Annotated in this window: 181 protein-coding genes and 1 riboswitch (1 of these 182 only partly in view); of the genes, 98 read left to right on the top strand and 83 right to left on the bottom strand. The window is 39.3% G+C overall.

Features of this window, described 5'->3' with window-relative positions:
- From tssD to DRW42_RS12595, 11 genes are all read left to right on the top strand, one after another.
- A partial coding sequence (tssD, locus tag DRW42_RS12645; RefSeq protein ID WP_113949181.1) for a type VI secretion system tube protein TssD occupies positions 1-312 on the top strand: 312 nt, incomplete at its 5' end.
- Between the two features lie 87 nt (positions 313-399).
- Positions 400-1,119 carry a hypothetical protein gene (locus DRW42_RS12640; protein ID WP_113949180.1) on the top strand — a complete coding sequence of 240 codons (720 nt, stop codon included), beginning with the start codon at positions 400-402 and terminating at the stop codon, positions 1,117-1,119.
- 1 nt (position 1,120) lies between these two features.
- Positions 1,121-1,966 carry a hypothetical protein gene (locus DRW42_RS12635; protein ID WP_113949179.1) on the top strand — a complete coding sequence of 282 codons (846 nt, stop codon included), beginning with the start codon at positions 1,121-1,123 and terminating at the stop codon, positions 1,964-1,966.
- 21 nt (positions 1,967-1,987) lie between these two features.
- On the top strand, positions 1,988-3,766 hold the full coding sequence (locus DRW42_RS12630) for a type VI secretion system Vgr family protein (protein ID WP_113949178.1): 1,779 nt from the start codon (positions 1,988-1,990) through the stop codon (positions 3,764-3,766).
- A 3-nt stretch (positions 3,767-3,769) separates the two neighbouring features.
- On the top strand, positions 3,770-5,179 hold the full coding sequence (locus tag DRW42_RS12625; RefSeq protein ID WP_113949177.1) for an HNH/ENDO VII family nuclease: 1,410 nt from the start codon (positions 3,770-3,772) through the stop codon (positions 5,177-5,179).
- A 16-nt stretch (positions 5,180-5,195) separates the two neighbouring features.
- Entirely contained in the window at positions 5,196-5,687 is a 492-nt protein-coding gene (locus DRW42_RS12620) for an ankyrin repeat domain-containing protein (protein WP_113949176.1), read from the top strand.
- Between the two features lie 78 nt (positions 5,688-5,765).
- Positions 5,766-6,179, top strand: coding sequence for an immunity 70 family protein (locus tag DRW42_RS12615; RefSeq protein ID WP_113949175.1), 414 nt, complete (start codon positions 5,766-5,768; stop codon positions 6,177-6,179).
- Between the two features lie 34 nt (positions 6,180-6,213).
- Complete coding sequence (locus DRW42_RS12610) at positions 6,214-6,696, top strand: ankyrin repeat domain-containing protein (RefSeq protein ID WP_113949174.1); 483 nt, start codon at positions 6,214-6,216, stop codon at positions 6,694-6,696.
- A 40-nt stretch (positions 6,697-6,736) separates the two neighbouring features.
- On the top strand, positions 6,737-7,096 hold the full coding sequence (locus tag DRW42_RS12605) for a hypothetical protein (RefSeq protein WP_113949173.1): 360 nt from the start codon (positions 6,737-6,739) through the stop codon (positions 7,094-7,096).
- A gap of 17 nt (positions 7,097-7,113) precedes the next feature.
- Positions 7,114-8,055 carry a hypothetical protein gene (locus tag DRW42_RS12600; RefSeq protein ID WP_113949172.1) on the top strand — a complete coding sequence of 314 codons (942 nt, stop codon included), beginning with the start codon at positions 7,114-7,116 and terminating at the stop codon, positions 8,053-8,055.
- Between the two features lie 2 nt (positions 8,056-8,057).
- On the top strand, positions 8,058-8,339 hold the full coding sequence (locus tag DRW42_RS12595) for a hypothetical protein (RefSeq protein WP_113949171.1): 282 nt from the start codon (positions 8,058-8,060) through the stop codon (positions 8,337-8,339).
- Positions 8,340-8,346: 7 nt separating this feature from the next.
- Here the strand turns inward: DRW42_RS12595 and DRW42_RS12590 are convergent, their stop codons facing one another.
- The gene (locus tag DRW42_RS12590) at positions 8,347-9,240 is read right to left on the bottom strand and encodes a LysR family transcriptional regulator (protein ID WP_113949170.1); all 894 of its coding nucleotides are present in this window, start codon (positions 9,238-9,240) and stop codon (positions 8,347-8,349) included.
- A 76-nt stretch (positions 9,241-9,316) separates the two neighbouring features.
- Here DRW42_RS12590 and hutH point away from each other — a divergent pair, with 76 nt between their 5' ends.
- Together hutH and DRW42_RS12580 are read left to right on the top strand one after the other, a co-directional pair.
- A complete protein-coding gene (gene hutH / locus DRW42_RS12585; protein ID WP_113949169.1) occupies positions 9,317-10,852 on the top strand; it encodes a histidine ammonia-lyase in 1,536 nt (511 codons plus the stop codon).
- 19 nt (positions 10,853-10,871) lie between these two features.
- Positions 10,872-12,875 (top strand): urocanate hydratase, encoded by a 2,004-nt coding sequence (locus DRW42_RS12580; RefSeq protein WP_113949168.1) that lies wholly within the window; start codon positions 10,872-10,874, stop codon positions 12,873-12,875.
- A 174-nt stretch (positions 12,876-13,049) separates the two neighbouring features.
- On the opposite strand, the gene DRW42_RS12575 is transcribed toward DRW42_RS12580, so the two are convergent.
- Both DRW42_RS12575 and DRW42_RS12570 read right to left on the bottom strand, forming a co-directional pair.
- Complete coding sequence (locus DRW42_RS12575) at positions 13,050-15,545, bottom strand: PAS domain S-box protein (RefSeq protein WP_113949167.1); 2,496 nt, start codon at positions 15,543-15,545, stop codon at positions 13,050-13,052.
- A gap of 87 nt (positions 15,546-15,632) precedes the next feature.
- Entirely contained in the window at positions 15,633-16,535 is a 903-nt protein-coding gene (locus tag DRW42_RS12570) for a LysR family transcriptional regulator (RefSeq protein ID WP_113949166.1), read from the bottom strand.
- 98 nt (positions 16,536-16,633) lie between these two features.
- On the opposite strand from DRW42_RS12570, the gene DRW42_RS12565 reads away from it, so the two are divergent.
- Together DRW42_RS12565 and DRW42_RS12560 are read left to right on the top strand one after the other, a co-directional pair.
- Positions 16,634-17,263: an NAD(P)H-dependent oxidoreductase gene (locus DRW42_RS12565; RefSeq protein WP_113949165.1), complete on the top strand. Its 630-nt coding sequence runs from the start codon at positions 16,634-16,636 to the stop codon at positions 17,261-17,263.
- Positions 17,235-17,519, top strand: a complete 285-nt coding sequence (locus DRW42_RS12560) for a putative quinol monooxygenase (protein ID WP_113949164.1) — start codon at positions 17,235-17,237, stop codon at positions 17,517-17,519. The genes DRW42_RS12565 and DRW42_RS12560 overlap by 29 nt, the downstream gene beginning before the upstream one ends.
- Here DRW42_RS12560 and DRW42_RS12555 read toward each other — a convergent pair whose 3' ends face one another.
- From DRW42_RS12555 to DRW42_RS12545, 3 genes are all read right to left on the bottom strand, one after another.
- Entirely contained in the window at positions 17,520-18,371 is an 852-nt protein-coding gene (locus tag DRW42_RS12555; RefSeq protein ID WP_113949163.1) for an EamA family transporter, read from the bottom strand.
- Positions 18,372-18,477: 106 nt separating this feature from the next.
- Positions 18,478-19,173 (bottom strand): response regulator transcription factor, encoded by a 696-nt coding sequence (locus DRW42_RS12550; protein WP_113949162.1) that lies wholly within the window; start codon positions 19,171-19,173, stop codon positions 18,478-18,480.
- Entirely contained in the window at positions 19,161-20,615 is a 1,455-nt protein-coding gene (locus tag DRW42_RS12545) for a sensor histidine kinase (RefSeq protein ID WP_158544335.1), read from the bottom strand. Before DRW42_RS12545 ends, DRW42_RS12550 begins: the two co-directional genes overlap by 13 nt.
- Positions 20,616-20,781: 166 nt before the next feature.
- Here DRW42_RS12545 and DRW42_RS12540 point away from each other — a divergent pair, with 166 nt between their 5' ends.
- On the top strand, positions 20,782-21,984 hold the full coding sequence (locus DRW42_RS12540) for a redoxin domain-containing protein (protein WP_158544334.1): 1,203 nt from the start codon (positions 20,782-20,784) through the stop codon (positions 21,982-21,984).
- 41 nt (positions 21,985-22,025) lie between these two features.
- Here the strand turns inward: DRW42_RS12540 and DRW42_RS12535 are convergent, their stop codons facing one another.
- Positions 22,026-22,373 carry a hypothetical protein gene (locus DRW42_RS12535; protein ID WP_113949159.1) on the bottom strand — a complete coding sequence of 116 codons (348 nt, stop codon included), beginning with the start codon at positions 22,371-22,373 and terminating at the stop codon, positions 22,026-22,028.
- Between the two features lie 518 nt (positions 22,374-22,891).
- On the opposite strand from DRW42_RS12535, the gene DRW42_RS12530 reads away from it, so the two are divergent.
- From DRW42_RS12530 to DRW42_RS12515, 4 genes are all read left to right on the top strand, one after another.
- Positions 22,892-23,425: a biopolymer transporter ExbD gene (locus DRW42_RS12530; RefSeq protein ID WP_113949158.1), complete on the top strand. Its 534-nt coding sequence runs from the start codon at positions 22,892-22,894 to the stop codon at positions 23,423-23,425.
- 306 nt (positions 23,426-23,731) lie between these two features.
- Complete coding sequence (locus DRW42_RS12525; RefSeq protein WP_086548660.1) at positions 23,732-23,938, top strand: bacteriocin; 207 nt, start codon at positions 23,732-23,734, stop codon at positions 23,936-23,938.
- Positions 23,939-24,001: 63 nt separating this feature from the next.
- Complete coding sequence (locus tag DRW42_RS12520; RefSeq protein ID WP_113949157.1) at positions 24,002-25,159, top strand: HlyD family secretion protein; 1,158 nt, start codon at positions 24,002-24,004, stop codon at positions 25,157-25,159.
- Positions 25,160-25,165: 6 nt separating this feature from the next.
- A complete protein-coding gene (locus DRW42_RS12515) occupies positions 25,166-27,277 on the top strand; it encodes a peptidase domain-containing ABC transporter (protein WP_113949156.1) in 2,112 nt (703 codons plus the stop codon).
- A 369-nt stretch (positions 27,278-27,646) separates the two neighbouring features.
- Here the strand turns inward: DRW42_RS12515 and metK are convergent, their stop codons facing one another.
- Positions 27,647-28,897: a methionine adenosyltransferase gene (gene metK, locus DRW42_RS12510; RefSeq protein WP_113949155.1), complete on the bottom strand. Its 1,251-nt coding sequence runs from the start codon at positions 28,895-28,897 to the stop codon at positions 27,647-27,649.
- 223 nt (positions 28,898-29,120) lie between these two features.
- Here metK and DRW42_RS29260 point away from each other — a divergent pair, with 223 nt between their 5' ends.
- The 9 genes from DRW42_RS29260 (at position 29,121) to DRW42_RS12470 (ending at position 37,433) form a co-directional block, all read left to right on the top strand.
- Positions 29,121-29,525: a diacylglycerol/lipid kinase family protein gene (locus DRW42_RS29260; protein WP_244215261.1), complete on the top strand. Its 405-nt coding sequence runs from the start codon at positions 29,121-29,123 to the stop codon at positions 29,523-29,525.
- Positions 29,526-29,535: 10 nt separating this feature from the next.
- Positions 29,536-30,003: a diacylglycerol/lipid kinase family protein gene (locus DRW42_RS29255; RefSeq protein ID WP_244215260.1), complete on the top strand. Its 468-nt coding sequence runs from the start codon at positions 29,536-29,538 to the stop codon at positions 30,001-30,003.
- 170 nt (positions 30,004-30,173) lie between these two features.
- Positions 30,174-30,524 carry a translation initiation factor gene (locus DRW42_RS12500; RefSeq protein ID WP_113949154.1) on the top strand — a complete coding sequence of 117 codons (351 nt, stop codon included), beginning with the start codon at positions 30,174-30,176 and terminating at the stop codon, positions 30,522-30,524.
- A 302-nt stretch (positions 30,525-30,826) separates the two neighbouring features.
- Entirely contained in the window at positions 30,827-32,500 is a 1,674-nt protein-coding gene (locus DRW42_RS12495) for a sensor histidine kinase (protein ID WP_113949153.1), read from the top strand.
- 1 nt (position 32,501) lies between these two features.
- Complete coding sequence (locus tag DRW42_RS12490; RefSeq protein ID WP_113949152.1) at positions 32,502-33,245, top strand: LytR/AlgR family response regulator transcription factor; 744 nt, start codon at positions 32,502-32,504, stop codon at positions 33,243-33,245.
- Positions 33,246-33,471: 226 nt separating this feature from the next.
- Complete coding sequence (locus DRW42_RS12485) at positions 33,472-33,666, top strand: hypothetical protein (protein WP_113949151.1); 195 nt, start codon at positions 33,472-33,474, stop codon at positions 33,664-33,666.
- Complete coding sequence (locus DRW42_RS12480) at positions 33,656-34,303, top strand: LytR/AlgR family response regulator transcription factor (protein WP_113949150.1); 648 nt, start codon at positions 33,656-33,658, stop codon at positions 34,301-34,303. Before DRW42_RS12485 ends, DRW42_RS12480 begins: the two co-directional genes overlap by 11 nt.
- A 73-nt stretch (positions 34,304-34,376) precedes the next feature.
- The gene (gene hisS, locus DRW42_RS12475; RefSeq protein ID WP_113949149.1) at positions 34,377-35,768 is read left to right on the top strand and encodes a histidine--tRNA ligase; all 1,392 of its coding nucleotides are present in this window, start codon (positions 34,377-34,379) and stop codon (positions 35,766-35,768) included.
- 369 nt (positions 35,769-36,137) lie between these two features.
- Positions 36,138-37,433, top strand: a complete 1,296-nt coding sequence (locus tag DRW42_RS12470; RefSeq protein ID WP_113949148.1) for an MFS transporter — start codon at positions 36,138-36,140, stop codon at positions 37,431-37,433.
- Positions 37,434-37,539: 106 nt separating this feature from the next.
- Here the strand turns inward: DRW42_RS12470 and DRW42_RS12465 are convergent, their stop codons facing one another.
- Entirely contained in the window at positions 37,540-37,920 is a 381-nt protein-coding gene (locus tag DRW42_RS12465) for a VOC family protein (protein ID WP_113949147.1), read from the bottom strand.
- 118 nt (positions 37,921-38,038) lie between these two features.
- On the opposite strand from DRW42_RS12465, the gene DRW42_RS12460 reads away from it, so the two are divergent.
- The 4 genes from DRW42_RS12460 to DRW42_RS12445 all read left to right on the top strand — a co-directional run bounded on the left by DRW42_RS12460 (position 38,039) and on the right by DRW42_RS12445 (position 42,406).
- A complete protein-coding gene (locus tag DRW42_RS12460) occupies positions 38,039-39,319 on the top strand; it encodes a replication-associated recombination protein A (protein WP_113949146.1) in 1,281 nt (426 codons plus the stop codon).
- A gap of 65 nt (positions 39,320-39,384) precedes the next feature.
- Positions 39,385-40,857, top strand: coding sequence for a DUF5687 family protein (locus tag DRW42_RS12455; RefSeq protein WP_113949145.1), 1,473 nt, complete (start codon positions 39,385-39,387; stop codon positions 40,855-40,857).
- A 2-nt stretch (positions 40,858-40,859) separates the two neighbouring features.
- Positions 40,860-41,552, top strand: a complete 693-nt coding sequence (locus tag DRW42_RS12450; RefSeq protein ID WP_113949144.1) for an ABC transporter ATP-binding protein — start codon at positions 40,860-40,862, stop codon at positions 41,550-41,552.
- A gap of 176 nt (positions 41,553-41,728) precedes the next feature.
- Entirely contained in the window at positions 41,729-42,406 is a 678-nt protein-coding gene (locus tag DRW42_RS12445) for a YiaD family glycine zipper/OmpA-like lipoprotein (protein WP_113949143.1), read from the top strand.
- Positions 42,407-43,003: 597 nt separating this feature from the next.
- Here DRW42_RS12445 and DRW42_RS12440 read toward each other — a convergent pair.
- Positions 43,004-43,348 (bottom strand): hypothetical protein, encoded by a 345-nt coding sequence (locus tag DRW42_RS12440; protein WP_090504033.1) that lies wholly within the window; start codon positions 43,346-43,348, stop codon positions 43,004-43,006.
- Positions 43,349-43,454: 106 nt separating this feature from the next.
- Here DRW42_RS12440 and DRW42_RS12435 point away from each other — a divergent pair, with 106 nt between their 5' ends.
- The 3 genes from DRW42_RS12435 to DRW42_RS12425 all read left to right on the top strand — a co-directional run bounded on the left by DRW42_RS12435 (position 43,455) and on the right by DRW42_RS12425 (position 46,237).
- Positions 43,455-44,480 (top strand): Gfo/Idh/MocA family oxidoreductase, encoded by a 1,026-nt coding sequence (locus DRW42_RS12435; RefSeq protein WP_113949142.1) that lies wholly within the window; start codon positions 43,455-43,457, stop codon positions 44,478-44,480.
- A 115-nt stretch (positions 44,481-44,595) separates the two neighbouring features.
- Positions 44,596-45,330 carry a M90 family metallopeptidase gene (locus DRW42_RS12430; protein ID WP_341866231.1) on the top strand — a complete coding sequence of 245 codons (735 nt, stop codon included), beginning with the start codon at positions 44,596-44,598 and terminating at the stop codon, positions 45,328-45,330.
- A gap of 16 nt (positions 45,331-45,346) precedes the next feature.
- Positions 45,347-46,237, top strand: coding sequence for a DUF6263 family protein (locus tag DRW42_RS12425; RefSeq protein WP_147243732.1), 891 nt, complete (start codon positions 45,347-45,349; stop codon positions 46,235-46,237).
- A gap of 42 nt (positions 46,238-46,279) precedes the next feature.
- On the opposite strand, the gene DRW42_RS12420 is transcribed toward DRW42_RS12425, so the two are convergent.
- The 5 genes from DRW42_RS12420 to DRW42_RS12400 all read right to left on the bottom strand — a co-directional run bounded on the left by DRW42_RS12420 (position 46,280) and on the right by DRW42_RS12400 (position 50,362).
- Complete coding sequence (locus DRW42_RS12420) at positions 46,280-47,266, bottom strand: alpha/beta fold hydrolase (protein ID WP_113949139.1); 987 nt, start codon at positions 47,264-47,266, stop codon at positions 46,280-46,282.
- A 162-nt stretch (positions 47,267-47,428) separates the two neighbouring features.
- Entirely contained in the window at positions 47,429-48,280 is an 852-nt protein-coding gene (locus DRW42_RS12415; RefSeq protein ID WP_113949138.1) for a hypothetical protein, read from the bottom strand.
- A 4-nt stretch (positions 48,281-48,284) separates the two neighbouring features.
- Positions 48,285-48,659 carry a GntR family transcriptional regulator gene (locus DRW42_RS12410; protein WP_113949137.1) on the bottom strand — a complete coding sequence of 125 codons (375 nt, stop codon included), beginning with the start codon at positions 48,657-48,659 and terminating at the stop codon, positions 48,285-48,287.
- Positions 48,660-48,676: 17 nt separating this feature from the next.
- Positions 48,677-49,480 (bottom strand): hypothetical protein, encoded by an 804-nt coding sequence (locus tag DRW42_RS12405; RefSeq protein WP_113949136.1) that lies wholly within the window; start codon positions 49,478-49,480, stop codon positions 48,677-48,679.
- A gap of 3 nt (positions 49,481-49,483) precedes the next feature.
- On the bottom strand, positions 49,484-50,362 hold the full coding sequence (locus tag DRW42_RS12400) for an ABC transporter ATP-binding protein (RefSeq protein ID WP_244215259.1): 879 nt from the start codon (positions 50,360-50,362) through the stop codon (positions 49,484-49,486).
- Positions 50,363-50,563: 201 nt separating this feature from the next.
- Between DRW42_RS12400 and DRW42_RS12395 the strand changes: the two genes are divergently transcribed.
- The 4 genes from DRW42_RS12395 to DRW42_RS12380 all read left to right on the top strand — a co-directional run bounded on the left by DRW42_RS12395 (position 50,564) and on the right by DRW42_RS12380 (position 55,103).
- Complete coding sequence (locus tag DRW42_RS12395) at positions 50,564-50,959, top strand: DoxX family protein (protein WP_113949135.1); 396 nt, start codon at positions 50,564-50,566, stop codon at positions 50,957-50,959.
- A gap of 3 nt (positions 50,960-50,962) precedes the next feature.
- On the top strand, positions 50,963-51,952 hold the full coding sequence (locus DRW42_RS12390; RefSeq protein WP_113949134.1) for an aldo/keto reductase: 990 nt from the start codon (positions 50,963-50,965) through the stop codon (positions 51,950-51,952).
- A gap of 104 nt (positions 51,953-52,056) precedes the next feature.
- Positions 52,057-53,136, top strand: a complete 1,080-nt coding sequence (locus DRW42_RS12385) for an NADH:flavin oxidoreductase/NADH oxidase (RefSeq protein ID WP_113949133.1) — start codon at positions 52,057-52,059, stop codon at positions 53,134-53,136.
- 377 nt (positions 53,137-53,513) lie between these two features.
- Positions 53,514-55,103 carry a hypothetical protein gene (locus DRW42_RS12380; RefSeq protein WP_147243731.1) on the top strand — a complete coding sequence of 530 codons (1,590 nt, stop codon included), beginning with the start codon at positions 53,514-53,516 and terminating at the stop codon, positions 55,101-55,103.
- Between the two features lie 166 nt (positions 55,104-55,269).
- Here DRW42_RS12380 and DRW42_RS12375 read toward each other — a convergent pair whose 3' ends face one another.
- A complete protein-coding gene (locus tag DRW42_RS12375; protein WP_113949131.1) occupies positions 55,270-57,588 on the bottom strand; it encodes a TonB-dependent receptor in 2,319 nt (772 codons plus the stop codon).
- Positions 57,589-58,155: 567 nt separating this feature from the next.
- Between DRW42_RS12375 and DRW42_RS12365 the strand changes: the two genes are divergently transcribed.
- The 4 genes from DRW42_RS12365 (at position 58,156) to DRW42_RS12350 (ending at position 61,031) form a co-directional block, all read left to right on the top strand.
- Positions 58,156-58,728: a TlpA family protein disulfide reductase gene (locus DRW42_RS12365; protein ID WP_113949129.1), complete on the top strand. Its 573-nt coding sequence runs from the start codon at positions 58,156-58,158 to the stop codon at positions 58,726-58,728.
- Positions 58,729-58,846: 118 nt separating this feature from the next.
- Positions 58,847-59,350 (top strand): GNAT family N-acetyltransferase, encoded by a 504-nt coding sequence (locus DRW42_RS12360; protein ID WP_113949128.1) that lies wholly within the window; start codon positions 58,847-58,849, stop codon positions 59,348-59,350.
- The gene (locus DRW42_RS12355; RefSeq protein WP_113949127.1) at positions 59,350-59,838 is read left to right on the top strand and encodes a MarR family winged helix-turn-helix transcriptional regulator; all 489 of its coding nucleotides are present in this window, start codon (positions 59,350-59,352) and stop codon (positions 59,836-59,838) included. Before DRW42_RS12360 ends, DRW42_RS12355 begins: the two co-directional genes overlap by 1 nt.
- A gap of 134 nt (positions 59,839-59,972) precedes the next feature.
- A complete protein-coding gene (locus DRW42_RS12350; protein ID WP_113949126.1) occupies positions 59,973-61,031 on the top strand; it encodes a nucleoid-associated protein in 1,059 nt (352 codons plus the stop codon).
- 101 nt (positions 61,032-61,132) lie between these two features.
- On the opposite strand, the gene DRW42_RS12345 is transcribed toward DRW42_RS12350, so the two are convergent.
- The 6 genes from DRW42_RS12345 to DRW42_RS12320 form a co-directional block, all read right to left on the bottom strand.
- A complete protein-coding gene (locus DRW42_RS12345; RefSeq protein WP_113949125.1) occupies positions 61,133-62,479 on the bottom strand; it encodes a DUF58 domain-containing protein in 1,347 nt (448 codons plus the stop codon).
- Between the two features lie 253 nt (positions 62,480-62,732).
- Positions 62,733-63,710 (bottom strand): AAA family ATPase, encoded by a 978-nt coding sequence (locus tag DRW42_RS12340; protein WP_113949124.1) that lies wholly within the window; start codon positions 63,708-63,710, stop codon positions 62,733-62,735.
- A complete protein-coding gene (locus DRW42_RS12335) occupies positions 63,691-64,881 on the bottom strand; it encodes a DUF4350 domain-containing protein (RefSeq protein WP_113949123.1) in 1,191 nt (396 codons plus the stop codon). The genes DRW42_RS12340 and DRW42_RS12335 overlap by 20 nt, the downstream gene beginning before the upstream one ends.
- Complete coding sequence (locus DRW42_RS12330) at positions 64,878-65,606, bottom strand: DUF4129 domain-containing protein (protein WP_113949122.1); 729 nt, start codon at positions 65,604-65,606, stop codon at positions 64,878-64,880. Before DRW42_RS12330 ends, DRW42_RS12335 begins: the two co-directional genes overlap by 4 nt.
- Before the next feature lies 1 nt (position 65,607).
- Positions 65,608-66,492 (bottom strand): hypothetical protein, encoded by an 885-nt coding sequence (locus DRW42_RS12325; RefSeq protein ID WP_113949121.1) that lies wholly within the window; start codon positions 66,490-66,492, stop codon positions 65,608-65,610.
- Between the two features lies 1 nt (position 66,493).
- The gene (locus tag DRW42_RS12320; protein ID WP_113949120.1) at positions 66,494-67,447 is read right to left on the bottom strand and encodes a stage II sporulation protein M; all 954 of its coding nucleotides are present in this window, start codon (positions 67,445-67,447) and stop codon (positions 66,494-66,496) included.
- Between the two features lie 189 nt (positions 67,448-67,636).
- On the opposite strand from DRW42_RS12320, the gene DRW42_RS12315 reads away from it, so the two are divergent.
- A complete protein-coding gene (locus DRW42_RS12315) occupies positions 67,637-68,380 on the top strand; it encodes an RDD family protein (RefSeq protein ID WP_113949119.1) in 744 nt (247 codons plus the stop codon).
- Between the two features lie 3 nt (positions 68,381-68,383).
- Here DRW42_RS12315 and DRW42_RS12310 read toward each other — a convergent pair whose 3' ends face one another.
- The 5 genes from DRW42_RS12310 to DRW42_RS12290 all read right to left on the bottom strand — a co-directional run bounded on the left by DRW42_RS12310 (position 68,384) and on the right by DRW42_RS12290 (position 71,460).
- Complete coding sequence (locus DRW42_RS12310) at positions 68,384-68,710, bottom strand: DUF2752 domain-containing protein (RefSeq protein WP_113949118.1); 327 nt, start codon at positions 68,708-68,710, stop codon at positions 68,384-68,386.
- A gap of 5 nt (positions 68,711-68,715) precedes the next feature.
- On the bottom strand, positions 68,716-69,213 hold the full coding sequence (locus DRW42_RS12305) for a DUF5684 domain-containing protein (RefSeq protein ID WP_113949117.1): 498 nt from the start codon (positions 69,211-69,213) through the stop codon (positions 68,716-68,718).
- A gap of 88 nt (positions 69,214-69,301) precedes the next feature.
- Positions 69,302-70,027: an SGNH/GDSL hydrolase family protein gene (locus tag DRW42_RS12300; RefSeq protein ID WP_113949116.1), complete on the bottom strand. Its 726-nt coding sequence runs from the start codon at positions 70,025-70,027 to the stop codon at positions 69,302-69,304.
- Between the two features lie 44 nt (positions 70,028-70,071).
- Positions 70,072-70,800: a lipoyl(octanoyl) transferase LipB gene (gene lipB, locus DRW42_RS12295; protein WP_113949115.1), complete on the bottom strand. Its 729-nt coding sequence runs from the start codon at positions 70,798-70,800 to the stop codon at positions 70,072-70,074.
- Between the two features lie 12 nt (positions 70,801-70,812).
- On the bottom strand, positions 70,813-71,460 hold the full coding sequence (locus DRW42_RS12290) for a 4'-phosphopantetheinyl transferase family protein (RefSeq protein WP_113949114.1): 648 nt from the start codon (positions 71,458-71,460) through the stop codon (positions 70,813-70,815).
- A gap of 71 nt (positions 71,461-71,531) precedes the next feature.
- On the opposite strand from DRW42_RS12290, the gene dcd reads away from it, so the two are divergent.
- From dcd to purD, 5 genes are all read left to right on the top strand, one after another.
- On the top strand, positions 71,532-72,068 hold the full coding sequence (gene dcd / locus DRW42_RS12285; protein ID WP_113949113.1) for a dCTP deaminase: 537 nt from the start codon (positions 71,532-71,534) through the stop codon (positions 72,066-72,068).
- A gap of 578 nt (positions 72,069-72,646) precedes the next feature.
- Complete coding sequence (locus tag DRW42_RS12280; RefSeq protein WP_244215258.1) at positions 72,647-75,337, top strand: carboxypeptidase-like regulatory domain-containing protein; 2,691 nt, start codon at positions 72,647-72,649, stop codon at positions 75,335-75,337.
- A gap of 179 nt (positions 75,338-75,516) precedes the next feature.
- Positions 75,517-76,278 (top strand): enoyl-CoA hydratase/isomerase family protein, encoded by a 762-nt coding sequence (locus DRW42_RS12275; protein ID WP_113949112.1) that lies wholly within the window; start codon positions 75,517-75,519, stop codon positions 76,276-76,278.
- 260 nt (positions 76,279-76,538) lie between these two features.
- Entirely contained in the window at positions 76,539-77,414 is an 876-nt protein-coding gene (locus DRW42_RS12270; protein ID WP_113949111.1) for an SDR family oxidoreductase, read from the top strand.
- Positions 77,415-77,557: 143 nt separating this feature from the next.
- Positions 77,558-78,829, top strand: coding sequence for a phosphoribosylamine--glycine ligase (gene purD / locus DRW42_RS12265; protein ID WP_113949110.1), 1,272 nt, complete (start codon positions 77,558-77,560; stop codon positions 78,827-78,829).
- A 77-nt stretch (positions 78,830-78,906) separates the two neighbouring features.
- Here purD and DRW42_RS12260 read toward each other — a convergent pair whose 3' ends face one another.
- Complete coding sequence (locus tag DRW42_RS12260) at positions 78,907-80,052, bottom strand: TlpA disulfide reductase family protein (RefSeq protein WP_113949109.1); 1,146 nt, start codon at positions 80,050-80,052, stop codon at positions 78,907-78,909.
- A 237-nt stretch (positions 80,053-80,289) separates the two neighbouring features.
- Positions 80,290-81,471 carry a formimidoylglutamase gene (locus DRW42_RS12255; RefSeq protein ID WP_113949108.1) on the bottom strand — a complete coding sequence of 394 codons (1,182 nt, stop codon included), beginning with the start codon at positions 81,469-81,471 and terminating at the stop codon, positions 80,290-80,292.
- Between the two features lie 71 nt (positions 81,472-81,542).
- Between DRW42_RS12255 and DRW42_RS12250 the strand changes: the two genes are divergently transcribed.
- The gene (locus DRW42_RS12250; RefSeq protein WP_113949107.1) at positions 81,543-82,505 is read left to right on the top strand and encodes an SDR family NAD(P)-dependent oxidoreductase; all 963 of its coding nucleotides are present in this window, start codon (positions 81,543-81,545) and stop codon (positions 82,503-82,505) included.
- Positions 82,505-83,806: an HAD-IB family phosphatase gene (locus DRW42_RS12245; RefSeq protein WP_113949106.1), complete on the top strand. Its 1,302-nt coding sequence runs from the start codon at positions 82,505-82,507 to the stop codon at positions 83,804-83,806. The genes DRW42_RS12250 and DRW42_RS12245 overlap by 1 nt, the downstream gene beginning before the upstream one ends.
- A gap of 272 nt (positions 83,807-84,078) precedes the next feature.
- On the opposite strand, the gene DRW42_RS12240 is transcribed toward DRW42_RS12245, so the two are convergent.
- Entirely contained in the window at positions 84,079-85,356 is a 1,278-nt protein-coding gene (locus tag DRW42_RS12240; RefSeq protein WP_113949105.1) for a voltage-gated chloride channel family protein, read from the bottom strand.
- Positions 85,357-85,375: 19 nt separating this feature from the next.
- Positions 85,376-85,438: riboswitch (Fluoride riboswitch) on the bottom strand.
- A 64-nt stretch (positions 85,439-85,502) separates the two neighbouring features.
- Here DRW42_RS12240 and DRW42_RS12235 point away from each other — a divergent pair.
- Together DRW42_RS12235 and DRW42_RS12230 are read left to right on the top strand one after the other, a co-directional pair.
- Positions 85,503-86,468, top strand: coding sequence for a tryptophan 2,3-dioxygenase family protein (locus DRW42_RS12235; RefSeq protein ID WP_113949104.1), 966 nt, complete (start codon positions 85,503-85,505; stop codon positions 86,466-86,468).
- Between the two features lie 166 nt (positions 86,469-86,634).
- A complete protein-coding gene (locus DRW42_RS12230; protein WP_113949103.1) occupies positions 86,635-87,699 on the top strand; it encodes a branched-chain amino acid aminotransferase in 1,065 nt (354 codons plus the stop codon).
- A 219-nt stretch (positions 87,700-87,918) separates the two neighbouring features.
- Here the strand turns inward: DRW42_RS12230 and DRW42_RS12225 are convergent, their stop codons facing one another.
- The 5 genes from DRW42_RS12225 to DRW42_RS12205 form a co-directional block, all read right to left on the bottom strand.
- Complete coding sequence (locus DRW42_RS12225) at positions 87,919-88,383, bottom strand: DUF4920 domain-containing protein (protein ID WP_113949102.1); 465 nt, start codon at positions 88,381-88,383, stop codon at positions 87,919-87,921.
- Positions 88,384-88,715: 332 nt separating this feature from the next.
- Positions 88,716-90,092, bottom strand: a complete 1,377-nt coding sequence (gene radA, locus DRW42_RS12220) for a DNA repair protein RadA (RefSeq protein ID WP_113949193.1) — start codon at positions 90,090-90,092, stop codon at positions 88,716-88,718.
- 143 nt (positions 90,093-90,235) lie between these two features.
- The gene (locus DRW42_RS12215) at positions 90,236-91,786 is read right to left on the bottom strand and encodes an Rne/Rng family ribonuclease (protein ID WP_113949101.1); all 1,551 of its coding nucleotides are present in this window, start codon (positions 91,784-91,786) and stop codon (positions 90,236-90,238) included.
- Positions 91,787-92,067: 281 nt separating this feature from the next.
- Positions 92,068-92,946 (bottom strand): tetratricopeptide repeat protein, encoded by an 879-nt coding sequence (locus tag DRW42_RS12210; RefSeq protein WP_113949100.1) that lies wholly within the window; start codon positions 92,944-92,946, stop codon positions 92,068-92,070.
- Between the two features lie 11 nt (positions 92,947-92,957).
- Positions 92,958-93,260, bottom strand: coding sequence for an HU family DNA-binding protein (locus DRW42_RS12205; protein WP_025143406.1), 303 nt, complete (start codon positions 93,258-93,260; stop codon positions 92,958-92,960).
- A gap of 169 nt (positions 93,261-93,429) precedes the next feature.
- Here DRW42_RS12205 and mutY point away from each other — a divergent pair, with 169 nt between their 5' ends.
- Both mutY and DRW42_RS12195 read left to right on the top strand, forming a co-directional pair.
- Positions 93,430-94,491: an A/G-specific adenine glycosylase gene (gene mutY, locus DRW42_RS12200; RefSeq protein WP_113949099.1), complete on the top strand. Its 1,062-nt coding sequence runs from the start codon at positions 93,430-93,432 to the stop codon at positions 94,489-94,491.
- Positions 94,492-94,547: 56 nt separating this feature from the next.
- Positions 94,548-94,985, top strand: coding sequence for a single-stranded DNA-binding protein (locus DRW42_RS12195; protein WP_113949098.1), 438 nt, complete (start codon positions 94,548-94,550; stop codon positions 94,983-94,985).
- A 287-nt stretch (positions 94,986-95,272) separates the two neighbouring features.
- Here the strand turns inward: DRW42_RS12195 and DRW42_RS12190 are convergent, their stop codons facing one another.
- Together DRW42_RS12190 and DRW42_RS12185 are read right to left on the bottom strand one after the other, a co-directional pair.
- Positions 95,273-96,691: a DUF4270 domain-containing protein gene (locus DRW42_RS12190; RefSeq protein ID WP_113949097.1), complete on the bottom strand. Its 1,419-nt coding sequence runs from the start codon at positions 96,689-96,691 to the stop codon at positions 95,273-95,275.
- Between the two features lie 21 nt (positions 96,692-96,712).
- Positions 96,713-97,537, bottom strand: a complete 825-nt coding sequence (locus tag DRW42_RS12185; protein ID WP_244215257.1) for a glycogen/starch synthase — start codon at positions 97,535-97,537, stop codon at positions 96,713-96,715.
- 149 nt (positions 97,538-97,686) lie between these two features.
- Here DRW42_RS12185 and panC point away from each other — a divergent pair, with 149 nt between their 5' ends.
- The 4 genes from panC to DRW42_RS12165 all read left to right on the top strand — a co-directional run bounded on the left by panC (position 97,687) and on the right by DRW42_RS12165 (position 101,579).
- Positions 97,687-98,532, top strand: a complete 846-nt coding sequence (gene panC / locus DRW42_RS12180; RefSeq protein WP_113949095.1) for a pantoate--beta-alanine ligase — start codon at positions 97,687-97,689, stop codon at positions 98,530-98,532.
- A gap of 180 nt (positions 98,533-98,712) precedes the next feature.
- Positions 98,713-99,063: an aspartate 1-decarboxylase gene (gene panD, locus DRW42_RS12175; protein ID WP_055909206.1), complete on the top strand. Its 351-nt coding sequence runs from the start codon at positions 98,713-98,715 to the stop codon at positions 99,061-99,063.
- Between the two features lie 3 nt (positions 99,064-99,066).
- The gene (locus DRW42_RS12170) at positions 99,067-100,050 is read left to right on the top strand and encodes a lysylphosphatidylglycerol synthase transmembrane domain-containing protein (RefSeq protein WP_158544333.1); all 984 of its coding nucleotides are present in this window, start codon (positions 99,067-99,069) and stop codon (positions 100,048-100,050) included.
- 389 nt (positions 100,051-100,439) lie between these two features.
- Complete coding sequence (locus DRW42_RS12165; protein WP_113949093.1) at positions 100,440-101,579, top strand: acyl-CoA dehydrogenase; 1,140 nt, start codon at positions 100,440-100,442, stop codon at positions 101,577-101,579.
- A 115-nt stretch (positions 101,580-101,694) separates the two neighbouring features.
- On the opposite strand, the gene DRW42_RS12160 is transcribed toward DRW42_RS12165, so the two are convergent.
- Positions 101,695-102,039 carry a phage holin family protein gene (locus DRW42_RS12160; protein WP_113949092.1) on the bottom strand — a complete coding sequence of 115 codons (345 nt, stop codon included), beginning with the start codon at positions 102,037-102,039 and terminating at the stop codon, positions 101,695-101,697.
- A gap of 18 nt (positions 102,040-102,057) precedes the next feature.
- Between DRW42_RS12160 and DRW42_RS12155 the strand changes: the two genes are divergently transcribed.
- The 6 genes from DRW42_RS12155 (at position 102,058) to DRW42_RS12130 (ending at position 110,091) form a co-directional block, all read left to right on the top strand.
- Positions 102,058-102,489: a hypothetical protein gene (locus tag DRW42_RS12155; protein WP_113949091.1), complete on the top strand. Its 432-nt coding sequence runs from the start codon at positions 102,058-102,060 to the stop codon at positions 102,487-102,489.
- 121 nt (positions 102,490-102,610) lie between these two features.
- Positions 102,611-103,075, top strand: coding sequence for a ribosome assembly cofactor RimP (rimP, locus tag DRW42_RS12150; protein WP_113949090.1), 465 nt, complete (start codon positions 102,611-102,613; stop codon positions 103,073-103,075).
- Between the two features lie 2 nt (positions 103,076-103,077).
- Positions 103,078-104,322 (top strand): transcription termination factor NusA, encoded by a 1,245-nt coding sequence (gene nusA, locus DRW42_RS12145; RefSeq protein ID WP_113949089.1) that lies wholly within the window; start codon positions 103,078-103,080, stop codon positions 104,320-104,322.
- A 62-nt stretch (positions 104,323-104,384) separates the two neighbouring features.
- Entirely contained in the window at positions 104,385-107,453 is a 3,069-nt protein-coding gene (infB, locus tag DRW42_RS12140; protein ID WP_113949088.1) for a translation initiation factor IF-2, read from the top strand.
- Between the two features lie 171 nt (positions 107,454-107,624).
- Positions 107,625-108,857, top strand: a complete 1,233-nt coding sequence (locus DRW42_RS12135) for an ATP-binding protein (RefSeq protein ID WP_113949087.1) — start codon at positions 107,625-107,627, stop codon at positions 108,855-108,857.
- A 145-nt stretch (positions 108,858-109,002) separates the two neighbouring features.
- Positions 109,003-110,091, top strand: coding sequence for an acyltransferase family protein (locus DRW42_RS12130; RefSeq protein ID WP_113949086.1), 1,089 nt, complete (start codon positions 109,003-109,005; stop codon positions 110,089-110,091).
- On the opposite strand, the gene DRW42_RS12125 is transcribed toward DRW42_RS12130, so the two are convergent.
- Entirely contained in the window at positions 110,092-111,093 is a 1,002-nt protein-coding gene (locus DRW42_RS12125) for a glycosyltransferase family 2 protein (protein ID WP_279634125.1), read from the bottom strand.
- Between the two features lie 117 nt (positions 111,094-111,210).
- Between DRW42_RS12125 and DRW42_RS12120 the strand changes: the two genes are divergently transcribed.
- Complete coding sequence (locus DRW42_RS12120) at positions 111,211-112,320, top strand: glycosyltransferase family 4 protein (protein WP_113949084.1); 1,110 nt, start codon at positions 111,211-111,213, stop codon at positions 112,318-112,320.
- 50 nt (positions 112,321-112,370) lie between these two features.
- Here the strand turns inward: DRW42_RS12120 and DRW42_RS12115 are convergent, their stop codons facing one another.
- The 6 genes from DRW42_RS12115 to DRW42_RS12090 form a co-directional block, all read right to left on the bottom strand.
- Positions 112,371-113,489, bottom strand: a complete 1,119-nt coding sequence (locus tag DRW42_RS12115) for a glycosyltransferase WbsX family protein (protein WP_113949083.1) — start codon at positions 113,487-113,489, stop codon at positions 112,371-112,373.
- Positions 113,490-113,536: 47 nt separating this feature from the next.
- Entirely contained in the window at positions 113,537-114,334 is a 798-nt protein-coding gene (locus tag DRW42_RS12110) for a DUF5672 family protein (protein ID WP_147243730.1), read from the bottom strand.
- A gap of 10 nt (positions 114,335-114,344) precedes the next feature.
- On the bottom strand, positions 114,345-115,511 hold the full coding sequence (locus tag DRW42_RS12105; RefSeq protein WP_113949081.1) for a glycosyltransferase: 1,167 nt from the start codon (positions 115,509-115,511) through the stop codon (positions 114,345-114,347).
- A gap of 9 nt (positions 115,512-115,520) precedes the next feature.
- Positions 115,521-117,338 carry an ABC transporter ATP-binding protein gene (locus DRW42_RS12100; protein ID WP_113949080.1) on the bottom strand — a complete coding sequence of 606 codons (1,818 nt, stop codon included), beginning with the start codon at positions 117,336-117,338 and terminating at the stop codon, positions 115,521-115,523.
- A gap of 243 nt (positions 117,339-117,581) precedes the next feature.
- Positions 117,582-118,652, bottom strand: a complete 1,071-nt coding sequence (locus DRW42_RS12095) for a glycosyltransferase family 4 protein (protein WP_113949079.1) — start codon at positions 118,650-118,652, stop codon at positions 117,582-117,584.
- Between the two features lie 50 nt (positions 118,653-118,702).
- Positions 118,703-119,578, bottom strand: a complete 876-nt coding sequence (locus tag DRW42_RS12090) for a glycosyltransferase family 2 protein (protein WP_113949078.1) — start codon at positions 119,576-119,578, stop codon at positions 118,703-118,705.
- Between the two features lie 59 nt (positions 119,579-119,637).
- On the opposite strand from DRW42_RS12090, the gene meaB reads away from it, so the two are divergent.
- Entirely contained in the window at positions 119,638-120,534 is an 897-nt protein-coding gene (meaB, locus tag DRW42_RS12085) for a methylmalonyl Co-A mutase-associated GTPase MeaB (RefSeq protein ID WP_113949077.1), read from the top strand.
- Between the two features lie 245 nt (positions 120,535-120,779).
- Here meaB and DRW42_RS12080 read toward each other — a convergent pair whose 3' ends face one another.
- On the bottom strand, positions 120,780-122,069 hold the full coding sequence (locus tag DRW42_RS12080) for an aminopeptidase P family protein (protein ID WP_113949076.1): 1,290 nt from the start codon (positions 122,067-122,069) through the stop codon (positions 120,780-120,782).
- A 172-nt stretch (positions 122,070-122,241) separates the two neighbouring features.
- Between DRW42_RS12080 and DRW42_RS12075 the strand changes: the two genes are divergently transcribed.
- The 7 genes from DRW42_RS12075 (at position 122,242) to DRW42_RS12050 (ending at position 133,665) form a co-directional block, all read left to right on the top strand.
- The gene (locus tag DRW42_RS12075) at positions 122,242-123,588 is read left to right on the top strand and encodes an OmpA family protein (protein WP_113949075.1); all 1,347 of its coding nucleotides are present in this window, start codon (positions 122,242-122,244) and stop codon (positions 123,586-123,588) included.
- A gap of 97 nt (positions 123,589-123,685) precedes the next feature.
- Positions 123,686-123,823, top strand: a complete 138-nt coding sequence (locus tag DRW42_RS29460; RefSeq protein WP_341866230.1) for a DUF6728 family protein — start codon at positions 123,686-123,688, stop codon at positions 123,821-123,823.
- A 12-nt stretch (positions 123,824-123,835) separates the two neighbouring features.
- Complete coding sequence (locus DRW42_RS12070) at positions 123,836-124,216, top strand: RidA family protein (RefSeq protein WP_113949074.1); 381 nt, start codon at positions 123,836-123,838, stop codon at positions 124,214-124,216.
- A 247-nt stretch (positions 124,217-124,463) separates the two neighbouring features.
- Entirely contained in the window at positions 124,464-126,569 is a 2,106-nt protein-coding gene (gene recG / locus DRW42_RS12065; RefSeq protein ID WP_113949073.1) for an ATP-dependent DNA helicase RecG, read from the top strand.
- 470 nt (positions 126,570-127,039) lie between these two features.
- Positions 127,040-130,312 (top strand): SusC/RagA family TonB-linked outer membrane protein, encoded by a 3,273-nt coding sequence (locus DRW42_RS12060; RefSeq protein WP_208643550.1) that lies wholly within the window; start codon positions 127,040-127,042, stop codon positions 130,310-130,312.
- Positions 130,313-130,345: 33 nt separating this feature from the next.
- Complete coding sequence (locus DRW42_RS12055; protein WP_113949192.1) at positions 130,346-132,217, top strand: RagB/SusD family nutrient uptake outer membrane protein; 1,872 nt, start codon at positions 130,346-130,348, stop codon at positions 132,215-132,217.
- A 161-nt stretch (positions 132,218-132,378) separates the two neighbouring features.
- Positions 132,379-133,665, top strand: a complete 1,287-nt coding sequence (locus DRW42_RS12050; protein ID WP_113949071.1) for an MFS transporter — start codon at positions 132,379-132,381, stop codon at positions 133,663-133,665.
- A gap of 416 nt (positions 133,666-134,081) precedes the next feature.
- On the opposite strand, the gene DRW42_RS12045 is transcribed toward DRW42_RS12050, so the two are convergent.
- The 4 genes from DRW42_RS12045 to DRW42_RS12030 form a co-directional block, all read right to left on the bottom strand.
- The gene (locus DRW42_RS12045; RefSeq protein WP_113949070.1) at positions 134,082-134,297 is read right to left on the bottom strand and encodes a PLDc N-terminal domain-containing protein; all 216 of its coding nucleotides are present in this window, start codon (positions 134,295-134,297) and stop codon (positions 134,082-134,084) included.
- A gap of 18 nt (positions 134,298-134,315) precedes the next feature.
- Positions 134,316-136,067: an ABC transporter ATP-binding protein gene (locus tag DRW42_RS12040; RefSeq protein WP_113949191.1), complete on the bottom strand. Its 1,752-nt coding sequence runs from the start codon at positions 136,065-136,067 to the stop codon at positions 134,316-134,318.
- 103 nt (positions 136,068-136,170) lie between these two features.
- A complete protein-coding gene (locus tag DRW42_RS12035; RefSeq protein WP_113949069.1) occupies positions 136,171-139,374 on the bottom strand; it encodes a TonB-dependent receptor in 3,204 nt (1,067 codons plus the stop codon).
- Positions 139,375-139,750: 376 nt separating this feature from the next.
- On the bottom strand, positions 139,751-140,152 hold the full coding sequence (locus DRW42_RS12030) for a hypothetical protein (protein ID WP_113949068.1): 402 nt from the start codon (positions 140,150-140,152) through the stop codon (positions 139,751-139,753).
- A gap of 18 nt (positions 140,153-140,170) precedes the next feature.
- Between DRW42_RS12030 and DRW42_RS12025 the strand changes: the two genes are divergently transcribed.
- Positions 140,171-140,851, top strand: coding sequence for a hypothetical protein (locus DRW42_RS12025; RefSeq protein ID WP_113949067.1), 681 nt, complete (start codon positions 140,171-140,173; stop codon positions 140,849-140,851).
- Between the two features lie 619 nt (positions 140,852-141,470).
- Here the strand turns inward: DRW42_RS12025 and DRW42_RS12020 are convergent.
- Positions 141,471-142,448, bottom strand: coding sequence for an App1 family protein (locus tag DRW42_RS12020; protein ID WP_244215256.1), 978 nt, complete (start codon positions 142,446-142,448; stop codon positions 141,471-141,473).
- Between the two features lie 55 nt (positions 142,449-142,503).
- Here DRW42_RS12020 and DRW42_RS12015 point away from each other — a divergent pair, with 55 nt between their 5' ends.
- Positions 142,504-143,367: a diacylglycerol/lipid kinase family protein gene (locus DRW42_RS12015; protein WP_113949066.1), complete on the top strand. Its 864-nt coding sequence runs from the start codon at positions 142,504-142,506 to the stop codon at positions 143,365-143,367.
- Here the strand turns inward: DRW42_RS12015 and DRW42_RS12010 are convergent.
- The 11 genes from DRW42_RS12010 to DRW42_RS11965 all read right to left on the bottom strand — a co-directional run bounded on the left by DRW42_RS12010 (position 143,364) and on the right by DRW42_RS11965 (position 152,425).
- Entirely contained in the window at positions 143,364-143,756 is a 393-nt protein-coding gene (locus tag DRW42_RS12010) for a hypothetical protein (protein WP_113949065.1), read from the bottom strand. The two genes, DRW42_RS12015 and DRW42_RS12010, sit on opposite strands and share 4 nt — an antisense overlap.
- Complete coding sequence (locus DRW42_RS12005) at positions 143,757-144,410, bottom strand: TonB family protein (protein ID WP_113949064.1); 654 nt, start codon at positions 144,408-144,410, stop codon at positions 143,757-143,759.
- Between the two features lie 390 nt (positions 144,411-144,800).
- Entirely contained in the window at positions 144,801-145,055 is a 255-nt protein-coding gene (locus tag DRW42_RS29245) for a hypothetical protein (RefSeq protein ID WP_244215255.1), read from the bottom strand.
- A 32-nt stretch (positions 145,056-145,087) separates the two neighbouring features.
- Positions 145,088-145,486 (bottom strand): hypothetical protein, encoded by a 399-nt coding sequence (locus tag DRW42_RS29240; RefSeq protein ID WP_244215254.1) that lies wholly within the window; start codon positions 145,484-145,486, stop codon positions 145,088-145,090.
- A gap of 5 nt (positions 145,487-145,491) precedes the next feature.
- Positions 145,492-146,121 (bottom strand): PAQR family membrane homeostasis protein TrhA, encoded by a 630-nt coding sequence (trhA, locus tag DRW42_RS11995; RefSeq protein ID WP_113949063.1) that lies wholly within the window; start codon positions 146,119-146,121, stop codon positions 145,492-145,494.
- 6 nt (positions 146,122-146,127) lie between these two features.
- The gene (gene rbfA, locus DRW42_RS11990; protein WP_025143353.1) at positions 146,128-146,505 is read right to left on the bottom strand and encodes a 30S ribosome-binding factor RbfA; all 378 of its coding nucleotides are present in this window, start codon (positions 146,503-146,505) and stop codon (positions 146,128-146,130) included.
- 90 nt (positions 146,506-146,595) lie between these two features.
- Positions 146,596-147,786, bottom strand: coding sequence for a GTPase HflX (gene hflX / locus DRW42_RS11985; RefSeq protein WP_113949062.1), 1,191 nt, complete (start codon positions 147,784-147,786; stop codon positions 146,596-146,598).
- A gap of 81 nt (positions 147,787-147,867) precedes the next feature.
- Positions 147,868-148,650 carry an indole-3-glycerol phosphate synthase TrpC gene (gene trpC, locus DRW42_RS11980; RefSeq protein WP_113949061.1) on the bottom strand — a complete coding sequence of 261 codons (783 nt, stop codon included), beginning with the start codon at positions 148,648-148,650 and terminating at the stop codon, positions 147,868-147,870.
- A gap of 101 nt (positions 148,651-148,751) precedes the next feature.
- Positions 148,752-149,336 (bottom strand): anthranilate synthase component II, encoded by a 585-nt coding sequence (locus DRW42_RS11975; RefSeq protein ID WP_113949060.1) that lies wholly within the window; start codon positions 149,334-149,336, stop codon positions 148,752-148,754.
- 51 nt (positions 149,337-149,387) lie between these two features.
- Positions 149,388-150,785, bottom strand: a complete 1,398-nt coding sequence (locus tag DRW42_RS11970) for an anthranilate synthase component I family protein (protein ID WP_113949059.1) — start codon at positions 150,783-150,785, stop codon at positions 149,388-149,390.
- Positions 150,786-151,981: 1,196 nt separating this feature from the next.
- Positions 151,982-152,425 carry a cytochrome B gene (locus DRW42_RS11965; RefSeq protein WP_113949058.1) on the bottom strand — a complete coding sequence of 148 codons (444 nt, stop codon included), beginning with the start codon at positions 152,423-152,425 and terminating at the stop codon, positions 151,982-151,984.
- Between the two features lie 112 nt (positions 152,426-152,537).
- On the opposite strand from DRW42_RS11965, the gene DRW42_RS11960 reads away from it, so the two are divergent.
- The 3 genes from DRW42_RS11960 to DRW42_RS11955 are packed head-to-tail and all read left to right on the top strand — an operon-like array spanning position 152,538 to position 156,863.
- Positions 152,538-155,390: an amidohydrolase family protein gene (locus DRW42_RS11960; protein WP_244215253.1), complete on the top strand. Its 2,853-nt coding sequence runs from the start codon at positions 152,538-152,540 to the stop codon at positions 155,388-155,390.
- A 41-nt stretch (positions 155,391-155,431) separates the two neighbouring features.
- Positions 155,432-155,557, top strand: a complete 126-nt coding sequence (locus DRW42_RS29380; protein WP_279634124.1) for a hypothetical protein — start codon at positions 155,432-155,434, stop codon at positions 155,555-155,557.
- Entirely contained in the window at positions 155,547-156,863 is a 1,317-nt protein-coding gene (locus DRW42_RS11955) for an amidohydrolase family protein (protein WP_113949057.1), read from the top strand. The genes DRW42_RS29380 and DRW42_RS11955 overlap by 11 nt, the downstream gene beginning before the upstream one ends.
- Positions 156,864-157,145: 282 nt before the next feature.
- Here the strand turns inward: DRW42_RS11955 and DRW42_RS11950 are convergent, their stop codons facing one another.
- Positions 157,146-157,514: a YccF domain-containing protein gene (locus DRW42_RS11950; RefSeq protein WP_113949056.1), complete on the bottom strand. Its 369-nt coding sequence runs from the start codon at positions 157,512-157,514 to the stop codon at positions 157,146-157,148.
- A gap of 108 nt (positions 157,515-157,622) precedes the next feature.
- Here DRW42_RS11950 and DRW42_RS11945 point away from each other — a divergent pair, with 108 nt between their 5' ends.
- Positions 157,623-157,976: a hypothetical protein gene (locus tag DRW42_RS11945; RefSeq protein WP_113949055.1), complete on the top strand. Its 354-nt coding sequence runs from the start codon at positions 157,623-157,625 to the stop codon at positions 157,974-157,976.
- A gap of 60 nt (positions 157,977-158,036) precedes the next feature.
- Here DRW42_RS11945 and DRW42_RS11940 read toward each other — a convergent pair whose 3' ends face one another.
- Both DRW42_RS11940 and DRW42_RS11935 read right to left on the bottom strand, forming a co-directional pair.
- On the bottom strand, positions 158,037-159,236 hold the full coding sequence (locus DRW42_RS11940; protein WP_113949054.1) for a DUF1501 domain-containing protein: 1,200 nt from the start codon (positions 159,234-159,236) through the stop codon (positions 158,037-158,039).
- A 143-nt stretch (positions 159,237-159,379) separates the two neighbouring features.
- Entirely contained in the window at positions 159,380-160,822 is a 1,443-nt protein-coding gene (locus DRW42_RS11935) for a DUF1800 domain-containing protein (RefSeq protein WP_113949053.1), read from the bottom strand.
- 74 nt (positions 160,823-160,896) lie between these two features.
- On the opposite strand from DRW42_RS11935, the gene aat reads away from it, so the two are divergent.
- Positions 160,897-161,529: a leucyl/phenylalanyl-tRNA--protein transferase gene (gene aat / locus DRW42_RS11930; RefSeq protein ID WP_113949052.1), complete on the top strand. Its 633-nt coding sequence runs from the start codon at positions 160,897-160,899 to the stop codon at positions 161,527-161,529.
- Between the two features lie 317 nt (positions 161,530-161,846).
- Here aat and DRW42_RS11925 read toward each other — a convergent pair whose 3' ends face one another.
- The 4 genes from DRW42_RS11925 to DRW42_RS11910 form a co-directional block, all read right to left on the bottom strand.
- A complete protein-coding gene (locus DRW42_RS11925) occupies positions 161,847-162,449 on the bottom strand; it encodes a TMEM175 family protein (RefSeq protein ID WP_113949051.1) in 603 nt (200 codons plus the stop codon).
- A 174-nt stretch (positions 162,450-162,623) separates the two neighbouring features.
- Positions 162,624-163,406, bottom strand: a complete 783-nt coding sequence (locus tag DRW42_RS11920) for a 3-keto-disaccharide hydrolase (RefSeq protein WP_113949050.1) — start codon at positions 163,404-163,406, stop codon at positions 162,624-162,626.
- Between the two features lie 65 nt (positions 163,407-163,471).
- Positions 163,472-163,789, bottom strand: coding sequence for a YgaP family membrane protein (locus DRW42_RS11915; protein ID WP_113949049.1), 318 nt, complete (start codon positions 163,787-163,789; stop codon positions 163,472-163,474).
- Positions 163,790-163,999: 210 nt separating this feature from the next.
- Entirely contained in the window at positions 164,000-166,891 is a 2,892-nt protein-coding gene (locus DRW42_RS11910) for a DEAD/DEAH box helicase (RefSeq protein WP_113949048.1), read from the bottom strand.
- Between the two features lie 295 nt (positions 166,892-167,186).
- Here DRW42_RS11910 and DRW42_RS11905 point away from each other — a divergent pair, with 295 nt between their 5' ends.
- A complete protein-coding gene (locus tag DRW42_RS11905; RefSeq protein ID WP_113949047.1) occupies positions 167,187-168,197 on the top strand; it encodes a PorP/SprF family type IX secretion system membrane protein in 1,011 nt (336 codons plus the stop codon).
- Here DRW42_RS11905 and DRW42_RS11900 read toward each other — a convergent pair.
- The 5 genes from DRW42_RS11900 to dapF form a co-directional block, all read right to left on the bottom strand.
- Positions 168,194-171,727 (bottom strand): T9SS type B sorting domain-containing protein, encoded by a 3,534-nt coding sequence (locus DRW42_RS11900; protein ID WP_113949046.1) that lies wholly within the window; start codon positions 171,725-171,727, stop codon positions 168,194-168,196. The genes DRW42_RS11905 and DRW42_RS11900 overlap by 4 nt on opposite strands.
- A 576-nt stretch (positions 171,728-172,303) precedes the next feature.
- Positions 172,304-173,704: an efflux transporter outer membrane subunit gene (locus DRW42_RS11895; protein WP_113949189.1), complete on the bottom strand. Its 1,401-nt coding sequence runs from the start codon at positions 173,702-173,704 to the stop codon at positions 172,304-172,306.
- Between the two features lie 10 nt (positions 173,705-173,714).
- Positions 173,715-176,897, bottom strand: coding sequence for an efflux RND transporter permease subunit (locus DRW42_RS11890; protein WP_113949045.1), 3,183 nt, complete (start codon positions 176,895-176,897; stop codon positions 173,715-173,717).
- A gap of 48 nt (positions 176,898-176,945) precedes the next feature.
- The gene (locus tag DRW42_RS11885; protein WP_113949044.1) at positions 176,946-178,115 is read right to left on the bottom strand and encodes an efflux RND transporter periplasmic adaptor subunit; all 1,170 of its coding nucleotides are present in this window, start codon (positions 178,113-178,115) and stop codon (positions 176,946-176,948) included.
- 575 nt (positions 178,116-178,690) lie between these two features.
- Complete coding sequence (gene dapF / locus DRW42_RS11880) at positions 178,691-179,473, bottom strand: diaminopimelate epimerase (RefSeq protein ID WP_113949043.1); 783 nt, start codon at positions 179,471-179,473, stop codon at positions 178,691-178,693.
- 387 nt (positions 179,474-179,860) lie between these two features.
- On the opposite strand from dapF, the gene DRW42_RS11875 reads away from it, so the two are divergent.
- The 11 genes from DRW42_RS11875 to DRW42_RS11825 all read left to right on the top strand — a co-directional run bounded on the left by DRW42_RS11875 (position 179,861) and on the right by DRW42_RS11825 (position 191,439).
- Entirely contained in the window at positions 179,861-181,408 is a 1,548-nt protein-coding gene (locus DRW42_RS11875) for a trypsin-like peptidase domain-containing protein (RefSeq protein ID WP_208643549.1), read from the top strand.
- A 471-nt stretch (positions 181,409-181,879) separates the two neighbouring features.
- Entirely contained in the window at positions 181,880-182,383 is a 504-nt protein-coding gene (locus DRW42_RS11870) for a hypothetical protein (protein WP_113949041.1), read from the top strand.
- A 54-nt stretch (positions 182,384-182,437) separates the two neighbouring features.
- The gene (locus tag DRW42_RS11865) at positions 182,438-183,625 is read left to right on the top strand and encodes a sensor histidine kinase (RefSeq protein ID WP_113949040.1); all 1,188 of its coding nucleotides are present in this window, start codon (positions 182,438-182,440) and stop codon (positions 183,623-183,625) included.
- A gap of 14 nt (positions 183,626-183,639) precedes the next feature.
- Positions 183,640-184,341 (top strand): LytR/AlgR family response regulator transcription factor, encoded by a 702-nt coding sequence (locus tag DRW42_RS11860; protein WP_113949039.1) that lies wholly within the window; start codon positions 183,640-183,642, stop codon positions 184,339-184,341.
- Positions 184,338-184,580, top strand: coding sequence for a PqqD family protein (locus DRW42_RS11855; RefSeq protein ID WP_113949038.1), 243 nt, complete (start codon positions 184,338-184,340; stop codon positions 184,578-184,580). The genes DRW42_RS11860 and DRW42_RS11855 overlap by 4 nt, the downstream gene beginning before the upstream one ends.
- 21 nt (positions 184,581-184,601) lie before the next feature.
- Positions 184,602-185,669: an ATP-grasp domain-containing protein gene (locus DRW42_RS11850; RefSeq protein WP_113949037.1), complete on the top strand. Its 1,068-nt coding sequence runs from the start codon at positions 184,602-184,604 to the stop codon at positions 185,667-185,669.
- Between the two features lie 190 nt (positions 185,670-185,859).
- Entirely contained in the window at positions 185,860-187,203 is a 1,344-nt protein-coding gene (locus DRW42_RS11845) for a type III PLP-dependent enzyme domain-containing protein (RefSeq protein WP_113949036.1), read from the top strand.
- A 47-nt stretch (positions 187,204-187,250) separates the two neighbouring features.
- Positions 187,251-189,404 (top strand): urea transporter, encoded by a 2,154-nt coding sequence (locus DRW42_RS11840; RefSeq protein ID WP_113949035.1) that lies wholly within the window; start codon positions 187,251-187,253, stop codon positions 189,402-189,404.
- Positions 189,383-190,525: a hypothetical protein gene (locus DRW42_RS11835; RefSeq protein WP_113949034.1), complete on the top strand. Its 1,143-nt coding sequence runs from the start codon at positions 189,383-189,385 to the stop codon at positions 190,523-190,525. Before DRW42_RS11840 ends, DRW42_RS11835 begins: the two co-directional genes overlap by 22 nt.
- Positions 190,513-191,136, top strand: coding sequence for a tetratricopeptide repeat protein (locus tag DRW42_RS11830; RefSeq protein ID WP_113949033.1), 624 nt, complete (start codon positions 190,513-190,515; stop codon positions 191,134-191,136). The genes DRW42_RS11835 and DRW42_RS11830 overlap by 13 nt, the downstream gene beginning before the upstream one ends.
- A 111-nt stretch (positions 191,137-191,247) precedes the next feature.
- Positions 191,248-191,439 carry a cold-shock protein gene (locus tag DRW42_RS11825; RefSeq protein WP_113949032.1) on the top strand — a complete coding sequence of 64 codons (192 nt, stop codon included), beginning with the start codon at positions 191,248-191,250 and terminating at the stop codon, positions 191,437-191,439.
- Positions 191,440-191,511: 72 nt separating this feature from the next.
- Here DRW42_RS11825 and DRW42_RS11820 read toward each other — a convergent pair whose 3' ends face one another.
- On the bottom strand, positions 191,512-192,636 hold the full coding sequence (locus tag DRW42_RS11820) for a peroxiredoxin family protein (protein ID WP_113949031.1): 1,125 nt from the start codon (positions 192,634-192,636) through the stop codon (positions 191,512-191,514).
- A 344-nt stretch (positions 192,637-192,980) separates the two neighbouring features.
- Between DRW42_RS11820 and DRW42_RS11815 the strand changes: the two genes are divergently transcribed.
- The 3 genes from DRW42_RS11815 to DRW42_RS11805 all read left to right on the top strand — a co-directional run bounded on the left by DRW42_RS11815 (position 192,981) and on the right by DRW42_RS11805 (position 196,507).
- Positions 192,981-193,661 (top strand): succinate dehydrogenase cytochrome b subunit, encoded by a 681-nt coding sequence (locus tag DRW42_RS11815; RefSeq protein WP_113949030.1) that lies wholly within the window; start codon positions 192,981-192,983, stop codon positions 193,659-193,661.
- Between the two features lie 17 nt (positions 193,662-193,678).
- Positions 193,679-195,658, top strand: coding sequence for a fumarate reductase/succinate dehydrogenase flavoprotein subunit (locus DRW42_RS11810; RefSeq protein ID WP_113949029.1), 1,980 nt, complete (start codon positions 193,679-193,681; stop codon positions 195,656-195,658).
- 78 nt (positions 195,659-195,736) lie between these two features.
- Entirely contained in the window at positions 195,737-196,507 is a 771-nt protein-coding gene (locus DRW42_RS11805; RefSeq protein WP_109929539.1) for a succinate dehydrogenase/fumarate reductase iron-sulfur subunit, read from the top strand.
- Between the two features lie 537 nt (positions 196,508-197,044).
- Here DRW42_RS11805 and DRW42_RS11800 read toward each other — a convergent pair.
- From DRW42_RS11800 to DRW42_RS11770, 7 genes are all read right to left on the bottom strand, one after another.
- Positions 197,045-197,443 (bottom strand): energy transducer TonB, encoded by a 399-nt coding sequence (locus tag DRW42_RS11800; protein WP_113949028.1) that lies wholly within the window; start codon positions 197,441-197,443, stop codon positions 197,045-197,047.
- A 26-nt stretch (positions 197,444-197,469) separates the two neighbouring features.
- Positions 197,470-198,114, bottom strand: coding sequence for a TonB-dependent receptor plug domain-containing protein (locus tag DRW42_RS11795; RefSeq protein WP_113949027.1), 645 nt, complete (start codon positions 198,112-198,114; stop codon positions 197,470-197,472).
- Between the two features lie 5 nt (positions 198,115-198,119).
- A complete protein-coding gene (locus DRW42_RS11790; RefSeq protein WP_158544331.1) occupies positions 198,120-199,952 on the bottom strand; it encodes a M56 family metallopeptidase in 1,833 nt (610 codons plus the stop codon).
- A 164-nt stretch (positions 199,953-200,116) separates the two neighbouring features.
- Positions 200,117-200,494 (bottom strand): BlaI/MecI/CopY family transcriptional regulator, encoded by a 378-nt coding sequence (locus tag DRW42_RS11785; RefSeq protein ID WP_113949025.1) that lies wholly within the window; start codon positions 200,492-200,494, stop codon positions 200,117-200,119.
- A gap of 219 nt (positions 200,495-200,713) precedes the next feature.
- Positions 200,714-201,355: a response regulator gene (locus DRW42_RS11780; protein ID WP_113949024.1), complete on the bottom strand. Its 642-nt coding sequence runs from the start codon at positions 201,353-201,355 to the stop codon at positions 200,714-200,716.
- A 3-nt stretch (positions 201,356-201,358) separates the two neighbouring features.
- Positions 201,359-202,150 carry a sensor histidine kinase gene (locus DRW42_RS11775; protein WP_113949023.1) on the bottom strand — a complete coding sequence of 264 codons (792 nt, stop codon included), beginning with the start codon at positions 202,148-202,150 and terminating at the stop codon, positions 201,359-201,361.
- 616 nt (positions 202,151-202,766) lie between these two features.
- The gene (locus DRW42_RS11770; RefSeq protein ID WP_113949022.1) at positions 202,767-203,147 is read right to left on the bottom strand and encodes a hypothetical protein; all 381 of its coding nucleotides are present in this window, start codon (positions 203,145-203,147) and stop codon (positions 202,767-202,769) included.
- Between the two features lie 295 nt (positions 203,148-203,442).
- Between DRW42_RS11770 and DRW42_RS11765 the strand changes: the two genes are divergently transcribed.
- Positions 203,443-203,673 (top strand): response regulator transcription factor, encoded by a 231-nt coding sequence (locus DRW42_RS11765; RefSeq protein ID WP_025143302.1) that lies wholly within the window; start codon positions 203,443-203,445, stop codon positions 203,671-203,673.
- Between the two features lie 94 nt (positions 203,674-203,767).
- Here the strand turns inward: DRW42_RS11765 and DRW42_RS11760 are convergent, their stop codons facing one another.
- Positions 203,768-204,683, bottom strand: the 3' portion of a protein-coding gene (locus DRW42_RS11760; protein WP_244215252.1) for a M28 family metallopeptidase. It continues 653 nt past the right edge of the window; 916 of the gene's 1,569 nt are visible here — the last part of the coding sequence; its start codon lies off the right edge, out of view; its stop codon occupies positions 203,768-203,770.

Raw genomic sequence — 204,683 nt, 5'->3', positions numbered from 1 at the left:
GCAAAAGGCCGTCCATCGTCAGGTGTTTATGGTGGTACCATTAACATCGAAATCGAATCAACCGAAGATACCTCGGTAATCGAATCAATGGTTAACAACCAATACAAGCCACAGGCTGGCAGCATTATCTTTAAAAAAGGCGAAGAAGATGCAAAGATGAAAGAACTTACTTTTGAAGATGCTTACATCATCCAGTATAATGAGGGTATTGCGGTAAACGACAATACACCAATGACTTTAAGTTTCGTAGTATCTGCCCGTAAATTAAAGGTGGGTAATGCAGAACACGAAAACGATTGGCCAAAAGCTTAATCCAATATCAATCGTTATTAGCTACCAGCCAAAACTGGCGCTAATAACGTTTTTTTGTTTTTGGGGTGTGATAAAAAAGGGCTACCTATGGCTACCGACTTAGAATACATTAACCTGTTCAATTCCTGCACAATATCTCCATTAAAATCTGCAGAGATCAATCGTATCATTGATGATAAAATCTTGAATAATAAATCAAGATATCAGGCTGTAAGAAATAAATTGCTCAATTTAACAGAATATACCTATCGAAGTACCTGTTTTGTAGAGGAGCCTGATGCAGATCTTCTTAAAAAGAACCCAAAAATGGCTAACAATTTTTTCAACAGGTCATTTTCTGATATTGGTCTTTTCCCCGATAGCGCGGGTATTCCCTGGTATTTCATTGCATGCGTGCATTACCGCGAAAGCAATTCCGATTTTACAAAACACCTGCATAATGGCGACCCGCTTAGTGGTTTTACCAGGCAGCATCCGGCTAATCGGCCTAAAATCAATCACGGTCCGCCATTTACTTTTGAAGAAAGTGCCGTAGATGCTTTAAAGTTGCGTGGTTTGGATAAAGAAACTGTGTGGTCGTTGCCTAAAGTATTACTCCGTTTAGAGCAATATAATGGCGTGGCAAAAGCCTATCAAAATAATAACATCAACTCGCCTTATTTATGGGGTGGCTCTAATCTGTATACAAAGGGAGGTTTCCCAAGGGATCATGTTTTTAGTCTCGATTATGTAAATAAACAGATCGGAACAGCTGTTATTTTAAAGGCGATGGAAAATAGGGGAATAATCAATATACCAAGGCAATAGTATGAAACTAACGGGCATTTTATTTTTTTCTTTGGTTTTCCTGCTGTTTTCATGTGAAGAAAAACATGATGATAAACAGCAAAACACGGTGCAGGTAATTGATTCTGTTAAACAAAATAATAAACAGACTGTATCTACCGAAAACGATTCGCTCTTAAAACTGGCGGATAAAATGGTGGCTTCAAGAGAAAGTTATCTGAATGATGGAAATACAGAAGCAGAAGAAATTTTTATTAAAGCACTTATAGCCGCATTACAAAAACCCGATGCATTTGAAAATGATTTCGCCGGATTAAAAAAATACGAAATCAATGTAATCACTTCTGATGATCACAAAATCAGGCTGTTTTACTGGCTGTCGCCATATTCTGGGTCCATGTGGCATGTGCAGAACATTATTCAGTATAAGGATGAAAAGAATGTGCTCAATGCAGTTTCATTTAATAGCCTTTACCAAGATAAAAACGACGAGGGAAGTCCGACGCCATTTTTTGACCACATTTACACTTTAAATACCTCGCCACAAAAAACTTATCTGTTTACCGGTTACGGGCAAATGAGCGGAACCGAACCTTATAGTGTAAGCCATGTTATGGTAATCGATCATTCCAAATTCAGTATCGATAAAGCACTATTCAAGGTGGGAAAATCTGTTAAATCGGAATTGTTTGCATCAGCCGATCTTAAAGAAGATCAGGATAAAGAAAAACTCATTGCCCAACTCGCAATAACCTATAACCCCAAAGATAAAACCATCAGCTATCCCGAGGTTAACGAAACAAAAAACGGATCGGTTTTCAATGGAAAAAGAGATGTTTTAACCTTTCGTGACGGCATGTTCAAGTAGTAAAAACTATTATTTTTTGGTATGGAAAAGAAATTAATCACTGAAATTAATATAGAAGATAAGGCCATTACGCATTTTGCTTCCTTTAGCTTAAAGCAGGCCTTTAATACGCATCATTATTTCGAGCTGCGGTTTAATCACGATCAGATGGGCTCGCCGGGAATGATCAATTTAAACGATAGCCGCGATTTTGTAGGTAAAACTCTTACCGCTTCTTTCGGCTATGATCCGGGTAGTTTACAGGAATTTGCCGGTTTGGTAACCAAGGTAGAACTGGCGCAGAGCCATGGTTATCATGGGGTACTGATTGTGAGCGGCTATAGTCCGACCATTTTAATCGATCGAGGACCGGATTTGGGTTCTTATCTGGATAAAGACTTAAATGCAATTGTTAAGCTGGCCACTTCGGAAGTGCCTTCCAACGATATTAAAATTGTGGCCAATGCGGCCAGAAAAGAGCCTATCGATTACCTGATACAATATAGGGAAAGCGATTTTGATTTCCTCAACAGGCTATCGGGCGAATACCACGAATGGTTTTACTATGATGGCAAACAATTAAATTTCGGCAAGCCGGATAAAATGAAAGAAGTTGCCCTTGTTTATGGCCGCGATGTACAGAACCTGCAATACGCAATGGAAATTGCGCCGATAAAAAACAAACGTTTTGCCTACAATCCCAAACAGGATGAAATGTTGCAGAGCGAAAGCAGTGGCGCAAGCGATGGATCGCCTGATCTGGCACACGCCATACAGGTATCAAACACCATGTATAGCAAAACTTTTAATCAACCTTCGTTAATCAGGGTTGATAACAGCAATGATATAAAAACGCATGTGCAAAATGAAGAAAAGGCACATATTAGTAATCTTTTAAAGGTACATGCCAGCGGCGATAATGCTGCTTTGGGTATCGGCACTACAGCCGAAATTACCATGAGCGTAAGGAAAGAGTTATCTTTTGCTACCGAAAGTTTGGGTAAGTTTCTCATCACCAGTATTAACCACGATATAGATGGTACGGGTAAATACTATAACACTTTCGAAGGGGTAGTAGCCACAACCGAGCGTTTACTGGTTAAAAATTATACCAAGCCGAATCCAGATATGCAACTGGCAGATGTAATCGATAATGCCGATCCACAGGGTCAGGGCCGCATTAAGGTAAAATTTAAATGGGAATGTAAAACCAATGATGTAACCGAATGGCTGAGGGTAATTACGCCCGATGCCGGAAGCAGCGAAAAAGTAAGCAAAAACAGGGGCTTCGTGTTCATTCCCGAAATCGGCGATCAGGTAGCATTAACTTTTGAAGAAGGTAATATTGCCCGCCCGATTGTACTGGGCTCCGTATTCCACGGTAAAAGTGGCAGCGGTGGCAGTGCCAGCAACAACAGTAAAAGTTTAACTTCAAAAAGTGGCCATACTGTTCAGCTGAATGATGGAGGTGGTATTACCATCAAAGATAAAACGGGAGGAAATCACATTGTTGTTGATGGCAATAACAAAGTAACCGTAACATCAACACAAACAGTGGTGCTAACCAATGGTTCGTCTTCCATCACGCTCGAGAAAGACCAGATTTTAATCCATGCAGATAAGATCGAAATCGCACAGAAAGATGGAGCAAAATCGAGTAAGATTGATATTAATGGCACGGCAACAAATGTAAATACACAGGATATGAAAATTACTTCCACTACCAATGCCATAACAGGATCTAACAATACCATAACAGGAACCAACCATGTTACAGGAGGGAATACTAAAATAGACGGGGGTGATGTATTTATAAACTAGAAAATGGGACATAAAATCATAACAGAAGAAGATTTTTGGATTTGTTCTGAAGGTGCAATGCCTTCCCCATTTCAAGGTACCAGGGAAAGTCTTCACGATAGTTCAGGACATAAGTATATCACAAAATCCGATACCAGCACCATCAGCTGGATAGATTTCGGATGTAAAAAGTATATGCTGTTAATGGCACTCATTGCTGCAATTGCCGTTGTTGTGGCCGTGGCGGTTGGGGTACTTACTGTTGCTACGGGTGGAGCTGGTTTGATTTTGCTCGGCGCGGTTGCAGGGCTTGTTGGAGGTGCTATCGGTGCCGTTATCGGGGGCTTGCTCTGTGGTCATAAAATGGGGCCGGCCAGATCGTGGGACAGTAAAAAACCGGATATGATTTTGCAAGGTACACCTGTTATTACCGGCGGTAGCACCATGACCTGTAAAGCAGGCGGAACGGTACAATATGCACCAAATATTAAAAGCTGGATGGGCGCCATCGGTTATGCCAGCCTGAGTTATGGCAGCGAACTGGTGAAATGTGCTTTTGTAGGCGCAGCAGTTGGTACGGTAGGTTCGTTATTGGGGATAGGAAGTGTTGCCGTTGGCGGAACGGGCGGAACGGTAGGAACAGGCATTAGCTTATCGAGGGCAAGTATGATTTTGGCAAGGCCCACTGTAACCAGTGTGTTAAGCAATATTGGCGCGAGTTTTGGTATAGGTACAGGTTGGACCGGAGCAGGTATAGCTTTAGGTTCGAGGGGGATTTTCGGGGCAGAATCTGCAGCCAAAACCTATGCTACTGATGCCGTAGATGAAAATGGAGATCCGGTAAGTGTAGGAGATAGTTTTGCCAAAGGTGCGCTACCCGAATATGAATTTGGGAGCCGTATTGCAGATAAAGGGATAAGTGGTTTGCAATGGTCCGATGCCTTATTGGGATTGTATCTGCTAAATATCAAAGTCGATCCGCCGGGTACATTCAGGGATGCAAATGGAACGCTCAGAAACTCGAGAAATAATCCGAATGGGTTAAAACCGGGCACAACGGCAACCGATCCGAGAAAGGTAAAAAGTGGTGGAACGGGTAAGGCTTATGAGGATAACCGCCCATCTTATAAGGATGATGCCATAAATGATACTTGGAACAATAACAAAGATGTTGACGGAAAAGTATATGATCCTGAAACAGGTGAGGAAATTATATGGAGCCCTGGACAGCCAAGGCAGGGTGTTTGGAGCATGGGACATAAACCCCACTATGAATACAGACATCTCCATAAGGCATATATGGAAGGAAGAATTACTAAAGAACAATTTTTGGAATACTTTAATGATCCTAAGTATTATCGTCCTGAAACACCTACAACAAGCAGCAAAGGACTGCATGAAAGTGAAGAATCTTGGTACGATTTTGACAACTAATAGTTATTTTTATTAAATGGAAAACAACCTTATAAAACTCGCGATAGGCGGAAAAACGGAAAAGATAGCGGAGTTATTAGCTACATCATCTATTGATGTCAATATTAAAGATAGCGTAGGTTTTACGGCATTAGCAACCGCTGTAGCGCTCAATCATTACGATGTCGTTAAATTGTTGCTCGAAAATGGGGCTAATCCAAATATACCTAACGATAAGGGTAACACTGCCCTCCATCATGCAGCTGAAAACAATTTTTTGGATATAGCTATTTTACTGCTAAACCACCATGCTGATTTGAATGCAACAAATAGTTTTGGCAACCAACCACTATGGCCGGCTGTTTTTTATGTTCGGGGCGATAAAACAAAACATAGCATAGTAGAACTTTTTTTAGATCACCATGCCGATCCCAATCATAAAAATAATGCAGGCGCCAGCCCGCTTTCTTTTGCAGAGAAAGTAGGAAACACTGACCTTGTAAATCTGTTAAATAAAAAGATTGCATAACTAAATATGATGACCAATAACTTTTCTTTTGTGTGTCAAAAATTCACAAGGAACAACGTTTAAACGATATAGCAATTTATGACAGGATTAAAAGTTGGGCCTATTTTTTATGGAGTTGGTACAGGTAGTTTTTTACATTGTTACTTTTCAAATATAGCTTACTACCTCGAAAATAATAGGTGGGGGAGTATATATCCTCATTTAATGAATAAACTTTATAAGGGGAATCTGCCGATCGAAGACATTCATACGGCAAAAAAGGAGTTGGATGAAATAAAAGAAAGATTTAAAAAGCTAATGCCTAATCAGGTTATTTGGGAGATTGAGAATCCTAAGCAAAGACCTCCTTGGGGAGATAAAATAGCGGCAAGAATAACCAATCTTTCCAATTATTTTTACACTAGTGATGGTAAGGATTTATTTGATGTTTTATTTACCAGTTTCGAAACCGCTTTGAAAGTAAAAAAAGATATATCCATTACGAGTTTATAATTCAATTATTGTAAAGCTTTGGACAGTGCTAAGAATGAAAAACAAAATATTCTCTTTATCGATGGACGGAAAAGTTCAGGAACTAGAAAATGAACTCAAAAAGGACACCAAAGGAATTAATGATAAGGCAGACCTTGATTATTCTCCTTTAGCAATAGCCGTTGCGAGGGGACATAGGGATGTGGTAAAATTATTGCTGCAATATGGTGCTACGACTAACACTCAAGACCAAAAAGGGAATACACCTTTACATTATGCGAGTGAAAACAATAGTTTCGAAATCGCCGAACTATTGTTGGAGTACGGAGCAGATTTAGGTATTCAAAATACTTCAGGTAACCAAGCATTGTGGACAGCAACCTTTAGTGCTGCAGATGGTGATGAGAACAAAATACCACTGGTTAAACTTTTACTGCAAAACGGAGCTAATAAAGAACACCTAAACAACGTGGGGAAAAAGCCTGCAGATATAGCGGTTAAAATAGGTGTTAACGAGTTGATCAAACTATTGAACTAAATAGTTTTTATATGAGTACAGTATTTAATTTTAAAACCTAATGAATACTAAAAAGATTGTTTACAACGATTACGATAATTTAACCGGGGAGTCTTTTTTGGACATGGATCAGGCATTTGATTTATTCGGAACCTTAAATTGGCAAAAGGGTACTTTTTTATATTTTGATATTAACGAATCGGAAACATTTCAGGTTTTTTACCAGAAAGAAGGACTTTATCTTGTAGAAATTGCCAATGATAGCGAGGATATGGTTTATCTTCAGAAATTTGCTGATGCAGATCAGGTACGAAATCTTATTCAGTATTATTTTGAACATCAGGTTGTTTCAACGGATGGTTTTTATGCCGTTCCGATTGAAACCAAAACTTTATCAGATGTGATGAGAGAAACAAATTAGTCAATCCCATTTATCCCATGAGCAGATCAATTATTAATATAAGCGAAAAATTTCAAGCGCAATATACCCTTTCGATAGAAATGGAATCGATGCTGGTGAGTGCTTTAATGAAATCGAAAACCGAAATCAGGTATGATTTTTCGGTGTTGAATATTGATGAAGAGGGGGTCGAATGCAGGCTGGTACAATTGGATATTTTTATCCACGAGGCAAACAGCAACCTGATACATGAAGTGGCCGAAGTTACTGGTGCATTTAACCGCATGTTCAATGAGCTTCATTTAAAATTGGATCATAGCGGAAGAGTGTTGCAGGTTGTGAATATGGAATTGATTTTATCAAAGTGGCAGCAAACAAAGCAGCTCATGCAACAGGCTGCAAATAAGAGCGACGATTTAAAAGACCTGATCGCACTTAGCGATAGTATGTTTGCAAGCCCCGAAAAAATTCAACAGGCCATACAGGCAAATGAATTTTTACAGACCTATTTTGGATATGTTTATGGAACTGAAGTACCATCTTCAAAGTCAGACCCTAACCGCACAAATTTTTTAAATACCGCATACCTTCCTTTTAAAGTAAGCTTAAGCATTGATCAGCAAATGTCGAATGGTATAAATGTCCAGGTAATCTCCAGTTCGGTACCTTATGTTGCCTTAGATATGGCTTTTAAAAAGAATGCATATAAAAGCTTCGAAGACAAAATTGACATGCAATCCATCAAACCCGAAATTACGGAGAAAGCTGTTTATCTGATCGAACTGAAAACAGGAAAATTGCTGAATACAACCACCGTAAAAAAGGAAATGGTAGAGGAGAAAAAATTATATATCATTACTCAATATACGATGACTATCGATGGGGCGGGTAACCAGGTAGATGAACCAAAAGATAAAGTTTCAGAACCTGTAGACGTGACCGGTACACAACCCTCAAAAATCAGGTTTAAATTTTTCTAAAGATGGAACATTCGGAAATAGAAAGATCAGGATATGGAACATTGAAAACGCTGTTTGCAAAAAACATCTCTATTGGCAATTACTCCTTGTCGCTCAATATAGATCGGGCACCGAATAGCAGGGCAAAGCGTTATGTGTTCACTTTTAGTAAATTAGTTAAAAAACTAAACGGTAACCCTGATGTTCAGGGCGTATCATCGCGAGGGATTTTTATCATTCCATATTTAAGGAATATCCGGCTGGGCTTTTTTAACCGGCAGCAGGTTATTGAAAAACTCGATTAACCATAACTTAAGCTTTATCCTGCAGCAATAGCTTAATTACACTTTTTAAAGCCGGATTCCGGTTCGATTCTTTCCAGATCATGTAAAGTTCTGTTCTTTGCGGAATATGTGTAAGTTCTACAAATTTCACGTTTTCCTGATAACCGTATTGCAGGCCGGTAGGTACAATGGCAATGCCCAAACCTTGTTCTACCAGTTTAAAGATTGTTAGTGCATTAACCGATTTGTGATAGGTTTTGGGTTTAAAACCATGATCTTCACAAATGCTCATCATCAGGTCGTAATAAAATGGACTATCATCGCTTGAGAAAAAGATAAAAGGTTCATCCCCCAATTTCTTTACGGCTTCAAAACTTGCCTTTTTCATGGGCTGGCTTTTGGGCAATACCAGCGAGAAAGTATCCTGATGGATCATGTGTTTGGAAATGCCGGGCTTAAACTGTTGCATCCTCACAAAACCCATATCAAGCATATCTTTTTCCAACAATTCGATCTGTAGCTTATTTGGCATTTCGTCCAGATTGGTCCTGATTTCCGGAAAATCTTTATTCAGTTTGAAAATTACTTCGGGTACAATTTTCTGTGCTGCCGATCCCAAAAAACCGATGCGAAGCTCACCCTGTTTGCCCTCAGTAATATTGGTAAGCTGTTTTTTGATATTCTCGATATGGCTGAATAAAAAATCTACCTCTTCCTTAAGGTACAATCCAGCCTCAGTAAGTGCTACTTTCTTTTTGTTACGATCAAAAAGCGGCGCATTAAAAATTTCTTCCATCTGTTTAATCTGCCGGCTCAGTCCGGGTTGCGAAATAAACAGGCGGTCGGCAGCTTTTCTGAATTTCAGTTCCTCTGCCAGAACCTGGAAATATTTTAAATGACGAAGCTCTATCTGATAACTCATGGTTATTACATGATGATGTAATTGGTATTTATAGGTATCAAATATAGGGCTTATTTTTGTTTAAAACCTTTAAGATATGAGTGTGCAACAGATTTTTAATTACGGAACAGATCATTTAACTGCTAAACTGGCTTTGGCCATTAGCAATGGCGAAATTAAAGGGGGATTGAGCGAAAGCACACGAGAAAAAGTGCTTGAGAGCAGTAAGGTGGTTGAGCGGATTGCGGTTTCGGGTAAACCTGTTTATGGCATCAATACGGGTTTCGGACCGCTTTGCACCTCCATGATTTCGGCCGATGATACCCGAAAACTACAGGAAAATATTTTAAAGAGCCATGCCGTAGGTGTAGGTGAACCAATAGATACCGAAATATCAAGATTGATGCTGGTTTTAAAACTACAGGCTTTGGCGCAAGGTTATTCGGGCATCAGGATAGAAACACTCGACCGGATGATCTGGTTTTTGGAGATTGGTGCAACACCTGTGGTGCCAAAACAAGGTTCGGTTGGCGCATCGGGCGATCTTGCCCCTTTATCACATCTGTTTTTACCTTTAATTGGTTTAAGCAAAGTTCACTATAAGGGTGAAATTATGGCTACCGATCAACTACTAAAATTACATCAGCTTCAACCTTTACAACTCGGGCCAAAAGAAGGTTTAGCCCTAATAAATGGTACCCAGTTTATTGCTGCGCATACCGTAAAAGTGGTGCAACGCTTTGAAAATGTGCTTGATTCGGCCAATATTATTGCCGCCATGATGATCGAGGGTTTAAAAGGATCAGAAAAACCTTTTCATGCACAGCTTCATCGGTTAAGGCCATACAAGGCAAATATTGCAGTAGCCGAACAGATACGTAAGCTTTTGCAGCATTCTGAAATCATGACCTCACATGCCGATTGCGAAAAAGTGCAGGATCCTTATTCGTTAAGGTGTATTCCGCAGGTACATGGCGCTTCCCGTACGGCTTGGTTACACTTAAAAGAAGCGTTGGAAATCGAACTTAATTCGGTAACCGATAACCCGGTTATATTTAATGATGATTTAACCATCAGCGGAGGTAATTTCCATGGTCAGCCTTTGGCTTTACCGCTTGATTATGCTTGTTTGGCCGCTTCCGAAATCGGAAATATCAGCGATAGGCGTATCTATCTTTCGTTAGAAGGAAATACGCCAGGTGTACCAAAACTCCTGATGAAAGAAACAGGTTTAAACTCGGGTTTTATGATTGTTCAATATACTTCTGCAGCTTTAGCGAGCGAAAATAAAGGACTTTGTTTCCCTGCAAGTGCCGATAGTATTCCAACCTCTCTGGGGCAGGAAGATCACGTAAGTATGGGTTCAATAGGAGCGCGTAAAGCTTTGCAGGTGATTGAAAATGTGGAAAAAATACTGGGAATCGAACTCTTTTGTGCTGCGCAGGCTATTGATTATCACCACCCATTAAAACCCGGAAAAATATTGGCTGCGGTTCATGATTTTGTGCGCACTGAAATTGATCACTTTGAAGAAGACCAGATTATGTACGACAGGATGGAAAATGCCATCCAAATGGTGAAACAAGGAAAAATTGTTGCTGTAGCAACCAGGGCAGAACAGGAATTAAATTAACAATTTAAAATTGCAGCAAATGGATTTTAAAGCACAATTATTGGCAGGTATCCCCGCGCTTTTACCCGCAAAAAAAGCCAGAAACACAAAATTGAGCCATGCACCCGTAAGGAAAGCGGTTTTAAATACAGAAGAGAAAAAGTTGAGCATTAAAAATGCACTGCGTTATTTTCCCAATGCATGGCACCAGGAACTTGCAAACGAGTTTTTACACGAACTGGAAAGCTACGGACACATTTATATGTACCGTTTTATGCCCGATTATGCCATTTATGCAAGGCCAGTAACCGAATATCCTGCTCAAAGCGCACATGCTGCTGCCATTATGCTGATGATCCAGAATAACCTGGATCCGGCTATAGCGCAGCACCCTGAAGAGTTAATTACCTATGGTGGCAATGGCAGTGTGTTCCAGAATTGGGCGCAGTACCTCATTACCATGCAATACCTTGCAGTAATGACCGACAGGCAAACGCTGAACATTTACAGCGGGCACCCACAGGGTTTATTTCCTTCAAATACAGCTGCTCCGCGAGTGGTGGTAACAAATGGTATGATGGTGCCCAATTATTCTTCACCAGAAGATCTTGAAAAATTTAATGCCTTAGGCGTAACGCAATACGGACAGATGACCGCAGGTTCCTACATGTACATCGGTCCGCAGGGTATTGTGCATGGCACCGCGATTACCTTGATGAATGCTTTTCGTAAAAAAGGTTTTTATGGAAAAGATGTTGCCGGAAAAATTTTTCTTACAGCAGGTTTAGGCGGCATGAGTGGAGCTCAAACCAAAGCTGGCAATATTGTAGGCTGTATTACGGTATGTGCCGAGGTAAATCCAAAAGCAGCAAGTAAAAGGCACGAACAGGGCTGGGTAGATGAATTGATTGACAATTTAGATGGACTGGTAAATAGGGTATTGCTTGCCCAAACAGAAAAGGAAATAGTTTCGCTGGCCTTTATTGGTAATATTGTGGATGTTTGGGAACGTTTCGATCAGGAAAATATCGAAATTACCATCGGTTCTGACCAAACGTCGCTTCATAACCCCTATTCGGGTGGTTATTATCCGGCAGGTTTGAGTTTCGAGGAAGCAAATGAAATGATGGCCAATGCAGCCAGTGAGTTTAAACTTTGCGTTCAGGATTCGTTAAAAAGACAGGCAAACTGTATCAATAAACATACCGCTAAAGGAACCTATTTTTTCGATTATGGAAATGCCTTTTTGCTCGAATGTAGCCGGGCAGGGGCTGATGTAATGTCGGCTGACGGAATCACGTTTAAATACCCATCTTATGTAGAAGATATTTTGGGTCCGCTGTGCTTCGATTATGGTTTTGGGCCGTTTAGGTGGGTTTGTGCCTCGGGTAATGAAAAAGATCTTGATGTAACCGATCGCATTGCAAAGGAAGTGATGGAAGAAATTAAACTTACAGCGCCATCAGAAATACAGCAACAATTACAGGATAACATCAACTGGATTGCCGCTGCTAAAGAAAATAAGTTGGTAGTAGGTTCAAAAGCCCGGATTTTATATGCTGATGCCGAAGGTAGGGCTAAAATAGCCCTGCGCTTTAACGACGCCATTAAAACAGGTGAATTATCCGCTCCGGTAATTCTGGGTAGAGATCATCACGATGTGAGTGGAACAGATTCGCCCTTTAGAGAAACCAGTAATATTTACGATGGAAGCCGTTTTACAGCCGATATGGCAATTCATAATGTAATTGGCGATAGTTTTAGGGGTGCAACCTGGGTATCCATCCATAACGGCGGAGGTGTTGGCTGGGGTGAAGTAATTAATGGCGGTTTCGGGATGGTGATTGACGGAACCGATGAGGCAGCAGAAAAATTAAAGAATATGCTTTTTTACGATGTAAATAATGGAATTGCCAGACGAAGCTGGGCCCGCAATACAGAAGCCCGTTTTGCCATCGAACGCGAAATGCAGCGCACCGTCACCTTAAAAATAACCTTACCAAATCTGGTTGATGATGAGGTATTGGATGGGTTGGGGATATGATAATTATAGTCGTCACGATTACGCTTCGCTAATATCGTCATCTCGACTGGAGCAAAGCGAAATGGAGAGATCTATCTCGAGACAGATTTAGCTTCTCTGAGCACTTACGTGGTTCTCGACTACGTTGCACTTAGCTCGAAATGACGTTGCGAGGGGGGTAAAATACTCAAATACTTACTTCAAAGGCAAGGTAAAATGAAAAACAGAACCTTTACCTTCTTCACTTTCTGCCCATATTTTGCCATGATGCCTTTCGATAATTTCGGCACTTAAATAAAGTCCGATTCCGAAACCCGAAATGGTATGGTTACCCTGTACGCGGTAATAACGTTCAAATAATTTATCAATATCATCAGGTTTGATGCCGATACCTTCATCTTTGATCTGTACTTCAACCTCGGTATCAGATAATTTGCAGCTCACTTCGATTTTGGTACCATTATCCGAATATTTTAACCCGTTACTGATCAGGTTAGAGATTACATTTCCGATTTTATCACGGTCGGCATGGATCGTCACATCGCAGGTTGTATTTAATGTAATCTGATGCGAAGATTGAGAAATATAGGTTTCCTCAATTGTTTCTTTTAACAACTCCTCTAAGTTGAAATCAGTCTTTTCGATCAATAGCTTGCCCGATTCCAACCTCGAAACATTTAAGAAACCGTTAATCATGGTGGTCATTTTCCTGATCTGGCTATGTGCTTTGTCTAAAGCTATAATGGCATAATTGTCTTCGTCTTTTTTGGCTTTACGCTGCAAAACCTGTACAAAACCATTGATGGCTGTTAATGGTGTTTTTAACTCATGACTCACCATGCCTATAAAATCATTTTTGCGGAGTTCATCGAGTTTCTGCTCCGTGATATCAATAAACAATCCCGAATATTCGGTTGCATTTCCATGCTGATCTACAAATACCCTTCCGGTGGCCCTAACCCATTTTTCTTCGCCGGTAAGCAAATTATTGATGGAATATTCGGTATCACTTGATGAATGGTTTTTTAGCGCATTTTCCAAAGCCGAGTTCAGCATATCATGGTATTCGGGGTTGATGGCCTGCATAACGGCTTCCATTGCTGCAGGTTGATCTAAAGGAAGACCCAATAACGCTTTAACAAAACCCGACATGCTTATTTCCAATGTTTTTGGATCTATACTCCAGGTACCCATCCTGCCGGTTTCTATCGCCTGACGCAATTTTTCTTCGCTATCAGACAATCTGTTCACATATTGAATCAGGTCTTCGTGAGTTTGGGCAAGCTCTTCGTTGGTAGTGGCCAGTTCTTCATTTGCTGCGGCCATTTCCATATTGATGGCCTGAAGTTCTTCCTGGTAAATTTTACGTTCTGTAATGTCCGGACTTACAGTAGCCATGGCAATTACCTCATCATTTGCTTCATTTTTAATGGCAAAACCATTCCATTCTATCCAAAAAGGTTTGCCTGTTTCTTCATTCCAGAAACGGATTTCCTCCCTGAAATTCTGGTTGTGCAGAATGCCTGGCAGAAGAAGTTCGGCAGTAGCCCGGTCATCAGGAAAAACACAATCTAAAATGGTTCTATTGGCAATGCTTTTCCATCCCAGTTTTTGTATAGCAGCGGGATTAAGGTATTGGATAGATAAATCTAATTCTACCAGCCCAATAAATTCCGAACTGGCTTCAATCAGTTTGCTCAGGTTTAAGCGTTCCAGTTCAATTAATTTTCTTTCTGTAATATCCACACACGAACTGATGTAACCTGCAAAAGATCCATCTGCATCAAAGCGTGGTGTGGCGCTGGCTAACAACCACTGGTATTGGCTGTGTTTGTTGAGTATCCTTAATTCACCTGTAAATGCCTTTTTTTCTTCAAAGGCAGAGAGGTAAACATTCACATATTTATCGCGGTCTTCCGGATGGACAAGGTTGACCCAACCAAAGCCCAGCAGGGTTTCAATCGATTTACCGGTTAAATCTGTCCAGGATTTGTTGAAATAAACCGCATTTCCGTTTTCATCACCAACGCCGATAAAAATATCGGTTCCCTCAGCCATGGTTTTAAAACGTTTTTCACTTTCCGAAAGCTGGTTGAAGCGTTCCAATACACGCAGTTCCAATTCGTTGTTTAAAACATGGAGCGTTTCCTGTGTTTCCTGTAACTCTTCATTGGTAGCCACAAGCTCTTCGTTGGTAGCAGCCAGTTCTTCTACTGTTGCGGCCAATTCTTCATTTAAAGCCTGTTCGCGTTCAAGTGCCTCTGCTTTTTCCCGTTCCCGTTCTAATGCTTCCTGCCTCAGCACACGCTCGCTTACATCAATCGCGGTATGTAAAATACAGATGGTTTTTCCACCATCATCCTTTACTGCCCGATATTCAAAATCAAAATAAAAGGTCTGTATTTTGCCATCTATTTCGAGATCTGCTGCAGTATCTTTTCCCGAAATGACCAGTCCTTCGAGCCATACCTTTCTGAACATTTCAATAAAAGGCTGGCCTTTCAATTCCGGCAATGCATCTTCCAGCGATTTTCCGATCACACTCCTGTCTTTACCCCAGATCCTCAACATGGCATCATTTGCAGCCTGGATTATAGCCGTTTCTCCCACATGCACTGCCGTGGCAGTATGGGTTAAATTAAAAACTTCTAATAATTGATCGTTGCTTAAAAGATAACTGGATTGGTTCATTATGGGACGTTATGGGATAATCTAAAGTAAATATTTTATCTAAATTTCAAAATAATTTTTGGTGCATACCTAAGCAATGGACATGAACTATATACTAACCATAACCTCCTTAAAAAGGTTTTTAATTACATGAATTTCAGCTGCATATTGCGTATTTTTTCTACAACCAAAATACAGCGTATTTTTTAATGGCGTGGTCCCTTCCCATATTACCTTGATTTTTTCTTCTTCCACTTCTTTTTTGCAAAGAAAATCGGGAATAATGGCCAGGCCTTTTCCACCCGAAAGGCAGCGCACAATGGAATTGAGGTTCGGAACGATGTAGTTTGGCCTGAAATCGGCACGTTTGCCAAAATTAAGCTGCCAGAAACGTAACAAATGCTCCATATCGCCCGCGGTACCGTACCATTTTTGCTGCTTTAACCAGATTTCCATTTCTGTTAAATTATTTTTCTTGGCCAAAGTGTTAAAAACCTCTCCGTCTGTTTCTATTCCGCCTACTAACACTATCGTTTCAGAAGAAAATGCCTCGTGTTCTATATTGGGCGAATTGCCTTTTTGTGGAGTAATAATCAGGTCTAAAATGCCTTTATCCAGTTGATCGAGCATTTCAGGATATTCGCCAAAACGGATAATTACATTAAATGGGAGGGTAGAAATATATTGCTCCAGCGTAATCTGAAAGGTTTCGAAGCACATGCCCACACTAATGGTTGGAGTATGTTTTTCAGTGCTTTTCTGAAAATGTTTTTCGGCATCTTCGAGTTTTGCAAGTGGCTCTAAAATAAAGTTATACAACACTTTTCCTTTTTCCGTTGGGATCATTTTCCGGCCTGTACGTTCGAAGAGTTTATAACCTACATAACTTTCGAGAGAACTTAAATGTAAACTTACCCCGGGCTGCGAGATAAATAAACTTTCGGCTGCACCGGTTAAAGTACCGGTTTTATAAATCGCCTTAAAACTTCTGTACCATTCTAAATTAACCATTTTCTAGCTATTATAATTCTGATACAAAGCTATTAATTAACTTGTTTTAATAATAGATATTGCCTGATTAATTTTGTATCATCAAAATAGAAAACGAAATGACAAAAATATTCATTATCAACGGAGGGCAAAAATTTGGACACTCTGGTGGAAAATTTAACGAAACCATAGCAGATGCAACAGCAGAATTTTTTTCTGGATTAGCAGGCTTCGAAGTTAAAACAACCAACATCAACCACGATTATGATCCTGCTGAAGAAGTAGCCAAATATGTCTGGGCGAATGTGGTAATTTACCATACACCGATCTGGTGGTTCCAGTTGCCGCACGCTTTTAAAAAATATATTGATGTGGTATTTACCGAAGGTCATAAAAAAGGAATTTATGTAAGCGATGGCCGCAAAGCTGAAAACCCAACCAGAAATTACGGTACCGGGGGTATGTTGCACGGTCGTAAATATATGGTTACCACATCGTGGAATGCACCAAAAGAGGCATTTACCTTGCCGGGCGAATTTTTTATGGAAACCAGTGTGGATGATGGTGTGCTATTTGGTTTCCACAGGATGAATGCTTTTACCGGAATGGAAAGAATAGAAGGTATCCATTTTCATGATGTAGAAAAAAATGCCGACATTATAACAGCACTGAAACAGCACCAGGAACATTTAACAGAAAATTTTTTAAATACTGAAGTATATGAGCATTTATCTAACAGCAATAATTAAAAGTAAACCGGATACTGTAGCGCAGTTGAGAGGGGTTTTATTGGATATGGTGGCTAATTCGCGCAAGGAAGAAGCCTGTATTCAATACGATCTGCACAAATCAGCAGAGGACTTTACTTTTGTTTTTCAGGAAAAATGGAAAGATCAGACAGGGCTGGATCAACATAACCAACAGCCTTATATTTTGGCTTTTGTAGCACAGGCCAATTCGATTACGGATGAAATTGTAATTTATAAAACCGCGAAACTGGCCTGATTATAGTTTGGCCCGCCGGGCCGTAAACGAAGAACCCGCAGAGGCAATAACCACAAAAGCTACGGCAAAACATTCTTTAAGCGTAAGATATTCCTGCAGGAAAACCAAAGCGGCTAACGAAGCCATAGCCGGTTCGAGGCTCATCAAAATACTGAAAGTCCGTGCCGGGATCTGTTTTAGGGCTTTCATTTCGAGGGTAAACGGAATGGCGCTTGATAGTAGAGCAAGCGCTGCTCCCAAACCCAATAATTTTGGGCTTAAATTACTTAAACCACCACCAAAAATTCCAAATGGAAGGATTACCAGGGTGGCAAATATCATCCCAACGGCAACGGCTTCGCCGCCCTTCATAATTTTCGAAATCCTGCCGCCCAATATAATATACCCTGCCCAAAAAACACCAGCAAGTAATGCCAGCAATACGCCGGCTAAATTTAGTCCGGTGCCTGTCCACGGGGTGATGAGTATAATCCCCGTAGCGGCCAGTATTACCCAAATAAAATCTATTGCTTTTTTAGAACCAAAAATGGCTAAAACCAGTGGTCCTACAAATTCTAAAGTTACGCCCAAACCAATCGGGATCCGGGCAATGGCCATGTAAAACACCATGTTCATTATACCCAAACAAACCCCATAAAGAATGGCATATTTCCATTGTTTGGCGGTTAATTTAAACAGGTTGGGTCGAAAAGCGATGAGTAAGATTACAGCTGATAAACCAATACGTAGCGATGCAGTAGCTGCTGCCCCAATTTGGGGAAAAAGCCCTTTCGCAATAGCCGCACCGCATTGTACACTGATAATAGACAGTAAAACAGCTGGTATTGGTGGAATATTGATTTTGCTTTTCATCAGGGCGCTCGTAAAATGAGGCGCAAAATTACGGAATTATAATCTCCCAATTTTTTTAAATAAAAAAAGGGAGAATCAGATTACACCGATTCTCCCTTTAGAGCTGCTAATAAATCAATTTGTAGCCTTGGCCTCTGATATTAATAATAAAAACCGACGGATCATGTTTTAAATACTTACGCAATTTTGTGATGAACACATCTAAACTCCTGCCCGAGAAATAATCGTTATTGTTCCACAAGGTGTTCAAAATTAGATTTCGATCAAGTACATTGTTTTTATTTAATAATAACATTTGTAATATTTCTGCCTCCCTATTGGTTAAGGTCTTATGGGTTCCTTCGAAAGTTAATATACCTTCGGGATAATGAAAATGATAGTTCCCGATATGGACTACCTTTTTTTTCTGCTCCTCAATTTTAACAACTAATCTATTTTGGCTCAATAATGCTTTAATCCTGATTACCAGTTCTTCTATACTAAAAGGTTTTTTCAGATAATCGTTGCCACCGCTTTCGAAACCCATCACCACATCTGCTGGAAGTGATTTTGAGGTTAGAAATATAATAGGGGTTTTAGTATCAATTTGCCTAAGCTGTTTTGCGATGGAGAAGCCATCGCCATCAGGCAGCATTACATCTAAAACCAAAATATCCGGCTTAATTTTATGGTATTGTATAATGGTTTCTTTAGCAGTTAAAGTATGTGTTACTTCGAATCCTTTTAAGACTAATGTTTCCTTGACGATTTCGGCAAGTGCAGGCTCGTCTTCTACAAAGAGAATTTTGTTTAAAGTGGCCATCCCAAAGTGATTTTAGTCCCTTTACCTAATTTACTTTCCATTTTATACCAGCCATCGTGCAGGTGCATAATCTGCTTCACATAATTTAACCCTAAACCGTGCCCTTTCACGGGATGACTATTTCCGGTACTTACGCGATAGAATTTCTCGAACACTGCAGAAATGTCTTTTTCAGCTATTCCGATGCCATTGTCTTCAACCAATATAGTTAAAAAATATTCTTTCTTTTGAACAGTTACCTTGATTAAGGCTTCTTCACCCGAATACTTTATTGCATTGTCTATGATGTTGCTTATGGCATGCTGAAACTGAGTGGCATCAACATTTATTTCTTTTAATTGACTGTCGTTTTTGTAATCAATAACCATCCCTTTCCTGGTTTTCATTTCATGCAGCTGTATAATCTCCATTATTTTATTGTCGAAAAGAATTTTTTCTTTTAATACGGGAGATTTACCATCTTCATAAATAGCAATGTTTAATACTTTATCCACCAGGATATTCAATCTTTCAATTTCATTTTTTGCATGGATAAGGTACCGATTATATTTATCGTCATCGCTGCGGATGATAGGATTATTTAAGGCTTCAATGGCAACTGAAACAGTTGATATTGGTGTTTTAAATTCGTGGGTAATATTGCTGATAAAATCATTTTTGATAACGGATAATCTTTTCTCCCAAAAAAGCCTTTTTAATAGGATAATCATACAGCCTGATACGATAACGATCATTGCAAATGACGAGAATAAGAGCAAGGCCATTCTGGAAAGAATGTATGCAGATGGACTTTTGAACATTGCCCTTACATATCGTTGATCATCGGTGTAGCGGTAGGTTTCAAAAGCTCTGGTAACAAAAGCATAACCCATCTTTTTTATGCCCTTGTTATTGGTGCTATCAATCTTTTTAACAATAAAGTTATAAGGTGTTTTAATATTGCGTGCTTTTAAATAAATATTGAATGCAGGCCTCAAACGGGTAGTGTCGAACTGGTATTTATTGGCTTGCTCATTCATGAAAATACCAAGTTTTTGCGTTCGGTAGTAAATAACATGCGATTCCATATCCTCTTCTCTCATTAATAAGGCAAGGTGGCCAGCAACGTGTTTGCGTACGCTGGTATCGCTTTTATTTTTTGGAATGGCCTTGCTATAATCTGATAAGCTAAACGACGATGTGAATTTATCTTTCTCATTACCTTTTGCCCTTACTGTGTAGATATATTTTTTATCTTTTTTATCAAATCTTGCGCTAATCAAAAAAGCATTGGTATCTAAAAGCTTTTTTTCAATAATGTTCTGAATGGTATCGCATCGTAAGCTGAGCTCTTTTTTAACTCCATCTTCGAAGGCAAGGTTTACTTCCTTTTCAAAATCTTTCAAAGTGGCTTTGTAATAGTTAACGATCCAATACACCTGCAACGATAAAAGTGTTACCATTACTGAAAAACAGATTATAATTAAAATATTGGCACTTTTTCGCATCATCAAATTTATATTAAATCTCTAAATCCAAATATTGCATTAACATAATATAACCTAAAATAACATAACTGATAACACAGTTTAAAATGGGTTTTGCTCAGTTTTGGTAAAACAAAAAATGATGAAAGCAATATTTTTTAATCTATTATTATCTATTTATGCCCATAGTGTAATGGCACAAGGTATTCAGGTCAAAGCTGGTGATCAATTCCCTGATATATTGATCAAAAACTTAATCAATTCGCCCGTTAAGTTTATTCAATTTGGACAGAAGCAGGATAATAAGATCTATATCTTAAACCTATGGGGTACCTGGTGTAGTCCGTGTATTCCCGAAATGGATACCTTGGCCAAACTACAAATGCATAATCCGGCAAGCATCCAGGTAATCGGTATTTCTGACGAAAAGCCTTCGAGGCTTATCAATTACCTGGTCAAAAAACCATCAAAGGTTTGGCTCTGTAGTGATACATCCGGATTTTTTTATAAACTGTTTGCGTTTGCATATGTAGGGCAAAGTGCAATTGTAGATGCGAAGGGTAAGGTTGTAGCCTTGGTTAAAAGTGATTTGATTAACCAAAAAATGATTGATCGCTTGGTAAAAGGATTAGCAGTAAAATCTACAGCTGAATTTAAAGAGAAACCCGTAAATAGCAGCGATGATATTTTTGCCGTCGACTCTACTCAAATCCATAGTTTTTCACTGCGTGGTTATATTAAGGGCCAGCATTCAGGAAGTAAGCGGTATACCGATAAAAGTGTTTTTGATGGGCGTAGGATAAGCTTTACCAATGCCACTATAGCTTCCTTATATAAAGATGCCTATGGTGTTGTTTCTGAAAAACAATTGATTTACGAACTTCCGGAAAAAGAAGTGTCTGATTTTGATCATAAAGAAACACTTTATTCTTTAGACCTGCTGGTTAGGCCCGAAGAAAGGGATAGTTTAATGATGATCCTACAGAAGAAACTTTTATTACTACTTCCGGTAAAGGTGAGGGTAGAATACAGGGTAATGCCTGTTTATACGTTGATAAATAAAAACTTTACTCAAAAAGAATCAGTTGATGAAAAACTGAGTTATGGTTTTAGCGGGGAAGGTTATGACGGGCAGGGTGCTACATTAGCTAACTTTGCAAACGATTATCTGAGTAATGAATTTAGTTTGCCAGTTGTAGATGAAACCGGTTTAACAAAACGATACAACATTAAAACAGAGGTTGCGATGAGAAATAAAGAAGGCATTCTTAAATCGATTAATGATATCGGATTAGATATAGTTAAACAGGACAGAAGGATAAAAGTTCTGGTTTTCTACAAATAAAAAATGGCCCGGTTAACCGGGCCATTACAGATAGAATTTCATTAACTAAACAGTTCCTGTTCATCCCTGTTTTCAGTTGGAATCTTTTTCAAAAAATCATCAAACGATGGTCCGTCGTTATCTGAATAGATACCATAGGCATCCAGTATATACCCGATATTTTTATCCTTATCTTCTACAAGATATAATACAGAATTATCTGCCGGATCCGAATCGCCTTCAAAGCGATAGGTTTTAACAATGGTTAAATCTTCAGGTTTATAAATTTTGCCAAGTGATTTACTCTGCATTTTACCGTGATCGGATATTTTTAGTTCGTTATCTTTTCCTTTCAGCCTCAATTTCTCCAGAATTTGACTCAAAGTGTTCATTGCAATTGGCTGTTCCATAGTTTTACGATTTTATACTGATTAAACAAGTGGTACTGGAAATGGTTTTGCAGGCAAGTGGTTTTAATAGAGGTTAAAAATTAATTGATCGGATTTGTTTTTTGTTTCCCACAGATAGCACAGAAAAGGACCCAGATTTAAGCCGGTTTTACCATGCTGTTATTCACGATTTATCATCTGGCGAAGTCAATGGGTCTTCGATTACTGCATTTCATAAAATAGCTACCCTATCATTTAAGCATATCTTTATAAGATGTTACGCTAACTTCCTTTAAATAAAAAACAAGTTTTATCGAAGAACGCACGTAGGGGAAATCAGAAAACAGTTACAAAACAGAACAATTTGGCAACGGCAAACCTAAAACGCAGTGGTTTTGCGGGAAAAATATTTGGACTTATGTCCACTCGCTAAAATAGCTATCGGAATCAAAACATATTGAAGCGGTTTAAAAATTTAACTACTTTTTTTATGCAATTTGATATGGGTTGTCATCATCATTAAAAAAACCTGAACTATTATGGCAACTTTAAACGAATCTCAAAGCGGCAAGGCCGTAAAAGGAAGAACCAAAAAACCAACACCAAAAGTAGATCTTACCGCGATGGTAGACCTCATGTTTTTATTAACTACATTTTTTATGCTCACCACGACGTTGAGCCAATTAAATGCTGCAGATATTGCTAAACCTGTTAAGGAAGACTGTATTGATTTTGCCCCTTTTCCCGAATCGCGCACCATGACCATCGTACTGGGGAAAGATAACAAAGCGGTTTCATACATGGGAACCATTGAAAGCGCAAAAATGAAAGTGATTCCTGTAACGGATCTCCAAAAAGAAATTAGTGCAAATAAACTACTGGTTGCTACTACGCATCAAAACAAGCCTGATAAATACATGGTTGTAATCATCAAGCCTGGCAAGGCGGCTAAGTTCCAGAATTTTGTTGATGTAATTGATGAAATGAAAATCGCGGACATAAAATCTTATAGCATAGACGATGATCATTTCGCAGAAAAAGAGTTGATTTTTATGAAAAATAATCAACTTTAAATACTACTCATTTTTGAGTACTAGGAGTGGCTATTGAGCGAATAAAAAGAATATAAAACGTTTTATGGCTAATGAATAAATTGAATATGAGAACTAATGTGCTAGTTTTTTAATGAATATTGCGTTTTTGATAAGTTTAAGGCGGTTTTATAGGGTGATTAACTAATCGTTAGGTTTGTGTTAGATGCTTAATACTACATCTGTATAGCTAATATGATTACATTAGTCGAAGTGTTTGGCCAAGCATCAGGCGCATCCCGAAAAGCCTTAAAAGAGTAGGGATCTTAAAACTCAAAAAAATCTAGTATGAAAAGTTTAGAATTAAAAAATCTTGGTGTTAAAGAAATGAACACAACTGAAATGTCACAAGTAGAAGGTGGTGGTATTGTTAACAATACTTTAAACGAACTTTTAGCTTCTCTTTCAGGAACTTTAAATGCAGTTGGCGCCGACACTTCAGCATTTTTAAACAAAACAGTAACCAATGTTTTGAAACTTGTTTGGAGTTTATAAGCAAATTTATCGCATCCGCTGTTCGGGTTTTCCGGATAACGGATGCTTTAAAATCTATCCCATATGGCGCTAACCAACTACTCCACTGAAAGAATATCGAATACCGCTCTTGTTTACCGCTCCCGCATCAGCAAATCAAACCAGTTAATATACATTGTTACCGTAGTTGCAATTTTAACGGTTTTAATTGCCCTTCCCTTTATTAAAATTCCCATCAGCATAAATGGTACAGGCATTTTGCAATCTACCATCGAAAAAACAGAACTTATTGTGCCGGTTAATGGCCGTTTGATTGAATACAGGCTTTCGGACAATAAAAGACTTAAACAGGGTGATACCCTTTTGGCCATTGATGCTGGCTTACCCAAACAGCAGGATGCCCTGGTAGAGACCCGTAAAAATCAGGTTACGCAATTTTTACATGATATTAATGCCCTGCTGTCGTTTAATGGCGGTTCCAATTTACAAACCGGTCAGTACGCGGCTTCGTGGCAACAATATGTGCAGGAATTAAAAAATGCCGGAATCACAAAAAGACAGGCAGCCAGCACATTTGCGCGTTATAATAAACTTTATCAGAATAAAGTGCTTACGCAATCAGAATACGAAAAATACAGATACGAACTCGAGCAGGCCGAATCGGCTTATTTGATGGTACGTACCAAATATAAAACCCAATGGCAAACCGAAGCCAACGGGTTCCGCAACGAACTGCGCCAGCTTTCTGGTCAGCAGGCCGAGCTGAACGAACAAAAAAAGCAATACGTTTTACGTGCACCGATTGATGGTTCGGTACAGAACCTGGTTGGTTTACAGCAGGGCGCTTATGTATTTGCCAACCAAAAAGTTGGGGAGGTTTCGCCCGATGCAGGTTTGGCCGCTTATTGTTACATCAATCCTGCAGACATCGGCTTAATTAGAAAAGGACAGGAAGTGCACTTCCAGATCAATGCCTATAACTATAACCAATGGGGTTTGGCCGTGGGTAAGGTAATTGATATTTCGGACGACATTGTTATTCTCAACAATAGCCAACCTGCTTTTAAGGTAAAATGCTTAATGGATAAAAATTTCCTGAAATTAAAAAACGGTTATAAAGGCTACCTTAAAAAAGGCATGAACTTTACCGCCCGTTTTAAAGTAACCAACCGCAGTTTATACCAATTACTTTACGATAAGGTAGACAATTGGGTTAACCCAAACCTCATCCAAAAAACATAGCAGGCAATGAGTACAAAAGTAAAGCAACGGGATATTACAGATTGTGGAGCAGCTTGTTTGGCTTCAATCGCCTCGCATTACAAATTGGATCTGGCAGTTGCCCGTATCAGGCAGTTGGCAGGTACCGATAAAAAAGGAACCACCGTTTTAGGCCTTGTAGAGGCCGCCCAGAAATTAGGCTTTGAGGCAAAAGGTGTAAAAGCACCTTTTGATAGTTTATTTAAAATTCCTACGCCAGCTATTGCCCACATTATTGTAAACGATATCCTGCAGCATTATGTAGTAATTTACAAGGTAAACAGCAAATTTATAGAGGTGATGGACCCTATGGATGGGAAAGTGCGCCGTAAAACACATGAAGAATTTAAAAAGGAATGGACTGGTGCTTTAGTATTATTGTTACCATCAGAAAATTTTCAGATCGGCAATGAAAAAAAATCAATCCAGGGGAGATTTTGGAGTTTGATTAAACCGCACAAAGGCATTCTGACACAGGTTTTATTCGGTGCAATTGTTTATACTGTATTGGGTTTGTCAACCTCTATTTTTGTGCAGAAACTAGTCGATTTTGTGCTGGTAGATGGCAATCATAACCTGCTTAACCTGATGAGTATTGCCATGATGGTGATCTTATTGGTGCAAATGTTTATCGGCTCTGCAAAAACAGTTTTTACTTTAAAAACCGGTCAGTTGATTGATTCGCAGCTGATTTTAGGCTATTACAAACACTTATTGCGTTTGCCCCAGCAGTTTTTCGACACCATGCGGGTTGGCGAAATTATTTCGAGGATAAACGATGCCGTAAAAATCAGGACTTTTTTAAACGATGTATGTGTCAATTTTGTGGTGAACGTTTTTATCGTTTTCTTTTCGTTCATCATGATGTTTACCTATTACTGGAAACTCGCACTCATTACGCTTACCGTTATTCCCCTGTATTTTGTGATTTATGTGATTACAGATCGGTTTAACAAACGTACACAGCGCAGGCTGATGGAAGATGCTGCCGAACTCGAATCGCAACTGGTAGAAAGTTTAAACGCAGTAGGTACCATTAAACGTTTCGGCCTCGAAGATCATGCTAACGAAAAAACCGAAACTCGTTTTATCAAGTTGCTCCAGGCTGGTTTTAAATCCAATATTAATGCCGTGGTATCGGGTACTTCTACCGAATTTATTTCGAGGATGATTACCATTATTCTGCTTTGGGTTGGTGCAGGTTATGTATTGAGCAATTCGATTACGCCGGGAGAGTTATTGTCGTTTTACACGTTGATTGGTTATTTTACTGGTCCGGTTTCTTCATTAATCGGTATGAACAAAACGGTACAGGATGCCGTAATTGCTGCCGACCGTTTATTCGAAATTATGGATCTGGAACGCGAAAGCGACGAAAACCAGATTGAGTTGACTACAGATAAAATTGGCGATATCCATTTCGAAAATGTTTCCTTCCGCTATGGTGCAAGGCTGCCTGTTTTCGAAAATCTGAATTTAACTATACCACAGGGCAAATTTACGGCCATTGTGGGGGAGAGCGGCTCAGGAAAATCGACTTTAATGTCGATTCTGCAGAATATTTATCCAATCCAGGCCGGTAATGTACGCATTGGTAAATACGACCTCAAATACATCACCAATTCCTCGCTCCGCAAAATGGTATCGGTAGTGCCACAGCAAATTGATTTATTTGCCGGTAACGTAATCGAAAATATTGCCATCGGCGAAGAAGAACCGGATATGCAAAGGATTATCGATATCGCCACCAAGCTGGGACTGATTGGTTTTATTGAAGCTTTACCGAAAGGTTTTCAGACTTATCTGGGAGAAAACGGAACATCGTTATCAGGCGGACAGCGGCAGCGGATTGCTATTGCAAGGGCTTTATACCGCGATCCGGAAATTTTAATATTAGACGAAGCCACCTCATCACTCGATTCGGTTTCGGAGCAGCATGTACAGCGGATGATTGAGCTTTTAAAAGCTGATGAAAAAACTGTAATCGTAATTACCCATCGATCGAGCACGCTGAATAATGCCGATAAAATTATTGTGCTTGATAAAGGTGTTGTGGTAGAAGAGGGCAGCCACCGCGAGCTGAAATACCTTTTAGCCTAACAAGGCGTTCCGTAGGAACGCTTCATAGGTAGCCAATTGTAGATTGGCGTTTTCGTTCCATAGGAACGTTTCGTGTTTTTAACATGGCTCAAGCCAATTTCGTAAGTTTAGCGCAGGGTTTTTTAACTCCAAGAACCATATACCTTAGTTAAATAAACCCGACAGTAGCGTACACCGAACGCAGTGAGGTAAAGCGCATGGCGGGACTTTCGGAACCGATGAGCAAAAAAACCTGCTTTTCAAAAAAAGAGCTTATCTCAACTTACGAAGTCTGCCATTGCATTGACCCGTGCACACTTCGTGAGTTTTGCAAAAAAAAAGGCGTTCTGCAACATTGCAAAACGCCTTTTCTATAAATTTATTTAAAAATTAAATACCGAAAGCAGCTTTAACCTGGTCTACGTAATCTAATTTCTCCCAGGTAAACAGATCAACCGAAACCGTTTTTTCTTCACCGTTTGGTGTTCTGAAAGTTTTGGTAACCGTTTCTGGCGTGCGGCCCATGTGTCCGTAAGCAGCAGTTTCGCTATAAATCGGGTTTCTTAATTTTAAACGTTGCTCAATAAAATAAGGGCGCATATCAAAAATCGATTCAACAATTTTAGCAATCTCGCCATCAGTTTTACCCACTTTACCTGTTCCGTAAGTGTTGATGTAAATACCCATTGGTTTTGCAACACCGATAGCATACGATACCTGAACCAGAATTTCGTCGGCAATACCTGCGGCCACTAAATTTTTAGCGATGTGGCGTGTAGCATAAGCAGCACTTCTATCTACTTTACTTGGATCTTTACCCGAGAAAGCACCACCACCGTGGGCACCTTTACCACCGTAAGTATCTACAATGATTTTTCTGCCGGTTAAGCCGGTATCGCCATGCGGGCCGCCAATTACAAATTTACCAGTTGGGTTAATGTGGTATTCGATTTTATCGCTAAACAAATGCGCATATTGCGGATTGCTTTTGATAATTCTTGGGATTAAAATGTTAACCAGGTCGGTTTTGATTTTAGCCAGCATTGCAGTTTCTTCATCAAAATCATCGTGCTGCGTAGAAATTACGATAGCATCAATGCGAACCGGTTTGTTGTTATCATCATACTCTAACGTAACCTGGCTTTTTGCATCAGGACGCAGGTATTTAATTTCGTTGTTCTCGCGACGTAAAACTGCAAGTTCCTGTAATAATTTATGCGAAAGATTTAATGCCAAAGGCATGTAATCTTCGGTTTCGTTAGTAGCGTAACCGAACATCATCCCCTGATCGCCGGCACCCTGATCTTCTTTATTGCTTCTGTCTACACCCTGGTTAATATCCTGCGATTGCTCGTGTATAGCCGATAAAATACCACAAGAGTTAGCCTCAAACATGTATTCGCTTTTGGTGTAACCAATTTTTTTGATCACATCACGTGCAATTTGTTGTACATCTAAATATGTTTTAGACTTTACTTCACCCGCCAAAATAACCTGCCCGGTAGTAACCAAAGTTTCGCAAGCTACCTTTGATTCCGGATCGAAAGCCAAAAAGTTATCAATTAATGCATCCGAAATTTGATCGGCGATTTTATCTGGGTGACCTTCAGAAACAGATTCTGATGTAAATAAATATGACATTTATTAAATAATTAATGATAAATAAACAAATTTATAATTGCCAAACCCCTTGGAAACAGGTGGTTAAATGATTGAAAGGAGGCATTAGCAATTTTTTTAAGTGGTTGCAATCCGGTCCCGAGGTGTCGGGATAGCAAATCAATCCACTTTTTACTGTCGCAAAATTAGCATATTTTCTTTATTTCAAAAATTATAGATTATTTTGTGCATTCATTCTTACACTTTGCACACAAAGATCAATATCCTCTTTATCATTAATCCTATCTCTGGTGGGAGGGGGAAGCTGCGTATCCCCGATTTTATCGATAAATACCTGGATAAGGAAAAGTTTAGTCCGAATTTTGTTTTTAGCGAATATGTTGGTCACGCCAGTGAACTTGCCGACGAAGCCGCAACTAAAAATTTTGATGTAATTGTTGCTGCAGGTGGCGATGGCACCATTAATGAAGTGGCGGGCAAAGTATTAAAGCACAATAAAATTTTGGGTGTTTTGCCGTTGGGATCGGGAAATGGACTGGCCCGGTTTTTAAATATTTCTAAAAATTTAAGGTACGCACTGTCCATCATCAATAATTTTAAAATTGATGAGATTGATACCGCCGAGTTTAACAACAAATGTTTTTTTTAACCTGGCGGGGATGGGATTTGATGCCCATTTAAGTTCTGTTTTTTCGAAAGATAAAAAACGTGGCTTATCGGGCTATGTAAAACTGGGTTTTAAAGAGGTTTTTAACTACAAACCTCAAACCTATCAGCTTAATATTGATGGAACTGAATATAGCCGAAGAGCTTTTGCGATCAGTATTGCCAATTCATCGCAGTATGGTAACGATGTTTACATTGCACCCAATGCCTCGGTAAAAGATGGCTTGCTGGATGTTTGCATCATTAAACCTTTTCCGATAATAAAATTACCTGTTTTGGGTTATATAATGTTGAGGGGCAAGGCCGAAACATCAGATATGATTGAAATTATCAAAGGGAAAAATATTAAAATTATTAGGGAGAAAGAAGGAGCCGTACATGTGGATGGCGAACCTTTACAAATGGGAACTGAGATCCACGCGGTAGTAAATCCACTCTCATTAAAAGTAATTGTTCCCTGAGTGGGGCGCTAAGCGGATGGCGATGAACCAATAAACAGTTTTTAGTTTACAATTTGCAGTTATCAACAAAGGATCGACGAATGACCAATGAACTAATTGCCAGTGAACCATTAGTCAGTTAACCGATTTCAACAATTAACCGATTAACCTTTGAACCCCTTTTACAAAACATGAAACCAAAGAAAAATAGTTTAAGCGATCTTGGCGGAATTATGTATTCTACCAATCCCGAATTCGAATACGAAGAAGAAGTTGATGATACCGTTACCTCGCCCAACAATCAGCAGGATTTAAGGGTAATGCTCGATAAAAAGAACCGTGGTGGTAAAGCAGTAACTTTAATTACAGGTTTTAAAGGAAGATCTGAGGATCTGGAGGTATTAGGTAAAATGCTTAAAACCAAATGTGGCGTAGGTGGCTCGGTTAAAGATGGCGAAATTATGATCCAGGGCGATGTACGCGATAAAGTAATGGGCATATTGCAAAAAGACGGATATAAGGTAAAAAAAGCTGGGGGCTAGTAGAAATATCCTCCTGAAATAGTCGTCATTGCGAGGAGGCTTTCTCAGCCGACAAAGCAATCTTACAACGATCGCTACACTATCATGTGATTTAAGATTGCTTTTCCGTAAAACGGAACAGGCCGTGCCTCGCAATGATGAACCTTTTTATAAATATGAATTGCAGTATATTCAAAAAACCTCATTCCTCCACAATATAAATACTGCTCCAACCCCACCTTTTACTAGTTTATCTAAACCATATCCTGTTTTAATATTTCCTAAGCAGATTTTTTGCAAGATGTTTATGAAAAATTAAACGCATGAAAAAAATAATTCACCTACTTCTTCTTTGTTTATCACTAAAATCATTTGGCCAGGAAAAAAAGGACATTTTCTTGAGTGAAGCGAATGGTAATTCGATGTTATATGGCATTAGCAGTCCATATTCAAACTGTCCGGTATCGCTGCGGATTGATGAAAGAACCAAGTGGATTTCTATTGGCAACCTTGAATCAGGCGATCCATTAAAAAACAATGTTTTTCTGGGGCAGGCAGAAAATATACATCTGGAGATGAGGATTCATAAAGACAGTTTAAAATATTATAGATATTCGATTATTGAGAACGATAGTGTTTTTCTCGTCGATGATGCAGTTCCAAGCAAGATAAATTTTATATGGAATAGCCAAAGTGATTTTCCGGGTTACTACACAATGAGTTTAGGCGATTATAATGTTGTTGGCAAAAACATTACTGTAAAAGTGTACAAACTGCCTCAAAAATTTAAAGTAAACACTATAATCATTCATAATAAACCACTTTTAACTCCTAGAATACTGGATAAAACTATTCTTTCATCATCAGTTAATATACGGGGTTTATCCGCTAGAGAAATGATAGATTTGGTTAGGAATAAAGGCAGAAAAGCGTTTTTTCTTAAACAGTTACCATTTAAAGCTGGCGATAGCATTGTTGTTAACGATAGTATTAAAAGCATGGCTATAAGAATGATGAATACAGGGGTTGATTTTATTTATAAATTAAAAATAACGAGGTATAGCAGTGATTATCCTGAAGAAACCGTTCTAACTGCTGATAATTGGCGCAATTCAAATATGATAATCGACGCCGAGTATTTTAAAAAACCGGGAATATATTTAGTTACGATTGCCCCTGAAATTTATAGATCAATGGATTTGCCAAGAGGTACAAGTTGGACACCGCCCGGTACTTCATTTGGGTTTACAATTATTGAAAAGAAAGCCAGGCTTTTTTCCGAAAAGCAGCTCATTATTTATGGCTTAATATTATGTGCGATAGGCGGCGCAATTTTTGGTGCGACCCTAACCTACATCAAAAAGAAAGAATCTAAAAAACTGGCTTTACAGCACAGAGATAAAGAAATTGCCAAACTGCAATTAGAATCAGTTCGTTCGCAGTTGAATCCACACTTCTTGTTCAATGCACTTGCAGGTATCCAAAACCTGATGAACAAAAACGAAATTGATAATGCCAACCGTTACCTTACCAAATTTGCGCGCTTAACCCGTAATGTACTGGACCATAAGGAACTTATCAGTTTAACATCAGAGAAGACCCTATTGGACGATTATCTGCAAATGGAGCAATTACGCTTCGGATTTCAGTATCATATTACTGCTTCGCCTGATCTGGATGTGGAGAATATCGAAATCCCCGCGATGTTGTTACAGCCCTTTGTAGAAAATGCTGTAAAACACGGTATTGCAGAGAAAGGAAATGATGGCAAAATTGAAATCAGTTTTATAAAAGCGGAGACAGACTTGATATTGAGTGTAAAGGATAATGGCGATGGCTTTGATACAGTAAAAGATTATGCTGGTTTGGGTTTGGCATTGACCAAAAACAGGATATCTTTACTGAATTCGATTTATAAGGAAACTCCTTTTTTATTAGCGATAAAAGCCGATGCAGAAGGAACTTTAATTCAGGTCACAATTAATCAATGGTTGTAAAATGCGGGCAATTTTAGTAGATGATGAAGTAGCCAACTTAGAAAATCTTAAGATTTTACTTCATAAACATTGCCCTGATATTAAAGTAGTGGCAAGTGCAAGCAACGTCGATGAGGCTTTAGTTCAGGTTACCCTACATCATCCCGATTTACTTTTTCTGGATATCCAGATGGGTAAAAGAACGGGTTTCGACCTGTTAAATCTGCTAAATGAGAAAACTTTTGAAGTGGTATTTGTAACCGCTTATGATAATTATGGTATTCAGGCGGTAAAATTTGCGGCATTGGATTATCTGCTCAAACCTGTAGACCCCGAAGAGTTGAAAGCAGCGGTAGAAAAAGCAGAAATCAGGTTCAGGAATAAAATAAATGGTGAACAGCTCAATTTTCTATTGAGCCAGATTAAAAAGAGTGAACCCGGCAGTCCGAAAATTGCTCTGCCCCAGCAGCACGAAATCCGCTACGTATCGGTTAATGATATTGTGCGTTGCGTAGCCGATAATACCTATACTTTTTTCTTTTTAAGCAATGGCGATAAAATCCTGATTTCGAAACCGCTAAAAGAATATTCCGATCTGCTTAAACCCCAGGGCTTTGTTCGTGCGCACCAAAGCCATCTCATAAACCCAAAATTTGTAAAGAGCTGGTTAAAAGAAGATGGCGGAACGCTGCTAATGGATAATGGCGATAAAATTCCGGTTAGTAAACCGAACAGGGAAATGGTAAAAGAAATGTTGGGAAAGTAGTTATTTCAAATCCCATAGGTTTTTAAACGGCGAAGCCATCAATGAGGGCGATAAAAAAATTAATACTCGAATTAAACCTGCGAGGTTTAGTGTAGAAAAACTGGGTTTCAATAACTAATTCTAAAGGCTTAACCTTTAATCCTCATCAAAACCTGCTCGATCCTCAATGTTGGTTTTTAAATGTATAGCGCTTAACTACTTTCGTTAAACATTTAAAACAATCAACATGAAACAGTTATTAATCTTATTCTTTTTTGTTATTTCTTTTGGAATTCAGGTAGCCCACGCCGTCACTATCGGTGCGCCTGAACTGATTATTCTGTTGATTGTAGGCTTTATTGCAATTGCTGGCGTGACCGGTTTTGTTTTATTATGTTTACATTTAATTAAAAAGACGAAGACTACTAAAAATGAGAAATAGAATAATTTTTGGGTTGATTTTTATACTTGTATTTGGCATTCAGATTGCTCGTGCCGCTATGTTGGGCACGGCCGAAATAATTATACTTTTAGTAGTGGGCATTTTGTTTTTAGCTTTCATTTTTGGAGTGATTATGCTGATCTACTATTTGATCAAAAAAAGCCGTTCACAGCCTCAAATAGCACCTAATAACGTTGCTATAAATTTTACTCCGCCCACGGCCTATCAAAATCCGACTGTAGAGGAAAAGGTTGATAAAAAAGAAGATGTTAAGGTAAATGGCCGGATTGCATTGCCACAGCAGAACGAAATCAGGTATGTTAGTCCTGAAGAAATTATAAGGTGCGAAGCCGATAACAACTATACCAATTTCTTTTTTAGCGATGGCGACCAATTGTTGATCTCAAAATCACTGAAAGAGNGCGACCAATTGTTGATCTCAAAATCACTGAAAGAGTATTCCGATCTGCTTAAACCCCAGGGCTTTGTTCGTGCGCACCAAAGCCATCTCGTAAACCCAAAATTTGTTAAGAGCTGGTTAAAAGAAGATGGCGGAACGCTCCTAATGGATAATGGCGATAAAATTCCGGTGAGTAAACCCAATAGGGAACTGGTAAAGGAAATGTTGGGAAAGTAGCCGTAAAAACCTCGCACTTTACGAAAACCTGCGAGGTTTAGGCATTACAGTACATTTTTGTACTTTTGCGGCTATGTCAGTTATTAAACCCTCATTAGCAAAAGGTACCCGCGATTTTTCTCCCGTAGAAATGGTAAAACGCAATTTTATTTATGATACCATCAAAACGGTTTTCAGAAAATATGGTTATGCCGAAATCCAGACCCCAAGTTTCGAAAACCTTTCTACTTTGACAGGGAAATATGGCGATGAAGGTGATAAATTGATTTTTAAAATATTAAATAGCGGCGAGTTTCTTAAAGATCCTAAAAAGAAATCATTCGATTTTGCCAATGAGGACAATAGTAATAAGCTAATCCCTTTAATCTCTGAAAAAGCCCTGCGTTACGATTTAACGGTGCCCTTTGCACGTTATGTGGTGATGCACCAGCACGAAATCACCTTGCCATTTAAGCGTTTCCAGGTGCAGCCGGTTTGGCGTGCAGACCGTCCGCAAAAAGGCAGATACCGTGAGTTTTACCAGTGTGATGTGGATGTAGTAGGTTCGGAAAGTTTATTAAACGAAGCCGAATTTATCTTAATCTATAACGAAGCCTTAAGCAAGCTGGGCTTAAAAGATTTCAGCATTAAAATTAATAACCGGAAGATTTTGTCGGGTATTGCCGAAATTATTGGTAAACCTGATTTAATTATCGATATGACGGTTGCTATCGATAAACTGGATAAAATCGGTTTGGATGGCGTAAGTAAAGAACTCTTAGAGCGAGGTTTTACCGAAGCTGACCTCGAAAAACTCCGTCCGGTAATTTTACTTGAAGGAAGTAACGAAGAAAAACTGGCCAGCCTTAAAGATGTTTTAGCACAATCAGAAACGGGTTTAAAAGGTATTGCCGAAATTGAGCAGGTTTTTGAATATGTAGATAGCCTCATTTCTTATGCTTTGCCATTAACAGCTAAATTGGAACTTGATATTACTTTAGCACGTGGTTTAAATTATTATACCGGCTGTATTTTCGAAGTAAAAACCAACGAAGTTGCCATGGGCAGTATTGGTGGTGGTGGCCGTTATGATGATTTAACCGGAATGTTCGGTTTAAAAGATTTAACAGGCGTAGGTGTTTCTTTCGGTGCCGACCGCATTTACGATGTATTGGAAGAACTGAATCTTTTCCCTGCCTCTGCAGAAGTGGGTACAAAAGTTTTGATCAGTAATTTTGATGCAGAAGCTGAAAAATATGCCCTGCCGATTGTTCAGCAATTTAGAAATGCAGGTATATCGGCAGAGTTGTACCCAAGTTCGGCTAAACTTAAAAAACAGATGGCCTACGCTGATGCCAAAAATATCCCTTATGTAATTTTAATTGGCGGTGATGAAATTGCCAGCGGAGAACTTACCTTAAAAAATATGCAAAGCGGAGAGCAGAAAAAGCTGAATGTTTTGGGTATTTTGGAGTTGTTGAAGTAGGTTTCGGATTTTTACCGCAAAGGTTGTTGCTAAGAAACCCGGAGTGTTAATGGGGGGCAGCCCTTGCGATCTTTGCGTTTTCTTCAGTTATTCATTTCCTATCTGTAAATCGTCATCTCGACTGGAACGCTGTGGAATGCCCACCTGCTTCGGGCAGGGAGAGATCTGCCTTGATAGATCTTTCGACTACGTTACACTCCGCTCGAGATGACGATAGCCTAAAATCTTCCTGTATACAATCTATTCAGTGTCTTTGCCTTTGTATCCAAACATATTGTTTCTTCATAAATTATCATATTTTTGATTAACACTGCTGATTAATTCAATCATTCTATCATTCAGTCATTCAAAATTCACTCCGTCTCAAACATGCAAGAAATACAACAAAAAGAAATCAAAGATGTAGAATACCGGTTGAAATCAATATTTGGTGGCTCTGTTGGTAATCTGGTTGAATGGTACGATTGGTACACCTATTCTGCATTTGCACTTTATTTTTCCCCCGTATTTTTCCCAAACAGCAATCCTACAGCACAATTATTGGATACCGCAGGTATTTTTGCAGTAGGTTTTTTAATGCGGCCCATTGGTGGCTGGTTATTTGGCAGCATTGCTGATAAACTGGGTAGAAAACGCTCCATGACCATTTCTGTATTGATTATGGCCATCGGATCATTGATTATCGGTTTAACGCCGGGTTATAAACAGATTGGTATTGCCGCGCCATTATTACTCGTTTTTGCACGATTGATACAGGGATTAAGTACAGGCGGCGAATATGGTACTTCGGCTACTTACCTTAGCGAAATGGCCACCAAAAAACACCGTGGTTTTTATTCGAGTTTTCAATATGTAACCCTAATTGGCGGACAATTGTTGGCTTTAGGCATTCAACTGATCTTACAGAACTGGTTGCTTAGCCCCGAAGAGTTACACGCCTGGGGCTGGCGGATTCCTTTTTTTATTGGAGCCATCCTTTCTTTTATCGCATTATACCTGCGCAGGCACATTGATGAAACAGCTGCTTTTAAAAGCAAAAGTTCAGCAGATAAAAAAGGGGGCATTGCCGTATTATTGAAATATCCTAAAGAGGTTTTTACAGTAGTGGGTTTAACCTTAGGTGGTACCATTGCCTTTTATACGTTTAGCACTTATATGCAAAAATTTCTGGTCAATACCGTCCATCTGAGTAAAGAAACCTCTACCACTTTATCTTTTATTTCTTTGCTGGTTTTTGCCATTATGCAGCCTTTATTCGGTTTGTTATCTGATAAAATTGGACGCAAACCTTTGTTAATTGGTTTTGGTGTTTTAGGGACGTTATGCACTTATCCAATCTTAACGGGCTTAGCCGGAGAAACCGATAAAACGATTATATTTTTATTGATGATTGGTGCTTTGATTATTGTAAGCGGCTATACCAGCATCAATGCTGTGGTGAAGGCCGAGCTTTTCCCGGCAGAAATCAGGGCTTTGGGTGTGGGTTTACCTTATGCGCTAACTGTTGCCATTTTCGGCGGAACAGCTGAATATTTTGCACTTTGGTTTAAAAATATCGGTCACGAAAGTTATTTCTATTGGTATGTAACCGGTTGTATTTTAATCTCATTGATTTTATATACCACCATGAAAGATACCAAGCATCATTCGAAGATAGAGGATTAATTTGCGAGCAGAATGCGGAGATGTTGTCATGCTGTCCCGAGTCCTCGGGATTAGCATCTATCAAGGGAAAGATAAGACCCTGAAATAAATTCAGGGTGACGTCAAACTACAAATAATTACTCACTTCAATTAAATTCATATCCGGATCGCGTAAATAAACGGAAATAATCTTTCCGTTTGCTCCGGTCCGTTCTACTGGCCCTTCTTCAATTTCGATGCATTTCTCCTTTAGTTCCTGCATCACTTCGCGCAGCGGAAAATCAGTAACAAAACATAAATCGGCAGTGCCAGGCATGGGTTTAAATGCTTTTGGCTCAAACTCTGCCCCATACTGATGGAGATTGATTTTTTGATTCCCGAATTTTAGTGCTTTCCTGTTTTCGCCAAACTCAATAATTTCCATGCCTAAAGCAACACTGTAAAATTTACAGGTGCTTTCTAAATTGGCAACAGTTAATACAAGGTGATCTAGATTTTTGATGTCCATAATAATAAATTAGAACTAAAGCATCCGCCCTTTTGTTTTAGCTAAAGGATTTATGCCTCCGATATTTGGTTAGTAACTATCGACCAACAAAATAATCAATTTTTATATATTTACCGTTATGCAAAACCTGCCTCCTTTAGCCGAACGTATGCGCCCTCAAAACCTCGATGAATATGTTGGTCAACAGCATTTGGTAGGAGCAGGTGCCGTGTTACGTAAAGCCATCGAAAGCGGTCAGCTGCCATCGATGATTTTCTGGGGCCCTCCTGGTGTAGGTAAAACGACTTTGGCCTATATCATTTCGCAGGCTTTAGACAGGCCATTTTTTAACCTGAGTGCCATCAACAGCGGTGTGAAAGATATCCGCGAGGTTATTGATCGTGCAGCGCAACTTAAAGACAGCTTTTTAGGCCTGCCCATCTTGTTTATTGATGAGATTCACCGCTTTAGCAAATCGCAACAGGATAGTTTACTCGGCGCAGTAGAAAGAGGTTTGGTTACCCTGATCGGTGCAACAACCGAAAATCCATCTTTCGAGGTTATTTCCGCTTTGCTTTCCCGGTGTCAGGTTTATATTTTAAAATCTTTAACCGAAGAGGAATTGGCGGGTTTGTTGCAAACAGCCATTAAAAAGGATACCATCCTCTCACAGAAAAAGATCACGATAAAAGAACATGAAGCCTTAATTCGTTTATCTGGTGGCGATGCCCGTAAATTGTTAAATGTGCTCGAAATAGCCATCAACGGTATTGGCGGGAATAAAATGGTGCTCACCAACGAAAACGTATTAGCACATGCCCAGCAGAACCTTGCCTTATACGATAAAGCAGGAGAACAACATTACGATATCATTTCAGCCTTTATTAAATCCATCCGGGGAAGCGATCCAAATGCAGCCGTTTATTGGCTGGCGCGGATGATTGAAGGAGGGGAGGATCCCTTATTTATCGCCCGCAGGTTACTGATTTTGTCTTCAGAAGATATCGGCAATGCCAATCCAAATGCACTTTTACTGGCCAACAATTGTTTTACCGCGGTAAATGTAATCGGTTATCCCGAGGCACGGATTATTTTATCTCAATGTGTAACCTATCTGGCCAGCTCGCCGAAAAGCAATGCTTCTTACGAGGCCATTAACAAAGCACAGGCTTTGGTTAAACAAACCGGAAATCTGCCTGTACCTTTGCATATCCGCAATGCGCCAACCAAATTGATGAAAAACATCGGTTATGGAAAAGATTACCAGTATTCGCACGGATATGAAGGAAATTTTTCGCCACAAGAATATTTTCCGGAAGAATTAAGCGGCACAAAACTTTACGATCCGGGTAAAAATGCAGCAGAAGAGAAACTGCGCGAAAAGCTAAGGCAGAACTGGAAAGATAAATACAATTATTAGTGTAACATTTTTTATCGAATGCATACTAATAAACATATCAACTAAATCAAACACCTAAACTTAATATGCTGAGTACTTTTTTAAGCCATCAAAGAAAATCTTTCTGGCGTTCGCGGAACAGGGGCAGTAGTATTGCCGGCCAGATTGTTCTGGGGTTTTTTCTGCTCTATTTTTTTGTGCTTGCAATCGGAGCGGGCCTGAGCATGGTTCATATATTGACGTACTTTTTCCCAAAGCAAGATGTAGTTAAAAGTTTTAACGGCATTATTCTCTACTATTTCGCATTCGATTTTATCATGCGCCTGCAGTTCCAGGAACTACCAACTTTAAGTATCATTCCGTATCTGCATTTAAAGATATCCAGGAGTAAAATCATCAGGTTTTTAAATGTTAAGGCATTGTTTTCAGCCTTTAACCTTTGGCCTTTTTTCATCTTTCTGCCTTTCTGTTTTATCAAAATTGCACCTGCCTTTGGAGCTGTTACAACCGTAATGTACATCGTTACAATCTTCTCGATTATGGTTTTCAACAACTACCTGGTGCTTTATATTAAACGCAAGTCGATTACCAATACCTTGTATACTTTTGTTGGTATGCTTCTAATCGGAGCTTTTGCAGCCCTTGAATATTACAAGGTGATTTCAATCATGGCCGGGTCCGATTTTGTATTCAGGGCCATTGTTGCTCAACCCTTATACGGTTTTGCCTTTACCCTGGCAGCTGTTGCTATTTTTTACATAAACTCAGGTTTTTTGCGTAAAAACTTATACGTAGAGGAGTTAAGTAAAAAACAGGAGAAAAAAGGCAGCACCGATTATGCTTTCCTTAACCGTTTTGGTAAGGTTGGCGAGCTGGCCGCATTAGAGCTGAAATTAATTCTCCGCCATAAACGTCCCCGTTCGGCGGTGATTATGGGATTCTTTTTCCTTTTGTACGGATTCTTTTTTTACAAAGAAGAGCCGATTAATAAAGATGCTTTTGGGCAGATGATGTTTGCTGCCATATTTATGACGGGAATTTCCATCATCATTTATGGTCAGTTTATGTTTGCCTGGCAAAGTGCCCATTTTGATGGGATATTGGCCAATAAAATAGATTTTAAAGACTTTATTAAAGCTAAATTCCTGCTTTTTACCATTGGCTGTACCATTATCACTTTATTGGCAAGTTTTTATGGCTTTAAAAGCCCGAAACTATTGCTGCTGCATTTAGCTGCTTATTTATACAATATCGGTTTTGGAACAGTGGTAGTGCTTTACCTCGCTACTCTGAATTATAAAAGATTGGATATTAATAAAGCGGCAAGCTTTAACTATCAGGGAACAGGTGCTACACAGTGGCTGTTAATGTTCCCTTACGCACTTACACCTATTTTAATGTATGTGCCATTCGGTATTTTAAATAAACCTTACTGGGGTTTGGCCGTGGTGGGCATATTCGGATTGATGATGCTGCTGCTGCGGGGCTTCTGGGTAAATTACATTGCAAAACGACTTGAAAAACAACGATATAAAATAGCCGAAGGCTTTAGAGAATAATTATGATTTTAGAAGTTAAGAAATTACAAAAAGTTTATGGCGATAAAACCGTTGTAAACATCGAAGATCTACAGATTGCTGCCGGCGAAACCGTGGGGTTGGTAGGGAATAACGGTGCAGGTAAAACCACTTTCTTCCGTATGCTTTTAGATTTGATCCGCCCGACTACAGGCGAGGTTTTATCAAAAGGAGAAAATGTGATGCAGAACGATAACTGGAAAAATTATACGGCATCGTTTTTAGACGAAGGTTTCCTTATCGATTATTTAACCCCCGAAGAGTATTTTATTTTTATCGGCAGTTTACACAACCTGAGTGTGGCCGATGTTTCTGCTTACCTGAACCAATACGGGGAGTTTTTTAACGGCGAAATTCTGAACAGTGGTAAATACATCCGCGATTTTAGCAAGGGTAACCAGGTTAAAGTAGGCATTGCAGCAGCGTTAATGCAAAAGCCGGAAATTTTAATCCTGGACGAACCTTTTGCCAACCTCGATCCAACAACGCAGATCCGTTTAAAAAATTTATTAAAGGAGCAGGCAGGCAATATGACTACTTTTATCTCCAGTCACGATTTAAACCACGTTACCGATGTATGCAGCCGCATTGTTCTGGTAGAAAAAGGACAAGTAATCAAAGATTTTAAAACAGACGAAAATACACTAAAAGAGCTGGAGAATTATTTCTCTGCCTAGTTTTTGTACTAAGAATGATACATTATATCAGAGTCACGACTAATCGTGACTCTTTTTTTGCCTAAAAGATTGCTGTTTGTAGCCAAAATTGATCAAAATGGGCGCAAAATAGGCTTCAGGCTTTTTTTGGCATTGTGTTTGAATATGTCGGGTAGAAATTATAAATCTAGCATATCATGAGTATTTCAAAAGTAAGAATAGCGACATTAAGTATAGGGTTGGCAGTAGGATCGATGGCTTTCCAAAGTTGTGATAGTTTAACTAAAACACAAAAAGGAGCCGGTATCGGAGCTGCAGCAGGTGGTGTAATTGGTGCATTAATCGGTAAAAAGGCCGGTAATACAGCAGTTGGTGCATTAATCGGTGGTGCTATCGGCGGTACAGCAGGTGCATTTATCGGTCGCAGAATGGACAGACAGGCTGCTGAAATCCAAAAAGCTATTCCTAATGCCGAGGTAATTCGTGAAGGCGAAGGTATTATTGTAAAATTTGATAGTGGTATTTTATTCGATTTCGATAAAACTGCTTTAAAAGATGCTGCTAAAGCAAACGTACAGAGTTTAGCTTCATCATTAAACCAATATCCTGATACAGATATCAAAATTATCGGTCATACCGATAGCCGTGGTACCGAACAATATAATATGGGCCTGTCAGAAAGAAGAGCAGCTGCTGTTAAAGCTTATGCGGTATCTCAAGGTGTTCCGGCAAGCAGATTGGTTACCATTGGTAAAGGTTTTGCCGAGCCAATTGCAGATAACGAAACTGATGCAGGCCGTGCAGCTAACCGTCGCGTAGAAATTGTAATCGTTGCTAACGATGCGTTAAAAGCAACTGCGCAAAAACAAGGATAATCTCGCAAATTCCCTCTACCTATGAGGTCATTATATATGCGGCCCCGATGGACACATCGGGGTTTTTTTGTGTTGTCAGATGTTACCATCTGACGCTGAAAAAACTCATACAAAATGGGCTTCAAATATTTGTTCCGTTCGTTTTGTCATCCTGAGCGGAGTCGAAGGATTTACCAGTAGTAGTGTTAGAGCTTAGCTCGCCTCACGCAGCATGTTTAATTCTATACGTTTTTTGAAAAGCAAGGTTCTGTGTATATCGGTTAAGGTAGTCCTGCTATCCGCTCTACTGCGTGCCGCTGCTATCAGGTTTATTTAACTTGGGCATGTGGTACTTGGGGGGAAGCACAACTTACGAAGTTCCCCTTAGGTTAAGCCCGGGCCAACTTCGTAAGTTTTTCCAGGGCACCTGCAACCTCAAATAATAGCACGGAAACAATGACCCTAAACGGGATTGAAGCGGCATCCCCGATTTTTCATCGGGATACAGCGAAAAGCCCGGTTAACATTAAGAAATGCAAATGGCCTTGCTTTCTAAAAAATAAAAAATACAATTTATAAAAACCTGTCGGATGGAAACATCCGACAGCACTACGGGTTTTAAGAATAAATATCTTCGAAATAACTCACTACAAGTGATTTCATCAACATTTCCTGCTCCAGCATGGTGTAAGGAGGTATGGCTTTAATCAATTTCCAGTGCGGCCAGCCGTCCTGGTCTAAACCTTCCAGTTCGTAAAAGCCCATTTCGCTTAATAATCGGCAGGTGGCAATGTGCATCAGCTCTTCTTTCTGGCGTTTGCTGTATTTTTTTGGCCCCTTGCCCAGTTCCTGAACGCCGATAAGAAAAAGCATCACCTTTAAATCAGGAAAATCCGAATCAAATTCTGTTGAAATCCTTTCCTGTAAAACTTTCCATTTGGCATTAATCTCCGACGGTTTCATATCCCGCAAAGATAGTGTAAAAACGTGTAAGCCTTAAGTAAAACGTTTAGGCTTTTTAACATTAAAGCTTGAATGATAATGGTATTTTTGGTTACATTTATAACCTATGGATACGAATACCAATAACACAATTAATGCAGGTTTATTAGCTTACGGCATGTCGGGAAAGGTTTTTCACGCACCTTTTTTAAATGCACACAGTGGTTTCAATTTAAAGGCTATTGTAGAGCGCAGCAATAAAAATGCAGTTAATGATTACCCTGATATTACAAGTTATAACAGTGTTGATGAACTTTTGAATGATGATGAAATAGAGCTGGTGGTAGTTAATACACCCAATAATTTACATTACGAACATTCGAAGGCTGCATTAGCCAAGCATAAACATATTTTAGTGGAGAAACCATTTACGGCTACTACCGCACAGGCAAAAGAACTTTTCGAACTGGCCGATAGCGTTGGTAAACAGATTTTCTTTTACCAGAACCGCCGTTGGGACAGTGATTTTACTTCTGTAAAAAAAGTACTCGAAAGCGGTAAACTCGGTAAATTGAACGAGATGCACCTGCGTTACGATCGTTACCGCAATGTAATCGGACCAAAGGCATTTAAAGAAAACCCCGTAGAAGCCAGCGGACTGCTTTACGATTTAGGTCCACACCTTTTAGATCAGGTGATCAGTTTATTCGGTAAGCCACTTAATTTTAATAAAATTTTGGGCAAAAACAGGGTAGGTACTTTGGTGGATGATTATTTCACCATCCAGTTAAGTTATCCTGACAGCGTAAATGTTTTTGTAACCTCGAGTATGTTGGTGGTAGATCCGCAGGCCGCCTTTGTGTTACATGGCGTGGATGGAAGTTTTATCAAACAGAGGGCCGATATCCAGGAAGAACAGTTGCTGGCGGGTATGAAACTTACAGACGAAGGTTACGGTATTGAGGCAGAAGGTAAAGATGGTTTGTTAACCACCATTGATGCCGAAGGAAATAAAACTGAAGAAATCATCAAATCGGAAGTTGGTAGTTACCTGCCGCTTTTCGAAGCCATTTATCAATCCATTACAAACAATAAAACCTATCCCGTTACGCGTGAAGATGTTTTGGCCCAGCTAGAAATTATCGAAAGCTAACCTATATCTGTACCATCTTTTAAATCGGTATAATCTTTTAAATCGGTGTAATCCCTTAATCTGTGTAATCTCTTTTATGAACTCGCTGCCATTTGCTTATCTCATCCCTATTTTTTTGATAGCCCTTTATCTTATCCTTAAGAAAAAGAAAGTGGCTATTGAGCCTTTAACCGATGTAGATAAGAAAATATTGGATGATTATGTGGGCTATTACCATAATCTTGATTCGACAGACAAGCTTAGGTTTGAACAAAAAGTAGCTGAATTTTTCAGCAGTGTTAAAATTGAGGCTGTTGGTTTGGAAATGACCACTTTGGATGAGCTGTTAATTGCTTCAAGTGCGGTAATACCTATTTTTGGTTTTGATGATTGGCAATACAAAAACTTAACCAGCGTTTTATTGTATCCGGATACATTTAACAAAGATTTTCAGTTTGAGGGCGGAGAAAGAAACATTATGGGCATGGTAGGAACAGGTTATATGAACGGGCAGATGATTTTATCGCGTTCGGCGCTGCGCCATGGTTTTTCTAAAAGTGCAGGTAAAGAAAATACAGCCATACACGAATTTGTTCACCTCTTAGATAAATCGGATGGCGCAACCGATGGTATTCCGGAAAATTTAATGGCACACGAATATACTTTGCCCTGGGTAAAAATGATGCATGAGGAAATTGCTAGGATTGAGGATAATAAATCGGATATTAACCCTTATGCCACAACCAACGAAGCCGAGTTTTTTGCAGTGGTATCAGAATATTTTTTCGAAAAACCTGAGTTGCTGAAAGATAAACACCCCGAATTGTATTTTCAGTTAAGCCGCATTTTTGCGCAACAACCGGCAGGTTAATATGCTCAGTTACCAGATGAAACTATTTGCAACCATAATCTGTGGCCTGATTTCTATCAGTGCATTGGCGCAGAAAACCTATGTGCTGAGGCAGAATTATCCAACCGGTTATAAATACAATTTTTCAATCAATTCCGATCAGATCATCAATCAGAAAATTGGCGGTCAGGATATACATTTAACCCAGAATATAGGCACCGATTATACTTTTGATATTACGGAAGGCCATAATGGCGAAAAGGATGTTAAAGTAACCTATAATAAGATTTTCATGAAATCTGTTGCCATGGGTAATACCATGACCTATAATTCGGATGAGCAGGACAGTACAAAGAAAAACCCGTTTAGTGGTTTAAAAGGTGCTAGTTTTTTTATGACTGTAACACCAAACGGAGGGATTAAAACGGTTGCCGGTATCGATAAAATGCTCGATAATATGGCGGCGAAAATGAGCAATGATACCAGTGAGGTAAGGCAGATTAAAAATGCCCTGAGTAAACAGTTCAGTGCCGAAATAGTAAAAGAAACGATGGAGTCGTCGTTTAAAATTTATCCTGAAAAACAGGTCAAAATCGGCGATAGCTGGACGGTTGACACTAAATTACAAATGAGTATGCCGATTGAGACGATCACCGAATATACTTTAAAAGAAGTGAAAGATGGGATTGCTATACTCAGTGTGAAAGGTACTTTGGTATCAAAAGGAAGTTTTGAAGCCATGGGTAATAAAATGGAAACCGATTTAAAGGGAACCAACTCCGGAGAAACCGTTGTTGATATTAAAACCGGGATTGTGTTGAATAGTCACCTGCGCATAGAGTTATATGGCAAAATGAAATCGATGGGAAAAGATATCGATTTTGAAATGCAGGGGATTAATAAAATTGTTGGAAAAGAGATAAACTAGACCTTATAGGTTTTTAAAACCTATAAGATCTTTTTAACAAAACTACAAACTACCCGTTAAGGCCACCAAAAATTCTGTCGGGATTTCGATATGGGGAATATGTCCGCAGGCATCAAATTCGATAATTTTAGCGCCTATAATTTTGGCCGCGGTTTGCTTCCCTAAAAGTTTGTATTGGCCGTGTAAAGCCTGCTGATCTGGCGTGAGCAAACCTTTACCCACAATGGTTTTATCTTCTTTGCCGATAAATAAAACAGTCGGCACCTTTAAATTCTGAAATTCATACACCACAGGTTGTTCATAAATCATGGTATACGTTAGTGCTGCAACTTTGGCCCAGCGCGGATAATCGGCACTATAAGTTACCCCACCGGCAATATTTACCAGGTATTCATATTCTGGTTTCCAATAGGTAAAATACGAACCCTGATAGTATTTCCTTACGCTTTCTACTGTGGTTTTAAGCTCAGTTTGGTACTGTTGAGCAGTAGTAGTGTAAGGAATAAAAGTTTTATAATCTTCCAGCCCGATCGGATTTTCCAGCAATAATTTTTCTGTTGTTTCCGGATACATTAAAGCAAAGCGGGTAGCGAGCATGCCACCCATGCTATGACCTAAAACTACTGTTTTTTGAACGCCCAGTGTATCCAACAGCTTTTTATTCCAGGCGGCCATCTGGTGGAAACTATAGTGGATAAATGCTTTTGATGATTTACCAAAACCAATCTGGTCAGGAACAATAACCCGGTAACCGATATTGGTTAATGCTTTAATTACGTTGCCCCAATAATAACCGCCAAAATTTTTTCCGTGGAAAAGTATTGCTGTTTTACCATTTGCATTGGCCGTAGGTGCAACATCCATATAGGCCATTTTTATATCCTGACCTTCAGTATTAATCGGAAAATATTTAACCGGATATGGGTATTTCACGTTATCCAGTGTGATAGATAGGGTATCTATTTTTTGTGCCTGTAAGTTACTAAGGGAAAATAAGCTAAGCGCAAGTAAAAGGAAGTATCTTTTCATTGATGGGTATGATGTAAACTAAAAAACTAATCGGCACAAGTTAAACTTTTGCCAATTAGTTAGCTTAAAAATCATGCCCTTTTTACAAAACCTGATAAAAGGTGCTAGTAAATTCATTTTGGAATAAAAAATCCCGGTAAGATGAACTTATCGGGATTAAAATTATTTTTTAAAAAGTTGTTTAAGTAAAGGTGTTGGTATTTGTAAGGTGGTGGCGTCTGAAAAATCAGCAGAAAAGCTTTTTAAATTAACATTTTGCAGTTTAACACTCGATGTATCTGTTGTTTTAATGCTCAGGTTATCAAAAGGGAAAGGTTTTTGTTCGTTCTCATCCATGTTCCCGATTTCTATTTCTGATTTATCTGCAACAATATACAGGTTTTTAAATGCATTGGTGAAACCACTAAACTTGGTTTTATTCAGGTTAAGATAAAGTTTTCCTATTTTAGTTGGGTTAATTACGCTGATTACTTTCCCCTGAGAATCGTTATTGGTGATATCGCCTGATAAAAATAAACTTTCACTGCGGTCAACGTTCAGTTTTATAGAATCAGCATGGGCACTAAATTCGAGAATGTTCGAATTTGAAACGGAAACCTCGTTAATAACCGGACAGTAAATCACAATAACCATTTTTTCAATGCCGTTATCTTCCGTAAAATTTTTAACCGAAAGCTGGAGTATACCATTCGCATCTACCTCATACTTTAAATCATTTTTAAATTTGTCCTGAATTTTAATACCGTATTTGCTATCCTGTTTTACATATAGTTGCACGCTAAAATGTTTGGCGTCTTTGAATTGAATAGCTTTAAAAGCCCTTTGAATAGGAATACTTGTTCTGCCAGTTGATTTCTGCTCGAAAGTTTCATTATTGATTATTTGTGTCCCAAAATAAGAATCTTCAATCCCTCTTTCCTTGTAGTTTACCTTTGCATTTATGGCCACAACTATAATCGGTATAGCGATTAGTAGTATTGCGAGGCTGATTAATAATTTATTACTTGTTTTCATCTTCTTAAGCGTTAAAATTTTCTTTTACAAATGTTTTGTATTTGCCCTCTAATTCATCAAAGCCGATATTCAATAAATAAATATTCCTGAATACCACCGGAAGTTCATCTTCCATAAATAGTACCTTTCTATAACTTTTTACATGCTCAATAGCATCGTCGGTAATAAAAAAACCAATCCCTCTTTTATTATTGATGATATTTTTATTCTGCAGCAATTCATAAGTCCGCATTACAGTATTGGGATTTACCTCAAGCTCAACAGCTAATTCCCTAACCGAGGGTACTTTTTCTTCGGCTTTCCATTTTCCGAGCAAAATATGTTCGCAAACGTATTCTGCAATCTGAAGGTATATCGCCTTATTATCTCTGAATTCCATATCTATACCTTTTAAAATTAAACTTCTTTTTCTTTGAGGCGGATGTAGGTAATCGCCCAGATGATGATGGTGATGATGCTTGTTATCAGTAAAAGTGCCAGCAAAATCCAATCCTTATCATCGTTTCTATAATTATGGTGGTAAGGAACCTTGCCTTCCATTATCCACATCGAAAATTTAACTACCAGGTAAGATGCCAGTCCGATAAAAATCATTAAGGATAATGCTGTTTTAATGTAATGGAAACGGTTAAAATAAATCGAACCTAAAAGGAATATACTGGTAACAAGGAATGGAAAAGCAAAAAAGTAACTGCAATATTTTCTGTAGCCCTCATCATTAAATACTTCTTTGGTAATGGATTCGGCTTGCCTGATACCCGGATGATTAAAAGCATTGAGATGACTGTTGAGATATTTTACAAAAGCCAGATCTGTTAGATAGAAAATCAATAAGTAGCTGAAAAGACTTATTATGGCAGTGTAGGTTACGCCCGCAACAAATTTTTCGAAAGTCGAAGCAGGTGTCATCAGTTCTAAAATGGCCCTCGATTTTTGTCCGAGGATGTTAAAATAGCTGCTGGCTACAATACTGATAAAAACAAATCCCAGGATCAGGAAAAGAGGGTAACGGAAACGCATATCAAGATTACCATCGTAATCAAAATTATTGTCTTTTAGTGGCGAAGGGATATTGTAGCCATAAAAACCCACTACAATTCCTAGCAGTACCACAAGGCTAATTAAATAAATTTTTCCAAAATCTAACCATTGTCTTTTAAGCAATAAGCCAAATCGATTGATATTAAATGTGTTGTTCATCGCTTAACTGAATAGAGGTTTAAATTTGATTTTTTCTGCAAGTATGGCATTGAAAAGGAGTTCCATATCCAGTTTGCTTTCTTCATGGTGGTAATTTGGCATTACGGCATTATAACCCGAAAGTGAAGGCTCTGCGTAAATAATGCTGTCGTCGATCTCCTTTACCTTTTTAAAAGTTAATTTTGCCGTAATTCCTTCTACCGTGGCTTTAAGGGCAATATCATTTTCATCAAGCATGATTACCGTATCGATCAGGTTATCCAGGTCACGCACCTGGTGAGTAGAAATGATAATACAGCGCTCATCTGTCATGGCCGAAGCCATAATTTTCCTGAACTGTGCTTTAGATGGAATATCCAAACCATTGGTAGGTTCATCCATAATTACCAGTTTCGCCTGTGTGGCCAGTCCGAATGCGATGATTACTTTTTTCTTCTGTCCATAACTCATATTGATGAGTTTCTGCTCAACCGGAATATCAAGTTCTTTGATCAGATCGGTGAAATAATTATGGTCGAAGTTTTTATAAAATGGCGCATTGGCTTTTATATAGGCATCTATTTTAACCGACGGTAAGTAAAACTCCTCGGGTATAAAACAAATCTGTTCCAAAAGCGCTGGCTGTCGCTTGGCAGGGTCGTAACCCATTACATCTAAAGTTCCGCTCTGCGCATAAACCAAACCGGCGAGATTTTTTAATAAGGTTGATTTGCCGGCACCGTTTTTCCCGAGCAAACCGTAAATATGGCCGTTGCTTAAGCGCATGCTCATATTTTTGAATAATGGCCTGTGTTTACTATAGCCAAAATTAAGATTGTTAATGTTGATCATATCTACTGTATTAGTTAAATAATACACTAAAGTATGATGTTGTTTGTTCATCTCCAAATTTTTGGTGAAAAAAGTTTTTGCGGGTGGTAGTTAGCGGTTAACGTTTTCACTCCAAACTCCCATCGCCATCCGCCTCACGCCATCCGCTAAGCGCCCGGCTCCGCCACGGAACGGTAAAATATCCGTTTAATAATTGTTGCATTAAAACATCCTTAATACAGAGATTGTATGTTTGTAGTACATCGATAATATATGGATACAAAATGGGCATATTTACTTAGCCGCCTGGCTGTTGGTTTAAGTTTTTTCGGACATGGCCTGGTACGCTTACCAAAGCTTGCAGGTTTTAGCAACTGGATGGCCGGACAATTTTCTAAATCTTTGCTACCTGATGCACTGGTCATCCCGTTTAGCTACATTTTGCCCTTTGCCGAGTTTATAGCAGGCTTAATGATTATTCTGGGTTTGTTTACCAGGCAGGGCTTATTGTTTGCCGGCTTAATTTCCCTGATGTTGATTTTCGGAACAACGTTAATTGAGAATTGGGAGGCGTTACCTTCTCAGCTCATCCATGTAGCATTTTTATCGGTTTTACTTGCTTACCTGCCGCATAACAGTTATGCGGTTGATAAACTCATTAAAAAATAATTTATGGAATACAGAAAAATTGGCAACTCAGATTTAGAACTTTCGGTAATCACTTTTGGTGCCTGGGCAGCCGGCGGCTGGATGTGGGGAAGTACGGATAGAAACGATGCAATAAACGCAATTAAAGCAGGATACGATTTAGGGGTTACTTCAATTGATACAGCACCTATTTATGGTCAGGGTGATAGTGAAGAAATTGTGGGCGATGCCATAAAAGGTATTTCCCGCGATAAGTTACAGTTGGTAACCAAATTTGGCATGCGTTGGGACCTGGCCAAAGGCGATTTTGGCTTTAAGAGTAAAAACAACGATGGAAAGGAAATTGATATTTATAAATATGCCGGAAAAGAGAGTGTAATTTACGAATGCGAGCAATCTTTAAAACGTTTGGGAACCGATTATATTGATCTTTATCAGATCCACTGGCCAGATGTAACCACGCCAATCAGCGAAACTTTCGAAGCAGTAAGCAAATTAATCGAGCAGGGCAAAGTGCGTTATGCCGGAGTTTGCAATTATAATGTAGCGCAATTAAAAGAAGCTGACCAAACTCTGGAAATCATCTCTAATCAGATTTCTTTTAGTATGGTAAACCGTGGAGTAGAAGAAGAAATTGTTCCTTTTTGCATCGAAAAAAATAAATCTGTATTGGCTTACAGCCCGATGGAACGTGGTTTATTAACGGGGAAATTGAAACCTGGTCATCAGTTTGAAGAAGGCGATCACCGCCAGGGAAACAAATTTTTTACTCCTGAAAGTATCGAAAAAACAAATGCATTTTTGGCTAAAATAGAACCATTGGCCAAAGAGAAAAATGCTACTTTATCTCAACTGGTTTTACGCTGGACGGTTGAACGCCCGGGAATTACTATTGCCTTGGCCGGTGCCAGGAATGAAAAACAAGCTGTACAAAATGCAGAAGCCGTAAATGTAAAATTAAGCGCTGAAGAAATTCAGTTGATCAATACCGAATCGAAGAACGCAGGTTTTTAATATATTCAACCGCAAAGAAGGAATGCGCAAAGAGCGCGGAGGTTTATTTCTTGAATTGCTTTGCGAAAAAAACTTACGTCCTTTGCTGTTAAACTAAACAAAATATGTCGAAATTATTTTCTCCTTTTAAGATAAAGGATGTAACACTAAAAAATAGAATAGTTATTTCTCCGATGTGCCAGTATTCTGCTGTTGATGGTTTTGCTTCCGATTGGCATTTGGTGCATTTAGGAAGCCGTGCGGTTGGCGGTGCCGGTTTAATTATCCAGGAAGCTTCGGCAGTTACCGCTGATGGAAGAATTACTTACGCCGATCTGGGCATCTGGAAAGATGAACATGTAGAAAAACTGAAACAGATTGTTTCCTTTATTCATGAAAATGGAGCTATTGCTGGCATCCAGCTGGCGCACGCAGGGCGAAAAGCCAGTTGCGAAGTTCCGTGGAAAGGTGGCGAACAGATTGCCGATGGCGAAAACAGCTGGAAACCCGTTGGACCATCTCCAGTCCCTTTTAAACAAGGACAGGTTGAGCCTCACGAATTAACCATTTCGGAAATACAGGATATTGTTTTTGCCTTTAGGGCAGCTGCAAAACGCGCTTTGGATGCAGGCTATAAAGTGGTAGAAATACATGCTGCACATGGTTATTTATTGCACGAATTTTTTAGTCCGCTGAGTAATAAACGCAACGATGTTTATGGCGGAAGTTTCGAAAACAGGATCCGTTTGGTGATTGATGTGGTAGAAGCCGTGCAATCGGTTTGGCCTGAAAACCTGCCCTTATTTGTGCGCATTTCGGCCACAGACTGGACAGAAGGTGGCTGGAATGAAAATGACTCCTTGCAATTGGCTGCGGTTTTAAAAGATCGTGGGGTAGATTTGATCGATACCTCATCAGGTGGTAATGTGCCTGATGCCTTTATTCCGGCCGGACCGAATTACCAGGTGCCTTTTGCAGATAAAATCAGGAACGAAATCGGTATTTATACAGGTGCTGTAGGTGTAATTGTTGAGGCGCATCAGGCAGAAGAAATTTTGGAGCAGGAAAAAGCCGATTTAATTTTTATTGCCCGCGAATCGTTGCGTGATGCTTATTTCCCTACGCATGCTGCACAGGTATTGGGGGATGATACAGAATGGCCTAATCAATATGTGAGAGCCAAAAGGGAGGTTTTTAAGAAGTAGCTGGGACTGAATAGCAAACTTCAATAAAAAAACTCGTCATCTCGACTGAAGCGCAGCGAAATGGAGAGATCTACCTAGATAGATTTCTCGGCTTCGTTGCACTCCGCTCGAAATGACGGAAAATTAAAAAAAACAAAGCGGAGTGATCTTATTGATCAGCTCCGCTTTTTGCTTTCAAAATATTAATCGTCTTACTTAACCACTGTAAAAGGAATATACAATCCGAAGTTACCCGGTCGTGAGCAATTACGAATGATTTTTTTATGAATATATAAGCAAGTTAGCTTTGTTTAAAACCATAATGAGGTTTTCTAAAATAATATTTGCAACATAGTTGCATTATTTTATCTTTGTCATATACCTTAAAACATATAACTATGCTTAAAACAACATTAGCCATCCGGCATTATCTACTAATGACATTATTTGGAGCTATCCTCTTCGCTTCATGTCAAAAAGAGGATTCTTCAATCCCAGAAAAGTCACCCTCATTAAAGAATAAGTTAAGTGTAATTCCTCCTTTTATTTTTGATTGGGAAAAGACAACCTACATGCCGTCTAATCCTGCCAATGTTATTCCTATGCCATGGATAGGAAGTGTTGGTGGCATTGATGCAAATATTGTTGGTGATTATAAAAAAGCCGATGGTTGGGAATTAGTTTATGACACATTTGATAGTAATACATCTCCGTCACAAATTAAACCGGGAGGATTATACTTTGCACTTTATAATAAATATAGGGGGCTGTTAAGGTTTTATTTATACATTCCCCCAGGAACGATAACGGCCTCTTCGCAAATTCTTCATGGATTAAGTTTATTTGGTAACTCAACTTCACAAATGTTAAATTTTGAAAGTGGAGGGATTACTAATGCAGATGAATCAATTAGTGGATTTGCAAAAACTAATAATCAACAGATAAATTTGATGGGAAATTGGATTGCAATGGATTATGAAATTGCTTATGACCCAAATATTTCGAATACTTCATTCCCCTCATTTGGGATTCAATGGAATACAAAAACGGTTAATATTACAGATTTCAATCTGAATGGAACACAAACTGGTTCTATTAACGGAACGATCACAAGTCCAACAAGTGGTGATATAACCTCGATACTAAATGTTGCGACTAAGGCAGGTTTAACTTTTGCTGGCGCATCTGGAGTACAAGCTCTCTTAGGTAAGGCCGGTACTGAGGCTGAAAAAGGATTTTATAATAGCATTAGTGGAGCAATAACCAATTTGTTATCGGGTAAAATGTCTGGTTTTTTTAGCGCACTAGTAGGTGGAAGTAGTTCAAATTCGCAGCAAGTCCGTTTAAATATGGATACAAAAATTGAATTAAAAGGAACAGCAACGAACAGTTCTGGCCTTAGTAATTCTTTTTTAGTTTTGCCCGGTCAAAGCAATTCGCAGGTAGCTGATGGTCTGATTCCACAGTACAATCAGACTATGGGTATTGTAAATCTTTTAAATGCCCCAGAAATTCTTGCTCAAAACTACCATGTGTTTTCAACATTTAGAGGTGCGCATGCGGCAAAGTGGAAATTTAAATTTAATGAGAATAATCTTCCAAAAAATAACTTAGTATTTAATCCAGAAATTCTAAGAATTGCTGATATAGAAAATATAAATGAGGATTTACTAGTTTTAAATCCCACACTAGGTGCTTTCACAGGAGCAGAAGCTGCAATTTTTACAGTAACAGGTGGAACATTTGAAACAGTTGGAAATGATAAAGTATATGTAAATCCAATTGAATTTCCTGGCAAGGACAGATCATATCAGTATTATCAAGACTTTAGCTATCCTGATAAAAAAACGGCAGACCCCCGGAATTGGCAGCTAGCTGTGAGGATTAGCTTTGACGTAATTCCTAAAGACGGATCAAAAAAGGTGACAATTGTAAAAACTTTTAACTTGAAAAGGACCGATGTGGCAATGCCCAGTATTAATTTTTAAATCGGTTATTTTTTTTAAATTATAAGGTTTATTCAACTAATGTTTCCAGTAAATGCTTATTAATCCTAAGTATGTATTTGATTAGAAAGGCATATACAAAATTGAACAAAATTAATGCACAAGGGCTTGATAAAATAAGCCCTTGTGCATTATGTAAATTATAAAGTTACTTAACCACAGTAAAAGGAATATACAATCCGAAAGTAATGTTTCTACCAGGGTTATAAACACCTAAATTAAGGTTTTCAGAATCTATACGTCCTGGTTTTAATCTGCTCAATGCATCATAATATTTCTGATCTAACAAGTTGTTTGCTGATACAGAAAGTTTAACAGGTTGTTTACCCAGATTGAACGTTGCGCCAATACCGGCATTTAGCAAAGTATAACCGCTTGTTGGTGTTTCAAAAACATCATCAACACGTGATTGCTTAAACGCAGAATTTATACCTACAGAAAGATAAGCATCATTTGTGCCTTTAAGCTTAGGCTCAAAACGCAGTTCGTTTCTCAATGTTCCGGCAGGGATAAATGCAAGCGGTCTGTTTAATGAGTTATTTTGCGCATGAACGTAGCCAAATGTGTTTTCGAAATGGATAAAAGGAACCGGGTGGATGGTTAAACTCGCTTCAGCACCATAAAGGTTTGCATTAACCTGGCCATACCGGTAAACCGGATACTCATCGCCCTCTGCCGTTATTCTTTCCCCATTTGATGATGCATAAATAAAGTTATGGATGTAATTATTGTACACACTCGCACTTGCGCTAATTATTTTGCCTTCATATTCTAAAGCCGCATCTACCTGGTAACTGCGTTCGGGGCTTAAATTAGGGTTACCGATCTCGTAACGGAAAGTACCTTCGTGCACGCCATTTGAAGCTAATTCTGCCGGATTTGGTGCACGGAAAGCTGAACCTGCATTAGCTTTAAAGTTTAACTCATCATTAAACTGGTGTGTAAAACCTAAAGCACCGCTTACATTAGAGAATTTGTTCTGGAACGGTGCAAATCGTTCTTCGTCATCAACAAATAACTGTTTTCCGTTATTCTTTCTGTAATCGTATCGGGCACCAATACTAAAGGTATTGCTTTCCCAATTTTTCTTAGCGTAAGCAAAAACACCTATACCGTAAGTATTGTAATTTGGGATAAGAAATTCGTCGTTTGCTTTGTTCTGGCTATGTCCTGCATCAGCACTTACGCCAAATACAGGCTGCCAGCCATTGGTTTCGTGGATGTAATATTTTAAATCGGCATTGTAAGTTTTAAGATCGAAAAATAAAGAGGGATCAGGTCCTTCTTCCAGTTCGCGGCGTTGATTTTGCTGATAACCTAAATCAACCTTTAAATTACCATTACCGATAATGAAATTGTTGTTTAATGCAATTTTAAAGTGTCTGATGTCCTGACGTGGAAATTCTAACGTACGGTTTTTATAATCATCGTTGGTAAATGCGCTACCATCTTCTTTTACAAAATTTCCGTTATCATCTAAAGTTGGCTCGTAAAAACCAATGTTGTTCCGGAAGCTTGAAACATTTAAGTGGGTATAACCCCAGCTTTTATTTAAGCCCACCATACCGCTTAAATCGGTTTCGTTAAAGCCCGAATTTGGGAAATAACCTGTAGGCGTTTTAAAAGAGTAGGCATTTTTATAAGTTCCGCGGGCCCTCCAAACAAAGCCGTTTTCGTTACCGTTTAACATCAATGAGTTGGCGGTAAGTCCGTTGTTGGTAGAGTAATTACTGATAAATTCGCCTTTTACCTGTCCTTCAGGTGCTGTGCTTGGCTCCAATAGGTTAATTACACCACCTAACGCGTCTGAACCGTACATTAATGATGCTGCACCACGTAAAACCTCGATGCGGTCTGATTTAAACTGGTCGATTTCGATTCCGTGTTCATCACCCCATTGCTGTCCCTGTTGTTTAATTCCGTCATCTAAAGTTACAATCCTGTTATAACCCAAGCCCCTGATTACAGGTTTAGAAATCGATGGTCCGGTGGTAATCTGCGATACCCCGGGGATTTTGGTCAATGCATCAATCAAATTGGTAGATGGCTGCAAAAGCTGATCTTTGCCCACCACTGCCGATGAGGCGCTGTTCCTTTTGCTGGTGCTGCTAATCAAACTTCCGGTAATTACAATTTCCTTTGTTTCTATCGCCGTTGGCTGCAATGCAAACTCCAATCCGGCTGCGTCGGCCAGATTTACTACTTTAGTGGCAGTTTTATAACCTACATAATGTACTTCTACCAGATAACTTCCTTTCGAAGGTAGGTTGTTCAATATAAATTCTCCTTCATTATTGGTTACGGCCGAAACCTTTAAATCCGGAATAAAAATGGTTGCCCCTGGCAACGTTTGTTTGGTGCTGGCATCAATAACCTTACCAGTTATATTTTTCAAAGCGGCAGCAAAAACTGTACTGCTCAATAACGTATATAGAATTACCAAGCCAATAAGCTGTAATTTTTTCATGTGTGGTGTAATAAATAAAAATGAACGGAAAGCCTAAACAATAGCCCCAATTGAAGCCTGTTTTACTTTCTCATATAAATAAATAGGATTTGGCGCTTTTGCGCCTTAAAAGAAAAAATTAAGCCACAGGGGGCCCGCGTAAGCAGGTGCGCTTTATTTCGGTAAAAGCGTTCTTTAACGTAGGTTCGGTACGGTTAAAAATTTTGGCAGATAAAAAGATCCTGTAGATATGATGCGTTTGCACATAGTTTTTTTCAAAACTTGCATTGCAGATCAAACAGGTGTCACCGTGTGCCTGTACATGACTTACATGTTTACAATGTGCCTCTTTTGGTACAACAGGAACGGAATTGTGATGGTGGAGCACGCTCCATGGCGTTAGGGCAATAGCAAAAACCATCAGCATAAATGCTGATAAATATTGATTAATGTTTTGCCTATGCTTTTTCAACACGCCAAAAGTAGTAATTCCTTAGCAATTATATATATTTGAAAAGTAACATTGCTTTTATAAGTGTTTTAGACCGGAGATTTTATTGATGGTTTATTTGCCCAAAAAGATAACGAATGAAGTTTATCCGAAAAAACATATTCAATGCCTTATTCATTATCATATTTCTGGTAATTGCATTTGTGCCCGATGCAAAGGCCTTTTTTATTAAAGGTTTAATGGAGATAGGTTTTTATGCTCCAAAAGTTGAAACGCCAAAAGAAAACATATCAGGGTTGAATGGAATCCAGTTTAAGGATACAAAGGGTAATCTGGTTGATTTAGGTGATTTAAAAGGTAAAATTATTTTTCTGAACTTTTGGGCCACCTGGTGCCCGCCTTGCAGGGCCGAAATGCCTTCTATCAATAAGTTATATTCCCAGTTCAAAGACGATAAGGATATTGTATTCATTTTTGCCGACGCCGATGGTGATTTTGCAAAATCGGCCAAATTTATGGCTGATCGTAAATATTCAATGCCCGTATATAAAGTAGAAAGCGATATCCCCGAAAAACTATTTGCCGGCGCTTTGCCCACAACCGTTATTTTCGACAAACAGGGTCGTTTATCTTTCAGGCACGAAGGTGTAGCCAATTATGCCGACGAAAAGATTATCGATTTTCTTAAAAAATTAAAAAGCAGCAGGTAGCTTTAATCCATTCAGAGCCCTTTTTAAAACCCATTTCAGTCAAATTTGATGTAGAAATGATATTTGTATATGCAATATATGTAGTTAACTACATATATTTGTTTGATAATAATTAGCAATGCAAAATAACTTTAAAATTGAAAGGTTAGATAACCAGTTCTGTGAAGCGGTTATCGGGTTAATCCTGCCCATCCAGCAAATAGAATTTAATGTGGATATCGATCTGGCTGCACAGCCTGATTTGCTGGATATTGAAAAACACTATGATGCCTCAGGTGGTGCATTTTGGGGTGCCAGACAAAATGGCGAGCTCATTGGTACAATTGCCTTAATTGCACAACCCGAACATCATGCAGGGGCAATCAGAAAGATGTTTGTTAAAAAAGAATTCCGGGGCAAAGAATTAGGCGTGGCACAGGTTTTACTGGAAACACTTTTGAACTATTGTAAGGAAAATAACCTGAATGAAGTATATTTGGGTACCAAGGATATATTGCAGGCCGCCTGCCGTTTTTACGAAAGAAATGGGTTTAGGCAGGTAGCCATGCAAGATCTGCCTGTTTATTTCCCCCGAATGGCTGTAGATAATGTGTTTTATAGCCTGGGGTTAAAATCTGTTTAATGGAACAAAATGTAATTGATGCTTCTGGCTTACTGGCCATTTCTACACGTTTACAAAGGCTTAGCGACCAGATCCGTAAAGATGGTTTGCTGATTTATAAAGCATTCGGGATCGATTTCCAACCCAAATGGTTCCCGGTGTTATACACTTTATATAAAAAATCGACCATGAGTGTGGTTTCCCTCTCTGAAGAAATCGGTTATGCGCATCCTTCTACCATCAGTTTGTTAAAAGAACTGGAGAAAGAGAAACTCATCCGGTCTAAAAAAGATAAGGTAGATACCCGAAAACGTTTGGTAGAACTTACCGAAAAAGGTAAAACACTTTTATCCACCATGGAGCCGGTTTGGGAAGTGATTATCAAGGCCACAGCGGAGATTACAAATACCGAAAATAACCTGATGAAAGCCATAAATGAAGTAGAGGCCACGCTGCATGAGAAAAGCTTTTTGCAAAGGGCCGAGGTTTATATGAAGAAAGAATTTTGAGGGATTGAATGACTTATTGATTGAATGAATTGTTGAATGACTGAATGATTGAATGAATGTTGAATGATGAAATCGATGGAGGAATGAATTAATTTTGAACGGGGTTAATCAATCATTTTGCTATTTTTGCCCTTATGATTTCATTTTTCGAGGCTTCGCTTAAACAGCTTTCCATCCACCATACCGGTAATAAACTGGTTGAAGAATATTACAAATTATCTGATGCCCCTTTAAAAATCGAGGATGAACTGTTAGGGAATCTGTTGATGCAGTATTTTTTAAAGCCTTTCGAAAAAATAAATGAGGTATACCGTTTTTTCCATCCGAATGATAACCTCCAGCTGAACGAAGTATTCCATTTTGCCCACGAGATTTTTGAGAACAATGTGCTTTTTCACGAAGATTCGCAGCAGCTGGCTAAATATTTATACGATGTTGCCAATCACCCTAAAATCAAATCGGGCGAATTGTATGTAGCATATTTCGAAAAAGTGCAGATAGAGGGTGAGCAGCTGGATGTGCTGGGGATTTTTAAATCTGAAACAAAGGATACTTATTTAAAGGTTTTTCCTGAACTGGATGGTTTTAACATGAGCTACGAACAGGAGGCCATCAGCATTAACAAACTGGACAAAGGCTGTTTGATTTTTAATGTTGATAAGGAAGAAGGTTATAAAGTAGTGGTGCTGGATCAATCGAAAAGCAGCAACGATTCTGCTGTGTACTGGAAAGATGAGTTTTTAAAATTGAAGATCAGAAACGATAGTTACAATCAAACCAATAATGTTTTGGGGGTTTATAAAAACTTTGTCACGCAGAAACTGGATGATGATTACGAAATCAGTAAAGCGGATAAAATTGATCTCCTAAACCGGTCGATGAAATATTTTAAAGAGAAAGAAACCTTTGATATTGAAGAATTCGGTAATGAGGTAATCGGTAATGCCGAAGGGATCGAATCATTTAAAAACTATAAGAAAAATTACGAAGAGGAGTTCGAAAGTCCGATTGCGGATCATTTTGAGATTGCCGAATCAGCCGTTAAAAAACAGGCCCGTGCTTATAAAAGTGTGTTAAAACTGGATAAAAACTTCCACATCTACATCCACGGCAATAAAGATATGATCGAGAAAGGTTACGATGATGATAAATCGATGAACTTTTACAAGGTATATTTTAGAGAAGAGGAGTAAGGTTAGTCCTAAGTCTTGAGTCCTTAGTCGTGAGTCTCTGGGCGATCGTTGACTTTAGACTTTAGACTTTAGACTTGGGACTAAGGACTCAGGACTGTCAACTAAATCCTTTGTTGTGCCTTTAACGCCAGATACTGATTAATTACATTAATGGTTAGCTTTTGTGGAGGGGTAAGGATGGCCAGAATACCGTGTTTGTTCAACTCTTTAACCATGAGTTTTTTCTCGTAGATAAATTTCTCGGCAATGGTTTTATGGTAAATTCCTTCAACATCTTTGGCCGGATCGGTACTTAATCCTTTGAGTTCGGTATTTTCGAAAAATACAACAACCAGTAAGTGGTATTTGGCAATTCTTTTTAAATAGGGTAACTGGCGCTGCAGTGCCGATAAACTTTCGAAGTTGGTAAAGAAAACCAGAAGTCCGCGTTGTTTTACTACCGAGCGTACAGTAGAATATAATACTTCAAGGTTGCTTTCCAGATACCTGGTTTTTTCCTTGTACAGCACATTCATAATATTGCCCAGCTGCGAAGCTTTACGGTCGGCTGGTACAACTGCACCGATGTTTTCCGACAAGGTAATTAAACCTGCTTTATCTTCTTTAAGCATAGCCACCTTAGAGAGTGCCACACTTGCATTAATGGCATAATCGAGCAGGCTTAATCCATCAAAAGGCATCCGCATCACCCGCGATTTATCGATGATGCAATAAATATTCTGCGATTTTTCGTCCGTATAGGTGTTTACCATCAAGCCGCCTTTTCTGGCCGTGGCTTTCCAGTTAATGGTACGAATATCGTCGCCACCTACATAATTTTTAATCTGGTCGAATTCGCTGCTCTGTCCAACTTTTCTTATTTTTTTAATACCAAATTCAGTTAAATAGCGCGAAACGGCCATCAATTCGTACTGACCAAGATTAATAAAAGAAGGATAAACAGGTAATACTTTTGATCCATCGAAATTGTAACGCCTGTTAATCAGTCCAAGTGGAGAGCTAATATAGGCCCTGATCAATCCAAAATCATATTCGCCACGTTTGGTTGGCCGTAAATTATAATGAATAGATTTTAGTTCTGCAGGTTTTAAGTGTAGTTTAAAATCTTTATCACGAACCTGAAATTGAAAAGGGATTTCGTCGATCACCCTCGCATTTACGCCAAAACCATAACGGTTTGTGATTTCAATCTGGATGGGATTTTCGTCGCCATTACTCAAACGTTTAGCGGTAAAGCGCCTGGCTTTGATCCCTTTGTTATTCCGGTAAAGAATAAAGATATCGATGAAAAATAATAGCACTAAAGTGCCGAATGCAACCTCAGGGATATCGCCCAGCCATGCAAAAAAGAACTTCAACAAAAAAAGTAAAACGCAAAAACCTAAGGCCGCAAACAAGCGGTTGGTTAGGAACAGATTGCTATAATATTGCTGAAAGAATTTTTTCAATTTGGGTTAATCGGTTAATTGTTGAAATTGGTTAATTGTATAGATTGCTTTATTGTTCAATTGCTTCATTGTTGTAAAGGGTTAATCGTATAAATTGGTTAATCGGTTAACTGCGAATTGCAAGCTGATAACTGTATTGTGTAATTGCTACATTGTTGAATTGCTACACTGCTAAACCGATCGCTATATTTTGAACATTATAATTTGATCATTGGTAATTAAGACTTAGGACTACAGACTTAAGACTGTGGACTTACCTCGGTACTTCAATTTTTTTAATAATCTGGCTTACAATATCAGTTGTGGTTAAACCTTCCATTTCTTTTTCAGGCGATAATAATATCCTATGTGCAAGTACCGGAGCTGCAACAGCAATAATATCTTCAGGCGTCACAAAATCGCGGTCTTGGATAGCTGCAAAAGCTTTGGCGCTATGTACAATAGCCAACGATGCCCTTGGCGAAGCACCCAGGTAAAGCGACGGATTGTTACGGGTTTCGGTTACAATTTTGGCAATAAACTCCAATAACTTAGGTTCTACAAATAAATTACGGATAATTGCCCTTGCTTCCTGTATCTGCTGAACAGATAATACTGGTTTTACATCGTTCAGTAAGGTTTTGTTAACCAACGTATGCTGTGCCAGTAAAATGGCTGTTTCTTCTTCTAATGAAGGGTATTTAATCTCAATTTTGAAAAGAAAACGATCCAGTTGTGCTTCGGGTAAACGGTAGGTTCCTTCCTGTTCAATCGGGTTCTGTGTAGCCAAAACCATAAACGGTTCGTCCATAATATAGGTATGTCCATCAATGGTTACCTGGCGTTCTTCCATCACTTCAAAAAGCGCCGACTGGGTTTTTGCTGGTGCACGGTTAATTTCATCAACCAAAATAATGTTGCCAAAAATGGGCCCTTTTCTGAATTCAAAATCACCTGTTTTGGTATTGAAAATAGGTGTTCCCAAAACATCCGAAGGCATTAAATCGGGAGTAAACTGCACCCTCGAAAACTGTGCATCAATTGATTTGGCCAGTAGTTTGGCACTAAGTGTTTTCGCTACGCCGGGCACGCCCTCAATTAAAATATGCCCATCGGCAAGTAACCCAACAATCAGGAAATCAATTACCTGCTTTTGGCCTACTATAATATTTCCAAGTACCGATCTGATCTGATTTACCGCTGCATTTAAAGCGCTTAAATCGGTACGTGTGTTAAACTGTTCTTGTTCCATTGCTTTGCGTAATTTTATAAAACTGTTCTATACTTTCATTTAAACTGATCAATTGTGTATCACTCAAATCGCCCATTTGTGGCGTTTCGATAAAATACCTGGTTAATGTTTTGGCCAGGGTTTCGTTAATGCCGGTTTTTTCTGCCAATAGCTGGGCAAAATTGCTGTCGATATCGTTGGTTTTAAGGTAATACCGGCTCCGCAGGTACTCCATAAAATAATTGATTTTTTTTAAGGCAATATCGAGGTTGTTCCTTTCGTGATAGTAAACACTGCCCACCACATTAACAAAAGCCAGCGATGAGTTGGTAAGCGGATCGGCAATGGGAATAATCCTTTGCCTGCGTTTGATTTCGTAAAGTACAAAAATAATCAGCCCGAAAATACTCAGATAATAGGCAAATTTGAGTTCAGGATGTTTAAAAAATACCCTGAGCATATCGGTTGTGGTGTTTTCCTGACCGGTAAAATAGCCATCAAAAATCACCTGCGTATTTCCCTGCAGATAGCTTAGGGTTTTAGCCGCATACTCTGCCCCATATTTATCCAACAGGTTAAAATTGGTATAAAAACCTGGTTCGGCAATGAGGAAGAGGTTTCCTTTTCCATAACTGTAACGGATAAAATTGGGTTTACCATTACCATTTACCCCCAGAACAGTGACTTTAGCGGTATCCAGTTTGCTATAATACTGACTGCCAATTCCCCTTTCGAAACCATAATTTGCCTCGGTTTTTAAATTTGGATTAGTAAAATTCAGGGTGCTGCTCTCTGCCGACATTGTGCTAACAGATTGTAATTTAAGGTCTTTTTCTATCTTTCCTAAATCATAACTGGCAATAAAGGCATCGTTGCCTGCCTGCATATATTTTACCAGCTGATCAAAATCTGTTTTGCCGATTTCTACCTTTTGCGCAACAATTAAATAGGCGGTTTTATTAAATTTTTTCGCTTTTAAAGTATTGTAAATAGCCGCTTTCGATTGTTTAATTTCCACTTTAGGCAGGATATCTTTTATCCGGTGGTACAGGATATAAGTGCCATAAGGGATTTTATCTTTTACGGCATAAGTTGGTGCCCAGTTTGTTGGCGTAGGTTTATTGTACTGCGCAACCAGGTAGCCGAGGATCAGGATAGAACCTATAATCAGATATATTCTGTAACCTTTCATCTAATCTGGCTGTTAAACTGGTTAAACGACTGGTTAATAGGCTCAAATTTCACTTCATCCACAGGGAAATCGCCGTACCAGATATAATCGAACTGCAGGGTAAGCCTGCCGAAATCATTTCTGAGTTCGGGGGTATTAATTTCCATTAAATAATTGTAATTGGTTTTGTCAGGCTGCCAGTAAATTATTTCGGCATCGCTTAATGTTTTTAGTGTTCTTAAATACAAAAGCCTTACTGCTAAACGGAATTTCTTTTCGGTAATTAATCTTTGCAGTTCCTTTTCGTAATCTATCTCGTGGATGTTCTCGGTAATTACATCATAGGGGAGGATGGTTTCTTTTGATTTCTTCCTGAATATGTTTTCGGTACCGATAGCTTTGATCACGATGTACAAAACAACTGCTACGCCTAACCCGATAAAAATATACCTCGAAAAAGGATTCGATGCAGCACCTGTGAAAAGCCTCCCGATCATATTCCAGAACCACATCCAGAATTTTTCCCACCAGGATAATTGCTCCTCACCAATTCCATCGTACTGAAATTCTTTTTGTTCTTTATAGTTACTTAACGAGTCTTTATCAAATTTAGCTGCAGTAATGTTTGCACTGTCGATACGTATTACCTGAGCTTTCGGCTTAGGTTTGACGGTTTGTGCCTTGCTGATTACCGGAATAAAAAACAAAAAGGAAACAAGAAGATATCGGAAGAGGGCGCGCTGCATTTTAATATTCTTCTGGTCTGGTATCTGTTGGTTTTTCGGTGCTGCCGAAATGAGAAATACGTTCCATTAATCCAACACTTTCTTTCTGCTCAACCAAACTAAAATAGCTGAGTGAGATCGTGATAATCGGTATAATGGTAAATACCTGGCATAGCGACTGCAGTATAGTGGTTATCATGGTTAATGTTAACGACATATGCGGTGTTTTATGGGTAAACATGCCAATCATGTTAAACAAACTTGTTGGCAATACCACCATGCTCATGCTGGCGTAAACGATAATCCATACCACGATTAATATACCAAATGTAACCCAGAAATGGTCTTTAATCAATGCAAAACTCCTGTTAAAAGAATGTCCCAATGAGCCATTTTCGATGATCATGATCGGGAAAAACATACACACGTAAGGAAATAGCCAAAAACCTGGTAATAAGCAGAATACAAAGCCTATGCCCAACATCAGGGCCAGTGCAACAGAACTCCAGAAAACCCTGAAAAAATAGTATTTAAAATAAGCCCAAACCTCGTCAACAGTGGGAATTTGATTCCCCTTTTTAACATAAATGGCAATGTAAGAATGTATGGCCACAGTCATGCTGTTATAAGAAAATAAGGAAAATAAAATAGAAAGAAAGTATTCTATGCCATACAAAGAACTAAAGCCGAATTTGTTTGTATGTCCTTCAACGCCAATGGTATTGATAACGTTAACCATTTTATATTGCTGTAACAGCATGGTTAGCATACTGGCAACAACAAACAGACCGCAAAAAGTAAAATATATTTTAATAAGCGGTTTAAAATTCTGCCGCATAAAGGTGAAAGTATCGTTTATCACCTGTCCAAAATCCCTTATTTTCTTAAATTCTATTTTAGCGATCATGTTAATCCAGTGTAGGTTGTTTGCTGTAAACTTTAGCGGGGTAAATAAATACATACCAAATGATAAAAGCTGCGGATGATAACAATATCAGCAAACTTAGCCAGATAGGCATTTCGGTATGGCGGGTTACAAAACTTTCGAAAAAGGCAGCTACAATAAAAATCGGTATAAGCCCGATTACTATTTTTAATCCATCTTTTGCACCCTTGAGCAATGATGCCATGCGGGTATAGGTTTTAGGAAATAAAAAACTGTTGCCCAAAATTAAACCTGCAGCACCTGCAAGTACAATAGCTGATATTTCTAATGTTCCGTGGATCCAGATAACCAGAACAGATTGAAAACCCAGTCCCCTGCCAAAAAAGAAGTATTGGAAGGAGCCCAGCATAATTCCGTTTCTGAATAATGAAACAATGGATCCGAATGAAAATATGATACCCAAAGCAAAAGTATACAGGGCTACAAAAATATTATTGGAGCCAATCTGCAAAAACATCATAAATGGGTTATCCTGTTTATATACCCCAAACGGATCGCCTTTGGCAATATTCTCATTGGTCATGTTTACATAACCATCGCCCATAATCAAACGTACAAAAGTATCGTCATATTTGGCAGACAATGCTCCAATTGCGCAGGAGATCAGAAAAAAGATGAAAGCATATAATACTTGTTTCCTATGTTCTAAAAAAATTAAGGGCAATTCGGTTTTCCAGAAAGAAATAAACCTGTTCGATTTTTCTTTTTTGTTCTTATAAACCGATTGGTGAAGTTTTGAGGCTAAGCCATTTAAATAGGCGGTGGTTTTAGAGTTGGGATAAAAAGTTTTCGAGTAGGCAAGGTCGTTGGTGATTTCGATAAACTGGTTGGCCACCTCGTCTGGATTGGCCTGTTGCATGGAATCGTAATGTTGCCACTTTTCCGAATTCTGTTTAACAAATAATGCTTCTCTCATTTAAGGGTCTTACCAAATCTTGGGTTAAAATAGTTAATTTTTTATTGAAATGAAATCACAATTAACCACTGCCCCAAAACAAATATACACAGATGTACAATCTAAACTGAAAAATATAAGAAAACTTTAGTTCGAAAAAAATCCAGCTCGATTTATAGCGATTATCTCTAAAAAAAATTATGTTTGAATATGGATAACATCAGGATTAGCACTGCTCAAAATATTGATATTGATTATGAAATTGCCGGATTAGGAGAGCGTATAGCTGCGAGGTGTATCGATCTTGCCATATTTTTAGTTATTGCCATCATTACGCTGGTAATAATGGGAGCTGTGTCTGCAGCTACGTCGGGAACAGGTGCTATGGTGGTGCTCTTTATTTTTATTGCAATATTTGCTTTTTACGACCTCATTTGCGAAATCACCATGGATGGACAAACACTTGGCAAAAAAGTGCTTAAAATAAAGGTGATCAGCATTGATGGTACACAACCCACTTTCGGACAGTATATTTTCAGGTGGTTATTCAGGGTAATCGATTTTGGTTTTCCTTTCGGTTGGGGGGTGGTTGCCCTGGTTTCTGTTGTAGTAACCGAAAAACACCAGCGTGTGGGCGATATATTGGCTAAAACTACATTGATTAAAACGAAACCCCGTACAGCATTTGCTAATGTACCTTTCAGTTTCAATATGCCGGAAGAGTATGAGCCTAAATTTAAAGAGGTTTTACATTTAAACGATCGCGATATTGAACTGGTGCACGAAGTATTAACGGGTTATTACCAAACCGGAAATGCCAACCTGATTTATACTCTGGCGGCTAAAATAAAGGAACATATTGTTGCTACGATACCAGAAGGAATGAACGAATTACAGTTTTTAGAAACTGTATTGAAAGATTATAACCACTTAACAGCCAATATGAGTGTTTAGTTCTTAGCTGAAAAACATTTTATGGATGTAGGCGATCATTACAAAATTACCCACCGCGATTACCAGTATTTTAAAGATTAGGGAGTGCTGTTTAATCTTTAGCCTATACAATAAACCAACAGATATAAACAAAAACAGCAACGGAATAGTTGGAGGGTAAAGGGACCAGCTTTTGGATAAATCGCCCTGCATTAGGGCAATTAATGATCTTTGAAAGCCACAACCCGGACAATCGATACCGGTTAAAGCTTTAAATGGGCAGGTTACTAAATGATTTTGCAGCCAATCAAACAGGTTGATTGAGCTGCAAAATATAAATATGGTGAACATCCTGATTAAACTACCGGTGGAGGAGTGTCGTTAGGTTTGTCTTGATTACCAAATGGATTATTTGGGCTGTTAAATGGGTTATTTGGATTGTTGAAAGGGTTATTTCCAAAACCACCATTTTGTGCTTCAGCTGCCGATGGGCCTAAGTACTTAGCTGAGCTAAACCCTAAAATAGGCCAGAAAATATAAGGAAATATAACTAAACCAACTGTGAAACCTTCTGATTTACCAAAACTTTTGCTTACTAAATTGTAAAGCCAGATTGCGAATACAATGTTAACGCAAGGAATAATCAACCATAAAATCCAGATCATTGGTTTGCCAACAATTTCTAATAAAATGATTAGATTATAGATAGGGATGATGGCAGCCCAGCCCGGCTTACCAGCCTTTTCGAACACTTTCCACATTCCAATAATCATCACAACGATTATCGCCAGATAGAAGATTGCAGCTCCCGCACCAGTACCTGCGGCTATTCCGCTCGATTCATACTCATTCATAATTTTTACTGTTTTTAAGGTGATTTAATTTAAATAGTTAAACTAAAGTAATTTTTTTAATTTAAAAACAGAATAAGTAAGGGTTAAATTATTTCAACACATCGGCCACTTTTGTTGATAAAGCTTCGGCCCACTGGCCATACATTTTGGCGCTTGGGTGCAGCCCATCTCCGGCAATTAACGAAGTATCTGTAGCCGCATTTCTTGATGCAGGAGTAATATTGGTATAGCTCACGCCTGCTGCGAGCGTGATTTCCTGGTTTACAGCATTAAAATTATCAATTTCGGCAGCAATGGTTTCAGTACTTTTACCTGAGTTTTTTCCAAAAGGGGTAACGCTCCAATCGGGGATAGAAACCACAAAAACTTTACGCTTATCGCCACCTGCAAAAGCAATTGCGGTTTGTAACAATTCTGCGAACTCTTTTTTGTAAGTATTAATCGGGTAGCCGCGATATTGGTTATTTACACCGATTAATAGCGTAACAAAGCTGTAAGATCCGGTTAAATTTTCTTTTTTAATGGCGGCTTGTAATTCGTCTGTCGTCCAGCCGGTGGTGGCAATAATTTTGGGGTTTGCTACATTACTGCCTTTCGCTTTTAACAAACTCTGAAGCTGGTAAGGGAACGACTCTGCCTGTTTTACCGATTCGCCAATAGTATAAGAATCGCCAAGGGCGAGATAGGTAAAATTACCTGTTCCATTTGATGGATTTGTTGGCTGTTCGGTAACCGGCTCGTTAATCATGGGCGTTTGTTTTGTACAGCCCGAAGTTAAGAAAGAAAATAAAACGAGGTTTAATAAAATCTTCATGGTTTAATCTACGAAGTAGCCTTAACCTTAGTTTTATTCTCCCTTTAAATCAGCTTCATTTTAAAAAGACCCGCAATGTGGTTTTTTAATTTTTCTTTAACCTCTTCTATATCCGGTTGATACCCGAGCTCATTTGCCAAAGAGGTTACGGCTTTATCATCAATACCGCAGGGAACAATATTTTTAAAATAATCGAGGTCAACATTTACATTAAAAGCGAAACCATGCATGGTAACCCAGCGACTGCAGCGTACACCCATGGCACAGATTTTACGTGCCTTTTCATTGTCGGCATCTAACCAAACACCCGTATAACCCGGATACCGACCTGCTTCAATGCCATAATCTTTTAATGTCAGGATCACCGCTTCTTCCAGTGTACGCAGGTACAAATGAATATCGGTAAAGAAATTATCCAGATCAAGAATAGGGTACCCAACAATTTGGCCTGGCCCGTGATAAGTGATATCACCACCGCGGTTTATTTTATAGTATGTAGCTTTTTTATCTTTTAAGCCCTGCTCATCCAGCAATAAATTTTCGGGGTGACCGCTTTTGCCCAAAGTGTAAACATGTGGGTGCTCGCAAAAAACAAGGTGGTTTGGTGTAGGGCTATGGGTATTATTCACACGGTTTTCTGTTTTAATGGCCACCGTTTTATTTAATAAATCTTCCTGTTTATCCCATGCTTCCTGATAATCAGTTAAGCCCCAGTCGCTAAACATGGTAGGTGCCAGATCTGCTGCAATTACTTTTTCTGCTGTCTCGTTCATCACTTTATATTTTTAAGAATTGCCTGCCACATAACCCAGCATGTAGCCATCTTTGGTTTTAAAATAGTTTACGCTCAGTTCGCGGGTGCCGGTTGGAAGTTCAACGATGGCATTTAATGAACCTTCGCTCTTTAGCTTAAAAGGTTTGATGTGGATATGCTGTTTAAATTCCAGTCCTTTTTTGCCATGCCACTTATAAATAGCCTCTTTGGCGCACCAGGCCACGTATAAGCCTTCAGTATTATCGCCAATTTGTTTTTGCGCAAGTTCTACGTCGCTCAAAAACTTATGTTTAATGCTTTTTATCTTGTGTTTAATCAGTTCGATATCAACGCCAACCGGATGATCCTTACTGATCATTACCGCGGCGTAATCGAAAGAATGGCTTAACGAAATATGATAATCGAAATTTACCAGGTAAGGTTTGCCATGTTCATCAAACTGGCAATCGATGTATTCGGTAGTGTTAAGCATTGTTCTCAACAGCAACCTCGTGCTCAGCCAATGCAGCAATCTTTTTCCACTGTTTAAAGAAGAAATGATGTCACGTTCATGCTGTTTAAGCTGCAGTCCGGCCAACAATTCCTCTTCCGTTTCCTCAATTTTCCAGATTGCTAAAACAGAATGCTGATCAATATTTTTATTGTAAACGATTGGCATTGATTAAATTGGAGATTACATGCAAAATTATCTTAAATAAATGATAATTTAGGCCAAAAATACGCATAAAAATGATATTATCTGATAGCAGGATATTAGAAGAAATTGAAAAGGGTACAATCATCATCGAGCCATTTAAACGCGAATGTTTAGGCACAAACTCGTATGATGTTCATTTGGGGAAATACCTGGCTACCTACAAAAACCGGGTATTGGATGCTAAAGCGCACAACGAAATCGAACATTTCGAAATTCCCAAAGATGGCTTCGTTCTTCATCCTGGTGTTTTATATCTAGGCGTAACTTTAGAGTATACCGAAACACATAAACATGTTCCTTTTTTAGAGGGCAAGAGCAGTACCGGCCGTTTAGGGATCGATATCCACGCTACTGCAGGTAAAGGCGATGTGGGCTTCTGCAACACCTGGACGCTGGAAATATCGGTAGCACAGCCTGTTAAAATTTATGCCGGTATGCCTATTGGCCAGTTGATCTATTTCGCCGTAGAGGGCAGCATCGAAACCATGTACAACACAAAGGGAAACGCTAAATACAATAATAAAACCACGCGACCTGTAGAGAGTATGATGTGGAAGAATAAGTTTTAGGGATTGGTTAATTGCCGGAGGGCTAATTGTTATGATTGTTTTATTGCTAAATTGTTAGATTGCTGTATTGCAAACCTCAAAAACCTTAACTTTCTTAACTTCTTAATGGTTAACTGTAGAAATTGGTTAATCGGTTAACTGTATTGTGGCGATCGCTAAATTGTTCGATTGCGAATGATCAGGTGTTAAATGAAAGCTAATTCTGATCTTAAGATTTGATCATTGTGATTTGATTATTGGTAATCGATTTTAAACTATTAGAAGCCTTGGAGAAGCTTTCATGACCCTTATGATTAGGCACTGCACACTGTAGGAGGATTTCATTAAAAATTGTTTATCACCTGGTTAAGTCAACGCTAATCGCTTAACCCCTATCGCTTAACGCCACTAACAACGATCATTCTGTTAACGCTACGCGCCTAACGCCAATCGCTCAGCGCCACCAACAACAATCATTCTGTTAACGCCAAACGCCTAGCCCCAAACGCTAAACCCTCTGATAACTAAATTTCACGGTAACTTCATAAAAGTATGCTACAGGTTTTGTACCTTGAGACTTATTTATATTACCTAACCACATGAAACCCAGAATTATTCTCGCACTCAGTTTTGTCTGTTTATTGATCGGATTTACCGCATTTAAGATGGACGATGACCCCTTCAGTCAGCTCTTACAAAAATTCGAAGATTACACTAGTAAATACCCGCAAGAAAAAGTCCATCTTCATTTAGATAAGCCCTACTACGCTATCGGAGACGATATTTGGTTCAAAGCCTATGTTGTAAATACCAAAACTTCGGCACCATCAAACATCAGTAAAATACTTTACGTAGAGCTGATTAACGAAAAAGATTCCCTTAAAAAAACGCTGAAACTACCTATTATGGGCGGCATCACCTGGGGCGATTTTAAGCTTACAGATTCACTTGGTGAGGGCAATTACCGCATCAGGGCATACACCAATTATATGCGGAATTTTGGTACAGATTTCTTCTTTGATAAGACAATTAAGATCGGAAATAGCTGGGCTAACAAAGTTTTTACAAAAACGACCTATAATTTCACAAAAGAAAACAATGCCGATAAGGTGAGTGCCACAGTCCATTTCGAAGATAAAAATGGTGTGGCTTACAGCGAAAATGAGGTGAGTTACGATGTACAGTTAGATTACCGCTCAGTTGCCAAAGGCAAGGTAAAAACCAGTTTAACCGGCGATGCCGTGATCAATTTTGCCAATAGCCAGCCCTTTACCAATAAATCGGGTAAAATTGTAGCCACCATTACGCTTGATAACAAACAAAAAGTAATCAAATCAATCCCCATTACTTCAACCTCAAACGATGTAGATGTTCAGTTTATGCCTGAAGGAGGGGCGCTTATAGAAGAACTGCCTCAAAAAGTGGCTATAAAAGCTGTAAACTCCAATGGTAAAGGCGAAGATATAGAAGGTACCATTGTTGATGACGCCGGGGCCGAAGTAACGGCCTTTGCTACCAGTTACCTGGGGATGGGCAACTTGGTGTTCAACAATCAGGCTGGAAAATCATATTCTGCCAAAATTAAATTTAAAGATGGATCTCAAAAAACAATAAAACTTCCCGCTGCTGCTAAAAGTGGTTATACCATGTCGTTAAATGCTTTGGATACCGGTAAAGTAACGCTTAAAATTTTGGCCAGTGCCGATCTCGTTAACGGAGAAGAATTAAAAGTTGTAGCACAGCATGGTGGGAATGTATATTATGTTTCGAAGGCAAAAATGGATAAGCAGGTGCTATTGGCTAATATCCCTAAAAAGAACCTGCCTACCGGTATTGTTCAGTTCACTTTGTTCTCCGGAGCTAACCAGCCTGTTGCGGAGCGTTTAATCTTTGTAAACAATAAATCAGGTTTGATTGATTTATCGCTCAACTCGTCTGGAGTTTCGACAACTAAAAAAGGAAAAGCTGCATTTACATTCGATGCTGCCAATGGCGGACAGCCGGTATTGGGAAGTTTCTCTGTTGCCGTTACCAATGCAACCAAAGTAGCGCCTGATGAAGATAACGAATCGAATATCCTTACCTCTCTCTTGCTTACTTCTGATCTGACCGGGTATGTTGAAAAACCCAACCATTATTTTCTGAAAGACGATATTCAGACACAAAAGGAACTCGATAACCTGATGCTTACCCAGGGCTGGCGACGTTTTATCTGGAAAAATATCATCAACAATGTTGGTCCCGCAATAACTTACAAACCAGAACAATCCATTACCATCAGCGGTACTGTAACCAAAGGGAATAAACCTGTTCCTGGTGGAAAAGTAATGTTAATGGCTACAAAGGGAACCATGTACATTCTCGATACCGTTACCAATGCCGAAGGTAAATTTGTTTTTGATAACCTTGAATTTGGTGATAGCACTAAATTTGTGGTACAGGCTAGAACTAAAACCGAACGTAAGTTTGTTGATATCAATGTTGATGTTGTTCCTGGGCAAATTGTGACGAAAAATAAAAATAGTGCCGATATTGATGTTAATGTGAACAATACCTTAATGAAATATATTAAGGAAAGCGATAATTATTTTAACGAGATGACTCGTTTAGGTTTGCTCGAAAGAACCATTAAACTCGAAGAGGTAACCATTACCGAAAAGAAAAATCCTGCTAAAAACTCTTCAAACCTCAACGGTGCAGGTAGGGCAGATTATGTAATGACGGCCGATCAATTGTCTACCTGTGTAACCCTGTCGCAATGTTTACAAGGGCGACTGCCAGGTGTAATTTTTAGGGGCAACGTACCTTATTTAATGCGCAGTCAAAACACCCCGATTCAGATTATTGTTGATGGGATGCAGATGGAAGCCGATTTTCTCGATAACGTTGTCCCTTCTGACGTAGAATCTATTGAGTTGTTAAAAAGCATTGGAAATACAGCAATTTATGGTTCGCAGGGTAGCGGAGGGGTAATTATCATCACAACAAAACGTGGCGATGGCGGCCGGAGCACCAACCGTTATGCACCAGGTATTGTGACTTTAAACCCTAAAGGATTTTCGATTTCACGTGAGTTTTATTCGCCAAAATACGATACTGAAAGTACAAGTAGCCGTGCCGATTTAAGAACAACAATTTATTGGAATCCGCAGGTAGTGGCAGATAAAGACGGAAAGGCGAAGTTCGAATTCTATAATGCTGATGAGCCCGGAAACTATAGGGTTGTAATAGAAGGAATCGATGCTGTAGGGCATTTAGCCAGAAAAGTTTACACTTATGATGTTAAATAGTAAAAAATAGATAAATTTGAATTAGTATGCATGCATAGCTTGTGTATGTTTATCTTGATTCTCCGTACTTGATACTTAATACTTAATACTCGATACTTAATACTCAATACTTGAAATCTTGATTCTCAATACTCAAAATCTTTATACTATATTTTTCAAATCTTGATACTATTTACGATATGAATACAATAAAAGTAAGTGTAAAAGACCGTTTGGCAACCATTACGTTAGATAGAGGAAAATCTAATGCTTTAAACCGCGAGCTGATTACCGAACTTAACGATATGCTTAAAAATATTGCCGCTGATGATAACATCGGCGGCGTAATTTTAACCGGAAACGCACCTTTCTTTTCTGCAGGCCTGGATCTGATAGAGCTTTATAACTATAACGAACAAGAAGCAAAATCTTTCTGGGAGTTATTTCTTGGCTTTACCGCTAACATGGTTGCCTTTAAAAAACCAATTGTTGCAGCAATTAGTGGCCATAGTCCGGCTGGTGGTTGCGTAATGGCCCTGGCCTGCGATTACCGTATCATGGCCGAAGGGCAATACATTATCGGTTTAAATGAAGTACCTGTGGGTATTATTGTGCCCAATAGTATTTTCCAGTTATATGCATTTTGGATTGGTAAGGCAGAAGCTAGCCGCAGTTTGCTTTCCGGTAAATTGTATAATCCCGAAGAGGCTTTAAAAGTAGGTTTGGTAGATGAAGTGGTGAAGAACGAGAGTTTATTAACTGCTGCTGAACGTAAAATTAAAAAATACATGGAGCTCGAAAGCAATACATGGTCGCAAAGTAAACTCAATATCCGCGAAGAACTTATTGCTGCTGCCTCAGCCGATCAGTCAGAAGCTTTAGAGAAAATGCTGGCCCAATGGTGGTCACCGGCAACACGCCATATTTTGCAAACCATTTTAGCTAATTTGCAGCGGAAATAGTTGGCAGTTTGCAATGAACAGTTAAGTATTAGTGATCAATTATCAATAACCAAATCACAATAATCAAAACCTAACGATCGATATAGCAATAAAATAGTTTTCAGTTGGTAATTGGCAGTTTGCAATATAACAATCGAACAATTTAGCAATTGAACACAATTAACCCCTGAGCATAGTCGAAGGGTATACGATTAACCATTACCAGCAATAAAACAATCTCAACAATAAACAATTAAACCTCAACAATTAACCAAAATACCATGTTCAGTTACAACTCACCAATGCTTAGAGAAGACGCTTTAAAAGGAAAAACCATTGTAATTACAGGTGGCGGAACCGGACTGGGGAAGGCAATGGGTGTTTATTTCCTGAAATTAGGTGCCAATTTGGTTATCACCAGCCGTAAGCAGGATGTACTTCAAAAAACTGCCGATGAAATGGAGGAGAAAACCGGAGGTAAAGTTCTGGCCGTAGCCTGCGATGTACGGGAAATTGCGCAGGTAGAAAATGTACTGGCTAAAACCCTGGAGCGTTTTGGATCGGTTGATGTTTTGCTAAACAATGCCGCGGGTAATTTTATTTCGCCAACAGAACGTTTATCGGCCAATGCTTTTTCGTCTATTATCGATATTGTATTAAAAGGAACCGTTAATTGTACGCTTACTTTCGGTAAACACTGGATCAAAGAAAAACAGGCAGCAACCGTTTTAAATATTATTACTACTTACGCATTTACAGGTTCTGCTTATGTGGTTCCTTCTGCCTGTGCAAAGGGCGGCGTTTTGGCCTTAACCAGATCTTTAGCGGTAGAATGGGGCAAATATGGGATCCGTACCAATGCCATTGCACCCGGACCGTTTCCAACCAAAGGTGCATGGGAACGTTTATTACCCGGCGACTTGGCCAAAAAATTCGACTTTAAAAACCGTGTGCCCTTAAAAAGGGTAGGCGATCATCAGGAACTAGCCAATTTAGCAGCATTTTTAGTGAGCGATTTCTCCGGATACATCAACGGAGAAGTAATTACCATCGATGGTGGCGAATGGTTACAGGGTGCAGGCCAGATGAACGGATTAGAAGCCATCCCTAACGAAATGTGGGATATGCTGGAGCAAATGACGAGAAGCGCAAAATGATGTAATATGTAAGGATGTAATGTGGATGATGGGTAATTTCCAGTCGCTAATACATCATCCATTATTACATTTTCCCTATTACATTTTTTCCCATTTTCCCTTTTCCATCATACATCTTACCTTTTTATTTATCTTTGCCCTATATGAATATCTTACTTTTAGGTTCAGGCGGCAGAGAAAGCGCATTCGCTTGGAAAATGAGCCAGTCTTCGCACTGCGATAAATTAATTATTGCTCCGGGAAACGGTGGTACAGGAGCTTATGGTACCAATATCAACATCAATGTAAACGATTTTGATGCCATTAAAAAAGTAGTGCTTACCGAAAACATCGAGCTGGTGGTTGTTGGCCCTGAAGAACCTTTGGTAAATGGTATTCATGATTTTTTCCTTGCAGATAAAGCAATTGCACATATTCCGGTAATCGGACCTAAAAAAGAAGGCGCTATTTTAGAAGGAAGTAAAGATTTTTCTAAACAGTTTATGGAGCGTCACGGCATTCCTACCGCTGCTTCAAAATCTTTCACCCCCGAAACTTTAGAAGATGGTTTGGCTTATCTTCAAAACCATGCATTGCCTGTTGTTTTAAAGGCAGATGGTTTAGCTGCTGGTAAAGGGGTGTTAATCTGCACCGAAACCATCGAAGCCCAGGAAGAATTAAAACTGATGCTTGGCGGTAAATTCGGCGCAGCCGGAGCAACTGTAGTGATTGAACAGTTTTTAAGCGGGATTGAACTTTCGGTGTTTATTTTAACCGATGGCGAAAACTACATCACGCTTCCCTCAGCTAAGGATTATAAACGTATTGGTCAAAACGATACCGGCTTAAATACCGGCGGTATGGGGTCGGTTTCGCCAGTTCCATTTGCTACTCCGGAGTTTTTGGCAAAAGTAGAAGAACGCATTATTAAACCAACAGTAGACGGTTTAAAGAAAGATAATATCGATTATACAGGTTTCATCTTTTTCGGACTGATCAAAGTAGGAGAAGAGCCTTTTGTGATAGAATACAATGCACGTATGGGCGATCCGGAAACTGAAAGTGTAATCCCAAGGATAGAAAATGATCTGGTTGAGCTGTTTTTAGCTACTGCAGATAAAAAACTGAATGAGGTGAATTTGGTGATTTCTGACCAGACTGCGGCTACTGTGATGATTGTTGCTGGCGGTTATCCTGGCGATTACCTTAAAGGAAAAGCCATTACAGGAATCGAGAATCTGCGTCATTCCAATGCTTTCCACGCCGGAACACTTTTAGAAAATGATGTGGTAAAAACTAATGGTGGAAGGGTAATTGCGATTACCAGTTTACAGAAAGATCTGTTTACAGCCCTACAATCAGCCACTGCTGATGCCGGAAGAATTTATTTCGACGGTAAATATTTCAGGGAAGACATTGGTTTTGATTTAATTTAAGTCAATTTCTTATAAAAAGAAACCCCGCAGATTAACTAATCTGCGGGGTTTTTATTTTAATGTCTTTAGCAGAGCGCTTACTTCGATTTACTTCCCAATAATTCCTGAAGTTTATCCTGTAATGCCTGCTCCCTCAATCCTTTGGCGATAATTTTGCCTGTTGGATCAATTAAAAAATTAGCAGGGATTGATTGGATGCCGTACATCTTGGCAACTTCATTGTCCCAAAATTTTAGATCAGAAACATGTGTCCAGGTTAATTTATCGTCAGCTATTGCCTTTAGCCAGGCGTCTTTTTTACCAGGACGGTCTAATGAAACGCCTAATACAGTAAAGCCTTTATCTTTAAATTTATTATAGGCAACTACCACATTTGGGTTTTCCTGACGGCATGGACCACACCATGATGCCCAGAAATCAACCAATACATATTTACCTTTAAAATCAGATAATTTTACCGCTTTTCCAGCAGTATCAGTTTGGGTAAAGTCCATTGCCATTGCACCAACAGCTGTTTTTCTGCCCGCATCGAATATATTGGCAATTTTTTTGCCTGTAGCACTTGCTTTCAACTCTGGCGATAATCCAACAAAAGCTTTTTCTGCCGCTGCTACCTGATCAGGATCTGTAGCTAATTGATTAATAGCGGTTAAACTGATATAAGATTTAGGATTACTACTGGCATAAGATAACAAGATCGGTGTTAAACTTGCAGTAGCTTTTTCGTAACGGCTCATGGCATTTTCCCTTGTTTTCGGGTCTTTTTGCTGTTCTGGGGTTAGTTTAGCGTACTCAGTATTAATCGCATTGATTTCATCATCAACCGGCTTGGTTAAAGCTTTTAATTTTTTATTATCATCGTTAATTACCGATCCGCTAATTGTTGCTGTTTTAATAGAATCGGTTCCGGTTATTTTAATCGTAGCTGGCTCTAGGAACAAAGAAACGTAATCCAATACCTCGTCTTTAGCAGGGCGGTTAACATAAGGATTTTTGTTAAGGAAAAGATTTCCGGCAGCAGGGTCGGTTAAAGTACCTTTAAAGGCAAAAGCACCGTTGGCTACTGTTGCAGAATCGGTAACAGATTTATCATTAGCACGATAAACCAGATAAACCTTATCGCCGGTTTTTAATCCTTTGATATTACCATTTACCGTAAATGGCTTTTGTGCTAAGGCTGCAAGCGGTAATAACGCCATTGCAGATAATAATATTTTTTTCATATTAGGGATAATAGGGAAGTTAATATCCTCAAATATAGGATATCAATCGCATTTAGAACGTAAATAGCTGTGTAAAATTATGATAGATTTAATAACAGATATGTAATGACTATAACATACATTTTTACTCACTTTGAAATTACACAGTCTCAACTTTGAAATTACACAACTTTCATTTTGAAATTACACAGCTTTCATTTTGAAATTACACAGCTTTCACTTTGAAATTACACAAACTTAATTCAGTTTCTGATAAGTTCGCCACCATAAATCGGGCATTTCGCCATTAACTGCGGTTTGGTAATCATCATACCTGCAGGGCACAAGGTGGTAGCGTTCGTTTTTGGTTTGTCCAGATGGGTATGGAACCTGCATCCACCAGCGGTCTGATTTTTTACTCTTCACAAACATCATTTCGCCCGAACCGTCTTTTAAACTGGTGCGGTAAATCATAAACTGCGATTTTGGTGTTAAAGGGAAATCTTTTTTACGGGCATAAAAACCTTCAACAAAATACCATACCATTTGGGCAAGCAGAAAAGCCGTTTGTCCGTTATTATCGTATGCAGGGTTAAATTCATAAAACCCAATTGAAGTCAGTTTATCGTTCATGCCTGCATAACGTACAATGCGGCAGGCTTCCTCTCCATCAAAACCGTTGGGTGTAGTATTGGCATTTGCAGCAGCATCGGCAGAGCGGATGGCACCCATATCAAAACTAATCATGTTTGCATTGCGGATAATGGGTTCTGTTAAGGTAATATCCTGTGCAAACTCGCCCAGACGGTGTACATCAAAATATAATTTATCCATTACACTCAAACTTTCCTGGTTTACAAAATAAGTTTGATAGCCTAAGTTGCTAAAATTGAACAGGTAATTAGGCTGGTGCAGAAAAATTTTGTTCAGGTAACAGTCTGATCGGGTAGCAATGCCTTCGTTATCATCATCGCCGATATCAAACTGGTTATCGATAACCACCAGATCCACTTTCTGCTCCAGGTCTTCATAACCCATGTACTGTCCGTAAGTTAAATCCTGTCCGCCACCGATAATAATCGGGATGATGTCTTTTTTGATCAGTTCGGCTACCACCATTTTAATGGCGATGTAGGTATCGGCTATGGTAGCACCGTGTTTAATGTTGCCTAAATCTACAATCCTGCTGCTAAAAGCACCTTCGTTGAGTTTATAAAATTTCTCCCTGAAATAATCAGGGGCCAGGGCGGTGCCCTCATTATTAACCGCGCCTCTTCCATCAAGCACCCCAAAAATAGCCAGATCATAAGTGGTTTCCTCAAAATCGGGAAAAGACTCGGTATAGATCTGTGCTTTTAACCCCAGCTGACTTGTAAAAAATCCTTGCCTGGGTGTAAAACTATCAGGGTTTATGGGTGAAAAGAAATCCGTTAATGACATATATTTAAAACTCTCGGCTCAAATATCTATTTTTGAATGCGTATTTCCACATATAGCCCGAAAAAAATAAAATGATACTGGTAACCGGAGGAACTGGATTTTTAGGATCTGAATTAATTAAACAGTTAACTGATAAAGGATTAGCTGTGCGGGCCCTGAGGCGTGAAAAATCTAAAATACCTGCCCTCATCCAGAATATCCCACTTGTTGAATGGTTCGAGGCCGATATTAACGAGCCTTCGGCTTTAGAAGATGCTTTTGAGGGGATTACTAAAGTGTATCATTGTGCTGCATTTGTATCATTAAGCGCTAAAGATAAAAAACAGCTTTTCCATGTAAACATCGAAGGTACTTCGAACATTGTAAACCTTTGCGCTGAAAATAATTGCAGATTATTACATGTAAGTTCTGTAGCGGCACTGGGCAATGCTAAAAAAGGAAATAAAATTACGGAGAAGGATTTCTGGGAGTATGATTCAAAAGCCCATGCCTATGGATTATCGAAATATGAGGGCGAAATGGAGGTTTGGCGAGGTATTACCGAGGGTTTAGACGCCATTATTGTAAATCCATCTGTCATCATCGGTAAAAATGCAGGTTTTGAAGGTAGCGGAGCCATTTTTAAATTGGTAAAGGGTGGTTTTCCTTTTTATACCGACGGCGCATCGGGTTTTGTTGATGTGGAAGATGTAGCCAAATCAATGATTTTATTGATGGATGCCGAAGTTTCGGGAGAACGTTACATCATTTCTGCCGATGATTATCATTATAAAAACCTTTTCAGCGAAATTGCAGAGGGTTTCGGTGTTAAAGTACCAACAAGAGAAGCAAAACCATGGATGCTCGGTATCGCGTGGCGTGCGTTAAAATTTGTTTCCATTTTTACCGGAAAAGAGGCTTCTATTACCAAAGATACCGCAAAAAGCAGTGTAACTTTAAGTTATTATAATAGTGATAAAGTAAAATCGGAAACCGGAATTGTTTTTAAGCCGGTTGCCCAAAGCATAAAAGAAATTACCCAACATTTAAGATAATGCCCAAACAAAAAGCCTATTACATCATCGATTTCGATAGTACCTTTACCCAGGTAGAAGCACTCGATGAACTTGCAAGGATTTCGCTCAAGAACCACCCCGATAAAGAAGCGATTTTCCAGAAAATTGAAGATTATACCAATTTTGCCATGGAAGGAAAACTTTCCTTCTCCGAAAGTCTGGCACAGCGTGTTAAACTTTTAGAAGCAAATGAAGATCATTTAAAACAGCTCATCAAACATTTAAAAAAGAAAGTATCAACCTCTTTTTCGCGTAATGCCGAGTTTTTTAAAAAACACGCAGATGAAGTTTTGATCGTTTCAGGTGGGTTTAAAGAGTTTATTACGCCTGTAGTAAGCCAGTACCATATCAAAAAGGAAAATATTTACGCAAATACTTTCGTAACAACAGGTGATGGTAAAATTATTGATTACGACCACGCCAATCCCTTAAGTGAAGAAGGTGGAAAAGTAAAACTACTGCAGCATTTAAAGCTTGAGGGCGAATTGTTTGGTATAGGCGATGGTTACTCTGATTTCCAGTTGCGAGAAAGCGGTATCATCAATAAATTTTTTGCTTTTACAGAAAATATTGCCCGCGAAAGCATTGTTTCTAAAGCCGACCACGTTACGCCAAGTTTCGATGAGTTTTTATATGTGAACGATTTGCCCCGTGCAATTTCTTACCCCAAAAACAGGATTCTTTGTCTGGTAATTGGTGAGGTTGATCCCCTAACCATCGCTATCCTTAAAAATGATGGCTTATCAATCCGTCATAAAACCTCTTTTGAAGAGAAATATGTAAAAGATGTTGGGATTATCCTTTTGGCCGATGGCGAAAAAATAGATAAAGAGCAGTTAAAAAATGCCGCTAAATTGAAGACAATCGGTTATTTAGGCAATGCTAAAAATAAAATAGATCTCGATCTTTGTACCAAACAGGGCATTGTAGTTTTCGACGATCCTAAAAATAATCCGCGTAACATCGATTTTATTCCAAAACGGGTTGCCGATTTTATGAATACCGGCGCTACTTATTTAAGTAGTAATTTCCCCAACCTGCAACTGCCAAAAATCGAGAAATCGCACCGTTTAATCCACATCCACAAAAACGTGCCGGGTATTATGGCGAAAATTAATACTGTTTTTGCCAAACACGATATCAATATCGTGAGCCAGTTTTTAATGACAAACTCCGAAATCGGTTACGCCATTACCGATATTAATGCACAATACGATAAACAGCTGTTTAAATCGCTTAAAAAGATTGAGCAGACGATAAAGTTTAGGGTGTTGTATTAGTTCCTGTAGTTAACGTCATCTCGAACGGAGTGGCAACGTAGTCGAGAGATCTGTCTTGAGATAGATCTCTCCACCAAATCGTCACCCTGAACTTGTTTGAGGGGCTTCATGCAAGAGAGATCTCTCCATTTCGCTGCGCTTCAGTCGAGATGACGAGATTAACTCTGCGTCGATAAGCAAAATCAGCGGGAAACAACAGAATTAGGGTTTCCGCTGACTTATAAAATACCGCAGATGCACCCCGCAAAACGCTTTACGCTAATCGCCTGACGCTACCTCCTCCTCAACAGCAAATGCTTAGGCGCCCCAAAAGTCTGCGATTTGTAAATCCCGGTATGGCCCGAAAATAAGTAAGCCATAACGCAGGCCAGTGCAATATAAATCCCCGATGCAGTACCAAAAAGCTCTACACCCATAAAAATGCAGGCCAAGGGAGTGTTCGCTGCGCCGGCAAATACTGCTACAAAACCCATTCCGGCCAATAAGCCAAAAGGTAAAGGGATAAATAAACTCAAGAAACTACCTAATGTAGCCCCAATAAAGAAAAGTGGAGTTACTTCGCCACCTTTAAAACCAGCGCCCAGGGTAAGTGCGGTTAAAAACAATTTAATAACGAAAGTATAATAAACTTCTTGTTGGGTAAATGCTTCTGATATAACTGGAATGCCCAGGCCAATATAACGTGTATTACCAATCAGATAAATAATTCCGATTAAAATAATACCGCCCACGAATGGCCTTAAAGGCGGATATTTAATTTTTCCAAAAAGCCTGGTCAAACCATGATTTAAAGCAGAAAAACTTCTTGCGGTAAGTCCGAACAATATTCCGGCACCTAAAGATAACAATAAATTAACCGAGCCCATTTCTGGTACAGCAGCAATAGCATAATGTGTATGACCAACGCCCCATGCCTTGCAGGCATAATCGGCAATAACTGCCGTAATAAAAGAGGGTAGGATAGCGCTATAGGTTATACTCCCCACAACAAAAACTTCCAGTCCAAATACTGCTCCGGCCAAAGGTGTGCCGAAAACAGAAGCAAAGCCTGCGCTAATACCGCAAATTAATATCACTTTCCTGTCCCTGGGTTTAAGTTTGAAAAGTTTGGTAAACTGATCTGCAAAGGCCCCGCCAATCTGCACAGCCGTACCTTCACGGCCTGCCGATCCACCAAATAAATGGGTAATAATAGTTCCTGCAAAAATAAGCGGTGCCATAATAATCGGGATCACTTTTTTTTGCGATTGCAACTCTTCAATTAAAAGATTGTTTCCTTTTACCACTGAGCTTCCCCAATAATGATAAGCCAAACCAATCATTAGTCCGGCAAGCGGCAAAAAAGCGATAATCCAAAGGTGTTGTTCGCGGCAGTTGGTTGCCCAGTTTAAAGTACTTAAAAACAGGGCCGAGGCAGAACCGATAATCCCACCTAATAGGACAGAGATGAAAAGCCATTTTAACGAGCTGATCAGCAGTAATCCGAAATCGCGATTAATAAAGTGTTTGGCAGACAGAAGAAACCCTTCTGTTAATTTTTTAACAGGCATTTTAATTCAATTTTAAATAAAAATCGTAGGAGTCATCAGCCTGTTTGGGCGGTTTTGGCGGCACCCCATCGCCATCGTTTCAAATGTATAAAATTTAGTTATTTGTTGCAAAATCTTTATCACCTTTGTGCAACTAACTTGAAACCATGGATTTCACACCAGAAATAAAAGATAAACTAAACCAATTACAAGAAAAGTATACCGCAATGGGGCAGGATATGGCATCGTACCTCGATGGCTTATTATATGCCGATTTCCTTACTTACTGGGATTACATCCACTTGGATACTTTATTAAGCTTACAAAGCCCTAAAACACCTTTTCCTGATGAAGAGATTTTCATCATGTACCACCAGATTACGGAACTTTATTTTAAGCTGGCCTTACACGAATGCAAGCAGATAGCCGAGCATGAAAATTTAACTGTCGAATTTTTTACCGCCCGTGTAAAAAGGATCAATGCCTACTTTAACGCCTTAACTACATCGTTCGAGGTTATGGTTGATGGAATGGAGAAAGAGCAGTTTTTAAAATTCCGTATGTCTTTACTGCCTGCCAGTGGTTTTCAATCCGGCCAGTACAGGATGATCGAGATCTGCGCTACCGATTTTATCCGCCTGGTAGATAAATCCAAACGTGAAGAACTGAGTAATGCAGGCATCGAAGAGCAGTTCGAAAACATCTATTGGAAATTCGGTGCAACAGAGCTGGCCTCTGGCAAACAAACCCTAACATTAAAACAGTTTATTAAAAAATATGCTGCTCAGTTTTTGCAGCTGGCAAAAGATCGCTCTCTAACCAATTTCTCTGCATTATATCACCAGTTACAGCTTAGTGGTGCAGATGTTTCTGCCCTGGCAGATGAATTGCGCAAGCTCGATCTGTATGTGAACGTAGAATGGCCTTTATCACATTACAAATCGGCTGTGCGTTATCTCGAGAAAGATCCGGTTGATGTTGCCGCAACGGGCGGAACCAACTGGCAGAAATATCTGCCTCCGCGTTTTCAGAAAAGAATTTTTTACCCTTTCTTGTGGACCAGCGAACAAATGGAGGAGTGGGGCAAAGGATGGGTGCTTAGTGTACTTAAAACACTCAAAAACAAAGATTAATATTGCAAAAAGCTATTAAAAAAGGCTGTTTTTTATTAATTTGCGCGAAATCATTAATGATTGAATTAGGGAATTAATAAATGACGGAATGAATGAATTATTGAATTGACGAATGCACAAAACATTCAATCATTGAAACATTCATTCATTCAAAATTAAAAAAAGTATGACCGAGACATTAGATATAAAAATCACTAAAGCAGCCGAAACACGTTTGACTGTTACTGATTTTTCGCAATTACCGTTCGGTAAGGTTTTTACCGATCACATGTTTACTGCCGACTACGAAGATGGCGAATGGAAAAATTTACAGATTCTTCCTTACGGCCCGATTCCAATGAGCCCTGCAATTTCTGCTCTTCATTATGGTCAGGCAATTTTCGAAGGCTTAAAGGCTTACCGTCATCCGGATGGAAGAATCAGTGTATTCCGTGCTGATAAAAACTTCGAACGTTTTAATAAATCGGCCGCTAGAATGTCGATGCCAACTATTCCTGAAGAAATTTTTATGCAGGGTTTGGCGGCATTGATCAATGTTGACGAGAAATGGGTGCCAAATCAGGAAGATTATGCTTTGTATATCCGTCCGGTAATGTTTGCTATGGACCCTTATTTAGGAGTTAAGGCATCTGATACTTATAAATTTGCATTATTAACCACGCCAACTGGCCCATATTACAGCAGTGCCTTAAAAGTGAAGATCGAAACTGAATTTACACGTGCTGATGAAGGTGGTGTTGGTTTTGCTAAAACTGCCGGAAATTATGCCCGTTCGTTATATCCTTTCGAGCAGGCTAAAAAAGAAGGTTATGATCAATTGATTTGGACTGATTCGGTAACCCACGAATTTATTGAAGAAGCCGGAACAGCCAATCTCCTTTTTGTAATTAACGGTAAACTGGTTACCCCATCAGTACGCAGTACGGTTTTAGATGGTGTTACACGCGATACAATTATTAAACTGGCTAAAGAAGCTGGTGTAGAGGTTGAAGAGCGTAGGGTTTCGGTTAAAGAAGTAATCGAAGGCATTGAAAACGGTAGTTTAACAGAAGCTTTTGCTGCGGGAACTGCTGCAACAGTAACACATGTTGGCGAGTTGGGCTATAATGGCCAGATCTATAAATTAACCGATCCGTCAACCAGACACATTTCGAATGGCATTGCTAAAAAACTGAACGACATCCGTTACGGTTTAGCACCTGACGAGTTTGGTTGGAACTGGGTTTTGTAATGATAAACTGATATAGATAACAATTAGACAAAGCGTCGTCATCTCGACTGGAACGCAGTGAAATGGAGAGATCTATCTTGATAGATTTCTCGACTTCGTTGCACTTCGCTCGAAATGACGACGCTTTTTATTGTATAATATTTGACAAGGATTTACAATCAAGCACAGAAAATGCTTTGATTAATACTCCAATTCTCTTACTCCGGACTTCTGACTTTCTTATTTATCCAAAATCACCACACCTTTAGCTTCAAAGGCCAGTTCCTTTTTAGGATCGGTAATTTTTGCTACTTCTTCTGGTGTCTTTTTAGCATCTTCTGCGTAATGGCGTAAAGTTTCAACAGAGATGGTCTGTTTTTTAGCAATTCCATCCAAAACAACTTTTTTGCCTATAATATCTTTGGGCATAAAGAAAGCATAATCTTTAAAAGTTACACGCATAGGGTCGCCGTTTGGCATTTCCAATGTCATCCAGCATCCCTTTTTCTTACACACATCTACCACCTTACCTTCGATTTTCATATCTACGGTTTTATTATCGCCCATTGCGGCTTCCATTTTAGCTGCTGGTTTCACGTCCCCTGGTTTAACTTCTTCACCAAATTTTTGGCCCGTGTATGCAGTTTGTGCAAAAGCAAATGCACCAAACAAACAAAAGCTCAGACTTAAAATAATTTTTTTCATAATTTATTGGTTATAATTCTTCCGTTTATTATCTTTTTCAAAGTTATTTAAAATTTTTCTAAATAATTATCCGAAAAAAATCCCCGTTAGTTTTAGCTAACGAGGATAAATCATCCCTATTTTAGCGTAGATCATATCCTAATGATTTACAACCTTAAAGGTTTAGGCAAACTTGAATCCAAAACAATAGTTATTGTCTCGAAATGTATTAACTAATTTATAATCAGTTTGTTATATCATTCATGTTAATGAGCGATTTTGTATAAATAACAGAAGTGTGGAATTTTATCTTCTTTTTGGGGAAAGTTGTGGATTTGCTGCCACAGGCTATTTTAACCAAATACCAAGCTAAATACTTCCTCTATTTTGCTTACTGCTTTAATTTCGATGTTATATTTTTCTATTGCGATGCCTTTCAGGTTATATTTCGAGATATAAATGCTTTCAAAACCCAGTTTATCAGCTTCTGCTATACGTTGTTCAATTCTGTTTACAGCCCTTATTTCGCCCGATAAGCCAACTTCGGCAGCAAAGCAGTTTTTAGAAGAAACAGCAATATCCTGCTGGGAAGAAATAATGGCAATTAATACGGCTAAATCTATTGCTGGATCCTCCACCCTGATTCCACCGGCAATGTTTAAGAAAACATCCTGTGTACTTAACCTGAAACCGCAGCGTTTTTCCAGAACAGCCAAAAGCATGTTCATCCTTTTGGTATCAAAGCCTGTTGCCGATCGTTGCGGTGTGCCGTAGGCTGCAGAACTTACCAGGGCCTGTGTTTCAATCAACATCGGTCTGGCGCCTTCCAAAGTTGCTGCAATTGCAATACCACTTAATTCTTCATCGCGTTGCGAAAGCAGGATTTCTGACGGATTGGAAACCTCCCTCAGGCCACTACCCTGCATTTCGTAAATTCCAAGTTCGGCTGCAGCACCAAACCTGTTCTTAATTGACCGCAAAATGCGGTAAACATGATGTCTGTCGCCTTCAAACTGTAAAACAGTGTCAACCATGTGCTCCAGTATTTTAGGTCCTGCAATGGCCCCGTCTTTGGTGATATGGCCGATCAGAAAAACGGGTACACCGGTTTCTTTGGCAAAACGCAATAATTCTGCTGTACATTCTCTCACCTGCGATACACTTCCCGGAGTTGAATCGATATGTGCGGAATGTAAAGTCTGGATAGAATCGATTACTAAAATTTCGGGTTCTAAAATTTCAATTTGTTTAAATATATTTTGTGTGGAGGTTTCGGTTAGGATATAACAATCTGAAGATGGGGTTTCTTTTATCCGCTCAGCCCGCATTTTAATCTGCTGTTCACTTTCTTCGCCCGAAACATAGAGTAATTTTTTTCCTTTTAAATTTAAGGCAAGCTGAAGCATCAGGGTCGATTTCCCGATTCCCGGTTCACCGCCGATCAAAATTAAAGATCCCTCTACCAAACCTCCGCCCAAAACGCGGTCGAGTTCTTTATCACCTGTTAAAATCCTTCTCTCGGTTGATGACTGGATTTCATCAACTTTACTAGGCTTGCTCAGTTTACGGCTAGTGGTATCGCTCTTCCATGTTGGAACGGATGCAGGGGTTTTCTCAACAATTTCTTCTACAAAAGTATTCCATTGATTACATGACGGGCATTTACCCAGCCATTTTGCCGATTCGTAGCCACAGCTCTGACAGAAATATGCAGTTTTTGATTTTGCCAATTGATTAAAATTTAAGATTACGAATTTAACCTTTCTTGTTGATAAACCTCGCAGGTTTTGAAAACCTGCGAGGTTTGAAATATACTTAAACCAAAAAAGCCCCAATTTTACATCGGGGCTTTCTAATATCAATCTGTTTCGAATTACAGCTTAATCTCTTCGTCTTTAGCAGAGATAAAATGAAACTCGTTTAAGTAATAGGATGATTGCGCCTTCACTTTAATCCACTGGCCGTATTTAAAAAACCAGCGGCGTTGAAGATTGAAAATGCCTTTAGTAATATAAGCTTCTATGTAAGGGTGTACGCAAAGGGTAACGCCTTTTTCATTCTGCTCTCTTAAAATATAATTAAGGTTGTTCTCAATATCATCCATTAAAACGATACTCGCTTTAATTTCTCCGGTCCCATCGCAGGCCGGACATTTTTCTACCGTAACAATATTCATTTCCGGACGTACACGCTGCCGGGTAATTTGTACCAAACCAAATTTGCTCGGAGGCAGAATGGTGTGTTTGGCCCTATCCAATAACATCAGCTCACGCAAATAATCGAATAGCATTTTACGGTTTGTTGGTTTGTGCATATCGATAAAATCGATTACCACAATACCGCCCATATCGCGCAAGCGCAGTTGACGGGCAATTTCTTTAGCCGCCTCTTTGTTTACCTGTAAAGCGTTTTCTTCCTGATTTTCTTTACTGGCAGTACGGTTTCCACTGTTCACATCTATTACGTGCAGTGCTTCGGTGTGTTCTACAACCAAGTAGGCGCCACCGGGTAAGTTTACTGTTTTACCGAAAGCATTTTTAATCTGCTTTTCTATTCCGAAGTGATCGAAGATGGGTTCTTTCTGTTTATACAGTTTAACGATTTTTTCCATTTCCGGAGAAATATCGTGTACATAAGAACGGATATCATCGTACAACTCTGGTGTACTCACGTAAACGTTTGTAAAATCAGGGTTCAGAATATCACGTATTAACGTTGATGATCTGTCCATTTCGCCCCAAACCCTTTTCGAAGGTTCGGTAGAAGGTATTTTTTTAATGAAGTTTTCCCATTTAGCAATCAGATCCAAAAGATCTTTCTGCATTTCGGCAACTCCTCTGCCTTCAGAAACGGTTCTGATAATTACCCCAAAATTTTGGGGCTTAATACTTTCGATAATCTTTTTTAAACGATTACGCTCGGTATTACTTTTAATCTTTTTTGATACAGATATGGTATTGGAGAATGGCACCAGTACCACATACCTGCCGGCAATCGAAATGTCGGAACTTAAACGTGGTCCTTTCGTAGAAATTGGCTCTTTTGCAATTTGTACGGGTAGGAGCATGTTTTTACTGAGCACATCAGAAATTTTGCCTGCCTTGTTAATGTCGGCTTCGAGCTTTAAATTATCTAATAATGTGCCTGTAACCGAGCCATTACGCTTGATCTTAGTTAGCTTAATTAAAGATTGCACCTGAGGGCCCAAATCAAAATAATGCAGAAAAGCATCTTTTTCATAACCAACATCCACGAAAGCAGCATTCAGACCCGGCATAATTTTTTTAATGCGGCCTAAATAAATATCGCCTACGGCGTAGTTATTATTGATTTGTTCTTTGTGAAGCTCAACAAGTTGTTTGTCTTCAATCAACGCTATGGTAACTCCGGCAGGAGTCGAATTGATAATTAATTCTTTTACCAACAGCTACAGATTTAAGGCTTTCGCCTATTAACAAATGGATAGTAAATAAAAAACATTGATCCAGCCTGAATGTATACAATAAAAAAAATCGTATAAATTGTTTAAACCTCATAGTGTTCACTATGAGGTTTAATAGGCTTAATCAAGATAAGAAACTATTTTTTCTTATGTCTGTTTTTTCTTAAACGTTTTTTACGTTTGTGGGTAGCCATTTTATGTCTTTTTCTTTTTTTACCGCTTGGCATAGTTTTAAGTTTTAAATGTTTTTATTAATCTGTTAATTAATTTTTATTCTTTAGTTCAGCTACCTTCTTATCAATAAAAGATGATAAGGTTGGATTAGCCGCTAATTTTTTGCTTGCTAAATAAGCATCAACTGCTTCTTTGTTTCTGCCTAAATTTTCGAGAGCTGTACCCAGGTAAAAATAAGCTTCAGGAGTTGGTTTCTCGGCAATAACCGTTTTAAAACGGGGAATTGCTTTATCGAACTGCCCTGATTTGATAGAGAACAATCCTAAATTCATATTGGCTTTTAAGTTTTTAGGTTCTTTAGCCACCACTTCGAGCAACATTGCAATACCTTGCATAGGTGCGCCCAAACCGTTTACTATTGTAACACCTAAGCCCGTTTTAGCCTCAATGTTTGTAGAGTCTTTCTCTAATGCATTCTTGTAAGATATATTGGCTTTCTGCAATAAAGCAGGTTGTGCCAGGCTATCCTGTGTACTTTCAAAAGCTTTTATAAACTGGTTACCAGCAGCCAGCCACGATTTTGCCGATGGCTCGCTCTGTGCAACAATTTCTAAATATAATGCAGAAGGTGTAATTTGCTCTACATCATCCCATTTTTGGGCCAATTGTTTTGCAAGTTCGATCTTTTCTGCACCGTTTGCACCTTTGTAAGTGTTTTCTAAAGCTGTAATATCTGTAGCCAGGTTTTTGTTGATTACATTTTTTGCAGCAGTAGATGAAGTTTCGATATTTAGTGCCGACGAAGTAGAGGCTTCAGCTGCTCCGGCCATCTGACCATTTGCAGGCATTTTGCCGTTTTCTTCAGTTGGTTTTACTAAACCCTTAATGTCTCTGGTAAATAAAAATGCAACAAGCAATACAATCGCTCCAATAAGTATGGTTTGTTTTGATCTGATGCTGCTATTCATATATTTAAGACTTAGGCTTCTACGTTAATTTTTTTTGAGTTGCTCTTTACTTTGTCAACAAATACTTTTGCTGGTTTAAAGCTTGGAACAAAATGTTCCGGGATAATTATTGCAGTATTTTTTGAGATATTTCTCGCAGTTTTTTGCGCTCTCTTTTTAACAACAAAGCTTCCGAAGCCTCTAACGTATACATTTTCACCGCCAATCATGCTGGTTTTGATAACCTTGAAAAATGCCTCAACTGTTTCCTGTACATCAACCTTCTCAATTCCGGTTTTTGTTGATATTTCTGAAATAATATCTGCCTTAGTCATATTTTATTAATTATTATATTATGTGTTTTAATATTACTACTGTTTTGGGGTTGCAAAAGTATTGCTTTTTAATGAGATAGGGAAATAAAAGATGATTTTTTTATCTCCAGACTTATCAGCCAATTGCAAGTTTTTTTTAAATCGAATAAATACACCGTAATTTGCAGCAATGACATTTCAAAAAGAACTCATCAATTGGTACCTGCAGAACAAGAGGGATCTGCCCTGGAGGCACACCAAAGATGCTTATACCATCTGGTTATCAGAGGTTATTTTACAACAAACAAGAGTAGAGCAGGGGCTGCCATACTTCAATAAATTTTTGGAAAATTTTCCTACAGTTGGTGATTTTGCCAGCGCCACAGAAGCGAAAGTTTTAAAACTCTGGCAGGGCTTAGGTTACTACTCGAGGGGTAGGAATATGCATGCCACTGCTCAAATTGTGGTAAAAGATTACCATGGAATCTTCCCAAATCTGCATGATGAGCTGATAAAATTAAAAGGAATAGGCGAATATACAGCCGCTGCAATCTCCTCTTTTTCGTCGGGTGAGGCTCGTGCCGTTGTGGATGGAAATGTATTCAGGGTGCTTGCCAGGTACTATGGAATTAACACAGCGATTAATTCTCCGGCAGGGAAAAAAGAATTTTATACGTTGGCAAATGAGCTGCTTTATCAGGAAGATCCAGCGCTTTATAACCAGGCCATTATGGAGTTTGGTGCCATGCAGTGTAAGCCTAAATCTCCAAATTGTGGCATCTGTCCGCTCAATCAAACCTGTTATGCCCTTAACAATAAGGTCGTAAATGAGCTCCCGGTAAAGCTTAAAAAGGCAACACAGAAGCATCGTTACATTAATTATTTTGTCTGTTTTGAAGATGGGCAGGTATTGGTTAGGGAAAGACAGGCCGGCGATGTATGGCAGCACCTGTACGATTTTCCAAGCCTCGAAACGTTAACGGATGAGGGTGAAAATACAAAATCTTTTATTGATCAGGTGAAAATTACTTATGGAAATGATGCGCACTTTGAGTTAATCAGCACGAAAAAACATATTTTAACACACCAAATTATCCATGTCCGATTTTTTGCATTAAAAAATTATATATTTAACTTTAGTAAACAAAAGGAACTTAATTGGGTTTCTTTAGATAAGTTAGATGAGTTACCGCAGCCAAAAGTAATCCACGATTTTGTACAGGATTACTTTTTAAAAGACAGGATGGAGTAACTAACCATCTATAGCGGTGCATATATACGTAACGAAACAACTAACCAAAAATATTTATGTCTGGGATTAACAAAGTTATTTTAGTAGGCCATTTAGGCAAAGACCCTGAAGTGCGGCATTTAGACGGTGGCGTAACAGTTGCCAGTTTTCCGTTGGCTACTTCGGAAACGTACAACAAAGACGGCAAGAGAGTAGAGCAAACAGAGTGGCACAATATCGTATTGTGGCGCGGCCTGGCTGAGGTAGCTTCCAAATATCTACAGAAAGGCAAACTGGTTTATATTGAAGGCAAACTAAGAACAAGGTCCTTTGAAGATAAGGAAAAGGTTAAAAAATATGTAACAGAGATTGTTGCCGAAAATTTTACGATGCTGGGCAGAAAGAGCGATTTTGAACAAAGTCCAACTACGCCAGCGCATCAAAATACCGAATCGAAAATTGAAGATGAATTTACCATTGGCCCGTCAGATGAAAGTGGCGACCTGCCTTTCTAAATTAATCTTTGCAAGATCATATTAATGGAGCTGCCTGATGAGAGGCGGCTCTTTTTGTTTTAAATGCTTTGCGTTCTGAAAAACGTTTATTAGATGCCGTACATTAAGGTCGTCACCCTGAATTTATTTCAGGGTCTATCTGGCATGAAAGATGCTGAAATAAATTCAGCATGACGATCGCGTTAGTCAAACAGGCTAAAAATTAGTCAGTATGAATAAAACAGAAATAAAAAAACTCCTGCTCTTTATCAGAACAGGAGTTTTCGAAAGATGTATACTAATTTCTATTAATTAATCTTTGTATAATAGATATTCAGTTTCATTTTGTTTGTGGCTGCATCGCCTGTTCCAATCACCGACCTTTCTGCTGAAGTTGCAGTAGGTACATTTTGGAAAAGATTATAAGAAGTTGGTGCTAAGAAAGTGCCTTCGTCTTTTATGGTACCATCAATCAAGCTTTGAACATAATTGGTGATGATAAAAATATAACGGTTTTTTGTTGAATCAAAATATCCGCCAAATAGTGCCTCACCCGCTGCAGAAATACCCGAAGAGCTTACCGCAAAATTAGTGTAATCGGGAATGTTAGCTGGTTGATGTGCAATGTCCCAGCGGTACAAAGAAAGTCGCTGTGCCGGGGTAAAAGGATATGCCGGAGTACCTCCACCCAGTTCAATAACAAGTTCGGCCTTGTTAATGATTGATTTTCCGTATTTACCATTAAATTCTCCCAAATCCGGGAAGCTAATTTTTGTTTTAACACCTGCCAAACCTTGCAGGTAAGTTACATTATATGCAGTGGTTGATGCATCAATTTGAGTTTGTACAGGAGTACCAGCATAGTCATGTTTAATATTTGCAGCTACACCAGCATACCCTGAGGTGGTAGAAATTCCAATTGGAAAATTTACAGTCGTTGTATCTGTTCCGTTTGATGAATTGGTTTTTCTCCAAACCAGCTGTAAATATGAATCTGCACCTGAAAAATTAAAGAATCCGATACCTCCTGTACCTGTTGCAGATGAGGTATTTGCCTTTGCATATAAACCTTTAAAAGTATTTGCAAACTTGGTATTTGACGAAGTTCCTGCTGTACCGAGGTTTAAAATGTTATTCTGGATAAAGTTTTTATCAAGCGGGATCCTGATCTGCGCCGGAACAACTTTTAAAGTATCGGCTTTGCCAGCCACAACATCTAATATTTTTCTCTTGGTGTTTGGTGCGAATTTGCCGGTAAAATTTCCAAGCAGGGTATTATTGATGGCCTGAACATCCGAACTTTTATAGTTGGCAACAGGATTGGCCAGCTGGAAAACGTCTATGCTGTATTTAGAATTAACCGTATCACCATAAAATTTGGTTATGGTACTGGCTTCATCAAATTTTAATACTAAAACTGCCGAATCAAGCTGCGGTGCAGTACCGAAATCGTAACTTGTACTTACCGGATAAACCGTCATGGCTATTGCAGCTTCCGTTTTACCGAAAATAGGATCAACCATATAGCCTAGCGGGTAGCGGCTTTGCGCAAAAGTATTTGCAGCAGTTTCCTTAACCAGCTGGGTACTTACAGGCGATACCACCAGCGTACCGGTAATTGAAGAAGCCGGATCTACATCTAAACCAACGGCACTTTCGTCTTTACACGATGCAAAAAGAAAAAGACCTATCAACAGGGTTAATAAGTCTTGTTTTGTAAATTTCATATTTTAAATAATAATACCTAATTAAGCTACTGAAACCAATTCGTCATTTGAAATTTCCTCATAAAAAGTATAGAAGTTTTCAAAATTCTCGGTTAAGTTAAAAGCTAATGTTGGCTTATTGGAATCTTTAACAAATTTTAACACATCTTTGCTCAGGTTTTCGTCTCCTAAAACCACTGCGTCAGAGTGTGTTACAGCGCCAATGTGCATACTGTCGATATCGGCAGGTGTAAACGCTTTGGTATCATCTTCCGTCATGTTGGCCATTACAGCTTTTTTGGCGAAATTGGCATTTAATTTTTCTGTAAAACCATCTTCATAAACAGAATATACTACTTTAGAATTTTTGAAAGTAGGATCGTTTTTATAAGTGGTTTTGATATAAGCAGGAACCAATGAGCTCATCCAACCATGGCAATGAACGATGTCGGGTGCCCAACCTAATTTTTTAACGGTTTCTAACGCACCTTTGCAGAAGAAAATAGTACGCTCGTCGTTATCGTCGAAAAATTTTCCACTTGCATCTCTGAATACCTGTTTGCGCTGGAAATATTCTTCATTGTCTAAGAAATAAACCTGCATGCGTGCAGCTGGGATGGAGGCTACTTTAATGATTAAAGGGTTATCATTGTCATCAATAATGATGTTCATTCCCGATAAGCGGATTACTTCGTGTAAACGATTTCTTCTTTCGTTGATGTTACCGAATTTTGGCATCAGGATGCGGATTTCAAATCCCTTTTCCTGCATAGCCTGTGGCAATTGGCGCGTAATTTCAGAAATTTTAGTAAGCTCGAGGAAAGGCGACATCTCGTGTGTAACAATCAGCAGCTTCGTTTTTGCCATCTCCATATTTTAAGAAAATATTAAGTTAAATAAAAGATAATGAGCGGCAAAGATAAGCATAATAATACTATTTATCAAGATTGACAAGTATTGTTTGCTTTCGTTTAGATTAATTTACACCTTTACGGCTTTAATTTAAATTGTGCGAATTGGAAATATTTAAAACCAAAGCATCGCTTCATGCTTTTTTACAACCTTTAAAAGCATCAGCAAAAAAAGTAGCATTAGTGCCTACAATGGGCGCTTTGCACAGCGGACATATATCATTGATAAAACTGGCCCAGCAAAATGCCGATATCATTATTTGCAGCATTTTTGTAAATCCAACCCAATTTACCGATCCTAAAGATTTAGAGAAATATCCACGTCCGATTGAGCACGACCTTGCCATGCTAGCCGATGCCGGCTGTAATGGTGTATTTATGCCCAATGTAGAAGAGATGTACCCGGGTGGGGCCGATGAAGCATGGCATATTGATTTAGGCAATGCCGAATTTTTACTGGAAGGCGAATTTAGAAAAGGGCACTACCAGGGGGTAACGCAGATTGTAAAAAAACTTTTCGATGCGGTAGAACCTGATGTGGCTATGTTTGGTCAGAAAGATTTTCAGCAGGTACTGATGATCAAAAACATGCTGGCCCATTTTAAATTGCCAATCAAAATCATCGTTTGTCCGATTATCCGTGAAGATGATGGTTTGGCCATGAGCAGCCGCAATATCCATTTATCACCCATCGACCGTAAAAATTCGCTGGTATTGAGTAAGTCGTTACAATTTGTAATAGATCATTTTAACGAATATCCGTTAGTAGAACTGGAAGAAAAGGCAAAATCTTTCTATAATAATATAGATGGTGTTGAACTCGACTATTTTACCATTGCCAATGGCGATACCCTCGAGCCTGCCAAATCGAAAGACGAAGAAAATCTGGTTGCTTTAGTTGCCGCAAAAGTAGGGTCGACCAGGCTGATTGATAATATGATTATTAAGTGATGTAAGATGGAAGGGGTAAAATGGATGATGTGGGGACGTATAGCTCATGGTTTTATGGATCTTGGTCTGGGGTGCTAACCATCAACTATTAAATCATCATCCCATCACCCATTTTACATATTACATCCTCCTTACATTTTCCGTTTTTTTCATCCAATGCTTTATTACTAACTTTGCCGAATGGTTATCACAATATTAAAATCGAAAATACACCGTGTTAAGGTAACACAGGCCGAACTGAATTATGTAGGCAGTATTACGATAGATGAAGATTTGATGGATGCTGCTAACATCATCGCTAATGAAAAGGTGCAGATTGTAAATAACAACAATGGTGCACGTTTCGAAACTTATGTAATAAAAGGCGAGCGTGGTACCGGAACCATTTGTTTAAATGGGGCAACAGCCCGTTTGGCGCAGCTCGGCGATATCCTTATTATTATGTCATACGGCTCACTGCCGATAGAAGAAGCTAAAAAATACAATCCGATCCTTGTTTTTCCTGACGATAACAACCACTTGCTAAAATAAATTGTGACCTTCGACCTCAAAACGGCAGTAAGATACATCATCCTGTTTTTAATTGGGGTAGGGGTATTATATTTAGCGTTCAGAGGTCAGGATTTAGGCAAAATCTGGCAGGAAATTAAAACCGCAAACTACTTTTGGGTAACAATTTCTGCCTTAGCCGTATTAATTGCCCATGTGTTAAGGGCTTTGCGCTGGCAGATGCTTTACAAATCTATCCATTACAAAGTTAGTTTCCTGAATGCCTACCATGCAGTAATGATTGGTTACCTGGCAAACCTCGCGCTGCCGCGTTTTGGAGAACTTGGGCGTTGTTCAGTAATTCATAAGGCAGAAAAAGTGCCAATGTTTGCCTCTATAGGTACGGTAATTACCGAAAGGCTTTTTGATGTGCTGATGCTTTTTCTAACCAGCCTGGCCATGATCGTGTTCCAATATGATATTGTTTCGGATTTTTTGTACAATACCATTTATCTTAATCTGGTTAAAAAACTAAATAGCTTAAATTATTGGTGGCTCGTTGGCTGTGGGATATTAATCCTGGCACTCATTGCGTTGGCTATTTATTTCCTTCGGAAAAAGGTCAGTAAAAAGTTCCTCCGTATTTTTGTCAGCCTGCGCCAGGGGTTTGGCTCTTATGGAAAACTGAGGCAAAAAGGCTTGTTTTTAACCTATACCCTGGGAATCTGGATTTTCTATTCGCTTTCCATGTATTTTGCTTTTTCATCCATCCAGGCTACTTCCGGCCTGCATTTTAACGCCGCATTTACTGCAATTGTATTTTCGGGCTTTGCCATGGCTGCACCGGTGCAGGGCGGTATAGGTGTTTTCCACTGGATGGTTGCCCAATCGCTTGTGCTATATGGTATTTCGTTTAAAGATGGATTGGCTTATTCAACCATTATTCATTCATCACAGGTTTTGCTTATATTCATTTTAGGTAGCCTGAGTTTGTTTTTGGTGTTGGCGAAAAAAACTGGCCATCATTAATATTATTATTTTTTTTGCAAAGCAGTTCCGTGGTGTGTAGGTTAATTCCGGCCCCGTCATCCGCTATAGTTCAGATGAAGGATCTGGAGCTGCCGCTACTGCCGGGTTTAGGAGGCTACATGGTGCTACTATTTTTGGTTAAATAACCTGACCGAAAGCGTTATCCGGATTCATCCATCTGAGTTAAGCAATGGGGAGGGCTATCCAGACCGAAGTATTACTGCCTTTGCTTTCCAAAAATAAACCAGATTGATTTTATAGCTGTACCAAACCAACCTAAATACGTCACAGCTAAACAAAACAATTCTAAAAATAAATTACTATGCAGCCATAGTAATTCAGATCAGAAATGCTACATTTGATTTACTAACCTTTTATACATAAATGTTATGCATTTTGAATTAAATGAAGAGCAATTAATGATTCAGCAGGCTGCCCGCGATTTTGCGCAGCAGGAATTAAAGCCTGGGGTAATCGAAAGAGACGAACATCAGAAATTTCCTGCCGAACAGGTTAAAAAACTTGGCGAACTCGGTTTTTTGGGGATGATGGTCGATCCTAAATATAATGGTAGCGGTCTCGATGCCGTTTCTTACGTATTAGTAATGGAAGAACTTTCCAAAATAGATGCCTCTGCCTCGGTAGTGGTTTCGGTAAATAACTCACTGGTGTGTTATGGATTGGAAAAATACGGAACCGAGGAGCAAAAGGAAAAATACCTGAAACCGCTCGCATCAGGAGAAAAAATCGGTGCCTTTTGTTTGTCAGAGCCTGAGGCCGGATCGGATGCCACTTCGCAAAGCACAACCGCCGAAGATAAAGGCGATTATTACCTCCTTAATGGCACCAAAAACTGGATCACCAATGGTAGTACCGCTTCAACCTATCTGGTTATTGCGCAAACCCACCCCGAATTAAAACACAAAGGTATTAATGCTTTTATTGTAGAGAAGGGAACCGAAGGCTTTACCGTTGGACCAAAAGAAAATAAACTCGGCATCCGCGGTTCTGATACACATTCTTTAATGTTTAATGATGTTAAAGTACCTAAAGAAAACAGGATCGGTGAGGATGGTTTTGGTTTTAAATTCGCTATGAAAACCCTAGAAGGCGGCCGGATCGGTATTGCGGCACAGGCTTTAGGTATTGCACAGGGCGCTTTCGAACTGGCCACGCAATATGCTAAAGAACGTAAATCGTTTGGCAAGCCGATTTCAGAACACCAGGCCATTGCCTTTAAGCTGGCCGATATGGCTACCCAGATTGAGGCCGCAAGGTTGTTGGTTTATAAAGCTGCATGGTTAAAAGATCAGGGTTTGCCTTATACCCAGGCTGGCTCAATGGCTAAACTTTATGCTTCAAAAGTAGCCATGGATGTAACCATAGAAGCCGTACAGGTACATGGTGGTTATGGCTTTGTAAAAGAGTACCACGTAGAACGTTTAATGCGTGATGCCAAAATTACCCAGATTTACGAAGGCACATCCGAAATCCAGAAAATGGTGATTTCGAGAGAAGTTATTCGTTAGTTTCGAGCTTGAAGTTGGGAGATTGGAGCTTTTAGTCCAAACTCCCAACTTGATCTTTTTCATAAGTTTAGTGCTTAGGACCATTTGTCTAAACTCTCAACTCAAAACTCCCTACTTAATCTTTCTCTCCTGCTACTGCGCTAAATACAGCTTTAATCAGGGCTACTACAATGGCTAAAAATGCTGCAGCAAGAAAACCTGAAGTATTAAAAGAAGCCATCATGTTATCGACCAGTAAAATCATTAAAACGGTGATAATAAATGATACCAGTCCTAACGTTAAGAAATTGATCGGGAAAGTTAATAGCCTTAGGATGAATCCAATGGTTGCATTAGCAAGTGCAATAAGCACTGAGGCAATAATTGCATTGCCATAACCATCAATGCTTACGCCCGGCACCAGTTTTGCACCTATAAAAAATGCCAGTCCTGTTAAAAGGATTTCAATAATAAATCTCATAATTGTTTATTTTTGTAAATGTTTAAACGCGTTTTAAAATGTTCGGTTGTTGTTGCAGTTTTCTTATCTGCAATTTCATGTTCGAATAAAAACAACAAACCGGTAATTAAGTTTTCAGCGGATAGCACTTCAATAATAATTAAAAATATTGACGAGGCGAGCCTGCTGCAGGTTAAAAATGCCTATCAGGCTAATGCAGATACAGTTAATATGATGTCGGTTTTGATCATGCCCGGCGAACTCGACAGTATTCAGGATGAACTGGAAATGCCAGGTAAGGTTAAAATTGCCGGCGATTCGCTTATTTTCAATCCCGATCAGCCTTTTGTAAAAGGTAAAAATTATCTGGTAGAAAGTTATATCGGTGTAAAATTCGCAACCGTGGGCGATATGATTTCGGGCAGTACCAAACACAACCTACAGCCACAGAAACAAACACTTAAACGGTAATAATCAGCATAATAATTACAGCAACTGTTTGAAATTTCCTAAAAAATTACTACATTTGCATCGTAATCGAAGAAAAGAGAAGGGGACAGTGTCCCCTTTTTCTATGAAATCAGGTTAAAATATGCAGGTAGAAAAGAGAGTTGCAGCCCTCGTTGAGGAAAAAATAGCAGACCGACCAGAGCTGTTTCTGGTTGAAGTGAAAATGTTGCCAAACAATAAGTTGATTATCCATGTTGATGGCGACGAAGGTATTAGCATACAGGATTGTGTAGCCATAAGCAGGCATGTTGGTTTTCATTTAGAAGAAGAAAACGCAATAGAGCAGGCTTATAATTTAGAAGTTTCTTCGCCGGGTGTTGGCGAGCCTTTAAAATTGATACGTCAATATCAAAAGAATATTGGTCGTACAGTAAGCATCAAACTTAAAGAAGGTTTGAAAAAAGAAGGAAAACTGTTAGAGGTTGCAGAAAACAACCTGCTGATTGAAGAATCGGTTAAAGAAAAAGGGAAAAAGGCAGTAGCGATTGAAACAGCTGTGCCGTTTAATGATATATTAGAAACAAGTGTGTTAATTTCATTTAAGTAAAAATGAGTACTACAACAATTAATTTGATCGACTCTTTTCAGGAGTTTAAAGATTTCAAAAATATAGATCGCCCAACGGTGATCAGTGTGCTGGAAGAAGTTTTTCGTAGCATGTTGCGTAAAAAATACGGAACAGACGAAAACTGTGACGTTATTGTAAACCCGGATAACGGGGATTTGGAGATCTGGAGAACAAGAAAGGTGATGGAAGATGGATTTTCGGAGGATGATGACCTGGAGATCGAACTTGCTGAAGTACACCAGATTGACCCTAGTTTAGAAGTTGGCGATGATTATATCGAACAGATCACATTAGAGAGTTTTGGCCGCAGGGCAATTTTAGCTGCACGCCAAACACTGGTTTCTAAAGTATTGGAATTAGAGAAAGACGAAATTTTCAAAAAATATAAAGACAGGGTAGGCGAAATCGTAACAGGTGAAGTTTACCAGGTTTGGAAAAAAGAAACTTTGGTTCTGGATGATGAAGGTAATGAGCTTTTAATGCCTAAAACCGAACAGATCCCGGCTGATTATTTCAAAAAAGGCGATTCTGTAAGAGCAGTAATCTCTAAAGTAGAAATGATCAACGCCAATCCGAAAATTATTATTTCAAGAACGGCACCAGAATTCTTGCAACGTTTGTTCGAACAGGAAGTTCCGGAAATTTTTGATGGATTAATCACCGTTAAGAAAATTGTACGCGAACCCGGAGAACGTGCTAAAGTCGCTGTAGAATCGTATGATGACCGTATCGATCCGGTTGGCGCATGTGTGGGTATGAAAGGATCACGTATCCATGGTATCGTTCGCGAATTGAAAAACGAAAATATTGATGTGATCAATTTCACAAATAATATTTCACTATACATTACCCGTGCTTTAAGCCCGGCAAAAATCACTTCCATTAAACTGGATGATGAAACCAAACATGCATCGGTTTATTTAAAACCTGATCAGGTTTCATTGGCCATCGGACGTGGCGGACATAACATTAAACTGGCTGGTAAATTAACCGGTTACGAAATTGATGTATACCGCGAAGCTGGAGAAGAAAGCGACGAGGATGTGGATCTGGAAGAATTCTCAGATGAGATTGATAGCTGGATCATTGATGAATTAAAGGCTATCGGTTGCGATACCGCTAAGAGTGTATTGGCACTTACAGTAGAAGATTTAGTAAAACGCACCGACCTTGAAGAGGAAACCATTAAAGAAGTGGTTCAAATTTTGAAGTCAGAATTTGAATAAGTGGTGTAATTGCCAAATAAACACTACTTTTGTATTAAATAAAAAACAATAACAGGAGCTAAATGTCAGACGACAAACCAATCATTTTAATTAAAGCTATTAAAGAACTTAATATAGGCATGGGTACGGCCGTTGAGTTTTTAAACAAAAAGGGATTCTCTGCCGAGAAAAGCCCTATGTTTAAACTTACGGGTGAGATGTATAATGCCTTATTAAAAGAGTATCAGGGAGATAAGATCGTAAGAGAAGAAGCCAAACAAATAGTGATTGGTAAAATACGTCGTGACGAGCCTGAGACTGAAAAGCCAGTAGAAGCGCCGAAGAAAAATACCGATTTTGAGAAAAATGAAGAGATTTTAATCAAAAATGCTCAATCATTTACCCCTCCGGTAGAAAAACCAAAGGTAGTTGAAACCCCTAAGGTAGATACACCTGCACCGGCACCTACGCCAACTCCTGCGGCAGCAGTTGAGCCTGTAAAAGAAACTAAGGCAGAAGAAAAAGCAGAGGAAACCGGATTACCGGGCGTTAAAATTGTAGGTAAGATTGATTTAAATGATCTTAACTCGAAAACACGTCCTGTTAAGAAAGAAGAAGTCCCTGCTGCCCCTGCACCAGTTGCAAAAGCTCCGGAGCCTGTAAAACCAGTTGAACAACCTAAAGTGGAAGAAAAACCGGTTGAGGTTAAAAAGGAAGAAGCGCCTGCTGCACCTGCACCGGTTGCTAAAGCACCAGAGCCTGCAAAACCGGCAGAACAGCCTAAAGTTGAAGAAAAACCAGCTGAAACAAAACCTGTAAGCAACGAGCCTGAGGTAATTAAAGCCCGTACTGTAAAATTAAGCGGTCCGAATATTATCGGTAAAATCGAGTTGCCTACAACTCCTGATAGGAGAAACGGTCCGGTTGCTTCATCAAGCGATAGCGAAGCAGCAAAACGTAAACGTAAACGCAAAAAAACACCTGGAGCACCAGGCCAGCCAGGTCAACATGGCGGTCAGCAAGGACAAAATAATCCTGCAGGCCAGCAAGGTCAGGGTGGCGCACCAGGTCAGCCTCGTCAACCTTATCAAGGTAACAGACAAGGTGGCGGTACACCATACCAGGGTAACCGACCTGCCGGACAGGGCGGTACTCCTTACCAGGGAAATAGAAACAATAATAACAGGCCAGGTTTCCAAAATAGAAATGCTACACCAAGCGGACCTAAAGAAGAACCTACTGAGAAAGAAATTCAAGATCAGATCAAAGCAACACTTGCACGTTTAAGTGGTGCGGGTAAGTCTGGTAAATTTGCTCAACGTGCCAAATTGCGTCGTCAGAAACGTGATGATGTAGCGTTTAATGCCGAAGAAGCAGCAAATGAACTTGAATCGCAATCGAAAATATTAAAAGTAACAGAATTTGTTACCGCTAACGAGTTGGCGAGCATGATGGATGTACCGGTTACCAAAATTATCGGAACCTGTATGAGTCTTGGAATGTTCGTTTCCATCAACCAGCGTTTAGATGCTGAAACTTTAACCATTGTAGCAGATGAGTTTGGTTACGAAATACAATTCGTTAAACCAGACGAGGATGAAGAAAATGTAATTGAGGAAGAAGATAACGAGGCAGATTTAATCGAAAGAGCTCCGGTTGTAACGATTATGGGTCACGTGGATCATGGTAAAACCTCATTGCTGGATTATATCCGTAAAGCAAATGTGGTTGCTGGTGAGGCAGGTGGTATTACCCAGCACATTGGTGCCTACATGGTAACTACCCCAACCGGTAAAAAAGTAACTTTCCTGGATACACCAGGTCACGAAGCCTTTACCGCGATGCGTGCACGTGGTGCTAAGGCTGCTGATATTGCCATTATCGTAATTGCTGCGGATGATGCAGTGATGCCTCAAACAAAAGAGGCCATTAACCACGCACAGGCAGCAGGCGTACCATTGGTATTTGCTTTCACTAAAGTAGATAAACCGGGTGCTAACGCAGATAAAGTACGTGAACAATTGTCAACCATGAATATTTTGGTTGAAGATTGGGGCGGTAAATATCAATCGCAGGAAATTTCGAGCAAAAGCGGCTTAAATGTTGATCTTCTTTTAGATAAAGTATTATTAGAAGCCGAGTTATTAGAACTGAAAGCCAATCCGAATAAGAGAGCTACAGGTACTGTAATCGAGTCGGCATTAGATAAAGGACGTGGTATTGTAACTACCGTATTGGTTCAGGCCGGTACTTTAAGGGTTGGAGATCCGATCCTGGCAGGTAGCTATAGCGGACGTGTAAAAGCATTAACCAACGAGCGTGGTGCTAAAGTAGAATCAGCAGGTCCGTCACAACCGGTACAGGTTTTGGGTATGCAGGGTGCACCTACAGCGGGCGATAGGTTTAACGCTTTAGAAAGTGAAACCGAAGCACGTGATATTGCAAACAAACGTATGCAGTTACAACGCGAGCAGGGATTACGTACACAGAAGCACATTACCCTTGATGAGATTGGCCGTCGTTTGGCAATCGGTAACTTTAAAGAACTTAACATCATCGTTAAAGGTGACGTGGATGGTTCTATCGAGGCACTTGCCGATTCATTGTTGAAACTATCAACCGAGCAGATTCAGATTAATATCATCAGTAAAGGTGTTGGTCAGATTTCAGAATCTGATGTATTGTTGGCTTCGGCTTCAGATGCGATTATTATCGGTTTCCAGGTTCGTCCATCAACTGGTGCACGTAAACTGGCAGAGGCAGAGCAGATCGATATCCGTTTATATTCTATCATTTACGATGCGATCAACGAGATCAAATCTGCAATGGAAGGTATGTTGGATCCGGAATTTGAAGAGAAAATTGTGGCCAACGTAGAGATCCGCGAAACCTTCAAAATCACTAAAGTGGGTACCATTGCAGGTTGTATGGTATTGGATGGTAAGATTACCCGTAACAGCAAAATCCGTATCGTAAGAGATGGTGTTGTAGTTTACACCGGTGAACTCGCATCGTTAAAACGCTTTAAAGATGATGTGAAAGAGGTGAACAAAGGTTATGAATGTGGTTTAAACATCCAGAACTTTAACAACATCGAAGTGGGCGATATCGTAGAAGCTTACGAACAGGTAGAAGTGGCCAGAAAGCTATAAAATACTTAAGTTATATAAAATTTAAAGTGGCCTTTCGGGCCACTTTTTTTATACCAATAAATTTTCAATCTCAAAAATATCGGATAATTTTAAGTTATGATCTCAAAAATATCGGATAATTTTAAGTTATCATCTTAAAAATATCGATATTTGCATTTGATATTTATCTTTATGGAAAGATCAACAGCTTTAAAATCGTTAAAAAATCACTTAGGTAAGCCTCAGCATACTATTATTATAGGGCCAAGGCAGATCGGAAAAACTACGCTCGTTAAACAATTGGCTGAGCAATTGGAAAAGGATAACGAACTGGTTTATTTTCTCACATTTGAAGATCCCACCATTTTAGAGGCTGTAAATCATCATGCCGAAAATATATTCAACTATACTTTATTGCCGGCTGATGTGCCTGCAGATAAGAGATTGTACATTATTATTGATGAAGTTCAGTATGCAAAAAATCCCAGTAATTTTTTAAAGCTGTTATACGATAAATATTCACCAAAACTAAAAATTATTGCAACTGGCAGCAGCGCATTCTACATTGATAAAAGTTTTAAGGATAGTCTGGCGGGCAGAAAAAAAGTATTCGAATTTTTCCCTTTGGCCTTTGATGAGTTTCTTCATTTTAAAGGCGAGGATGGTTTAATTGTGGAGTGGGAACAGATGATTAGAAGACCAGCGTATCAAGGCCTTCAACTAAACCGTATAAATGTTTTGTTTGATGAATATTTGGTTTATGGTGGTTATCCGGCCGTAGTTTTGGCAGACACTGAACAGGAAAAGCAGGAAATGCTTAAAGAGCTTGTAAACAGTTATATGAAAAAAGATGCTTTGGAAGCAGGTATTAAAGAAGAACTCAAGTTTTTTCAGCTGGCAAGGCTGTTGGCCGATCAGACTGGCAATCTGCTCAATAATAACGAATTGGGAAATACCCTGCAAATGGCTAGTTCCACGATAGAGAATTACATTTATTTGATGCAGAAAACTTTTATTGTAAAGTTGCTATCTCCTTTTTATGGTAATGTGCGTAAAGAGTTGACGAAAATGCCTAAGGTTTATTTTAACGATAACGGTTTGCGTAATGCATTGCTGAATAACTTTTCAAAACTAAACGATAGGGCCGATAAAGGTGAACTGTTAGAAAATTATGCATATATCAGGTTGAGGCAGCTTTATGATGCCGATCATCTCCATTTTTGGCGTACTGCTGATGGTAACGAAGTAGATTTTGTGGTAGAAGAACAACTCAACAAAGGGATGGCCTACGAGGTAAAATATAACGATGTTCAGTTTAAACCTAGCAAGTATAAAAAATTCGCTGAGGCATATCCAGATTTTGATCTGAAATGTATATGTAAAGTACTCACAAGAGAGGGATCAATAGAAGCGATTAGGTTATAGCTTTTCGTGAGTGATGGAACTTATAATAATTGAACCACTTCCGTAACTGTAATATTTTACGTACATAAATGTTAAATGGACATTAATAATCCGTTGAAGGTTCTTTTTTGCGGATATTTGTAAATTCAACTACCAAAGCTAATTAATGAATACTGAATTAACACAGAAAGAAACATCTGAGAAAAAGAATTTTGATTTTGTTGATACGATAAGATGCATATCCATGATGGGAATTGTTTGGGAGCATTGCCGTATTTACCTGGCACCTAAATATCATGAAATGAGTGCAATTCTTGTGGAAGCCAGTACAATTGCATTTTTTAAATTCTCAACCATAGCTTTTTTCCTGATTGGAGGTTTTTTAATTAACCATAAATTCCAAGAATATTCTGCTAAACAGTATTTGAAAAACAGGTTTAAAAATACAGTTAAACCATGGCTTTTTTGGATGTTTACTTTTATTGTGCTCTGTGTATTGGAAAGATGGATAGCCTATATCAAGGGAAGTGATGTAGGTTTGATGAGTTCGGATTTTCCACTCTATATTACCCGGTTTACTTTTTGGGTTCTGTTTTTCAGTCCATATTGGTTTATATTAAATTTTCTGATTTGTATTAGCATCCTTTTAATATTCAAGAAACATTTGTACGATTATAGACTGGGCATTTTACTGGGGCTAATCTCTTTAGTTTATAGTGTTAACCTGTATTTTCGATGGTTCGAAACCTCGCATACTTCTGCACTTTTTGGTTTTGTTTTTTATTTATGGGTGGGCGTATATTTAAATCGGCATTATGGCTCAATACTTAAATTTTTAAAAAGGACCTCGTGGTATTTTTGGTTTGTACTTATTGTGTTTTCTTTTATTTTGTCAATATCGGAATCTCTGAACCTGATAAAGCTAGGTAGTGTGGATGCCTATAATACCTTAAGGATTTCCAATATTCTGTATTCATTTGTTGTGTTTGGCACATTACTGAAAATAGGAAGTATAAGGGCCCTAAATCATCTCAAGCCACGTGAAACCACATTTGGGATTTACTTGGTGCATATCATTATTATCGAAAGGTTTTTACCCCTTATATTTCAGCCACTCCGGTTGGATGTTGCACATTATACCGTATGGCAGAATACAGGTCTGCTTCTTATCAGGTTTTTACTCGCTTATACGATAAGTTATTTCCTTACCAAGCTGATTTTGAAAACAAAGATGGCATGGTCAATGGGAAGATAGTTATTTGAAAACATGCTTAATACTTTTCTTGAATGCTTTCCTGAATTTTTTAAGATCAAAATTACCCCAGGTAAATACTTCTTTTCTAAAATACCAGTTCAATATTAGCATATCAACATTAGGTGAGCCTAAAATCTGAAGCCACTTTTGATATAAAAAGCGCTCAAGCCTTAATTGATCATAGCGATTCGACTTACCGTTGGCCTGTTTAAGAGCATCGAAAAAGTGGAGGTAATTATTTAGATTTTTTAATTTATAATCAGATTTGAACAGTTCGATATGGATGTCGGCAAAATTGCCGCTTTCAGAAATACCTATTTTATTCAATAGGTTCTTAAGTATTTTTTGCTCCTGTTTAAATAGTACATCCGAATTAGAAAATGAGGTATTGTTGGAATGTATTCTGTATTCTACAAGTACATGATCAATGTTGGCAATCCGGTATTTTTCCGAAATTCTGCTGAACAGGTCGAAATCCTCAGCTGGGGCATATTCCCTGTAACCTAAAAACTCATTGAATATTGTTCTTTTGAACATCGTTGTAGAGTTGACAAAAGGATTGCCAAAAAGCATAAAAAGATCTATATTGTCATCAACTGGTACATTTAGTTTCTGTCCGGTTTTTTTATTGTTCTCATCAATAACGTTGGCATGCCCACCACAGAGTACTACATTAGGATTGCTTTTCAAAAATTCATACTGCAATTTCAGTCTATTAGGATAAGCGATGTCATCACTATCCAAAATAGCAATGAATTCACCTTTAGCAAGATCCAATAATCGATTTCTGGTAAAAACTAGGCCTTTGTTACTTTCATTATGGACCAAAATTATCCTTTCATCATTAAATGTATTAACATTAGCAACCGTATCATCAGTTGAACCATCATTAAGTACAATTAATTCGAAATCGGTAAAACTCTGACTGAGTATGCTTTCTATTGATTTTTTGATATAGTTGGTCTGATTATAAGCTGCCATGAAGACAGTGATTTTAGGCATTGACATAGTTTAGATGGGGTATATCCCTAACTTTAGGCTGGGAAATAAAGTAAAATTATAAATTATTTATTCTTATTTTGCGCATAATGCAACTATTGTTTGCACACATAGGATCGGATGAAGAAAATATTGTTTATAAGTCACAATTTGGGTAGAACAGGTTCGGAAATGTTGCTTTGGTATTCTTTGATGAATTTAAACAGAGAAAAATTTTTACCATTGTTGTTCACCAAAGGTAAAGGTGTTTTAATCGATACTTTGCCAAGTGAAATCCAACATTTTTTACCTTATCGACAAAACCCTAAAAGATCTTTGAGAATTTTGAGGTCTGTTTTGAAAAAAGCAAAAATTGATGCATTAGAGTATCAACTAGGTTATATTAGCAAGAAATATAAAGTTGATTTCTGGTATGTAAATACCATTGTGCTTCCTGAATTTTATCCGATTGCAAAAAAACTCGGTGTTAAAATCATAACCCATGCACACGAACTTACCTTTGCCTATGATTTTATCCGCTATAATGACTTGGAAACAATTATCTCTTCATCAGCTGTTCTTATAGGGTGTTCTGAGGCCGTTTGTAGTAGAATTAGTGATATGGGTAGGCCAGATGTAAATCTGTTGTATGGTTTTATTGATCCGAATAATATTATTTGTACCAAAACACCTGCCGAGGTAAAGGAAAATACCGGTTTTGGTGCAGAAGATTTTGTATGGGCCATTTCTGGAAAAACAACGCTAATAAAAGGAGTTGATTTATTGGTGTCATTAATTCCAGAACTCCCCGCAAATATCAAGATCATCTGGATTGGAGGAGAAGAAGATACCGGGGTATATTATTACGCGAAGAAAACTGTTGAGTATAAGTTTCCGGAAAGGGTTAAGTTTTTAGGCGCACAAAGTGAAGAGTACTACAATTATCTTAATGCTGCTGACGCCTTTCTTCTATTATCAAGAGAAGATTCTTTCCCGTTGGTAATGCTGGAGGCTGCTACTTTAGGTAAACCAATTGTAGGTTTTAATTCTGGGGGGATTAGCGAGTTTGTAACAAAGAGTACTGGAATTGTTGTAGAAACCTGGAGAACAAAAGACCTGGCCGAAGCTATGATGGAAGTAAAAAATCATCCAGAAAAATTTGATACTGATGAGATAAAACGGCAGGCTTCCCTATATGAAGTAAAAAAACAGGTATCGATTTTAGAAGATATACTGGATAGTGTAAATTAAAATAATGTCCAGTCCGATTGCCTATCCCTTTACCTCATAAGGGTTTTATATTATTTTGATTCAATGCCGTTTTTTAAAGCCTGTAAATAGCGGTGACCATATTCCTGATCGGGCTCTAAGTGACAGCCTTCTGCCCACTCGTTCCAGGCATTTACAAAAAATAAACGCTCTTCTCCTTCAAAATGTTTATTTGTATATTGAGTTGTTTTGTCAACCCACTCCTGAAATTTTTCAGGACTTGAATTAACAAAAATTGTTGCATCTTTTTCCCGCCTGGCAGAATTGTCCCAACTCGGAAAAACAGAGCGGAAATATTTATAAGTTTTTGGTGCTTTTCGAGCCATTTTGTCAACTATTTCTTCATAGTCGTACACTTTGTTCAAAAGCAAGCCATCCTCTTTTCCTACAACTTTATGAAGTAATTTTCTGAAAAAATGATTAAAAGGTTCTTTTTTGCTGTACTTCTGTAAGGGGATAGAAAAATCTGGCGCAAATTCCATACTGGCATCAAAATCATGATCTTTAGGGTCGAAATCTCTTTTGAAATTTTCTACCCTGATCAGATATAGATCTTCGAAACCTGCTTTTTTTGCTTCTCCCCGCCATACTTTCACTGCTTCGTTGATATTTGGATGAAGCTCTGATCGGTACATTAGGTAAACCGGTTTTCCGTTTATTTTGATATATCTTTCGTCCTTGAAAAAAGGCAGCAGATACTTGATATGTTCAAGATCATCTTTTAGATCGTAATCCTGTTGGATCAAAATATCTGCTTCCATTCCATCCCACCGCCTAGTCCAATTTTCGTTTGCCCAGCACAAGCAAAACGGAAAATGGGGTTTTTTCGATTTTAACATTTGCTCCAACGGAGTTTCCATTAAAAGTTTGCCATTAAACCAATAATGATAAAAACAAAAACCATAAATTCCATATGCCTTAGCTAAGGCAGCTTGTTCAATCATAGTATCTAATAACCTAAGGTCATAAAAACCTAGATCGGTAGGTAAATGTGGCTGGTAATGCCGTTTAAATTTTGGTTTTGATTTGGTAACATTTGTCCACTCTGTAAATCCTTTTCCCCACCATTCATTATTTTCCTTAAAGGGGTGGAATTGCGGTAGATAAAGTGCAATGGCTTTAATTTCGTTTTCGCTGATCGGATTTTGCATAAACTGTTTATTTTAATAAGGATTGTATTGTGATTTTTTTAATCAAATCAGATAGAATACCCAAAGTCTTTAAATATAGGTCTCCATACCTCCAGGTTTTTGTTCCAGGCATGGCACCCAAAAGGCAACGTATTGTTAGTAAGTTCGAAAGCCCTGTCAACAGGCACTTCGAAGGCAAAATACACAGCTTCCTTATACGAAGGGATTTTTAAAATTTGTTTCTTCCGGTTTACCTCTATACTCCAGAAAACATCTTCATTAAAGTTGGCTGCCGGATTCAGAGAATATTCTTTTATTTTTTCCTGAAAGCGTTGGGTTAGCGTATAAAATAGCTGTGTTCTGCGTAAAGATAGTCCTCCGTTACCTACTTTGTTCTCACGTTGCAGATCTGTTGGAACAGATGTGTTTTTCTCCTTTACATCAAATTTACGGTGTATGTAGCCCAAAACACTATTTTTTACTGCTTTGATCACATCAGGATATTTATGTCTGAGCCAAGGGGCTCCGATGTAATCCATGTTTTGTTCGCACCAAACATTTAACTCATCTTTAAAAACGAAAGCATCCAATTGATAAATTAGGATATATTCATAGTCTAAAAACGCTCCATAAAATTCACCTGAGAGCATCAGTTTATTATAGCCTGCGATATTTTTAAAATATGCATCATCAAAACTGATAATGTTATCGAATGCATAGGTGGTATTTAAATTTAAAGCGTTGGGCTTTACACAAAAAATAGGGTGCGATTTAGAAAGAACCTTGAAACACTGTTGCAGGGATATATCCTCTAAATAAGTTGGTTCTTTATAAATAGGCACAATAACGGCAACCTTTTTCATCATTTGGTGCAATTTAAACTATTCCAAAAATAGTGTCGAGATTTTTATAACAGCGTTCTTTTTCGTAATTGGTGTTAAAAGCAGCCTGAGCATTTTCTGCCTGTTTTTTATATTCCGACTTATCTGTTAATAGTTTCATGATATTGTTCCCAAATTCAACTGGATTATCACTAACTAAACAGCCATTGTTGGTTTTGTCGATCAATCCGTCTACGCCCCTGGAATTACAAACTATTGGTAAACCATAAGACAGGGCTTCTACAACTTTTATCTTTGTACCGGTACCCGTTAACATCGGGCAAAGCGCCACTTTGGCCTTTTGGTAATAGGTTGATAAATCTTCGGCAAAGTTAATGGCAATAATGTTAGGAGCCTTTATAGAAAGGTGCTCGTTTATTTGTCCGATAATACATATCTGTATGTTGCCTGGTAATAGGGGATATACCTCTTTAAAAAACCAATTGGCAGATTTTTTATTATGGACATTATCACTGGCCACATAGATTAGATCAAAGGTTTTTTCTTCGGCGGGGTGATGATTTTCTGGTTTATCCAGCATCATTGGTGCAAGGGCAACCCTGTTTTTGCAAAACTGACTAAAAATATACTGTTCTTCGACAGAAATGGCCAACGCAATATCGAATAAAGAAATCCGCCTGATCTCTTCCTTAAAAGACTGACCGATATTTACTTTTTTCTGTAGCTGGGCAGTTATAAAATCATGCGTATCAATTATGGTTACTGGTTTTTCTGTAAGATGGTTCCCGTCGACCAGTGTAGCCCAACTGGCATAGTTGATAAAGATATAATCGTAATCGTTGTTTTTTAAAATTTTGTTGAAAGCCCGTTTAAACCTCATGGTTACCAATTCGGGGAATTGAAGCGGAAAAAACCAGGCCCTGTTTTGATAAAAAAAATTAGGCAGCTTATAAAAAATGAGATAGAAAAGGATGTTTTTTTTAGAAGGTTTTTTTTTAATTACATAAGTATTATTGGCAAGGCCTGATTGTTCAAATGCTTTAATGTCTGTTTCATTCCAGCGTCCGGTGAAATATTCGCTAATAAAATCAATTTCGAAGTTTCTTGATTTAAAGTAGCTTAACATGCTTAAAGCCCTGGTTCTATTTCCCGCGTTTTTTTTCAACGGGTTATCAGGCATAAAAAATAATACTTTCTTCATCTAAAATATTTAGTCGTTAAAGGCCTGCATGTCGATTAAACGCCTGTATAAACCATTTTTACCCATTAGCTCATTATGGCTTCCACTCTCTACAACTTCGCCTTTATCAATCACTACAATTTTATCCGCATGTTGTATGGTACTTAAACGATGGGCAATAACGATTGAAGTACGGTTTTTCATTAAATTATTTAGGGCATCCTGTACCAGTTTTTCAGATTCTGTATCCAATGCTGATGTAGCTTCATCTAAAAGCATAATCGGAGGATTGGCTAAAACAGCCCTGGCAATACAAACACGTTGTTTTTGTCCACCCGATAATTTATTACCCCTGTCGCCTACGCTGGTTTGATAACCATTTTCGGTGTTGAGGATGAAATCGTGTGCATTTGCAATTTTCGCTGCAGCAATAACTTCCTCTTCGGTGGCATCTGGTTTGGCAAAGGCGATATTATTAAAAATACTGTCGTTAAATAGAAATGATTCCTGGTTAACGATCCCCATTTGCGAACGGATGCTTTCTACGGTAAGATCCCTGTAATCATGGCCGTCGATTTTGATGGCTCCCGATTTTGGATCATGAAAACGTGGCAGTAAATCCATTAAAGTACTTTTTCCACCTCCCGAAGGACCAACCAAAGCAACTGTTTTACCTTTTTCTATATCAATATTAATGTTTTTTAATACCTGTTTATCACCATAGTAGAATGAAACGTCCTGTAAAGTTAGTGCTTTGCTGAAATTGGCTAATACTTCTGCATCAATTTTATTTTTAAGTGCGGGTTCGGTATCGATCAGGTCTAATACGCGTTCGCCTGCAGCAATACCCGAGTGGATACCACTAAAAGAATCGGCCAGGGCTTTTACGGGTTGTAATACCTGCGAAAAGGTAGCCAGATAAACCACAAATTCTGCAGCTTCCAGATCACCTTTTCCACTCAAAATCAGTGTTCCGCCATATAAAAGGATAAACACAACGACCAAAACACCAAGAGTTTGAGAAACGGGTGAGGCCAACTGCTGTCTTCTGGCCATTTTTCTGTTTATAAACGAGTAAAACTTGTTTTCGGTATCAAACCTTTCCTTAGTCCGTTCAGTAGAATTAAATGCTTTAATAATCTTTATCCCGCTTAACGACTCATCTAAAAAGCCAATCATTTTTGCAAAAGATTCGTGCGATTGTGTAGCCTGTTGTTTTAATCTTTTCACAATTTTACTGATGATAAATCCCGAAACCGGAATAACCAGCAAAGAAAATAAGGTTAATTTGGCAGATATAGAAATCAGTACGCCGATAAAGAAAAGCAATTGTAAAGGTTCTTTAAAAACAACCTGCAGGGTATTGGTAACCGTAAACTGAACCACCTGCACATCCGACGCTACTTTTGAGATAATATCGCCCTTGCGTTCGTTATTAAAATAACCAACATGCAGGTTCATTACATTGTTAAAAACGGTTTTACGTATGTTTAATAAGGTATGCACACGTAAATCTTCCATAAATCGCTGTGCAAAATAGCGGAAAAAGTTGGCGAGAAATACCGTACCGATAATAATAACACAGATTACTTTTAGCGCCAGAATTTTATCATCGGCAATAATCCCATTGATAAATTCATTAAAGCGACCTAATAAATCCCATGAACTTTTATCCTCCGCAACTTTTGCCGGATCACATTTGCCTAAAAACAGTGCCTGCATTAAAGGACCAAGTAGCGTAAAAAGAAAAGTATTGAAAAAAATAGCTAATACTGTGGTAATCACATAAGGTATTGCAAATTTTTCTATGGGCTTTGCAAATGATAGTAAACGAAAATAAGTTTTCATTTTATGTAAAATGGAGTATGTAAAAAGGAAGATGGTTAAAGTATCGCCCTAAAAAATCTATATAAAAACTCAGCAAAGTTAAGCTTTTCAATTAAACGTTGTGGTTTTTCGAAAGTTGTAAGATTTAAAATTACAATTCCTGGGTTTTAAGAATGGCGGGGTAAGCAGTTTTACTAAGGATATATTTAATAATTGGACTTTGTAACTGAACAATTGAATAGGAATGATTACAATAAAACTTCTCTATTTTTGGATGCTGTTTTCCAAACATTCCTGATATAAATCCATATATTGATTGGCCGCTATTTCCCACGAAAACTTTTCGGCCTGGGCCACTGCTTCACCATAACGGTTATTCTGGGCAAAATCGCTCATTCCTTTATTAAATACCTCCTGCATGTGCTCAGGTTCAAAATTATCAAAGTAATAAGCTACATCGCCACCCACTTCGGGCAATGAAGTAAATTTTGAAAGAAAAACTGGTTTCCCGAAATGCATGGCTTCAATAACTGGCAAACCAAAACCTTCTGCAACCGAAGGGAATAAAAATGCATCACAATTTTTGTAATACCAGGCTTTATCTTCGTCAGAAATTGGTCCGGTAATATGTACCCTATCCAAGCACTTATATTTTTCGGCTTCTTCTAAAATCCTTTGTTTATGTGGAGTTTCTCTGCCCGCAATAACAAGATGAAAATCATTTCCTTTTAATAAAGCCGGCAACAGGTGAAATCCTTTCTGAACCGATAATAAGCCTATAGTAAATAAAAAAGGTTTTGATGGGACGAAGTTGGGGGTATGTTTTTCATCTGATATCAATTTATCAGCACCATTATAAATTACACTCACTTTCTCCCTGGCTTCAGGGAAATATTGGGTTACATCATTTGCAACAAACTGCGATATACATACAATTTTGTCACACTGTGAAATCAGTTTGCCCAGTTTTTTTAGATAGACCTGAATCCGGTGCGGTTTGCTAAATTTTAAATGCACCTTGTTCATATCATGAACGGTCATTATTTTTTTTGCATTAACCCTGTTCGGTCTTAATCTGCAGGTTTGATCAGAAAGATGAACCACATCGAAATCATTTTTTCCCTTAAAGAATAACCGGTCTAATCTAGAGAGATAGATGATGTTAACCAGGCCGTTAAAAAGATATTTTGTATGTTTAAAGAGGTAAAATTTGAGGTCAAATTTTCCTTTGTTTTCATGGATCAATGCATCGCCCAATCCTTTTCCAAACGAAAAATAGCCACAATTGGCATCTTTCATCGAATCAAAAGTTACTAAGACTTTAGGCTTTTTCATTAAATAATATTTCTAATATGATGCAAATATAGGTAGATTTAAATTGCAGGCTATTTTACAATTTTATAGTTGCGGTATTCGAATAAACGCAAGCCGGTTAAGTCTTCAATTTTTTGTAAAACCCTCCTGCGGAAATTCATTTTTGGGGTTTCTTTCGTTAAGTCTTTATCAAATTTCCAGTTTGCGGCGGCAATCCTGGCCTGCATCACTTTTGGGTGGCTGCCCTTAAAATGAACCAGGCGGTCGGCATTGTGCATATCGTAAGTATCCTGAACCGGATAATTTTCCTCTATCCACTCCGGCGTTTGATAAAATTGGTTGAAATTCCGCACCTTGCCCTGTAAACCCTTTGGTGGTTTTACCCAGCCATAATGATAAATATAAGCATCAATTAATTTAACCTTTAACTTCCTGTCGTTAATCCTGAAGCCTTGTGCATCACGGTACGAGCGTACACCAGGAAGATTTTTAATGATTCTTACTTCCCTTCTATACCAACGCCTCGATTCAGCCAGGTAATCATAAGAAGCGTAAAAATGTTTGTATTTTAAAAGCAGGGCTTCAACATTGCTATTGTTAAGTTCCTGTTCCATCTCTTTTTTAACCAGGGGAAGATAATCTTCGTGGATGGCTTCATCACCCTGAATGTAGATCATCCAATCGGTATCGGCACTCACTCCTGCTAAAGCTTTATTGGTTTCATCGGCAAAAACGCGACCACCTTCACGTATGCTGTCATCCCAAACCGTATCAATAGTCCTGATTTTAGGATCGATACTTTTAACCATTTCAGAAGTTTCATCAGATGAATTGCCCAATGCAACTATAAAATCATCACACAAAGGTAATACCGAAAGTATGGCTTCTTTTGCCGGATAATCGTTTACAATTGCATTTCTTAAAAAGGTAAAACCGGTAACTTTCATTATGGTGGCGCTTTTGTAGCTGATAATTTTTGTTTATTTGTACAAAGATAGTTTTATTGATGAATACGCATCTATCCATTTTAAGCGAAGTAAAGGCAGGAAATTACAGGGCTTTGGCAAGGGCATTAACACTTGTCGAAAATAGCATCAGCCCGGCGGATTCGATTTTAAGGGATTTGGATGGTAAAGCAGATACCACTGTTTTGGGCATTACTGGACCTCCGGGAGCAGGTAAAAGTACCCTGGTAAATGCTATAACCAGTTATTTTGTTAATAAAGAAAAGCGTGTAGCCATTTTAGCTATCGATCCTACTTCACCGTTTAATTTTGGTTCGCTGCTTGGCGACCGGATCCGTATGGCTAGTCAATTTAACAATCCAAATGTATATATCCGGTCGCTGGCAACCCGTGGTGCACTGGGTGGCATTTCTGCAAAGACCATCGAAATGGTTGATGTTTTAAAAGCATCCAATTTCGACCTGATTATAGTTGAAACGGTAGGGGTTGGCCAATCGGAAGTTGAAATAGCAGGACTGGCAGATAAAACCATTGTGGTGCTGGTTCCAGAATCGGGAGATGAAGTTCAGAATATCAAATCGGGCCTGATGGAGATTGCGGATTGTTTTGTAATCAATAAAGCTGATCGGAATGGGGCCGATACCTTTGCCAATAATTTAAAGAAAATCGTCCATCAGGGAATAAAAACGATTCCGATTTTAAAAACCGTTGCCGATAAAAATACGGGTATAGATAAATTGTGTGAATGGATTGCCAAATCCGAAACTTTCGATAATAACCGTAAAACATTTCTCTTAGCCGAAAAAGCCTGGAAACTTATTCAGCATAGAAGGATGCAGGATATAGATAAAAAAAAGCTGCGAGAAAAAATTCAGGCAGCTTTAAAAAATGATGATTTTAATATTTATCGTTTCGCGGATGAGTTTGTTGAGGGTTAACTGGTTAATTGTTTAAATCGGTTAACTGGGAATTGCAAACTAACTAATTGTTGAGATTGTTTTTATTGCTAAATTGTTAGAGTTGGTTAACTGTATTATGCCAATTGCTTAATTGTTTAATTGCCGCATTGCTAAAGCGCTCGTAGGATTTTGAATATTGTGATTTGATCATTGATAATTAATTACAAATGGTTAATTGTATAAATTGGTTAACTGAAAACTATAAACTGCCAATTGAGAACTGACTAACTGTTCATAATTTCCTCAATATCTCCTGCATCCAATGGGATATCAGCCATTAAATCTACATTGCCATTTGCTGTAATCAGGATATTGTTCTCTAAACGAATACCCAAACCTTCTTCGGGGATGTAAATGCCTGGCTCAACGGTTAAGATGTTTCCAATGGCAAATGGAGTATACCTTCCTGCAAAATCATGCACATCTATACCTAAATGGTGAGAAGTGCCATGCATAAAATATTTTTTATAAGCCGGATAGCTAGCACTTTGTTTTTTTACTTCCTCCAGCGAAATCAAACCAAGGTTAAGCAGTTGCTCCGTCATAACTTCCCCAACCTGTTCGTGATAAGTATTCCACAATACGCCTTCACCGATTAACTTAATCGATTCTTTCATTACGTGATGAACCGCATTGTATACCTCTCTCTGTCTGGGTGTAAATCTTCCGTTCACCGGTATCGAGCGGCTCATATCAGCATTGTAGTTGGCATATTCTGCCCCAAAATCAAAAAGGATTACATCACCGTCTTTACATTCCTGATTATTATCGTTATAATGTAAGATGTTTGCATTGTGCCCTGATGCGATAATCGGTGTATATGCGTGTCCGGTTCCACCCTGACGGATAAATTCGTGGATAATTTCTGCTTCTATTTCGTATTCTTTTACACCAGGTTTGGTGAATTTTAATACCCTGATAAAGGCATCGCGGGTTATTGCGCTGGCTTTTTTGGTTAGTTCTACCTCAACATTTGATTTAACAGCACGTAATGCACGCATAATCGGTGCCGAGCGTTCGTAATGATGCAGCGGATACTTTGCCCTCATTTTTTCGATAAAACGGATATCGCGATAAGGTACTTCGTGTGCATAACGATCATTTTCATTTGTATTTAAATAAATATGCTCAGCATAGTTAACGATACTATGTAAAATGTTATCAAAATCTTCTAACCAATAGATGGTTTCAATACCCGAAGCTGCCTTAGCCTGCTCTTTGGTATACTTATAACCTTCCCAAACTTTGATATAGTCGTTCGTCTGTCTTAAAAACAGGACTTCTCTGTACAAAGGATTAGGACAATCAGGATATAGTAGTAAAATTGATTGTTCCTGATCAATTCCTGATAAATAAAATAAATCTGGATTTTGCTTAAAAACGAAATTTTGATCGCCACTTCTAGGGAACTCATCGCTTGAATTGAATATAGCTAATGAGTTGTTTTTTAGTTGTTTAACGAAGTTTTTCCTGTTTAAGGTAAACAGAGACTGATCAATAGTAGGATATTTCATGAAAATAGTATTTTTATATAGGAAACAGCCAAATGTAGTAAAATGATTATTTAGTGTGAAGTTTGGAACGGAGTTTGTATAAAAGTTTGAAAATTTAAAATTTTGTTTAATTTTGTCATTACTGAAAAATTAATCAATTAAATTGTTTAACCCTTAAAAAAGAAAAAAGATTATGAATTATTCTACTTTAAAGAAAAGTGTTGCGCTTTCTTTAGTGGCATTAACAGGAGTTGCTTCTCTTGCTGTCGCTCAGGATGCTCCTGCAACCACTTCTGCTGTCAAGGTATTTGGCGGTAGAGGACAGTACAGAACTTGGTCTATCGGTGTACATGGTGGTGTTTTAATGCCAGTTGTTGCGATCGGCGGTTCTAATGACTTTAACAAATGGGATGCTAACTTAGGTTACGGTTTAAATATCCGTAAACAATTAGGTCACTCTTTCGGTTTAGAATTAAACGGAACACGTGGTAAACTTTCAGGTACTAACGAAGGTATTTCTAACCCAGCTACAAGAGAATTCGAAACTCAATTACAATATGCTGTAGATTTACGTGGTGTTGTTAATGTGGGTTCTATCGATTTCTTACGTCGTGAGAATTCAGTAGGTTTCTTTATTACTGCCGGTGGTGGTTATATGGCTTATGCACCTAAAGTTACTTTAGGCAACGGAACAGTTATCGACTGGAAAGGTACTGCTACTGGTCCTGCTGATGACAAACACGATGCTAAAGATTACGTAAAAGGTTTCTATATTCCAGTTGGTGCTGGTGTTAAATTCAAAGTTTCTGAGCGTGTTAACTTTAACTTAGGTTACACTATGAACTTTGTTGACGCTGATAACTTAGACGGAGTTTATGCAAAAGGTCAAACTAAAGATAAATTCTCTTACGGTTATGCTGGTTTAGAATTCTCTTTAGGTTCTTCTGCTAAACCAAGTTTAGAGTGGACTAACCCATTAGCTACTATGTATGATGAGTTAAAAGATCCAACTTTACGTCAAGAAGTTGAAGCATTGAAAAACCGTGTTTCTGCTGTTGAGAAATCTGTTGAAGATTTGAAAAAAGATACTGACGGTGACGGTGTTGCTGATCAATTCGATAAATGCCCAGGAACTCCTGCTGGTACTGCTGTTGATGGTTCAGGTTGTCCTCTTCCTAAACCAACTGTAGATTCAACTTCAACTAGCAATGTAACTGGTTTCGAAAAAATCGGTTTCGATTTCAACTCTTCAGTTTTAAAAACTGAGTCTTACCCTACTTTAGATAAATTATCTTCAGTGTTACGTGAAAACGGTGGTAAAGTAACTGTAAACGGTTACGCTTCAAGCGAAGGTACTGCTGCATATAACTTGAAATTATCTAAAGACAGAGCTAACTCTGTTAAAACTTACTTAGTAAACTCTGGCGTTAACGCTAGTCAAGTTGCTACTAAAGGTAATGGCGAAGCTAATCCAATTGCTTCTAACGATACTGAAGAAGGTCGTATCCAAAACCGTCGTGTTGAAACTGCTAGAAACTAGTATTTCAATATAAGATTTAAGAAAGTCCCGATGCAAATCGGGACTTTTTTTATGCCTTTTAATTTTTGGTATAAGCCTTTTTAGTTAAGTTTGTATTATGTACTTCTTTAGAAAAAAGGATCCAAACAGGCCAAATAATATCAATATTAAAATAATGCATTTTATAAATGCATTGGCCATTTCAATTTTTCTGGCTGGTATCATCTATAAGCTCATCCAGTGGCTTACCAAATAACCCCCCAACAGTATGAAACAGATTATAAATACTACTAATGCTCCGGCTCCAATCGGGCCATATAGTCAGGCTGTACAGGCCGGAAACTTTTTATTCGTATCAGGTCAGGTAGCCATCAATCCAGAAAATGGAGAATTGAACATTGGCAATATCGAAGAAGAAACACACCAGGTAATGCGTAACCTTAAAGCAGTTTTATTAGAGGCAGGTTTAACTTTTGATAATGTGGTTAAATCAACCATCTTTTTAAGTGATATGGGTACCTTTAGCCAGGTAAATGAGATTTACGGTCAATATTTTACTGCCGATTTTCCAGCCCGCGAAACTGTTCAGGTTTCGGTATTGCCAAAAAATGTAAACGTAGAAATATCAGTAATTGCTATTGTAGCATAATCAGTCAATAAAAGATATACGGGCCTTATTCCTTTCACATTATGAAGGATAAGGCCCTTTATTAATAAAAACAGCTTAGCTTTCTCCGGCGTATAATAGTTTCTTCTGTTATGTTTTGCGCATTTATCCGTTACATAAAAAATGGCATTCAAAACGAATCTCAATCAGATAGTTGCTTTTACTATTGTCTATCGTTATTTTTATGCATAGTTGCTGAAGTGTTGTTTATAAGAAACATTAAAATATTTTGTTTAATTCGGTATTAGATACACCTGTTGAGTTTTTAAAAGGCGTTGGACCAAGCCGTGCCGATGTGCTAAAAAAAGATCTTGGCCTTTTTACCTATCAGGATCTGCTTGCACATTATCCTTTTAGGTATATCGACCGTACAAAGTACTTTAAAATTGGGCAGCTCAATCCCGATTCACAATACATTCAAATCATTGGCCGCGTAATCAGTAAAAAAGTTATCGGCGATAAAAGGGCAAAACGTATTGTAGCCGTTTTTAAGGATGAAACCGGCATCATGGAGCTGGTTTGGTTCCAGAGCCTTAAATGGGTGGATGACAACATTACTGTTGGAACCGCTTATGTCGCTTTCGGGAAACCCACCATTTTTAACGGAACATTCAGTATTTCCCATCCGGAGATGGAACTTTACCAGCGTAAGCAGGTTGGAAGAGGAAACTTAACCCTCCAGCCGGTTTATAACTCTACTGAAAAACTCAAAAAATTTAATCTCGATTCTAAAGGGTTACAGCGCTTAATTGCAGGGCTGTTGGATCAGGTTATTCCACAGGTTCCGGAAAATTTACCACAGTACATTATTGATAAATATCAGCTACCCGATAAAAGGATGGCTCTACTGAATATCCATTTTCCTAAAAACCAAAATGATTTAAGCGCCGCAGAGAGACGGTTGAAGTTTGAAGAACTGTTTTTTATACAACTTCAGCTTTTACACAATAAACATCTGCGACAGTTAAAATTTAAAGGCGTAACCTTTGAGAAGGTTGGCGAAAAGGTAAACCGCTTTTATAAGGAGTTTTTACCTTTTGAATTAACCAATGCACAAAAGCGCGTGGTGAAGGAAATCAGGATTGATACACAGCGCGGTGTGCAGATGAACAGGCTTGTACAGGGGGATGTAGGGAGTGGTAAAACAGCTGTAGCATTGATGAGCATGCTTTTGGCAAATGATAACGGCTGCCAGGCTTGTATGATGGCCCCTACTGAAATTTTGGCGCGCCAACATTACGCTTCTATTACCGAGTTAATAACCGACGACCTGGTTAAGGTTGCCATACTAACCGGTAATACCAAAAAGAAAGAACGTACCATTTTACATGAACAATTAGAAAATGGTAAAATCGATATTTTAATCGGAACGCATGCACTAATTGAAGATAAGGTAAAATTTAAAAACCTGGGTTTGGTAGTGATAGATGAGCAGCACCGTTTTGGAGTTGAGCAGCGGGCAAAACTATGGCGTAAGAACATTATCCCACCACATATCCTGGTAATGACCGCTACACCAATCCCACGTACCTTGGCAATGACTTTATATGGCGATCTGGATGTTTCCATTATTGATGAACTCCCTGCCGGAAGAAAGCCTATAGAAACGAAACATCTTTACGAAGGGCAGCGCCTGCGGATGTTCGGTTTTATGAAACAGGAAATTGCCAAAGGCCGGCAGGTTTATATTGTTTATCCTTTGATTAAAGAAAGCGAAAAGCTTGATCTTTTGCATCTGGAAGCCGGAATAGAACAGCTAAGTTATCAGTTTCCAAGGCCGGATTATCAGATGAGCATTGTACACGGCCAGATGCCTAATGCCGACAAGCAGTTTGAAATGCAGCAATTTATCGATGGCAAAAGTCAGATTATGGTAGCTACAACAGTGATAGAGGTAGGTGTAAATGTTCCGAATGCTTCAGTGATGGTAATTGAGAATTCTGAACGTTTCGGACTTTCCCAACTCCATCAGCTGCGTGGCAGAGTAGGCCGTGGGGCAGAACAATCTTTTTGCATTTTAATGAGTGGCAACAAACTGAGTAAAGAAGGCAAAATCCGTTTAGAAACCATGGTTCGAACCAACAATGGTTTCGAAATTTCTGAGATTGATTTGCAGCTCCGTGGCCCGGGTGATATTACAGGAACACAACAAAGTGGTGTGTTGGATTTAAAACTTGCCGATCTGGCAAAAGATCAGGTTATTTTATCCGAAGCACGTAATACGGTTATCGAACTCTTTTCAGATGATCCCCAATTAGAAAAGCCTGAGAATGCTACTTTGAAAGCATATTTGCGCAAATTGGAGAGAGGAATTTCTTTTGATAAAATAAGCTAAATCTGATCCGTTTGAATATTTTTCAGGAAAATTAAATTCTCTTTTTCTGGTTTTACAACAATAATTAACGCTGTATTATTTGTACTACTGCATGTAATGGGTAAATGTTTTTTGCGCATGATCACCCTTAAAAAAATATTTTTTTTATTCTTTTTTTAATTTCTAATATTCCTATATTGTGTCAAGCCAAATATAAAATGTTAAGTTGACAATTATAAAAGCTGGGTAATTGGGTACTCTGTAATTTAAACTCTCTTCGTGTATTGTCCCACCACAAAGAGATATTTATAATGGTTAACGGCGATATACTGACCAATCTTAACGGGATAAAGAATTTCTTTACGGCAATGTGATGTAGGCTATTATTTCAATAGATCTGGTTTTAATAATGCAAAATAATTGCAGTTTATACATACTCATTTATGATAAACTGTATTACAATCAATATCTAACCAAAATAAATTGAAATTATGAAAAAAAATCTATCAAAGACTTTTGTCAGGGGCAGCATGTTTCTTGCATGCGGTGGCTGTCTTGTTTTTTCTTCATTTGCCAGCACGCCGGCTAAGGCAGTGTTAAGCAAGAAAGAAGCATTTGATTTTTACAGGCTCCCACTTCAGGATATCATCGTGAAGGGAAAGGTTACCGATGCCAAAGGACCCATACCTGGTGTGAGTGTAAAATTGAAGGGCGGTGGTGCCAGTACAGTAACCGATGGTTCAGGAAATTTCAGTATTAAAGTACCTGAAGATGGAACATTGGTGTTTACTTATGTTGGTTATGTAGATCAGGAGGTACAGGTTAAGAACCAGACCAATATTAACGTTACATTGGCAGAAACTAATCAAAACCTTTCGGAAGTGGTTGTTGTGGGTTATGGAACACAGAAAAAAGCCGTAGTATCTGGCGCTGTTGCTGCAGTTAAAGGTACAGAATTGGCCAAATCCTCATCGGTAAACTTAACCAACTCTTTAGCTGGTCGCTTACCGGGTGTTACAGCATTACAGGGTAGTGGTGAGCCTGGTTACGATGGCTCCACTATCCGCATCCGTGGTATAAACTCGTTGGGGAATAACAATGCATTAATTGTAATTGATGGTATTCCAAACCGTGCAGGTGGAATAGACCGGTTAAATCCGAACGATATCGAAAGTGTATCGGTTTTAAAAGATGCATCTGCTGCCATTTATGGTTCGCAGGCAGCAAATGGTGTAATCCTGGTGACCACAAAGTTAGGTAAATCGGGCAAGCCCCAGTTTTCCTATGATTTTAGCTATGGTTTACAACAGCCAACGCGGACACCCAAAATGGCCAATTCGGTACAATATGCGGAGATTTTGAATGAGCTGAATATTTTCGGCTCTGATCTTAATCCTAACGAATGGTCGGCTGCCTGGAACAGCTTTAAAAACAATGGATCTTATCTTTCAACAGGCGGTAAAACTATTAATGCAGCTTATACCTCAGCTGAAATTAAAAAATTTGGAGATGGTTCAGATCCTTTGCGTTACCCCAATACCGATTGGTTTAAAACTGTTTTCCAGAACTGGTCGCCTCAGCAAAGGCATAATGTTCAGATCAACGGGGGAAGCGAAAATGTAAAGTATCTGGCTTCGTTAGGTTATCTTGATCAGGATGCATATTATAAAAATTCTGCTACGGGTTACCAGCAGTACGATCTGCGCTTTAACCTTGAAGCAAAATTGAGCAAATACATTACCACAACATTAGGGGTATCAGCCAGGGAAGAGAACCGAAATTTCCCTACCGTTAGCGCAGGTGACATATTCAGGTTTTTGATGAGGGGAAGGCCTAACGAAATTGCGATCTGGCCAAATGGCTTACCTGGACGTGATATCGAATATGGCTATAACCCGGTGGTTTCTACTACTGATTTAACAGGATACAATAAAGATATCAGAGATTATTTTCAAACTACGGGTAAAGTTGAAATTAAAATCCCTGGTGTAGAAGGATTAAAGGTAACGGGAACGGCCGCTATAGATAAATATTCGGGCAGACAGAAAAACTGGCAATTGCCATGGACTCTTTATGATTGGGACAAAAAAACTTTTGAAGCCGATGGGGTAACCCCTGTTTTAACCGGAACTGTACGCTCGCAATATACCGACCCGAGATTAAGAGAAACTGCAGGTGGACAGCTGGCCATCAACTTAACCGGAATGATCAACTATGATAAAAAAATCGGTGATCATACCATTGGTTTAATGGCCGGTGTTACCCGCGAGAAAGTAAATAATGATGGCTTTACAGCTTTCAGACGATATTTTATATCTTCCTCAGTTGAAGAGTTACTGGCAGGAGATGAGCGTGAACAATCGATAGGAAATAATCCCGGCGATCCTAATAACTTATACAATAGGGCTCGTTTAAGTTATTTCGGGCGTGCAGGTTATAACTATAAAGAAAAATATCTGGCCGAATTTTTATGGAGGGTAGATGGCTCTTACATCTTTCCAACCAATAAGCGTTTTGGTTTCTTCCCTGGCGTATCGGTAGGATGGCGTTTATCTGAAGAACCATTTTTCAAAGAGAATGTTAAGTTTGTTAACAATTTAAAATTGCGTGCATCCTGGGGGCAAATGGGTGCTGAAGCTTATTTCGGAGATGCCTTGCAGGAATACCAGTATCTCAGTTTAATGAATTTTGGAAACTATATATTTAATGATTTAGTGACCAAAACATTGTCCGAGGGCAATGTGCGCAATCTAAATTTCGGTTGGGAAGTGGCCAATAATACCAATGTGGGTTTAGATGCATCTTTCCTAAATAATAAATTATCACTTGAGTTCGATTATTTCTACAATAAAAGGACGAATATCCTGATTAGCAGAGGGAGTTCAGTTCCTGAAAGCTCTGGTATAGTAGACAAATTACCGCCGGTTAACTTAGGGAAAGTAAATAACAAGGGTTTCGAGTTTAAATTAAGTTATAACGATAATGTTGGTGACTTGGGTTTCGGTGTGAGTGTAAATGGTGGTTATGCTAAAAATAAAATCATTTTTTGGGATGAAACACCTGGGGCTCCAGAGTGGCAGCGCTCAACCGGTAAGGTAACCAATTCGTGGTTGGTGTACGATTATGATGGTGTGTTTAAAGATCAGGCCGAAATTAATGCCAATAAACTAAATTATAGCGCCCTGACCGGTAATCTCCGTCCCGGCGATATGAAATTTAAAGACATTAATGGTGACGGTAAAATCAATGCCGATGACAAAATACGTTTGGATAAAAACGGAACACCAACCTTTACCGGAGGCATCAACCTCAATGTGCAGTATAAAGGCTTCGATCTGTCTGTACTTATCCAGGGTGCCACAGGCGGTATGCAGATTGTGGGTATAACCGAATCGGGTGATATTGGTAATTTCTTAGAGTGGTCGTACAATAACCGCTGGAGCATTGATAACCCAAGTTCGGTTAATCCGCGTTTATCAAACAGGGGTGCTACTTATTATACCGATAGCAATAACGCGTTGAACAACACTTACTGGTTAAAGAGCAACAACTACATCAGACTTAAAAATGTGGAATTAGGTTATACCTTACCTACCAATTGGGTCGAAAAAATTGGCTTAAACAGTGTGAGGGTTTACACAAACGGACTTAACCTGGCCACACTTGATAAAATCAAGGTATGGGATCCCGAATCAACCAATACGAGCGGGCAGTATTATCCTCAGGCAAGGGTTATCAACTTTGGTATAAAAGCCGCCTTTTAATTGGTATTAAGTTTAACTGTTACAATCAAGATTATGAAAGCAATAAATAAAAATATAAAGTATTATATCTTAGTTCTGATAGCCTTTCTTGCAGTTTCCTGTAAGAAAGATTTTATGGACGTAACTCCTCCTGATAAGGTACCCGCTGATCAGGTATGGAAAGATCCCGCATTAGCACAGGCCTTTGTAAACGATATTTATAATGGATTAAGCAACGGTGGCTTTTCTGAACAGATGCTTGCTTCTGTTTCGGATGAAGCGATGTTTACTCACCCTACCAGAGGTATCGATTTAATCAATAATGGAACCATTAATCCTTCTACTTTAGGTTGGATAGATGACACCTGGGGATACAAACAGATGTATAACCGTATCAGGGCATGCAATATTACCATTGAAAAAATGACCAGTGGAGACAATGTTCTTAGTCAATCTTTAAAAGATCAACTATTGGGAGAAGCTTACTTTTTAAGGGCTTATTTCTACCAGCAGTTATTACGCTATTATGGTGCAATACCTATTATCACTAAAGTTTATGTGCTTGATGATAATTATAGTGTAAAACGTAATTCCTATGAAGAATGTGTAAATTTTATCATAAAAGATTGCGACGAAGCCAATAGGTTGCTTACTGGCAAAACACTTGATAAAGGACGTTCTACTGCGCTCGCCGCTTTAGCTTTAAAATCGAGGGTGTTGATTTATGCAGCCAGTGATTTACACGACAGGGCAAAACTTACATCAAAAATTACAGGCATTGCCGCTCAAAAACTGGACTTTTTAAGCTACGCCAGCGGTAACCAGGCAGACCGTTACAAATTGGCCCAAACGGCCGCTAAAGCGGTTATGGATCTTGGTACTGGTTATAAATTGGATTTAACTGCTCCGGTTTCTACTGCGGCAGGAACATTAAACTATAAGAGCATTGCCATGGGCGGCGCAAGTAAAGCTCCTGGTATAGATGCTGCTGCGGCTTCCGAACTTCTTTTTGCACGCTATTTCATTATCCAAAGTAATATTAAACACGCACAGCAAAACGGGCCGAATGGTTACCATAACTGGGCAGGTAATACACCTATCGGTTTATTGGTTGATGATTATGAGATGCAGGATGGTACTAAATTTAGCTGGACTAACCCTCTTCAAAAAGCTAGCCCTTACCAAAATCGGGATCCACGCTTTTACGCTACTGTTTTATATGATGGCGCTGGTTGGAAACCACGCGATAAAGCATCGGGTAATGTTGATCCGGCCAGTCAGATCCAAACCGGTATATATGATTTAATAGATAATGGTTCAAGAATTGATTTTAAAGGTTTGGATACCCGTGGAAGTTCGATAGAGAACTGGAACGGTAGCTGGACGGGTTACTATTATCATAAGTTTATCGATCCGGATCCAACGATTGTTGATGCTTCTATGTCGCAAAATGTGCCATGGCCTTTCTTCAGATATACCGAAGCCGTATTTAATTATATTGAAGCCAGCATTGAATTAGGTGAATTAACCAATGCAACAAACTGGTTAAACAAAATCCGTTTCAGGGCAGGTATGCCGGCTGTTACAGCAACCGATCAGGCCACCCTAAGGGATATTTATCGTCACGAACGCCGTATAGAAATGGCTTACGAAGAACAACGTTATCACGATACACGCAGGTGGTTAATTGCAGGCGAAACATTGGGAAGAAAAGTTACCTACATTAAGGTAACCGGTAAGTTTAAAGCAGGCAAAACCATGTCGGCCCCTTACCATTACGACCCAACGGTTTATGATTATACTTATACTCCTGTTGAGGAGAATGCACAGGAGAACAGAAGTTGGGACAATAAACTTTATTTCAGGCCATTTAGCCGCGATGAAGTAAATAAGAACAACTTGTTAGAACAAAATCCTGGTTATTAAATAACCATGCTTGATAACCCGATGGATCAAACGATCCATCGGGTTTTTTATTACAGCACTTTTTCAGAAGTATAACCAAAATGTTAAATAGTGGTAATTAATTTCAAAACATAACACGATCTTATTTCTCAAACCTTAGTTTTGCAGATAAACTTTTTTCTGTGGCAGATTCAGACCCCAACTCCGTTATTGTAAAACAAGACCCCTTCGCAGCCCTGCGTTACAAAGAATTCAGATCGTTTTTGGGTATGCGGTTCTTTTTTACACTGGCCTATCAAATGCAGGCTGTTGTTATTGGCTATCATATTTACGATTTAACACACGATCCATTAAAGCTCGGTTTGGTGGGTTTATGCGAAGCCATTCCTGCCATCGGGATTGCCTTGTACGGCGGTTATATAGCTGATAAAAGTGAGAAACGAAGTTTACTGATCAAGATTTTTTCAGGCGTTTGGCTGGCTTCAGTTTTAATGCTCATCATTACCAGTAAATATCTTCACCTTAAAGAAGACCTGATTGTACTGATTATGTACGGGCTGGTGTTTTGTATCGGTATTGCACGTGGGTTTTTCGGACCGGCAACATTCTCGCTCATGGCGAAGATTGTGCCTAAAGAACTTTATCCGAATTCGAGTACCTGGAACAGCAGCAGCTGGCAATTGGCCACTATTATCGGTCCGGTGGCAGGTGGTTTTGTAAACTGGTTGTGGGGTATCACTGCGGCCTACACTTTTATCGTGGTGCTGGTATCAATCTCATTGATCTGCATTTTTACGCTGAAAAAACATCCATCCACATACATTCCGAAAGAAAATATATTCCATAGTTTAAAAGAGGGAATCCAGTTTGTATTTAAAACCAAAATGATGGTTTGGGCCATGAGTCTGGATTTATTCTCTGTGTTTTTTGGTGGGGCAGTGGCCTTGTTGCCGATGTTTGCCAAAGATGTTTTCCATCTGGGTTCTTATGGCCTGGGGATGATGCGTGGAGCAGCTTCTTTGGGTGCAGTAGTTACCATGTTGGCCATGACCCGTTTTTCGCCCATGGGCAAACCCTGGCGTAACCTGCTTATTGCAGTAACCGGTTTTGGCTTGAGCATTATCTGTTATGGATTATCTAAAAACTTCTATTTAACGCTGTTTTTCTTATTCCTGGAGGGATCTTTCGATAGCGTGAGCGTAATCATCCGCCAAACCATTATGCAACTGCTTACGCCTGACGATATGCGCGGAAGGGTTTCGGCCGTAAATAGTATGTTTATCGGTTCATCAAACGAAATAGGGGAGTTCGAATCCGGACTTTCTGCAAGGTTGCTAACTTTAGTACCGGCTGTGGTTTTTGGCGGAAGTATGACGATCGCTATTGCCGGGATTACCTGGTTAAAAACGAAATCGCTTACTAAATTAAGCCTGCAGGATATTAATGAGCAGACTACAAAGGTTGTTTAATTTACCGTGGTTCTCATTTCGAGCGATACCGAGCAATCGGGCGCAACGAAGTCGAGAAATCCATCTCGAGGCAGATCTCTCCGCTTCACTACCGATGTAAAATCGGTACAGGTCGCGTTCCGGTCGAGATGACGAAAATGAAAGAATAAACAACTAGAATCCGTGTTTATCTGTGCATCTGTGGCAAAAAAAGGAATGATATACAGTTAGCAAACGAGATTGGAAAACAAAGGTTCGTGGTGACACGAACCTTGGCGTCGGATGACGGCAATAATAGAACATCCTTATAAAAATCCGCGTTTATCCGTGTGCATCTGTAGCAAAAAATAAAAGGTTCGTGTCATCACGAACCTTGATGTTATGTTATAAAGACCCTGAACTAAATTCAGGGTGACGATCGCGTTAAGCCCTTTATCTTAAAACTTTTTATTCTTTCCCCACACCAGGTAAATAATCGAACCTAAAAAGGGCGCAAGAAGTATAATGATAAACCAAAGTATCTTTACGGCAGAGCCCATGGAGTTATTCCTCGATATATGATACAAAGCAGTTAGTATTAATGCCAGCCAAAGTATGGCTGCAACAATGATAATAATAGCGATCTGATTGCTTTCTACTTGTGCTAATAACATGGTAATTTAAATTGTCTTTTAAGCTTCAACAACTCTTTCGCCGATTTGTTGGCGCCACATGGCCTGATATAAACCATTTTGTGCAATTAATTCTTCATGTTTGCCATGTTCGATAATATTTCCTTTCTCCAGTACATAAATTTTATCCGCATGTTTAATGGTTGATAATCGGTGGGCAATCAGAATGGTGATGTGATCGGTTAAATCTGAAACCGAACGAATGGTTTTGGTAATTTCTTCTTCTGTAATCGAATCGAGCGAAGAAGTAGCCTCATCAAATACCAGGATATCAGGCTGACGCAGCAATGCCCTTGCAATTGATAAACGTTGTTTTTCACCACCCGAAACCTTTACGCCACCTTCGCCGATTAACGAATCCAAACCCTTATCAGCGCGGGCCAGTAAAGTTTGGCAGGCCGCCTGGTTTAAAACTTTATAACATTCTTCGTCGCTGGCATTAGGGTTAACGAATAACAGGTTTTCGCGGATGGTACCCGAGAATAACTGTGTATCCTGCGTTACAAAACCGATTTTCTCACGCAAGGCATCAAGATCGATGTTGTTGCTCGGAATGCCATTATACAAAATTTCACCCTCTTTTGGCTGATATAAACCAACCAATAGTTTAACCAAAGTGGTTTTCCCCGAACCAGAAGGACCCACAAAAGCAATCGTTTGTCCGTTTTGGGTTTTGAAAGAAATGTTTTCTAAAGCATTTCTGTTGGCTGTTAAGTGTTTAAAACCAACGCTGCTAAAAGTAAGGTCTTTAATTTTATCGATATGCGTAGGGTTCTCCGGTTTTTTATCGATAGGTGTACTTAAAATCTTTTTAAAGTTACCTAACGAAACCTCTGCCTCACGCCAGGCCAGAATCACATTTCCCAATTCTTGTAGCGGTCCGAAAAGGAAGAACGAATAAAATAAAAACGTTAAATATTGTCCGGCAGAGATGGTATTGTCGAAAATAAGCAGCAATAAAACCAGCACCATGGTACTGCGCACCAGGTTTACCGTAGTACCCTGAACAAAGCTCATACTACGAACGTATTTTACTTTTTTAAGTTCCAGGCCAAGTATTTTGTAAGTGGTTTTGTTCAACCTTTCAATTTCCTGATCGGCCAGCCCCAAACTTTTAACCAGTTCGATATTTCTTAACGATTCGGTGGTTGAACCTGCCAGAGCAGTAGTTTCGCCAACAATAGAACGTTGGATGGTTTTGATTTTCCGGCTTAAAAACCAGCTTACAAAACTGATGATCGGGATTGCTGAGAAATAAACCAAAGTAACTTTATAACTCACCGTAAACGAATAAACAATTACGAATACCATTCCGATCAAACTCACAAAAAGGATCCCGCTAAATGCAGTAATAAACTTTTCCGAATCTAAACGTACTTTTTGCAGAATGCCCAAAGTTTCGCCACTGCGCTGATCTTCGAAAACCTGATAAGGCAATTTAAGCGAATGCTGCAAACCATCGGCATACATTTTTGCACCAACCTTTTGCACAATCACGCTGGTAAAATAATCCTGAAAGTTTTTGGCAATACGCGAAACCATTGCGGCACCAATAGCAAGGCCGATTAAACCCAGCGAACCCCAAAGGTATTCGGCATAGGTTAATGAACTTTTTTTATTGATGAAGCGGTCTAAAATTTTTCCGGTAATAAGTGGATCCATTAAAGAAAAGCCAATATTTAAACCTGCAAGCAATAACGCTAAGGCCACTATCCATTTGTGGCTTTTCAGGTAGTTGAGTAATAATCCCATGAAAGTTTTGTTGTTTGTGACTGCAAACATAAAAAAAGGGAACGGATAAAAATCCATTCCCCTTTTTTATGACTTTAAGCTAAGAAAATAGCTAAGTTATTGGTTAAAAACCATAACGTAAACCAATTTGTATCTGCCAAGGATTACCCGATGGCGTAACAATACCAGAGTTGTTTACACGGTAATTAAATGATTTGGTTGTTGAGTTGTAGTTTGGAACTGCAGGAACTTCAGGGGTAGTTGGAGTAGCAGGAATCCTTGCTGTACCATTTAATGCATATAATGCCTGATTACCTAAGGTTTCGTTTACACCCCATTTTTTATTGAGCAAATTGCCTAAATTGAAAATATCTCCAGAAACCTCGATATTATGCGTTTTATATATCTTGATTTTTTTTGCTATTCTTAAATCAACAATTCCATAAAATCCGTTTATTCCACCATTTCTTTGCGCAATCTGTCCAGAATATTTATTGATATAATCTTTTAAGCTCTGACTCGCATCTGGGTTATCCAATAAAGCCTGTAAGCCGTTCCTTACGTTTTGTGGAACGTTAGGGTTGTTTCTATCGAAAACGAATGCAAGGTCGTTTGTTGCTACGAAATCGCCATTATTGTTAACTCCTGAAAGTAAACTATAGCGTGTACCGCCAATGCCCGAATAACGCACGCCAATAGTTACACCATAAAAGGTTGGTAATGTACCATAAACAACTACTTTATTACGGAATTGACCATCTGAGTACGACATTTGGCTCAAATCCCTAGGATCATCTTTAACCGGTAACGATAAGGTTGCCGAGTTGGCTACGTTACCATTAAATGAGGTATTGTCCTTTGTATCGTTCCAGGTATAACTTGCCGAAATTTCTCCATCTTTAAAGTAGTTCCAGGTTGCATCCAAAACAACGGCGAACTGGTTTACTTTACCTTTACTGTTCATTTCCAGTACACGGCCAAAACTATTGCTTAAACGACCGGTTTTCCAATCTGGCGAACCATTATCAGGCATACTTGGCACAAATACTCCTCTGTTACCTTCATTGGGTAAAGTAAAGTACGGATTCGCTACCATATTCCTGTCGATGTACATGTAGTTGTTGCGGCCAAGAGTTGCATAACCAGTAATACCTACTTTTAATTTATCGGTAATTAATTTACTGTATGATAAGTTTGCTTTATAAACCACTGGTACTTTAGCATCAGCAGCATAAGTATTAATGGTTGGTACCTGCAATGAAGGTAAGGTAGGGGTTGGTACGGTGCCATTTCTGTAACCAATAAAATTTGGGGTTGGTACATCACCAGCAAAAACGTCGACTGTAGCAAAATGTTTTCCATCAAAAGTTAGGTTGTTGATGGTCATATAGTTGTTGATATCGGATCCAAAAATACCTGCCCCAAAGCGAACAAAATCTGTTCTGTTTTCATTAACATCCCAGTTAAACTGGATTCTTGGCTGAACCAAAAATTGTTTCAGCTCATTATCGGTTCTTACACCTATGGCATCAAATAACTGTTGGTTAAGCGGCGATTTTGGATATGAGCTGTAATCGATACGTAAGCCACCGATAAACTCTAATCCTCTGGCTAGTTTTGTTTGCATCTGACCATATATTGCTGTGTTCCAGATACCAGCCTTAACAGTTGGATCGGCAACTAATGGTACCTCTCTATAAAACCTGTTCGCAATAAGATTGTTAAAGTTTTCAAGTGCTGTAGCTGTTGTAGAGTTGGTATATTCGAACCTTCCGTTTACTTCACTCCCATAAAGCGATTTTGCGTTGGTATACTGTACATCAACACCAAAGGTATATTTGATCTTATCTGTATTATAGTAAAAATTATCTACCAATTGCAATACATTGTTGGTAAAGCCTTCCTGTCCGAAACGATGACCTCCAATTTGGATACTTGTATTTCCAAGCGTACCATCTGATAATGTTGAACGCACATTTCCTACAATTGCTCTTGGAATTGCACCTGTTAACTGGTCGTTTTGTGTACTTGCCTGGAAAGTATATAAATGCTGTACTTTTAATTCGTTAGTTACTTTACTGTTAATGGTTGAACGCAAAGTTGCCAATAAACTGTTATCAACGTTTTTATCAGTGCCATAACTTTCGTAAAAATTAATGGCAGTATTATCGGCCAAACCTAATGGATTTCTATCATTGGTATAATTATCACGTACGGTTAATAGATTTTTCTCATCAATCTGCCAATCTAAACGGGCAAAAGCTGCATCCGAACCACGTTTTTTAGGAAATGAGCCATATTGAGGGGTATTGGCCACACCGTACTTGTTACGTGCGATACCAACAAATTCCTGTAGGGTACTATTTGTGATCCTAAATCTTGCCTCATCTGCCGGACCATTAATGTCGGCAATGATCAATGGGCGTGAATCTTTCTGATGATCTAAACCCACAAAATAATGTAGCTTGTCTTTAATGATCGGACCGCCTAACGTAAAACCATATTGATAGGTTGAGAAGTCATTTTGACGTTTGATCCCTCTGATATCGTAAGATGAAGATAACCAGTCGGCACGACCATAGCCAAAAGCACTACCACTTATGGTGTTGGTACCTGATTTGGTAACAGCGGTTACCGTACCACCACCTGCTCTGCCCAAGGTAACATCGTACTGGTTAGTTACTACTTTAAACTCGCGTACGGCCTCTATAGAGATGGAATATGGTGCACCGCTGCGGCTGGTAGTAGGACCTGCCGAAGTAGGGTTTTTAGCATTCATACCATCTATGGTGTAATTGGTAGATGAGCCTAATTGACCAGCGATACCTCCACCACGACTTAGCGGAGATAAATCCATTAAGTTAGAGAAGTTACGGCCATTTACCGGTAACTGGTTCATGGTTTTGGCCGAAATTTCGGTTGAGGCACCAAAATTCTGAACTTTGTTCCTTAAACCTGAAGCCACAACCTGTACGGCATCTAAATCCTGCGAAGCTTCCTGCATGTTAATGTTTACCCTAACCACATCGCCAAGGTTTAACATATAGCCATTTCTGCTTTGCTCTCCAAAGCCTACATAAAGGGCTTTTACCGAATAGGGCCCACCTAAAGGCAGCTCTTTAAAAGTATACTCGCCCTGTGCATTGGTAGAGGTTTTAGTGGTAAAACCGGTAGAGTTGTTCCGGATCTGTACTGAAACACCTGGTATGGGTTTCTTTTGCTGATCGGTAATAATACCCGAAATTGATGCCTGTGTAGTTTGCGCCAGAGCTGCATTATAGGTACAGCACAACAGTAGCAACACTGCCATTAGTAAATTTTTCATCATGATTAGTTTTCTGATTATATGATCACAAAGATGTTACTGTGCTGTTAACTCAATTCTGATTTAATGTTAATAATTGGTTTAATACCCGCCACTTTTTAATGCTGATGTTAAAATAAACAGCAACCGATAAATTAATATTGGCCTTTTGTGTTAAGCTAATGTTAGCTGATCCTTACTAATAAATCACCGGCAGCTGAAATTTTTTAATTGCTTTTGTTTTTTATCAATAATGATTAAATTAGTTATATGGTTGCCAATCAAACAGATCTGTTTAAAGGTTTGAGGCAATAATTTCCCTCCAAGGCCTCTTAATGGCCTAAATTCATCCCAAAAAAGGGCTAACAGCCCAACATCCAATAATGATAGCGCTTTGGTATTAAGGCCGATAGTACGCTGTTTTAATATTTTTTAATGCTTGCATAACAATCAATTGCTTGCATGTAATACAACCCACTGCTGTACATCTGGACATCGTTACTGTACGGCTGGAAATTGATGCTGGCAGGTAGAATTCGATACTGTACGACCGGAAATTGATAGTGGCAAGGTAGAAATCGATACTGTATGGCTGGAAATTGATGGTGGCAGGGGAGAAATCGATACTGTACGACCGGAAATTGATAGTGGCAAGGTAGAAATCGATACTGTATGGCTGGAAATTGATGGTGGCAGGGTAGAAATCGATACTGTACGGCTGGAAATTGATGGTGGCAGAGTAGAAATCGATACTGTATGACTGAAAATAGTAATCAATAAAAAATAAAACCTTTATTAACATTTATCTAAAAACAAAAACATGACGCAAAAAGAAGAGAATTACCTAACAATGGCTAATGTAACATTACAGGTATTAAACGCAAATAAGTCCATTTGGGCCGATCAGGCTGCATTTAATAAAATAGTTGCCGAAATTGACGAAGATGTAAAAAGCCTCAATTTATCGATAAACAGTGCAGGCGTAAAAAGTACAGGTGCAACGGCAACCAAATATCAGGCAGCTAATGCAGCCATTAACGCTGCGGTTAAATATTCGGGGTTAGGACAAATCCATGCCCTCGAAGTTGACGATACCATATTGTTTGATGCGCTGAAAACATCTGCCTCGAGATTGGAGAAATTACCCGACCAACAGCTGATACCCGCACTAGAGCATATTTACAGCCGTATTGATGGATTAAAGGATGCCCTTAAACCTTATGGATTCACTGGAAAAGACCTCGAACTCTTCCATGAGCATATTGCTAAATTTAAGGAACATAAAGATAACCCAAGGATAGTAATAGCCGAGCGCAAAGGTTTTAACAACTCGATCCCCACTTTGCTGATGGAACTTAAAACCTCTTTTTTTAAGCTCGACCGTTTGATCAAAATCTGGGAAGATAGCAATGAAAAGTTTGTAACCGATTATGAAAATGCGAGGATTGTAATCCGGCTCGGGGGAAGGCATAGGAAGGGTGACGGGGAAACGGAGGTATAAGCAATTATAAACTACCGGGATGAATGTTGCATTTAGTAACGAAATAGTTCTAGCGCACTGGTAAGCCGCAAAAAGTCGTCATTGCGAGGAGGTACGACGAAGCAATCTTTCTCGCAATAATCGTAGCAGGAAAGATTGCTTCGTCGGCTGAAAAAGCCTTCTCGCAATGACGACTTTATTTATTGAAGCTTGCGATATTAGTAGATTTAACTATCTATCCTGAGCAAACTTATTGCCCTTTCAAAATTTCATTTTTCTCGCGCTCACTTGCCAGTAAACGTTCGTATAATTCTATTATTTTTTCAACAGGATTGAAATTGTTCTAAATTGAACTATCATGGAAATTATTGATGTTATTAAATACAGTTTCTTCTGTAAAGTGTTTTATCCCTTCGGCAGTTACACCCAACACCTTTGCTACTTTGATATAGTTTTAAGTATTCTATCGGTTGGAGATCCTTCGTACCTCAGGATGACAGCAGTGGGGGGAAGGTTTTGTCATTCTGAACGCAGTGAAGAATCTGTTTAAAATGAGCACAACAGAAATAATAATCAGTTGCTATGTGCCGAAGTGTTTTTTAAAGGAATAATTTAAAAGTGAATATTTTTACACCATTCGTCACCCAATTAAGCCGATTGCTTTAGAGTGCTGAATCGCCTCCTCGCTGTTATTAAACAAACAGGCGCTCACTCCTTTATTCTCTACTTTTGCGAGCAATAACTTTGTTTCTTCAGTATTTTGAGGGCGGATATTCCGGATATAAACCGCTTCGATATTTTTGGGATATTTTTCTACGATAGAGGTATAAATTTCAGGGTCCTGCTGCGAATTATCTCCAAAAAAGATAAATTTCTGGTTCGGGAAAGCATCCAGGATGCGCATCACCCTTAATAATTTTCCTTCATGGCCGGTTTTGCCTGTTTTAATCAGGTCTTTCCACCGTTTTATCGTGTTTAACAGGAAAGCACCATCGGGGAGTTTGTTGAATTTAAAAGTTTCTACCAGGTAATCGTACAGGTTCCATTCGCTGCTGCTGACGTAAAAAAAGGGATTGGGTTGTTGTGCTTCTGTATGTGATAAAGCCAGTTGCTGGTAATGGCTTGCCGCATCGGGAAAGGTTTTGCGCGTATGCGGATTTTTAATAAACAGTTCGCGCAGCCGTCTGCCGATGGTGGCCGAATGCGAAACCATCACGGTATCATCAACATCAGAGATAAAAGCATATTGCGTAATGTGCGGCACATAAATCTTACCTGCCCCGGCATTTAAAACATTTCCATGCTGATCAACGGCTTCTACCTTAACATCGTGCCAGCCTGCAGGGATATCGTGTTCGGCCTTCCACTCAAACTTAAAAAAGCCATCACCTTCGGTTTTGTTATAAATCGTTTGACCGAAAAACTGTAAACGTACTTCAACAAAAGCATAAGGTTTTAAGATAAAGAGCCTTAACAAATGAGCAATATTAACAAAAATATTGTTGCTGTAAACCTGCTCTGTTTTTGCCCTGTGCTTAAAAACATGACCATAAACAACCAGGTTCTGCGTATGCCCATAACCGTGATATACTTTTACGCTAACAGATTTATTCATCATTGTTAAAACAGAGTTTATTAAAAGTTGTTTGTGAAGTAAACATCAGGTAACCAAAATGAAATTACTGTTCATCATTAATCCGGGCTCTGGCAGTCACGATATAAACCTAAAGGAAGTAATTTCTGCGCATTTTGAGGCGAAAAATACCAAAGTCGATCTTTTCGAACTGCCTAAAGATTGTTCATTGGATAAAATAAAGGCTAAAATTACGAGCTCAAAAGCAGATCGGGTGGTGGCTGTTGGCGGCGATGGAACCTTAAAGCTCGTTGCCGAATGTTTATTGAAAACCGAAACCCCGATTGGGATTATCCCTGCAGGTTCGGCCAATGGAATGGCGAAAGAACTGGGGATACCCACGGATATTGAAGAGGCTTTGGCACTTTTAGATCAAGGCAGGTTGCAAAAAATACATGTGGTTAAACTGAACGATGAAATCTGTATCCACTTATCCGATTTAGGTTTTAATGCCTATCTGGTCAAGAAATTTGATACCCTGCCCGAACGCGGGATGTGGGGCTATGCTAAGGCTACCTGGCACGCGCTGTGGAACCATCGCCGCATGGAAGTACAGCTGAAGCTTAAAGATGAAACCATTACTTCTAAAGCAGCGATGGTGGCCATTGCCAATGCAACAATGTATGGCTCCGGATTAAAGATCAATCCCGATGGAAAACTGGACGATGAATTGTTTGAAGTGGTGCTGGTAAAAGATTATTCTTATCTCGAAATTTTAAAAATCTGGATAACTAAATTGCCTTTTAACCCTAAAAAGATAGAAGTATTCCAAACGGCAGAAGTAAAAATTTCATCGAAGCACAAAGCACATTTCCAGGTAGACGGCGAGTATATCGGCAGGGTGAATACCGTTGAAGCAACGATTTTACCTGCAGCAATAACGGTAGTTTTACCAAAGATTTAACGGAGTGCTTCGCGGTGGATTTTAATGGTAAAATACAGTCTGAAAAATTCGGCTATGAAACATACGCGGAATAGGATATCAAACCAGCGATCGCCCAGGCTTAAAATTTCGGGCAGGTAAGTGATAAAACCAATCGAAAATACCCATACCACCAAACGGAAAGGAAATTGGATATAATAGGTGATGAACCCAAATTTTTTAAACAGGATTAAACCTGTTGCCGAAATAAATAGCGATACAAATAAAGGCAATAGCAAAATCACTTTGGCCTGAGAAAGTACCTGATCAGGAATTTCGTTTAAATGTGTGATGATCTGCCAAAACTGTTTGGCCAGTAAAATGATGCTGATGATATCCAATAAGGCAAAAAATCGGGTGGTGTTTTTCATTTACTTGCAATACTTTGTTAAATAATCATCCGCCTTTTTACTGCCCATATATTTAACAAAATTAAAATCTTCGCAGGCGCCCTGTTTATCGCCCTGTTTTATTTTTTTGAGCCCCATTTTAATCCGGTCATCCAGGTATTCATCATCAATGCCCAACTGGTTTTTAATGCCGATAATCTGTACTTCCTGACCGGGTTTTGCCTGATCGATGTTTTTATAAAAATTGATTACCGAATTGGTTAAACCTTCTTCGGCCTGGTAGCTGCGGATGGCATCCTGGATATCCCTGCTGGTTTTTCCTTCGCAATTGTACCCCGAAAGCACAAAATTAACGGGAGCCACGATAGAAACAGTGGTATCGTAACCTGCCGGAACCTGCCATTTACCACTGCTTAAGCGAACCAAACGCAAGGCTTCCTGATCCAGGTCGGACAATATGCCCTTGCTTACTTTTGAAAAATAAACTTTACCCTGGTTATTCAGTTTGAAACTTACATTTACGGTACCTTGAACGCAGTTATCTTTAGAAAACTGCGGATAAATGGTGTTTTCCGCTAAGAAATTGGTAAAACCATTTTTACCCGATTTAAACTGAACCTGACCCATAGCCAGCGAGCAGCAGAAAAGCAAACAGATGGTGAGCAGGTTTTTCATTTTACTAATTTACGGTTTATTCAGATTTAACCGCAGAGAACGCAAAGTTTTTAGCAAAGGAATAGGATTTTTCTGCCACGGAGGCACGGAGTTTTTCACAGAGAAAATGAGGTTTAATTCTTACCATCTCGAATTCGTTGCATTTGGCTACCATAGACGGAGTAAAAAAGTACCGTCACCCTGAATTTATTTCAGGGTCTTTATAGCAGGAAAAATGCTGAAATAAATTCAGCATGACGACCAAAATCAAACTTCTCTGTGGCCTCAGTACCTTCCCCCCTGAGTTCTTTGTGGTTAAATTTGTAACATCATATTTGCCAGGGAGGCACAGAAAACACGGATAAGCTCAGGCGGCTTGTCATCCTGAGCGGAGTCGAAGGATCTTTGCGGTTAAGAAAAAGTCGCCTTTAAAATTAAATCCGGATCGGGGCAATTAGCCAGGTATTTTTCCCTTTCACTAAACCTGCATACACCCGGGTAATCGCCTTTTAAGCCGCTCATATCTTTAATTAACTGAAAGTGGAGGTGTGGTGGCCACGATCCGTTTTCTTCTTTTGCACCCAGTTCGGCAATTTTTGTTCCTGCAGGGATAAATTTACCTTCTTCCAGTCCATTTAACGAAGCTAAACTTAAATGCCCGTACAAGGCATTAAATTTAAAGCCGGCTATTTCGTAGGCTAAATAATCGTAGCACCGTAATCGCCAAGGTTGTTGTTATAGGCAAAACTTTGTACGGTTGCATCATAAAAATTATAGATGGGTGTTCCGGCTGGTCCCCAGATATCGACCCCTAAATGTAACCTGCGGGGTTCTTCTCCGGCATCAAAGTGTGCGCTTCGCGAATAGATGGTGCGGTGTTCGTTGTATCCGCCAATTCCGTAACGGGCATCACTATCTGAAAGTTTTTTGGTTACCCAATCCGAAAAGAGATCGGTATCATCCAGAATTTCGTTGGTTAATTCGGTATTCGCTGCGGTAAAATCCAGTGGCAAAAGCTGATCCTGTTTTGCATCAAAATCTACAACTTTTTGGATCAATGAAGCATTGGCCAGGATAACTTCTTCAAAAGTCTGCATCTGTTCTATTTAAAGATATAAACGAAGTTATAAATATAGTGCGATAAAGCGCCACCGATTACAAACAGGTGCCACAACTCGTGGCTGTGCATCCACCTGAAGAGCTGTTTATCTTTTGCGTAATAATAGGTTCCGCCGATGTAAAAAACGCCGCCTGTTAACAGCCAGAAAATTGCACCAACGGGTAATGTTCCCAGCATTTTCTGTAATAAAGGCACAATCAGGCAACCCATTAATATATAGATAGACAATGATATGGCCGTACTTTTTAAGCGGTTAAATATTTTGAGCAAACAGCCCACAATAGCGATAATCCATACAATGGCAAATAAACTCCAGCGCAACCAACCATCAAAAACCAATAGGGCTGTTGGCGTATACGAACCTGCAATCATAAGGTAAATGCAGCAATGATCAAATTTTTGCCAAAAACGAACGCCATATTCGGTAGCCGGATAACCATGATACATAGCACTTACACCGAAAAGAATAAAAGTACCGATGCTATAAATCCAGGCTGCAGTAAATTCGATCGGAGTATGGCACTTCTGAAGCAATACATATCCTGCCGGAACTGCAATCAATGCCGGGATAAAATGTGTGAAGAAATTAACGGGTTCCCTTAGCTTCCTCACAAAAAATTATTCGCTGTCTTCGTCTTTCTGTCTGGGTTCTTTTGCAATCTTATCGAAAAGATGATCCATCCGTTCTACATACTCATTGGTATCATCCACAAAGAAAGTAAGCTCGGGCACCACCCTTACCTGATGGCGGATACGGCTACCCAGTTTATACCTGATCTCGCCTGCATGTGCATTAACGGTATTGATAGAAAGTGTGGTGTTATTGGTGTTAAAAAAGCTCAGGTAAACCTTGGCTACGGCCAGATCGGGCGAAACCCTTACGCGAGTAATGGTTACCAATGTATTTGGCAAAAATGCAGCACCTTCGCGCTGAAAAACCTGTGCCAACTCCTCTTGTAATACTCCTGCAAATTTCTGCTGACGTTTACTTTCCATAATGTTTATAATTATCGCCTTTACGATGAAACCTCGTAGGTTTTAAAAACCTGCGAGGTTTATTTTAACACCGCAACAACGGAATTTTATCTAATATAACAAATTACTATCATACGGGTACCTCGCCACATGCGCGGCTTTTACCTTATTGTACAATAACGTTTTAAACTCTTCAAGGTTTTCTTTCTGTGTAGCCGAGATAAACAGTACAGGTACCTTATCATGGCTCATCCAGCTTTTTTTGAAATCTTCCAAAGTAAGTTTGCCATCATCCTCTTCATTATCCACTTCCGGCGAAACATAAGCGTCGATTTTGTTAAAAACCAGAATCATGTCTTTATCGATGGCGCCTAAATCTTTCAACGTTTCGTTAACCGTGTTGATCTGATCTTCGAAGTTAGGATGCGAAACATCTACCACGTGGATCAATAAATCAGCCTCACGTACCTCATCTAACGTAGATTTGAAACATTCTACCAGGTGGTGAGGGAGTTTGCGGATAAATCCAACAGTATCAGAGAGCAGGAATGGTAAGTTCTCGATCACTACCTTGCGAACAGTTGTATCCAGGGTTGCAAATAACTTGTTTTCCGCAAACACTTCCGATTTGGAAAGCATGTTCATAATGGTCGATTTACCCACGTTGGTATATCCAACCAAAGCTACCCTAATCAGCTGACCGCGGTTTTTACGCTGCGTTTCATTCTGACGGTCGATATTTCTTAAACGCTCTTTTAAAAGCGAAATTTTATTTAAAATAATACGCCTGTCACTCTCGATCTGGGTTTCACCCGGTCCACGCATCCCGATACCACCCTTTTGGCGTTCAAGGTGCGTCCACATACCCGTTAAGCGGGGTAAAACATATTGTAATTGCGCAAGTTCTACCTGTGTTTTTGCCTGTGCCGTTTGCGCCCTGTTGGCAAAAATATCGAGGATGAGGTTACTTCTGTCCAAAACTTTTACACCAAGCTCACGGTCGATATTGCGCAGTTGCGATGGTGATAATTCATCATCAAAAACCACCACATCAATTTCTTCTGATTTTACATAAGCTTTGATTTCTTCGAGCTTACCTGTACCTACAAACGTGGCACGCTCAGGCTTTAACATTTTCTGTGTAAAAACCTTTTCCACCTTCCCGCCAGCTGTATCAACCAAAAAGGCCAGCTCATCTAAATATTCTTTTGTTTGGGCTTCTTTTTCGCCATGTGTAACCACGCCAACTAAAATTGCCCGCTCCTGCACAACGGCAGTATCATAAAATTTTTGTTTTCCCATGTAATTGCTACAAAGATACGAAATTTGCGAACGACCTTTCAAACCTTATAGGTCTTTGAGACCTATAAGGTTTAGAATAAGCTAAATCTGCGCTACAAATTCCTTAATAGAGGCTCCCGGATTATCGGTCTTCATAAAATTTTCGCCGATCAAAAATCCGTTAAAGCCAGCTGCTTTTAGTTCCTTAATGGTCTGCGGATTACTAATTGCACTTTCCGAGATTTTTAAAAACTCATCAGGGATTTTATTCACCAGATCGAAGGAGGTTTGGATATCAACCGTAAAATCGGCCAGGTTTCTGTTGTTTACCCCAATGGCATCGAGGTTTGGGCAGATGCTTCGCTCCAGTTCTTCGAGGTTATGCACTTCTAAAAGTACATTTAAACCTAAATCTTTTGCAAATCTCCCAAAATCGTTGATTTGCTGCGGGGTTAATATCGATGCAATCAACAGAATAATATCAGCGCCCCAGGCTTTGGCTTCCAGGATCTGGTACTCGTCGATCATAAAATCTTTTCTCAGGATCGGGATGTTGTTTGCAGCCCTTGCCGCCAAAATGTCGTCGGTTTTACCGCCAAAGAAATCTACATCGGTTAATACCGAAAGTGCAGATGCACCTGCTGCATTGTAGGCCTGTGTAACTTCAGCAACATCGGCAATGCCGTTAATTAAACCTTTTGAAGGCGATCGGCGTTTAAACTCGGCAATAATACCGGTACGGTTATCGGCCAGTAAGAATTCTTTAAAAACATAAGGTGTTCTTTTAAAATGCACCGAATTTTCTAAATCCTGTACAGAAACCAAAGCTTTTGCCGCTGCAATTTCTTCTTTTTTACGTAATACGATTTTATCTAAAATATTCATTCTATCAATAAGTCATGCTGAACTTGTTTCAGCATCTAAAATTTAAATAGCTCCAGTAAGATCCTGAATCAAGTTCAGGATGACAACTGGCAGGACAATTCTTATGCTGTCAACCAATTCTCCATCATCTGTTTACCATATTCGGTAAGCACACTTTCGGGGTGGAACTGCACACCACGTACATCCAGTGTTTCGTGCCTTAACGCCATAATCTCACTTTTGTGATCTCTTGCCGTGATTTTTAAACACGATGGAAAGTTCTCATTACTCACCACCCAGCTGTGGTAACGACCAACGTTTATGGTTTGCGGACATTCCCAGAACAATGGTTCATCACCATCTACAACCGTTACCGGCGTAGCAATTCCGTGCATTGGCCTGCCCAGGTTTAGTAACGTACCGCCAAAAACTTCGGCAATGGCCTGCTGACCTAAACAAACGCCAAAAATACTCTTGGTTGGCGCGTAAGTTCTGATTACATCCAATAACAAGCCTGCTTCTTCCGGAATACCTGGGCCCGGAGAAAGCAAAATTTTATCGTATTTATCTACATCTGCCAGCTCGAACTTATCGTTTCTCCAAACTTCGGCCTCATAACCAACTTCGTTAATTAAATGCACCAAATTGTAGGTAAAACTATCGTAGTTATCGATTACTAAAACAGTTTTTTTATTTATATCTTCCATTGTATATCTTTATTTACATCATCCATCTCACATTATCCATTTTACATCATTCTAAATTCCCTCTGCCATCTCTACCGCTTTACGCAGTGCGGCAATTTTATTGTTCACCTCCTGCATTTCGGTTTCGGGTACCGAATCGGCAACAATACCGGCCCCTGCACGATAATGCAGTTCGTTGTTCTTGCTCATAAAGGTCCTGATCATAATGGCGTGGTTAAAATCTTCGTTAAAACCCATAAAACCAATGGCACCAGCATAAAAATTCCGGCCTAACTTTTCGTTTTCATCAATTAGCTGCATGGCTTTATATTTTGGTGCGCCACTTAAAGTACCTGCCGGGTAGGTATCTGCCACTACTTTAAAAGCGCTTACATTTTCCTGCAGATGTCCGCTTACTTTGCTTACCAGGTGGATGAGGTGCGAATAATACTGTACTTCTTTAAATGATTTTACCTCAACACGGTTACAGTGCCTGCTTAAATCGTTCCTGGCCAGGTCGACAAGCATTACATGTTCTGCACTTTCTTTAGGATCCTGCTCGAGTTTACGGGCCTGTTCGGCATCTTCGATATCGTTTCCACTGCGCTTAAACGTTCCGGCGATAGGGAAAATGTTTGCTGCATTATTTTTGATGGTAATCTGTGCCTCCGGCGATGAACCAAACAATTTGAAGTTTCCGTAATCGAAATAAAACAGGTAAGGTGAAGGATTAATAGAACGTAAACAACGGTATACATTAAATTCATCACCAGAGAAAGCCTGCTTAAATGCCCTTGAAGGCACGATCTGGAAAACATCGCCACGGTAAATGTGCTTCTGTAATTTCTCTACCAGATCCATAAAACCCTGATCGGTTAAATTGGATGATTCCTGCCCTCTTGTCTGGAATTTATATTCAGGATAATTTTTATTCTGAATCAGGTATTCCATTTTTTCCAGTCCGCCTTCTTCTTCGCCTTCGAAAGTATTTTTGAAAAGGGTAATTTCGTTTTTAAAGTGATCGATGGCGATGATGTAGCGGTACAAATGGTACTGCATCTCCGGAATTTCTTCACCTTCGGGTGTTTCGGAAGTAAATTTAATATCTTCAAAATGTTGTACGGCGTTCCAGGTAAAATAACCGAACAATCCGCTTGAAATAAACTTGATTTCGGGCAATTCCGTTTCTTTGAATTTATCCTTAAAATCAGCTATTTCATCAATCAGGTTTTTACTTTCGGTAATCTCTACGGTTCCATCCGGGAAATAGGTTTCCAAACGCGATCCCTTTAAGATAATTCCGGCAACAGGATCGGCACAAACGAAACTCATTGAGTTTTCCCTGCTGTGGTAATCAGAACTTTCGAGTAAGATGCTGTTCGGGTATACATCCCGTAAACGTAAATAAATGCTCACTGGGGTTGTGGTATCGGCAAGCATTTTTTTGTAAGTCGTATTTATTTTATACATCGTTATACTATGTTGTCGTCATTGCGAGGTACGAAGCAATCTTAATGCAGTGGGTTGAAAGACCTACTATCGTTGTAGGATTGCTTCGTGCCTCGCAATGACTAATTAAATTATTTTTTTAACAATAAAAAGCCCGGCGTGTGGTTCTACGCCGGGCTTTAATGGTTCTTTAATAAGGTTTAGGTTGATAAACTATATTTTTTTCATACGCAGCCAGCGCAATCCGTTTTCGAATTACTTTGCCAAAGCCATGTATGTATATTGTTGATCATGAGCCACAAAAATATAAAGAATTTTGAAAAAGCGAAATATTTATGAAAATAATTGAGCGAACGGTTAATTATTTTGAGAGAATGATAGTTTTAAGTGACGTAATTGTTAACCGCAAAGGTCGCTAAGTGAGGCGCAGAGTAGGCAAAGGTTAGTTTTCGGCTATATAAGGAAATATAGGAGCAACACTAAATCTATATCCCAAACTCTTCCTTGTTTTCGGTGCCTCCGTGGCAAGAACAAAATTTAGGAAAAGGATCTTAGAGAGACGCTTAGACCAGTAAGAGCGTTTGTTATCCTGAGGGATAATTTATTTTATAAAAACGTATACTGTCTTGCCTCGGCTCGCCGCCGCCGAAGGGCTCTTTCTTTTTGGTGTCAAAAAGAAACAAAAAACACCGGCTGAAAATTTTTCTTTTGAAGCTAGTAAGATGGCCAGAACAGTGCAGCTCGAAAAATTTGTTAGGCCGGAATTTACTTGAACGGAGATATGGTGCTAAGGCCTAGCTGAGCGGAAATCAATAAGAAAATAAAAACTGATTGATAGGTTATTATAAATGACGTGAATGGTAGCGAGGTGCCATACGGTTGAGAGCCAAGCCCAGAAAAGCTAAATCTAGATCCTAAACTCTTCTGTGTTTTCAGTGCCTCCGTGGCAAAACAGAATTTACAAAAAGGGTCTTGGCGAGACGCTAAGAACAGTAAGAGATCTACCTCTAGTTAGATTTAGCTGCGCTGAGCACTTACGTGGTTCTCGACTTCGTTGTACTTTGCTCGAAATGACGACATGTGGGTTTTCTATCAATGACGGCTCAGCGGCCTCTGCGCCTTCCTCCGTGTACTTTGCGGTAAAAAACGAGCGTACTAAAAACAAAAAATCCTGCTCTGTTAAAGCAGGATTATATATTTAATTGCAGAATTGCCTGTTAAGAAATCCCAAAGAAAGATCTTCCCGGAACAGCTTTAACCAATAAAAGTATACCAACAATAATCAGGATCAATGCCAATCCGAAGAAAACTGCAATGGTGCGGTGTTTCGCAACGGCCTCAGTTACTTTTTTCGATTTAGCATTACCTACCGTGATCAGAATGATGGCAATAATCATGATCGAAGTATGCTCGGCCTTAAAGTAACGGCCAATGGCATCGCTCATCGGCAATTTTGTTAACGGGCTTAAGAAATACAGTACCAAGCCGATCAGCAACTGAATATGTGCGCTGATGAGCGTGAATACATTCAATTTGCGGTTACCTTCTGTGTATGTTTTGTTACCTAACCAGCCCGATAAAGCATTGATTACAGCAATAACCAGTAAAATTAATACGATGTAGCGCCATCCGGAGTGCGCAGATTTTAAGATGTTGTACATTTTTATCAAATATGTTTAGCCAAAAATAGACATTAATTGTAAAAAATAGGATATTCAGCCAAATGAAGGCTAATTTATATTAGTTTTAAACAAATTAAACCCTAAACTTATTATGAAGAAAATTTTACTCGCCATTGGGCTGGTAATTTCTACTACATTTCTGTTTGCACAGCAAACCACCTTTCCGGTTAATGGCTCTTTTGATACCCGGCCAGGAATGTTTGCCTTCACCAATGCAACAATAGTAGTTAATGCCAATCAAACCCTCACCAATGCAACACTTTTAATTAAAGGACAATCCATACAGGGCGTTGGTGCCGGTTTAGCCGTACCTAAAGGTTACGTAGTGATAGACCTTAAAGGAAAATTTATTTATCCCTCGTTAATTGATGCCTTTACGAGTTATGGCCTTACCGAAGGACCGGCACAGCAACGTGGTTTTGGCGGTCAGCGCCAGTCTATTTTCGTATCAACCAAAAAAGGTGCTTACGGATGGAACGAATCGATCAGACCGGAAACCTATGTGAAAAACATCTTCTCAACCGACAGCAAAAAAGCAGATGAACTGCGCAAGGTAGGTTTCGGAAGTGTAAACGTGATCAGTCGCGATGGTATTGCCCGTGGTGTTTCTGCCGCGGTAACCCTAAACGAAGGTGCCGATAACAGTGTGATCTTAAAAGACCAAACGGCAGCAAATTATTCGTTTAACAAGGGAACTTCATCAAACGATTACCCTACTTCGTTAATGGGTTCAATTGCGTTATTGCGCCAAACTTATTATGATGCGCAATGGTACGGCAAACAAAAAGACGAGTATAATATCTCGCTTGATGAATTTGGTAAACAACAAACTATACCACAAATTTTTGAGGTAGACGGATGGCAGAACATCCTCCGTGCTGATAAAATCGGTAAAGAATTCGGTAAGAAATACATCATCAAATCAACAGGTGATGAGTACCAGCGTATTAACGAAGTTAAGGCAACAGGCGCAAGTTTGATTATTCCTTTAACTTTCCCTAAAGCTTATGATGTAGAAGATCCTGCTGAAGCCAGGAATGTAAGTTTATCGCAGATGAAAGGCTGGGAACTGGCACCAACCAATCCGGCCAGTCTGGAAAAAGCAGGAATTAAATTTGCCTTAACAGCTTTCGGATTAGAGAACAGCCGCGATTTCTGGACAAACCTCCGCACAGCTATTGAAAATGGCCTGACTGAAAAACAGGCTTTACAATCGGTTACCGAAATTCCTGCTTCTCTTTTGGGCATCAGCGATAAGGTAGGCTCGCTGGAGAAAGGGAAAGTTGCTAACTTTTTGATCTCTTCTGATAACCTGTTCAAAAACGGAAACATCATTTTCGAAAACTGGGTACAGGGTAAACGTTTTGTGGTAAACAAAATGGATGTGAGCGATGTACGCGGTACTTATAATTTAAATGTTGACGGCGTTGGCGCCCTCACCTTAAAAATTACGGGTACAGGTGGTGGCTCTACCGCTGCAATTGAAAGAGTTGGTACTGATAGCGTAAAAACCACTGCCACTTTTACCCGTAACGGCGATTGGATCAGCATTAATTTTAATTTAAAGAAAAACCCTAAGGGCGATATCCGTTTAAGCGGTTACATCACTTCGGCAAATCCGGTAACCATAAAAGGCGAATCAGCTTTGGCTGATGGTAGCACCGGAAAATTTACCGCAACTTACAAAGAAGCAGCAAAAGAAACACCTAAAAAAGACGAGCCTAAAGCTACTTTGGCGCTTGGTCCGGTAATTTATCCTTTCTCTGCTTTCGGCAGCACCGAATTGCCTAAACAGGAAACCGTACTGATTAAAAATGGTACGGTTTGGACAAACGAGAAAGACGGTATCCTTCAAAATGCCGATGTACTTTTAGAAAACGGAAAGATCAAAGCTGTTGGTAAAAATCTTTCAGCAAGCGGTGCAAAAGTAATCGATGCTACAGGCAAACACATTACCGCCGGTATTATTGATGAGCACTCGCACATTGCAGGTGCAGGTGGTATTAACGAAGGCGCACAATCGGTTTCGGCCGAGGTACGTGTAGCCGATATCATCAATTCTGAAGATGTAAATATTTACCGTCAGCTGGCCGGTGGGGTTACCACTTCGCATATTTTACACGGCTCGGCCAACCCGATTGGGGGTCAGTCGCAACTGATCAAATTACGTTGGGGTAAATCGCCCGAAGAGTTGAAATTTGTTGGTGCCGATGGTTTCATCAAATTCGCATTGGGCGAAAATGTTAAACAGAGTAACTTCGGTACAGGCGCACGTTTCCCGGTTACACGTATGGGGGTTGAACAAACTTTTGTTGATGAATTTACCCGTGCAAAAGAATACGAAAAAGCATTATCAGTAAAAGGAAACAGCGTACGTAAAGACCTTGAACTGGATGCCATTGTAGAAATTTTGAATAACAAACGTTTCATTACCTGCCACTCTTATGTACAAAGCGAAATTAATATGCTGATCCATGTGGCCGATAGTTTGGGCTTCAAAATCAACACTTTTACCCACATTTTAGAAGGTTATAAAGTAGCCGATAAAATGAAAGCACATGGTATTGCAGGTTCGACTTTCTCTGATTGGTGGGCTTATAAAAACGAGGTTGCTGAGGCAATTCCTTACAACGGGAAAATTATGCATAATGTGGGTATTACCACCGCTTTCAACTCTGATGATGCCGAAATGGCCCGTCACCTAAACCAGGAAGCCGGAAAATCAGTTTTATACGGTAATGTTCCGGAAGAAGACGCTTTGAAGTTTGTAACGCTTAATCCGGCCAGGATGTTGCACATTGATGATAAAGTGGGCAGTTTAAAGGCAGGTAAGGATGCCGATGTGGTTATCTGGACAGCCAATCCGCTTTCTATTTATGCGAGGGCCGAAAAAACCTTTGTTGATGGTATAGCTTATTGGGATATCGATAAGATGCACAGGTAATCAAGGCACAACAGGTAGAGAAAGCCCGTTTGATCCAAAAAATGCTAGAGAGCAAAAGCAAAGGTGGCCGCACGCAACGCCCAATGGGTGATGCCCCACGTTTATACAATTGCGAAACTTTAGAAAACTATTCAGCAGAATTAAACGAGAAAGAACATGCACACTAAAAGATATATATTAAGCCTGGCTTTATCGGCATCGAGCCTGATGTGTTTTGCACAGGCAAACATTTCGCCAGCTAAAAAACAGAGCAAAACGATCGCCATTACCGGTGCAACTATACATGTGGGTAATGGAACAGTGATCGAAAACGGAACCATTCTTTTCGGCAATGGCAAAATTATTTCAGTTATGGCCAACGGGCAGGTACCTCAGGATGATGTAATGCGTATTGTAGCCACGGGCAAACACATTTACCCTGGCTTTATTGCCGCAACCACCAATCTGGGTTTAACAGAGATTGAAGCCGTAAAAGCTACATTGGATTTTCAGGAAATAGGCGATTTTAATTCGCACATCCGCTCTATTGTAGCCTACAATACCGATTCGAAAGTTCCGGCTACTTTACGAAGTAATGGAGTTTTAATGGCACAGCCAACACCACAGGGTGGAACGGTTTCGGGCAGTTCATCAGTAGTTCAGCTTGATGCCTGGAACTGGGAAGATGCCGCAATTAAAACCGACGATGCCATGCATGTTACCTGGCCGGTTACCCCGCGTTTCAGGGGTGGCTTTGGTGGTTTCGGCCGTCCGCAGCAATCGCCTGAGGCTTTGGCCGAAAGAACACAGGCTGCCATTGCGCAGTTAACTTCGTTCTTTGCTGAGGCTAAAGCTTATTCAGAAATCAGCAAACCAGAAGTAATCAATACCCGTTTCGAAGCAATGAAAAAAGTATTTGCGGGTAATGAAAAACTATTTATTGCCGCCGATAGTCAGAAGGATATTGTTGCAGCCGTTAATTTCGCTAAGAAATTCGGCATTACACCGGTAATTACAGGTGCAGATGAAGCTTACCTGGTAATCGATTTCCTTAAAGATAACAATATCACCTTGGTGGTGAAACAGCCCCATGCTTTACCGAATAACAATGATGATGATGTAAACATGCCCTATAAAAATGCAGCCGTATTGGCCAATGCAGGTTTAAATGTGGTGTTAAGCATTGATGGTTACTGGCAGCAGCGCAACCTGCCTTTTATGGCGGGTACGGTTACGGCCTGGGGTTTAGATAAAGAAAAAGCACTATCAACCATTACCTTAAATGCGGCAAAAGCTATGGGCGTTGATAAAACCACGGGTAGTATCGAAACGGGCAAAGATGCTACTTTCTTTATTTCTGCCGGCGATGCTTTGGATATGCGTACCAACAAGGTAGAACAAGCCTTTATTCAGGGCAGGGATATTAACCTGGATAACCTGCATAAACAGCTTGATAAAAAGTTTAGTGATAAGTATAGTGCTGAGAAGAAATAACTTCTTTAATGGTTAACTGTGAATTAGCTAACCGTTCAATTGCTTAATTGTTCGATTGCTGCATTGCAAACTGCCAAATGCTAACTAAAAACTGTGTATATGGTTAACTGTTAAGCTTAAATTATAACGGTCGATATTAGTTTATCGGCCGTTTTTTTTGTTGATAGAGAAATTTATCTCGAGATAGATCTCTCCGCTCCACTACCGATGAAGAATCGGTACAGGTCGCGTTCCGGTCGAGATGACGACACTTTTATTGGCCTTGTTATCGAGCCTGATCCCTTAACTTATCGATTTTCCAAAAGGCGTAAAAGCTAAATTCATCAGCTTAAAATGCTGGCGGCCGAACGGGATACCGATAATGGTAATACAGAGCAGGATCCCAAAGAACAAGTGGGTTAGGGCGATCCAGAAACCACCACAGAAAATCCAGATCAGGTTCATAATGGTAGAAAGGCAACCTGTGTTCGATGAGGTATCGGTTATTTTAACGCCAAAAGGAGCAAGACCAACAATGGCAAATTTAAAGCACTGGATACCAAAAGGAATACCTACAATGGTTAGGCAAAGGATCAGGCCTCCGATTATGTATTCAAAAAAAATAAAGATCCCGCCAAAAATAATCCAGATGATATTGCCTAAAAAGTTCATGTTGTTTTTTTAAGGTTAAGATTTAATAATGTTTTTTTTGTTACAGTTAATTTGTACATCCTCATGTATTTCTCCGTAATTTAGAATTACACACAAAAGAAACACAAGATGAAAAAATTAATTCTTGCAACGGCACTCGCCGTATGCCTTGGGCTGTTTAGTGCCAGGGCCCAAAATGTTAACGGGGTGAAGTTGACCGATATCCATGTAGATTATATCCAGATCCGGGCAGTAAAAAGTTTTTTAGCCGATAAACAATGGATTGCCTTCGAATACGGGCAAAAAGTGGGCGATTATAGCGAAACGTATATCAGGGACGATAATGACAAAAAGCTCGAATTTAATTCAGCATTAGATTGTGTGAATAAGATGAAAGGCTATGGATATGAATTATTCAGTGTTTACACAGAGCAAACCGGTACGGATTCTAACCGACCTGTTTATGTGCTGAAGAGGAAGTAGTAAAAAGAAGTCAAGTTTTAATAGCGCGGTGGCTATTAAACTTGACTTCTTTGGAAGTATCTATATAAAATCGAGTGTATTAAATTTCTTGTTCAGGATATCAGCATTGTTTACATCCAGCCATTTATCCAAAATGGTACCATAAACCTGTCTGAAATCTAACTGGTATTTTAAATCTCCGGTATCCAGGTCACCTAGATTTGGTGCGGCATTAAAGATGCCCTGTTTTTTAAGTTTTCCGCCAAAAACGAACATATTATTTGCCGTTCCATGATCGGTTCCGTTACTCGCATTTTGTTCAACCCTGCGGCCAAATTCGGAGAAAGTAATTACCAGGGTATCGTCTAATTTGTTATTTGTTTTTAAATCTTTTAAGAAAGCGGCCATCCCTTCGCTATATTGTTTAAGCAAATTCCCCTGCTGACCAATCTGGTTCACATGGGTATCGAAACCACTTAACGACACATAATAAACCCTTGTTTTTAATCCCGAAGAAATAAATTTAGAAACGGTTTTCAGCTGGTTAGCAAAACCCGAGTTAGGGTAAGTTGATTTAGACTGATAAATTTTGGAGGTATTCTGGATATAATTGGCCGAAGAAGAAGTTTCGATCATGGTTTTATACAGGTAACCTAAATTATCTTCATCTAAATGTTCTTTATCATTCTGCAACATGGCTTTAAAAAACGGATCGTTGGTATTGCGGAACAAAGCAGCGGGATCTTTTAAGGCAATGCCCTTTTTGGTCTGTCCTTTCATGGCCAGTGAAAGCGAATCGTCTACCTCAATTGCGGTATAAGGAAATTTGCAGGTTTGGCAGTTGCTATCTAAATAGCGGCCAATCCAGCCTGTAGAAAGAAATTGGTTGCTATCGCTACCAGTTTGCCAGATGTCCATTGAACGGAAGTGTGAACGGTCGGGATTTGGATACCCCACATCGTTAATGATCGTCATCCAGCCCTGATCGTGTATCTCCTGCAGCGCGGCCATGTTCGGATTTAGGCCCTGCATATCGTTCAGTTTAATTACTTCGTCGGGTTTGATGGCAATGCTTTTCCTTTTTTGGTAATAAATATCATTTCCGAAAGGAATAACTGTGTTTAACCCATCGTTTCCGCCCGAAAGCTGCACCACAACCAGGTTTTTATATAAACTCAATTCATCAAGGGCCATGGCCTCCAGCGGTTTCATAAAAGCCGGAACAAATAAGGAACCTGCCGCAACAAATCCTGTATTTCTTAAAAAATTTCTTCTGTTCATTTTGTTACTTAGTTAATGGTTCATTTAGGAACTGAAAACTATATTATTGGTTAATCGGTTAACTGTATAAACTGGTTAACTGTACTTAGCAGGGCTTACTCCCAGCTCTAAACACCCAACTCCAAACTTATCACTGATCAATCCTAGCACAGCTGATACTCCGGCATGCTCGTAATCTCCACCGCAGTACTTCGTAATCCTTTATTGTCGCTAACCATCGTTGTAATTTTATCATTTAACTTCGGTTGTAGTAAAAATTCAGTCAGTGCCAATGGCGTTAATCCTTTTGGTAAAGTACCTAAAAATTTAGGCCAGTCGGCGTTTGCATTAACATACGATTTGGGTTTATTATTCGCGTTGGCATTGGTGGTTGCTACCCTGCTTAATGCAATTACAGCTTCATCTTCCGGATCGGCCTTGCCACTAAAATCAATTTCCCCGTCATTTAACACCAGCGATGGAATGCGCATACGGAGCATTAACGACGAACTGTCAATCCAGCTTTGTCCGCCAGGCCAGCCCGCAACATTTGGCGGATTAAATAAATACTGTCCTAAACTGCTCTGTAACTGAATTAAAACCTGCGGTTTGTTGTAGGTAACATAAAACTCGCGGCTTAAACCTACTAAAAATTCAGCCGGTGATTTAATTTTCGTGCCTACATTTTCAGGGCTGTAAAACCAATCAGATGTGAACATTTTTTTCATCATCGACGCGATGTCGTATTTCGAGTTGTAAAAATGTGTGGCCAGTTCTTTAACATGATCCTCATTTGGATTATCGTTTACAAAGAACTTATAAATTTTCCGGGCGATAAACTGCGAAGTTTCTGCTTTTTCGAGAATAATATCGATGATGTTTTCGCCTTCAAAATTTCCGATTTTACCGAAAAAAGTTTTGGTACCAGTATCGTGAAGGTTCTGCCTGAAAATAAAGGAGCCATCTTTGTCGTACATCCAGCCGGTAAACGAACGGGCCGATTCTTTAATGTCCTGTTCGGTATAATTCCCCCTGCCCAGCGTGAAAAGTTCCATGAGTTCGCGGGCGAAATTCTCATTCGGTTTGCCTTTTCTGTTCTGTTGATTATTGAGGTATTGCAACATGGCCGGCGATTTAGAAACTTCAACCAGTAAAGTTTTAAAGCTGCCCAGGGCATTGGTGCGTTGAATGTTGTTTAACTGTTGTGCAAAAAAAGGGTTGTTGCTGCGGCAGGCAAAATGTCCATGCCAAAAAAGCGTCATTTTCTCTCTGAGTGGTGCATCGGTATTAATCATCTGGTTAATGAATGCAATGTTGAGGTCGCGGCTTACTTCGTTCTGCTCGCGAACAATCTGCTGGCGCATTTTCTTCTCTTCATCCGTAAGATCCTTTTTTGCATATAAACCGGCCTGCACCAGAAGCTGTCTTTTTGATTCGAAATCGTTTACCAATTTAATCGGGTCGTCTTTTTGAGAGTCTTTAAGCAGATTATCAACTACTTTACTGAGGTTTTTCCTGCTCAATTTCTCTAATTCGGCATACGAAATACCGAAGCCGGCCCGGTTGTAAAGATGTTTAACTTTTAAGAAATTATCTTTTGCATTCATGGTGGACGATTTTAACAGTATGACTTATTTAAAACGCAAGGGTTTAATCTTTGTTTTCTTTCTTATTTTCGCCTATGTTTTTTCAACTCTCAGATGATCACCCCGGTTTTCCTGATCCAGCTTTGGCAGAAGAAGATGGCTTACTGGCCATTGGCGGAGATTTGAGCATGGAAAGGTTGCTGATTGCTTATTCAAATGGTATTTTTCCATGGTTTAGCGAAGGAGAACCTATTTTATGGTACTCGCCGCATGAGCGCTGTGTGATTTATCCCGGTAAAATCAAGATTAGTAAAAGCATGCAGAAGATTTTAAAACAACAGGTTTTTAAAATTACTTTTAACCAGGCTTTTGCCCAGGTGATCAGGAATTGTGCCACCACTGAAAGAAAAGGGCAGGACGGAACCTGGATTACCAACGAAATGCAGCAGGCGTATATCAACCTTCACCAGCAGGGGTATGCGCATAGTGTAGAAGTTTGGCTGGAAGACAAATTGGTTGGTGGTTTGTACGGACTAAAGGTTAACCGCGTGTTTTGTGGCGAAAGTATGTTCAGCCATGTAAGTAACGCATCGAAAGCCGCGCTTATCTTTTTAAGTAAAATGAACATTGATTTAATCGATTGCCAGTTGCCAAACAATCATTTAATGAGTTTGGGTGCAGAGATGATCAGTCGGGGGTTGTACATGGAAATGTTAGAGGCCCAATAATGTAAACACGCGTTTTGTTTGTTATTTTATTTGAAGCGCAACCTGATACAACTATTCAGGTTTCTTCCCGCTTTACGTTTTATCCCGATGCAAAATCGGGATGCTCACTTCAATCGGTGCTAAGGGGCTAGGCCTGTCTTGCTATTACCGGCTAACGCCATAAGGAATTAATTTTGGATGGTTTTCTTACTAACCTGTGTTCAATAAACCCGGTAGTAGCGGTTCCGATTTTTCATCGGAAGTAGCGGATAACGGGGCTGCTGTTTCAGAAGTATTACTGCATGTTCATTTTCAAATAAAAAGCAAAGGATTATTTCTCACTTATTATCGTCAATTAAACCCTGATCTCGCATCGCGTTTTCAATTCTCTTATCGGGGATAAACCAGATACAGGCCACAATAAAATATAATGCAACACCGATCCACGGGTTGATAAAACTAAGGCCAATACCGCCAAGATAAAATAGCAGTGAAAATTTACCTTTGGCATCATTACCAATGGCATGCACCACTAATGAATGTTGTCCTTCGGTTTTTTTGATTACGATAACCAGTAAGGTATAGGAAATGGCTGCCAGAAGAAGTACCGCACCGTAAACGATAACCGGCCACAGGGCAAAATGATGTTCTCCCATCCATCCGGCAGCAACCGGAAATAAAGAAAGCCAGAACAGGAAATTAAGATTGGCCCAAAGCATTGATCCATTTACTTTTTTAACGGCATGCAACAAGTGGTGATGGTTATTCCAGTAAATACCTACGTAGATGAAACTTAAAATGTAGCTGATAAATTTAGGGATTAATGGTTTTAAGGTTTCCAAAGTTTCGCCATGTTCGGGAACTTTAATCTCTAAAACCATAATGGTGATGATGATCGCAATTACGCCATCGCTAAATGCTTCTAATCTGCCTTTGTTCATAAAAAATCCGACCTTAAATAATCTGTTTACAATTATCAGTCAAATTATGTTATAAAACAAAACCTGCAAGTTTTTGGCCTGCAGGTTCCTTATTGTTGTTTTGTTGAAATTATATTGTTGAAGCGATAAAATCGCAATTCTCGTAGATCCTCGTTACAAACGAGGACCATGGTATTATAGTTCCCTCACCCAGATGTTCCTAAAACTAATGGCCGGGCTCGGATCGCCGTGATCCTGTAATTTAATCGAAGCCGGACCATGCTTTTTATATTCAGGTGCACCGATATAACGGGTTTCGCCTTTTAAAACATAACCATTTTGTAAAAGCACACCATTTAAAAACAGGGTAACGCTTGCCGGTTTTTGTACGGTTCCATCTTCGTTAAAGCGTGGCGCATTCCAGATGATATCATAATATTGCCATTCGCCTGGTTTTTTATTGGCATTTGCCAGTGGGATAGCTTGTTTATAAACACTTCCGGTTTGTCCGTTAACGTAAGTTTTGTTGTTATAAGCATCCATAATCTGGATTTCATAACCATCATCGCCACCTCCGGTTGAAGCTAAAAATATACCACTGTTACCGCGTGCCTGACCTTCGCCAGAGATATTTTCAGGAATTTTCCATTCCATGTGCAATTGATAATCGGTAAACTTTTTATTGGTTTCGATATTTCCTGTGCCTTTTTTCACGGTGAAAAAGCCATCATCGATTGTCCAGGCAGCTGGTTTAGAAGGATCTTTAACTGAGTGCCATGCATCTAAATTACGGCCGTTAAAAAGAACGATCGCATCAGAAGGGGCATCCTGAGGTAATTTGCCCGGGGTAACAATTTTAGGTACAGGCGACCAAACCTCAGTCGTTTTTGGGTCTTTGGCAGGATCTGGTTTTTTATCTTGCGCCATAGCTTGCCCTGCAAATAAAACAGGAATAAATAATAGTGTGTACTTGTTCATAATTGTGGTTTAACTTTTTAAAGTTAACCAGTTTATTAAGAAATGGAAATTTAGTATTTAAAATATTACCCCAAATCGTCAACAACATAGGTTTCACTTATAATCACTTCCTCTGGTGCAATATCTTCCTGACGCTGTTCGGCCAAATCGCGCATAGGGCAATAACCGGTAATGCCACGGTACAATAAGCCAGCACCAATAGCAGCGCCGGTTAAACCGATTACGGGATGCGAAAAAATACTGGTAATCCCTTTGAATAATAAATAGGTGCCCGCTGCGCCTGATAACCAACGCTCGGATTTTGAAACATTTTCGAATAACTCCGGATATTTCCAGGCTTCTTTTACGTTATTTACTGCGGTATTAAAATCTTGATTTGTCATGATGGTAGAATTTATGTTCTATTGTATAACAAGTTAGGAGGGAATGAGTTTTGAAAAGAAGTTTTAAAATGGTAAAAGGTGATTATTCTAGCGGAGTTTTTTCCAAACCGTCATTTCGAGCGAAGTGCAACGAAGCCGAGAAATCTGTCTCGAGATAGATCTCTCCGCTCCACTGCGTTTCGGTCGAGATGACGACTCTTTTTTGGATGTTTAATTCAATATATCCCTGATATCCTCTTTGCTGAGCGATTTAAAGAAACTCTCTTCTGTGGTAATCAATGAGTTCGCCAGCGATTTTTTACGGTTCTGTAATGCAAGGATTTTTTCTTCAACGGTATCTTTGGCAATGAATTTATAGATGAAAACCTTTTTATCCTGACCGATACGGTGTGTCCTATCAATGGCCTGCTGCTCTACAGCCGGGTTCCACCATGGATCGAGGATAAAAACATAATCTGCCTGCGTAAGGTTTAAACCCACGCCTCCGGCTTTTATTGAGATCAGGAAAACCTTTAAATCCGTATTCTGCTGGAATTCGGAAACAATTTCGCCGCGGTTGCGGGTGGCACCGTCTAAATAAGCGAAAGGAATATTCTCGGCCTCGAAATGTTTTTTAAAGATATCGAGGTGTTTTACAAACTGCGAAAATACCAAAACCTTATGACCACCTTTAAGCACGTTATCCAAAGTGTGGATCACGTTTTCAAATTTACCCGAATCGGAAATATATTCGCCATCGATCATCACCGGGTGATTGGCCAGCTGGCGCAAAGCGGTTAATCCCTGCAATAACTGAACCTGCTTTTTTGCAAATGTTCCATCATCCATACTCTGCAACAGGTCGTTCCGGTAGGCGGATTTTGTTTTTTCGTAATAAGCGGCCTGGTCTTCGCTCATGTCGCAATAAATTACCTGTTCCGTTTTGGGCGGTAATTCTGCGGCCACCTGCTCTTTTGTTCTGCGAAGTACAAAAGGTTTAATGATGGATTGCAGTTTGCGTGCCTTTTCCTCGTCTTTTTTCTTTTCGATAGCTTGCACATATTCTTCAAAGAAAAATGCCTGCGTACCCAATAAACCGGGGTTTAAGAAAGTTAACTGCGACCATAAATCGCTTACAGAATTTTCTACCGGTGTACCGCTCAAAATCAGTTTGTGTTTCGATTTTAAGCTTCTAACGGCTTTGAATGATTTTGACGAAGGGTTTTTAATGTTCTGACTCTCGTCGAGAATAATATAATTGAAATAGAAGTTTTTCAGTTCGTCTACATCAACCCTGGTTACACCATAAGTGGTAATGATGATATCGTAATTGGCAAAATTGGCTACGTCTTTATTTCGGTTGGTACCCGTATGTGCCAGTATCTTAAGTTTTGGCGTAAACTTTTTAGCCTCTGTTAACCAGTTATAGATTAACGAAGTTGGCATGATGATCAATGATGTAGTTTGCGTGCCGAGCAGCTGATCGTCTTCTTTAACCTTTTGCAGCATGGCCAAAGTCTGGATGGTTTTACCCAAACCCATATCATCGGCTAAACAACCGCCAAAATTATATTCGCGTAAAAAGCTGAACCAGTTATATCCTGCTTTCTGGTAATCGCGCAAACTACCCTTAAAATGCACGGGCATCTGCGTATCGGCAATATCTTCAAAATCTGATAAACGCTGAAGCTTACGTTCGAGCGTCACATTTGCCAAACTATCTTCGGCCAAATCGTTGATTAAACCGATGTGGTGTTTCTTTAATTTCAGCGTTTGCCCGGCTTCGGCCAGACTAAATAGACTGCCATATTGGGTGAACCATTTATCGGGGATAATGGCCACTTCTCCATCAGGCAATAAAAACTCACGCTTTTTATGTAAAATATGCTGTTTTAAAGACAGGAAAGGAATCTGGTATTTGCCGAACCATACCACAGCATGGATATCAAACCAATCGTTACCTTCTTTAACTTCAAGATCAATTTTGCTGGCCCCGAATACAAATTTTTTCTGCCCCGTGGCCTGTTCGATTTCGAAACCTGATGCCTCTAATAGTTCGATATGTTCGTTTACCCAGTTAATGGCGGCATAACTCGGATTTTCATCTGCAGCGCTTACTTCGAGGTTACTGAATAAAGAACTCGTTTTTTTAAGCCCCAGCGACAATAACAGGTTAAATTGTTTTTTCTCCCATTCTGCCGAACGTTTTATACGGTGGAAAATATAGTTATCGGCCGTTTTTTCTAAACGTACGGTTACTTTATGTGCATTTTCGACCGGGAAAGTATATTCGCCATATTTAAAGTATAACTGGATCTGCGAAAGTCCGCCATCTACATATAAAACCTTGATTACCGGTTTGGCCTCAAACTGTTCGGTCCTGATTTCGAAACCCTCCGCATACACGTGATGTTTCTCGATCAGCGGTGCTACAAACTTTTCGAAATAAGTGGCTTCGGTAGTTTTGGGGATGGCAATAAAACGTTTATTTAAAAAAGGCTGGAGTTTTTTTCCTTCAATATCCTGATCAAAAAAGTACAATACATCGTTCAGCAATAACCAGGCAGGTTTGTTGCTGATGATCTGCGCTTCTTTAAACATAAATTCGATGCGCAGGTTCTGATACTTGATGGTGGGGAAATAACGGGTTTCGGTTTCATTCCTCCTGAAATGGAACAGGATAGATGCCGGTTCGCCGGCAAGTTCGATCTTGCGCTCAACAGGCCAGCCATCTTTATCCATCACATAAAGTTCGTTTTTAACCTTCAAAATTTCTAAAGCCTCGGCCAGTTTCTTCTCTATTTTCGGGCGTACGTTCTCGTAAAATTTATCGTCGAAAACTTTGGTGAAAAACTCGGTTGGCCTGATTAATTTTTTATAATACTTTTTAATCAGCGAGTCCTGCTCAATGTCGTCTAAAATTTTGATCAGCTTATAATCGATCTCACTTAAACAGGCTTTAAATTCTTCGGCAGTATGGGTAAAAATCCTTTGGTAGGTAAAAGAAAAATCGCCCTGAGGGTTAAGCTGAACTACGTGAGGTTCAATTAAATAGCCAAGGTACTCATGTTTGCACAAAGAGTACACCACTTTACAAGCTTTAGAACTATCGACACGTAACATTGATGGAAATAAAATTTTTGTAAGCTAAGCGCTTAAAAAACTTTAAACTTACAATATTTTGGGAATACATCAAAAGAATGGGTTGCTTTTAGGATAAAAAATACCGAGAATTTTTATCCATAACAAAAATGGAGCTGAAATGGAGGGATTTAACTCTTAGGCGTTAATCATGGCAATAAAATGTCCGGATTGTAGCGCAAATATTAATACTTTATAATTGATAACAACTTATTATCTTAGCAACCGGATTGATAAGGTTTTATTATCAGTTGGTTAACGCATCGTCATAAGTTAAATGAAGTTTTTTTACGCACTCTCGCTGTTCAGTTGTCTGTTTTTTTCTGGCTATGGGCAGGAAATTCCACGGAGCACTCAATATATTTTCAATAATATTTTATTAAATCCGGCATTATCGGGAATTGACAACTATACTGATTTAAAAATTGGTTTACGTAAGCAATGGAGCGGTTTAGAGGGCTCGCCAAGTACGCAATACCTTTCTTTAAGCACGGCTATCGGCGAAGATTTTGTCCGTAGTAACGTGAATTCGTTTGCAGGTAATGGTGAAAACCCGATGAGCAGGAGTTTTGTAAACAATTACACTGCTGCCGAGCCGCACCATGGTATTGGTTTGGTGGCGATGACGGATAAGGCAGGTTTGATCAGGCAGACCAATGTAAGTGTAACTTATGCTTACCATCTGGGCCTTACCAATGAAATTAATTTGTCGCTGGGTTTATCAGCAGGGTTTAAATCAATCAGTGTTGATGTGCGTGGTATTGTTGCCGACGAATCGGGCGACCCATTATTCTCTGCCGATTATAACAATAAAATCAGACCTGATGTAGGGGCTGGTGTTTGGTTGTATAGTCCGAGGTTTTTTGCCGGTGTTTCAGCCAAACAGCTTATTGGTAATAAAAGCAGCATTGTTGGAAATAAAATCAGGACTGATGCATACCAGGCAGCCACTTTTTATGGCACTGCAGGATATAAAATATTCCTGGACGAAGATATTGCGATGATCCCATCGGGGTTGATAACCTATTGGACAAATGCACCTGCTGCGTTTGATGCCAACCTAAAATTTGCTTATAAGGATAAATTCTGGGTGGGTACCAGTTTCAGGAACAATGATTCGTTTTCGCTTCTGGCAGGATTAAACGTTGCATCACTGGTAAACCTGAGTTATTCTTATGATGTAAATACTTCGGCTTTACGCTCGGTAAATAATGGTACCCACGAAATTGTATTGGGTATTTTATTAAACAACCGCTATCAGGTAGCCTGCCCAAGCCGGCAGTTTTAACGTAAAAGTGTAATACTGCCGCCCAAAGGTTTACATTCGGCACGTAAATCGATTACATAATAATAAATGCCCGCCGGTAGTTCCTTATCCCTGAAACGGCCATCAAACGGTTTGTTGTAATTACCGATAGATTCGTACACCAACTGACCGCCGCGGGTATAAATTTTGATGTTGGTGCCTTTAAAATCAGGCAATCCGCGCACCTGCCAAACATCATTCATGCCATCGCCATTCGGTGTCATGGTATTCGTAATTTCAAGATTATCGTGTGTTACCTCAACATGCACTTTGGCGAATTCGCTGGTACACGAACCCAGTTTTCTGCGGACATAATAATCAGCAGTTTTAGCCACTTTAAATTTGAAAATGCCTGTTGTACTTTCGAGGAATGGTTTGATATCATCCAGTTTTTCGAACAATTGGTAAGTGCCTTCTTCCGGAGCAATTACAGGCAGAACAATATCCGAAACATAACAAACACGGAGATCATTAATAATCGGGGTCAGGATTTTGAACGGTTCATCAACAATGGTAAACGGCTCGCTGATGGCATAACCGCAGGATGTTTTGTCTTTAACCTCTAAGCGGTATGTTCCTGCACCGGCCTTAATCAGGTCCTGTGTAAACTGAACAGCTTTACCTGCTTCATTTATCCATTTAAAATCGTAACCCGGTACACCGCCAATTACCTGAACGCCGGTAACCGATCCTCTTTGCAAGGTACAGCCATCATCAACAGCTGTGCCGGTATTAGGTACAATGGTTAATAATGGGGTTACCTCTATGGTATATGGACCGATAATAACCGGACCGCAATTATTAACATCATAAGCATACATGGTATAAACGCCTCCAGGTAAATTTTTAAGAGACATTGAGGTAGTTGTTCTGGTGCTGGGAATAATATTGCCATCCTGGTCTTTCCATTCGTACCGGGTTGGAAGAACTGAGCTAAAATCAAGATCGATAGTTCCATTAATCAGCCCACAGGTTGTTGGCGATTCGCGGTGCGTAAAATTATAAACGGTAGGAAGAATAGCAGTTACAACGAAAGGTTTACTTATTGGCGGACATGAGGATTTGCTATTACTGGCCTGCAACCGATAAGAACCTGCTTTTAAGTTTTCGATCGATAAAGATGTTCCGGCAGAATAAGTTCCTTTTTTAAAGCTAAGTCCATCCGGGCCAAACCATTCGTAACTATCAGCATCAGTTAATGTAATTCCACCTATGGCTCCATTGCTGTTATTACAGGTTTCGTTTTTTCCGCTCGTAGCATTGCTGATCTGGATGGTATTGTCGGTAGGAATAAAGAAATTAGCCGATCTGGCCCCACATTGTCCTTCATCGGAAGCAACAAGGGTGTAAGCTCCGCCTTCCACATTTATTAAGTCAAGATCAGAAGAAATGACATTATCTGGGGTGAATTTGGTCTGATCTATCCCAGCATACCATCTATAGGTTACCTTGCCGGTAAAATCGGTAATTTTTAAGCCGGTAATTGCACCATTCTTGCTCCCGCAAGTGGCATGTTTGGGGGAAATTGTACTGGTAATGATGATCTGTGGTTTCCTTGTTACAGGCATCGGATCAGATGATAAAGTACAACCAGCCTCATCGGTAACGTTTACGGTATAGGTGCCTTCCGGTAAGTTAACAGGGTTGCCATTTGCAACTTTGTTACCCGCTGAATTAAACCACTCATATTTTAATACTCCTTTCCCTCTTAAAACTTCGGCCTCAAAGCGAAAAGAAAGTTGTCCGCAATCTATAGAAACCGGCTTAATTACCGGTTTGGTCAACTTTTGATCTTTGATGATAAATACCGTTGGAAAAGCTTTACATCCATCATCAACCTTTACTTCGTAAGTGCCCACATCCAAATTCGAGATGCTTTGTGTGCTACCCATAGATACCCGGCTGCCATCAGTTTCTATTTTTACCCAGCTAAAAGTAAAACCTTCACGGGGCTCAGGGATGGTGATCGATCCGTTGGCGCTACAGGTTAAGGGTTCTACAATGGCTTCGTTTGGCAATAACTCTGCGGTAGAAAAAGGAGAGGTGGTGGCATTTAATAAACTGGCAGTTGCAGTTACCATTCCGGAAAGGCTTCCGTTATATTCCCATCTGCCATCGCTACCTGCCTGCACTGTGGCAATATAGGTTTTGCCTTCGCAAATACCCTGGCAGTTTACGGTATAAAATAATTCGACTTCGGAGTTTGGTGTGGCCCGACCCGAAACATAATCACTTCTTTTTTTAAGGATCTGAATATACGGTTGAAGAATGGTTAAGGTTTTTCCGATCCCAAATGTTCTGTTGCAAAAGAAACTGTTCCTGGTAATTTTTACCGGCTTTGATGATACCGTTTCAACACCGAAATTGTTGTTGGCAATTAAATTGGCTTCGGCTGGAGTTGCTCCTCCTATGGTGCCGCCTGCGCCTGATTCTATTTTTATGCCTATCCCATTACCCATTACCACAGCTCCGGCAGCATCGGTACCAATGGCGTTACCTGTTAAAATAAAATCAGAATTGGTGATTGAGACGCCAGTTGTCCTGTTCCCGCCGATAATGTTATTGCGCACGTAAAGTGCAGTATTAACCGCGTTAACCTTTAAACCTGCAATTTCTAATGAGGATGAAGAAAGGAAGATTGGTAATTCATGGAAATCCTTTTTGCCGGTATAATCTACACCGATTTTATTGTTGATTACATTAATATCAAAGCGGGCATTGGTTGAATAGGATGAGCGGGTAATATCCACATTAACGCGGTTAGCAGCAATTATGTTGCCTTCGCCGGCACTATCGCCCCCAACATCGAGTCCGCAATCGTAAAGACTGGCCGAAATACCCGTTACGTTGGTATTGGGTGTAATACCATCATAAATTACCCCGATTAAATTGGATTGGATCTTTATTTTGGTGTTTACCGCCGTACTGAAAAAAGAACTGTTCTGAACAACAATACCATTGATATTGCCGCCGATTACGTTTCCTTTTCCGGGTGCCCCAATGGTGATATTATTTGCGCGGTAATCGAGCACAATACCGGATCCCTGACCCATATTTACGTTTTGAAGGTTGGTAATGGTTGCGAAATTACGGATGTACAAACCATAAATTTCTACTCCGGTGGTTTGGACCAGTGTTGTGGCATACTGGCCGATAACCAGGCCCGAAAAGGTAGTATTAGGATATTCTGGCTCCAGGATAACTTTCGCTCCCGAAACGCCAAGTGCCGGCCAGGCGGCTTGTGAGGTACCATCAATCACAACATTTGACGATACGATGGGTAATGCACTACGCAGCCTGATGGTGCGGTTGGCATTATCACTGGGGGTGCCCGGCAAATTGAAATTAATGGTAAAAGTGCTCGTTCTGTTGGCAACAGCTGCCTGTGTTAAAGCCTCCCTTAATGTCCCTGGGCCACTATCGGCATTACTGGTAACCACATAAGTTTGAGCATAAATATTATTGAAAAAAAGTAAGCCTGCAATAAAGGCTAATAATTTTGAGAAGCGCATAAAATTGTTTGGTGCAGCCAAAATACAAATAAAAGTTTAGTGGCTAGGGTTTTAGTTAAAATCTTTTTTGTGCGTTGTTGGAAATATAAATCAAAGTTTTTCCGCAGATTTGGAATGATAACCGCTGATAAACAGGGTTTTGGGTTGTTGTAAATTTATGACATCAGATATCTGTTGAATCCGCGTTTTCTGCCTCATACTACAGGTGAAATTACCTGGTTACTACAATTTCCAATGATTTGGTGCTGCGCATGGCAGGAAGGTTTTAATGTAATTTGTCCTGTTTGGCTTTTTTACCATGTTCTACTGGTAATGAAAAATATTTTTCCCGTAGATTTAAAATGGTAAAAGCACAGATAAATAAAGTTTTCCTGATGTTTTTGCAATAATGTTTTGCTCATAATTTTACATCAGCACCTTATGTTATGTGATCTGATGGAAATAATAAACAGACAAGATATATGTACGATTAAATCGTACTACTATTATGCCCGCGTTAGAAACGCGAGCACTTGCCAAACAAAAAGGCATCCTGAAAATCAGAATGCCTTTAAAATATGGTTGTAAATTATACTGTTATTTCCAGCCGCCGCCCAATGCACGGTACAGGTTAACAACAGCCTGCAGTTTTTGCAATCTATCGTTAATGCCGCTTAACTGTGCGCTTAACAAACTTTGTTCTGATGTTAATACATCCGTATAGTTTGTTGCCGAGCTGTAACGTAATAACTCCTTCGTAAAATCAACCGCTTTGGTTAACGAAGCAATCTGTTTCGTTCTTGTTTCTTCTTTTTCGGTAGCCGTTTGATAAGCATATAAAGCATTTGAAACTTCCTGTCCACCGGTTAAAAGTGTTTGCTGGAAATTATAAAAAGCAATCTGCTGATTGGCTTCTGCCGTTTTTAAACGGGCCTTATTGGCACCTTTTGCAAAAATAGGCTGAGTTAAACCACCAACTAAATTATAGAAGATAGATTTGCTAAAGAAATCGCTCAATTGTAAGCTCGATAAACCACCTGCTGCGGTAATGGTTAACGCAGGGTAGAAATACGCTTTGGCTACATTGGTATTTTCGAAAGCCGATCTAAAACCAAATTCTGCTGCAATTACATCAGGGCGGTTTTTCAGCAGCTGAGCAGAAACCCCGGTTTGTAAGTTGGTATAAGGCGTTTGCTGATCCAGCGTGGTGCGATTAATCGCATTCGGTGCTTTTGCAACCAATACACTTAATGCATTTTCGGCTTCTTTAATGCTTCTTTTTAAATCAGGCAGTGTTACCTGTGCTGCATATAAATTGGCTTCACTCTGTACAACTGCCGCACCATTAACTACAGCACCCTGTTTTAACTCGCGCATGGTTTCCACATCCTTTGTACGTACCTTAATGGTTTCTTCGGTAATGGCCAGTTGTTTATCAAGCGCCAGTAAGGTGTAATAATTATTGGCAATGGTTGCAATTAACTGTGTTTGTACGGCTCTTTTTGCTGCATCACTTTGCAATAAAGTGGCATAAGCACCGCGTTTTGCACTGGTTAATTTTCCCCAGATATCGGCTTCCCAACTGGTGCTCAGCTGTGCCTTATACGTTTGGGTTTCTAAATTAATGTTAATGCCTGCCGGAAAATTCTGTGCCGCAGCAGATGCCTTATTATCGGTTACGTTAACATCGGCCTGTAAACTTGGCAACAATGCACCACGGCTTTGTATTAAGGTAGCTTCTGCAATTTTAATCCTTTCAATCGCCTGTTTGAGGTCTAAATTTTCATTTATACCCTGTTGAATCAACGATTGCAGGGTGGTGTCAGAGAACAACGTTTTCCACTGCAGATCTGCCATTGTAGTCGTATCTGTTGTGTTATTATCGCGGTATAAACCTTCGCTTGTAACCTGGGGGCGTTCGTATTTTTTAGTTACGCAGGCACTCAGGGAAACAATGGCTAAACCGATAAAAATGGAATGCTTATATCTAAAATTCATTTTCTTAATATTAATGTTTGCTGTTCGCAGTAGCCAATTCATATTCCTCTGGCGTTTGTTCATGATCAATGCCTTCGTTAAAAGGTGATTTATTACTGATGCGCTCCTGTAAAGACTGGAATATGATAAACAGGGCAGGAATTACGAAAACCCCGAAAATTGTTCCGATCAACATACCACCAACAGCACCTGTACCAATTGAGGTATTACCTGCGGCACCAACACCTGAAGATAACATCAATGGCAATAATCCTAAAATAAAGGCGAACGATGTCATCAAAATCGGGCGTAAACGTGCGGTTGCACCATCAATTGCCGCGTTGGCAATACTCATGCCCTTTCTTCTTCTGTCAACCGCGTATTCTACAATCAAAATGGCGTTCTTGGCAAGTAGTCCCACAAGCATGATCAGGGTAATCTGCGTATAAATATTATTATCCACCCCGAAAATCTTATCGAAAACAAATACACCTGCCAAACCAACCGGTAGCGAGAATAAAACGGCTAATGGTAAAATATAACTCTCATACTGTGCAGCAAGTAAGAAATAAACAAAGATTACGCAAAGTAAAAATATGAAAACGGTTTGACTGCCGCCGGCCATCTCCTCGCGTGATAAACCCGAAAACTCATAGCCATATCCTGCCGGAAGGTTTTTAGCCGCTTCTTCCTGAACAGCCTTTAAAGCATCGCCAGAGCTATAACCCGGATTAGGGTTACCTGTTACCGAAATTGAAGTAAACAAGTTGAAACGCGAAATAGCCTGCGGTCCGTATACTTTGGTTAAAGTAATAAACTCTGAAACCGGAGCCATACCGCCCGAAGCATTTCTCACAAAAATACGCGTTAAAGTTTGTTCGTTAGCACGGTACTGGGCATCTGCCTGGAACATTACCCTAAACTGTTTACCGAATTTATTAAAGTTTGATGCATAAACACCACCATAATAACCCTGCATTACACCTAAAACATCACTTACGGTTAAGCCGGCCTGTTTAACCTTTGCCACATTAACATCAATCTGATATTGCGGGAAATTTGGGTTAAAAGAGGTAGAAGCATATTGAATCTCCGGACGTTTACTCAATGCCGCTAAAAATCCGTTACCAATTTCGTTGAATTTTTTAATATCGCCACCGGTTTTATCCTGCAACTGAAACTCGAAACCACCACTGGTACCAAAACCCTGAATGGTTGGCGGAGCAAAGAAAATAATTTTAGCCCCTTTAATGCCGGCTGTTTTGGCAAACAGTTCGCCGATAATTGTTTTTACATCGCGGCCTTTACGTTCATCCCACGGGGTTAAACGCGAAATTACCATCCCGTACGAACTACCCGAACCACTAATCATACTACGGCCCACAACCCTTAAAGTATTTTTAATTTCAGGAATACCGTGTGCAATACTGTCGATTTTTGCAATTACGATATTGGTTTCCTCTTGCGAAGTTCCTGCCGGTAAAGAGATATCACTCATAATGGTTCCTAAATCCTCATTCGGAACGAAACCTTTTGGTGTGGTATTCATTGTCCAAACCAATACAACAGCAAAGAAAGCAATGGCCAAACCAACAATCCATTTTTTACGGGACAGGAAGCCGACCGATTTTTTGTATTTTCCGGTTACCGCATCAAATGATGTATTGAAAGCATCATAAAAACGGTTTAAAAAGTTTTTAGATTTTTCGTGTTCTTCTTTGTGTGGTTTTAAGAATAAAGCACATAATGCCGGACTTAAAGTTAAGGCGTTAATGGCTGATAAGATGATGGAAATAGCCAGTGTTAAACCAAATTGTTTATAAAATACACCAGATGATCCGGAGATAAAACTCACCGGGATAAATACCGCAGCCATTACCAAAGTGATCGAAATAATTGCACCACTGATATCGTCCATCGCATCAATGGTTGCTTTTCGGGCATCGGTATAACCTTCATCCAGTTTGGCGTGCACGGCCTCTACTACCACAATCGCATCATCCACCACAATACCAATGGCCAGTACGAGGGCAAATAAGGTTAATAAGTTGATGGTAAATCCAAATAAACTCAGGAAGAAGAATGTTCCGATAATGGCCACCGGCACACTGATTGCCGGGATCAGGGTTGAACGGAAATCCTGTAAGAAAATAAATACTACCAGGAACACCAAAATAAATGCTTCAATTAAGGTGTGAAGCACTTTTTCAATTGATGCATCCAAAAAGTCGTTTACGTTAACCAAAGTTGAGTAATGAACGCCTTTTGGGAACGATTTTTGGGCTTCATCCAGGGTTTTGATTGAGTTTTCGATTACTTCTTTAGCATTCGAACCTGCCGTTTGGTTAATCGCGATACCCAAAGCCTGTTTACCGTTAAATTTAACCGAACTGGCATAACTCTGCGCACCTAATTCTATCCTTGCAATATCCTTTAAACGTAAAATCTGGCCGTTATCGGTAGTGCGGATAATGATGTTGCCAAACTGTGCCTCATCTTTTAACCTCCCTGTATATTTAAGGGTGTACTGAAATGCCTGATCGCCAAGCTCGCCAAACTGACCCGGAGCGGCCTCCACATTCTGATCAGCAAGCGCTACGTTAATATCATTCGGCACTAAACCGTAAGTTGCCATTACATCAGGTTTTAGCCAGATACGCATGGTATAGTCTAACGTTCCGAATGCACTCGCATCACCCACACCATTAATACGTTTAATCTGCGGAATGATGTTGATGTTAGCGTAGTTCTGCAAAAATTTCTGGTCGTAAGAAGGATCGTCGCTGTATAAACCAAAAATCAGTACGTTACTCGCCTGTCTTTTAGCCGTAATTACCCCCGATTTGGTTACCTCTGCAGGTAATAAACTAGTAGCACGGGCAACCCTGTTCTGTACGTTTACCGCTGCTAAATCGGGGTTTGTACCTAGTTTAAAGTTTACCGTAATGGTTGCGGTACCATCGTTACTGGCGGTAGAAGTCATGTAAGTCATGTCTTCCACACCATTTATCTGCTCTTCCAGCGGAACAACAACGCTGTTCATTACCACATCGGCGTTGGCACCCTGGTATGAAGTAGAAACCTGCACCGTTGGCGGTGCAATTTCAGGATATTGTGAAACCGGCAACGTAGCTAAACCTAAAACACCGAGTATTACGATGATGATGGATATAACCGTTGATAAAACCGGTCTTTCTATAAATTTCTTAAACATAATTAATATTGATTACACTACAATAGTGTGATTGGCAAGATTATATTGTTATTTCTTGATGTCAGCATAAACTGAATCGGCACTTTTTTCTTCAGGTTTTATTTTCGTTCCGTCTTTTAACGATTGGAAACCTTCAAGAACAACTTTATCACCAGCTTTCAATCCTTTAGTTACTACATAGAATTTACCTTTGGCCAAATCCATCACCTGGATTTCAGTATTGATAGTTTTAGCAGAATCGCCCAAAACATAAACGAATTTCTTACCCTGTAAATCAATCGTTGATTTTTGAGGAATTAAAATCGCATTGTCAATGTGTTGAGGAATCCTTACCGAAGCACTTGCACCATTTTTTAGTAAAGAAGTAGGGTTGGGGAAAGTTGCCCTTAGACTTGCAGAACCTGTGCTGGTATTAATCTGGCCATTGATGGATTCGATTTTACCATTCTGCGCATAAACTGTTCCGTCGGCAAGTACCAGGCTTACTGCCGGGATGTTTTTCATCTGCTCGGCCAAAGTATTTCCTTTATAGGTTTTAGAAAAATCTAAAAGCTGTTTTTCGTTTAATGAGAAATAAGCATAAACCTTTGAAGTGTTGGAAACGGTAGTGAGTGGTTGGGTACTGCTACTGCTTACTAAACTTCCATTTCTGAAAGGGATGCTGCCAACCACGCCATCAACCGGGCTTTTAACTGAAGTATAACCCAGGTTTACCTGTGCATTTACCAGTTCTGCCTTTGCCTGTGCCAATGCGGCTTTTCTGCTTTGCAGTGTTAACTGGGCAGCATCAAGATCGTATTTGCTGATGATATCCTTATCAACCAATGGTTTGGTTTTGTTTACGGTTAACTGTGCGGCATTAACATCAGCCTCGGCACTGCTTATTGCGGCCCTTGCTGTTCTAACCTGCTGCTCGTACTGTGGTGCGTTAATGGTGAAAAGTAACTGACCTTTTTTAACCACCGCACCTTCATCTACAAAGATTTTTTCGATAAAACCATCAACCTTAGGGCGTATATCGATGTTCTGGATACCTTCGATGGTGGCCGGATAATCAGAATCTAAAGTGGTGTTTTGTGTTGATACGGCAAAAACAGGATAGGCCTGTGGACCAGCTGCTGCTGCAGCGGCAGCTTTTTTAGCTGCATCGTTATTTCCGCAGGATGCTAAAAGCATACCAATGCTCACGCTAAAAAAGAGAGTTGTTACTTTTCTCATGGGTTATTTCTGTGTGTATAAATTTAAATTTCCGGAATTAAGGGCGTCGCCAAAATATGGGATTTCGATTTCCGCCGATAATTGCCCAAAAATAGAGCCTAAAAAAAAATAAATCTGTCCAAATTCTGTCATTTAATCAATCGATTGATTTATTTTGAGACCGGAAAAGCATTAATTATACCTTAAAACAGTGTTTTAAAGCGTATTATGCATATTATATTGTCACTAAATGATCTGTAAATATCTTGCGACAGATGTTAAAAGCATGTTAAAACTGATTGGGATGGAGCTTTTTTATTGCTATAAATGATGTTTATTTTAGCCAACAAAATGCACTGGAGCGTGTATGTTTTACATTATAAAGATTATTCGACTTTACAGAACGTAAGGATAGGACCTCACAGATTTTAAAAACCTGCAGGGTCTGAATGCAATAACTTCGCGTTAGGATGGTAAGGGTTCAGTACCGATCTTCCATCGGTACCGGAGCGAAGCGCAGCCCTGAAAAGCCCGCCCCCTTGGGAACGCCCAAATCAATTAGCAGCTTTTAGCTACGATTATTATTTAAAAAGAAGTTAATCAACCTCCCCCTCAAAAACCAGTTTGGCTGGTCCGCATAAAAATACATTGGTAAATGCGGTACCATCGTAATCAAATTCTATTTTAATATCGCCGCCCAAAACTTTAATGTCGGTTTTAATATGGCCGGTTTGGTTTTTATGTTTCGCCATGGCCATGGCCACTGCTGTTACCCCCGTACCGCAGGCATAAGTTTCATCTTCAACGCCACGCTCGTAAGTGCGTACAAACAAATGATCGCCTTTATCCTCTACAAAGTTTACGTTGATGCCTTTTTCTGCATAAGTTGCATTATAACGAATACTTTTTCCTTCGGTGAAAACATCAAGGTCTTTTAAACCACTTTGTAAAGTTACATAATGTGGCGATCCTGTGTTGAGTACGTAAGCATCGCCATCTCTTGTAACCGTATCAACATCAATCATCTGCAGGTCAACCCATTCGCCACTTTCTGAAATTCTGGCATAATGCGGTCCGTCAACTGCCAAAAAGTTGGTTTCGCGGTCTATAATTCCGAGTTGTTTGGCAAAGGCCACAATACACCTGCCACCGTTTCCGCACATACTGCCCAGCTTACCATCGGCATTGAAATAATGCATTTCAAAATCGTAATCTTCATGTTTGGTAATGAACATCAATCCATCAGCACCAATGCCAAATCTTCTGTGGCATAACTGCTCAACTAATTCATTATCAATATTTTTTAACGGACCCATGGTATGGTCTATTAGAATAAAATCGTTCCCTGCGCCCTGGTATTTATAAAAATTAATTTTCATGAAAGCTTCATTTTTTAATGCAATATTTGAGTTGCAAAAGGTAATAAGCGGATTGTGTTTTTTAATTTAACATTTTTTAACACAAAACTAAGTGCTTTGAGGATACAAATATCGTTTATATGGTATTAAATTTGAATAAACTTACGAAAGAAAATTTGAGCAGATAAAAACTGCCGGAGCATTCTGCTTAAATCAAAGTGAATAATGCTCCCGCAATAAATTAACAAGCGAATGTTATAAGCTAACAAACAATTAGCTAGCAAACCAGCTTATAATATTCGAAGGCTTTAAAACACATTAAATACATGAAACCATTAAAAGCTGCCTTAATCAAAGGAAGTTAGCTTTTAATAGCTTCATGGCCATTAAAAAACAATATACAGAAACATGAAAAAGATATTAGGAATTACCGTGTTGGCTGCTTTTATAGGTGGGGCAGCAGCAATTGGCGGTTACAAGCTATTTGAGCGTAACCAAAATGGCAGTACCATTACTGAAAAACAGAATTTATACTTTGCCAATAATCCATTAAAAGTAACATCGGCAGGTGCTACAGATTTTACACAGGCTGCAGCGGCAGTTGCACCAGGGGTGGTTCACATTAAAACAACCTATGCGGCATCGAAAGACCAGGGTTCTTCATCTCCGTTTGATATGATGGAAGATTTCTTCGGTGGTGGTGGTCGCCAGATGCAGCGTCAGCCAAGGGCAGCTTCAGGTTCTGGTGTAATCATCAGTCAGGACGGTTATATCGTTACCAACAACCACGTAGTAGAAAATGCAGAGAAGGTAGAGGTGGTGTTAACCGACAGGCGTAAGGTAGAAGCAAAAGTAATCGGCCGCGACCCGAATACAGATTTAGCTTTGATTAAAGTAAATGCAACTGGTTTGCCGGTTGTAAAAATGGGTAACTCCGATAACGTTCAGGTAGGAGAGTGGGTTTTGGCCGTTGGTTTCCCATTAGATTTAAATACCACAGTTACTGCAGGTATTGTTAGTGCGAAAAACCGCAGCATCGGTATTATTGGCCGTGAGCAACAAGGGAATGAAATTACGGAAGAAGAATACCGCGAATACCAACGTACCGGTAAAAGACCAGATCGTCCGGCAAATACCAGTATCGAATCGTTCATTCAAACCGATGCAGCCATTAACCCTGGTAACAGCGGTGGTGCATTGGTAAATGCAAATGGCGAACTGGTAGGTATCAACTCTGCAATTGCTTCGCAAAGTGGTTATAACCAGGGTTACGGATTTGCGATCCCTGTTAACTTGGCGCGTAAAATTGTAGACGATTTTATGAAATATGGTTCAGTTAAACGTGGTTATATCGGCGTTAACTTTGTGCCGCTAAGTGGCGAAGAAAAACCAGAAGGAATTAAAACCAACGAAATCAGTGGTTTATATGTGAATGATGTTGTTGCAGGTGGCGGTGCTGCTGCGGCAGGTATCAAATCGGGCGACGTTATCAAAAAAGTTGATGGTGTAGTAATTAACGATTCACCTGATCTTCAGGAAAGAGTAGGCCGTTTAAACCCAGGCGATAAAGTTAAGCTAACCATATTACGTGATGGTGCGCTGAAAGATTATACAGTTACCCTTAAAGGCGAAGCAAGTGTAGGTTTAACCGCTAATAACAACGCAGCTAAAAGTGTTGAAGTAAGCAAATTAGGGGCAACTTTTGCTCCTGCCAGTCAGGCACAAAAAGCGAAATATGGCATCAACAGCGGTGTTGTGGTAACTTCGGTAACCACCGGAAAAGCTTTCGATAACATCGGTGTAGAAAAAGGTTTAATTATCACCAAAGTAAACGGACAACCGGTAAATTCTGTGGCTGATGTTCAAAAAGCATTGCCATTAGGCAGAAACAACATGGTGAGTATCTCTGGTGTTGGTGCACAAGGCTCGTATAACTACAGTTTCCCTGCACAATAGTGAATTGAAATAATTTTTGAGGAAGCCTCCCGATTTAAAATCGGGAGGCTTTTTTGTTCCATGGCATGTGTCCCCACATGCCATCGCGTTATCTTTCACGTTATCTTTTTGCCACAGATGCACAGATTAACACGGATTTTACCATAAAATAATTTCGGCTTACCTGCCTCAGTGCTCTCTGTGATTTTCTCTCGGTGTGCTCTGTGGTTTAAATAATGTAAAACGGATGCAGGAAAGAAGTCAAGTTTTTTAAACTTGACTTCTTTGGTCTAATAACAAACCTAATTGTTAAAAATCCTTAAATAAGTGCTAACCAGTACCATTTTTTATACGCAAAGCAATATTCATCCGTTTTTCATAATCAAGATTTAGTTTCGCCATTTACCGATTGATAATCAGCGTTTACCGATACTTTATAAATTAAATTTTTTTATTGTTCCATATTTGAATCAGCAACCAAAACCGAATATTATGGCTTTAGCTCACATCAACCTTAGCGTAAAACAATATTTCAATTTCATGTGCAGAACCGATTTTGAAAGACGAATATTCCACGATACTTACAAAGAATTTCAAAAAAAATCGAAAATTTACAGTTTAGATCAGCACATCCATACCTTTTCGCAAATGCAAAAGGTTAATGCGAAAGCCAATGCTTTACATCAGAAACTTCAATATGCGGTAATGAACAATATTACGGCATTAGAAAATAAAATGCCGGTATTAAGCGATCTTGAAGAACGCCCCGTGCTTTTTAATTGGGCAGAATTACACATCTGCGATTCTGATCTGTTGAACAAAGGTGCTCATGTGGTTTCCATTACCTATACCAGCCCTAAATTGATCCTGCACGAAATTATCGGCGATTTATTGATTTTAAGTTATAGCGGTAAGGAAGAAGAAACTTTAATGGTTAAAATTACCGAGAACCTGATGGTGAATTACCAGCAGTACGAAAGTTTGGTTTATAGCTAAATTTAGCCTTACTTTCTGATCAGATAGCCAGAAAAAATATCATTAATTTGTAGCATGCAGCAATTTAAAACTCCAACCTTCATTATCCATGTGGCTGGTTGGCTTTTGTTCCTCACTTTTCCGCTGTTGTTCATTAATAACGAACAATCGGGGCAAAGTAGTTTTTTGTTGCTGGCATCACCGTATTACTGGCTTTTTTGTGGTACTTACATGCTCATGTTCTACTTCAATGCACTGGTTTTAGTACCACGCCTGATGTTTAAAAAGAGGTACATCATCTATATTGCGGCAGTATTGTTACTCTTTAGTTTTGTGTATTATGCACAGCCCTATGATAATTTATTGGGGCATAATAAAAGTGTAATGGCCGACTTAAACGGCCCTCCTAACACACAGCCTAAAGGTTTAAACCAATCGTTGCAGCCCGGCAAAGACCCTGATGTTGGCCCCAACGTAGAAATGCCTTTTGGTCCGCTGCCAAATGAGGATTTAAGGATGCAGGATCCGAATTTAAAAAAGCCCAACGGAATTCTGGATCTTCACCAGCCCATGAATATCGATGTGATCAGTCTTTTTATTTTCTTTATGATTATGGGTTTGAGTATCGCTACCAGTACCGTACAGCGCTGGCAAACGGCCGAATCAAAAGTAGTAAAGGCCGAAGCAGAAAAGGCAACAGCCGAACTTTCTTTCCTCAAGGCACAGATTAATCCACATTTTCTGTTTAATACCCTGAACAATATTTATACCCAATCCATCATTAATAGCGAGCATACTTCAGAAAGTATCATGAAACTATCCAACATTATGCGCTACGTTACAGACGATGTAACGCAGGATTTTGTGATGCTGAAAGATGAGATTGATTGTGTACGCGATTATATCGAACTGCAAAGGTTAAGGTTGGGAGCTGATGCAGAGATTAACTTTAATGTACAGGGCAAACCCGATGGGAAAAAAATTGCTCCATTGATTTTCATGACGTTTATTGAAAATGCCTTTAAATATGGCGTAACTAAAAAAGAGAAAACGGTAATCAATATCAATTTGAGTATTGATACCGAAAGAATTGATTTTTCATGCCAGAATAAGATTTATAACCATAAGTCTAATCTGGAACGTTCGGGGATTGGAATTGCGAATACCCGCCAAAGGTTATCGCATCTTTATCCCCGGCAGCACCGCCTGGATATTGAGAATACCGATGGCATGTTTACCGTTAAACTTTGTGTAGATTGCTAAATTAACAGATTGATATGGCCTTAAAATGTGTAGCTATTGATGATGAGCCATTGGCACTCGAGCTCATCAAAACGTATGTATCGCGCTTCCCTGATCTTCAGTTGGTACAGGTTTTCGAGGATGCCCTTTCGGGTGCCGAATACCTGAAACAAACTCCTGTCGACCTGCTTTTTGTAGACGTTAACATGCCCGATATTACCGGTGTAGAACTCGTACGAAGCCTGGTAAACTCACCGATGATTATTTTTACAACGGCCTACCGGAATTATGCTTTCGAGAGTTATGAACTTCAGGCCATCGATTACCTGCTGAAACCGATTGATTTTAACCGTTTTACCGCTGCAGTAGAAAAAGCTGTCGACTATTATAAATACAAAAATGCCACCCAGGAAAATACAAATGATGAAAGTATTTATGTGTATTCGGAGTATAAAATGATCAAAATATTGCTCCGCGACATCGAATACATCGAAAGTATGGGCGATTACCTTAAAATTTACCTAAGTAACAGCGAAAAACCGATTTTAACCCTGATGACGATGAAAAAGGTTTTGGAGAAATTGCCTGAAGATCAGTTTGCACGTATACACCGGAGTTTTATCGCAGCCCTGGCCAAAATAAAATCGATACACAACAAAAAAGTAAACCTGAGCAATGCCGAACTGCCCATTGGCGATGCTTATAGTGGTTTTATTAATCAGCAAAAAGGAATATGAAGTTAAAAGCGAATATTGCCACCAGCGAAAACGGGTTTATTTTCAATCCGGCCACAGGCGATTCATTTACGAGTAATGCCATCGCTGCCGAGATTTTAGGTTATATGAAATCGGGCGGGAGTGAGGAGGAAATCAAAAAGAAAATACTGGAAAATTATGATGTAGAACCAAACCAGTTCGAAAGGGATTGGGATGATTATATGTTGCAGTTAAAGGAAGCGAATCTGTTAGATTTGTAACCGAAAAAATAAAAGCTAATCATGTACGTTTCTCCAGATCTAAACAAAACCGAAAGCCTCACTATAGCGGTTACAGGCTTAAATGCAAACGATAATCCCGGTCCTGGCTTGGCGGTTATACGTGCATTGCGTGCTGGTTTTGGGGAAAATATACGCATAATCGGTTTGGCTTACGAAACTTTGGAACCGGCAATTTATTTAAGGGACCAGGTGGATAAAACCTATCGTATTCCTTACCCAACAGCCGGAGCCGGAGCATTAAAAGCACGCATAAAAGAAATTCAGGAGATTGAAAAGATTGACGTATTGATCCCGAATTTTGATGCCGAACTGTATAATTTTATAAAAATAGCACCTGATTTGCTTCAGATGGGGATTCATAGCTTTCTGCCATCGCACCAACAGCTGGAACAAAGAGATAAAGTTAATCTGGCCAAATTTGGGGAAAAACATGGCTTTAATGTACCTGATGAAGGGGTGGTTTTTACAGCTTCGGAGATTGATAACATTGCCAGTAAATTTGGTTTTCCCTTAATGGTGAAAGGTAAATTTTACGAGGCGCATACCACATTGAATAGTGCCGATGCGCACAGGGCCTTTCATAAACTGCATGCCAAATGGGGTTTGCCTGTTATCCTGCAGAAATTTATAAAAGGAACAGAGATTAATATTGCAGGTTTGGGAGATGGAAAAGGGAATGCCATTAGTGTAATTCCGATGCGCAAACTCTACATTACCGAAAAAGGCAAAGCATGGGCTGGCATTACCATCGAAGATGAAAAATTGATAACCCTCGCCAAAGATTTTGCAAAAGCAACCATCTGGAAAGGTGGTTTCGAACTCGAAATTATGAGGGAAGATAACGGAAGTCTGTATATTATGGAAGTAAATCCGCGCTTTCCGGCCTGGGTATATTTAACCGTTGCCGCCGGACAAAACCAGCCGAAAGCTTTAGTAGATCTGGCTTTGGGCAGGCCCACAGATGACATGAATACTTATAAAGCTGGCAAAATGTTTATCCGTTATGCCTGGGATAATATTGTTGATGTTGAAGAATTCCAGAAGCTATCGGCCTTTGGAGAACTATGAGAAAGGTAGAGGGAAGGAAGGTTGATGGCAGGAAGGTAAAAGGCAAAGGTTGATGGCAGGAAGGTTGAAGGTAGAAAGCAAAAAATGATCTATCTCGCCTCAAATTCAGTCTTGATACCCGATACTTCCTACTTAAGGCATAATACCCAAATCTTGATAGCTCGATACTACACAAACTAACGCTAAAACAATGAAACAAAAATACGAACGACCAACCATAAGGAAAATGAATACCGGACTGATGAACAAGTTTGGTACCCGCACTGATTTCGATCCTGTTGAAACGATTGATGGTGTTCAGGTTAAAAGTTTGGTGGCCGAATACGGTTCGCCGGTTTTTGTATTGTCAGAGAAGCAGATCAGGCGTAACTACCAGGCTGCGGTGCGTTCGTTCAAAACACGTTATCCAAAAGTTCAGTTTGCTTGGAGTTATAAAACCAATTATTTAAATGCAGTTTGCAGGGTTTTTCACCAGGAGGGAAGCTGGGCAGAGGTGGTTTCGGGTTTCGAATACCATAAAGCTTTAGGCAATGGTGTGGCTGGTAACCAGATTATCTTCAACGGACCGGATAAAAAGGAAGCCGATTTAACCCTGGCGGTCGAAAATCATTCACTTATCCATATCGATCATTATGATGAACTTTACTTATTAATTGATATTTGCAAACGCATCAATAAAACCGCAAAAGTGGCCATCAGGGTTAATTTTGATACCGGTGTTTACCCAATATGGGATCGCTTTGGCTTTAATTATGAAAATGGTCAGGCCTGGGCGGCGATAAACAAAATCATAACTGCAGAAAACTTAGAATTAGTTGGTTTGCATTGCCATATCGGCACCTTTATGTTATCAACTGCTGCTTATTCGGTAGCTGCAACCAAACTTTGCGATTTGGCCATGCGCTGTAAAATGGAGCTTCAAAACCCTGTTCAGTACTTAGATTTGGGAGGAGGTTTTCCCTCAACCAATACCTTAAAAGGTGCTTACCTGCCCGGGGTTGATACCGTGCCATCGGTAGAAGATTTTGCCGAAGCCATTACCAATACCATTTTAAACTTTGGTTTTGCTGCAGATGAGCTTCCTCTGTTGATTTTAGAAAGCGGCAGGGTGCTTATTGATGATGCCGGTTATTTAGTCGGAAGTGTATTGGCCAATAAACGTTTAAGTGATGGCAGGCGCGCAACCATACTCGATTTTGGCATTAATATTTTATTCACTTCCAATTGGTACGACCATAAAATCAGTGTAGCTAAAGAAGCTGGTCAGTATACCGAAGAAACAGTTTTGTTTGGTCCCCTGTGTATGAACATTGATGTGGTGCGCGAGAGCATTACTTTGCCGCTTTTAGAACGGGGAGACCAGGTAGTGGTGCATAAAGTTGGTGCTTATAACATGACGCAGTGGATGCAGTTTATCAATATGAGGCCAGCCGTGGTATTAATCGATATGCAGGGAAAAAGCCATCAGATCAGAAAACCCGAAACATTGGCATATTTAGAAATGATGGAGGAGATACCAGAGTATTTAAAATAAAGAAGTCAGGTTTTTAAAACTTGACTTCTTTGAAATGACAATAAAAATTGAAAAAACACCTGCAATATTACCTTAGCTCGGCTTTAAACAGCTATGCGGTTTTATTCTTTTCGAAGAATAAAATTTTGGGTGCGCTGTTGTTTGTAGTTTCTATGTTCGAGTTTAATGCAGGGCTTACGGGTTTGATTGGTGTAATGGCATCCCTGGTTTTAGTTACGGCTTTAAATTTCAATAAAGAGGATATTAAAACGGGTTTGTATACCTTTAATTCTCTTTTGCTTGGAATTGGTTTCGGCACTTTCTTTAGCTTTAATTTTACTTTTTGGCTTTGGTTATCAGCAGCATGTCTGCTTTGTGTGGTATTAAGTGTTAATTTACTTTCGTTGTTAGGTAAATATAGTCTGCCAACCATATCCATCCCGTTTATTATTACTTTTTGGCTCGTTTTAATCGCTGCTAACGGTTATCAGGGCATGGGATTAGTGCAGAAAAGCAGTTCCTTATTATTTGAACTCAATACCGGTGCGCCAACAAATTTTGCAAAGCTTTGCGGTTTTTTCGACAATTTAAAAATACCCGCTTACGCCTTGCTTTTCTTCAGGTCGGTAAGTGCCGTACTATTTCAGAATAGTGTATTAGCCGGATTATTGATCAGCATTGGTGTTTTTATCCATTCGCGCATTGGTTTTAGTTTATTGCTTGTTGGTTTCATCACTGCATGCCTGGTTAATCACCTCACCGGAACTTATCCTGATGGTGTCAGTAATTATTACCTTGGTGCCAATTTTATGATGGTGAGCTGCGCCATTGGTGGCTTTTTCCTCATCCCATCCTGGCGATCTTATGCCTGGGCGGTAGCGGTTATACCTTTTGCTTTTCTGGTTTTAAATGGCCTTTCCAGACTGCTTGCTATTTATGATCTTCCCGTATTTTCTATGCCATTCTGTTTAATCACCATCGGTTTGCTTTACTTTTTTATGTTGAGAAAAAATCCGGGAAAATTACAGCTTACCATATTTCAAAATTACTCGCCCGAAACCAACCTCTATCAGTTTTTAAACGGACAGGAAAGGCTTAAGGATTTTCAATATTTCCACTTAAGCTTACCTTTTATGGGCGCATGGACGGTTTCGCAAGGTTATCAGGGCGAAATTACCCATAAAAACGACTGGCAGCATGCCCTCGATTTTGTGCTTGAGGATATGGATGGTAAAAGTTACGATCTGCCAGGTATAAAACCCGAAGATTATTATTGTTTTAACAAACCAGTTCTGGCTGCTGGCGATGGGATTGTGCAGGAAGTGATCAGCCATATAGATGATAATATAATCGGGCAGGTTAATCTGGAGCAGAACTGGGGCAATACCATCGTGATTAAACATGCCGAACATTTATACAGTAAAGTATCGCATTTAAAGAAAAACAGTATAAAAGTGAGTGCCGGCGATAAGGTAAAACAGGATGATATTATTGGTCTCTGTGGTAATTCCGGTCGCTCACCCGAGCCTCATCTGCACTTTCAGGTACAAGCTACACCTTACATCGGTTCTAAAACCCTTGCATATCCGTTTGCTTATTATGCTTCGGGAAATAATACAGTTTTAAAATCCTTCGCGATCCCAACGAAGGGCGAAACCATTCAAAAAGCCGAAATCAATGCTTATTTAAAACACGCTTTCTATTTTCAGCCAGGATATATCAATGTAGTAACAGACGATCAGGCAAACAAAGAAACCTGGGAAGTATTTACCGATGTTTTTGGCTTCACGTATTTTTACTGTCGCGAAAACCAGGCCATAGCTTACTTTGTAAACAACTCAAATGTGTTCTATTTTACCAGGTTTTATGGTGATAGAAAATCAATCCTGTTTCTTTTTTATCAGGCTGCTTATAAAATAAATTATTCAACGCACCGGGTAAGCGACTGTTATGCCGTGGACTCAGAAAATTTCAGGCCATCACTATGGCTTCAGGATCTGCTTGCTCCGTTTATTATATTTACTAAAAACACTTATTCCAACTATATCAAACCTGACAATGATGGACTAACCATCCATGTTGAAACAAAAAAACAGGTTTTTAAACATCAAACCCGAATATCTAATGCCGAAATATATCTTGATAGCAAAGGAATAATCGGAATGGATTTTATTTATAAAAACAGAACATTAAAAGTAAAATGGGAAACAGGCTTGGTTTAACCACATTGCTTTTAATTGTTTTGATAACAATAGGTAAAGCGCAAAGTTCTTATCAAAAAACCGATAGCACATCGCTGGCATTATTCAATCATTCTGAATGGCAAAAGCTGATTGTTTATGGAAAAAATGCACTAAACAATGGTGAGGATTTTCCTTTGTTGCGATTGCGGATAGCTTATGCCAATTTTGTAAGGGAAAATTACGTTGAAGCATTAACCCACTACAATCAGGTTCTAGATCACGATAAACACAACCAGATTGCACTTTATTACGCTTATTTATGCAATACTTATTTAAATCGTAATGAAAATGCGGGCTATCTGGCTTCGCATTTAGATAGCAGCGTGGTAGAGGGGGAGCGGATGAGTTCTTTCAGGTTAACAGATGTTGGTGCCGAAACTGGGATAAAGTTTACCAATATCTACGAGCGCGGAAATTCGACTTTCTCCAGGGCATTTATCGATATGAGGCTGGCTTATAAACTCAATTTATCTGCCTCCTATTCTTATTATAATCAACCCATCCGCAACGATAATATCAGTCAGCCGGGTTATTACGCCAGGCTTATTTATACCCCTTTCAGAAAAATCAGTTTTATTGGCGCCTATCATTACATGCGGTCTAATTTAAGGCAACTGGTTTATCAGAACAATGCGGTTTTGGCGGGGATTAAATATGCGGGAAACGGTAGCGACTTACAGGGAGATTTTGTTCAATCGCAGATCGGTGATGAGAAAACAAGGCAATACAATTTAAAATTCATTAAATACATATCCGGTAATTTAAATTTTTATAGCATCAGCCGTTTTTCGGTGGTTAATGTATTAGAAGAAAATAATATTGTTTTTCAGCAATTGTTTGGTGTTAAACCCATCCACAATTTATGGCTGGAAGGTGTGGTTACTTTGGGCAACCAATATAATTATGCAGAGGCAGATGCGCTGTATATTTATAATGGTTTTGATAAAACGAAGTTTAAGGCGGGGGCAAATTGTTATTTTTTGTTAAAACACCACCTACTTTTAGGTTTGAGTTATACATTTGAGCGTAAATCCGATAATATATTTAAATTTAACTACTTACAACACTCAATAAACGGAGGCATTACATGGAATTTTTAAAACAATTTACCGTATTTGCGATGCTAGGCTTATCTGTTTTTGAGGTAAATGCCCAAACCAACACTGCCTTACAGAAAGCTTTTCAGAATAGTTATAACGAAGAAAGCAAAAAGAATTATACTGAAGCCATTAGTGATGTGATGCCTTTTTATACCGAAAATAATTACGAAATCAATCTCCGCATCGGGTGGTTGTATTACCTTGCAAAAAATTATACCGCATCACAAAATTATTATAACAGGGCTATAAATGCCAGGCCAAATGCTGTTGAAGCCAAATTTGGCTTAATAAAACCCTTGTCTCTTTCGGGCAACTGGGAGAAGGTACTCGAACAGTATAACAATATCCTTAAAATCGATCCTCAGAACACCCAGGCCAACTATTGGGCAGGGATTATCATCTATAACCGGAAACAATATGCCGCGGCTTCAAAATATTTTGCAAAAGTGGTTGCCTTATATCCGTTTGATTATGATGGTAACCACATGTTGGGCTGGTCTTTGCTTTTTTCAGGCAGAAAATTCGAAGCCAAAGGCAGTTTTGAACGTGCATTATTGATAAAACCGGGCGATACATCGAGTACTGATGGCCTCAATCGTGCTGCCAAATAGCGTTTAAAGTGCATATAGTCAATATATTTAGCAAATATTTAAATAAAAAAAATAAAAAATTGATCTATAGGTATTTAACTCTATCTTTGGTGCAAATTAAAATACAATATAATGCAACAAGGAACAGTAAAATTTTTTAATGAAACTAAAGGTTTCGGATTTATCGTACCATCTAATGGTGATGCCGAAATTTTTGTTCATGCTTCAGGCTTAATCGATAACATTCGCGAGAATGATACCGTAAACTACGATGTAGAAGAAGGTAGAAAAGGCCTAAACGCGGTAAATGTAAAAGTAGCTTAAGAAAACTCGAACACATAAATCGTAAAAAGTCCTGGTGCAAACCGGGACTTTTTTTGTGGAATAAGGTTTCGTTTATTCCCGACCGGCCAAGTGTTTGCTGATTTCACTGTCGACAAAATCGAGCGAAAGATCGTTATTGCTAAGCACCGTACCATTTTTGTCGGCTAAAAAGAAATAGGTAGCATTAAAATTGCTCAGGTTTTTTGCATTAGGCGATTTTGCGCCTAAAAGGTCCGAATATTGTGGCCAGGTAAGCTTATCTGCTTTAATTATTTTTTCCCAGCTGTCTTTATTCTTATCGAACGATACTCCGATAAACTCCACATCCTTATTTTTATACTTTTCATACAGATCAACCAATACCTGGTTATTCTTTCTGCTTTTTCCGCTGTAAGCAACCCAGCAGATAACCAGATTTACTTTTTTCAACACACTTAAATCGAATTCTTTTCCATCAGGCGTTTCACCCTCTATGTTGGGCATTTTGCTTCCAGCCATCATTTGGTTGGCCTGCATAATTTCTGCAAGCAACTTTTTGCCTTTTTTACTTTCCTGTACCTCTTCATCCAGACTTTTAAAAATAGACAGGTATTTCCTGGTTTCAGAATCTGCTCTTCCAAACCTATTCAGTAAAAAGATAGTAGCGGTAGATTTTGGGTATTTTTTAGCAAAAGCTTCAATATTCTCCAGCTCTGATTGATTTTTTTTCTCCCGCCAGCGATCGGCTATTTGAGCTTTTTCTACAATGTTTTCCTTTGTGGCTACATCAAGTTCATGCTCTGCGATAGCTAAACTATCAAACAGTGTTTTGCTCATGCTGTTTTTCAATCTATAAAAATCAATAAACTCCTCCGATTCCTTATTTGGAACGTTTTTTAACGGGTAGGTATTGATATCTTTTCCATCAAGAACGCCTGTATAATTGCCCTTATCCAGATAGAAATAATACTCAGTTGTATGCTCACCGTCCTGGGTTTTTAATATGGCGTAACCTTCTTTTGGGATATTGATTTTGAAACTTTGATTGCCGTTAGTGATATTTTCGGCTTTTAAGGTTTCGCTGTTTTCTGAACTTTGTATAGAAACGACTGCATTAGGGCCAAAATTTTTGGTTTGAAGGTTGAATACTGCAGGTTTAGGATCGCAAGCTGACAGTAAACAAGATAATAGTGCGATGATGTAGAGGTGCTTTTTCATTAATAATGGTTTGATAATGCAATATAACGAAAAGATTAGTTGAATTCAAAGTTTCGTCATCTCGACTGGAACGCAGTGGAATGGAGAGATCTAATTCGAGATAGATCTCTCGGCTACGTTTCACTTCGCTCGAGATGACGGAGTTTTTTTGATGGTTAACACATTAATTCTTATGTCAATTATACATCGAAACCATAAATAACCTCCCAATCTTTCAATTATTTCCGAATATGCTTTAGAATGTTTCTAAATAAATGTTTTATCGTTGTTTTGTCATAATCGTTTATAAATTAAACTCATAATTAGATACTTTTGCAAGAAATTTAGATATAAATCCTAATCAAATGAGTGGTTTCGGAAATGCATTTTCTTCATCAATAGGGAAGAAATTCATCATGGGTATTACAGGTTTGTTCCTGATACTTTTTTTAATTGTACACTGCGGTATTAATGCTTTAATATTTATTAGCGACGGTGGTTTAACATTCAACATAGGCGCACATTTTATGGCCACCAACTGGATTATCCGGGCGGGCGAAATTGTGTTGTTTATTGGCTTGCTTGCGCACATTTTTCAGGCGTTACGTTTAACATTGCAAAATCAAAAAGCACGTCCTGTTAAATATGCAGTAAACGATGGTAAGGCAAATAGTAAATGGTATAGCCGTTCAATGGGCTTGTTAGGCACACTTTTATTAATCTTTTTGGTGGTTCACCTGAAAGATTTCTGGGTAGTATCACGTTTTACAGGTATTCCTACGGTTGATGCCAACGGACATGAAGATCTTTATGCTGTGATGAAAGAGAAATTTCAGGATCCGGTAAGGGTTGCTGTATATATTCTGGCCATGTTCTCTTTATGCTATCACCTGTTACATGGTTTTGCATCAGCTTTTCAAACAATGGGCTGGAACCACTCAAAATATAATGGTATGATTAAAAGAGCAGGCGTTTGGTATTCGATCATTATTTCGATCCTTTTCGCGGCCATGCCGATTGCAGTTTATTTCGGTCTTATTCAATAATTTTTAGCACAAAAGATATGTCAGATATTAATTCAAATATTCCAGAAGGCGAATTAACCAGCAAATGGACAAAATATAAGTCTTCTGTGCCTTTGGTAAACCCATCGAACAAAAGAACTATTGAAGTAATTATTGTGGGTTCGGGTTTAGCAGGTGCTTCGGCAGCCGCTACTTTGGCCGAAATGGGTTACAAAGTAAAATGTTTCTGTTTTCAGGATTCACCACGTAGGGCACACTCAATCGCTGCTCAGGGTGGTATTAATGCCGCTAAAAACTATCAGAATGATGGTGACAGCGTTTACCGTTTATTTTACGATACCATTAAAGGTGGTGATTATAGGGCACGCGAAGCTAACGTACACCGTTTGGCAGAAGTTAGTGCAAATATTATAGATCAGTGTGTGGCTCAGGGTGTTCCTTTGGCGCGCGAATATGGTGGCTTGTTAGATAACCGTTCATTCGGTGGTACACAGGTACAACGTACTTTTTATGCTGCAGGTCAAACCGGTCAGCAGTTATTATTAGGTGCATATTCTGCTTTAGAACGCCAGATTGGTATGGGTAAAGTAGAAATGTATACCCGCCACGAAATGCTTGAGGTGGTAAAAATTGATGGTAAAGCGCGTGGTATTATTGCCCGTAACTTAATTACAGGAGAAATTGAGCGTCACTTCGGTCATGCAGTGGTTTTAGGAACAGGTGGTTACGGAAACGTATTCTATCTTTCTACCAACGCCATGGGCAGTAATGTTACAGCGGCCTGGAAAGCACACAAACAAGGCGCTTATTTTGCAAATCCTTGTTATACGCAGATCCACCCAACCTGTATCCCGGTTTCCGGCGATCACCAGTCAAAATTAACCCTGATGTCGGAGTCGTTACGTAACGATGGACGTATCTGGGTGCCAAAAAAGAAAGATGATAACCGTAAGGCTTCAGAAATTCCTGAAGATGAAAGAGATTATTATTTAGAGCGTCGTTACCCTGCTTTCGGTAACCTTGTTCCTCGTGATGTGGCTTCGCGTGCTGCTAAAGAACGTTGCGATGCCGGTTATGGTGTAGGTGCTTCTAAACTTGCTGTGTACTTAGATTTTAAAGCCAATACCGAGCGTTACGGAAGAATAGAAGCTGCTAAAGCTGGTAACCATAATCCTGATAAAGAAACCTGCATGCGTTTAGGTACTGCAGTGATTAAGGAAAAATATGGTAACCTGTTCGATATGTATGCGCAGATTACGGGTGAGAATCCTTACGAAACGCCAATGCGTATCTATCCGGCGGTTCACTATACCATGGGCGGACTTTGGGTTGATTATAACTTAATGACATCTGTACCTGGTTTATACTGTACAGGTGAGGCTAACTTCTCCGATCACGGTGCTAACCGTTTAGGAGCATCTGCTTTAATGCAGGGTTTGGCTGATGGTTATTTCGTGCTTCCTTACACTATTGGTGCTTATTTATCAAAAGAGATTTCGGTAAAAGCAATTCCAACAGATCACCCTGCATTTGTGGAGGCTGAACAAAGAGCTGTTGGTATTTTAAATACTTTAATCAATATCAAGGGAACCAAATCGGTAGATCATTTCCATAAACGTTTAGGTCACATTATGTGGGAGAAATGTGGTATGGCCCGTAACGAACAAGGTTTAAAAGAAGCGATTGAAGAAATCAGGGCATTACGTGCCGAATTCTGGAGCGATGTTCGTGTACCCGGTACTGCTGATGAATTAAACACTGAGTTAGAAAAAGCTGGTCGCGTGGCCGATTTTATCGAACTGGGTGAATTAATGTGTATCGATGCTTTAAACCGTAACGAAAGCTGCGGCGGTCACTTCCGTGAAGAGTATCAGACAGAAGAAGGTGAAGCTTTGCGTGACGATGTAAATTATGCATACGTAGCTGCCTGGGAATTTAAAGAAGGTGTAAACTTCGAACTTCACAAAGAAGAACTGAAGTTTGAAAATATTAAAGTAGCACAAAGAAGTTATAAATAGTGATGCGCATAGCGCTGAGCGTTAAGCGGTTTTTCGCTAAACGCCAAACGCAAACCGCTTACCTAAAACCTCAATATCATGAGTACAGGAAATATGAACTTAACGCTAAAAGTTTGGCGTCAAAAAAATAACAAAACCAAAGGTGCTTTGGTTGATTATAAATTGGCCGATATTTCACCGGATATGTCTTTTTTGGAGATGTTCGATGTATTAAACGAACAATTAATCAATAAAGGTGAGGAGCCTGTTGTATTCGATCACGATTGCCGCGAAGGTATCTGCGGAATGTGTTCGATGTTTATCAACGGCCGTCCGCATGGACCAAAAGACCTGGTTACTACCTGCCAGTTGCACATGCGTTCTTTCAAAGATGGTGATACCATTGTGGTTGAGCCATGGAGAGCGGCTGCGTTTCCGGTAGTAAAAGATTTAACGGTTGATCGTTCTGCATTTGACAGGGTGATTGCTGCTGGTGGTTTTATTTCAGTAAACACCGGTAATGCCCAGGATGCAAACAACCTTCCAATCCCTAAAATGCAGGCAGATGCAGCTTTCGAAGCTGCAGCATGTATCGGTTGTGGTGCCTGTGTGGCAACCTGTAAAAATGCATCGGCAATGTTGTTCGTATCGGCTAAGATTTCTCAGTTGGCATTATTACCTCAAGGTCAGCCAGAGCGTTACCGCCGTGTACAAAGCATGGTTGCGCAAATGGATGCTGAAGGTTTTGGTAACTGTACCAATACCGGAGCTTGTGAAGCAGAATGCCCTAAAGGAATTTCTTTAGAAAACATTGCACGCATGAACCGCGATTTCGCTTCTGCCAAATTCATTTCAGAAGAAACCGTTTAAGATATACTGTGCATTCCGATTTATCGGAATTCTTGAGCCTCAAACCTGGTTTGGGGCTTTTTTTGTGCCTGTTTATTATCAGTGTATGATTAGTTAATGCTATTTACGGACTTCGTCAAATTGGGCCGCTCAAGATGACGTATCGTGGAAAACATAGCTTAATTCAACACCTCTGTCAATAACATTGATTTTTATCATTTAACTTAAATTAATCTTTTTCCTGAATTTTGCCTTGCCCATTTCCTCTTCACAATCAGTATTTTAATTTAAAATATAGATTTTGAAAACATACGAAACAATTATTGTTTCGATCGAAAGTGTTATAGTAAAATATGCGACGAAATAAAAGTTTGCGAAAGTTGCAATAATCTTATGTCTGCATATTAATAATTTACGTAAATAGAAATTTTATTCTGTAATATTTGCATATACATTAAAATTTTTCTAAATTTATTGCTCCGAGACAGGAGAGAAAACATAAAACCCCGGCAATTTTTGCTGGGGTTTTGTGTTTTTAAACGAATTGATTGATTGGTTTCAGGCCATGGTAAAATTAACTGCAATGTTGTATTTAACCCGAACGGCTATTCCTTTATTCTGTGCAGGGTTCCATTTTGGGGAGTTTCTTAATACCCTTATCGCTTCTGCATCTGTTTCTTTGCTCAGGCTTCTGATTACTCGTACATCTGTTAAAGTACCGTCTTTTTCTACGATGAAGGAAGCAAATACTTTACCCTGGGTTTTGTTCTTCTTTGCAGCAGCCGGATATTTCATTTCCTTTGCCAGGTAATCATAAAATTTCGAAATGCCCCCAGGATAGAGAGGTTGTTTTTGCACCGATACAAAGTCATAAACTTTGTTCGGGTTATTCTGTGCCCGTGCCAAATTAAAGAACATGGCGATGCCCGTTAGGGCTAAAAAGATTAGCTTTCTCATTGTTTTTTGTTTAAAGGTTTAACTATTTAGTTTTTCTTTGGCGATGCCTTAGCTTTTTTGGTGGCAATGATAATTACGCCATTTTTGCCTTTTTCGCCATATTCAGAAACGGCTGATGCATCTTTAAGTACTGTTACACTTTCGATATTATTATTATCGATGTTTTCTATTCCTGAAGCCTCTTCGCCATCAATAATGTATAATGGGGCATCTTTTCCGTTTTTTAACTTAATCCCCTTTTTGGAAACAGAGAAACTGGAGTTAGTACGTGTTATGGATGAACTTTGCGGGCGGACACTAAAACCGGCAACTTTCCCCTTTAAAGGTGCATTATAGCTCTGTTTCGGAACCGTTATAGAACTTTGCTTAACCAAAGGATTATTTTTTGTTCTAACCTCTATTACTCCCGCAAAACCATCAGGGCCATATTTGGCTATGGCTGAACTATCTTTTAAAACGGTAAGTGATTCGATATTATCCTGGTTGATCTCAGATAAAGTTGATGCCCCTCGTATATATTGTTTATTCCCATCAATTACCACTAAAGGTTCAGCACCAGCAACAGGTATTCCCCTGAGCGTAATTTTGGCGGTTTTAGTACTGTCTGCTTTTTGGGCAAAACCAACTAAACTAATGCCCATCATCATGGTAAAGGTTAGGAAATTTTTCATATTGGTTAGAATTTTCGTTTATAATCTAAAATGCTTGTGGCTTTATCAATCGAAAGCTCCTTTGCATCGGGATTCCTGAAAATATTATTTTTGTTTTTGCTTGTGATAATAATTGCACCGGCCCTGGCCCTTGGTCCGTATAGGCTCATGGCCGTTTGATCTTTTAAAACAGAAATAGATTCAATGTTATTTGCATTAAAATTGCTTAACTGAACGCTTTCGGGCAATTTAACTCCATCTAAAATAATAAGTGCATCCATATTTACACCTTCTTTAAACTTAACGCGGTTTGCCGGTATGTTGGTTAATTTAACTTCCTTAGCCGGAACAACATCATCATTAAGGGTAAAATTAACGTTGATGTTGTATTTCACTCTTACCGGAGTGCCATTTGATATCCCTGGATACCATTTTGGAGATTCTTTTAAAACCCTTATAGCCTCTTCATCTGTTCCGCTGCCTAAACCACGGGTAATCTGTATGTCGGTTAACGAGCCATCTTTTTCAACTATAAAACTCAAAAATACTTTTCCCTGCACATTATTCTCCTGTGCCAGTTTAGGGTATTTTATGTTTGACCCAAGGTATTTGTAAAATTTCTTGATTCCACCCGGAAATTCTGGTTGTTTTTCGATGGAAACGAAGTCATAGATTTTTTTGTCTCCGTCATCTGTTAATGTATTGATGTTATTTTCAGTTTCTGTAGGTTTTGCCAGGTAAGAAACAATATTGATCTTATTCAGGCTTACATAACCCGGTGATGAGGGTAAATGATTGTTTTTAAATTTTTCGGAAGATTCTGGTATGCTGAAGCTAACATTTAATGCGTATTTGCCATCTGCAATATTTTTAAATCCTTTGTAGGCTAAAATGGTTTTAGTAACTTCTTCTTCGCAACCTGCACCCAATTCGAAACCGGAAGTGAGGTTTGTTACTCTTCCATCTTTTAAATTAAATTTCACCAAGGTATTTCCCTGAACTTCACTGCTGTTTGCTTCGGCCGGGTACTTGATGTTTCTGGACAAGAACTGATAAAATCCTTTCCAGTTGGCATCTGTCTTTCCATCTACCGAAACTTTTGATTCCAATTTAACTTCCGTAGGTTTTTCAGTAACAATGGCTTGTACCATTTCAATGGGTTTTTCCAATGGGATCTGATCGGAGATGGAGATTAATTTTTCATTTTTACGCACTGTTGCTGATGAAAATACTATCAGAAGTGCGAATAGGGGGATAAAAATTCCATACTTCATAATTGCGGTTTTTTTAGACCGTTCTTTATGAAGCATGAAAATCCTTTTTTTGATCAGCGATTTTTCAAGGAAGCCATTGGTTAAACTATTTGGAGAAATCCCAAACGATTTACTTAATAACAACATCGCATACTCTGCTTTGTCGCCCTGAAATTCGGCCGCCAGTTCGTCGGCCAGGTACTCATGGATATTTTTGATTGTTTTTTTATAGAGGTAAATTACCGGATTTAACCAGGTAATAATGCCAATAATTTCGAAGAAGAGCACATCAACAGTATGCCACTGTTTAACATGCGCTTCTTCGTGTATATCAATCACATCCATTTGTGGCAATTCGCGATCGATTATTTTTTTTCCAAAAAAAGCAAAGGCAGAACCTGCTTTATTTGATCTAATGAGTTTTTTAACCGCTAACAGGTTAAACACCAGCCTACCCAAGAAAAATAAAATACCTGCACAATAAATATATACAAACGCATTGGCCCAGTTAAAACCGGTGTTGCGTGCTGTTACCAATGTAGCCTGTTGTAATACGGCATCCCAGTTAACTGTTGTATAAACCTGTTGTGCCGCTTTCTGTTCCATTAGCCATTCCAGACGAATAAATGGTATACATAACGACAAAACTCCCGCAGATATAAGATAAATGCGGTTTAATGTGAAATAGGTTTCTTTATCTAACAGTAACTTATAAAACGCGTAAAAAACAATAAGGTATAAGTTTACTTGTAATAGGTAGTGTGCAAAACTCATTTTGGCTGATGTTTTATTTTATTGATCATCTTTAAAATTTCATCAACATCGCTCAAATCCAGTTTTTCTTCTTTAACAAAGAATGAGAACATACTCTCTACCGAATTTTCGAAATAGTTGCCCAGCAATTTTTCAGTTGCATGGCGCTTGTATTCTTCGCGGCTTACCAAAGGAAGATACTGATGTGCTTTACCGAAAGCTTCGTGACCAACGAAACCTTTTGTTTCCAAAATCCTGATAATGGTTGATACTGTGTTGTAAGCTGGTTTGGGGAGTGGTAGCTCATCAATAACTTCTTTGACGAATGCTTTTTCCAACTGCCATAAAACCTGCATAATCTGTTCTTCAGCTTTGGTTAAATCTTTAATTTCCATAATAGTTAATAATAATAAGGATAACGGTAAATTTCTTTACCTTAACTAAAGTTAAAACTAATCTGTTAGTTATCCAAATTTTATTTGAAAATTATTTCACAATTTTATCTTCCTGTGTTTTTGCGGTTTATAAGCACTAATATTGGACAGATAAAAACAGGGATTTTATGTTTATTTAGCTGTTGTATAGGTATTTGGAGGTATTTTTAGCCGTGATAGCTAAATCGTGATCAGGTTGTTTTTAATGCCATAAACCACTAAACCTGTGCGTGACTTAATATTTAATTTTGCAAAAAGCGATTCCCTGTAGTTGTCAACAGTGCGCGGACTCACGTTCATCAGGTCGGCAATTTCTTTATAGGTAAGTTCTGTGCTGCAATGTTGCAGAAAGGTAAGTTCTCTTGCAGAAAATACCGGCTTGGCATCAGTGTCTTTCAAGGCTACCAGTAGCCTGCCCGAAACGAGCTCGTTTACATAAAAACCTTTATCTACAGTAATCTTAATTGCAGTTAACAGATCGGAAGGAGTAGATTCTTTAAGCATGTAACCGCCGGCGCCGGCTTTAAGCATTCCGATGATGGCTTTTTCTTCCTCCAGCATGCTTAATGCTAATACGTGTACCGCTGGATAATTGGTTTTGACCCATTTAGTAGCAGCAAAACCATCCATTACCGGCATATTGATATCCATAAGTACCAGCTGTACCTCAGGATGGCGACTGATCTTGCTCTGAAGATCGATGCCATTAGTGGCTTCGAAAGAGATTTCGATTTCATCAAACTCTTCCAGCAGGCTCGCCAATCCGGAGCGGAAAAGCGTGTGGTCATCAACAATTGCTATGGCTAAACTTTGGTTCTGCATAAATTAAGGGTAAGGAATTTCAATTGCAATGGATGTGCCTTTGCCCGGCTCCGAATTTAAGGCTAATTTTCCATTGATCATCTCAATTCTTTTATAAATGGAATTAAGGCCCATTCCCGATTTTTTAGCTTTTACCTCTTCAGTATTAAATCCTATACCATTTTCGGAAACTTTTAAGTATAACGCATTGTTTTCAAGGTACGAATCTATCTCAATATGTGTTGCATGGGCGTGTTTGATGATATTATTGATGATTTCCTGAAGTAAGCGAAGAATAATCAAATCTTTATCGGGTGATACTATTTCAGATTCCAAAAGTTTATTGTTGGTTTGCAGTTCATAAGTACCGGCTTTGCCAAGCCAGTTAATTTCCTGGTCGATAGCATGCCCGATACCATTTTCTACCAGTTGCTCGCCATGTAAAAGTTTAGCCAGTTCCCTTAATTCCTTGATTGATTTATTAACCAGCGAAAGGGAATTTTCGATCTTCTTTTTTGCTTTCGCGGCATCATTTAAATTTACCGAATTTAGGGTAAGGGTAGTGAGGCTAAGTAATTGTCCTACGTTATCGTGCAGTTCGGTAGCAATGCTCTGCATGGTTTGGTCCTGTACCTCAATGCGTGTTTGAAGTATTTCTGATTCGAACCGCTGCCGCATATTCTGCTTTTCGAGAAAATGATTTTTTTTATGCCGGTTGTAGGATCTGATGTATAAAATCAGGAACACTGGCATTAACAAGAATACCAGTGTTGAAATGGCAACTAAGACTGCAATTTTCGTTGTTTCATTCTGCATATAAACGAATATACCCAAAGGCTATATAAAATTAGGTTTAACAATACGTAAATGCAGTATCTTAATGTAGCAATACCAATAATTTTTATGGTAAACATGCCATCAAAGATATTCGACATTGTGCTCCCGAAATAATAAAATAATACCCCTGTTACCCACCAAAATTGCGGATGTATTTTAATGTTAATGAAATTTTCATCTTTTAAGAGTAGATAATAATAATAAAGACAATAAAGGGTGAAAACTATCGACATTACACTGATAGTGAGTGTATTGGATTCGGAAAATGGCTGGGTAACTAAGAAGTAGAAATAGGTAAGGCATACCGTTCCTGAGCCTATAAAAAAAATAGGTTTAGGATTGGTATACTCCTGTAAACAATAATAGAGGCCATATAATATAGTAGAACTCTCAAATATCAGAAAGATGTTAAAAAGCCATAAGTTGTGCTGGTGATGCGAGGCAAGATAAATGGCAAATAATTCTGTGCACAAAGCAATAGCAATGTAGCAGGTTACTATTTTCCAAAAAATATACCTGTCTTTCCAGACCATCACAAGAGCTGCAATTAAACAACTAAGCTCCGCTATAACAATAGGTGAAATAAACCTCATTCTTATAAGCTGGTTCCCTCACACATATCAGGGCATGCAGTACCTCTGTTTTCGATATTTTCCAAATCATCTTTATGGTCCTCTTCACCATTGCCTCCGTTGCCTAAACCTGGTATAGTTGGTACTAACAATAAGGTATTTCTGCCTGCATAAGATTCGGGAACACCTTCGAGGCCTTCATTTAAGTATTGTGCAAAGTAAATCCTTAGCCCGTCATATTTCCCTTCAGTCATTGATTTTGCTATTTCTAAAATCTGCTCTGCCGGGAACCATACTGCTTTGGTGTACGATTTGTCGTATGTAGTTCCTTCTTTGGCGTAGGCCACAACCATTGCTTTTGCAACCTTCGGATCGATAGGTTCTAAGTTTAAATTTTTGCTCATAAAATTTGGGATGTTTGTTTATTAAGGTCTAAAAATCGATAATAATATGTGATCTGGCAAGAAGTATTTATAATTAAAATACCGTAAAAACACCTTTTTATTTAAGGTGTTTTGTGCTAGTCTGCAATTGCGGCATACCACTACTTTTGGTATACAATAACAGATCAGCAATCTGCCGTTGTAGAAAACAAACTTAGTCTACCCTTGATGAACAACTATTTTGGACTTATTTAAAAATGGGTCTATTTGACGAAGCCGAATAATCTGAAATTTAAAAAAATTAATTCTTTCAAAAATGATAAACAATATCCTATTACAGGAAAATCATGGTTCGATCAGCGAAAGGGAGGTAGAGATTGTGCACCTATTATCAATGGGTTACAACAGCAAGGAAATTGGTGAAATGCTTTTCATCAGCGAACACACCGTAAATACCCACCGCAGAAATATGGTGCGAAAGCTCGACCTGAAAAACTCCTACCAGTTAATTGTGTGGGCGTTTAAAGAAAGAATATTATCCTTTTAAGGATTAAAAATATGTTATAACCTCTCAGTCTAACAGCAAAGCCTGCTATTTGATTTCTAAAGTCAAATCAGCAGGCTTTTGTATTTATGGCACTTTATGGCCTCGCGGGTTGCGGGGCAAGCAATTCTTTTCTCGGGATTTGTGCTTCACGTTGCGAAGTATTGTAAACAAACGAAGCAATAATGGTTGCTGCCTGTTTCAAATCATCTTCAACAAGTCTGTCGTAGGTATCCATATTACTATGGTGAGTACGGGTATTATAATCTGCAGGATCCTGGATAAACTGGAAACCCGGTATACCTACAGCATCAAAAGCCTGATGATCGGTACCACCGGTATTGTTGATGGTAACGGTTGTTGCACCAAGATCGTTAAACGGCGTTAGCCAGCTCTGAAAAATAGGACCGGCCGCTGCATTTCCCTGTAAATAAACACCACGGATTTTCCCTGTTCCATTATCGAGGTTATAATAAGCCGATATTTTTTTCTGATCGGGTGTTAGTATCATGGTTTTAGGATCGCCGAAATGTTTTGCTACATAACCTCTTGAACCAAACAGGCCTTGCTCTTCCGAGCTCCATAATGCAATACGGATGGTACGTTTTGGTTTAAAATCTATTGCTTTTAAAATGCGCATGGCTTCCATCATCACGGTAGAGCCGGCGGCATTATCTGTTGCGCCGGTAGCAGCATGCCACGAATCGAAGTGACCGCCGATCATTACCACTTCATCTTTTAGTTTTTTATCGGTTCCGGGTATTTCGGCAATTACGTTATAGCCCTGTGGATCCTGATCGTAAAACGAAGTTTTGATATCGGCTTCTACCTCTACCTGCTTGCCTGCACGTAATAAGCGTAATATATGTAGGAAATCTTCTGCTGCTACTTCCAGTTCCGGTGAAACAGGTTTGGCATCCAGTGCATACGATGCACCGTTGCTGGTAAAAAATGTTCCCTGTCCACCGCGGGCATACGTTAAAATCAAACCAACTTTTTCTTCTACCAGCATG

The organism is Pedobacter miscanthi, from assembly GCF_003315595.1.
GTDB lineage: Bacteria > Bacteroidota > Bacteroidia > Sphingobacteriales > Sphingobacteriaceae > Pedobacter > Pedobacter miscanthi.
Note: the sequence above shows the minus strand (reverse complement) of the source record. Positions and strands in the feature narration are given on the sequence as shown.

Coding starts and splice junctions, on each gene's coding strand:
- DRW42_RS12185 (WP_244215257.1), bottom strand. CDS start 97,537: ATGGCAAAAACGAAGCTGCTGATTGTTACACACGAGATGTCGCCTTTC.
- DRW42_RS12515 (WP_113949156.1), top strand. CDS start 25,166: ATGAGTACAAAAGTAAAGCAACGGGATATTACAGATTGTGGAGCAGCT.
- DRW42_RS12405 (WP_113949136.1), bottom strand. CDS start 49,480: ATGAACAACACATTTAATATCAATCGATTTGGCTTATTGCTTAAAAGA.
- DRW42_RS11890 (WP_113949045.1), bottom strand. CDS start 176,897: ATGTTTAAGAAATTTATAGAAAGACCGGTTTTATCAACGGTTATATCC.
- DRW42_RS11850 (WP_113949037.1), top strand. CDS start 184,602: ATGTACGTTTCTCCAGATCTAAACAAAACCGAAAGCCTCACTATAGCG.
- trpC (WP_113949061.1), bottom strand. CDS start 148,650: ATGAATATTTTAGATAAAATCGTATTACGTAAAAAAGAAGAAATTGCA.
- DRW42_RS12595 (WP_113949171.1), top strand. CDS start 8,058: ATGGAACATTCGGAAATAGAAAGATCAGGATATGGAACATTGAAAACG.
- DRW42_RS12620 (WP_113949176.1), top strand. CDS start 5,196: ATGGAAAACAACCTTATAAAACTCGCGATAGGCGGAAAAACGGAAAAG.
- DRW42_RS11785 (WP_113949025.1), bottom strand. CDS start 200,494: ATGGAAATTAAAGATTTAACCAAAGCTGAAGAACAGATTATGCAGGTT.
- DRW42_RS11855 (WP_113949038.1), top strand. CDS start 184,338: ATGAAGTTAAAAGCGAATATTGCCACCAGCGAAAACGGGTTTATTTTC.
- DRW42_RS12450 (WP_113949144.1), top strand. CDS start 40,860: ATGATTTTAGAAGTTAAGAAATTACAAAAAGTTTATGGCGATAAAACC.
- lipB (WP_113949115.1), bottom strand. CDS start 70,800: ATGAACGAGACAGCAGAAAAAGTAATTGCAGCAGATCTGGCACCTACC.
- DRW42_RS12610 (WP_113949174.1), top strand. CDS start 6,214: ATGAAAAACAAAATATTCTCTTTATCGATGGACGGAAAAGTTCAGGAA.
- DRW42_RS12465 (WP_113949147.1), bottom strand. CDS start 37,920: ATGGACATCAAAAATCTAGATCACCTTGTATTAACTGTTGCCAATTTA.
- DRW42_RS12435 (WP_113949142.1), top strand. CDS start 43,455: ATGGATACGAATACCAATAACACAATTAATGCAGGTTTATTAGCTTAC.
- DRW42_RS11905 (WP_113949047.1), top strand. CDS start 167,187: ATGAAGTTTTTTTACGCACTCTCGCTGTTCAGTTGTCTGTTTTTTTCT.
- DRW42_RS11810 (WP_113949029.1), top strand. CDS start 193,679: ATGTCAGATATTAATTCAAATATTCCAGAAGGCGAATTAACCAGCAAA.
- DRW42_RS12350 (WP_113949126.1), top strand. CDS start 59,973: ATGATTTCATTTTTCGAGGCTTCGCTTAAACAGCTTTCCATCCACCAT.
- DRW42_RS29240 (WP_244215254.1), bottom strand. CDS start 145,486: ATGCAGACTTTTGAAGAAGTTATCCTGGCCAATGCTTCATTGATCCAA.
- hisS (WP_113949149.1), top strand. CDS start 34,377: ATGTCAGTTATTAAACCCTCATTAGCAAAAGGTACCCGCGATTTTTCT.
- DRW42_RS12305 (WP_113949117.1), bottom strand. CDS start 69,213: ATGAATGAGTATGAATCGAGCGGAATAGCCGCAGGTACTGGTGCGGGA.
- DRW42_RS11935 (WP_113949053.1), bottom strand. CDS start 160,822: ATGAATGCAAAAGATAATTTCTTAAAAGTTAAACATCTTTACAACCGG.
- meaB (WP_113949077.1), top strand. CDS start 119,638: ATGAATACGCATCTATCCATTTTAAGCGAAGTAAAGGCAGGAAATTAC.
- DRW42_RS11910 (WP_113949048.1), bottom strand. CDS start 166,891: ATGTTACGTGTCGATAGTTCTAAAGCTTGTAAAGTGGTGTACTCTTTG.
- DRW42_RS12630 (WP_113949178.1), top strand. CDS start 1,988: ATGGAAAAGAAATTAATCACTGAAATTAATATAGAAGATAAGGCCATT.
- nusA (WP_113949089.1), top strand. CDS start 103,078: ATGAGTACTACAACAATTAATTTGATCGACTCTTTTCAGGAGTTTAAA.
- DRW42_RS11900 (WP_113949046.1), bottom strand. CDS start 171,727: ATGCGCTTCTCAAAATTATTAGCCTTTATTGCAGGCTTACTTTTTTTC.
- DRW42_RS12615 (WP_113949175.1), top strand. CDS start 5,766: ATGACAGGATTAAAAGTTGGGCCTATTTTTTATGGAGTTGGTACAGGT.
- DRW42_RS12535 (WP_113949159.1), bottom strand. CDS start 22,373: ATGGAACAGCCAATTGCAATGAACACTTTGAGTCAAATTCTGGAGAAA.
- DRW42_RS12190 (WP_113949097.1), bottom strand. CDS start 96,691: ATGAAATTTACAAAACAAGACTTATTAACCCTGTTGATAGGTCTTTTT.
- DRW42_RS12340 (WP_113949124.1), bottom strand. CDS start 63,710: ATGGAACAAGAACAGTTTAACACACGTACCGATTTAAGCGCTTTAAAT.
- DRW42_RS12385 (WP_113949133.1), top strand. CDS start 52,057: ATGTCGAAATTATTTTCTCCTTTTAAGATAAAGGATGTAACACTAAAA.
- DRW42_RS12525 (WP_086548660.1), top strand. CDS start 23,732: ATGAAAAGTTTAGAATTAAAAAATCTTGGTGTTAAAGAAATGAACACA.
- DRW42_RS11790 (WP_158544331.1), bottom strand. CDS start 199,952: ATGGAACAGAAAGCGGCACAACAGGTTTATACAACAGTTAACTGGGAT.
- DRW42_RS12060 (WP_208643550.1), top strand. CDS start 127,040: ATGAAAAAAAATCTATCAAAGACTTTTGTCAGGGGCAGCATGTTTCTT.
- DRW42_RS12575 (WP_113949167.1), bottom strand. CDS start 15,545: ATGAACCAATCCAGTTATCTTTTAAGCAACGATCAATTATTAGAAGTT.
- hutH (WP_113949169.1), top strand. CDS start 9,317: ATGAGTGTGCAACAGATTTTTAATTACGGAACAGATCATTTAACTGCT.
- DRW42_RS11945 (WP_113949055.1), top strand. CDS start 157,623: ATGAAAAAATTAATTCTTGCAACGGCACTCGCCGTATGCCTTGGGCTG.
- DRW42_RS12440 (WP_090504033.1), bottom strand. CDS start 43,348: ATGAAACCGTCGGAGATTAATGCCAAATGGAAAGTTTTACAGGAAAGG.
- DRW42_RS12500 (WP_113949154.1), top strand. CDS start 30,174: ATGAAACCAAAGAAAAATAGTTTAAGCGATCTTGGCGGAATTATGTAT.
- DRW42_RS12090 (WP_113949078.1), bottom strand. CDS start 119,578: ATGAAAGTTACCGGTTTTACCTTTTTAAGAAATGCAATTGTAAACGAT.
- DRW42_RS12470 (WP_113949148.1), top strand. CDS start 36,138: ATGCAAGAAATACAACAAAAAGAAATCAAAGATGTAGAATACCGGTTG.
- DRW42_RS12160 (WP_113949092.1), bottom strand. CDS start 102,039: ATGAGATTTATTATTGAAATCCTTTTAACAGGACTGGCATTTTTTATA.
- DRW42_RS11960 (WP_244215253.1), top strand. CDS start 152,538: ATGAAGAAAATTTTACTCGCCATTGGGCTGGTAATTTCTACTACATTT.
- DRW42_RS11820 (WP_113949031.1), bottom strand. CDS start 192,636: ATGAAAAAGCACCTCTACATCATCGCACTATTATCTTGTTTACTGTCA.
- DRW42_RS12445 (WP_113949143.1), top strand. CDS start 41,729: ATGAGTATTTCAAAAGTAAGAATAGCGACATTAAGTATAGGGTTGGCA.
- DRW42_RS12195 (WP_113949098.1), top strand. CDS start 94,548: ATGTCTGGGATTAACAAAGTTATTTTAGTAGGCCATTTAGGCAAAGAC.
- infB (WP_113949088.1), top strand. CDS start 104,385: ATGTCAGACGACAAACCAATCATTTTAATTAAAGCTATTAAAGAACTT.
- DRW42_RS11915 (WP_113949049.1), bottom strand. CDS start 163,789: ATGACAAATCAAGATTTTAATACCGCAGTAAATAACGTAAAAGAAGCC.
- DRW42_RS11860 (WP_113949039.1), top strand. CDS start 183,640: ATGGCCTTAAAATGTGTAGCTATTGATGATGAGCCATTGGCACTCGAG.
- DRW42_RS12230 (WP_113949103.1), top strand. CDS start 86,635: ATGACCGAGACATTAGATATAAAAATCACTAAAGCAGCCGAAACACGT.
- DRW42_RS11875 (WP_208643549.1), top strand. CDS start 179,861: ATGAAAAAGATATTAGGAATTACCGTGTTGGCTGCTTTTATAGGTGGG.
- DRW42_RS12545 (WP_158544335.1), bottom strand. CDS start 20,615: ATGGTAACACTTTTATCGTTGCAGGTGTATTGGATCGTTAACTATTAC.
- DRW42_RS12020 (WP_244215256.1), bottom strand. CDS start 142,448: ATGATGAATAAATCTGTTAGCGTAAAAGTATATCACGGTTATGGGCAT.
- DRW42_RS12270 (WP_113949111.1), top strand. CDS start 76,539: ATGTTCAGTTACAACTCACCAATGCTTAGAGAAGACGCTTTAAAAGGA.
- DRW42_RS12105 (WP_113949081.1), bottom strand. CDS start 115,511: ATGAAGAAAGTATTATTTTTTATGCCTGATAACCCGTTGAAAAAAAAC.
- mutY (WP_113949099.1), top strand. CDS start 93,430: ATGACATTTCAAAAAGAACTCATCAATTGGTACCTGCAGAACAAGAGG.
- DRW42_RS11965 (WP_113949058.1), bottom strand. CDS start 152,425: ATGTACAACATCTTAAAATCTGCGCACTCCGGATGGCGCTACATCGTA.
- DRW42_RS12555 (WP_113949163.1), bottom strand. CDS start 18,371: ATGAAAAGCAAAATCAATATTCCACCAATACCAGCTGTTTTACTGTCT.
- panD (WP_055909206.1), top strand. CDS start 98,713: ATGGTTATCACAATATTAAAATCGAAAATACACCGTGTTAAGGTAACA.
- DRW42_RS12425 (WP_147243732.1), top strand. CDS start 45,347: ATGAAACTATTTGCAACCATAATCTGTGGCCTGATTTCTATCAGTGCA.
- DRW42_RS12550 (WP_113949162.1), bottom strand. CDS start 19,173: ATGGCCACTTTAAACAAAATTCTCTTTGTAGAAGACGAGCCTGCACTT.
- DRW42_RS12010 (WP_113949065.1), bottom strand. CDS start 143,756: ATGAAAAACACCACCCGATTTTTTGCCTTATTGGATATCATCAGCATC.
- DRW42_RS11835 (WP_113949034.1), top strand. CDS start 189,383: ATGGGAAACAGGCTTGGTTTAACCACATTGCTTTTAATTGTTTTGATA.
- DRW42_RS11770 (WP_113949022.1), bottom strand. CDS start 203,147: ATGAGCAAAAATTTAAACTTAGAACCTATCGATCCGAAGGTTGCAAAA.
- metK (WP_113949155.1), bottom strand. CDS start 28,897: ATGTCATATTTATTTACATCAGAATCTGTTTCTGAAGGTCACCCAGAT.
- DRW42_RS12460 (WP_113949146.1), top strand. CDS start 38,039: ATGCAAAACCTGCCTCCTTTAGCCGAACGTATGCGCCCTCAAAACCTC.
- DRW42_RS12325 (WP_113949121.1), bottom strand. CDS start 66,492: ATGATCGCTAAAATAGAATTTAAGAAAATAAGGGATTTTGGACAGGTG.
- DRW42_RS12410 (WP_113949137.1), bottom strand. CDS start 48,659: ATGGAATTCAGAGATAATAAGGCGATATACCTTCAGATTGCAGAATAC.
- DRW42_RS12250 (WP_113949107.1), top strand. CDS start 81,543: ATGATACTGGTAACCGGAGGAACTGGATTTTTAGGATCTGAATTAATT.
- purD (WP_113949110.1), top strand. CDS start 77,558: ATGAATATCTTACTTTTAGGTTCAGGCGGCAGAGAAAGCGCATTCGCT.
- aat (WP_113949052.1), top strand. CDS start 160,897: ATGTTTTTTCAACTCTCAGATGATCACCCCGGTTTTCCTGATCCAGCT.
- DRW42_RS29255 (WP_244215260.1), top strand. CDS start 29,536: ATGGGATTTGATGCCCATTTAAGTTCTGTTTTTTCGAAAGATAAAAAA.
- DRW42_RS29380 (WP_279634124.1), top strand. CDS start 155,432: ATGCTAGAGAGCAAAAGCAAAGGTGGCCGCACGCAACGCCCAATGGGT.
- DRW42_RS12310 (WP_113949118.1), bottom strand. CDS start 68,710: ATGTTCACCATATTTATATTTTGCAGCTCAATCAACCTGTTTGATTGG.
- DRW42_RS11765 (WP_025143302.1), top strand. CDS start 203,443: ATGATAAACAATATCCTATTACAGGAAAATCATGGTTCGATCAGCGAA.
- DRW42_RS12320 (WP_113949120.1), bottom strand. CDS start 67,447: ATGAGAGAAGCATTATTTGTTAAACAGAATTCGGAAAAGTGGCAACAT.
- DRW42_RS11950 (WP_113949056.1), bottom strand. CDS start 157,514: ATGAACTTTTTAGGCAATATCATCTGGATTATTTTTGGCGGGATCTTT.
- DRW42_RS11780 (WP_113949024.1), bottom strand. CDS start 201,355: ATGCAGAACCAAAGTTTAGCCATAGCAATTGTTGATGACCACACGCTT.
- DRW42_RS11800 (WP_113949028.1), bottom strand. CDS start 197,443: ATGAGAAAGCTAATCTTTTTAGCCCTAACGGGCATCGCCATGTTCTTT.
- DRW42_RS11825 (WP_113949032.1), top strand. CDS start 191,248: ATGCAACAAGGAACAGTAAAATTTTTTAATGAAACTAAAGGTTTCGGA.
- DRW42_RS11775 (WP_113949023.1), bottom strand. CDS start 202,150: ATGCAGAATGAAACAACGAAAATTGCAGTCTTAGTTGCCATTTCAACA.
- DRW42_RS12330 (WP_113949122.1), bottom strand. CDS start 65,606: ATGCAGCGCGCCCTCTTCCGATATCTTCTTGTTTCCTTTTTGTTTTTT.
- DRW42_RS12540 (WP_158544334.1), top strand. CDS start 20,782: ATGAAAGCAATATTTTTTAATCTATTATTATCTATTTATGCCCATAGT.
- DRW42_RS12245 (WP_113949106.1), top strand. CDS start 82,505: ATGCCCAAACAAAAAGCCTATTACATCATCGATTTCGATAGTACCTTT.
- dapF (WP_113949043.1), bottom strand. CDS start 179,473: ATGAAAATTAATTTTTATAAATACCAGGGCGCAGGGAACGATTTTATT.
- DRW42_RS12570 (WP_113949166.1), bottom strand. CDS start 16,535: ATGGTTAATTTAGAATGGTACAGAAGTTTTAAGGCGATTTATAAAACC.
- DRW42_RS11885 (WP_113949044.1), bottom strand. CDS start 178,115: ATGAGAAAAGTAACAACTCTCTTTTTTAGCGTGAGCATTGGTATGCTT.
- DRW42_RS12605 (WP_113949173.1), top strand. CDS start 6,737: ATGAATACTAAAAAGATTGTTTACAACGATTACGATAATTTAACCGGG.
- DRW42_RS12135 (WP_113949087.1), top strand. CDS start 107,625: ATGGAAAGATCAACAGCTTTAAAATCGTTAAAAAATCACTTAGGTAAG.
- DRW42_RS12210 (WP_113949100.1), bottom strand. CDS start 92,946: ATGAATAGCAGCATCAGATCAAAACAAACCATACTTATTGGAGCGATT.
- DRW42_RS12070 (WP_113949074.1), top strand. CDS start 123,836: ATGAAACAGATTATAAATACTACTAATGCTCCGGCTCCAATCGGGCCA.
- DRW42_RS12520 (WP_113949157.1), top strand. CDS start 24,002: ATGGCGCTAACCAACTACTCCACTGAAAGAATATCGAATACCGCTCTT.
- DRW42_RS12560 (WP_113949164.1), top strand. CDS start 17,235: ATGAGCATTTATCTAACAGCAATAATTAAAAGTAAACCGGATACTGTA.
- DRW42_RS12025 (WP_113949067.1), top strand. CDS start 140,171: ATGACGCAAAAAGAAGAGAATTACCTAACAATGGCTAATGTAACATTA.
- DRW42_RS12395 (WP_113949135.1), top strand. CDS start 50,564: ATGGATACAAAATGGGCATATTTACTTAGCCGCCTGGCTGTTGGTTTA.
- DRW42_RS12415 (WP_113949138.1), bottom strand. CDS start 48,280: ATGAAAACAAGTAATAAATTATTAATCAGCCTCGCAATACTACTAATC.
- DRW42_RS11895 (WP_113949189.1), bottom strand. CDS start 173,704: ATGAATTTTAGATATAAGCATTCCATTTTTATCGGTTTAGCCATTGTT.
- DRW42_RS11830 (WP_113949033.1), top strand. CDS start 190,513: ATGGAATTTTTAAAACAATTTACCGTATTTGCGATGCTAGGCTTATCT.
- DRW42_RS12055 (WP_113949192.1), top strand. CDS start 130,346: ATGAAAGCAATAAATAAAAATATAAAGTATTATATCTTAGTTCTGATA.
- DRW42_RS12080 (WP_113949076.1), bottom strand. CDS start 122,069: ATGAAATATCCTACTATTGATCAGTCTCTGTTTACCTTAAACAGGAAA.
- DRW42_RS12035 (WP_113949069.1), bottom strand. CDS start 139,374: ATGATGAAAAATTTACTAATGGCAGTGTTGCTACTGTTGTGCTGTACC.
- DRW42_RS29460 (WP_341866230.1), top strand. CDS start 123,686: ATGTACTTCTTTAGAAAAAAGGATCCAAACAGGCCAAATAATATCAAT.
- DRW42_RS11845 (WP_113949036.1), top strand. CDS start 185,860: ATGAAACAAAAATACGAACGACCAACCATAAGGAAAATGAATACCGGA.
- DRW42_RS12360 (WP_113949128.1), top strand. CDS start 58,847: ATGCAAAATAACTTTAAAATTGAAAGGTTAGATAACCAGTTCTGTGAA.
- rimP (WP_113949090.1), top strand. CDS start 102,611: ATGCAGGTAGAAAAGAGAGTTGCAGCCCTCGTTGAGGAAAAAATAGCA.
- DRW42_RS12225 (WP_113949102.1), bottom strand. CDS start 88,383: ATGAAAAAAATTATTTTAAGTCTGAGCTTTTGTTTGTTTGGTGCATTT.
- DRW42_RS12355 (WP_113949127.1), top strand. CDS start 59,350: ATGGAACAAAATGTAATTGATGCTTCTGGCTTACTGGCCATTTCTACA.
- DRW42_RS12390 (WP_113949134.1), top strand. CDS start 50,963: ATGGAATACAGAAAAATTGGCAACTCAGATTTAGAACTTTCGGTAATC.
- DRW42_RS12115 (WP_113949083.1), bottom strand. CDS start 113,489: ATGCAAAATCCGATCAGCGAAAACGAAATTAAAGCCATTGCACTTTAT.
- DRW42_RS11815 (WP_113949030.1), top strand. CDS start 192,981: ATGAGTGGTTTCGGAAATGCATTTTCTTCATCAATAGGGAAGAAATTC.
- DRW42_RS11925 (WP_113949051.1), bottom strand. CDS start 162,449: ATGAACAAAGGCAGATTAGAAGCATTTAGCGATGGCGTAATTGCGATC.
- DRW42_RS11795 (WP_113949027.1), bottom strand. CDS start 198,114: ATGAAAAATTTCCTAACCTTTACCATGATGATGGGCATTAGTTTAGTT.
- hflX (WP_113949062.1), bottom strand. CDS start 147,786: ATGGGAAAACAAAAATTTTATGATACTGCCGTTGTGCAGGAGCGGGCA.
- DRW42_RS12375 (WP_113949131.1), bottom strand. CDS start 57,588: ATGAAAAAATTACAGCTTATTGGCTTGGTAATTCTATATACGTTATTG.
- DRW42_RS12130 (WP_113949086.1), top strand. CDS start 109,003: ATGAATACTGAATTAACACAGAAAGAAACATCTGAGAAAAAGAATTTT.
- DRW42_RS12255 (WP_113949108.1), bottom strand. CDS start 81,471: ATGTCATTAACGGATTTCTTTTCACCCATAAACCCTGATAGTTTTACA.
- DRW42_RS12635 (WP_113949179.1), top strand. CDS start 1,121: ATGAAACTAACGGGCATTTTATTTTTTTCTTTGGTTTTCCTGCTGTTT.
- DRW42_RS12095 (WP_113949079.1), bottom strand. CDS start 118,652: ATGAAAAAGCCTAAAGTCTTAGTAACTTTTGATTCGATGAAAGATGCC.
- DRW42_RS12300 (WP_113949116.1), bottom strand. CDS start 70,027: ATGAAGATTTTATTAAACCTCGTTTTATTTTCTTTCTTAACTTCGGGC.
- DRW42_RS12530 (WP_113949158.1), top strand. CDS start 22,892: ATGGCAACTTTAAACGAATCTCAAAGCGGCAAGGCCGTAAAAGGAAGA.
- DRW42_RS12030 (WP_113949068.1), bottom strand. CDS start 140,152: ATGTTAATAAAGGTTTTATTTTTTATTGATTACTATTTTCAGTCATAC.
- DRW42_RS12205 (WP_025143406.1), bottom strand. CDS start 93,260: ATGACTAAGGCAGATATTATTTCAGAAATATCAACAAAAACCGGAATT.
- DRW42_RS12400 (WP_244215259.1), bottom strand. CDS start 50,362: ATGAACAAACAACATCATACTTTAGTGTATTATTTAACTAATACAGTA.
- DRW42_RS12165 (WP_113949093.1), top strand. CDS start 100,440: ATGCATTTTGAATTAAATGAAGAGCAATTAATGATTCAGCAGGCTGCC.
- DRW42_RS11955 (WP_113949057.1), top strand. CDS start 155,547: ATGCACACTAAAAGATATATATTAAGCCTGGCTTTATCGGCATCGAGC.
- DRW42_RS11865 (WP_113949040.1), top strand. CDS start 182,438: ATGCAGCAATTTAAAACTCCAACCTTCATTATCCATGTGGCTGGTTGG.
- DRW42_RS12495 (WP_113949153.1), top strand. CDS start 30,827: ATGAAAAAAATAATTCACCTACTTCTTCTTTGTTTATCACTAAAATCA.
- dcd (WP_113949113.1), top strand. CDS start 71,532: ATGATATTATCTGATAGCAGGATATTAGAAGAAATTGAAAAGGGTACA.
- DRW42_RS12380 (WP_147243731.1), top strand. CDS start 53,514: ATGCTTAAAACAACATTAGCCATCCGGCATTATCTACTAATGACATTA.
- DRW42_RS11870 (WP_113949041.1), top strand. CDS start 181,880: ATGGCTTTAGCTCACATCAACCTTAGCGTAAAACAATATTTCAATTTC.
- DRW42_RS12235 (WP_113949104.1), top strand. CDS start 85,503: ATGGATTTCACACCAGAAATAAAAGATAAACTAAACCAATTACAAGAA.
- DRW42_RS12275 (WP_113949112.1), top strand. CDS start 75,517: ATGAATACAATAAAAGTAAGTGTAAAAGACCGTTTGGCAACCATTACG.
- DRW42_RS12120 (WP_113949084.1), top strand. CDS start 111,211: ATGAAGAAAATATTGTTTATAAGTCACAATTTGGGTAGAACAGGTTCG.
- DRW42_RS12455 (WP_113949145.1), top strand. CDS start 39,385: ATGCTGAGTACTTTTTTAAGCCATCAAAGAAAATCTTTCTGGCGTTCG.
- DRW42_RS11920 (WP_113949050.1), bottom strand. CDS start 163,406: ATGAACAAGTACACACTATTATTTATTCCTGTTTTATTTGCAGGGCAA.
- DRW42_RS12600 (WP_113949172.1), top strand. CDS start 7,114: ATGAGCAGATCAATTATTAATATAAGCGAAAAATTTCAAGCGCAATAT.
- DRW42_RS11805 (WP_109929539.1), top strand. CDS start 195,737: ATGAGTACAGGAAATATGAACTTAACGCTAAAAGTTTGGCGTCAAAAA.
- DRW42_RS12125 (WP_279634125.1), bottom strand. CDS start 111,093: ATGCCTAAAATCACTGTCTTCATGGCAGCTTATAATCAGACCAACTAT.
- DRW42_RS12365 (WP_113949129.1), top strand. CDS start 58,156: ATGAAGTTTATCCGAAAAAACATATTCAATGCCTTATTCATTATCATA.
- rbfA (WP_025143353.1), bottom strand. CDS start 146,505: ATGGAAAGTAAACGTCAGCAGAAATTTGCAGGAGTATTACAAGAGGAG.
- DRW42_RS12260 (WP_113949109.1), bottom strand. CDS start 80,052: ATGAAAAAAATATTATTATCTGCAATGGCGTTATTACCGCTTGCAGCC.
- DRW42_RS12040 (WP_113949191.1), bottom strand. CDS start 136,067: ATGGGATTATTACTCAACTACCTGAAAAGCCACAAATGGATAGTGGCC.
- DRW42_RS12420 (WP_113949139.1), bottom strand. CDS start 47,266: ATGAAAAGATACTTCCTTTTACTTGCGCTTAGCTTATTTTCCCTTAGT.
- DRW42_RS11970 (WP_113949059.1), bottom strand. CDS start 150,785: ATGTATAAAATAAATACGACTTACAAAAAAATGCTTGCCGATACCACA.
- DRW42_RS12490 (WP_113949152.1), top strand. CDS start 32,502: ATGCGGGCAATTTTAGTAGATGATGAAGTAGCCAACTTAGAAAATCTT.
- DRW42_RS12565 (WP_113949165.1), top strand. CDS start 16,634: ATGACAAAAATATTCATTATCAACGGAGGGCAAAAATTTGGACACTCT.
- DRW42_RS12625 (WP_113949177.1), top strand. CDS start 3,770: ATGGGACATAAAATCATAACAGAAGAAGATTTTTGGATTTGTTCTGAA.
- DRW42_RS12155 (WP_113949091.1), top strand. CDS start 102,058: ATGTTTAAACGCGTTTTAAAATGTTCGGTTGTTGTTGCAGTTTTCTTA.
- DRW42_RS12005 (WP_113949064.1), bottom strand. CDS start 144,410: ATGAAAAACCTGCTCACCATCTGTTTGCTTTTCTGCTGCTCGCTGGCT.
- DRW42_RS11975 (WP_113949060.1), bottom strand. CDS start 149,336: ATGGAAGATATAAATAAAAAAACTGTTTTAGTAATCGATAACTACGAT.
- DRW42_RS12045 (WP_113949070.1), bottom strand. CDS start 134,297: ATGTTATTAGCACAAGTAGAAAGCAATCAGATCGCTATTATTATCATT.
- DRW42_RS12315 (WP_113949119.1), top strand. CDS start 67,637: ATGGATAACATCAGGATTAGCACTGCTCAAAATATTGATATTGATTAT.
- DRW42_RS12580 (WP_113949168.1), top strand. CDS start 10,872: ATGGATTTTAAAGCACAATTATTGGCAGGTATCCCCGCGCTTTTACCC.
- DRW42_RS12100 (WP_113949080.1), bottom strand. CDS start 117,338: ATGAAAACTTATTTTCGTTTACTATCATTTGCAAAGCCCATAGAAAAA.
- DRW42_RS12590 (WP_113949170.1), bottom strand. CDS start 9,240: ATGAGTTATCAGATAGAGCTTCGTCATTTAAAATATTTCCAGGTTCTG.
- DRW42_RS12335 (WP_113949123.1), bottom strand. CDS start 64,881: ATGAAAGGTTACAGAATATATCTGATTATAGGTTCTATCCTGATCCTC.
- DRW42_RS12485 (WP_113949151.1), top strand. CDS start 33,472: ATGAAACAGTTATTAATCTTATTCTTTTTTGTTATTTCTTTTGGAATT.
- DRW42_RS12075 (WP_113949075.1), top strand. CDS start 122,242: ATGAATTATTCTACTTTAAAGAAAAGTGTTGCGCTTTCTTTAGTGGCA.
- DRW42_RS12110 (WP_147243730.1), bottom strand. CDS start 114,334: ATGATGAAAAAGGTTGCCGTTATTGTGCCTATTTATAAAGAACCAACT.
- DRW42_RS12640 (WP_113949180.1), top strand. CDS start 400: ATGGCTACCGACTTAGAATACATTAACCTGTTCAATTCCTGCACAATA.
- DRW42_RS12280 (WP_244215258.1), top strand. CDS start 72,647: ATGAAACCCAGAATTATTCTCGCACTCAGTTTTGTCTGTTTATTGATC.
- DRW42_RS11940 (WP_113949054.1), bottom strand. CDS start 159,236: ATGAACAGAAGAAATTTTTTAAGAAATACAGGATTTGTTGCGGCAGGT.
- DRW42_RS12240 (WP_113949105.1), bottom strand. CDS start 85,356: ATGCCTGTTAAAAAATTAACAGAAGGGTTTCTTCTGTCTGCCAAACAC.
- DRW42_RS12015 (WP_113949066.1), top strand. CDS start 142,504: ATGAAATTACTGTTCATCATTAATCCGGGCTCTGGCAGTCACGATATA.
- DRW42_RS12290 (WP_113949114.1), bottom strand. CDS start 71,460: ATGCCAATCGTTTACAATAAAAATATTGATCAGCATTCTGTTTTAGCA.